The following is a 229415-nucleotide window of genomic DNA, read 5'->3' as shown; positions in this document are numbered from 1 at the left end:
TCGCTCTTCCGGATCGTCGTCGGCCTGCTCTTCGCCTGCCACGGCGCCTCGTCGCTCTTCGGCAGCTTCGGCGGCGTCGACGGCGCCGGCGGCACCGTGGACACCGGCACCTGGCCGGGCTGGTACGCGGCCGTGATCCAGCTCGTCGGCGGCATCCTCGTGATGACCGGCCTGTTCACCCGCAGCGCGGCCTTCATATCCTCCGGCTCGATGGCGTACGCCTACTTCACCGAGCACCAGACGGAGAAGCTGTGGCCGCTGGAGAACGGCGGCGAGGCGTCCGCGATGTTCTGCTGGGCGTTCCTCATGATCGTCTTCACCGGTCCCGGCCCCTGGGCCCTGGACCGGCTCCTCGGCGAGCGGCGCGTCGCCGAGCCGCACCGCCAGCCGACCCGCGTCTGACGCCGCCCGGCCGACCGCCGGCCCGCCGCCCGTCTCCACCGGGCGGCACCCGGCACCGTCCGCGCAGCCTCCACCCGGCCGCGCTCCGATCACGATCGGGGCGCGGCCGGGTGCCGTTCGGGCCCGCCCGCGCGGACCCACCGTGCGGGCCCGCCGACAGCTCCGGCAGCCCCGGCAGTCGCCTTTCCCGTGACTTCGCCGACCTGCGGATGTAACGACGTGATGACGAGTCGACATATCGAGATACCGAGACCCGCCCGCGCGCGTGGGCCGTTATGGGCCGTTGCTCATGGTGTGCACCGGGGCATTGCGCCCATGATCGACCGGCGACCGACCGGTCACCCGCGCCGCGGACGGCCGTACGCCGTGATCTGGGCGTTATGCAGCCGCGGTGACCGCCCTCGGCTCGGTATGCTCTACCAGCACAGGCATACGCTGTATGGCTGTGCTGAAGAGGCCGCTCCTGCCGCTCCCCTGCGACGTCGCGGCGGGGGAACGGGACCGGGAGAGACGTTGCTGGAAACCTTGGGGTCGCTGGTCGACACCCCGTGGATCTACGTGATCATTGGTGCGTCCGTGGTCCTCGACGTCTTCCTGCCCGTACTACCGAGCGGCATCCTGGTGATCGCCGCGGCCACCGCCGCCGCCGGCACGACGACGGCCGACGCCGTCGGGGCCGCGCGGGGCGTCAAGCCCGACGCCGACGTCCCCGAGATGCTCGCGCTCGTGCTGTGCGCCGCCACCGCCTCCGTCCTCGGCGACCTGGTCGCCTACCGGCTGGCCTGGCGCGGCGGCGAACGCCTCGACCGCGCCATCGCCCGCTCCCGCCGACTGACCGCGGCCCAGCAGAAGTTGGGCGCCGCGCTGGAGCGCGGCGGGGCCACGCTGGTCGTCCTCGCGCGGTTCGCGCCCGCCGGCCGCTCCGTGGTGAGCCTGGGAGCCGGTGCCGCGCACCGCAAGGTGGCCGAGTTCCTGCCGTGGTCGGCACTGGCCGGGCTGATGTGGGCGGCGTACAGCGTGGGCCTCGGCTACCTCGGCAGCCAGTGGCTCGGCGCCACGTGGCTCAGCACCGCGGTCTCGGTGCTCGCCCTGTTCGCGGTGGGCACCATCGCCGGATACGTGATGAGCCGGCGGCCGAGCAACCAGAAGGCCCAGCAGACCGCCTGACCGTCACACCGGCCAACCACCGCCGCACCGCTTCCGCTACGGGCCCGCGCGAGATCTCGCGCGGGCCCTTACGTCGTCCGGCGGCACGGCCCCGGTGGGGCACTCGCGCACGAGGTGAGAACGCGAATACGGACCAACCGCCGCACGTCTCCGTCCGATTACGGGCGCCTGCGTAAATCCGGTTATCGTCCCTCCCATGCTCTTCTCCCCACCTTCCGCTTCCGTATGGTGACCCGTCGTGCCCGCTCCGGTCTGGGGATCGTGGTGAGCGCGGCGCTGCTGGGCGCCGGGGTCTTCGCCGTACGCGAACTGGTGACGGACGGACCCGACCCGCTGCCCACGGTCCCGGACGAACACCGCGCCACCCTGGAGGCCGCCGCCCGCACCTGCGCGCCGCTGAGCGTGCCGCTGCTCGCCGCGCAGATCGACGCGGAGAGCGGCTGGGACCCGCGGGCCAGCTCGGGCAAGGCCGACGGGATCGCCCAGTTCGCGCCGGTCACCTGGACCGAGTGGGGCCGCGACGGGGACGGCGACGGCCAGGCCGACGTCTGGAACCCCAGGGACGCCATCCCCTCGCAGGCCCGCTACCTGTGCCACCTGTACGACTCGGTCAAGGACGTGCCCGGCGACCGCACCGAGTTGGCGCTCGCCGCCTACAACGCGGGCCCGGGCGCGGTCCTGCGGGCGCGGGGCATCCCCGAGTTCAACGAGACCCGGGGCTACGTCGACCGCATCACCAAGCGGTTGCTGCCCGACTACGAGCAGACGGAGCGGGAGCGGCGCGAGAAGCTGCGGGAGACGGCCGGGGCCACGCGCCCCGAGGGCGAGGACCCGACGCCGACGGCGGTGAGCCCCACGGACACGAGCCCCACCGACGCGAGCCCGATCGACGCGACCGGCGCCGTCGAGCCGTAGCCGTAGTCATAGCCGCTGGGAACTGGCGGCCGGCCGCGCGAGGGTGGTGCGGGGGCGGGGCCCGGTGCGGGCCCCGTCCGTAGCACCGCCGCCGGCCGCGTCGCCTCGGTCCGAGATCACACCCGCGATCGGAACCCGCCGGTCCGCGTGACCCGCTTCACCCGCGGATCGGGCTTACACCGGGGCGGCGGACGGGAAGGTGCGGGAGATACTGCACACGGTCGTACGTGCCCGGCCAGCGGATCGGCGGCGGGTCGCCCGCGGGGCGAAGGGCGCGTGCGGACGGGGTGACGACGTGATGACGGAGCACGACCGGGGGTGGCGGTGCGTCCGCCGGTCCCGGCGGGCGCGGGTGAGTGGAGGAGCAGGATGAGAATCGGAATCGTCGGTGCCACCGGCCAGGTCGGCGGGGTGATGCTCGGCATACTCGCCGAGCGTGGCTTCCCGGTGGAGCAGTTGCGGCTGTTCGCCTCGGCGCGCTCGGCGGGGCGCACCCTGCCGTGGCAGGACACCGAGATCACCGTGGAGGACGCGGCCACCGCCGACTACTCCGGTCTGGACATCGTGCTGTTCTCGGCGGGCGGTGCCACCTCCAGGGCGCTGGCCCCCAAGGTGGCCGCCGCCGGACCCGTGGTGATCGACAACTCATCGGCCTGGCGGATGGACCCCGACGTCCCGCTGGTGGTCTCCGAGGTGAACCCGGACGCCATCGCCAAGCGCCCGAAGGGCATCATCGCCAACCCCAACTGCACCACCATGGCGGCCATGCCCGTGCTGCGCCCGCTGCACGCCGAGGCCGGTCTCGAAAGCCTGGTCATCGCCTCCTACCAGGCGGTGTCCGGAAGCGGCCTGGAGGGCGTGGCCGAGCTGGAGGAGCAGGTCCAGAAGACCGCCGGGACGGCGGCGCGGCTCACCCACGGCGGCTCGGCCGTGACCCTGCCCGAGCCGCGCAAGTACGCCCGGCCCATCGCGTACAACGTGCTGCCGATGGCCGGGTCGCTGCTCGACGACGGCTCGGGCGAGACGGACGAGGAGCGCAAGCTGCGCAACGAGAGCCGCAAGATCCTGGGCATCCCGGAGCTGCTCGTCTCCGGAACCTGCGTCCGGGTACCCGTCTTCACCGGCCACTCGCTCCAGGTCAACGCGCGCTTCGCGGCGCCGATCAGCCCCGAGCGGGCCGCCGAGCTGTTCGCCGACGCGCCGGGCGTGACGCTCTCCGACATCCCCACGCCGCTCCAGGCCGCCGGCCAGGACCCGACGTTCGTCGGCCGCATCCGGTCGGACGAGACCGTCCCCGACGGCCGTGGCCTGGCCTTCTTCTGCGCCAGCGACAACCTGCGCAAGGGCGCGGCGCTCAACGCCGTGCAGCTCGCGGAGCTGGTGGCGGCCGAGTCCGCGTAACGCCCGCGGCCATCCCGCGCGCACGCCGCCCACGCCGTACGACAGGAGCCCGGCCCCGCGAGTCCGCGGGCCGGGCTCCCGCCGTGTGCCCGCCCGCCCGGCGCGCCGGGCGGACCCGGTGTGAGCGGGGTCGGTGCGAGTGGGGTCGGTGCGAGCGAAGCCGGTGGTGTCGCGTCTGACGAGATCCGGTCGGCTGCTCCGATCTCGGGGTAGCGGGCGCCCGTCGGGGGCGCCGGGACGGCGCCGGGCGGCGCGTTCGGTGTCGGCCCGGTCGCGGTGCTGGTCCGGCGGGCCGTCAGGTCGCCGCCTGGTGGCGCTCGCCGGAGGTCGCGCCGTCGCGCGGCCCGCCGCTCGGCCGGGGTACGGCGGCGGCGTCGGGGGCTGCGTCGAGTGGGCCCGCGGACACGTCGCGCAGGCCGGCCAGGCTGATGTCCAGGTAGCGGCGCCAGTCCCCGGTCCCGTTGCGGATGATCGCCGCGAGCCCGCACACGATCATGCTGAGGTCCGCGACCTCCACGTCGGGCCGGATCGTCCCCTGCGTCCTGGCGCGGGCGATGAGTTCGGCCGCTATGGCCTCGGTCCGCTCCGCCGCCGCGCCCTCGGGCCTGGCCGATCCGAGGGTCGCCTCGATCGACGCGGTCAGCCCGCGGTCGCTGGCCAACACCTCGCCGATGTAGCCGATGTAGCGGGCGAGCCCGTCGGCGGCGTCCGGACACGGCACGCACACCGTGCGGCCGAACTCGACGATGTCGTCGTGGCGCGCCTCGCCCGCGGCCTCGATGAGCGCGGCCCGGCTCGGGAAGTGGCGGTAGACGGTGCCGATGCCGACCCCCGCGGCCCGGGCCACTTCGGGCATCTGCACGTCCTGGCCGCGGGCCGTGAACAGCGCGCGGGCGGCGGCCAGGACACGGGCCCGGTTGCGCTCGGCGTCGGCGCGCGGCTTCCGGCGCCGTGGGGGCGATGGGGTCGACACGCTGCCCGATCCTAGTGCCAGCACCGTTCCCGCGTTCCGCGCCGGCGTTCCAGCCACCTGGCATATGCGCAGGTGAGCGGGGGTTTTGGCGTTCCAGCGTCCCGCATGGGCGCGGTGGTCTTGCCGGCCCGGGCGCGGCCGTGGCGAAGTTGCCCCATGAACACGCAATCGCACCACGACAACAGCGCCAGCACCGGCACCACTGCCACCACCGTCAGCACCACCCGTGCCGGCGTCCGGGCCCGGCTCGGCCGGGCCGGCGCGATCGGCCTGGCCGTCCTGGCCACCGCGGCGACCACCGCCGTCCTCGCTCCGAGCGCGACCGCGGCCCCGCGGGCGACCCAGGCGGCCGAGCCCGCGTTCCTGGCGCCCAACGAGCTGCCCCCGCACGCCTCCTCCGCCTGGTACGCCAGCCCCGTCACCGCCGGCACGCCGGACCCGCTGCCGTTCTGCGTCGGCCCCGCGCTGCCGGGCGCGACCTCCGTACACCGCGACTTCTGGACCGAGTACGACACCGGCGCGGTCCAGGTGACCGTCGTCGAGCGGGACGAGACGCGCGCCAAGTCGTTGGCGGCCCTGTGGAACAAGACCATCCGCGCCTGCGCGGACAAGGTCGAGCAGGAGGACCCCGACATGACGGCGGAGTTCCGGGACTTCGGCTCGATCAACGTCGAGGAGGGCGCCAACGTCTACGGCATCCACACGGCCCACGCCTGGGGCTCGTCCGACATCAACATGTTCTCGGTGGGCCGGGACGGCCGGACGGTCACGGTCGTGAAGTGGGGCCAGATGGGCAACTTCCAGCACGCGCAGGTGCCCGACTTCAAGAAGACCACGACGACCGCGGTCAACAAGCTCTACTGATCCCCGGCCCGGCCCGACACGGCCGGTCGCGGCCCGACCTCACGGGCCGGGCCCCCGCTCCGTACCGCAGCGGACCGGCCGCCCCCGCACGGGTCGTGCGGGGGCGGCCGGTCCGTCGTGCTGTCGCGGGCCACGGGCGGGCGCCGGCGCGGAACGCGGCTGCCGTGGGGGGTGGGCGGTCGCGCGCCGGCCCGCTCGATGGGCCCCGGCGAGGTCAGGCAGGGGCGGGGTCAGGCCGCGGCGGGAGGCGTCACTTGAGGAACGCGCCCTTGTCGAAGGCGCTCAGGCTGGTGATCCCGTTGGCCCAGAGCTGGTCGACGCGGGCCGACTCCTGCGCGTTCGGGTTCGGGTTGGTGCAGGACGGGCCGGGGCCGCCGCCCGACATCAGCTCGCTGCACGGGCCCGAGTAGTTGTCCGGCAGGCCGAGGACGTGGCCGGTCTCGTGCGCGGTGACCCGGGTCGAGTCGTACTCCTGGTTCTGCTGGTAGTCCAGGAAGATGTAGCCCCTGCCGTGTCCGTCGGTGCTGGCGTACGAGCCGCGCGGGTCGTTGCCCTCGCGGTACTCGAAGTCGCCGCCGGAGCCCTCCTGGAGCTTCACGTTGGACACGTGCGAGTTCCAGATCTGCGTGCTCCGCGCGATCTGCGAGGCGAAGGTGGGCGCCTGGCTGGCGTCGTAGGTGACGGTGACGGCCCGCTCGCCGGTCCTGGCCTGCTTGGCCTTGGCCGACTCGATGACGGCCGTGAAGAACGCCTTGGTGGCCGCGGCGTTCTCTCCGGACGCCTCGTACGCGGCGATGCTGGCCGGCGTCGAGCGCTGCACGGTGTCCGTGCTGGTGGCGGCCGAGGCGGGCAGCGCGCTCATGGTGGCCAGGCCGAGGCCCAGCGAAACCGACACCCATATCCTGGAGTGCTTCATGTGGGGGACTCCTTCGTGCGTCCGGGGGCCCCAGCGACCGCCGTGGGGTAGCGGTCGAGCCGTCCGGAACGTGTCCCGCCGAGTGTCAGGGACACATCGCGCGGCGCGGATGATGCCAACTGGCGATAGCACGGCGCTATGGGGTCAGGAAGCCGATGAATCGCACAAACTCACTCACACCAGGGCAAGGTGCCGCCGCCGCGGGGCCGGAAGGGCAACGTGGGGCGACGCGGCGTTGTCCGGATGTCGAAGCGGACGATCGGATGGTGTGTCTGGTGTGCGCCGCGCGTGCGCCGTTATGCTCCGGCCGTGGAGCTCGACGTGAGACACCTTCGTGCGCTCTGTGCTATTGCCGACGCGGGCAGCGTGCGCAAGGCCGCGCTGCAACTGGGCATGACGCAACCGTCCCTCACCACACAGCTCAGGCGCATCGAGAAGGCGATCGGCGGCCTGCTGTTCACCCGCGAACAGTCAGGCAGCCAACCCACGCCACTCGGGCGGTCCATCCTGGCCCGGGCCCGGCCGATCGTGGCCGACATGAGCGCCCTGGTCAGCGCCGCCAAGGACGCCGCCGCCCACATCAGCGAGGCGCACCTGCGCATCGGCAGCACCGGCAACCGCGCCGTGGCCGGCTGGCTGCGCAGGCTGCACACCCGGCTGCCCGACACGGACACCACGATCCACGTCGACGTCTCCGCCACGATGCTGCTCCAGATGGTGGCCACCCAGCAGCTCGACGTGGCGTTCGTGCACGAGTTCACGGGCTTCCCGCTGCCCGTGCCCAGCGGCGTCGAGCGGCGCGTCCTGGTCGCCCGGGAGCCGCAGTTCATCGCCCTCTCCGCGAGCCACCCGGCGGCCGAGCGCCCCGTGGTCCGGCTCGCCGACCTGGCCGACGACCGCTGGGTGGTCGACCTGACCGTGGAGGACGAGTGCGCCGCCCTGCGTCGCGCCTTCACCGACGCCGGCCTCAACCCCCGCCTGGTGCACGTACGCGACAACACCACGGCCGCCGAACTCGTCGCCTCCGGCGAGGCCGTCACCCCCTGCCAGCCCACCACGAGCGCCCGCGAGGGCATCGTGATCCGCCCGCTCCGGGACGACCCGCTGACCGTACGGCTGTTCATGGTCTCCCGGCCGCACACCACCTGCGCCCCCGACGCGGACGCCCTCTACGCCGACCTCAAGGCGTCCTACCTGGAGCTGGCCTGGGCGAACGCGGCGTACCGGCTGTGGCTGCTGCGTCACAACAGCCCGCTGCTGCGCTCCGACGAGGCCGCGCCCGGCGCGCGCCCGTCCTCGGCCGCCGCCTCGTGCCTGGCGCCGATACCGGTCACGCTGCCCGCTCCAGGGCCTGCTCCAACGTCGGCACGGGCCGCAGCAGCCCCGTCAGGTTGGCGATCTCCATCAGCCGCAGGGTGACGGCGTGCGCGCAGACCAGGCCGAGCCGCCCCGCGCGTTGCGTCATGCGCTCCTCCGCGCGCACCAGCAGGGCCAGCCCCGTGCAGTCGAAGAACGTCGTACGCCGCAGGTCGACGACGACGTGCGGGGTCCCGTTCGGCGCTGTCGCCTCGTCAAGGACGACCCGGATCGCCCCGGCGGTGGCGAGATCCACATCCCCCGACAGCTCCACCACCGTGCAGCCGCGTACGTCGTACGACCGTGCCAGCCGCTCGCCGTCGGCCCGCTCGCTCGCCCAGGCGGCACCGCTCGCGCTCACCCCACACCCGCCACACGGCCCCGTTTCCCCCACAGCCCCCGCACCCCCTGCTCCCCTGATCACTCCCGTGTCCCGCGCATCCCCCGTACCGCATGTCTCCCCCAGATTCCCTGAGTGCCCGTTGCGGGCACCTACCGTCCCGGCCTCCGCCGGCCCGAGCGCCCGTGGCGTGCGGGTGGACAGGGCGGTCTCCCCGTGCTCCACCGCCGCCGTCCTTCGTTGATGGTCACAGCCCATGCTGAGGTCCCCATGTCCGCCTGACCTGTCGCCCTGGCACGGGTACGCCTGGTGCCGGTGCCTGGTGCTCGCCGACGTCGATTTCACGCCATTGGCAACTGGGGTGACAGACGGGCCACGCTAGCGGCGAGCCTTGCCGAGACAGCATGCAAGAACGATTCTTGGGCGCCGAAGAACACTCGTACGAGTGAAGACGCCCCCGCACTCTTGTTGTTGACGTGGCGTCAAACATGCTCCGCGTGAGTGGGCTTGAAGTATGCGCTCCATGGGCGATCCCGGCGACCGGTCGGGACCGTCCGACGCCGCCCCGGCGCCCGGTTCCGGAGGGGTCCTGCGGGGCCGGGCGAGAGGTCCGCGGGCGCCGGCGGACCCGACCGCTGACACCTCGGCCGACGTGCCCCGCCACCGGGCCCGGAAAACACTTCCGGCCTGGTCCCTCTCGCGGTATCGCGGGGAGGGACCAGGCCGGCTGGGTGGGCACAACAGGGATCGAACCTGTGACATCTACTTTGTAAGAGTAGCGCTCTACCGCTGAGCTATGCGCCCTGGCACGCGCCGACAGCCTACCCCGACCCGGCCCCGTACTCGCAAACTCGTGCCCCTGGGGACGCGGGCTCCGGCCGGTGGGGCGCCGGGGCGGAGGGCCGGGGACGGGAGCGAGCGGCCTGGGGCGCCGAGATCGGCGTGGTGGGGCGCGAACTATCCGACCCGTGTGTTCGTCCCTAACGGGTGGGAGAATGGCATTCGGGCCTGGGGCGATTCATCGGGAGAGGGTAGTGACGGCGACCACCGCGCAGTCTGTACGGCTAGTACGTCGCCTGCTTCATGGCCGCCCACCCGCCCGCGCCGCCGCCCCGACCGCCGTGACCAGCCCGGCCACCGGAGCCCCGGCCGCCGTAACCCCCGCCGCCGCCACCCGCCGCGCGGCCGGGGACGTCCTCGTGCTCGTCGCGCTGCCGGTGCCGCTGGTGCTGGCCGCGCTGGCCGGGTCGTTCACCGGGGGTGGGACGCGGCGCTGGTTCGGGCGGGGCGAGAGCCAGCGGGCCGACGCGCAGGCGGCGAAGGACGCCGCCGCCGCCGCGTTCTACGAGCTGGACACCGCCCAGCGGGACCTGCGGATCTCCATCGAGACGATCGCGGCCGTGGACGACTCCCCCGCCGCGCGCCGGGCCATCAGCGACTTCGCGGCGCTCGGCCAGCGCATCGACCAGGCCAGCCACGACTACATCAACGCCGTCGACGCGCACGACCTGGACCGCGACGACCTGGAAGCTTCCGCCGCCTCCCGCGCCCGCGCCGAACTGACGCGAGCCAAGGCCGAGCTGGAGCGCGCCAAGGGGGACCTCGACCGGTTCGCCGAGGGCCTGGCGCCCTTGTCGCGTACGGCCGAGACGCAGTTGGCCCGGCTGGCGCCGGCCGTCGAGCGGGCCCGGCAGGCGCTGCTGGCCGCCACCCAGGCGCTGGACGCGGTGCGGGCCTCCGGGCTGCGGGCCGACGAGTTGGCGGCCCGGCTCGCCGCGCTCTCGCCCGAGCTGACCAAGCTCAACCAGGGGGCCGGGCAGCACGGCGTGCAGGAGACCATCCGGCGCGCCGATCACGTGCTGCGTGCGGCCGAGGCCGTGCGCGGGGAGGCCGAGCGGCTGCCGGCGACCGCCGCCGACATCGACAAGCGGCTGGTCTCGCTGCGCACCCGGGCCGAGGCCATCACCACGCGCGCCGCGGGCGTCGAGCCGGTGCTCAGCGAGTTGCGCCGGCGCTACAGCGCCGCCTGCTGGCAGGACCTCCAGCCCGTGCCCGAGCAGGCCGCGCACGCGGTGGCGCAGGCCGAGGCCAAGCTGGCCGAGGCGCGGGCGGCCCGCGACGAGCAGCGCTGGCCGGACGCGCTGGCCCTGCTGTCCACGGCGCGGGCGCTGCTCAACACCACCGACGAGGCGGTGTCCACCGCCGGCGAGCGGTTGCGCCGGCTGGACGAGGTCTCCCACGACCAGGCGCACGAGGTGGAGCGCACCCGGTTCGCCGTGCGGGACGCGCAGCGGCTGGCCATGGCGGGGCGTAACACCCCCGATCCGCGCCACGCCCGTCCGCTCGACGACGCCGTCGCGCGGTTGGACCGCGCGATCGCCGGCCTGGAGGGGCGGCACCCCGACTGGTGGCACTTCCTGACCGAGACCGAGGCCGTGCGGCAGACCGCGGCCCGGGTGGTGCAGGAGATCCGCGAGGAGCGCGGCGCGGCCGGCGGCTGACCCGCCTCGGCGTCCGGCCGCGACGCGCGCCCCGCACCAAGGCGACGGGGCCGTGGTCGGTACGGGGTTGCGAACGGGGTTGCGAACGGGGGCCCGGTCGGCGGCGGATCGCGATTAGGCTGCGGGCATGCCTCGTTACGAATACCGCTGCCGCGCCTGTGGCGCCAACTTCGAGCTCAGCCGGCCCATGGCGGACTCCAACGCGCCCGCCACCTGCCCCGACGGACACGGCGACACGGTCAAGCTGCTGTCGACGGTCGCCGTCGGCACCAGCGCCGCCTCGCGCGGTCCCGCGCCCGCCGCGGGCGGCGGGGGCGGCTGCTGCGGCGGCGGCTGCTGCGGCTGAGCGCCCGCCGGGGACGCGCGCGGCGTCCCCACCAGGCTGTCCCGGCCCACCCGCCGACCCGCGCGCTCAGCGTGCCGGCGGCGGGTCCTGGCCCTGGCTCGCGTCCGCGTCCTGGCCCGGTTCCTCGGGGGTGGCGCGACGCCGGGCGAGTGAGCCGGTGGCGGCCGAGCTGTGCACCGTGAAGGCCATCGTGCCCGGCACGTACCGGTCGTCCGACCACTCGATGGGCGCGCCGGCCGGGTCGGTGCTGCGGCGGCGCTCGCGCAGCAGCGGGTCGCCAGGGCGGCAGCCGAGCAGCCGGGCGTCGTCCGCGTCGGCCCGTACGAGATCGATGGTGTGGTGCGCGTCGGCGATCATGACGCCCTGTTCCTCAAGCCGCACCGTGTGCGAGACGGTGTCCGGGTCCAGCGCGGCGACGAGGGCGCCGACGGACTCCGGGTAGACCGTGCGCTCGATCATGACCGGCCGGCCGGAGAGCGTACGGACCCGCAGCATCCGGTAGACCGTGGCCCGCGGGGCGAGCCGGAGCTGTTCGCGCTCGGTGGCGTCGGCCGGGTGGCGCTCGATCGAGACGACCCGGCCGCCGGGCTCCTCGTCGATGGAGCGGGCCCAGCGGGTGAAGCTGAGGAGTTCGCCGAAGCTCTGCGTGCCCTCGGAGCCGAGGACGACGCGGCGGGTGCCGCGCCGGGAGGTGACCAGGCCCTCCGCGCGGAGCACGGCGAGCGCCTGTCGGACGGTGCCGCGCGAGACGCCGTAGCGCCGCGCCAGGTCGCCCTCGGCCGGTAGCCGGCCGCCCGACCCGTACGCCCCGTCGGTGATCGCCTGCCGCAGGTCGGCGGCCAGCCGCTGGTACATCGTCCGCGGCCGGCCCGCGGTCGCGCCGCCCGCCCCGGCACCGCCCTCCGCGGTGTCGCCCGCGGTCGCGCCGTTCACCACTGCCTCTCCTCCACGTCTCCCGCGCCCTCGCCTCACCAGCGCCCGCGCCCCGCACGCCCGTCGCGCCGGTCGCTGGCGCCGCGCGCGTCCTGGAACGGGAGCCTAGCCGCGCGCGGCGCGCTCGCCGGCCGCCCCCGGGGCCGGGAGCGGCGCGGCGAGCGGCGCGGGCGGTGGGCCCGCGGATCGGTGGGGTCGGGGTGGCCGGGCGGGCGGCTAGCGGCGGCGGGCCAGCGTCAGGCCGTCGGCGACCTCCAGCATCACCGAGTCGACCCGGGAGTCGGCCAGCACGTGCTCGTTGAAGGCGTGGATCGCGGCTCCGTTGGGGGACGCGGAGGGCAGGTCGGCGACCTCGCCGCCGTAACAGACGTTGTCGGCGGCGATCAGCCCGCCCGGGCGCATCCGGGGCACCAGCTCCTCCCAGTAGGCCAGGTAGCCCTGCTTGTCGGCGTCGATGAAGGCCAGGTCGACATGGGGTTCGGGGGGCATCGCGCGCAGCGTCTGGAGGGCGGGGGCGATGCGCAGGTCGATGCGGTCGGCGACGTCGGCCCGCTGCCAGGCCGCGCGGCCGTACGCCGCCCACTCGGCGGAGACGTCGCAGGCGACGAGCTTTCCCTCCGGGGGCAGCGCCCGGGCCATGCACAGGGTGGACAGGCCGGTGAAGGTGCCGATCTCCACGACGTGGCGGGCGTCGATCAGGCGGACCAGGAACGCGAGCAGCGGCCCCTGCTCCTGCGCGATCTGCATGCCCGCGTGGTCCGGCAGGGCGGCCCTGGTCCGGGCGACGAGTTCGCGCTGTACGGCGTCGGGTGGGGGGTTGTGTGCCAGTACGTAGGCGTGCAGCGCGCTGGACGGTGCCGGACGCTTGGAATCAGCCATGGAAACCCTTCCCTCTCACTTCCCGCGGAGCGACGGCGTTCCTCGAATGTCTCCGAAAGCGGCGACCGCTCTCCGAACGGTGTGGCCGCCATGAGTGAGCGCCCCGTGCGGCACGCCGTGCCGCACGGGGCGATCCCGGCTTAACTACCCACGTACCGGAGCACGGCAAGCACCCGGCGGCTGTAGCCGGTGGTTCCGGTCAGCTCCAGCTTGTCGAAGATGGCGTTGATGTGCTTCTCGACGGCGCTGCGGGAGACGTGCAGCCGCTGCGCGATGGCGGCGTTGGCGTGCCCCTGCGCCATCTCGCCGAGCACCTCGCGTTCGCGCTCGGTGAGCCGGGCGAGCGGGTCCGTGTGGGTGCTGCGGGCCAGGAGTTGGCGTACCACCTCGGGGTCGAAGGCGGCCTGGCCCGCGGCGACCCGCTCCAGGGCGTCCAGGAACTCGTCCACCTGCATGACCCGGTCCTTCAGCAGGTAGCCGACGCCCCCGCCGCCGGCGGTCATCTCGCCGGTCAGCAACTCGGTGGCGTAGCGCTTCTCGACGTACTGGGAGAGCACGAGCACCCCGAGCCGGGGGTGGCGACCGCGGATCTCCAGGGCGGCGCGCAGCCCCTCGTCGGTGTGCGTGGGGGGCATGCGTACGTCGACACAGACCGCGTCCGCGGGGTGTTCGTCCACCGCCGCCAGCAGCGCGGTCGCGTCGCCGACGGCCGCGACGACGTCGTGGCCCTCCTCGGCGAGCAGCCGCACCAGGCCCTCGCGCAGCAGTGTCGAATCGTCGGCCAGGATTACGCGCACGGCAACTCCGCGGTGATGGTGGTGGGGCCTCCCGGCGGGCTGTCCACCCGCAGGGTGCCGTCGATGGCCGCGACGCGGCGGGCCAGCCCGAGCAGGCCGCTGCCCGTCGGGTCGGCGCCGCCCGAACCGTCGTCGGTGATCCGCGCCCGCAGGACGAAGGACGGGGCGCGGTCGGCGCCACGGGCGGTACGGGTCGGGGGCCGGGGCGGGGCGGGCTGTGGCTGCCCGTCGCGCGCGCCGGGCGGCCCCGCGGCGACGGGCACCGGGGCGGGCGGGGCGGGCTCGGCCGGGGCGCGGGTCACGGCGATGTGCACACGACGCGCTCCGGAGTGCTTGACGGCGTTGGTGACGGCCTCGCTGATGACGAAGTAGGCGACGGTGCGCACCTCCGTCGCGGGCTCGGCGGTGAGGCCGTAGTCGAGTCGCACGGGTAGCCCGACGCGCTCGGCGACGGTCTCCAGGGCGGCCCGCAACCCCGCCTCGTCCAGGACCGTGGGGTAGACCCGCCAGGCCACCTCGCGCAGTTCGTCCAGCGCCTGCCGGCTCTCCTCGTGCGCCTGGGCCAACAGGGCCTGGGTGCGCGCCGCGTCCTGGCCTCGGCGGGCCCGGCCGAGCAGCATGCCGAGCGCCACGAGGCGCTGCTGCACCCCGTCGTGCAGGTCGCGTTCGATGCGGCGGCGCTCGTCGTGCACGGCGGCGACGACGCCGGCCCGGCTGCTGGCCAGCTCCTCGATCCGGCGGCGCAACTCGTCCTGCGGGTCGACGCCGAGGAAGTGCCAGGCGAGCCGCTGTTCCAGGGCGACGACGCCGAACAGGCTCTGGGCGGCGAGGAAGAGCAGGAACATGCCGGCGACGGAGGAGTAGAGCTGCTCGTCGCGGTTGTACGAGTGGAACATCGGCCAGCCCCAGATGACCAGCGAGCCGTAGACGGCGCCGATCAGCGCGGAGAGCACCACCAGGCAGCCGAGCGGCGCGAGCAGCCACCGCACGGCCAGGTAGCCGAGCGCCCGGCTGCCGCCGTAGGAGGAGCCGATCTCGACGTCCAGGAAGTACGCCAGGCGGCGCCGCTCCACCTGCGCCAGGCGGCGCGCCCCGCGGGCCACGGCCCGCAGTACCGCCTGCCGGAGCCGCGGCCAGACGAACACGCACAGCAGCGCCAGGCCGCTGAGCGCCGCGTACACCAGGCCGACCACGGCCGTGCAACCGCCGATCGCCAGCCCCACCGATATGCGCAGCCCGCGCCGCACCCACATGACCATGCGCCGCACGCTAGCCGTCCCGCCGGGGCCGGCACACTGAGGATTTCCGCAGGTCGTGGCTGCGGCGGACGGCAGGTGAGGTGGGCGGCGCACACCATGGTCCCGGGGCGGCGGCGTTCCTAGCGTTTCGGGCATGACGGATCGCATCACCGACTGGGCAACCGGTCTCATGGACACCCTGGGAGCGCCGGGCGCGGGGCTCGCCATCGCGCTGGAGAACCTGTTCCCACCGCTGCCGAGCGAGGTGATCCTGCCGCTCGCCGGCTTCTCGGCCGGCCAGGGTGACATGAACCTGCTGGCCGTGCTGGCCTGGACCACCGCCGGCTCCGTGGTGGGGGCGCTCGCCCTGTACTGGGTGGGCGCGCTGCTCGGCCGGGACCGGGTGATCGCGCTCGCCGGACGGCTGCCGCTGGTCAAGCCGGCCGACATCGACAGGACGGAGCGCTGGTTCGTCCGACACGGCACCAAGGCGGTCTTCTTCGGCCGCATGATCCCCATCTTCCGCAGCCTCATCTCCCTGCCCGCCGGCGTCGAGCGGATGCCGCTGCCCACCTTCACGCTCCTGACCACCCTCGGCAGCCTGCTGTGGAACACGGCGTTCGTGCTGGCCGGCTACGCCCTCGGGGACAACTGGGAGGACGTCTCCGACTACGTCTCGGTCTACTCCAAGGGCGTGCTCGCCGCCGCCGTGCTGGCCGTCCTCGCCTTCGTCACCCTGCGGCTGGCCCGGTCGGGCCGTGGCAAGCGGCGCGGTTGAGCCGGAGCGTGGGCGGGGCGGCTAGGCCCGACGCGGGCGCGCGGCCCGGCCCCGGTCCGGATGGCCGGGCCCAGCCGGGGCGCGGAACCGGCCGCTCCGGCCACCGGTCCGGCCAGCCGCTCCGCTCAGCCGCCGTCGGCCGCCGCCTTGCGGAACTGGCGCAGGATCTCCTCACCGGCGGCGACCCCGCGCTCGGCGAGGGCGCTGACGTGCGGCGCCGACCAGCCCACGGCGGCCAACTCGCCGTGGCCCGGGCGCCAGCCCTGGTCGGCGGCGAGCAGCAGGTCCGCGTCGAGCAGGGCGTCGCCGGCGGCGAGCACCCGCCGGGCCCCGGTGCGCCGCGCCACCTCGGCGACGGCGGCGCTCTTGGTCAGCGGGCGCGGCACCACGTACAGCTTGCGGCCCTGGAGCGAGACGCCCCAGCCGCGCTGGTCGGCCCAGTCGGTCAGCTCCGCCACCCAGCCGTCGGGCAGCAGCGCGCGCTCGACCACGAGGTAGGCGAACAGGTCCTCGGCGACCCGTTCCTTGAGCAGCCAGGCCGGGTCGGCCGTGGCCACCAGGTGGGCGCGCACCTCCGCCAGCGAGGCGCACTCGCCGCGCAGCGCCCGGTCCACCGTGCGCTGCCAGTCGGGGTCGCTCTCGCCGTCCACCAGGAGGTGGCCGCCGTTGGCGCAGACCGCGTAGCGCGGCGGCGGGCCCGGCAGCCGGATCCGCCCGAACTGCTCGCGGGTGCGGGTGGTGGCCGGCACGAAGGTGGCGGCCGAGGCCAGCTCGGTGAGCAGCCCGGCGGCGGTCTCGGTCAGGTACGACAGCGGCTTGGCCTGGTAGACCTCGACACACAGCAGGCGCGGCGCCCACGCGTCGGGCATGTCGAGCCCGAGCGCGGCGGCCGAGTAGATGAGCGTCCGGTCCAGGTCGCTGGCCACCAGGACGGGGGCGGTGCCGCCCGCGACGGGGGCGCTCACCGGGCTACCCGCGACGGAGGCGCTCACTGGGCCACCGCCCGGCCGTCGGCGCCGGTCGCGGCGCGCGTGTAGCGGGGGTGGATCAGCCCGACGCAGGAGTACGGCAGGTCGTCCACCTCCTCTACCGGGACCCCACGCTGTTCGGCGAGCATGCGCACGTGGTCCAGGTCGGGGCCGGCGCCACGGCGCGCGAGGACCTTCCAGGGCACCCGGCGCAACAGCACGCGGCTGGTCTCGCCGACGCCCGGCTTGACGAGGTTCACGTCGTGGATGCCGTACTCCTCGCTGATCCGCTCGACGGCGGCCCAGCCCTCCCAGGTGGGGGCCCGGTGCGGGGTGGCGATCAGTTCCTTGGCGTCCCGGGCGGCGGCGTCGGCGACCTCGGCGAAGCGCGCCGTGACGGTGTCGAGGAAGAGCGCGGACAGGTCGGCGTCGGCCAGTTCGCGGTAGAACTTCGCGCCGTGGAACTGGCCGGGCCGCACCAGGTCGGCGCGGAGCACGGTGCGCGAGACGAGCCCGGAGACCGTCGAGTTGAGACACGCGGAGGGGATGAGGAAGTCGTCCCGGGTGCCGTAGGTCGCGACGCACCCGCCGGGGTCGGCCAGTACGGCGATCCGCGGGTCGAAGCCGCGCGCGCCGTCGGCCGCCTCAAAGGCTTCGAACTCCTCGATGGCGGCGGCCAGTTCGCGGGTGATGGCGCCCTTGCCGGTCCAGCCGTCCACGAACACGACATCGACCGGGTCGTGGTGGCGGGCCAGCCAGCGCAGCGCCGCCGTGTCGATGCCCCGGCCGCGCACGATGGAGATCGCGTAGTGCGGCAGGTCGATGCCGTGCGCGTGCTGGGCCCAGCGGCGCATCAACACGCCGACGGGCGTGCCCGCCCGCGCCAGCGAGACCAGCACCGGGCGGGAGTCGGGCCCACGGCCCGGGCGGTCCCGGTGCTCGGCCAGCAGCGTCTCGGTGACAGCCCCGACGGCCCGCGCGATGCGCGCGGCGGAGGTCTGGAGCGCGGAGCGGAACAGGTCCTGGTAGGCGTCGCTGGGCTGGTACTCGATGGGCAGCGACTCGGCGTAGTGCGCCCCGCCGCCCTGGATCGCCTCCTCCCGTTCCTCGATCGGCGCCTCCAGGGTCACCTCGGAGAAGTCCTGGAGCAGCCAGCCGACCTCGTCGGCGGCGTACGAGGAGAAGTCGGGCCCGCGGAGCGGATCTTGCATGGGTGACGCCTGTCGGTCGGGCACGCCGGCGGGCGTGCGGGGGGTGGGTGCGGGGCCGGCGGCACCGGCTGCCGGGGCCGGGTCGGCGGGTGCGGCCGTGGCGGGTGCGGGCGGGTCCTGCGGGGCGCGGCGGGCGGGGATGGCGGCCTCGACGGGGGCCGGCTCGGTGGCGGTGGCCGGCTCGTCGGCGGCGTCGGTGGGCACGTAGGACGGTACGACGGCGTACGCGAGGCGCGGCGTCTGCGCGGCCAGCGCGTCGAGCAGCCCGCCGGGCGCGTGCAGGGCGGGCGTGTCGGCCGCCGAGTCCACGACGGCCACGATCGCGTCGAAGCGGCGCGCCGGGTCGCTGCCGGGCGCCACGTTGTACGCGTAGCGCGGGCCGGGGCCGTCGGCGGGCGCGTCGTGCGCGGGGAAGGTGAGCCGGGTGCGGATGGCGTACCCGGGGTCGTCCAGGGCCAGCACAGGCGAGCGGGTCGTGGTCGAGTACCGCACCTCGACGCCACCGGCCGCGCCGCCCACCCCGCCCGCGCCGCTCGCGCCGTCGGTCGCGGTGTGGTCGAACTCGGCCTGCAACGCCTCGGCCAGCCGCAGCGGCGCGTACATCAGCTCCTCGAAGCCGAGCACGAGTACGCGGGCCCCGGGGGCGACCCGCGCGGGGCGCACGGCCCGGGCCAGGCGGCGGGCCATGTCGGGCAACGCGGCGTCCAGGGCCCGGCGGTGCGCGGGCGTGAAGCCGTGCCGGCCGCCGTCGGGCAACCCGCGCGGCCAGTCGAGCTCGACGCGTACGGGGGTCGGGTGCGCGGGCCCGGCGTGCTCGGGGGCGCCGTCCGGGAGGGGGGCGGTGGGGTCCGTCTCGTGCTCGGCCACCAGCGCCTGGCCTCGGGCCAGCACGTCCGCCGGCAGGCGCACCGTGCCGGCCGCGAGCGACACCAGGTCGACCCGGGCGCCCAGCGAGGCGGCGAAGCGGTCCAGGTCGGCGCGGTCGGCGACGGAGCGCATGTCCACCAGGGCGACGACCACGTACCGCTCGCGCGGGAACCGTCGGTGCAGCGTGCGGATGGTGTTGAGCACGGTGCGCCCGGTGGAGAACTCGTCGTCCACGAGCACCAGCGGCCCGTCCCCGGCCAGCAGCGCGGAGTCCTCGGGCAGCAGGAGGTGCGAGGTCGCGTGGCTGTGCTCCTCCTCGAAGCCGCCCACCGGCCGCACCCCGTCCACCGGCCGGCGGGTCGAGTGCAGGTACGGGGCGAGCGCGAGGCCGTCGGCGACGCTGTGGCCGAGCCCGGTCGCCGTCTCCGCGTAGCCGAGCACCACCGCGCGCGCCGCGTCCACGTCGCCGAGCAGCGCGCGCACCCGCTCGCCGAGCCGTACCCCCGCCCCGTAGACGACGGCGGGGCGCTGCGGCACGTGCTTGCCGAGGACGTTGGAGACCAACAGGTGCGCCCGGCGCGGGTTGCGGCGCAGCGCGAGCCCGAGCAACTCGCGCAACCGCCCACCCCCGGCACCGTCCGGGCCGGCGTGGCCGGTCTGGTCAGCCCGGCCGGCCTGGTCGGCCGGTGCGTCACCGCCGACGGCGGCCACCGCGGCCACCGCCTCCGACGCGGCCACCGCCTCCGGCGCGTCCGACGCGTCCTCCAGAGCGATGCCGAGTTGGTCCGCGACCCACTGCCCCGACCACATCACGCGCTGCCCCGCTCCCTCGTCAACCGTCAACTCCCGCACCTTTCAGGCATCATCGCCCCTACCCGCCGCGCCACCCGCACGCCGGCCACCACGACCGGCCACGACCGGCCACGACCGGCTCGACCGCCGGACACCGGACCGCCGTCAGTCGGCCGCTGGCAGCCCCGCCGAGAGCAGCTCCACGAAGCCCACGCCCTCGCGCGCCACACCGAACACCTCGGCGCGCAGCATGGTCCGCTCCGCCCAGGCGCGGTGCGGCTTCACCTCGTTCATCTTGTTCGTGTACGCGGAACGCAGCACGCCGCCGCCGCAGCGCTGCGGCGCGAGGATGTCGGCCGCGTCGCTGAACTCCTCGTGGCTGACGACCGACAGCGCGTGCACCGGGGCCACGTGCGTGGGGTGGATGCAGGTCTTGCCCTGGAGGCCGTTGGCGCGGTCGAGTTCGATCTCGCGCAGCAGGCCGTCCATGTCGTGCTCGATGAGGGCGGTACGCAGCGCCTCGGCCTCGCCGGTGAAGGGGCTGCGCCGAAGCTGCGGCTTGAACATCCGCTCGTGCGGCTTGAAGTACTCCCACACGGGGCCGGTCACGGTGAACCCGGTGCCGTCCGCGCGGCCGAGCACGTTGACCACGTCCGCGATGACGGAGGCGACCAACTGCACGTCGTACGCCGTCATGTCGGGCGCCCGGCGCAGCCCGTAGGCGGAGCAGAAGTCGGTGACGCCCAGGCGCAGGGCCAGCACCCGGTCCCGGTACTTGTCGACGGTGCGGGCTATGCCGCCGAGCGTCTCCCCGCGGGTCTCCAGGTGCAGCAGCTCCGGCGACTCCAGGACCGGCATGGCGTACAGCCGCCGCTCCAGGGCCGGGCTGCACGAGGTCAGCGCCTCCAGGAACGGTACGCCACGCTCCTCGGTGAACTTGGGAAGTACAAAACCAGACAGCAATCGGACCGAGGCGCCGAGCCGCCGCACCAGGTCCGGGATCTGTTCGGCGGTCCGCACCCGGATGAACAGCAGCGGCAGCGGCACCTCGTCCGTGCGCGCGGCCAGCGCGGCGAACTGGCGGACCAGGTTCTCCTCCGCCTGCGTCACCTCGCTGTCGTCGATGGAGTCCTCCAGGCACAGCACCATCGAAACCACGCCCCGACCTGCCTGTTTGACGATGGCGTCGGCGAGGCCCTGGCGCGTTGCGGGGCTGTAGAGGGTGGCCCCGAGCGCGACGGCGAGGGTGCTGGCCGGTGCGTCCGGCGTGAACTCGGTGGGCTCGCGGTGGAACAGAGCCTTCCGCGCCGCCGCCGACAGATATCCGAAATGACGCATGTAACTCCCAAAGCTGCCGCAGCCCTCCGACGGCCCGACTGGCCGGAAGCGTGGCCGATAATCGTACGACCCATGCGGGTCAAGAGTTCCCCAAGTACGTGAAAGTCCGGTAACTCACATGCGTACGCAGGGTGTACTCGCTCCCCGTATCTCCCAGATGGCCAGCGCGTAACCCCCACGTTGTTCCGGCACCCCTCGGGAGGGCAGGATTGCGACCATGACGCACGCGATGTCGAAAGGGTCGAACATCCCGCTGCCGGCAACGGCCGTACGGGCAGTGCTGCAGTGGACGCCGGGGTCCGGCGTGCCGGACGTGGATGCCTCGGCACTGCTGCTCGCCACCGACGGACACGTGCGCTCGGACGAGGACTTCGTCTTCTACAACCAGCCCCGCCACCCCTCCGGCCTCGTCCGGCACCTGCCCAAGCAGCGGCTCGCCGACGGGCTCACGGACACCATCGAAGCCGACCTGGGCTCCCTGGAGGCCGGCGTGAACCGGGTGGTGCTCGCGGCCTCCGCCGACGGCGGCCCCTTCGGCCTGGTCCGGGACCTGTGCCTGCGGCTGTACGACAGCGCGGCGGCCGACGGCGCGGAGCCCTTCGCCGTCTTCAACGTCGTCGCCGAGACGGGCGAGGAGACGGCGCTCATCTGCGGCGAGCTGTACCGGCGCGGCGACCGCTGGAAGTTCCGCGCGCTCGGCCAGGGCTACGACTCGGGCCTGGTCGGCCTCGCCACGGAGTTCGGCATCTCGGTGGACGACTCCGAGGCGCCCCCGGCCCCCGAGCCCGCCGCGCCCGCCCCGCACCCCGGCGGGCCAGGCCCCAGCGGGCCAGACCCCGGCGCCCCGAGCCCCGCGACCAGTCCCGCCCCTGGCCCGGTCCCGGCCCAGCCCGTGGGCGGCTACGGCTTCCCGCCGCCCCCGCCCGCGCCCCCGACGGCCCCACCGGCCGCGCCCCCGGCCGTCCCGCCCCAGCCCGCGACCGCCCCCGCGTACGCCGCGGGCGCGGGCGCGCGGCACGACGCCCAGTGGGCCGGGCACCCGCGGCAACCGCCGGTTCCGCCGCAGCAGCCGGCCTACGGCTATCCGCCGCACCCCGCGTACGGCTACCCACAGCACCCACAGCCGGTGGCCCCGCCACCGCACCAGTTCCAACTGCCCCCGCAGGGCCCGCAGTTCCAACGACGCCGCTGAGCCCGGCCCCCGCGCGGGGTTGGCCGGGGCCACGCGGGACGCCGGGGCCGGGCGAGTCGTGCGGGCCGCGCGGATCGTCGAAGCCGGGTAGGGCGTCGAAGCTGGCGGGGTCGTCAGGGCTGGGTGGCGGTCGGCCGGCCGGTTACCGGCTCAGACCTTGGTCTTCTTGTAGCCCCGGCCCCACTGGAGTCCCCAGCCGTAGAGCCGGTCCAGCTCGGCCTGGAAGCCGTAGACGTACTTCACCTCGCGGCGCACCACGATCTCGCCCTTGATGTTCTCGATGAGCACCACGGCGCACGAGCGCGCCTGCGGGGCCCGCTCGTCGAGGGTGATCTCGATGCGCGGCCCGCTGCTGGGGTAGAGCGTGACCACCCCGTGCGTCCGGTCGAAGGCGGGCGTGCCGTCGTAGATGTAGACGAAGATCAGCAGCCGGCTGAAGTCGTCCTTGTGGTCGAGGTTGATGTAGACGGTCTCGCCGGAGGCCGAGCCGAACCGGTCGTCGCCGCTGAGGTGCACGTAGGGCGGCTCGTTCAGCGACCCGAAGAAGTTGCCCAGCGGCTGCACCACGCCCTTGCTGCCGCTCTGCATCTCGTACATGCACGCCAGGTCCAGGTCCACGTTGACCATCGCGGGGCCCTGAGTCTGCACCATCTGCGGCTTGAACATCTGGAGCGGGTTGCGCCACAGCCCTCTGTTCGGCTTGGCGTTGAAGTCGGTGGTGCGCATCTGCCAGGAGAGGTTGACCCGTAGGTTTCCGCTGGCCGCGCCCTGTTTGGTGAGCGAGACGGTCGGATGTCGCTTGGTCAGTTCGACGGCCCCGGAGGCACCGCCGCTGTCGAAGTCCTGTCCCGCGCCGCGTCGCCAGCCGCTCCACAACGGCATTGCGCACACCCCCATGTCCGAGAAGACACCCACACCGAAGCGGGGCGGGCCGCGAGGTGCAACCTCGCGGCCCGCCCCGTAGAAGCGTTCCGCATCCGAGCCCGGGTCACACTCCGGAGGTGACCTCGGACTTCTCGTTCGAGCCACCCGCGCCGCCCTCTTCCGCCGCGATGCGACGGTTGCGGACGACCGAGGACCAGAAGGAACCGGCGATCAGCGCGACGCCGATGCCGCCGGTGATCACCTCGTGGATGTGCCACTTGATGGTGACCAGCAGCAGCGCGGCCAGGGCGCCGATCGCGTAGTGCGCGCCGTGCTCCAGGTAGACGTAGTCGTCCAGGGTGCCCTCGCGCACCAGGTAGACCGTGAGCGACCGGACGTACATGGCGCCGATGCCGAGGCCGAGCGCCATCCAGAAGATGTGGTTGGTGACCGCGAAGGCGCCGATCACGCCGTCGAAGGAGAAGGACGCGTCCAGCACCTCGAGGTAGAGGAACATGAAGAACGCGGCCTTGCCGGCGAGGCCGACCATGGTGGGCTCCTTGCCCGCCTTCTTGGCCTCCTCCTCCGCCTCGTGCTCGCGCTCCTCCTCTTCCTCGAGCTTGTTCTCGAAGTGTCCGGAAAGTCCGCCGACGATCAGATACGTGATCAGGCCGGCGATGCCGGACAGCATCACCGTCGCCGCCTTGTCCACGTGTCCGCCGCCGTGTTGCGCGGCCGATTCGGCCCAGGTGGTGGCGGCGACCAACAGCACGATGAGGGCCACGCACACCGAGAAGCCGTCGATCCTGCCGAGCCGCGACAGCGGGCGCTCCAGCCACCCGATCCACTTGTGCTCGTGATCGTCGAAGATGAAGTCGAGGAAGATCATGAGCAGGAACATGCCGCCGAAGGAGGCGATGGCCGGATGTGCGTCCGTCACCAACTGCTCGTACTTGTCGGCGTCGTTCATCGCCAGCTCGACGGCCTCGATGGGCCCCATCTGGGCGGTGACGGCGACGATGACGACGGGGAAGACCAGTCGCATACCGAACACGGCGATGATGATGCCGACGCTCAGGAAGATCTTCTGCCAGAAGGCGTTCATCTTCTTCAGCACGCCGGCGTTGACGACCGCGTTGTCGAAGGAGAGTGAGATCTCCAGGACGGAGAGGATCGCGACGATCGCGAAGGCCTCCCAGCCCCAGAAGATCGCAGCACAGGCGAGTCCCGCGGCGGTGACGCCGAAAGACCAGCCGAAGGTTCTCAGGAGCACTGGCCACCCAATCGTGTGTGAGGGGTCCCCCGCGCGCTAGTGCGCGGTTTTACGAAACGTTGACCCCGAAGTCTAGAGCGATGCCCCGCAGACCCGACGCGTACCCCTGCCCGACGGCACGGAACTTCCACTCGCCGCCGTACCGGTACACCTCGCCGAAGATCATCGCCGTCTCGCTCGACGCGTCCTCGCTCAGGTCGTACCGGGCCAGCTCGCTGCCGTCGGCCTGGTTGACCACGCGGATGAACGCGTTGCTCACCTGGCCGAAGCTCTGGCCCCGGGCGTCGGCGTCGTGGATGGAGACCGGAAAGATGATCTTGTCGACCTCGGTCGGCACCTTGGCCAGGTCCACGATCAGCGACTCGTCGTCGCCGTCGCCCTCGCCGGTGAGGTTGTCACCGGTGTGCTCCACGGAGCCCTCGGGGCTCTTGAGGTTGTTGTAGAAGACGAAGTACTCGTCCCCCAGCACCCGGCCCGACCGGCACAGCAGCGCGCTGGCGTCGAGGTCGAACGGCGCACCGGTGGTGGAGCGCGCGTCCCAGCCGAGCCCCACCAGCACCTGGGTGAGATTCGGCGCGGCCTTCGAGAGGGAGACGTTGCCTCCCTTGGCGAGCGTTACGCCCATGTTGTTGTGTCCTCCCCAAAGTCACGGCGCTGGGTACGGCTCGCGCTGCACCACCGCACTACTCGTACCGCACGCCCCACCAGCCAGGCCAGTACAGCGCGTACTGCTCGTTCTGCTCGTTTTCCGCTCCCGCGCGGGCCGACGTCGCACCGCTCGGGCGTGCCCGGGCCCCGCGCGGCGCCGGCTCGGGGCCCGGGCGCGTGGCCCCACCCCCGGCCGGGCCCCCGGCCGCGGTCGCGCGACCGGGCCCCGGAGCACGTCCGGCGCCGCACTCCCGGGGTTGAGTCGGGCCCCCACCGGAAGGTCAGGGGTGTGCGGCGCCGGACGCGCTACGACGGACGCGAGGGTCAGACGTTGACCCCGAAGTCCTGCGCGATGCCGCGCAGGCCCGAGGCGTACCCCTGACCGATGGCCCGGAACTTCCACTCGGCGCCGTTGCGGTACAGCTCGCCGAAGACCATGGCGGTCTCGGTCGAGGCGTCCTCGCTCAGGTCGTAGCGCGCCAGCTCGACGTTGTCGGCCTGGTTGACGACGCGGATGAACGCGTTGCGCACCTGGCCGAAGCTCTGCTGGCGGGTCTCGGCGTCGTAGATCGAGACCGGGAAAACGATCTTGGCGACATCGGCCGGAACAGCGGCCAGGTTCACCTTGATCTGCTCGTCGTCGCCCTCGCCCTCACCGGTGATGTTGTCACCGGTGTGCTCCACGGAGCCGTCGGGGCTCTTCAGGTTGTTGAAGAAGACGAAGTTCGAGTCGTTGGCGACCTTGCCCTCGGCGTTGGCCAGCAGCGCGCTGGCGTCGAGGTCGAAGTCAGTGCCCGTGGTCGTACGGGCGTCCCAGCCGAGACCGACGATAACGGCGGTCAGGTTAGGGGCTTCCTTGGTCAGCGAGACGTTGCCGCCCTTGCTGAGGCTGACTCCCACGAGTCCTCCCAGGTGAGTTTCGTCAGGGAGCACAGCGTGCCCCCGTCATACGGTTGCCATCGGATCAACGTTTTGATCCTAGTGAGCGGTTCCCCCCGAGCGGTACGACCGTGCACCGCCGGGACGAGGTGTCGCGCCGCTTCCGCGGGCCCGCTCGGCCGACGCGGGGCGCGTGAGACGCCTAGAGCTCCGCGAGCGCCTTGACGTAGTCGTTCAGGTCGCGGGCGTCCGGCAGGCCGTTGACGACCGTCCAGCGCACCACGCCCTCCTTGTCGATGACGAAGGTGCCACGCACGGCGCACCCCTTCTCCTCGTCGAAGACGCCGTAGGCCCGGGAGACCTCGCCGTGCGGCCAGAAGTCGGAGAGCAGCGGGAACTCGAGCCCCTCCTGCTCGGCGAAGACGCGCAGACTGAACGGCGAGTCGTTGGAGACCGCGAGGAGCTGCACGTTGTCGTTGACGAACGTCGGGAGTTCGTCGCGGAGCGCGCGCAGCTCGCCGGTGCAGACGCCGGTGAAGGCGAACGGGTAGAAGAGCAGGACGACGTTCCTCTCTCCGCGGAACTCGGAGAGCGTGACCTGTTCGCCATGCTGGGTCCGCAGCGCGAAGTCCGGGGCCTGCGCACCGACCTCGACGGCCATGGGGGACGTCCCTTCGAAGAATCTCGACAGATCGCGTCCACCCTACGCGCAGAGCCCCCATCCGACCGTCGTCGGATGGGGGCTCTCACGGCGACCTCGGGCCAAGGCCACCGACGGTCTCAGCGCTTGGCGGAGCGAGCCGTCTTCGGGGTGACCAGGCGGCTGCCGCTCCAGTCCTTCCCGGCGCTGATGCTCCTGGTCTGGGACAGACCGGCGGTCGTCGCCGCCTCACCGATGTCGCTGGGCTCCACGTACCCGTCGCGACCGGTCTTCGGGGTCATCAACCAGACCGAGCCGCCTTCGTCGATCATCGTGGTGGCGTCCACGAGCGCGTCGGTCAGGTCGCCGTCGTCCTCTCGGAACCACAGCACCACGGCATCGGCCACGTCGTCGTAATCCTCGTCGACAAGCTCAGTGCCGGTGAGCTCCTCGATGCCCTCACGCAGCTCCTGCTCCACGTCGTCGTCGTAGCCGATCTCCTGGACCACCTGCCCGGGCTCGAAACCCAGCCTGGCGGCCGGATTGGTCCGCTCCTCCGCGTGGTCCGCGGTCGCGCTCACGGATTGCCTCCTGTCATCCTGCAGAAATTGTCTTGATCGCCTCGCGCGTACGCGGGGCATTGGGCGTAGTCCACACGTGCCGGGCGGTTCGCGCAAGTACCCGGCTGCCGATCCCGCCCAAACGTTGACGACTCGCCGCAACTCACATCCTGACGCCACGGGCGTAAGTGATTCAAGACACAGGCTTATGTCCGGCTTGCGAAGTTGTTTCCCGGCACTGCGGCATTCGGGGTCGAACGGCCGTACACGAGGGACTTCCATAGTGGGCGTATGGTTGCGATTTGGCCGTCGCCAGTCGCTGGGCTCCCTGGCGCCCGTCTCACCCTGTGGTGGTTACCGCTGAGTAGAGATGACGTACTCGCACACCGCGGTACACGATGGAGGACGGCGCGAAAGCAGGACCAGATACGAAGACCGCGTGCGCAGCAGCACTCACGTGCCGAGCACGACACGACAGAACAGCGAAGGAACAGCGTGGCTTCCGGATCAGATCGCAACCCGATCATCATTGGCGGCCTTCCCAGCCAGGTCCCGGACTTCGATCCCGAAGAGACCCAGGAATGGCTCGACTCGCTCGACGCAGCCGTCGATGAGCGAGGCCGGGAACGCGCCCGCTACCTGATGCTCCGCCTGATCGAGCGCGCCCGCGAAAAGCGGGTTGCCGTGCCCGAGATGCGCAGCACGGACTACGTCAACACCATCGCGACCAAGGACGAGCCGTTCTTCCCCGGAAACGAGGAGATCGAGCGCAAGGTCCTGAACGCGACCCGGTGGAACGCGGCCGTCATGGTCTCGCGCGCGCAGCGCCCCGGCATCGGCGTCGGCGGCCACATCGCCACCTTCGCCTCCTCGGCCTCCCTGTACGACGTGGGCTTCAACCACTTCTTCCGGGGCAAGGACGCGGGCGACGGTGGTGACCAGATCTTCTTCCAGGGCCACGCCTCGCCCGGCATCTACGCCCGCGCCTTCCTCCTCGACCGGCTGAACGAGCACCACCTCGACGCCTTCCGACAGGAGAAGTCCAAGGCCCCCTACGGCCTGTCCAGCTACCCGCACCCGCGGCTGATGCCGGACTTCTGGGAGTTCCCGACCGTCTCCATGGGCCTCGGCCCGCTCGGCGCGATCTACCAGGCGCGGATGAACCGCTACATGGAGGCCCGCGGCATCGCCGACACCTCCGCCTCACACGTCTGGGCCTACCTGGGCGACGGCGAGATGGACGAGCCCGAGTCGCTGGGCCAGCTCTCCATCGCCGCCCGCGAGGGCCTGGACAACCTGACCTTCGTCGTCAACTGCAACCTGCAGCGCCTCGACGGCCCGGTGCGCGGCAACGGCAAGGTCATGCAGGAGCTGGAGTCGCAGTTCCGCGGCGCCGGCTGGAACGTGATCAAGCTCGTGTGGGACCGGAGCTGGGACCCGCTGCTCGCGCAGGACCGGGACGGCGTGCTGGTCAACAAGCTGAACACGACCCCGGACGGTCAGTTCCAGACGTACGCGACCGAGACCGGCGCCTACATCCGCCAGCACTTCTTCGGCGACGACCAGCGGCTGCGCGCCATGGTCGAGGGCATGACCGACGACCAGATCCTGCACCTGGGCCGCGGTGGCCACGACCACCGCAAGATCTACGCGGCGTACGCGGCGGCCAAGGCCCACAAGGGCCAGCCCACCGTGATCCTCGCGCAGACCGTCAAGGGCTGGACGCTCGGGCCGAACTTCGAGGGCCGCAACGCGACCCACCAGATGAAGAAGCTCACGGTCGAGGACCTCAAGCGCTTCCGTGACCGGCTGCACCTGCCGATCGCGGACAAGGAGCTGGAGTCGGGCCTGCCCCCGTACTACCACCCGGGTCGCGACTCCGAGGAGATCCAGTACATGCACGACCGCCGCAAGGCGCTGGGCGGCTACGTGCCGACCCGTGTCGTGCGCGCGAAGCCGCTGCCGCAGCCGGACGAGAAGCTGTACGCGGCGGCCAAGAAGGGCTCCGGCCAGCAGTCGATCGCCACCACCATGGCCTTCGTGCGGGTCCTCAAGGACCTGATGCGGGACAAGGAGATCGGCAAGCGCTTCGTGCTGATCGCCCCCGACGAGTACCGCACCTTCGGCATGGACGCGTTCTTCCCGTCGGCCAAGATCTACAACCCGCTGGGCCAGCAGTACGAGTCCGTCGACCGCGACCTGCTCCTGGCGTACAAGGAGTCCCCCACCGGCCAGATGCTGCACGACGGCATCTCCGAGGCGGGCTGTACGGCGTCGCTGATCGCGGCCGGTTCCGCGTACGCCACGCACGGCGAGCCGCTGATCCCGGTCTACGTCTTCTACTCGATGTTCGGGTTCCAGCGCACGGGTGACCAGTTCTGGCAGATGGCCGACCAGCTCTCGCGCGGTTTCGTCCTCGGCGCGACCGCCGGGCGCACGACACTGACCGGTGAGGGCCTCCAGCACGCCGACGGCCACTCGCAGCTCCTGGCCTCGACCAACCCGGCGTGCGTGTCCTACGACCCGGCGTACGGGTACGAGATCGCGCACATCGTGCAGGACGGTCTGCGCCGGATGTACGGCGAGACCGCGGACGGCCAGCCCGGCGAGGACGTCTTCTACTACCTCACCGTCTACAACGAGCCCATCCAGCACCCGGCGGAGCCCGCCGACGTGGACGCCGAAGGCATCCTCAAGGGCATCTACCACCTGCGGTCGGGCGAGAAGGGCGCCATCCCGGCGCAGATCCTCGCCTCCGGCGTGGCCGTGCCGTGGGCACTCGAAGCGCAGCAGATCCTGGCCGACGAGTGGAACGTCAAGGCGGACGTCTGGTCGGCGACCTCCTGGAACGAGCTGCGCCGCGACGCCGTGGAGGTGGAGGAGCACAACCTCCTGCACCCGGAGGAGGAGCAGCGCGTGCCGTACGTGACGCGCAAGCTCGCCGACGCGCAGGGCCCGTTCGTGGCCGTCTCCGACTGGATGCGCGCGGTTCCCGACCAGATCGCCCGCTGGGTGCCCGGCCGGTACCAGTCGCTGGGCGCCGACGGCTTCGGCTTCGCCGACACCCGGGGAGCGGCCCGCCGCTTCTTCAACATCGACGCCCAGTCGATCGTCCTCGGCGTGCTCACGGAGCTCGCCCAGGAGGGCAAGGTGGACCGCTCCGCCCTCAAGCAGGCCATCGACCGCTACCAGCTCCTGGACGCCACCGCGGCCGACCCGGGCGCGGCGGGCGGCGACGCGTGAGCCGTACCGCGTAACGAGGCGCGAACCGCCGGGCCGGACGGGGCTTCCCGTCCGGCCCGGCGGCGTTCTCAGCGCTCCCAGATCTTGATCGCGCCGATCTGGTAGGGCGACTCGGACAGCCGGGCGCCGCTGCCCTTGCCCGGGTAGGTGTCGAACTCGCCGGTCTCCCCGCACTCGGCGCTCTGGTACGTGGTGACTGGGCGCCCCGTGCGGTTGGCGAGGGATTCGGCCCTCGCCCCGGCCGGCAGCGGGACGCAGCTCTCGATGTCGGTGTTCGACAGCTCGTAGGTGTGGCGCGGCCCCTTGAAGTCGGGTCGCTCCCACAGGCAGAGCTGGCCCGCCGCGCAGGCGCCCGAGCGGCTGGCGTGCGGGGCGGTCGGCTGCGCGCTGGCTCGCGGGGGTGCCAGGGCCGTGGTCATGGCCGCCACCGCCCCCACCGTCGCGAGGGTCGTCAGCGCCCGGACCGTGGTGCCCCGCTTCGTCGTCGTACGCATGTCCTGTTACTCCCCGTGTGCTCGGTTTCGGGCCGGGCCTGGTGGCACGCCCCGGGGAAGGCGTCGGCGTGGCCCCTGTGTGGGCCGGCGCCGCTTCCCCGTCACCGCAGCTTGCTGGGTTGCGGAGGGGTGCGCCAAGGGCGAGGGAGGGACGTGACCCAGATAGGGGATGCTCGCGTCGGTTTGGCCACGGCGACCCTCGTTGACGTGCGGTGTTGACGCTGCGTAAAGGGCAGGGTTGAGCCTTACGTCCAAGCTCAGAGGGGTGTTGACCGGCCCGGGCGGCCCCGCCGGACCCACGACGGGGCCGCCGCGCGGGGCGCCCGAGAGTCACCCGAACGGAGGACGGTAAGCGTTCAGATGTGCGGCGTTCCGGTGCTCGCATCGGACTGGGCGCCCCGCTTGGCGAGCGTCGCGACGGCAGCCGCGCCGACCGCGACGACGGCGGCGACCGTGAAGGACAGGCCCATGCCGGAGACGAACGTCTCGTGCGCGACGTGCGTGATCTTCTCCGCGACGTCCGCCGGCGGCGGGTTGTCCGGGTCGATGGGCGGCCGGCCGATGGCGACCGCGTCGGCGGCCTGGTCCAGCTCGTGCCCGGAGGGGGCGGGCAGGCCGGCCTCCGCCCAGTTCACGGGCAGGTCGCGGTCCACGCGGCCCGCCATGACCGCGCCCAGCACGGCCGTGCCCAGGCTGCCGCCGACCTGCATCGCGGCCTGTTGGAGGCCGCCTGCCACACCGGAGAACTCCAGCGGCGCGTTGCCGACGATGACCTCCGTCGCGCCCACCATGACGGGTGCCAGGCCGAGGCCGAGCAGGGCGAACCACAGCGACATCAGTCCGGTGCCCGAGTCGACGTCCAGGCCGGCCAGCCCGTAGAGCGCGACCGCGGTCAGCACCATCGCGCCGACCAGGGGGACACGCGGTCCGACCCGCGTGATCAGGGCGCCGGCCGCCGGGGAGGCGACGATCATCATCGCGGTCAGCGGCAGCAGGTGCAGGCCGCTGTCCACGGGGCTCATGCCGTGCACGTTCTGTAGGTAGAAGGTCACGAAGAACAGCCCGCCCATGAAGCCGAAGGCCATCAGGACCATGAGGACGGTGCCGGCGGACAGCGGGACGGAGCGGAAGAGGCCGAGCGGCAGCAGCGGTTCCGCGGCCCGGGTCTGCCAGTACGCGAAGGCGGCGAAGGCGGCCACCGCGAGGCCGAGGAAGAGCAGCGTCGCCGGGTCGCCCCAGCCCCACTCGGGCGCCTTGATCAGCGCCCAGATCAGGCAGAACATCGCGCCGGACAGCAACGCGATGCCGGGGAGGTCGAACGAGCGCGGGGCGTTCTCGGCCCGGTGGTCCCGCAGGATCAGCAGGCCGATGGCGAGCGCGATGACGCCGACGGGGACATTGATGAAGAACACCGACTGCCAGTTGACGTGCTCCACGAGCAGGCCGCCGACGATCGGGCCGCCCGCGGTGGAGGCGCCGATGACCATGCCCCAGATGCCGATCGCCATGTTCAGCTTCTCGGCCGGGAAGGTGGCGCGCAGCAGGCCGAGCGCCGCGGGCATCAGCAGGGCGCCGAACAGGCCCTGGAGCACGCGGAAGGTCACCACCGCCGTCACGTTGCCGGACAGTCCGATGGCGGCCGAGGCGAGCGCGAAGCCGCTGACGCCGACGAGGAAGGTCTGCCGGTGGCCGAAGCGGTCGCCGAGCTTGCCCGCCGTGATCAGGGCGACGGCGAGGGCGAGCAGGTAGCCGTTGGTTATCCACTGCACGTCGGCGAGCGAGGCGCCGAGGTCGTGCTGGATGGCGGGGTTGGCGATGGCCACGATCGTGCCGTCGAGGGCGACCATCATGACGCCGATCGCGACGGAGATGAGGGTGAGCCAGGGATGGCCCCGCATTCCCGACTGGGGCAGCGGCTCCTGTTGCTCCGGCGCGGCGCCGGCGACGGTGGTCTCTGAGGTCATTAAATGAGATTAATGTCAGCCGCTGACAAGTGACAAACAGTTTCAAGAGTCGGAGCCTGCCACGGTAGGCGCTGGGTAGGGTGAACTGCCCCGGGGGCACGCCCGTGCCACCGGAGCGCACGACCGGGCGCACGCCGTACGACACGCGGCGTCCCGCACGACACGCAGGCACCTCGTACGACGTGCGGTGCGGCGGAAGACGTACGACAGGACACCGAACAGGACACCGCCGAGCACCGAACGCCGGCGGCCAGGCCGCATGGCGTACGGGTCCCGCCGGGTGGCGTGCGGACGGCGCGTGGGCCGCCCTCGCGAGGAGAGAGCCGGAAAGTGATGACGGACCAGGTGACACCCCCCATCGGCCTGCGGCAGCGCAAGAAGCAACGGACGCGCGACGCCCTGACCCGCGCGGCGCTCGAACTCTTCGTGGAGCAGGGGTACGAGGACACCACCGTTGACGAGATCGCCGAGGCGGTCGACGTCTCGCAGCGCACCTTCTTCCGCTACTTCGCCAACAAGGAGGAGGTGGCCTTCTCCGTACAGGAGTTGGCCGAGGCGTACTTCTACGCGGCGGTGCTGGATCGGCCGGCGCACGAGGCGCCGCTCGTCGCACTGCGTCGGAGCGTCTCCTCGGCCTGGGAGAGCATCGACGAGGCCATCCGGGAGGTGGTGCCGCTCGAACTCCACATGCGCGCCTACCGGATGATCGAGTCCACCCCCGCCCTGCTCGCCGTCCACCTGCGCCGCAATGCCGAGCTTGAGGCGCGGTTCGCGCAGGAGATCGCGCGTCGCGAGGGGGTGGACCTGGAGGCCGACCCCAGGCCGCGGGTGTTGGTGGCGGCGTTCGGGGGCGTGATGCGGGTGGCGGCCAAGGTGTGGAGCGAGGGCGACGACTGCACGGTGGCCGCGATTCGCGACCTCACCGAGTCGTACCTGGACCAGTTGTCCCCGGCGCTGGCCGAGGACTGGCACCGCCCACGCCCGGCCAGACCCAGCAGCCCCAACACCCCCAACACCCCCAACCCCAACAGTCACGGCCGTGGCCACACGGCCACCGTGGCCGGCGCGGACGGCGTGTGCCGCGCGTAGCCGACAGTCGGGAGCGATGCCCCTGGAGGGAGTGGGCGCGCCGCTCGCGGTGGCGGGCGCGGCGGTCAGCCCGTACCACCGGCGCGTCGTGCACTATGTCACAACAAGGACGGAGTGCCCCAAACCGCTGGAAAGCGCCGGGAAATGGTCCGGACGGGCGTTCGGAAGGCGCCGGAAGGGCGAAGGAAAATCACTCCCTGAGTTCAATTGTCCGCATTCAAACGTGAGATGACTCACGCGTTTTGGCGGCCGTTGCCCCGCTTCTCCTAGGGTGGTTCGCGGTGACTTCCTTTCCGGAGCTCGGCTCCCCCTCCCCCCTGTCCTGGGTTCACACGGCCACCGCCTGGCGCGCGGCGCTCGCGCTGGTCGTGGTCTTCGTGCTGCTCGCCACCAGCGGCTGGGCCGTGGGCAGGCAGCTCGGCGCCGGGCCCGACCCGTTGAGCGCCTCGCTGGCCGCGTGGGGGAAGGGCGCCATCGCCGGGCGCCCGCTGCCGGACACGGACTCCTCGCCCCGCCGCCTGGGGCGGTTCTTCGACTCGCTCACCGGCGCCCAACTCACCCGTCTCGTCCGGCGCTACCCGCTGGCCGTGGGCAACCTCAACGGCGCCCCCGTCGCGCTGCGCTACCGGGCCAACCGCTTGGCGTTGCGCCAGGCCAGGCTGGTGGAGCGGAAGCGGATACACGACGACCGGCTCACGCCGTACGGGCAGCGCGAGGCGGGGCGGCGCGTGCACCGCTACGAGTCGCTGCTGAGCCAGGGGCGACAGATTCTCGCCTTCGACCCCGCGGGATCGGGCCGGGTCGCGGAGGTCTTCGGGAACCTGGCAACCGCGCGGCGGGTGTCGGTCGTGGTACCTGGCGTGGACACGGACCTCCTGACGTTCGAGCGGACCCGCCAGCCCTACCGGGCGCCGGTCGGCATGGCGCGTGCGCTGCACGCGGCCGAGCGGTCCGCGAGTCCCACGAGCCGGACCGCCGTGATCGCCTGGGCCGACTACACCAGCCCGGCCGGCATCGGCATCGACGCCGCGACCGGCGCGCGGGCCGAGGACGGCGCGCGGCGGCTGCGCGCCACGCTGGGCGGGCTGCCCAGGCAGTCGCGGGCCGAGGTCGCCCTGTTCTGTCACAGCTACGGCTCCGTGGTGTGCGGGGTCGCCGCCGACGACCTGCCGCGCACGGTCACCGACATCGCCGTCTCGGGCAGCCCCGGCATGCGCGCCGAGAACGTCGCTGACCTGGGCACATCCGCGCGCGTGTGGGCCGCGCGGGACTCCGACGACTGGATCGCCGACGTGCCCCATCTGGACATCGCCGGGTTCGGGCACGGGGCCGACCCGGTGGAGCCGGGCTTCGGCGCTCGCGTGCTGTCTGCTGACGGGGCGGCGGGACACGCGGGATACTTCGAACCGGGGACGACGAGCCTCGCCAACTTCGCCAGGGTCGGCGTCGGCGCGGTGACGTCGGTGAGCTGCGGGGGTGGTGACGCCTGCACCGCGGGCCTGATCTGACCGCGGCGGAAGACGAAGGAACGCCAAACAGAGGTTTGACGCGCGTAGCGCACCAAAGGGGGACGGGCGGGCGACCGCAACATACGATGAGCCATATGGGTGATGTGCTGGCCGGTTTTCACACGGTCTGGGAGTTCGACGCTGACTCCGTGCTCATCCGCTTCGAACGGGGGATTCGCACACCGAAGCTGCTCCAGGCGCTCGGTGAACGCCGCATCCCCTACGAGGCGTTGGCAGGAGTGGAGCTGACGCCCGGCAAGCGCGGCACGGTGGTGTTGCGCGCGGTGCCGAGGCCCGGCGCCGATCCGCTGATGGACGCGGCGGACGGGCAGCTCAAGGAGAACTACGACCCGTATCGGCTGGTGCTGCCCGCCGAGCGGGAGACGCTCGCCGAGTACTACGCGGACGAGATACGGGCCGCGCTGGGCCCGGACGCCAAGGCGCCGGCCGACACCCATCTGGTGGCGGCGCCCGCGCCACCGCTGGCCTTCAAGGCGTACGACGGGAAGGCGTCCTTCGACGGGTCGTCCGTGGTCTTCCGGTGGTTCTGGACGGGCGCGTCCTCCGCCAAGTGGAAGGCCGGTGACCAGCGGTTCCCGATCTCGGAGCTGACCGGGGTCGAGTGGCGGTCACCCGAGGTGTTCAACGGGCACCTGCGGCTGGTGGCGCGCGGCGCGGACGGGAGCGAACCGGGCGCCGCCGACCAGAACCCGGCCGCGGTCGTCTTCGGCATGGGATACGGCCTGGTGCATGACTCGCTGCCGTTCGCGGCGGCCGTCCTGGAGGCGGTGCGCGCCGCGTCCACCAGCAGCGGTGGCGGGCTGCACCCGCACGGCGCGCCGGTGCCGAGCCCGGTGGAGGCCCAGCAGGCCGCGGCCCGCCCCGACCCGGGGCACATCGCCGACCGCATCCGACACCTGGGCGACCTGCACCAGGCGGGGCTGCTGACGGACGACGAGTTCACGGCGAAGAAGGCGGAGCTCCTGGCGGAGCTGTGACGCACGGCCGCTGTGAGGCGCGGCGTGCTGTGAGGCGCGGGTGCTGTGAGGCGCGGCGTGCTGTGGTCGACGGCGCGCGCCGCCCCACGTCGAGCGGTGACCCGCTTCGGGCGCTGACCCGCGCCGGGCACTGCCCCGCATCGGGCGGTGGCCAGCGTCGGGCGCTGCCCCGCATCGGACGGTGCCCGGCGGCGCCGAGCAGCGGTGACCGGTGTGCGCGGCGCGTCTCGGCCGAGGGGGCCGGGCGCGCCGTGGCGTCGTCCCGCCGCGGGGCCCGCGCCCCGGCGGGCCGACCTCTCGGGCGTATCGGGCGTCACCGCACGTGGGGCCGCGCGACCCCGGGTGGTCAGGCCATACGCTGGGCACGTCATGTCCACCGCACACCCCTCTCCCGTACCGCCGTCCGGCGGTGACCCGCGCACGCCACTGGGGCAGCGAGCGCGTGCCGCGGCGCGTCGTGTGCTGCGCGACGTCGTGCACGATCTGACCACGCCCGCCGCACCACCGCCGGCGCCGCTCGCGCCCGGCGAACGACGCTGGCTGCGCCGGCTGCCCTACTTCCTCCTCGGTGTGCTCACGGCGATCCTGTTGCCGGTCACGGGGACGATGCTGACCAACGGCTACGGGCTGCATCCGGCGGCCTCCGGGGTGCTGGCCATCACGCAGGTCACGCCGCTGTTGCTGGCGGTGCGCCGGCCGCTCCAGGCGTGGTGGATCATCTTCCCGGCCGACGTGGTGGGCGGGTTCGCGCTACTGACGGTGCCCGACCAGGAACAGCCCTGGCCCTGGACGCCGATGGTGATCATCGGCTACCTGGCGCTGTCGCTCGCGTTGGGGCTGCGCGAGGGGCGGCGCACGCTGGTCACCGTCTGGCTGTTGAGCGGGGCGGTCGGCGCGCTGTTCGAGCTGATCTCGCAGGACCGCAGCGACGGCACCCCCGTGCTGCTGTTCGTGCTCGGCGGCATCGTGCTGCTGATCGGCGGCACGGTACGGGAGCGCCGCGACGCCCAGCGGCGACTGGCCGAGGTGGAGACGATCAGCGAGGCGGAGCGCGCCCGCCGCACGCTGCTTGAGGAGCGCGCGCGCATCGCCCGCGAACTGCACGACGTCGTGGCCCACCACATGTCGGTGATCACCGTGCAGGCGGACAGCGCTCCGTACCGCATCGAGGAGTTGCCGCCGCAGGCGCGCGAGGAGTTCGGCACCATCGCGGCGATGGCCCGCGAGTCGCTGACCGAGATGCGTCGGCTGCTCGGCGTGTTGCGCAGCGACGGCGCCGGCAACGATCCCGAGCGCATGCCGCAGCCGGGGCTGAGCCGGGTGCCGCAGCTCGTGGAGGCCACGTTGCGGGCCGGGGTGCCGGTGGAGTGGGAGATTCCGGAGGCGGTGAGCCGGCTCGGTCCGCTGCCGCAGGCCGTGGAGTTGTCGGCGTACCGGATCGTGCAGGAGGCGCTGGCCAACGTCGTACGGCACGCGCCGGGCGCCCCCACGCACGTGTCGCTGACCACGACCGGCAGTCATCTGGGCGTGCTGGTGATCAACTACGCGCCGCCCGAGCCGGCGTCTGTGCCGCTGGAGACCGCGGGCACCGGCCACGGGCTGGTGGGCATGCGCGAACGCGTGCGGCTCGTCGGCGGCACCGTGGACATCGGGCCGCTGCCCGACGGAGGTTTCCGCGTGGCGGCCCGGTTGCCGCTGGCGGCACACGGCGCGGGGGCGGAATCCGGGACGGACCGCCCGGCCGCGGGCCCCGAAGAGGTGGACATCCCGCGGACCCCCTCCCCGCCCGCCCCGGACGGCTAGTCTCCGCACGGGCCCCCGGCGGGGGCGCGCCCGGCAGAGCAGCCCGCGAGACGAAGGACCTCAGGAATACATGACCACCCGCGTGATCATCGTTGACGATCAGGCCATGGTGCGGGCGGGCTTCGCCGCGCTCCTCGCCACGCAGAGCGACATCGACGTCGTCGGCGAGGCCCCGGACGGGAAGCAGGGGGTCGAGGTCAGCCGGTCCACGCACCCCGATGTGGTGCTCATGGACGTCCGGATGCCCGAGATGGACGGGCTGGAGGCGGCCCGGCAACTCCTGTCGCCGCCGCCGGGCGTCGTGCACCGGCCCAAGGTGTTGATGTTGACCACGTTCGACGTGGACGACTACGTGTACGAGGCGCTGCGCGCGGGCGCCAGCGGCTTCCTCCTCAAGGACGCGCCACCGGCCGACCTCATCTCGGCGGTACGGATCGTCGCGCGGGGCGAGGCGCTGCTCGCGCCCTCGGTGACCCGCCGCCTGATCGCTGACTTCGCCCGGCAGCGCCCGACCCCGCGACGGGACCCCGCGCTGCGCCTCCAGGGGCTCACGCCTCGCGAGACGGAGGTCCTGGAGTTGATAGCCCGGGGCCTGTCGAACGCCGAGATCGCCTCGTCCCTCGTGCTGGCCGAGCAGACCGTGAAGAGCCACATCGGCAGGGTGCTGGCCAAGTTGGGGCTGCGCGACCGCGCGCAGGCCGTGATCTTCGCCTACGAGTCGGGCCTGGTCGCCCCCGGCGACGCCCCCTGACCTGGCCGGACGGCGGGATGGCGGGTGGCGGGACCTGGGCGGCGGAGTCCGGGCGGCGGAAGCCTGTGGCGGGCGGTTCGATCGGCCCGTCGCGTCCTCCGGTGCCGGGCCGGCCGCGTGGGCCGGCTCCGACCTGATCCCGCGTCCCGGCGCCGTACGGGCGGCCTCCGCACACCCTTTTCCTACTCCCCCGCGCCGGGCCCGGCGACCGGCCCCGTGCTCAGGTGTGCCCCGCTGACCTGGGTGTACGGGTGCGACCCCCTACCCCAGTAGCACCCGGCAATACCCCGGAGCCAACCGCGAGTTGGCTCCGGGGCATGAGGTGTCGCGACCCTTTTGCTTCCTACCTTCCCCTCGCCAGGCCGCCAGGACGGCGCGCGGCCACGGACGAGGGAAGTGAGCGGCGATGGTCCAGCGGGGGCAGCACGACGAGCGGGAGCGGTACGCGCGGGGCGCGGAGATGCTGGCCGCACCGGCCGAGGCACGGCCGGCCGCCGCCGCGGCGGCGGCCCCGTTGTCCACGGCTGGCTCCACTCTCGCCCCGCGCGCACGGCGCGGGCGGCGACGCCGCGCGGGGCGGGGCAGACGGACGCTGGTGGCGGTCGCGCTCGCGATCACCACCGTGACCGGCACCGCGGGCTGGGCCGTGGCGCACGAGCAGCCCGCCGTCACCGGCCCGCCACCGGGCGCTGCGGCCTGGCGCGCCGACGACTCGCTGGGCCGCCCGCTGCCCGACCCGGCGACCGCCTCGCCCACCGCCGTGGCCCGCTTCTTCGCCGGACTCACCAGCGCCGAGCAGCACACGCTGGCCCAGCGACACCCGCTGATCACCGGCAACCTGGACGGCGCCCCGATCACGCTGCGGTACGCGGCGAACGCGCGCGCCCTCGCGGTCGAGCGGGACCGCGAGTTGGCCCGCGCCCGGGACGGCGGGCTGACCTCGCAGGGCCGCGACCGGGCCCGTGACCGGGCCGAGCGCTATGCCGCGCTCCTGGCCGGTGACCGGCAGATCCTCACGTTCGACCCGCGCGACCGCGGCCAGGTCGCGGAGGTCTACGGGGACCTGACCCGGGCCCGCCGCGCGGCGGTCATCGTGCCGGGCTCGGACATCGACCTCGGCTCGTACGCCACCCCGACGGCTCCAGCCACGCCGCCCAGCGCGGCCACGACCACCGCCGACCGGGCAGACGCTGGCCCCGGCGACGGTGCGAGCACGCCGCCGGCCGATGCCGAGGCGGCTGCGACGCCGATCGGGATGGCCACGTCGCTGCGGTCCGAACTCGCGCGCCAGGCCCCGCACACCGGTACCGCCGTCATCTCCTGGACCGGTTACTCCACGCCGGTGGGCCTCGGCCTGGACGCGGCGACGGGCCGGCTCGCGCGGGCGGGCGCGCCCCGGCTCGACCGGTTCCTGGCGGGGCTGGCAGCCGCCGACGGCGCACCCGCCGCGCCGCCGACCGTGCTCTGCCACAGCTACGGCTCGGTGGTCTGCGGGCTCGCCGCGCACCACATCGGCCCCGACGCCTCCGACCTGGTCGTCCTGGGGAGCCCCGGCACCCGCGCGGACAGCGCGGCCGACCTGGGGACCGGCGCCAGGGTGTGGGCCGCCAAGGACGGCTCCGACTGGATCGGCAAGATCCCGCACGTCGAGTTGTTCGGCCTCGGCCACGGGGCCGACCCGGCAGGTGGCGGCTTCGGCGCCCGCCGGCTGTCCACGGCGCGCGTCGACGGCCACGCGGGGTACTTCGCGCCGAACACCGAGTCGGTGCGCAACTTCGCCCGTATCACGCTGGGCGACTTCGACGCGGTGCGCTGCGCGGTGGACTCCGACAGCACCGCCGCCGACGCTCGGGGGTGCGTCAGTGATCTGCTCTGAACGCGGAACGCCCACCGCGGCGGGACACGCGGGCACGGACCACGCGGGCACGAACGACCCCGGGGGGAGCGGCCCGGGCGCGCAGGACCCGCGTGCGGCGGGTCCGGGCTCGGAGGGCCCGGGCACGCAGGGCACGAACAAGGAGGAGCCAGGTGCGGAGGGTCGGAGCGCGGACGCGCCGGGTGCGGACGGGCCGAGTGCCGAGAGCCCGGGTACGGGCGGCTCCGGCCGCGTCCAGGCCGACGCGCGGCGGGACACCGGCGGGCCGTTGGCGCGGGCCCGCCGTGCCGCCCGCCGCATCGACGCCGGTACGCCGACCGACCGCGACCGGGCCGTCGACGGTCTGCGGGCGTTGGCGCTGCTGGCCGTCGTCCTCGGGCACTGGTTGCTGGGCGGGCTGACCCGCGGTGACGGCGGGGCGCTGGAGACCGCGAGCCCGCTGGCATCGATGGGCCAGCTCGCGCCGCTGAGCTGGGTCCTTCAGCTCCTGGGCCTGTTCTTCCTGGTGGGTGGGTACGCGTCCGTGCGCTCGTGGCGCCGGGCGGAGGCCCGTGGCGTGCGCACGGGCCAGTGGCTGTGGGCCCGGCTGGTGCGGTTGGGGCGGCCGGTGGGCGCGCTCGCGGTCGCCTGTGCGGTCCTGGTCGCCGAGCTCCACGCCGTGGGCGTGCCCGGCGAAACGCTGCGCACCGCCCTCACGCTGGTGGCACAACCCCTGTGGTTCCTGGCCGTCTACGCCGTCCTCACCGCGCTCACCCCGTACTGCGACCGCGCGGCGCGCCGCGCCGGAGCCTGGTCGGCGGTGCCGCTGCTGCTGTGCGTGGCCGCCGTTGACCTCCTGCGGTACGGGCCGTACGCGCAGTCCGTGCCCTCCGCGGTCGGGCTGCTCAACGTGCTGCCTGGCTGGCTGTTCGGCTACCAGCTCGGTGTGGCCTGGGGGCGCGGGCGGCTGGATCGGCGCGGGGCCTGGCTGCTGCTGGTCGGGGGCACGGCGCTGTTCGCGGTGCTGGTCGGCCGGTGCGGCTATCCGGCGAGCATGGTCGGCGTGCCGGGCGCCGACCGCACCAACTCGCACCCGCCGTCCCTGCTGGTGCTCGCGTTGGCCGCCGCGCAGTGCGGGGCCGCGATACTGCTGCGCGGGCCGCTGGCACGCCTGTTGCGACGTCCGCTGCTGTGGGCTCCGGTCGCGCTGATCAACCTCTCGGCGGTGACGGTGCTCTGCTGGCACCAGTGCGCGCCGCTGGTGCTCGCCGTGCCCGCGGCGTGGCTCGGTGAAGTGCCGGGCTTGGTGGCGGCGCCGGATTCGGTGGGTTGGCTGTTGCTGCGCGGTGCCTGGCTTCCGCTGTTCGCCGCCGTCCTGCTGGTCCTGGTGCGGTGGGCCCGCCAGTTCGAGCGGGGCCCGGCCGCCCAGGCCGCCGGGCCGGCGCGGCGGCCTGGCCCCGGGCGGGAGGCGAGGGACGCGCCCTCCACGCGGGAGGCCCCGCCGACGCCGCCAGCCCGGGCGGCTCAACCCGCCCGGGCGGCGCACCCCGCCCAGCCGACAGAGCCGGCGCACGGGACCGGAGGAACGCCTCCCTCGCGAACGCCGCTGCCGCCCCCGCGAACGGCGCTGCCGGCCCAGGCCAGACGGTCCGCGCCGCCCGAGCGGGAGGCGATACCGTGCCGGCCGCGCCGGCCGTAGTCCCGGTGCCGGCCGTCACCTCACCCAAGACCCGCACGACGCGCACGCCCATGCCCGAACGCCCATGCCCGAGCGCCCATGTCCGAACGTCGCTGCCCGAACACCGACCCCCGACCCGCGCCGCGTCCCGGCCCAGTTCCGGCCGGCCGCCTGCCAGGCCGTCCCCGGCCGGCTCCCCGTCAGGGGCCGTCGTGCCCCGCGAGCGCGCGGCCCCACCGGGGGGTGGCCCCTACTCCCGACCGACCGCCGTGAACGTCATGTCCGCGTAGCGACCGCCCGTGACCCGGCTGGCGATCGGCTCCAGGGCGGCGAGTTCGGCCGCGTCCAGGGTGAGGTCGGCGGCGGCGAGGTTCTCGTCCAGCCGGGAGCGCTTGCGGGTGCCCGGGATCGGGACCACCGCCAGGTCGTGCACCCGGGACCGCTGGTGCACCCAGGCCAGGGCGACCTGGGCGAGCGTCACCCCGCGCTCCTCGGCGATGCCGCGCACGGGCTCAAGGAGGGCGGCGTTGGCGGCGGCGTTGTCGCCGGTGAAGCGGGGCTGGGTGCGGCGCCAGTCGTCCTCGGCCAGTTCCTGGTCGGCGTGGACGAACGCGCCGGTGAGGAAGCCACGGCCGAGCGGCGAGTACGGCACGAAGGTGACACCGAGTTCGCGCGCCGCGGCCACCACGCCCTCCTCCACGTCGCGGCTGAACAGGGACCACTCGGACTGCACCGCGGCGATCGGGTGCACGCCGTGCGCGGCGCGCAGTTCGGTGCCGGAGACCTCGCTCAGCCCGAGGTGCTTGACCTTGCCCTCGGTGACGAGCTCGGCCATGGCACCCACGGTCTCCTCGATCGGCACGTCGATGTCGCGGCGGTGCATGTAGTAGAGATCCACGTGGTCCACGCCGAGCCGGCGCAGGCTGCCCTCGATGGACTGCCGGATGTAGTCGCGGTCGTTGCGGATCTCCTGGTACGACGGGTCGTCCTCGCGGCGTACGATCGCGAACTTGGTGGCCAGCGTGATCTCGTCACGGTGGGCCGTGACGAAGGGGGCGAGGAACTCCTCGTTGCGGCCGAAGCCGTAGATGTCGGCCGTGTCGAAGAGCGTGACGCCCCGTTCCAGGGCGTGCTCCAGGGTGGCTCGGGCCTCGGCCTCGTCGGTCGGGCCGTAGGCGTGGGACATGCCCATGCAGCCCAGCCCCTGCACGCCGACCAGGGGGCCGTCCGTGCCGAGGGTGACGGCCGCGATCTTCTCGTTGCTCATGGCGCTCAGGCCCTCTCCGACGCCCGCCGGGCGTCAGCGTAGATGTCGATCTTGTGGTCGAGGATCGCGAGGGTGCCCCGCAGTTCGGCGATGCGGCGCCGTACGTCCTCCCGGTGCGCGGTGAGCAGTTCCTCGCGTTCGGGGAAGGTGTGCTCGCCGGCGCGGACCAGTTCGGCGTAGCGGACCATGTCCGCGACCGGCATGCCGGTCAGCCGGAGCTTGCCGACCAGGTCGAGCCAGTTCAGGTCCCGGTTGCTGTACCGGCGCTGGCCGGTGTGTGACCGGTCCACGTGTGGCATCAGGCCGATCCGCTCGTACCAGCGCAGCGTGTGCGCGCTGAGCCCGGTCGCGGCGACGACCTCGCTGATCGTGTAGCGGTCCTGGCCGGTCGGCCGTGGATGTACCAGCGGCTGCGCACACGTCGTCACCGCGGCTGCGGGAGCCGTCGTGGCGTATGCGCTGTCCGTCACGGTCATGCCGTCCACCCTTCGCAGGTTGCCTGTCCCTCGCGGCGTCTTCAACGCTAGAGAGTTGGAGTGCACTCCAAGCAAGCGCCGATATTGCGAAGTCATTGCCCGCGGGCCGGTCGAGCACCCCGGCCTCCCCCGCCAGGCCGACCGAACCGGCCGGCCGAACCCGAACCGGTGGGTGGGCGGACGAGCGGGCGAGCGGGCCGGCGAGGGCGGGCCCTGTTCGTCGTGCGGCGGGGGCCGGGTCGTAGGCTCGCTGCCATGGAAAGCCTGCGGATCATCGATAACTGGCCGGTCCCCGCCGCGGCGGCGGCCGTCGTACGCGCCGATGGCACCGTGGTCGGGACGCACGGCCCGATCCGTGACCGCTTCCCGCTCGCGTCGGTCACCAAGCCGCTGGTGGCGCTCGCCGCGCTGGTCGCCGTCGAGGAGGGGGCGGTCGAGTTGGACGAGCCGGCCGGTCCGGCCGGGTCCACGGTGCGGCACCTGCTCGCGCACACCTCGGGGCTCGCCTTCGACGAGCACCGTACGATGGCCGGCCCCGGCGAGCGGCGCATCTACTCCAACGCGGGCTTCGAGGTGCTCGGCGAGCACATCGCGGCGGCCACCGACATCCCGTTCCCCGAGTACGTGCGGCAGGCGGTGTTCGAGCCGCTCGGCATGGCCGACAGCGAGTTGGCCGGCTCGCCGGCCAAGGACGCGGTCTCCACCGTGGCCGACCTGGTCGCCTTCGCCGCCGAGTTGCAACGCCCCCGCCTGGTCGCGCGGCAGACCCTCACCGACGCGACGTCCGTGGTCTTCCCGGGCCTCGGCGGCGTGCTGCCCGGTTACGGGAACCAGCGGCCGAACGACTGGGGCCTCGGCTTCGAGATCCGCGCGCACAAGTCGCCGCACTGGACGGGCTCCGCCTCATCGCCCGCCACGTTCGGCCACTTCGGGCAGGCCGGCACGTTCCTGTGGGTGGACCCGGCGGCCGGCGCGGCCTGTGTGGCGCTGACGAACCGGGCCTTCGGCCCGTGGGCCATCGAGGCGTGGCCGGTCCTCACCGACGCGGTGCTCGCCGAGTTGGCACGGGCCTGACGCCACGCGCTCACGTACGGGCCGGTGACGGCCGCCGCCCCAGGAGGGCGCGCCGCCACCGGCCCCGGGCCCGGCCCCCGGCGCGTCAACCGTCCGGCATGCCGACACGCCCGCGCCCGACGCCCCGCCACCCCACCGCACGCGACGACCGGCCGCACGCGAAGCGCCGGCGCGCAACGCCCCAGCACACGAACCCCAGCAGGCGAGCCCCAGCACGCGAGCACCGGCAGGCGCCGCCACCACCGCGGCCGTACCCGCCGGCGCTAGAAGCCGTAGTCGGGCTCCGCGTGCATCTCCCAGACCAGGAACTCCGTCTCGCCCACCGCCGTGCCCCGCAGCCCGGGCCGCTCGAACAGGCGCGCGGCGTCCCCCGGGCCCAGCGTCTCGCCCGCCAGCCGCAGGCCGCCGCGCACCACGTGGACGTAGATGGCCGGCGCGTCGGGCAACTCGGTGTGCGCGCCGTCCGCGAGCCGGCGCGGGTGCAGCACGGCCTCGGTGCGCTCCAGCGCGTACGGGGTCGCGTCGGCGATGCCCCGTACCACCTCGTACTCGGGTTCGCCGCCCCAGGCCGCGGGCGTCAGCCACATCTGCACGAACCGCAGCGGCCGGCTGCCCTCGTTGCGCTCGCTGTGCCGTACGCCGCTGCCGGCGCTCAGTCGCTGCACGTCGCCGGGGCGGACAACCGTCCGGTGCCCGGTGGAGTCCTCGTGGGTGAGTTCTCCCTCGATCACCCAGGTGACGATCTCCAGGTCGCGGTGTGGGTGCTCGTCGAACCCGGCGCCGGGCGCGAGGTGTTCCTCGTTGCACGCCGCCAGCAGTCCGAACCGCACGTTGTCCGGGTCGTAGAAACCCGAGAAGGAGAAGGCATGCCAGGTCTCGACACCCGGTTCGGCTCCGCCCCGGTAGCGCTCGTCAGCCCGTTGCACCCACGTCATCGGCCCACGGTAGCCCCTGCGCGGACCCCGTGCCCCCGCGCACCCCACCCGATAAGGCAGGCTTGTCTCCGTGCCTGAACCCGCATCCGCTACTCCGCACCCGCATCCCGCAACGCTCCGCCGATTGGAGAAGTCGTCCGGCAAGCTCGCGGCGGTCGCCATCGCCCGCATGGACGAGCAACTCCCGTGGTATCGGGCGATGCCACCCGAGAACCGCTCCTGGATCGGCCTGGTCGCCCAGGCCGGTATCGCGGCGTTCACGGAGTGGTTCCGGCATCCCGAGACGCCGCAGGCCATCAGCACCGACGTGTTCGGCACCGCGCCCAGGGAGCTGACCCGGGCGATCACGCTGCGGCAGACCGTGGAGATGGTCCGTACGACCATCGAGGTCATGGAGTCGGCCATCGACGAGGTGGCGGCGCCCGGCGACGAGTCGGTGCTGCGCGAGGCGGTCCTGGTCTACGCGCGGGAGATCGCGTTCGCGACGGCCCAGGTGTACGCGCAGGCCGCCGAGGCCCGGGGCGCCTGGGACGCCCGGCTCGAATCGCTGGTGGTCAACGCGGTGCTCTCCGGCGAGGCGGACGAGGGCGCCCTCTCGCGGGCCGCGGCGCTCGGCTGGACCTCGCCCGAGTCGGTGTGCGTGGTGCTCGGCACGGCCCCCAGCGGCAACAGCGAGTTGACGGTGGAGGCCATCCGGCGCGCCGCCCGACACGCCAAGGTGCAGGTGCTGACCGGGGTGCTCGGCGAGCGGCTGGTGGTCATCGCGGGCGGTTCCGACAATCCGCTCCAGACTGCGAAGGCCCTCATCGGCCCGTTCGCGCCCGGTCCCGTGGTCGCCGGCCCGGTGGTGGGCGACCTGGTGTCGGCGACCCGTTCGGCCGGGGCGGCGGCGGCCGGCCTGAAGGCGAGCGCGGCCTGGCCGGACGCTCCGCGACCGGTTCTCGCGGACGATCTCCTGCCCGAACGAGCGATGGCGGGCGACCCTGCCGCTCGTGAACAGCTAGTGGAGGAGATCTACAGACCGTTGAGCGAGGCGGGCTCGGCGCTCCTGGAAACGCTGAGCGTGTACCTGGAGCAGGCGAGCAGCCTGGAGGGCGCCGCCCGGATGTTGTTCGTGCACCCCAACACCGTGCGCTACCGGCTGCGACGTGTGACCGACGTCACCGGATGGTCGCCGTCTGACGTGCGGTCGGCGTTCACGCTGCGTATCGCGCTCATCCTGGGGCGGCTGACCGACGCCGGAACGTGAGTCCAGGGTTTTGTCCAAGCCCCACAATTCCCCACACGGTTCTTCGTCCCTGTCCCCACGGGCGTTCGGGACCCCGCACAAGAGAGAGTGTGAGAGTGCTCGTACTCGTCGCTCCCGGCCAAGGCGCTCAGACGCCCGGCTTCCTCACCCCCTGGCTCGAACTTCCCGGCGTTGAGGACCAGCTTCGCGCCTGGTCCACCGTCCTCGACCTCGACCTCGTCCACTACGGGACGAAGGCCGACGAGGACGAGATCCGGGACACCGCCGTGGCGCAGCCGCTGCTCGTGGCCGCCGCGCTGGTCTCGGCCCAGCAGCTCTTCCCGACCGCGGAGGACTTCTCCGCGAAGGTGGGCGTGGCGGCCGGGCACAGCGTCGGCGAGGTGACCGCGGCGGCGCTGACCGGCGTGCTGTCGACCGTGGACGCGCTGCGCCTGGTGCGCAAGCGCGGCCTGGCGATGGCCGAGGCCGCGGCGGTGACCGAGACCGGCATGGCCGCCCTGCTCGGCGGCGACCAGGACGTGGTCCTGCCGCACCTGGAGAAGCTGGGCCTGACGCCGGCGAACGTGAACGGCGCGGGCCAGATCGTGGCCGCCGGCACCGCCGAGCAGCTCGCCGCGCTCGCCGCGGACAAGCCGGAGGGCACCCGCAAGGTCGTGCCCCTCAAGGTGGCCGGCGCCTTCCACACCCGGCACATGGCGCCCGCCGTCGACGCCCTGGCGGCTGCCGCGACCCAGCTCGTGCCCGCCGACCCGCACACCCGATACGTGTCCAACAAGGACGGCCAGCTCGTCGCCGATGGCAAGGACGTCATCGACCGACTGGTCGGACAGGTCGCCAGCCCCGTGCGCTGGGACCTGTGCATGGAGACCTTCAGCGCACTCGGCGCCACCGCCCTCATCGAGGTGGCGCCCGGCGGAGCCCTGACCGGGCTGGCCAAGCGCGCGCTGCCCGGCGTGCGGCACGTGGCGCTGAAGAAGCCGGACCACCTCGAAGCGGCCCGCACGCTGATCGCCGAGCACGCTGTCCCGGCCGAATAGGAGTCCTCAGAGCATGACGTCGAAGATCAAGCCCGCCAAGGGCTCCCCGTACGCGCGCATTCTCGGCGTCGGCGGCTACCGCCCGACCCGGGTGGTGCCGAACGAGGAGATCCTCAAGCACATCGACTCGTCGGACGAGTGGATTCGTTCGCGCTCCGGCATCGCCACCCGGCACTGGGCCGGCCCGGAGGAGACCGTCGCCGCCATGTCCGTGGAGGCCGGCGGCAAGGCGATCGCCGACGCCGGAATAACCCCGGACCAGATCGGCGCCGTGATCGTCTCGACGGTCTCGCACTTCAAGCAGACCCCGGCCATCGCCACCGAGATCGCGCACCGCCTGGGCACCGGCAAGCCCGCCGCGTTCGACATCTCCGCCGGCTGCGCCGGTTTCGGGTACGGCCTGACGCTGGCCAAGGGCCTGGTCGTCGAGGGCAGCGCGGAGTACGTGCTGGTCCTCGGCGTGGAGCGGCTGTCCGACCTGACGGACCTGACGGACCGCGCGACGGCGTTCCTGTTCGGCGACGGCGCCGGCGCCGTGGTGGTCGGCCCGGCGAAGGAGCCCGGCATCGGCCCCACGGTGTGGGGCTCGGAGGGTGACAAGTCGAACACCATCATGCAGACCGAGTCGTGGGAGGTCTTCAAGGACGCCCAGGGCCGCGACGAGGTCCGCTACCCGGCCATCACCCAGGAGGGCCAGGCGGTCTTCCGTTGGGCCGTCTACGAGATGGCCAAGGTCGCCCAGCAGGCCCTGGACCAGGCCGGCGTGCAGGCCGAGGACCTCGACGTCTTCATCCCGCACCAGGCCAACATGCGCATCATCGACTCGATGATCAAGACTCTCAAGCTGCCGGAGCACGTCACGGTCGCCCGCGACGTGGAGTCCACCGGCAACACCTCGGCAGCCTCCATCCCGCTCGCCATGGAGCGGCTGTTGGCCACCGGCCAGGCGAAGAGCGGCGACACCGCTCTCGTCATCGGCTTCGGGGCGGGTCTCGTCTACGCCGCCACGGTCGTTACCCTCCCCTAGGTCCGTACGATCGACCCGCGGATCCACCGCTTCACCGCAGCCCGGAACCCTCGGGGCTGCACACCTCATCGCACAACATCGAAGGAGAGCGCCAACATGGCCGCCACTCAGGAAGAGATCGTCGCCGGTCTCGCAGAGATCGTGAACGAGATCGCCGGTATCCCGGCCGAGGACGTCCAGGTGGACAAGTCCTTCACCGACGACCTGGACGTCGACTCGCTGTCCATGGTCGAGGTCGTCGTCGCCGCCGAAGAGCGCTTCGACGTCAAGATCCCGGACGACGACGTCAAGAACCTCAAGACCGTCGGCGACGCGACGAACTACATCCTCAAGCACCAGTCCTGAGGCACCGCCTGTCGCCACCCGAGCGGTGGCGCATTCCGCACCTCTACCCGTGGAGAAAGAATTCCTGTGAACGCGACCAATCGCACGGTGGTCGTCACCGGTATCGGCGCAACCACACCGCTGGGTGGCGACAGCGCGTCATTCTGGGAGGGTCTGCTCGCCGGACGCTCCGGCGTCAGCCCCCTCACGCAGGACTGGGCGGCCGAGCTGCCCGTCCAGATCGCGGCGCAGATCGCCGTGGACCCCGGTGAGTCCATCCCCCGGCCGCAGGCCAGGAAGCTCGACCGGTCGGCGCAGTTCGCGCTGATCGCGGCCCGCGAGGCGTGGGCGGACGCCGGGTACACCGGCAAGGCCGGGGCCGAGGCGGCCGTCAACCCCGACCGGCTCGGCGCGGTCATCGCGTCCGGCATCGGCGGGGTGACCACCCTGCTCGGCCAGTACGACATCCTGCGGGAGCAGGGCGTGCGGAAGGTCTCCCCGCACACCGTGCCCATGCTCATGCCGAACAGCCCGGCGGCCAACGTCGGACTCGAGGTCAACGCGCAGGCCGGCGTGCACACCCCGGTGAGCGCGTGCGCCTCCGGCGCCGAGGCCATCGGCTACGCCATCGAGATGATCCGCAGCGGGCGCGCCGACGTCGTCGTCGCGGGCGGCACCGAGGCGGCCATCCACCCGCTGCCCATCGCCGCCTTCGGCAACATGATGGCGATGACCAAGAACAACGAGGACCCCGAGGGTGCCTCGCGCCCCTACGACACGGGCCGCGACGGCTTCGTGCTCGGCGAGGGCGCCGGCGTCGTGGTCCTGGAGTCGGCCGAGCACGCCGCGCAGCGCGGCGCCACGGTCTACTGCGAGGCCGTCGGGCAGGGCCTGTCCGCCGACAGCCACCACATCGCGCAGCCCGAGCCCTCCGGCAGCGGCATCGCCAACGCCCTGCAGAACCTGCTCGACGGCACCGACCTCGCCCCCGCCACGATCACGCACATCAACGCGCACGCCACCTCCACGCCGCTGGGCGACGTGGCGGAGCTCAAGGCGCTGCGCAAGGTGTTCGGCGACGACGTCGACCACATGGCCGTCTCGGCGACCAAGTCGATGACCGGCCACCTGCTCGGCGGCGCGGGTGGCATCGAGACCGTCGCGACGGTACTGGCGCTCAAGCACCGGACCGCCCCGCCGACGATCAACATCTCCGAGCTCGACCCGGAGGTGGACGGGGACATCGTGCGCGACGAGCCGCGCGCGCTGCCCGAGGGCACCATCGCGGCGCTGAACAACTCGTTCGGCTTCGGCGGCCACAACGTGGCGCTCGCCTTCCGTACGGTCTGACCCCGCAGCCGCCCCGCCCGACCACAACGGCCCCAGCCGACGGCGACCCCGCGGCAACGGCCCTGAGTGACGGCGGCGGCTCCGCTCGACGGCGTACGCCGAAGCGCCCGTCCGGTCTCGACGACTGGACGGGCGCTTCGGCGTTTCGGCGTTTCGGGCAGGTGACACGCGGCGAGCGGCCCACGGACGGTGTCCGCGGCGTACGGCGGGGGGCAGGTGCCCGGGCGGCCCGTGGCGCGCGCCCGCACAGCGCGACGCCACGCCCGCCTGGTCGGCCCGTGCCGCGGAACGCGTCGGCTCAGACGACCTGGTGCAGCCAGCGCACCGGGGCGCCCTCGCCGGCGTACCGGAACGGCTCAAGCTCGTCGTCCCACGGCTTGCCCAGCAGTCGGGTGAGTTCCGCGGCGAGTTCGCTCTCGCCGCGCGAGGCGCGGCCGAGTGCGGCGCGCAGCCGGTCCTCGGGGATCAGGATGTCGCCGTGCATGCCGGTGACGGCGTGGAAGATGCCCAGCTCCGGCGTGGAGCTGTAGCGCTCGCCCTCGGCCGTGGCGCACGGCTCGGCGGTCACCTCGAAGCGCAGCAGGTGCCAACCGCGCAGTGCGGAGGCGAGCTTGGACGCGGTGCCGGCCTGGCCCTGCCAGGAGAACTCGGCGCGCCAGGTGCCGGGCGCGGCGGGCTGTCTGATCCAGTCCAGGGTGACGCGCACGCCGAGCACGCCCGCGATGGCCCATTCGACGTGCGGGCACAGCGCGCGCGGGGCGGAGTGAACGTACAGAACTCCACGTGTCGTCACCGGGACCTCCAGTGCGGTTCGAGGTTCGCCTTCCCCAGCGGCCTCGCGTTCCGTACCGGCCTGAGCCCAGGACAGCAGCCATTCTGCCCCAATGATCACACCCGCACCAGCCCCCGAGGCTACCTGCAGTAAACACTACTGGGGGTAATTCTCTCGAAATGGGACAGGAAATGACGCGATGTAATCTGCCAGCACGGAAACGCATGCTCCCACGGTTGGCGCCCACCTCACACGGGCAAAGCTACCGCGCAGCGACACCGGGGGGATGACGTACCGTCGGTCTCGGATACATATCATTGCGCGGCCCGAGAGGGGAACAGCGGTGCGGGATCACGCTCAGTCAACTCGTCTGCGGCGCTCCACCGCAGCTACCGCCCTGCTGGCGTGCGCGGCGCTGCTCGCGGGGTGTACGAGCGACTCCGGCGAGGCCGGCGCCAAGAGCGCCCGGTCCGGGGCCAACCGACCCGCCGCGAAACCCACTCCGACGTGGGACCCCCGACCGAGTTCGATCGCCTCGGTCGGTGACTCGATCAGCCGCGGCTTCGACGCCTGTTCGGTGCTCTCCGACTGCCCGGAGGCGTCCTGGTCCACCGGCATGGACGTGGACAGCCTGGCCCGGCAACTGCTGCCGAACCCGCAGCGGCGCACCTGGAACTACGCCAAGACGGGCGCGGTGATGGCGGACCTGCCGGCCCAGATCAGCGCCGCCACGGCCAAGCGGCCCGAGTTGGTCACCGTGCTGATCGGCGCCAACGACGCCTGCCAGGACACGGTCGCCCAGATGACGCCGGTGGCCGACTTCCGGGCCGACTTCGCCGCCTCGCTGAGCACGCTGCGCCGCGCGCTGCCCAAGACGCAGGTGTACGTGGCGAGCGTGCCCGACCTCAAGCGGCTGTGGTCCGAGGGCCGCAAGGACGCGGTCCGGCGCCAGGTGTGGAAGCTGGGCATCTGCCCCTCGATGCTGCGCGACGCGCAGTCCACCCACGAACGGGCCAACGAGCGGCGCGACCAGGTACACCAACGGGTGCGGGACTACAACCAGGTGCTGCGCGAGGAGTGCGCCAAGGTCATGCTCTGCCGCTACGACAAGGCGGTGCACGACTACCGCTTCACGAGTGACGAGCTGAGCAAGTGGGACTGGTTCCACCCCAGCAAGGAGGGCCAGCAGAAGCTGGCCGCCCTGGCCTACACCGAGATCACCCGCCGCGACGGCAGCGCCTAGCCCGGCCCCGGGGCCGCCCCGAACCACCCCAGCGGGCGTACGTCACAGGGGAGTTGCTCCGCTCCCCCAGCTCCGCCCCGAGCGCGGACGCCCCACGTCCGAGCACGGTCACCCCGACGAGGGCGGACGCCCCAACGAGCACGGTCACCCCGACGAAGGCGGGCGCGCCACCCGTACCGGGTCAGCGCGGGGCGCGGCAGGGTCAGCCGTACGGGTCACGTCGTGTGGCCCGAACGCGCCGCGCGACTCAGCCGTACGGGGTGGGCCCGCCGGGGCCGTGCGGCGCGCCCGTACCGGCACCGCCCGTACCGGCACCGCCCGTGCCCGCCGTGGCCTCGCCCGGGGCCGGTCCGTCCTCGGAGGTCGGTTCGCCGAGCAGGTCGCGGGCGAGCAGCGTCGCCCCGGCCACGGCGCCCGGCATCACGATCACGGCGGCCAGCGGCACCAGGAAGAGCAGGGTCAGCGGCACGCCGAAGCCGAGGACGAGCAGCTTGCGGGAGCGCAGCAGCCGCAGCCGTTCGGCGAGCGGGACCCGACGGCGGGCGAGGGCGACGGCGGCCAGTTCCTCGGTGAGGAAGAAGCCGGTGACGCAGAAGCCGATGGCGGGGATCGCGGTCTGCCCGATCACGGGCAGGAAGCCCGCGGCGAACAGCACCGTGCCCCACAGCGCGACGCGCACGAGAACGGCCGTGCTCTCCCGCGCGGAGATGAGCAGTTCGCGCCAGAGCGGCAGCCCCGACGAGGGGACGTGGCCGTCGATGGCCAGGTCCACGCGTTCGGAGAGCGACTCGTAGAACGGCTGGCCCACCAGGAGCGTGACGGCGGTGAAGGTGATCAGCGCGAGGAGCAGGCAGCCGCCGAAGAACAACACGGCCAGCGCGCCGCGGAAGAGGCCGAGCCAGGGCGTGCCCCAGTCGTCGGCGAAGGGCGTCAGCCAGGCGATGACGTCGTCGGTCCACCAGCCGAGCGCGATCAGCGCGGCGACGTACCCCACCAGGGTGATCAGGGCCGGCACCATGCCCAGCCCCCACGAGCGGGGGTGGCGGGCCACCCAACGCTGACCCTTCATCAGATAGCCCAAGCCGGCCGCCAGATCTCGCATGGGCGCAGCTTAGGCGGTGGCCGGTCGGTTGATCGTCGGGGGCCCTGGAACCCCGCGCCCGCCGGGGCCGTGGCGTCAGTGGACCGCGAGCGACACCTCGATGTTGCCGCGGGTGGCCCGGGAGTACGGGCAGACCTGGTGGGCCTTCTCCACCAGGTCCCGGGCGGCGTCGGCGGTCACGTTCGGGATGTGGGCCGAGATCTCGACGGTGAGGCCGAAGCCGCCGTCGGGCGTCTTGCCGAGGCCGACCCTGGCGGTGACGGTCGAGCCGGAGACGTCCGCCTTCTCGCGCCGGGCGACGACGCCCAGCGCGCTCTGGAAGCAGGCGCTGTAGCCGGCGGCGAAGAGTTGCTCCGGGTTGGTGCCCGCGCCGCTGCCGCCCATCTCGCGCGGCGGGTTGACGGTGACCTCGAGCTTGCCGTCGTCGGTGGCCACGCGGCCGTCACGGCCGTTCTCCGCGGTGGCGACGGCGGTGTACGCGACCTCGACGGGTTGGACGGACATGGGTGCTCCTCCTGGGGGGCGTCACGGCGCACGCCGCGACGGGGGGGGTCGTACGGGGCCGAGCGCCTGCCCGGGCGGTGGGCCCGGGCAGGCGAGCGGGGGTCAGTCGCCGAGGCTGACGATCATCTTGCCGACGTTCTCGCCGCGCAGCATCCCGAGGAAGGCGTCCACGGCGTTCTCGATGCCGGGCACCACGGTTTCGCGGTGGCGCAGGCTTCCGTCGCGCAGCCAGCCGCCGACCTCGTTCAGGAACTGGGGGCGCAGGTCGAAGTGGTCCGAGACGAGCAGGCCCTGGATGCGCAGCCGCTTGCCGACGATCAACGGCAGGTTGTGCGGGGCCGGGCTCGGCTCGGTGGCGTTGTACTGCGCGATCATGCCGCAGGCGGCGACCCGGCCGTGTACGTGGAGGGAGTCGATGGCCGCGGCCAGGTGGTCCCCGCCGACGTTGTCGAAGTAGACGTCGATGCCGTCGGGGGCCGCCTCCCTGAGCTGCTCGGCGACCGGGCCGTTCTTGTAGTTGAAGGCCGCGTCGAAGCCGTACTCGTCGAGAAGGAGTCGCACCTTCTCGTCCGAGCCGGCGCTGCCGATGACCCGCGAGGCTCCCTTGAGCCGGGCGATCTGGCCGACCTGGCTGCCGACCGCGCCCGCGGCGCCGGAGACGAAGACCGCGTCGCCCTCCTGGAACGCGGCGGAGCGCAGCAGGCCGGCGTAGGCGGTGAGGCCGGTCATGCCGAGCACGCCGAGGTAGGCGGAGAGCGGGGCGGCGTCCGGGTTGACCGCGCCGGTGTCCTTGGCCGCGACCAACGCGTACTCGCGCCAGCCCAGGCGATGCGTGACGTGGTCGCCGGGCCGATACTCGGGGGTGTCGGGGCCGACGGCGACGACGACGCCGACCGCGCCGCCGTCCATCGGCTCGTCCAGCGCGAAGGGCGGCACGTACGACTTGACGTCGTTCATACGGCCGCGCATGTAGGGGTCGACCGACATGTGCGTGTTGCGCACCAGGATCTCGCCCGGTCCCGGCTCGTCGATCGGGATCTCGCGGAGTGCGAAGTCGTCCGGCGTGGGCCAGCCCTTCGGGCGGGCGACGAGGTGCCAGGCGCGGCTGGTCGCGGGGAGGCCGGTCGGGTGGGTGACGGACATGCGGCGGAACCTCCAGTTATTTCAGGTGGTGAAACAACCATGCACATCGATATTTCATGATGTCAAGCAACGCGGTACCCTGACTCGTATGGCCCCACGCATCGACCCCCTCACCTTCGAGGTCATCGAGCTCATCGGCACCGTCGTAGCGCGCTACCACGAGGAATACGAGCACGCGGCGGCCCAGCACGCGCTGACCGGCGCGCAGGCCAGGGTGCTCGGGCTGCTCGCGCGTGAGCCGATGCCGATGCGCCGGATCGCGCAGCAGCTCAAGTGCGAGCCGTCGAACGTCACCGGCATCGTGGACCGCCTCGAAGGCCGGGGCCTGGTCGAGCGCCGCCCCGACCCGACCGACCGTCGGGTCAAGCTCGCCGCCACCACCGAGTCGGGCATGGAGACCGCGGTCCGGTTGCGCGGCTCGCTCGACTTCGCGCGAGAGCCCCTGGCCGGCCTCTCGCACCAGGAACGCATGGTGCTACGTGATCTTCTGCAACGGATGCTGGAGATCACCCCGGAAGAGCCCGCTGAATAGTTAGGTTCGGACCATGAGCGATCAGACCACACGCCACTCCGTTGACTTCTACTTCGACCCGGCCTGCCCCTTCGCCTGGATCACCTCCCGCTGGATCCTGGAGGTCGAGCAGCACCGCGACCTTGACCTGCGCTTTCGCGTCATGAGCCTGTCCGTGCTCAACGAGGGGCGGGACGACATACCCGAGCGCTACAAGGAGTCCCTCGCGCGCAACTGGGGCCCGGTCCGGGTCTGCATAGCCGCGGCGCAGCAGCACGGCGAGGGGGTGCTGCGCGAGCTGTACACGGCGCTGGGCACCCGCATCCACAACGAGGGCCGCCAGGTGGACCGGAAGCTGATCGAGGAGGCGCTGGCGGAAGCCGGCCTGCCGACGGAGCTGGCGGACGCCGCGGACTCCACCGCGTACGACGAGGCGCTGCGCAAGAGCCACCACGAGGGCATGGACCCGGTGGGTCAGGAGGTGGGCACGCCGACCCTGCACATCGACGGCGTCGCCTTCTTCGGTCCCGTGCTGACCGCCATCCCCCGTGGCGAGGAGGCCCTGCGGGTCTTCGACGGGGCCCGACTGCTGGCCGGCTACCCGAAGTTCTTCGAGCTGAAGCGCTCCCGCACCGGGGAGCTGGACTTCTCCTGAGACCGCCGCGCGGGGCGGTGGCGCAGCGGCGATCCAGCCACCACGCCACCGCCCCGCGCGCCGTATCCCTACCTCGCCGGCCTGCGTGCCGTATCCCTACCTCGCCGGCCCGCTGCCCGCGCCGCGCCCCAACGCCGGCGCGGGCGACGGCAGTTCGCCGTCGCCCGCCCTGCTCCCGGCTCCCCGCGGGGGCGAACTCGCTCGCGCGGCGGCGCGGGTGGCGACCGGTTGGCCGTGGCCGCCGCGGTCGCGATCCGCGCGGGGGGTGGCGTCCCACCGCCGCGCGGCACCGGGCCACCTCGGCCACGGTCGCGGCGAGCGCGCCCGCGTCGGGCCGCTCGCCGCCGTGTTCGACGGCGCGGCGGACCGCTTCCGGCCGCGTCGCGCCGACCGTTTCCGGCGCGGGTCTGTCGCCGGTCCGTCGCATGTCTGTCGCAGGGCGCGTCGTTGCGCTCGGCTGCTGAGCCTGTGGGTTTCGTTCGGGCCGCGTTCTCGACCGAGTGGCTTCCGCGGCCCGATCGCACGGCACTCGCTGCGGTCATGCGCGCCGGGGATGCCCGCCGGCGCGTGGGACAACGCTGGCCGCGACCGCAGCCCGCTCTCGTTCGCCGGGCCCGCAGGCCCGGCCCCCGCACGCCGCTGACGCCCGCCGACTCCCCACCGGTGGCGTCCTGTCGCGTGCGGCGTGCGTACCGCGTACCTCATCTCGCGCCTGCCGCGGCCGGCAGGCCGCGGGTCCGACACCGCAACGGCGGGCCGACGGCGGGGCGGTCGGCGACCGGAGCGTGCCGGTCCGGCTCCTTGCCGTGGCCGCTCGTCAGCCGGGGATGCCGACGGCGGTACGGGCCTTGTCCATCTCCTCCACCAACGCGGCGACGTCGGCGGCCTCGGTGCGGTAGCTCGTGATGCACAGCCGCAGCGCGGCGCGGCCGGAGAGGCGCACCGGACTGATCCACGCCTGCCCGCGCTCGACCACCTTGTCCGCGACGGCCGAGTGCCAGGCCCAGCTCTCCGCCGGGCTCAACCGCGCGTCGACCGCCGGGTCCACGACGCACACCAGGGGCAGCGGCGTGTCGTTGATGCGGTGCCAGCCGCTCTCCTTGGCGCGGACGGCGAGCAACCGGCCGAGCGCGGTGTCGCGTTCGACCTGGGTGGCGTAACCGTCCTGCCCGGTCACGGCCAGCCCGAGGAAGACCTTGAGGCCGATCAGCCGGCGCGACCACTGCACGCTGTTCGTGTAGGGGTCGCTGCCCACGGTGTCCGCGGGCATGTACGAGGTGCTGACCCGGAAGCTCTCCGCGACCGCCTGTGGGTGCTTGCTCAGGAACATGCCGGCGCCCATCGGCGCGGACATCCACTTGTGCGCGTCCACGGTGACGCTGTCCGCCTGCTCGATTCCGGCCAGCATGGGGCGCAGTTCGTCGGAGAAGGCGACCGTGCCCGCCCAGGCCGCGTCGACGTGCAGGTGCGTGTTCCACTCGGCGGCGCACGCGGCCAGCTCGGGCAGCGGGTCGAGGGCGCCGCCGCCGGTGGTGCCCGACGTGCCGACGAGCAGGAACGGCCGCATGCCGGCCGCGACGTCGGCCGCGTGCAGCCGGCGGAGTTCGTCGATGTCCATCCGGTAGCTGTCGTCGACCGGGACCAGTCGCACCGCGTCCCGGCCGAGGCCGGTCATGTGCGCGATCTTCAGCCAGGCCAGATGGCTTTCGGCCGAGGCGTACAGCACCGGCTGGCCGGGAATGGCCGCCAGGCCGCGGTCGGCGTACTCCGGGAAGTGTCGGGTGAGCGCGATGAGCACCGCGCTCAGGTTGGCCTCGGCGCCCCCGGTGGTGAACGAACCGGCCACCGGCGACGGCAGGCCGAGCCGGTTGGCCAGGAAGCGCAGCACGTGCTGTTCGATCTCGACCGCCGCCGGCGCGTGGCTGTACGCGGCGAGCTGCGGGTTGAACGCCGCGGTGAGCAACTCGCCCGCGACGCCCCACCAGTGGGGGGTCGGGTTGAACAGCCCGAAGTAGCGGGGGTGGGTGGTGTGGACGCCCCACTGCGTCAGCCCCGTGGCGACGTCGGCCAGCACCGACTCGGCGGAGTGGGGCGTGGAGAAGTCGTACTCGCCCACCCACTTGCGGATCTGGTCGCCGTCGAACGACACGGGCGCCACGGGCCCGTCGGCCACCCCGTCCGCGTGCTTGCGCACCAGGGTGACGGTGGTCTCCAGTAACTCGTCCACCTGCTCCGGCCCGATGTCCAGGGGGCTCGGCCTGCGGAGCCAGGACTCCATTAGGTCGGCAGAAATAAGATCACTCATCATCGCCTATCTCGTCTTGAGAGTGCGCGAATCGCGCGGAAAGTGGCACGGGATATTCCCCGGCACCGAAAATGTACAACCAATAACGGCCGCTGCCAAGAGGTGGTTTTCAAAAGGGGTGCCGCATCCGACACTCCCGACATCTCTATGCCGCCGCGGGGTTCAGGAGAATTTACTCGGCCCAGCACTTGAAATGACGAGAAGCGGGGTAGGTACCCTGTGACCCTCATCGGTCGAATGCGGCAGAAGGAGTGGCGCATTCATCCAGCTCAAGTCCCCTGCATTTTCGACCCAGGCACCGCGGTTGCTGACACGGCGAAAGGGAGCACAGTGGAGCAGGCCAAGATCACCGACATCGCACAGGACCGGTCCGAGGCGAAAATAACCCTCATCGGCGTTCCGACCAAGCCGAGCGTGACTGGTCAGATATTGCGAGCCCTCGCTGTTTCCGGGCTCGTCGTTGGCACGATTTCCCAAAGCACGAACCGATCGGCCGACGATCGTATCGATATCACCTTCACCGTCCCGAACAAGTTGGGCTGGCGGGCGATGACGCAGTTGATGAATCTGCGTACCGCCTTCGACTTCGACGACGTTCTCTTCGACGACCACATCGGCAGGGTGCTGCTGCGCGGATTCGGTATGCGGGCGGACCCCGGCGTGCTCGCCAAGTTCTGCGAGACGCTGGCACGTCACCGGATCAGCATCGATCTGATCACCACCTCGGAGCTCCAGATCTCGGCGGTCTGCCACGATTCCCGGTTGACCGAGGCAGTGCGCGCGCTCAGTGCGGCCTTTCAACTCCCGGCTGTCTCGGAGCCGAAGGTCCCCGCCGGGCTAGGACGATAGGAAGCCTTCGGGGTGCGCGTCTTCCTGGCCCCGGATCGCGGTGGTGGGTTCAGTCCGTACACAGGACCCGCACCCGGTCCGGGGCGCCGTGCGTGAGGGGCAGCGGCACCCTGCGCCACAGGCCGAGGTAGAGGCGGTCGGCCGGGCCGCTGAGCAGGACGTCGGGATGGTCGTCGGCGGCCTGGTGGCCGGTGGTGAGCACGGTGTCCACGGCGCCGTGGTCGATCGTGACGGACCACCGCGCCCCCTGTGCCTCCTCGTCGGTGGTACGGACGACCGCCGTCCAGCGGGCGTCGGCGATCTCCTCGCTGCGCAGCGGCAGTTGGACGTCCAGGATCTCGCCGATGCCGTCCAGGCAGGCCCGCGTCGGCAGGGCGCGTTCCCGGCCCAGCGCGTGGTGCGCGTCCCAGGCGTGCACCAGCGCCTCGTGGGCGATGCAGCGCGGCCAGAAGTCGAGTCGCTGGGGCGCGCGCGACCAGTTCCAGACGTGGGTTGCCGGGTCCAGCGCGCGCAACTGCTTGACCATGGCGTGCGTCTGGTCCGCCGCCCACCCGGCGACCTCGGCGTCGGGCCGCGGGGTGGCGTCGGTGAACTCGGGCTCCGGGCCGGCCGCGTCGATGACGGCGTTGACGAAGTACGCGATGTTTCCCACGTGGTGTACGAGGTCGCGCAGCCGCCATCCCGGGCAACTGGGCACGGTGACGTCCAGGTGGTGCGCCGAGATGTCGAAGAGTTCCGCGGTCCACTCCTCGATGAGGCGCAGATACTCCTCATCGGTGAAACATCGCTGCTTGGGGGAGGCAGCAGTCATCGGGCGCTCTCCTAGAAGAGGGAGTCAGCTTGGTTTTCGTGGTGGCGCAACCAGCGCTTGATGTCCAGGCCCCAGGTATAGCCACCCAGGTTGCCGTCGGTGCGGTGCACGCGGTGGCAGGGAACGAGAATTCCCACCCGATTCACCGCGCAGGCGCGACCGGCCGCGCGCGGCGCCTTGGGAAGCATCTCGCTGTAGGTCATCGTCACCCCCGCGGGCTGATTCCTCAGACGTTGCCAGGCTTCCTGCATCAGGGTCGTACCGGGTTGGCGTACCTCGACGGCGTCAATGGCCGTGAGATCGCCGTCGAAATACGCCCGCAATGCCGCCGCCGCGGCGGTCGGCTCGCGCCGCGGTGAAGTCGGCTCCTGCGGAATCCGCAAGGAGTCGAACAGTTCCTCGGACGTACGGGAGAATCCACACACCGCCACCGCGCCGTCCTCGTGACTGACGATCACCAACGGCCCGACGGGGGTGTCCAGCACTTCGCTGCCTAGGGTTTCCATCGCTCCATTACCACTGTTCCGCTACCACGTGGGCTCCTGCGGCGCCGGCCCGGCGAGCGCGGGGAAGTGCGGCACGACTTCCTCGGCCAGTTGGGCCACCACCTCCGCGGCCGGTCGCTGACCGTGCTGGACCCCCAGGGCCACGTGGTTGATGCCGGCGTCCTGCCAGCGCCCCAGCAGCTCCAGCAGGCCGTCGGTTCCCGTCCGCAGGATGAATCCGGCCCGCAGCGCCGTGCGCTCGTGTCGCCGGTCCTCGACCAGGTCAATCCACGCGTTCGTCGCCACCGGCTTGAACCGGCCACTCGGAATGAGTTTTCGCCATGCCGCCGCGTTATCTCCCAGGGCCCGCGGTCCGGCCGCGTTGACCATGGCCCCCGGGTACGTCAACCAGCCGTCGGCGTGCTCCGCGATCCACTCCGGGTCCTGCTGCGAAGAACCCGTCACCAACAACGGAACACGGCCACTGACCGGTTTCGGCAGTACGTCGACGCCGCCGCCCAGGCGGCCCAGCGGGGAGGCGACGGTGGGGCGTTCGGACTCCAGGACGGTCCGGAACATCTCCACCGCCCGCCGGTAACGCTCGCCCCGCGTGGGGAAGTCGATCCCGTAGGCCGGGAACTCGGCCGGCCGGTCGCCGGAGGCCGCGCCCAGGACCAGGCGACCGCCGGACAACTGGTCGATCGAGGCGGCCTGTTTGGCCAGGTCGATCGGGTGCCGCAGGGTGAAGACGACGCTCCCCGCGGCCAGCGACGCGTTGCTCGTGTGCGCGGCCAGCCAGGTCAGGTACGTCCAGGGGTCGAAGACCTGCCCGACGTCACCGAAGCTCGGATCGGACAGGGGGACGTCCCGTACCCAGATCGCCGCGAAGCCGGACCGGTCGGCCAGTTGGACCGCGTCGCCCTGCCCGACCATCCGCTTCATGTCACCGGTGTAGGGCCACAACGGCAGGAACAGGCCGACTGTCAGCTTGCCCGGGGTGAACATCCTGAGAAAGCCCGGATGCTCGTCCGTGAGGTCCATCCCGGATATACCTACTTCCCGCGTAGAAAGGTCGGCTCTCCGTGACGCTATCAGAAACTCCACGGCGTTGATCTGCGGGATCAGGTATAGCGAATCTGAATAGAGATATACCGGAAACGTATTTCACGTGGCCTCGAAGCGATTAGCTGAACGGGTTCCGCTTAGCGCCTCCATTGCCGCCGGGCTCCGGGCGACTCTGTGACGTAACTAACCCGTGACCCTGCGCAGCGCGCTGACCTGCTCCGGAACCGGAAGGACCTCATCCTTCCACGGTTCGAGGCGGCCTCGGGGCGCATCGCGGAACCGTTGCCCGTCCTTGACCGAACGCGCTGGCCAGGCCGGGTGCGGGCGGGCCGCGACGGGGTGCCGCGGCGGGGCCTCGCCCGGCGGGTTCGCCGGGCGCCAGCGCGAGGGGCGGTACGAGCCACCGAGCTGTCGTACGCGATCGCGCTTATGCCCCGCTTTCCCCCTTCCAAGGGTGGCGGGTGCGCCCGATGATGCGGGTGCGACCGTGCCGACCCATGCGTTTTGGCCATGTAAGTGGCTGACGGGACGCAGGTGCCCACGAGCGGGCCGAGGGGGTGTTGCGGCTGGTCGTGTGGGCCGGGATGGTGTCAGGAGGGGCGGGAGGGTCTCGGCGGTCATGACGTTCGACGCGGGTTCACGCTGTGGGGAGCGGCGAGCGTCGCAGGTCACGCCGGATCCGTCGCCGGGAAGCGAAGGGCGTGGAGGGGGCGGAGGGTGGACACATCACGCGCGCTGTACAGGCAACGATGTCCGGGGGTTACGTACTGCCCGACTGCTGCTCGATGGCCTCTTTCGCGACGGCGATGAACTGCCGCAGGGGCGGCGAGAGGCTGTCCGCGCGCCAGGCCAGGGCGATGGTGGACATGGGAGCGTCGCGGATGCTGACGAACACCAGGTCAGGCCGATTATAGAAGCGGCACGCGCCCTCGGTGGTGATACTGACCCCGTGACCGGCCGCCGCGGCTTGCAGCTCGCTTTCGAAAGAAGCGGCTTCGACACCCACGACTTCCGGAGCGCCACCTCGCTGATCGTTGAACATCCAAAAATCTCGCCACGCCCCATTTCCTGGCGGCGCGATGAGTGGTTCTTTGAGCAACTGGGCAACACTGACCTCGACGCTGTGCGCGAGCGGGTGATCGACCGGCATGGCGGCAACCAGTCGTTCCTCAGTGAAGACCAAGTGATCCAAACCCGAGGTCTGATGCGGGAGGCGAAGGAAGGCAACGTCTGTCGCACGATCCGCCAGCCCCGCCGATGTGTCATTAAAGTCAAACTCACGCACCTCGACCTTGACATCGGGGAAGCGCTTGCGGAACATCTGTAGCACGAGCGGAGTGAATTCAAGGGCCGCGGCAACCAGGAAGCCCACCTTGAGACGACCGCTCTTGCCTTCGGCCGCGAGCTGCGCCGCGCCGATTGCCTCGTCGAACGCCGCGACCGCAACGCGGGCGTTCACGAGGAACTCCGCCCCGGCGGCACTCAGAGTGACGCCGTGCGGATGTCGGATCAGGAGTTGTAACCCAAGTTCCCGCTCCAACTGGCGGATCTGCCGGGAGAGCGATGGTTGGGCGACTTTGAGCCGGCCTGACGCCCGGGTGAAGTTGCCTTCCTCAGCGACGCCTATGAAGTAGCGGAATTGCCGTAGATCAACCGTCATGAACGGTGAGTGTACGCTGCGCGTGCGCTTTGTGATCGCTATCGACGGCACCAACCGAGCCCGGCCGCGCTCGATTTGGCCAACCCTATTTCCACGCTTATCAATGAATTGTGGGCCGAACGCGTCATACGCCGGCCCGGCCCCCATATACCCGCTGTGACCAGCGCTTCCTCACCGATCTCGCAGTCTTGACATAGTCACCTCAAGCGCGAATCGACGCGGCGCCAGGCCGCGGCCGAGCTGCCCGCGGATGGATCGCCCGGGAGCGATGTCGTATCGCTCCCAGGGCTTCAAACGTCTCCATGCGGCGATCTCGCCCTCATCGAAAGCGAGCGTTCGCCTCGGCACCGGGTGTGATATCACTCATGTCCCGCGAGTAGCCCCCGGTTGCCCTTGACTACCTTCATGGTTAAGTGCGTCGTCACTTGCGCCACTCCGGGCAACCGGCACAGGGTTTCGGCGTAGAACCGCTCATAGGCCGTGACGTCCGCCACCGCGATACGCAGCAGGTAGTCCGGGTCACCAAAGAGCCGGTGCGCTTCCAGTACCTGGGGTAGGGCCGCCACCTTGGCCTCAAATTCGGTCATAAGATGCCAATCCCCTTGTTTCAGCGCCACCGTGGCGAAGGGCTGGAATCCCGAGTCCAGGAAACTGCCATCCAGATCCGCTCGGTAACCGCGTATGACCCCAATTCTTTCCAGGTTCCTGACGCGCCGGAGGCACGGCGTCGGGGTCAATCCCACCTTGGCAGCAAGATCAGCATTGGTTAACCGACCGTCCCGTTCAAGCTCATGGAGGATCATGCGATCAATTCTGTCCATGGTGGTTGATCATGCTACAACCCATGCGCAAAAAACAAGGACTTAGCGTCAGTTGCTAGCGACCTTGGGGTACAGTAATTCCAGCGCCCAACAATGAAGGTCCCGTCGGCTGCCTTCTGACGGGCGTCAGCCTGTGATCGTCGCTATCGGTTACCAGTGAATCCCTTTGACTGCGGAGCTTCGCTGCCGCAAGAGTGGATAAGCGGAACTCTTGATTCTCGGTCAAATCCGGCATCGACGCGCCTCTCGAACCCGCCCCTCTCTACGGGTTTTCGAAGGCATCTGACGCCGGCCCGAGAGCCGCTACAGCGCCCCCTTCAGTACAGCCCGGAGAAGCCTTTGGGCTGCCCAGGAAAGTACCGACAGGTTGCGCTGCAACCTGTCTGCATGTCGCGCCAAAGCTGCATACGGTTTAACTCACCTGCAGGGCTTGTTCTCAATTCGCGACGCCCTCAGCGTTAGGCTTGAACTCAATGCGAGTAAGAGGAGAATTGTCATGTCTTTTCCTGCGCGTGTGCACGACGTTCTCGGTGTTGGCTTCGGCCCTGCCAACCTTGCCTTGGCAATCGCATTAGAGGAGAAGTATCCAAGCCTGGACATACGGTTTCTTGAGGCTCGCCCCACGCCCGACTGGCAGCCCGGCATGCTCCTCGACGGCTCCGACATCCAGAACCACCCGAGTCGCGATCTGGTGACGCTGCGGAACCCGCGCAGTCGTTACAGCTTCATCAACTACCTGCACGAGCAGGGGAGGTTGCTCAAGCACTTCAACCTCCCGATCGAGTTCCCGCTGCGCAAGGAGTACGCCGGCTACATCCGCTGGGCGGCGAGCTTCTTCTCGCACCAGGTGGACTGCGGTCAGTACGCCGTCGGCATCGACGTGGTGGAGAACGCCGGCGAGCGCGTCTGGGAGGTCACCACCGGTTCCGGCCGCAGGTACCTGAGCCGCTCCGTGGTCATGGCACCCGGTCGTACGCCCTATGTGCCCACCCCGTACGACGCCGCCGCCGCGGAGAGCAACCGCGTCTTCCACCTCACCCAGTACCTGCCGCGGCTCAAGGAACTCACCGCCGACGAACCGCCGAAGGCCGTCGCGGTGATCGGTGGCAGCCAGAGCGCCGTCGAGCTCGCGCTCGACCTGCACCGGCAATTCCCCGGAACCCGGGTGATGACCTATCCGCGCTCGTACTCGCTGCGGCTCAAGGACACCAGCCCGTTCAGTGAAGAGGGCTATTTCCCCGAGTTCACCGAGTACTACTTCAACGCCTCGCGGGAGAGCCGCCGCGCGTTGGACGCGTACATGCAGCCCACCAACTACTCGTCGGCCGACGGTGACGTGCTCAAGGAGCTGTACCTGGCCATCTACGAGCAGCAGCTCGACGGCGACCAGCGGCTGTTCGTGAAGGGCAACCTCCAGGCCACCTCCGTCGTGCCCAACGACAAGAGCGTGGTCATCGACTTCGAGGAGCTGCACACCGGCGAGCAGGTGCGCGACGAGGTCGACTTCGTGGTGTTGGCCACCGGTTTCCGCAACATGGGCCCGGGCCCGCACGAGGAGCTGTTCCCGCCGCTGCTGGCCCCCGTCGCGCAGCACCTCAAGAAGGAGCTGGACGGTCGCCTCGAGGTCAGCCGCGACTACGCGCTGGTCTCCAACGAGGACGAGAACGCGCTCCCGCCGCTGTTCCTCAACGGCCTGTGCGAGTCCAGCCACGGCATCGGCGACGCCGGCTCGTTCAGCCTGCTGTCGCTGCGTACCGGGACCCTCGCCGAGGGACTGGCCGCCCGGCTGGGCGAGAAGCTGGACGACCCCTCGGACTCTGTCCCGATCGCCCTCTGATCCACCGGACCGCGACCTTCGACGGGAGAAACCCCAACATGCACATCCACGACGTTGTGGTGGCCGGATTCGGCCCCTCTGGCATCTCGCTCGCCGCCGCTATCGAGGACCACGACGACGCCCATCAGGGAACCGGCCCCCTGGACGCGGTCTACCTGGAACGGAGCGCGACGTCGGCCTGGCAGCCCAACCAGGTCCTGCCGGGCACCGACATCCAGCACCACTTCCTGCGCGACCTCGCCACCCCGCGCGACCCCCGCTCCCGCTTCTCCTTCACCAACTTCCTCATGCAAAGCGGGCGTTTCTACCCGTTCACGCTGCTCGGCGGGTACGTGAGCCGCCTGGAGTGGTCGGAGTACGTGCAGTGGGCCGCGGCCCAGGTGCGCAGGCAGGCCGAGTACCACCGGGAGGTGCTGCGCGTCGAGCCCGTCGCCGACGCCGACGGCACCGTCCGCACCGCGCGGGTGATCAGCCGCGACCCCCGGGACGGCACCACCCACGAGCACCTGAGCCGCAACGTGGTGCTGGCCACCGGCCACGTCCCGTACGTGCCGGAGTCCTTCCAGAAGCACGTCGGCGAGCGCGTCTTCCACGCCAGCGAGTTCCTGCCCCGGATGACCGCGCTGCGCGAGAACCTGGGCCGGGCACCGCGCTTCGCGATCATCGGCGCCGGCCAGACCGCGGGCGAGATCATCCTGTACCTGGCGAACGCGCACCCCGACGCGCAGATCCACTCGCTGGTGCGGCACGGCGGCTTCAAGATGTACGAACTCGGCCACTTCAGCAACGAGGCGTACTTCCCCGCCGAGACGGACTACTTCTACGGCCTGGAGGGCGAGGCCCGGGAGCGGGCGCTCGCGCACGCCCGCGCCACCAACTACTCGGCCGTGGACCCCGACGTGTCCACCGCCCTCTACCAGGCGGCCTACCAGGACCGGTTGTCCGGCACCGACCGGCTGCACATGCACCGCCGCGTCGAGGTCACCGACCTCGCGGTCTCCGAGGGCGGGGTGCGGCTGACGACCTCCGAGGTGTACACGGAGGAGGCGGGCGCCATCGAGGCCGACGCGGTGATCCTGTGCACCGGGTACACGGAGCCGCAGTTCCCGACGGCGCTTGAGCCCTTCGCCCCCCACCTGTCGCGCGACGCCGACGGACTCCTCAACGTCACCCGCGCCTACCGCGCCGAGAACAGCGACCGCTGCACGGTCGGCATCTACCTCGACGGAATGACCGAGTGGCGGCACGGCATCGCCAGCGCGACGTCCTTCAGTCAGATGGCGACCAAGGCGGACACCGTCCACCGCGACCTGCGGGCCACCATCGCGCGCCAGCAGCAGGCCGCCTCCGCCGCCCTCGTCGTCTAGCACCGTCGGAACAGCACTGCTCAGGAGAGGAATCAATCGTGCACTTCTTCACCACACGCCCGGAAGACATGACCTTCGAGGAGAAGTTCAACGTCAGCGGCCGGCGCATCTTCCCGTGGGAGGAGGCGGTCCCGGAGACCCCGTTCTGGGGCGGCGCCTGGGTCGATGTGGCGCCCGGTGCGACCTCCACGCCGCACAACCACGACGAGTACGAGATGTTCTTCATCACCGAGGGCACCGGCGTGCTGCGCCTCGGCGACGAGGAGCGCCGGGTGAGCCCCGGTGACACGATCCTGATGACGCCGTTCAAGGACCACGCGCTGACCAACGACGGCGACACCCGACTGCGGTTCGTCACCATCTGGTGGGGCAGCGCGGAGGCCATCGCCGCCGAGCGCGCCAAGTGGGCGGCCGAGTTCGGCATCGAGGACGACGCCACCGGGCCGAGTCAGTGACCGCTACCCGGAGCGCGGACGCCGTCATCGTCGGCGGCGGCGTGATCGGGGCGGCCATCGCCTACCACCTCGCCCTCGCCGGCCTGGAGCGGGTCGTCGTGTGCGAGCAGAGCCGGATCGCCTCCCAGGGCGCGACGGCCCGCTCGGGCGGGCTGCTGCGCCTGCACCACACGACGGCCTGCGACACCCGGCTGACCGCGCTCAGCCTGCCCACCTTCGAGCAGTGGGACGAGGTCATCGGGGGCGACTGCGGGTACCGGCGCACCGGTTTCGCGATGCTGGTGGGCGAGGAGCACGTGGCGGCGCTGCGGGTGAACACCGCCGTGGCCGCCGAGGCGATGTCGTACGAGCGGGTCGAGGTCATCGACCCGGACCAGGCCGGGACCCTCTTTCCCGGCCTGGACCTGGCGGGCGTGGCCGCCGTGGCGTACGAGCCCTCCGGCGGTTACGCGGACCCGGCCGCCACGGCCACCTCGCTGATCTCGGCGGCGCGCCGGATCGGGGTCAGCGAGGCCGAGGGCACGCGGGTCGTCCGGGTGCTGGAGCGCGAGGGCGCGGTGACCGGGGTGGAGACCTCGGCGGGCCGCATCGAGGCGCCGTTGGTCGTGCTGACCAGCGGCGCCTGGGGGGCCGAGTCGGCCGCCCACCTCGGGGTCGAGGTCCCGGTGGTGCCCCGCCGGATCGGGCTGGCCCAGGTCGCGCTGCCCGGCGCCGGCCGCCGTGGCTCCGACAACCAGCTCCCGACCTGCATCGACGACACCATCGGCAGCTACTTCCGGCCCGGCGGCACGGACCGGTTCTTCTTCGGCGTGCAGAGCCACCCGGACGTGGACCTGGAACAGGGCGCCGCCCCGCTGACCGGTGACGAGGTGAACGCGGCGGTGGCGGCGGTCTCCCGCCGGGTGCCGGCCGTGACCAGCGCCCCGCTGGTCGGCACCCGCGCCGGCTACGACGGCTACACCCCGGACAAGCGACCCGTGATCGGCCCGGCCGGGCCCGACGGGCTGTACCTGGCCCTCGGTTTCAGCGGCGGCGGATTCAAGTTGGCGCCCGCCGTGGCCGAGTTGGCCGCACGAGAGATAAGCGAGGGCGAGGCCGTCATCGGCAAGGCCGGCGAGCCGCTGCTGGAGCCCTACCGACCGCAGCGTTTCGCGAACGGCAACCTGATCACGCCGGAGGCTCCGTATGCCCACATATAAGTCCGTGTTAGAGATGCTGCGCGAGGACCTCGCCACCGTTCGTGCCAAGGACCCGGCGGCGCGCAGCAACCGAGAGGTCCTGCTGTACCCGCACATCCACGCCCTGTGGACCTACCGGCTGGCCAACCGCCTGTGGAAGCGCGGCAACCGCACCCTGGCGCGCGCGCTGTCGCTGATGGCGCGGGCGGTCAGCGGGATCGAGATCCACCCGGGCGCGACGATCGGCCGGCGCTTCTTCATCGACCACGGCACCGGCGTGGTCATCGGGGAGACGGTCCGCATCGGCGACGATGTGATGCTCTACCACCAGGTCACCCTCGGCTCGGTGGGTTGGTGGAAGGACCTGAAGCGACCCGCCCGTTCGCGCCGCCACCCGGTGGTGGAGGACGGCGTGATCATCTGCACCGGGGCCAGCGTGCTCGGCCCGGTGTGCATCGGCGTGAACACCCGGATCGGCGCGCACGCCGTGATTCTGGACGATCTGCCGCCGGACGCCCGTATCGGGGCCGGCATCACGTACCCCCATGCGTCGGACGACGTCGTCTCCGCCCTCCGTATCGCGGAAGGAAGCAGCGTTTCGTGAACACCTACATCGTCACCAGCGCGCCGCCCAACCCCAACGGGGACCTGCACCTGGGTCACCTATCCGGTCCCTTCCTCGGCGCGGACGTGCTGAGCCGGCACCTGCGCCAGCGCGGCCACGAGGTGCGCTACGTCGGCTACTCGGACGAGCACTCCTGCTACGTGCCGCGCCGCGCCGCCGAGATCGGGTCCACTCCGCACGAGACCGCGTTGCTGTTCGGCAACCGGATGGAGGAGACCCTCTCGCTGGGCTCGATGCACCACGACTGGTTCACCCGTCCGCTGATGACGCCCAAGCACACCGAGATCGTCCAGAGCTTCTTCACCCGGCTCTGGGAGGCGGGCAAGCTCAAGGTCGTCGAGCTGCCGGTGTTCCACTGCCCTCGGTGCGAGCGCTACCTGTACGAGGCCGAGGTTCGCGGCGAGTGCCAGTTCTGCGCCGCGCCGTCGGACGGCATCTACTGCGAGGCGTGCGGCCTGGCCCAGGAGTCCGGCGCGCTGGGCGCCGCGAAGTGCACGGCCTGCTGGGAGACGCCGGAGCTGACCACGCTCCAGCGCATCGTCTTCCCGTTGGAGGAGTACCGCGAGCAGTTGCTCGCCTACTACGCGAAGAACGGCGGCCAGTGGCGGCCCCGGCTGCGCGCCTACCTTGACACGTTGTTCGAGAACGAGCTGCCGCTCACCCCGATCAGTCGGCAGGCCGACTACGGCATCCCGGTGCCGCTGGACGGCTGGGAGGGGCACATCCTGGACACCTGGTTCAGCGGCATCTGCGGCTACCTGGCCGGGACCGCCTGCCTGACCGAGGCCCAGGGGCAGCCGGGGCTGTGGCAGGAACAGTGGTCCGACCCGGATACGAAGATCGTCAATTTCCTCGGTTTCGACTGCTCCTTCTCGCACGCGGTGCTCTGGCCGGCACTACTGCTCGCGCACGGCGACTACACGCTGCCGAGCCAGGTGATCACCAACGAGTTCTACCGGTTGGAGGGCGACAAGTTCTCCACCAGCCGGGGACACGCGATCTGGGGCGGGGAGTTCCTGCACCAGGTCAACGCGGACGCGCTGCGCTTCCACCTGTGCCTGACCGGGCCGGAGCGGGAGCAGGGCAACTTCGCGATGAAGGAGCTCGTCAACTCGGTGGAGACGATCCTCGTCGACGGGTTGCAGCGGTGGGCGCAGACCGTGTTCTCGCTGCTGGCCGAGGACTTCGGTTCGACGGTGCCCGAGCACGACGGCCTGACCGAGCCGCTGACCATCTCGCTGCTGGAACTGCCCAAGGCCATCGCCGTCTCGCTGTCGGCCAACTCGTTCTCACCGCAGCGCGCCGCGGGTGAGCTGGCGGCCACCATCGACCGGGCCGTGAAGGACCTGCCGCGGCTGAACGAGGCGCGCGGCGCGGCCGAGGGTTCCGAGGAGGGGCAGCGGGCGTACGCCTCGCGCCTGGTGACGCACGTGGAGACGCTGGCGCTGGTGTCGGTGCTGGCCGCGCCGCTGATGCCGGGGTGGGCCCACCTGATCGCCAAGCACCTGGACATCCCGGTGGACGTGGCGACGCGGATGCCGAGCTGGCCCGAGCTGGCGGACCTGCTGCTGGTGCCCGCGGGCCGGCAGGTGAAGACCCCGCTGCCGGACGTCTTCCACAAGCTCGGGTGAGCTGGGCCGGCATGAGTGTCGTGCGCACCGCGTTCGGTAGCACGACCGCGGTCCTGGGAGCGGGAACACTGCTGGTACCCGCGGCACTGGCACCCGTGTCGAAGAGCGGATCGGCCTCGCTCGTCCTCGCCGGGGCGTTGTTGGCCTGGGCCCTGTGGGTCGGGGCCGCCGGCGGGACGCGCGGGCTGGGGGCGGCGGAGTTCGTGCGGGAGCGGGCCGGGCCGGGCGTGGCGTACGTCGTGCACGGCCTGTACTTCGGCGGCTTCGCCATCGGACAGGCCGTCGTGGTCGGTGCGGCCGGCGAGTTCGCCGGCTCCGGCCCGACGGCCTACGTCCTCGGGGTGGCCGTGCTGCTGCTGGCCGCGGTGCTGGCCTGGGCCGGGGTGACGCCGTCGCCCGCGGTACGCCATGCGCGGACGGTGGTGGTCCTGGTGCTGGCCGCGCTGTGGTGGCTCTCGCCCCGGTCGCTGTCGCTCGACACGGGCGACTCGTTCCCGGGCGGGGCGCTGCTGCTCGTCGTACCGCTGCTCTTCGCGTGGGTGGGGCTCGAGACGACGGTGCCGTCCCTGCGCTCCTCCCCCGCCGCCGGCACGCTGAGCGTCGTGTTGGGCCTCGCGGCGCCGGCCCTGCTGTACGTCGTGTTGCTGTCTCCCCGGGACGCCGCGCCGCCCGGGGGCCAGGCCGGTGAGACGGTCATCGGGTGGTTCGCCGCCCTCGTCCTCGCCTCCTACTGTCTGACCAACCTGCTTGCCGTGGGGGCCCGTTGGCGGCACCTGTGTCCCGAAGCCACCGGGGCGGGGGCGGCCCGGGGCCCCGAGCGGCGGGGGATCGCGGTGGCGGCCGTCATCGCGTTGGCCGCCCTCAGCCTGGCCGCCGCGCTCGACTGGAGCGTCGCCCTCCTGCTGCTCGGCCCTGGCACGGCCACGGCCTCCATCTACGCCCTGCTCGCCCTGTCGGCCGCCCGTCGGCCGCGCGGCGCCTAGGGGTGCCACCACCTGCCACACCACCGGGGGCGTGCGCGGACCACGTGCCGGTCCCCTTGCTGCACCACGGGTGGCGGCGCCGGTCGGACGACCGGGGCCGCCACCGAAGTCCCACCGTCGACAAGCCCCAGGGCCGCCTCCGCGACCGCGACCCACTGCACTGCGCAGCAGCCCGCACACCACACGGCTTCTCGATCCTTCCCCTTGTTCCCCCTCGGAGGATGCTGTGACCATCACGCCCCCTGACCTGAGCGTTTTCGAAACCCTGGAGTCGGAGGTGCGCAGCTACTGCCGGAGCTGGCCCACCGTGTTCGACCGGGCGCAGGGCAGCCGCATGTACGACGAGGACGGCCACACCTACCTGGACTTCTTCGCCGGGGCCGGATCGCTCAACTACGGCCACAACAACCCGGTCCTCAAGCGCGCGTTAATCGACTACATCGAACGCGACGGGATCACACACGGCCTGGACATGTCGACCACGGCCAAGCGGAGCTTCCTGGAGAAGTTCCAGAGCATCATCCTGCGCCCGCGCGACCTGCCGTACAAGGTGATGTTCCCGGGCCCGACCGGCACCAACGCGGTGGAGTCCGCGCTGAAGCTGGCCCGCAAGGTCAAGGGCCGCGAGTCGATCGTCTCCTTCACCAACGCCTTCCACGGCATGTCGCTCGGCTCGCTGGCCGTCACCGGCAACTCCTTCAAGCGCGCGGGCGCCGGGGTGCCGTTGGTGCACGGCACGCCGATGCCGTTCGACAACTACCTCCAGGGCCGTACCCCGGACTTCCTGTGGTTCGAGCGGCTGCTGGAGGACTCGGGCTCCGGGTTCAACTACCCGGCGGCCGTGATCGTGGAGACGGTGCAGGGCGAGGGCGGCATCAACGTCGCCCGCGCGCAGTGGCTGCGCGAGCTGGCCGACCTGTGCAAGCGCCGCGACATGCTGCTCATCGTCGACGACATCCAGATGGGCTGCGGACGCACCGGCGCCTTCTTCTCCTTCGAAGAGGCCGGCATCATCCCGGACATCGTGACGGTCTCGAAGTCCATCAGCGGCTACGGCCTGCCCATGGCCCTGACCCTCTTCAAGCCCGAACTCGACATCTGGGAGCCCGGCGAGCACAACGGCACCTTCCGCGGCAACAACCCCGCCTTCGTCACCGCCGCCGCCACCCTCGACACCTACTGGGCCGACGGCCAGATGGAGAAGCAGACCCTGGCCCGCGGCGAGGTCGTGGAGACCAGCCTGCTGGCCATGGCCGACGAGCACCGGCGCTCCATCGTCAGCGTCCGGGGCCGTGGCCTGGTGTGGGGCGTGGAGTTCGCCGACAAGGAGCGGGCCACCAAGGTGTGCGCCCGCGCCTTCGAGCTGGGGCTGATCGTGGAGACCTCGGGGCCGCAGAGCGAGGTCGTCAAGCTGCTGCCGGCGCTGACCATCTCGACCGAGCAACTGGACGAGGGCCTGCGCATCCTGGCCCGCGCCATCCGGGAGACCGCCTGATCCGGCCACGGGCCGCGCGGCCACGGCCGCCGCGACCCACCCGCCCGGTCGGCGCGGCGGCCGGGCGGGGGCGTGCGTACTGGTCGCCGCACCGGCGGCCGGCACGCACGCCCCACCCCACAGAGCCTGGCCCCGTGACCGTCGGCCCAGCCGTCGGTTGCGGGGCCGCGTGCCTCAGGCGGCGTGCCGCGCCACCGCGCGCAGGAACGCCACCGTCTCCATCTCGCGGTTGCTCTGCTCACCGGTCGTGGTGCCGTACCGCCGGTTGGCGGACAGCTTCACGATGGTGGCCCGGTGGGCGGGGGCGACGTAGAGGAACTGGTTGTACACGCCGATCGCGCTGAACTCGCCCTGGTCGCCCTCGGGGAGCCACCACTGGTAGCCGTAGCCGACGTCGACGGCGTGGTCGGCGATGATCGGGCCGCCGGGCGCCAGGTGGTCGGCGGCGACCGTGACCGAGTCCCGCACCCACTGCTCGGGCACGATCCGCCGCCCCTGCCACACGCCGCCGTTGCGGTACAGCTCGCCGAACCTGGCGTAGTCGCGCGCGGTCAGGTTGAGCCCGGCGTAGGCCAGCTCGGTCCCCGCGGGGTCCACCAGCCAGTAGCCGGGCGCCTCCGTGCCCAGCGGCTCGCACAGCTTCTCCTGCGTGTACGCGGTGAGCGAGCGACCGGTGGCCCGGGCCAGGAGGGTGCCGAGCAACTGGGTCTCGGCCGAGTTGTAGCGGCACACGGTGCCGGGTTCACTCTCGCGCTCCAGGCCCTCGGCGAAGCCCTCCAGGGTGGCGCCGGTGAGCCGGTTGAAGTCCGAGGACGGGTCGCTGTAGTCCTCGTTCCACCGGGCGCCGGAGGACATCTGGAGCACGTCCCTGATCGACACCCCGTCGTACGCGGAGCCCGCCGGCACCGGCACGTAGGAGCTGATCGGGTCGTCGACCCCGGCTATGTGCCCGTCCGCGACGGCGATCCCGACGAGCGCGGAGACGTAGCTCTTGGCTATCGACATCGACAGCCACTGCGCGTCCACGCCGCCGGTGAGGGTGTAGCGCTCGTACCTGATCGCGCCGTCCACCAGCACCAGCAGCGCCGCGGTGTCGGTGTCCGTCAGGAACTCCTCGCACGACAGCTCGGTGCCGTCGAACGCGAAGGTCTCCGGCAAACTGAGCGACTCGCCGTGCGGCCAGGTGTACGGCCGGGCGGCGGGGGTCAACTCGCTCGTGGGCAGGAGCCTTTGCAGGCGGCTGAAGCGCTCGTGCTGCGGCGCGCCGGTGAAGAGGTCGAGTTCGCCCAGCGTTTTCCGTTGGGGCTCAGGCATCTTTTTCCTCGTGCTGGAGAGGTGACCCGGTCACGGTCCGGAAGCCGCCCCGGGTGAAGACGAGCGGGGCGGCGTCGGGCCGGTGGATGTACGAGCCGGCGACGGCGCCGACCATCAGGCTGTGGTCCGCCACCGGGATGCGCTGCTCGAGGCGGCACTCCAGGACGGCCACGCTCGCGGCGAGCACCGGGTCACCCGTCTCGGGCGACGGCCGCCACGCGACCCGGTCGAAGGGGTCCTCCCGCGGGTTGGAGCGCGCGAAGAGCACCGCGAGTTCCTCCTGGTCGGTGGCCAGGAAGTTGATCGCGAAGCTCGACGCGTTCCGCAGGATCGCGTACGTGTTCGTCTCGTGGTTGACCGCGGCCAGCGCCGTGGGCGGGTGCAGCGACAGGGACATCACCGCGTTCGCCGTCATGCCGTGTGGTCCCGCGGGGCCGATGGTGGTCAGCACGGTGACGCCGGTGGGGAAGTGCCGCATCACGGCACGGAACTCCTCGGCGTCAGCGCCTCGCACCCCGGGCGCGGTACGCGTGACGGACTCGGTCACCACGTCGGCTGGTGCGGCGCGGGCCCGGCCAGGGCGGGGAAGTGCGGGACGACCTCCTCGGCCAGTTGGGCCACGGCCTCGGCGGCCGGCCGGCGGCCGTGCTGCACGCCGAGCGCGGCGTGGTTGACGCCGGCGTCCTGCCAGCGCTGGAGCAGCTCGATGAGGCCGTCGGAGCCGGTGCGCAGGACGAACCCGCCGCGCAGCGGAGTCGGCTTGTACTTCCGGTCCTCGACCAGGTCGATCCACTCGTTGGTGGCCACCGGCTTGAACTGGCCGCCGGGGATGAGCTCGCGCCACGCGGCGGCCTTCTGGCCCAGCGCCTTCGGGCCGGCCGGGGTGGCCGTGGCGCCCGGGTAGACCAGCCAGCCGTCGGCGTTCTCCGCGATCCACTGCGGCTTCTGCTGCGAGGAGCCCGTGACGAGCAGCGGGATGCGCCCGGCCACCGGCTTCGGGAGCACGTCCACGCCGCCACCGAAACGGCCCAGGCTGGAGCTGATGGAGGGGTTCTTGGCCTCGGTCAGCTCGCGGAACCAGGTCACGGCGTCGCGGTAGCGCTCGCCGCGCGTCGCGTGGTCGATGCCGTACGCGGGGAACTCGGAGGCGCGGTCGCCGGAGGCGGCGCCCAGCACGACGCGCCCGCCGCTGAGGTGGTCGATCGAGGCGGCCTGCTTGGCCAGGTCGATGGGGTGGCGCAGGGTGAAGATGGCGCTGCCGGCGGCCAGCGAGACCCGCTTGGTGTGCGCGGCCAGCCAGGCGAGGTAGGTCCACGGGTCGAAGACCTGGCCGGCGTCGCCGAACCCGGGGTCGAACAGCGGCACGTCGCGCACCCACACGGCCGAGAACTCCGCCTCGTCGGCGCGCTTGATGGCCTCCGCCTGGCCGGCCATGGCCTTCATGTCACCCGCGTACTGCCACAGCGGCAGGAAGAGACCGACCGTCAGCTTCCCCTCGCCGAACATACGCGCGAAACCGGGGTGCGCATCACGTACGAACGCGTCACTCATGACATCAGCCTTCCCTAGATGGATCGATCGCTCTAGTCCGTACGATAGCAGAGTAGATCGATCGATCCATCCGGTAGCCTGAGTGGCATGAACGCCACGGAACGGACGACTGCTCAGCCAGAAGCGCGCAGTGACACCCGGACCCGGCTCGTGGTGGCGACGGCGACGCTGCTGCAACGCCAGGGGTACGAGGGCACCAGCGTCAAGCAGATCCTGCGGGAGGCGGAGGCCACCTACGGCTCCCTCTACCACTTCTTCCCGGCCGGCAAGGAGGAGCTCGCCGCCGAGGCGCTGCGCTTCGGCGCCGCCGACTTCACCGACCTGCTGCGCCGGGGGCTCTCCAGCGCCGACGAGCCCGCCGAGGCCGTCGCGAACTGCGCGCACCTGCTGGCCGACACGCTCCGCGAGTCCAACTGGACCGACGGCTGCCCCGTCGCGGCCACCGCGCTGGAGATCATCGGCCGCTCCCCCGTCATCCAGCGCACCTCCGACGAGGCGCTGCGCCAGTGGCGCGAACTGATCGCCTCCAAGCTCAAGGACGGCGCGATCCCCGAGATCAAGGCCACGGCCCTGGCCTGCACGATCCTCTCCACCCTCGAAGGCGCCGAGCTGCTGAGCCGCGTCTCCAGCGACGACGAGCCGCTGCACCTCGCGGCCGAACACCTGGCCCAGCTCGTCCGCGCCAGCGCCTGACGGCTCCCCACCGGTCGACCGCCCGGCCACCGGCCACCTGGCCACTGCCGCGCCAACTCCGTTGTACGGGGCGTGCGTTGACCCTCGTAGAGCACTCCTGACGTCTTCCGAGGGCCGCCGAGCGCGCCGGCGTACGTCACGCGCACGAGGCGGTGGGGCCCGGCCCCCCGCGTTCTGCCGGGTGCGTCACGATGGGGGCATGAGCCCCGCCGCCGTCTCGCCCGACCCCGATCGTCCAGCACCCCCCGCGCGTCCAGCGGGCCCCGGCCGGCCGCCGGGCCCGCCGGGCGCGGGCGCCGACCCCGCAGAGCCCGGTGCCGCCGGGCCCGAGGACGTGGAGCGGGGTACGGCCGGGGAGGATGCCGGCGACAAGGATGGAGAGGAAGCGGCCGGGAGGTCATTGCTCGCTGGTTCCGGTGCGCAGGGGCTCGGGCCGGCCTTCGGGCCGCTGCACTTCCAGCTCGTGCTGCTCCGACGGATGGCCGACCACCAGGGGGAACTGGTCGCGGAGGCGCTGCGGGAGTTGCGAGTGAGCCGGGCCGACCTGCGCGAGGCGAACCGCCGCTGGCAGGCCATGGTGCGCTCGCCGCGACAGCAGGGGGCCGTGCGGCGCTACCGGTCGGTGCTGGGGCCGCCCCAGGCGGTGGGCCGGCGCCGGATCGGGGATCTGACCTGCGAGGCGCTGAGCTGGCCGGTGCCGCTGTGGCCCACGCTGCGCTTCGAGGTACTGGCCGGCCCGGGCGGGGCGGTCTGGAACGAGTGGCTGGTCCGCGCCCCGGGGGCGGCGGGCCCCACCCTGCGCACCGCCGCCGACCTGGCGCCCTGGTCGTGCACGGTGGACGAGGTGGCGCGGGCCTTCGCCCCGGCCCGGCCCCTGGAGGGAACGGCTCCGACCCGCTGGCGGCTGGCCTTCACGGCCCTCGCGGGGCCCGCCGAACCGGGCGGCGACGGCGACCCGACGCCGGAGCCGTACGTCGCGGAGTTCACCTGGGGGCTGCTCCAGCGGGTGACCAGGGCCGGATGAGGGGCCCCCGGGGCCGCGTGCCGCGAGTGGGGCCGTCCGTGGCGCGTGCTGGTGGCGAGGGGGTTCGGTGGCGCGCGGGGCGCGGTCAGGCGCTCGTGGGCGGTGGCGCTATCCGGCGGGGACGTTCCATCCGGTGACCGCGGGGCGGCCGTGCTCGGTGCCGATGCGGCTCACGGTGGCCGTGTCCAGTCGGAACAGCGCGCCCGCCGCCACCGGCAGGCCCAGCCGACGGGCCGCGACGGCCCGCAGGATGTGCCCGTGCCCGAAGAGCAGCACGTCACCGGCGTCCTCGGCGTCCGCGTCCAGCAGCGGGGCGAGCCCGGCGAGCAGCCGGTCGACCCGGGCGCCCACCTGCTGGGGGCTCTCCCCCGGGCGCTCGGGTGACTCCTGTGGGGCGCCGTCGGCCCACAGGTCCCAGTCGGGGCGGGTGCGGTGGATGTCGGGCGTGGTCCGGCCCTCGTACGCGCCGTAGGCCCATTCGGTCAGGTCGCTCTCGACCTCGGCACGGTCGAGCAGACCGGCCAACCGGGCCGTCTCCCGCGCCCGCGTCCGCGGGCTGACCAGGACCCTCGCGAGGGTCCTGGTCGCCAGCAGCGGACGGAGGGCGCGCGCCTGCTCCGCGCCCCGCTCCGTGAGCGGCAGCTCAGTCCAGCTCGTGTGCTGGCCCGAACGGCTCCAGTCCGTCTCGCCGTGCCGCACCAGCAGCAGTTCAGTCACTCGCACCCTGCTGCTTGGCCGCCGCGTCGGCGACCGAGGCGCGCACCTCGTCCATGTTCAGCGCGCGCGCCTGGCCGATGACGTCCTCCAACGCGGTGGCCGGCAGCGCGCCCGGCTGGGCGAAGACCGCGATGTTGTCCCGGACGATCATCAGCGTCGGGATGGACTGGATCTCGAAGGCCGCCGCCAACTCCGGCTGCGCCTCGGTGTTGACCTTGGCGAAGACCAGGTCGTCGTGGCGCTCGGACGCGCTCTCGAAGACTGGGGAGAACGTGCGGCACGGGCCGCACCAGGAAGCCCAGAAGTCGATCAGGACGAATTCACTCCCGGAAACGATCTCGTCAAAGTTGTCCTTGGTGAGTTCCACCGTGCTCATGTGCGGCTCCCTGCTTTCCGTCTCGGCGGTGGTTCCGGCAACCCTAACGGTCCCTGCACGCGCGCTATTCCCGCGAGCGCCGGGTATTTTGGGAGCCGTCCGCCGCGGGGCGTGGTCGGAGGTTCGACGGGCGTCTGCTGCCCAGTCCCGGGCCGCCATAACACCTGACGTTATGGGCTTTTGACATTGGCCGCACAGCGAGCGGCGCGGGATAGTGAAGCCACGGCCGGGTCGTTCGCACGCCGTTTGCTTCTGGGGAGCGGTGGCCCGGCCCCGTGCCGGTCGCCGGGTTCCGGGGCCGGTGCTGCCACCCCCCACGCAGGACTCCAGCGGCCGGCAGCCGTGGCTTCACACGCCTGTCGGCCGCTGGCCCAAGGGCGCCGGCGCGCGCTCGCGCACCCGCCCGCCCTCACTCCAGGTCCGCCGCGCGCCGTCGGCCGGCGAAGCCCTCCTCGGCAGCCGTGACCAGCGTGTGCTGGCAGTCGGCGAGCCGCCCGGGGTCCCGCCAGGCCAGCACGTGGCGCACCCGTATCGGATCGCCGGTCAGCCGCTTGGCGACCGTCCCCTCGCGCATCCGCACCCCGCCCTGCGCCAGGGCGATGGCGGCCCCCTGGATCACCAGGTCGAAGGCGGTCCCGGCGTCGACGATGTCGTGGTCGATACGGGGCGTGAACCCGGCCGCCATGCAGGTGGCGATGAACGCCGCGCGGTCGCCCCCGTCGCGTTCCAGGGGCGACATGGTCCAGCTCTCGTCGGCCAGGTCCGCCAGGTCCACCCGCTCCTTCTCGGCCAGTGGGTGGGCGTGCGGCAGCAGCACCAGCGCGGGCTCGATGCCGATCACCGCGTGCACGATGCCGGCCTGGGGCCTGGACTCGTAGCCGGGCACGTCGGTGATGGCGGCGACGTCGAGCTGGTCGCCCGCGAGGCGGTCCAACGCCCAGGAGGCGGAGGGGAACTGGTGCGAGACCACGGGCGCGTCGATCAGGCCCGACAGCTTGGTCGCCAGGTGCGAGAAGACCGGCCCGGGCGAGCCGCCGAGCCGTACCGTCACCGTCTCGGCCGCCGCGATGCGCTTGCTCTCCCGGATGCGGTCGGCGCTGGCGACGGCGTTGCGCGCGTGCGCGAGCACCTCGTCCCCGAAGCGCGTCGGCCGCACGCCCGTGGCCTCGCGGATGAACACGGGGCGCCCCAGTGCCGCCTCGATGCGCTTGAGCTGGGTGGAGACCGCGGGCTGGGAGAGCAGGAGGGTGGCAGCGGCCCTGGTCAGACTGCCGGTGTCCGCGATCGTCACCAGTGTCCGCAGGTGACGCAACTCCAGTTCCATAGGACCGGCAACCTATCGCTCATCCGCCCCACCGAGAAGGCGTCCCGCAGGCCATCCCGTCGCCCGGGGCCCTCGCGGGCGCCAGCGCCGTCGCGGACCACTCGCTTCCGCCCCGGCTCGGGTGGCCGCTCGGCGGCGCGAGGCGGTGGTTCCAGGCGGCGTGACGGGCGGACGGCCCCCGGAGAAGCGAGGCGGGGCACTGACCGGGGAAATCGCCCACCGGGCGCGTCACACATGGGACATCCGCCTTCTTTCACGGGGCGGTCGTCGCCCCTTTCCGCCGCCTTCCATCTGGCCGTCACACCGCCCGGACTCGCCCTTTCAACGCCCTTACGCAAGCACTGCGCCTCCCGCATTCCGTGCCACTAGGCGGCCGTTTCCTCCGGTGGCGTGAGGGCGTATGAGCGTGGGCTTTTTTCGTGATGGAGTCACCGCGATATGACGGTTACTTGCCGGGTTTCGCGTTTCTCGGACTCCGTGGGGCGGTAAGGCGGTGATAGCGCGGGCGGTGAGAAACGCGGACGACGTGCGGGCTGCCCGCGGTGCGAAAGGGCGGGGAAACGCGGCGGGTTCGGCGCGCTATCCGGTGCGGCGCGCTTGCGGGCGGCCGAGGAGTTCGGCCAGGCCGCGGCGGGTGGCGACCAGGACGACGCGGTCGGCGGCGCGCAGTTCGTAGGTCGGGTCCAGGTCCCACACCAGGCGGCGGGGGGCGTCGGCGCCGGCCTCGCCCTCGGGTGGCGGGGCCGCGCTGAGGTCGGCCGACCGGTCGCCGGGGGCCGAGCTGTCCAGCGCGAGCACCCGCCAGGCCCCGGCCCGGAACGCCTGCGCGACGGTGCGGCCCGCGAGCTGTGGGTGGCCCGCCACCTCGACGGCGGCCACCAGCAGCACCTTGCGCTCCACCGAGAAGGCGCCGAGCACCTGACGCCCCATCATGGCGCCGGCGAAGGCGGGCGCGGCCAGCGAGGAGACGCTGCGGCTGCGGGTGAGGGCCTGCGGGTGGGCGGCGCGCAGGGTGCGGTAGACCGCGGTGGCGAAGTCGTCGTCGTACAACCGCAGCGCCACGCGCACGCCGGGGTGGACCGAGCGGGCGTACAGCGCGGCCTCCAGGTTGGTGATGTCCACGCTGGTCAGGGCCAACAGCGCGTGGGCGCGGTGGATCTTGGCCGCCTCAAGCACGCCTTCCTGCGTGACGTCGCCGAGCACCACGGGCACCCGCAGGCGGCGGGCCAGCGCGATGCCCCGGGCCTCCGGGTCGTTCTCCACGCAGACCACCGGAATGTCCAGCTCCCGCAGCCTGGCCAGCACCCGCGTGCCGATCTTGCCGAGGCCGAGCAGCACGACGTGGCCCGAGAGACCACGCGGCGGGCGGCGGAGCGCGGAGGCGGTACGGAAGGTGCCGAACGCCTCCAGCGCGGCGGCGACCATGACCGGCAGCAGCAGCAACCCGATCAACCCCGTCAGCAGTTGCATCGCCTGGCGGCTGGTGCGCTCCCCCACCGCCGGGTCGCCCATGGCGAACAGGTCGAGCAGCGTCAGGTACGCGGCGTGCAGCGGGTGGTCGCCGGTGGTCAGCCAGGACGTCACGGCCAGCGCGAGCACCGCGGCGCTCACGCCCGCGATCGACCAGCGCAGTCGGGTGGGCAGCAGCGCGGTCAGCGGCGCCCACCGTCCGCCGACGCGGCGCGAGGAGCGGGCGGGGACGTCGTGCGAGACGGCCTCCAGGACCAGCCTGCGGCGGCCCGTGGCGGCCCGCACGGTGGCCTCGTCGGGCAACAGTCGCGGGCCCTCGTCGCCGCTGCTGTCGGAGCCGTCGGAGCCGGCCGGGTCGCCCTCGGTCGAGGAGAGCAGCGCGAGGACGCCGAGGCCGCGATCGGCGTCCGCTCCGCCGGACGCCGGGGCCCGCTCCACCACGCGCAGCATCAGCCCGTCCGCCTGGACGACCTTGCTGGTCCCGGCGATGGCGGTGGCCGCGAGCGCGGGGGCGGCGGTGTCCGCGTCGGAGAGCACGGTGGTGACCGCCTCCGGCGCGGCCCCCGCCCCGCCGGCGCTCCCCGGGTCGACGACGGCCGCCGCCTGGTCGAGGAGTTCCTCCAGGCGCTGGCCGAGCTTGCGGTTGTAGAGCCGGATCACCAGGTGCAGGTGGGGGCTGAGGCGGCGGGCGGCGAGTGCGGCCCGGATGTTGGCCTCGTCGTCGTCGTGGACCAGGGCGAGCGCGGCGGCCCGCCGCACGCCCGCCTCGATCAGCACGCTCTCGTCAAGTTCCGCCGCTTCCAGGGTCGTTGGCGCGTCGTCGGCGGGGCCGGTCGCGGGGTCGGCGCCGTTCCCGGTCGTGGTCGCGCGGGCCATGGCGGCGGTCACGCGCCCGAACAGCGCCGTGGCGCGCACGACGGCGCGCCCCCGCGCGCGCCGCCCCGTGGCCTCCCGCGCGGGCGGCACCACGAGCGTCACCCGCTCCCCGTAGACGCCGCGCAACTCGGCCGCGAGCCGGTGGGCCAGGGCGTCGTCGCCGGACACGATCATGTGCCCGGTCAGCGCCGCGGACGGATCAGCCTGGGTGGAGGGGGAGAGTGAGGACACACCTGTAGAGAGTCCCGTGCCGCGGCGGCAGTTCCCTCCGTCTCCGGTTCGAGGCCCGGGCGGGGACGGGGCCCCGGGCGCGGGGAGCGGGGTGGCCGGGCGTACGAGCCGAGGGTCGCGGGGGGCACGAGCCGAAGTCGCCGGGCGTGCGGGGTGGCGGCCGGGGGCGCGGGCCGGGAGGCGGGGGCCGGGTGCGGGGTGGATGGTTTCATGACGCAATTGGTCGGTCGGTGGCCGCCAATCGTCGCGGGGTGAATTCCGCTCGCCGGGTGGGCGGAGCGTCCTGTCGCCGCGTCAGTGTGGCTTCTTTCGCAGTCCCCTGGGCGTGGTTCCGTGGCACAATGCGGAGGGCTGCCGCCAAGGTCGCTTATCGGCCCGGGAATTGCCGGGAGGGACGGCGGCGACTGACCGCGCGAGGCGAAACGGGGGGCCTTGTTCCGCTCGGTTCGCGAGCGGCGCGCACGTACCACCGATCGCGCCCGGACCGTGGGCGCCGGGTAGCCGACGCTTTCGTTTCCGGCCGTCTACCGTGCCGCCAGTTCCGCCGCACTCACTATCCGCAAGATATCCGCAAGTTCATGTGCTAGGAGCACCGCATGCCTCTCGACACCTCTTACGTCGGACGGGTTTATCCGCCCACCGCTCCTTATGAGGTGGGCCGCGAGAAGATCCGCGAGTTCGCGACGGCCGTGGGTGACGCGAACCCCGTCTTCACCGATCCCCAGGCAGCGCGGGAGCACGGGCACGCCGATGTGATCGCCCCGCCGACGTTCATCTTCACCCTCGCCCAGCGGGCCACCGACCAGGTGGTGCACGACCCCGAACTCGGCCTGGACTACAGCCGCGTGGTCCACCGCGACCAGCGCTTCGAGTACAGCCGGCCCATCTACGCCGGCGACCGGCTGACGGTGGTCGTGCACGTGGACGGCATCAAGGCGCTGGCCGGCAACGACGTGGTGGACCTGCGCGGCGAGGTGGGCACCGACCAGGGCGAGCACGTGGTCACCGTCTACCTGACCCTGGTCTCGCGGGCCGCGGACTGAAGCCTCGCGGCACCGGGCGCGGGGGCGGCCCGCCGCGAGAGCGGGCCGCCCCGGGGCGCCGCCGTGACGGTCGGCGCCCCGACGCGCGGTCGGTCAGCCGGCGCCGACCGCCCCCGGCCGGAGGCCGACCGTCCCCGGCCGGGGTCGGCCGGCGACGACCGGTTCAGGTCTTGCTCGGCACCCGCTCGTCACTGTCGCCGCTCGACCGCCCGGTGCGGGCCCGCTCGGCGGAGTCCGGCGTGCCGGGGGCCATGCCCGCGTCCCGCGCGGCGCCGCCGCTGCCGGGGGCGGACCGCGTCGGCCGGGAGCCGCTGAGGTAGCGCATGCCGGGCTTCTCGACCACCTCGTAGAGCACGGCCGAGATCGCCAGGCTGACCAGCAGGAAGCCGATGATGACGAGGACGGCCTGGCCGGTTTCCCAGTTCTTGCCGCGGCCCAGCCAGTCGTGCCCGTACAGCAGGACCAGCAGGTGCACCAGGTAGAAGGCGAACGAGCGCTCGCCGAGCCAGACCATCGGCTTGCTGGCGAACCAACTGCCCCGGCCGCGGATGTCGGCGTCGGCGGCGGCCGGGATCAGCAGCGCGATCGGGATGATGGTGGCGGCCACCAGGCTGTAGAGGTACGGGACCTCCCGTGCGGCCAGGTAGTAGCCGACGCCGAACAGCGCGATCGGCACGATCAGCGGCAGCCGGAACCACCTGCCCTCGGCCACCACCCGGGCCAGCAGCATGCCGAGCACGAACTCCAGGGCGCGCACCGGCGGGAAGATGTAGACGAACCAGTACTGCTTGAGGCTCGCGGTGCCGTCGGGAAGCATCATCACCGGGTCCGCGGTGACCAGCTTGGCCACCAGCGGCACGCAGACGATCGCGGCGGTCACGACCACGGTGGCGGGCCACAGGTGCGAGGCGCGGATGCGGGAGACACCCATCCACAGCACGGGGAAGGCCAGGTAGAAGAAGAGTTCGCAGGCGAGCGACCAACTGACGGCGTTGCCGCTGAGGAACACGTCGTACTCGGGCCACCAGGAGTGGATCAGCAGCAGGTTGGTGATCGCCTCGTCGGCGTCGACCGTGCCCGCCGCGGCCAGCATCCCGTCGGTACGCGAGATCAGCCAGAAGGCCACCAGGGCGGTCACGAAGTGCCCGGGATAGACCTTGGCGATCCGGCGGCGCCAGAACCTGGGTGCGCGCTCGCCCTCGCGGCGCGACCAGGCGAGGACGAACCCGCTGAGCACGAAGAAGAACGAGACGCCGATCCAGCCGGCCTTGTTCACGACGTCGGCGTAGTCGCCCTGCACCTCGGCGTCGCGGAAGAAGCGCTCCCAGGCGACGTGGAAGGCGAAGACCATCAGCGCGGCGATGAAGCGCATGCCGGTCAGCGAGGGCAGGCGGGACGTGCGATGGTGCGTGGGGGTCATGGTGTGGTGCTCCCTAGAGGCCCGGCGCGTGGCCGGCTCGGTGTGTCGGTGGTGCCCCGCTCAGGCGCGTAGGGCCCGATCGGTGAGAGCCGACGCCGCCCCGGTGTAGCGGGCGGGGTCGAGCAGCCCGTTGATCTCCTCCTCGTCGAGGTGGGCGGTGACGTCGGGCAGTTCGGCCAGGACCGTGCCGAGCCCGCAGCCGCGCTCGGCGGCGGTGCGGGCCGCCGCGCCGAGCACGGCCTTGGCGCGCGCCTTGCCCAGGTGCGGGGTGAGCACGGCGGCGACGCGCTCGGAGACGATCTGCCCGTCGGTCAGGTCGAGGTTGGCGCGCATCCGCTCCGGGTGCGGCTCAAGGCCGGTCAGGAGTTCGGCCGCGGTGTGCGCGGCGCCGCCGGCCAGCCGCAGGCACTCGCGCAGCGGCTGCCACTCGGCGTGCCAGGCGCCGCCGGATCGTTCGTCCTCGGTGAGCATGCAGCCGTACAACCCGGCGGCCAACTGTGGCAGTTGCAGGGCGGCCGAGCGGATCAGGGTGGCCAGGACGGGGTTGCGCTTGTGGGGCATGGCCGAGGACGCGCCGCGCCCGGCCGGTCCCGGCTCGCTGACCTCGCCGACCTCGGTGCGGGCCAGCGACTGCACGTCCACGGCGATCTTGCCGAGCGCGCCGGCCAGGAACGAGGTGGCCGCCGCGACGTCGGCCAGCGGGGTGCGCAGCACGTGCCAGGGCAGCAGCGGTACAGCCAGGTCCAGTTCGTCGGCGTAGGCGGCGGTCAGGGCCTCGCCGTACGCGGCGGCCTCGGCCCGCCGCCGATCCCGGGCCGCCCCGTCCCCGGTGTCCCCGTGGCCCGCGTACTCCAGGTAGCCGGCCAGCGTGCCGGCGGCGCCGCCGAGTTCCACCGGCAGCGTGTCGGCCAGCGTCTGGAGGCGGTGGGTGGCCTGGCGGACCAGGTCGAGCCAGCCCGCCGCCTTGAGCCCGAAGGTGGTCGGCACCGCGTGCAGGGTGAGGGTGCGGCCGGCCATCGGGGTGTCCCGGTGGTCGCGGGCCAGCCGCTCCAGGGCGACCCGGCAGCGGTCCAGGTCGGCCAGGATCAGCCGCACGGCCCGCCGGGTGACCAGCATGGCCGCGGTGTCCAGCACGTCCTGGCTGGTGGAGCCGCGGTGGACGTAGTCGGCCGCCAGCGCGTCCCGGTCGGCCACGGCCGCGGTCAGCGCCTGGACGAAGCCGACGACCGGGTTGGCGGTCTCGCGGGCCGCGTGCGCGAGGGCCACCAGGTCGAGTTCGGCGTCGGCGCCGACGGCGGCGATGACCTCCGCCGCCTGGGCCGGGACCGTGCCCAGGCGGGCCTGGGCGCGGGCGAGGGCGACCTCCGCCTCGATCATGGCGCGCAGCCACGCCTGGTCGTCGACCTCCGCTTCGACGGGCGTGGCCGCTCTGACCGGGGACAGCAGTCCCGCGTCCAACGACCCGACGGGTTCACTGCGGTGGGCTGTCATCTCGTTACTCGCGTCCCTTCGTGGGCCTTCGTGGGTGGGTGGGGTTCGGTGGAGCGGGTGGGCCGAGTGGGCCGAGTGGGGCTGGGGTCGGTGGCCCAGAGTGGGGCTGGGGTCGGTGGTCCGGGAGTGGCTAGGCCGCGCTCTCGGTGCGGGCCGGTTCCGGGTCGGGGGCGGTCGCGGCGCCGCAGGCCAGGGCGGCCAGGGCGATGGCGTCGGAGTCGGTGAGGGTCACCGATCCCACGCCGGGCCTGATGCCGGCGGCGGTGACCCAGTGCACGGCCTCGGTGGGCACGCCGAAGGCGAAGCGGCGCGGGTGCGGGCGGTCGGCGGCGTCCAGGAGGTGGAACGGGCGGGCGGTGACGGCCAGGCCGTCGGTCTCGTACCAGCCGCCGTCCCGGGTGGCGACGCGGTGCGCGCGGCACTGCCCGCTGTCCCGGAGGTGGCGCAGCAGCGCGTCGCCGGTGCGGCGCAGCGTGATGTCGGGCAGCCGGGCCTCGATGAGGAACCGCGCGCGCACCGTCGAGTCCGGGACGTACGGGGACGTGGCGCGGTAGCCGTCCGCGCTCACATCCACCCGCAGGTCGGGGCCGATCACGCGCAGCACGCCGGCCTCGATGAGGGCCACCATCTCCTCGGTGCGCCGGGCGGGCGGGCCGATGGACAGGTAGGCGTTGAGCGGGGTGTACCAGCGGTCCAGGTGTTCACGGTGGCTGTCGCCGTGCAGCCCGCCGTGGTCCACCACGAGCCGGATCTCGTTGCGCAGGTCGCGCAGCACGTCGAGGGCGGCCTTGTGCGGGCCGCTGACGTTGCCCCGGCGGGCCTGGGCGAGGTCGGTGCGCAGGTGGTCCAGGAGCCAGCGCTCGAAGTCGCCCGGGCCGTCGAACTCCCGGCCACGGTAGGGGTGGGCGAGGCCGTCCCAGTCCCAGCGGTCGGCCCCGGTGATCCCGTACGCGTCGAGCACCTGGGACTCCTCGGCGCTGTTCCAGGGCCGGTCCAGGTACTCCTTGCGGAACCCCTCGATGTCGGCGGCCCGGTCGCGGCTGGCCAGCAGGGCGCTGTAGTAGACCGTCTCGGCTTCCTTGGCGACCAGCGGCCACACCTCGGCGCGGAAGTCCACGCCCGGGCTGTCCTCGGGCCTGCGGTGCAGCTCGGCGATCTTCTCGGGGGTGAGCAGCAGCGGCTCGTGCCGCCCGTGCGGGCCCTTCTCGTTCTCGCCGCGCGCCTGGTACGGGATGCCACGGCGGGAGCCGGCGTACAGACGCGGCTCGCGGCCGGAGGGCCGGTAGACCAGGCGGCCGGCCACGCCCTCGAAGACGCCGCCGCGGCCGGCGGTCAGCAGGGCCTGGTAGTCGAAGAAGTTCAGCCCGAGGCCGCGCAGCAGCACCGGCTCACCGGCGCCGATCGCGCTCAGGTCGACGTCGGCCGGGTTGGCCGGCGGCAGGTAGCCGAGTCCGTGGGCGCTGGCCTGCTCGGCGATCGCGCGCTCCCCCGCGCCGGCATCGGCGGGCAGGTGGCCCAGGGCGAGTACCACGGCGTCCAGCCCGTCCAGCACGGTGCCGTTGGACAGCGTCACCCGCTGGAGCGGCACCTCGTGCCCCGGCCGCGCCTCCGCGTCGTCCAGGGCGACGGCCCGGGCGGCGTGCGTGGTGAGGTGCACATGGGCCGGGGCGCCGGCGACGATCCGGTCGAAGACCCAGGTCAGGTACTGGCCGTAGAAGGCGCGGGTGGGGTACGAGTCGGGGCCCAGCTCGCGCGCCTCGGCGAGGGTGACGTCGCGGTAGGCCGGGTCGCCGCAGTCGGCCGCGCCGCCCGGGGCCAGCAGCGCCTGGGCCCACTGGTAGAGGCTCGGGCCCGGTTCGAGGGGGCCCTGGAGTTCGACGCTGTCGTCGGTGAACAGGGATATCTGTCCCGCGACGGTGTTCATGAGCAACTGCCGGGACTGGTCGACGCGCCAGACGCGGCCGGGCCCGGGCGGATGGGGGTCGACGAGGTGGATGTGGAGCCGGGTGTCGCGGCTGGTCCCGCGCGCGGCGGCGCACAGGCGCTCTAGCACGGAGAGGCCACGTGGCCCCGCGCCTACTACGCACACGGCTTGCTGCCTGGAGGTCATGCGCGTCCGTCCTGCCGGTAGAGGTGGCGATAGATGGTGGTGAGGTGACGGTGGAGGTGGTGCTGACTGTTGGGGGGAGCTGCCGGTGGGGCTTGCGGGTTCAGTGGGCCGGCGCTGAGGGCGGGCGGCGCGGGCGGGCGGGGCGGCCCGCGGGGCCGTTCACCGGCCGGCCCCGCGCGGCGCGCGGCGCATCAGGTGGGTCACGGCGTTGCCGATGACGGTCCGGCCGGTGTGCCCGGCGACGGTCAGGATCGACTCCGGGTGGAACTGCACGGCGGCGAAGCCGCGTTCGGGCATCTCCACGGCCATCGCGACCCGCCCCTCCTCCGTGGTCGCGGTGACCTTGAGCTGCTCGGGCAGCAGCTCGGGCACCGCGTACAGCGAGTGGTAGCGGCCCGCGTCGAAGGCCGGCGGCAGCCCGTCCAGGAGGAGCGAGTCGGTGGTGGTGCGCAGGACGCGCGAGCGCTTGCCGTGCACGGGCGCGGGCAGCGTGGCCAGGCGTCCGCCGAAGTACTCGACCAGGCCCTGGAGTCCCAGGCAGACCCCGAAGGCGGGGATGGCCAGGCGTTCGGCCTCGGCGATGGTGGCGGCGGTGGCGAAGTCGGACGGGGTGCCGGGGCCCGGCGAGAGCACCACCAGGTCGGGCCGCCGCTCCTCAAGCAGCCGCAGGTGTCCGCCGCTGCGGTAGGTGTCCACCTGGGCGCCGGTCTCGCGGAAGTACCCGGCCAGGCAGTGCACGAAGGAGTCGCGGTGGTCGACGATGAGCACGCTGCGCCCCTCGCCCGGCGCCTCGCGCACGTGCAGCCGGCCGGCGGCCGGCCGGTCGACGCTGTCCTCCAACACCTCAAGCAGCGTCCTGGCCTTGAGTTCGGTCTCCTGCTCCTCGTCCTCGGGCCGCGAGTCGTGCAGCAGCGTCGCGCCCACGCGCACGGTGGCCACGCCGTCGCGCAGCTCGATGGTGCGCAGCGTGAGCACCGTGTCCAGGCCGCCGTCGAAGCCGACCCGGCCGACGGCGCCGCCGTACCAGCGGCGCGGCGAGCGCTCGTGCCGCTCGATGAACTCGACGGCCGCCAGCTTGGGCGCGCCGGTCACGGTGACCGCCCACAGGTGGGCCATCAGCGCGTCCAACGCGTCGAGGCTCGGGCGCAGTTCGCCCTCGACGTGGTCGACGGTGTGGATGAGGCTGGAGTACATCTCGATGCGGCGCCGGGCGGTGACCCGTACGGTGCCCGGCACGCACACCCGGGACTTGTCGCCCCGGTCCACGTCGGTGCACATGGTCAGCTCGTTCTCGTCCTTGGCCGAGTTGAGCAGGGTACGGATGTGCTCCGCGTCCTCCAGGGCGTTGCCGCCGCGCCGGATGGTGCCGCTGATCGGCGACGACTCGACCAGGGTGCGCGTCCCGTCGGCGCCGGCGTCGCGGCGGACCCGGACGAACATCTCCGGCGAGGCGCCGACCAGGAACTCCCCGTCGGCGAGGTTCATCAGCAGGCTGCGCGGGGCCGGGTTGTGGTGCCGCAGCCGGCGGAAGAGCTGGGCCGGGCCGCCGCTGACCGCGCGCCGGAAGACCTGCCCGGGCACGGCCTCGAACAGGGCCCCGGAGCGGAACAGCGGCATGGCCGCGTCCACCACCCGGGCGTACTCGCCGGGCTCCAGGTCCCGCTCCCTGGCCGGCCGCCGGCCGGGCGTGAACGGGCAGGCGGGGGTGGTGCGCTCCAGCCCCTCGGTGCTGCCGGCCGGCACCCGGAACTCGTAGGCGTGCCGCAGCGCCTCGTCGCTGTGCAGGTCGAGTTCGTACAGCGCGTCCGGCAGGTGCAGCACCATGTCGCGGTCGCCTGGCGTACGCCGCTGGTGCTGCTCCATCGGGTCCACCTGGAAGATCAGGTCGTAGCCGAACGCGCCGTACAGGCCGAGCAGCGGGTCGGGCCCGGCCATGCCCTCGACCAGGGCGCGGACGGCGGCGAAGACGCCGACCTGGCGGGTGCGGTCCTCCTCGGCGAACAGCCCGGCCGGCGGCGCGCCCTGCACCCGCACGCTGTCCCCGCCGCGGGCGGTGCCGTCGGCCGCTGTGACGCCGCTGATCCCGGTGAGCGAGGGCACCCCGTCCAGGAGCGCGCCGAGCACCGGGAGCAGCAGAGCGCCGCGGTCGTTCAGGGCGCGGAAGGTGACCTGGGCACCGGACGCGGTGACCTCGACGGGCGGGTCGAGGTAGCCGATCGCCCGGTCACCGTCCCGGAACTGGAGCAGCCCGCGGCGTTCGCACAGCGCGTCCTCCAGGACGCCGCGCAGGGCCGTGGCGCTGCCGACGTGCTCGGTGGTGCGCACCACCCGCACGCCGGCCGGCGTGGTCCACCGCGTGGTCTCCGCCGCCCGGGTGGCGGGCGGTTCGGCGGCTTCCAGCAGGGTCATCTCCCGGCTCCTTTCAAGCCCGGGTGCCGCGCGGGCACCCCGTGTCGATCACCGGGTCACGCGGTGGTGGTCCAGAGGAGGTCCGCGCGGGCGGACTGCACGTGGGTCCAGCCCTGGCTGAGTTCGGCCGGCGGGCAGACGTAGGCGGTGCGGGCGCCGGTGACGGCGCGGACGCGTTCGCTCAGCGCCATCTGGGCGGCCCGGTTGTCGGCCGCGTCGCTCTCGCCCGGGGCCACCGCCACCACGTCCACGGTCTCGGCCCGCACCAGTGCGGCCACCCGCGCCACGGCCGTGGCCACCGGCTCCTCGGCGGGCGCGGTGGCGCGCACCAGCACGCCGACCCGGGCGCCGGGCGCCGCCGCGCGCGCCTGCCGCAGGCGGTCCGTCGCGCCGCTCAGGAACGCCTCCAACGGGCCGCTCACCGGATCGACTTCGACGACCACGGTGTCCGCGTCCCGCGTCGGCGCGAGGGGTTCGTCCGCCGCCCCCACGAGCACCGCGTCGCCGGGTGCGGCCGGCTCGCCCGCGCTGACCAGGGCGGGCACCGGCTCGGTGGGCTTGGGGGTCCACGCGTGACCACAGCGCTCGGCGAGCCCCTTGTCGAGGCGCAGCAGCAGGTCGGCCGGGGACTGTCCGCTGCGGCTGAGCAGGCGCAGCATCAGCGTGCCGACGTCCAGGTCGGCGTGGTCCTCCTGGTGCTCCCACATCCGGCGGCTGGCCCAGGCCGCCCGCTGGATGCCCGCCACGATCGGCCGGCGCGCCTTCTCGTACGCGACCAGGGCCTCCTCCAGCGCGTCGGGGCCGCTCGCGGCGGCGTCGTGCAGGCGGCGGGCGAGTTCGGTGGCGTCCTCCAGGGCCATGGTGGTGCCGGAGCCGACCGAGAAGTGCGCGGTGTGCACGGCGTCGCCGATGCCGACGAGGCGGCCGTGGGACCAGCGGTCGGCGTCGATGTGCGAGAACGTCAGCCAGCGCGATCCGTTGCCGATCAGCCGCGCGCCCTCCAGGTCGGCGGCGAAGACCTTGGCGCAGTACTCCATGGCCTGCTCGTCGTTCCACCCCGGTGGCTGGGTGTGTCCGTCGACGAACCCGCCGGCCCGGAAGGTCTCCGCGCTGATCTCCACCAGGAAGGTGGACTTGTCCCGGGTGTACGGGTAGACGTGCGCGCCGACCGGGCCGTGCCCGCCGTCGGCGAACAGGAAGGTCATCGCGTCGAAGGCGCGTTCCACGCCGAACCACGCGTACCGGCTCTCGCCGGTGACCTGGCGGGCGCCCCACTCCGTGGCCTGGGCCGCGCGGGTGCGGCTGCCGGCGCCGTCGGCGGCGACCACCACGTCGTAGCGGTCAAGGAGGTCGGTGGCGTCGGCCTCGGTGCGGTAGTGCAGTCGGGCGCCGGACTCGCGGGCCAGCTTCTGCAGGCTCAGCAGCAGCGCGCGCCGCTCGACGGCGGCGAAGCCGTGGCCGGAGGAGCGCACGGCGTGGCCGTCGCGGCGCACCTCCACGTCCTCCCAGCGGGCGCCCTGGTCGAGGAGGGCGGCGACCACGTCGGGCGCGGCCTGCCGCAGCCGGGCCAGGCTCAGCCGGGAGAAGACCACGCCGAAGCCGAAGGTGGCGTCGGCCGGGCTGCGCTCGAAGACGTCCACCTCGTGGTCGCCGAGCCGGCGCAGCAACAGGGCGAGCATCAACCCGCCGGGACCGGCGCCCACGCACGCAACTCGCATCGTCCTCATACCCCCTTGGCCGGGGTGGCGGGCGGAAGGTCCGCCTCGCCACTCCCGCTGGTGTCCTGTGCGGCGCCGTCGGTCGGCGCCTGTGTGCTGGTCGAAGCGGCGTCGGCACCGCTCGGTCGGACGCCCGGCCCGCCCTCGTCCGGGCCGGTGGTCGGCTCGCCGCCCGGCGCCGGGCCGGCCGCCTGGACGCCGGTGGCCTCGGCGCTCGTGGCCTCGGCGCCCGTGGCCTGGACGCCCGTGGCCTGGACGTCGGTGGTCGGCGTGTCGGTTGCTCCGGGGTCGGTGCTCGGCGCGCCGGTGGGTCGGGCCCCGGTGGTCGCGGACCGTGCCCCGGTGGTCTGGTCGGGCGCGCCGTGGGTGCCGGTGGCCGGCTGGCCGAGTCCGGCGCGCAGCACTCGGCGCAGCACCTTGCCCGCGGTGCTGCGGGGCACCTCGGGGACGAACACGACGCGCGCCGGGCGCTTGTAGCCGGCCAGTTCGGCGACGCAGGCGGCGAGCAGGGCGGACGCCCGCGGCGCCGGCTCGGCCGCGGCGACGAACGCGACGGGCACCTCGCCCCACTGCGCGCACGGCTCGCCCACCACGGCCACGTCCGCCACCCCGGGCTGGGCCGCGAGCACCCGCTCGACCTCGGCCGGGTAGACGTGTCGGCCGCCCCGGTCGATGACGTCGCGGAGCCGGTCGACGAGGTAGAGGTAGCCGTCCGGGTCGGCGTACGCGGCGTCGCCGGTGCGCAGCCAGCCGTCGCGCAGCACCTCGGCCGTCGCGGCCTCGTCGCCCCAGTAGCCGAGCATCCGCCCGTCGCCCCGCACGCACAGTTCGCCGATCTCGCCGGGCGGCACCCGGTGGCCCGCGCGGTCGTGGATCTCGATGTGGCAGCCGGGCAGCATCCGCCCCGCCGAGCGCAGCCGCAGTTCGGCGGTGGCGTCGGCGATGCCGGCGGCACCACCCGTCACCTGGGCGCGGTCGAAGAGCATGGCGGCGATGGGCCCGCCGCCCTCGGTGATGCCGTAGACGTTGCGCAGCGGGCACGGGAAGCGCTCAAGCGCCTCCCGCAACACCTCGTCGGGGATCGGCGCGCCGCCGCACATCACCTCGGTGAGGGTGGTCAGCTCCGTCGCGTCGAAGGCCGCCTCGCGCAGCACGGCGCGGACCATGGCGGGCACCAGGAAGGCGCGGGTGGCGCGGTGCCGGGCCACGTCGGCCAGGAACCGCTCCGGGGTGAACTCGGGCTCCAGGACGAGGGTGCCGCCGGCGGCGAGCAGGGCGAGGCCGATGACCATGCTGCCGTGGAACAGCGGGCACGGGTTGACCATGACGTCGCCCGGGCCGAAGCCCAGCTCGGCGGCCATGCCGGTGTAACAGGCGGACAGGGAGCGGTGGGTGACCGTCACGCCCTTGGCCCGGCCCGTGGTGGCCGAGGTGTGCAGGATGGCGTGGATGTCGTCCTGCCGGGGCAGCGGCAGCGTCCGCACGGGCCCGGTGGCCATCGCCTCGTACGCGGGCGAGCCGAGCGTCACCCGCCAGCCGTCGCCGAGTACGTCGCCGTGCCGGTCGAGCACGGACCGGTCGGCGAAGACGCCCACCGGCTCGACGGTGTCGATGACGTACGCGACCTCGGGCCCGGGGAAGGTGTGGTTGACGGGGCAGACGATGACGCCCGCCTTGGCCGCGGCGACGTACAGCTCAAGGACCTCGGCGCGGTTCGGCGAGCTGACCGCGATCCGCTCGCCGCGCCGTACGCCCCGGTCGAGCAGCGCGCTGGCCAGCGCGTCGGTGCGGGCGTCCAGCTCGCGCCAGGTCAGCTCGCGCGCGCCGGCGACCACCGCCAGCGCGTCGGGGCGCCGCTGGCGGTGGCGGCGGACGAGGTGGGCCACCCACATCAGCGGGCCTCCCGGCCGGCGGAGCTGGGCGTGACGTGGGCGGCGCGGTCGAGCGGTCGCGGCAGGTGGCTGGACTCCGGCAGCGGTCGGTGACCCGGTGTGAGCTGGTCGGTCACGGCTTCGGCTTCCCCTCGTGGTGTGCGGGTGGTGCGGGTGGTGCGGGTGGTGCGGGCGCCGGATACGCGGCGTCGGCGTCGGGGCGGCGGGTGCTGTCGTACGCCGACGCCGACGCGGGCGGCGGGGCCGTGGGCCGTGGCGTGGGCCCCGCCGCCGCTGGGGTGCGCGTGGGCGCCGTGGTCTAGCCGCCGACCTCCGAGTCCTTGCGCGCCGGGGCCGGGGCGGCAGCGGGGGCGCTCTCGCCGCCCTCTTTGAGCCCGAAGCGCTGGTGGAGGCTGGCCAGCGGGCCGGGGGCCCACCAGTTCCACTTGCCGGCCAGCCGCATGAAGGCCGGCACGAGCACACCCCGCACCAGGGTCGCGTCCATGATCACGGCCAGTGCCATGCCGAGGCCCAGGATCTTCATGTACGTGATGCCGGAGACGACGAAGGACAGGAAGACCGTGGCCACGAGCACGGCGGCGGCGGTGACGATGCCGCCGGTGCGTTCCAGGCCGAGCGCGACGGAGCGGGTGTTGTCGCCGGTCAGGTCGTACTCCTCCTTGATCCGGGAGAGGAGGAAGACCTCGTAGTCCATGGAGAGGCCGAACGCCACGCAGAACATCATGATCGGCGTGGTGGCCACGATGCCACCGGTGACCGTGAAGTCGCCCACCAGCCACTGCAGGTGCCCGTCCTGGAAGATCCAGACCATGGCGCCGAAGGTTGCCGTCAGGCTCAGCAGGTTGAGCACCAGCGCCTTGACGGGCACCAGGACGCTGCCGGTGAGCAGGAAGAGCAGGACGAAGGTGGAGATGGCGATCAGCGCGATGCTGTACGGCAGTCGGTCGCCGAGCGAGTCCATGGTGTCGCGGAACGCCGGTCCGGTGCCGCCCACCTTGACGTCGAAGGGGGCGTTGGTGGCGCGGACGTCGCGCACCACGTCCTGGCCCTCGTCGCTGTAGGAGCCGACGCTGGGCACCACCGACAGCCAGGTGCCGTCCTCGCCCGCGTACCGGGCCGACTCCTTGTTGGCCCGGCCGACCTGGCGGCCCTCGGCGTACGAGCCGGTCAGCGCGTCCACCCGGGCGACGTTGTCGAGTTGGGAGAGCGCGCTGGCGTAGTCGCCGATCTCGGCCGTCCTGGCGCTGGGGTCGCCGAGGCCCTCGGCGACGACCATGACCGGTTCCATCTCGCGGGCCGTGTAGTCCTGCGAGAGCGTGGTGTTGACCCGGTGCGCCTCGGCGTCCTTGGGCAGCGCGCGCTCGTCGGCGAGGTTGAAGCTGATGCCGAGGAACGGGCCGCCGAGCACCAGGAGGACGACGATGACGCCGGAGGCGAACGGGACCGGGCGGCGCATCACCCTGGTGGCGACCTTGTGCCAGAAGCCGTCCTCGACCGACCTGGTCCGCTGCTTGGTCCACGACCACTTGTTGATGCGCGGCCCGATGACGGCCAGCAGCGCCGGCAGCATCACCAGGGTGGAGAGCGCGGCGAAGGCCACGACGGCGATGCCGGAGTAGGCGAAGGACCGCAGGAAGTACATGGGGAACAGCAGCAGGGCGGAAAGCGACAGAATGACGGTGATGGCCGAGTAAAGCACCGTACGGCCGGCGGTCTTGACGCTCGTGGCGACCGCTTCCTCGACCGTCGCGCCCTTTCCGAGTTCTTCGCGGTATCGGCTGACGACAAAGAGGCTGTAGTCGATGCCGAGTCCGAGTCCGAGCCCCGTCGTCATATTCATCGCGAACACCGAGACGTCGGTGAACGAGACGAGGATCTGCAACACCAGCATGGCGCCGATGATGGAGACGATTCCGAGGGCGAGCGGCAACAGGGCGGCGATGACGCCGCGGAAGACCAGAATCAGCAGAATCAGGGTGATGGGCAGCGCGATGGTTTCCGCGAGGAGCAGGTCGTCCTGCGTCTGGACGTTCAGCTCGCGGTACGCCTCGGCCCGGCCGCCGAAGAGGACGTCGAGCCCCTCGAAGCCGTCCTCGTAGTGCGGGAGCAGCTGCTCCAGGTTGTCCTCCACCTCGTCCTCGTCGCCCTCCAGGTGGGCCAGGACGAGCGCGGAGTCGGACTTCTCACTGCGCAGCGAGGGGTCCTTGCCCAGCGTCCAGTAGGAGCCGGCCGACTGGACGCCGGGCTCGTCGCCGAGCTTCCTGGTCAGCTCGGCTCCCTTGCGCGCGGTCTGCGCCTGGTCCGCGCCCTGTGGGGTCTTCACCAGCAGCACCAGGTTGGGCTCGCCGGTGCCGAAGCGGTCGGTCAGCGCCTTGCTCGCCTTGGTCGATTCCGCGTCCGGCACCTCGTACCCGCCCGACGACAGCTTGCTCGAAACGCTGCCGCCGAGCCCTCCGGCGACCACGCAGAAAAGCAGGCACAGGATGAGCACCAGCTTTCTGCGTCCGGTCGCCAGCGCTGCCAGCTTGTTGAACATCAGATCCTCCAGTGTGGAGCTTTCGGAACCGGCCGATTCGGTTCCGACGAGGGCGTGTCGGAGATGATCAGATCAGTCGGCCAGTGGCAGCGGGCGGCAATCGACGAGAATTCGCTCGCCATTGGCAGAGACGTGATCGGCCAGTGGCTCTTCGGCCGTTCGGTCCCAGGCGAGTACGCGATTGTGAATGGAACCGCGGCAGAAGTCGGCGAACTCCGGGGCGGTATTGCGTTGGCGTCCGCCGAGATAGGCGAGCACCGGGTCGAGCACCAGCCAGCGCCCCTCCTCGTACACCTCGGTCCAGGCGTGCTCGACGCCGATGAGGCCGAGCAGGAACCCCTTGCGGGTGCGGGCGCGCAGGCCGGCCTCCTCGGCGCGCTCGCGCATCAGCCAGGCGGAGACCACGCAGTCGGCCATCCGGTGGGCGAGCGCGGTGCGCGGTTCGGCGCGCAGCGTGCCGGGGATCCAGCCGTACTGGTAGACGCCGGTGGCCAGTTCGTCCAGGAGCTGGTCGTGGATGTCGCGCACGGCGTCGGTGCGCGGGCTGTCCACCAGGCCCCGGGTGGTCAGGCGGGCCTCGGCGGTGCCGGGGCCGTCGACGTCCGCCTGCCACGCCAGGAGTTCGCCGCCGAGCACCTTGGGCGCCGGCGGCAGCGGGGCGACCACGGTCTCGGGCGAGCCCTCGACGGAGGCGGCGAGCCGCACGCGCCAGGTGCGGGCCGTCGTCCAGCTCTCCGGCCTGCCCGTGGCCAGTCGCATGCAGGAGCGCTCGCCGAGTTCGGCCACCGACTTGCCGGTGCCGGACTGCAGGCCCAGGTTCATCACGTCGTGGTAGTCGAACCGCAGGCCCTGCGGCGTCTCCTCGGCCGGGAAGCCGGCCGCCACCAGCAGCTCCACCAGCTCGCTGGCGCAGCCGAGTTGGTGGGCCGCCTCGTCCACGCCCAGCCTGGCGTCCCGGTGCCCGGCGGGCACCGGGATCATCCTCTCCACGCCGCGCTTCATGGCCTCAAGCCGCGAGGCCGGCGGGTCGCCCGCCACGTTCCGGTGATCGGTCGTCATCTTCCGGGCTCCTTGTCGCCGTTTACCGTTCCGCGAGCCGGGTCAGCTCGCCGGCGGCGAGCCGGCGCGCGACCTCGAGTCGCTTGACCTTCCAGGTGGCGGTGTGCGGGATATCGTCCCAGCGGCAGTGCACCGGGTCCGCAAGCGGCGGCAGTTCCTTGATCGCCGCCGCCCAGGCCACCGGGTCGAGCGGCAGGTCACCGCGCGTGCACACCAGCGGCACCGGCAGCCCGTCCTCGACCGGGATCAGCACGGCCTCGGTGAGCTGCGGGATGCTCTCCAGGATGTGGTCCTCGGTGGCCAGCAGGCTGTCCACGCCGCTGGCGCGGTCCACCAGCCGGTCGTACAGGTGCAGGCAGCCCTTCTTGCTGACCATCCCGTAGTCCCCCATCGCCCACCAGCCGTTCTTCCGCTGGTCGGGGTAGCCGATGTAGCTGGGGGTGATGCCGCCGGAGCGGGCGAAGATCGCGCCGGGGGTCTGCTTGCCGAGATCGGTGTCGCCGTTCTCGTCGCTGATGCGGATCCTGGTGTGCCCGAAGACCGGCTTGCCCACGCAGCGGCCGTCCTCGCAGCCGCCGCCGAGCCGGTGCAGCTTGACGGTGACGGGGCCGGTCTCGGACTGGCCGTACGCCTGGAGGTAGCGGGCCTTGGGCTTGGCGACCCGCAGCAGCGTGTTGATGGTCCTGGGGTGGGCGGCGTCGAAGGAGCTGAGGAACATCCGTACGCCCGCGAAGAGTTCGGGCCGCTGCTCGGCCACCTCCTCCCAGCGGATGAACACGTTGGGCACGGTCTCCAGGAGGCCGGGGCGGACCCGGGCCATCATGGCGGCGGCGTTGGCCGGCTCGGGGTCGACCATGAAGCCCAGCGGCACGCCGAGGGCGAGGATGGCGAGCATGCCGGACATGCTGCGCGCGTGCACCGGCGACAGGCACATCAGCAGCGGGTCGTTGACGCGCAGCACCCGGCCGATCATGACCTGCGGCTTGGCGTGTCCGGCGAAGCTCTTGACGGAGTGCACGACCAGCTTGGGCACCCCGGTGGTGCCGGAGCTGTGCGTGACCAACTGCGGGGAGTCCTGCGGTGGCACGGCCAGCGCGGGCAGCGGGGCCGGGCTCAGGTCGCCGAGCGAGCGGCCGTGGGCGCCGGCGGCGCCGACGTACCAGCGGGGCGCGGCGTCGGCCGCCACCTCGGCCAGGGTGCCGCCGGCCTCGATGGCGGCGTCGGTGACGATCGCGACCGGTTCGGTGGTGCGCACCAGCGCGCCGAGCGAGGCCGCCCCGACCGCGTCGTGCACCAGCACGGGCACGGCGCCGATCCGGGCGCACGCGAAGGCGAGCAGCGGCACGTCGAAGTTGGGCCGCTTGACGATGACGACCCGGCCGCCGGCGCTGACCCCGGCGGCGGCGAGCAGCCCCGCGGCCTGGTCGACGCGGTCGCGGAAGTCCACGAAGCTCAGCTCGGTGCCGGCGGCCGGGAACAGGTCGAGCGGGCGGTCCAGGTAGAGGGAGGCGCCCGGGTGGCGGCGCGCGGCCTCCGCGGGCGCGGTGGCCAGCGCCATGGTGCGCCGGCTCACTGGTCGGCTCCCTCGCGCACGGCCGCGCGGGTGTCGGGCTCGGCGGCGATGTGCGCCACCAGGTTGTCGAACGAGGAGACGGCGTCGACCGAGTCCAGCAGGTCCCACTCGACGCCGAACGTCTCGTCGATGGCGTCGAGCAGGCGCATGAAGCCGGTCGAGGTCAGGCCGAGGTTCCACAGCGGCACCGTGCGGGCACCCGGCTCGTCCAGCGGCACGGCGCCGCCGACTATGTCCTCCAGCAGGGCGCGCAGCTTCTCCGCTACTGCTTCCGGGCTGTGCATTGGGGTCCTCCATTCACTGCCCGCGTGTGCTGGCAGGCTCGGGTGGTACGGGTGGTGCGGGCGATACGGACAGTGCGGGCGATACGGGGAGTGCGGCGGTCGCGACCGCCGTCTGCGGGCCGCGACCGCCGCGGCCTAGGCCACGCGCAGGCGCTCGGTGGCGGGCTTGACCACGCGTCCGAGGCCGGCGCTCTCGTCGAACCCCCGCTGCTGGCGCAGGAAGTACAGGACGTACTCGGCCAGGTCGTCGATGCCCATCGGAGCCCGCGAGGCGTCCGCGCCGCAGACGGCGTCGGTGTGCGTCAGGTCGAACGTCTTGCTGTTCTTCATGTGCGGGCGGTAGAAGTCCATGCCCTTGTCGAAGACGTCGTCCACGGGCGTGAAGTCGGTGGTGTCCGAGGCCCAGATGGGGCTGGGCAGGCCGACCAGGTCCATCACCGTGGTGATGACGTCGCTGGTGGTGGGCTGCTCGGAGTTGGCCAGGTGGAAGAAGGTCTCCGGCGAGTCGGAGAGCGCGATGGAGACCGCGTTGCGGGCCACCATGTCCACCGGCACGAAGTTCAGCCGCGACTCGGGGTCTGCCAGCAGCCGCACCGGCGTGTCGGGCAGCATCTCGACGCCGAGCCGGCGGCCGGCCACGCGCTTGAAGAGCAGCACCTGCCGGGCGAAGCCGTACATGCCGGACCAGTTGATGCCGTGCCGGGTGACGCTGTGCCCGATGACGATGCTGGGGCGCAGCACGCGGACGCGCATCCGGTCGGCGGCGTCCAGGACCAGCGCCTCGGCCTGGATCTTCGAGCGCTCGTAGCTGTTGTTGGCCACCGAGGTGTCGGTGGCGCGCACCTCGCGGATCAGACCGCGCCGGGCGCCGGCGACGTAGGAGGTGCTGACGTAGTTGAACGTGGTGGCGCCGAGGTCCTGGGCCAACTGGAGGATGTTGCGGGTGCCGCCGATGTTCTGCGCCTCGATCTCCTCGCGGTACTCCTCCTCGTACCGCAGGGACGCCGCGCAGTGCCACAGCTCGTCGATCCGGGGGGCGGTGGCCAGGTCGACGCCGCCGCCGGCGACGGTCATGTCGCCGCGGATGGCCCGGGTGCGCTCGGCGATCGCGGTGGCCAGCTCGGGGCGTCCGTACCCCTCGGCCAGGCCGTTCAGCGCCTCGTGCAGGCGCTTGGTTGCTACCTCGTCGTCGCTGCCGCGCACCATGGCGTAGATGACGCCCTCGGTGCGCTCCAGCAGTTCCAGGACCACGGTGCCGCCGACAAAGCCGGTGGCCCCGGTCAGCAGACGGATCGTCATTAGTGCTTCTCCCAGGGGATGGTGACAGCGCGGTCAGTCCGCTCGCCGCGGCGGCGGTGACTGTCGATCGGTCGCGTGGGTGCGGCGGGGGCGGGCCGCGGGGGCGCGCCGGCACGGGGTGGCGGCCGACGCGCGCCGGGCGGTCGGGCGGTTCGCGCCGGTCCGCTCCCCCGCCGGGTGGTGGATCAGGCCGACACGTGCTGGCCGGCCGCCACCAGTTCGCGCAGGAACTCGCCGGTGGCCTTCTGGAAGCCGTCCGGGTCGTCGAAGAAGGGCACGTGGCCGGCGCGGGCCAGGGTCACGGCGCGCGAACCCGGGATGCGGGCCAGCGCGTCCTCGACGACCGACTCGCTCCAGGAGAAGTCGCCGTCGCCGAGGATGAGCAGGGTGGGCGCGGTGATCCGGGACAGCAGCTCGGGGTTGTCGTCCAGTTCGAGGGAGGCGAGGAAGTTCTCCTTGATGCCCTCGGCGGTGAACAGCGAGGCGAAGCTGTCGCGCAGCGCCAGGTAGGCGGGCAGGCCGCCGCCGTTGATGGTCTGGTCGCAGAAGGACATGGCGTACAGGTGGTTGAAGAACTGCGGGATGCCGCCCGAGTCCAGGCTCGCCACCCAGGAGCGGGTGACCAGCTCGCGGCGCAGGCCGCCGTTGGGCGAGAACGCCGGGCCGACCAGGACCAGGCCGGCGACGCGCTCGGGGTACCTGAGCGCGAAGTCGCGCACGATGAGGGTGGAGATCGAGGTGCCGATCAGGTACGTCCTGTCCACCTTGAGGTGGTCGAGGAGGGCCTTGAGGTCCTCGACGTGGTCCACGAAGCGGACCTTCTCCGGGCCGGGCTTGGAGTTGCCCTGGTTGCGCAGGTCGTAGTTGATGAGCTGGAAGTCGCCCTCCAACTGGGTGGTGAAGCCGTGCCAGAAAGGGCTCACCATGGCGAAGTTGTTGAGCATGACGACGGCGGGGCCCTCGCCGCGCACCTCGTAGCTCAGCTCCACACCGCCGCCGAGCGCCAGCGTCTCGTGGTCGGCGTACCGGACGTCGAGTTGTCCGAACTCCAGGTCTGCCATGTTGGTTCGTCCTCCGTTGTCATCGCACGACTGCGCGGGTGCGTAGGTGCGCTCGGCGTGGTGGGGCCTGGGCGGGGTCGTGGCCGTCAGCGGCGGGACTCCCGACCGCCGTGGGCCGGGTCGGTGCCGACCCCGGCGCGCGGTCCCGGGTCCGCGGCGCGCTCGGCCGCGCAGCGCACCTCGAAGCGACATCCGCTGATGTCACCGTGGCCCGCTGCGACGACCTCCACGTCAAGCCCTGCGGGCACCAGCGGCCATCCGCCGTGTCCCATGGGGCACCCCCTGTCTGCTTCGCCCGCCGGCCGTGGGCTCGCCGCTTCGTCGCGGTCGGCGCGCGGCCGGTGGGGAGGCATGTCGGAGCGTTGTTCGAACGCTCCGGGAACGATCCTGCTGGCCGGTGGCCAAGGCGCGTTCAAGGCGTGGAAAAGGGGCGCCCAGGGAACAGGGGTTGACTTACGCGGAGGTACCCGCCGCGGCCGGCACGGCACGCTCGCGCGCTCCGGGCAGGACGTGCAACGCGGCGGTCGCCGGCGCGTGTACGGGCACGGACAGCCGGATCAACACGGGGATACGAAACAGTGGCACGGCGTCCGGACCCTCGCGCCACATCTCCGCCACGCAGTGGTCGAGAAGCTGTCCGACCAGCATCTCCGCACTCCAGGCGTCCACGCCGAGCAGCGTCGCGGCGCGCGCGATGGTGAACGGCTCGCCGCCGGCGGCCGACAGCAGCGTCAGCGCCTCGTACGCGGTCTGGTCAAGGCGCGCGCAAGCGCTGGCAAGGCGGGCCAGGACGTCGAAGGAACCCGTGCGCAACTGGGCGATGCGGTGGTCCTCCTCGGCCAGCCGCGCGGCGAGGTCGGTGACCGACCACATGGGCCGTGCGGCCAGCTTCTCGCCCGCGGCGCGCACCGCGAGCGGCAGGTTGCCGGTCAGCCGCACCACCTGGCGGGCCACCGCCGAGTCCGCGCCGACCCGGTGGCGGCCGGCGAGCGACGCGAACAGCTCGGCCGCCTCGTCGGTCTCCATCGGGCCGAGTTCCACGGTGGCCGCGCCCGGCAGGCCCGGCAGCCGCACCCGGGAGGTGACCAGCACCGTGCTGCCCGGGCCGCCCGGCAGCAGCGGCGCCACCTGGTCGGCCGACGTGGCGTCGTCGAGCAGGACCAGCAGCCGCCGCTCCGCGCTCCAGTTGCGGAAGATGCGCCCCAGTTCCTCGGTGTCGTCGGGCAGGTCGACCACCGGGTGCCCCAGGTCGCGCAGGAGCGCGCGCAGCACGCCCGCGGGGCGCACCGGGCGGTCGTCGTCGTCGTGCAGCCGCGCGTACAACTGCCCGTCGGGGAAGAGTTCGCGCAGCCGGTGCGCGGCGTGCACGGCCAGCGCGGTCTTGCCGGCGCCGGCGCCACCGAGCACGGTGACGATGCGGGGCGCGGAGCGCGCGCCGGCGGCCGGCTGCGCCAACTCCTCCAGGCGCGCCAACTCGGCGCGGCGCCCGGTGAAGTCGGCGGTGTCCACCGGCAGTTGGGCCGGTGGGCGGTGGGCCGCCGCCGGGTGGGCCGCGAGGGCGGCGGCCGGCGCGGGCACGGCCGGCGCCAGCGGGCCCGGCTCGGGCTGTCCGGCACCGGCGGGCGCGGTCAGCACGACCGGCTCGGCGCGCACCGCGGGCTGGTCGATTTCGAGGGTCTCGTTGAGCACGTCCCACTGGAGCTTCTGCAACCGCTCCGACGGGTCGATGCCCAGGTCCTCGACGAGGTTGCGGCGCAGCCGGCTGAACGCGTCGAGCGCCATGCTGCGCTGGTCGGCCCGGTAGGCGGCGCGCATGAGCTGCGCCGTGAACTCCTCGTGCACCGGGTGCGCCGCGGTGAGCTGCCGCAGTTCGCCCAGCAGGCTGCGGTGCCGGCCGAGTTGCAGCTCGGCCTCGATGCGCAGTTCGAGGGCGCTGATCCGGGCCTCGGAGATCTGCGTGATCCGGGCCGCGAGCACCGGCCCCGCCTCAAGCCCGGCGAACGGGTCGCCGCGCCACAGCGCCAGCGCGGAGCGCAGCGTGGCCACCACGTTCAGCGCGTCCCCCTTGCCGAGGGCGCGCCGCGCCTGGGTGACCCGGCGCTCGAACTCCCACAGGTCCAGCTCGTCCACCAGCAGGTTGATCCGGTAGCCGTTGGGGCACGTCTCCAGCCGGTTGGTGGGGCCCGACGCGCTCTGGAGCGCCCGGCGGAGCTGGTAGACGTAGGTCTGTACGGTCTTGCGGGCGAGCCGGGGCGGCTCGTCCTCCCACAACTCCTCGATCAGCGCGGACGTCGTGACCAGCCGGTTGGCGTGGATGAGCAGCACGGCCAGGGCGCGCCGGGCCATGGGCGCCGATGGCGTGCGGCTCTCGCCCCGCTCTCTGACCTCCATCGGTCCGAGCACCCCGATGCGCAGGGCCGTCGGCTCGGTATCGGGTGTGCCCGCATAGGGCAACGCGCCGTCCTTCATGTCTTCCCCCGTGTTGCGTTGTCACATCGCGCATGGTTCCCACCGACGACTCGCGGGGCGAGTGGGCCCCGCGGGCTCACCGGGGTGGGGCTCGGCCGGCCAGTGGGTCCGGCGTGGGGCCGGGCACCGGGCCGCGGCGCTGGGCGCCCGCCGCGGTCGCGGCGCGGGCATCGAGTGTCGAGCGCCGCCACGGCTCGCCCGGTGCGGGCCGGCGGCGCGGAGTCGGGGCGGCGAGGCGCCCGACGGCGGACGGGATGGTGGTGGGTGAGGCGGTGATGGGTGAGGCGGTGGCGTACGGGACGGCGGCGCGCGCGGTCACCCGGGCGGGTGCGCCGACTCGGGCGGGGGCGCCGACCCGGGCGGGGGCGACGCGGAAACGCGCGGTGGTACGTGCCGGCGGGGCGTCCCGCGACAGCGTTGCCACGGGTGGCGTGGCGGCCGGCGCCGCGGGCGAGCCGGGCCTCGCGTGCGCTCCGGCGGGCGTCGCGAGCGGCCCGGCGGTGGTGGGGAGCACTCCGGCGCTGGTGGCGGGTAGCGCGGTTCGCGGGCGAGCCGTGCGCACCCGGCCGGGGGCCGGCCCCGTGCCGCACCGGGGACGGGGCGATCCACCGCTTACCGCCCGGGTGCGGGCCGCTAACCGCGGACGAGGTGGCCGGGTGCTCATGGGGCTGACCGTACGGCGCGCCGCAGATCGGCGCAGTAGCACCACCGGAATCGGGTGACTAGCAGGAAATTGCCGTTGTCTTCGGCGGCCTTGCCATTCGGCGAACGAAACGACTGACAGAAATGCGGGACGCGCTTGCCGCGCACGCCCGTGGCGCCCGGTTCGGGGTGGTTCCCGCCGCTGACGTAAGTGGCGGATTCGCCCGCTCGATCCGCGCTACGGGCCGCGGCGTCGACCCTCGCGCGGGATAGGGGAAGAGAGAAATGAGAACGGTGACCGCTCGGTGCGGCGACACGCATCCCTGGACCCTCCATGTCTCATGCTGACGAGTTTTCCCAGCGATCCCAGTAGCTACGTGGCCAGTTGGGTCGCATCCAGTGCGTCGCGCCGGTGAATCATGGCATAGGACCCGGCCGGATTTCCATGGTGATTCCGAGGCGCCGTTCCCCCTTCGCACCGATCAACGCCTTGTTCATTGCCGCGCCATATGACTGCCATCCCTCGGCGGCCACCAGCGTGAGCATCGGCACAGCGCCGGCACCCGACAGGCCCGCGCGCGCCCGTACCGACGGCTGGTCGGTGTCCGCCGCCGCGCAATACGCCGCCCCCGACCACCGGCCAGGTCGCGCGGGCCGCCCCGCACCAGGCCACCGACCGGCCCGCCACGCCCGGCACCCGCCGCCCCACCAGGGCACATGCCACGCCACGGGCGCCCGGCGACCACGTCGGAACACCCGTCGCGGGCCGGCGCCGGCCCGCCCCGGTCCCGCGACCGGCTCCGGGGCCTTGCCCCCCAACACCGGCGGGCACATCGCGCACGCGAAATCCGCACCGATTGGCCGGGTATGCACCGGACCTTTCCTCACCGCCCGTCATTACCGGACCGGAAACGGGGGCCGGTCGGCGGAATCCGCGGCGTCAGCAACCCCGGTGCGGCGAAATGCGCTATCGCCGCCGGCCCCCCACAACACCCCTCAAGCACCCCGGTAACCCCGCTATCCCCGGCAGGATTCCGTGAATTCCGGCTGGCACGTTACGGGCGACGCCGGACGGGGAAGCCCGCGAAGCGGCCACGCCTCGCCGACCATTCTCCGACCCGCATTTCCAACCCAGCACACGACGCGTACCCAGCACGAACCGCCACTCGGACGCCGTTCCGAACTCGTGGCAGGTTACGCGGACTTCACCGCGTCGCGCATATCACCGCACCCCTGATCGTACGCCAAACCCCCTACGGTAACGGCCTTTCCGCCATTCACGCACCCGACAGGCCAAGGCGCCCGGACGCCATCCCCCGCGTCGAACTCCCACCGCGCGCGACAGGGAATGCGAGCACTCCGAAAGCGCGCAATGCGCGGGGCGGCGCGGCCCGGCAGCCCCACGGAAGCGACACCAGCGCCGAAGGCACCATCGGGCCACTCCGGGACACCCGCCAGCGACCGGCGGGCGGGGCGCTACCGCCTCGCTAACCGAGCACCGCGGACACGAAGCCCGCCAGTCGCCGGCGCACCTCATCCCCCGTCAACCCCTCGACCGACACCAGGTGTTCCACGAGGTCGGCCCGGGTCGCGGCCAACAGGACGTGGGCGGCGTAGTCGGCGTCCGACACGTCGGGCAGGTCCCGCAGCACGTCGCGGAGGGTCGCGTGCCACCCGACGTAGTGCCCGGCCTGGTACGGGCTGCCGCCGCCGGCGTCCTCCAGGGCCAGCGTCAGGTGCCGGTTGGCGAGCTTGAACTCCAGCACGGCGTCGAGCAGCGCCAGGGCCCGCTCCCGGGGCGCGCCACCCGGGCCGAGCGGCGGCGGCCCGGCCTCCACGGCCTGCCGCAGCGGCTCGATCCGGGCCTCGACCAGGGCGCGGATCAGCCCCGTCCGATCCCCGAACCGCCGGAAGAGGGTTCCCTTGCCGACCCCGGCCGCCGCCGCCACGTCGTCCATCGAGATGCCGCGCGGGCGCTCGCTGCGAGCGAACAGCGCGTCGGCCGCCGCCAACACGGCCTCACGGTTGCGCGCGGCGTCCGCGCGCTCCCTCCGTACGGTCACGGAACCCTCCTCTTGCGATGCGGACCGACGGTCCGTATATTGTCGACGAACACAAGCGGACTATCGGTCCGTATCGTATCGGACGGAGCACTTCCGATGACCGACCCCATGACACCGGTGGACCTCTTCCGCCACGGGCTGCGCCTGCTGCTCGCCAGGGACATCGACGGCTGGGTGGCGCTCAGCGACGAGCGGGTGCTGGTCGAGTTCCCGTACGCCCCGCCCGGCTACCCGCGGCGGCTGACGGGCCGCGCCGAACTCGCCGCGTACCTGCGGGACTACCCCGCCCACATCGACCTGCGCGACGTCGCCCACCTGGAGATCCACGAGACCGCCGACCCGACGACCATCGTCGCCGAGTGGCGCGGCACCGGCCGCGTCGTGGCGACCGGCGCGCCCTACGACATGACGTACGTCGTCGTCGCGACCGCCCACGACGGGCGCTTCACGCGCTACCGCGACTACTGGAACCCGCTCGCCATCCCGGACTCGATGGCCGCCGAGCAGACCACCGCGAGGAGCGCGTCATGACCGAGCACGACACCGCACCGGCCACCCCGACCACCCCGGCTACCACCGACACCACTGGAACCACCCTGGTCACCGGGGCCACGGGCAACACCGGCGGGCGCATCGTCCGTCGGCTCGTCTCGCTCGGGCGGCCCGTCACCGCGGCCAGCCGTGGCGCCGCCGCGCCGGCGGGCGCCCGGGGCGCGCGCTTCGACTGGTACGACCCCGCCACCCACGGCGACGCCCTGCGCGGCGTGGACCGGCTGTACGTCGTCCCACCGGTCAGCGACCTCGATCCCGCGCCGGTCGTCCTGCCGTTCCTGCGCCGGGCGCGCGCGGCCGGCGTGCGCCGCGTCGTACTCCTCAGCTCGTCCGCCGTCCGCGCCGGCGACCCGGGCGTGGGGCAGGTGCACGCCGCGCTCGGCGACCTCTTCGACACCTGGACCGTGCTGCGGCCGTCGTGGTTCATGCAGAACTTCACCGGCCACCACCCACACGCCGACAGCGTCCGCGGCGACGGCGTGCTCACCACCGCCACCGGCACCGGCCGCGTCGGCTTCGTGGACGCCGACGACATCGCCGCGGTCGCCGTCCACGCGCTGACCGACGACCCGCCACCCACCGGCGACCTGGTCATCACCGGCCCCGAGGCGCTGAGTTACGACGCGGTCGCCGCCCTGCTCAGCGCGGTGACGGGCCGCCCCGTCAGCCACGCCCCGGTCGGCTTCGCCGACCTGCGCGACCGGTTGGCGGCCGAACTGCCCGTGGTGTACGCCGCGTTCCTTGCCGGGCTCGACCGCGCCATCGCCGAGGGCGCCGAGGACCGCGTCACCGACACCGTGCTGCGCGTCACGGGCCGCCCGCCCCGCACCCTCCGCGAGCACGCCGTCGCCCATCTGGGCCAGCGCCCCGCGCCGGTCACGCGCCCTGATCGCACGCCCTGATCGCACGCGTCCGACGTACGCGCCTGGTGACGCGCGCCCCGGGCGGGCAGCCCTGGCCGCGCGCCCTGGCGCCCCGTTCGAGGAGCTTGCACGAGGCGGGCCAGCGCGGGCCGGTACCGGCCGGCGCGCGGTGCGCGGATCGCCGCCCGGCGCGTGCGCCGTGGCGACGGCCGGGGGCATGGCCGGTGGCCGGGCGTTGTCAGTGGTCGGTCGTAGCGTGTGAGTCGTCCCTATCCACGCTGCTGGCTGCTGCGCGATGCGGACACCGGGCCGGACCCACCCGGGTCCGGCCCGCACCCGGCCCTGCCACCGACCGCGCGCCCGCGTGTCCCACCGACCGCTGCCGTGCCGGCCGACGGCTGATCGCCCGAAGGAGGACGCGGATGTGCACCGTTCGGGGCCGAAGCGGCACGGTGGTCGGCCGACTCGGCCCGTGGCGCCGGGACGCGGCGCGGCTAGCGCCGCAGCGCGTGGACGAACTGCGGGATGGCGGCGGCCACGTGCGCCCCCAGGTCGATCGCCGCGTGCGCCGCGGGCACGCCGGGCGCGTCCGCGAACTCGGGGAGGCCGAGGAAGGCGAAGAGCGGCCCGATCGGGCCGAGGACCGCCGCCCACTCCCCCGCGCCGTCCGCGAGCCGCCCGTCCTCCCACGCCCGGACCAGCAGCGGGAGGGTGCACAGCGCCGCCAGCGTGGTGACGACGGGCGCCGCCTCGTGCAGGGCCCGGCCCGCCTCGGTGTCGTGTCCCAACAGGTCGAGCAGGCTGCCGATCCCGGCGACGACCTCGCCGAGCGCCAGGTACGGGACGTGCTCGCCGGAGTGGGTGGCCAGCGTCCGGTCGCCGAAGCCGGCCCCGAGCACCACCAGGCTCGACGCCAGGACGCCGCCGTGGAAGTGGCGCAGCAGCGGCTGGTCCGGCGCGCGCGGCGTCCACAGGTCGACGCCGGCCCGCGCGAACGCCAGGTAGCAGGTGCTCATGCTGGTCAACACCCCGAGCGCCAGGGCCTGTTCGTCCCCGTCCCGAGGCACGGGCCCGGCGCCGGTGTGGTACGGCCAGACCCCGTCGGGGAACAGGCTGGCCCGGGCGTCGCCCGTGGCGACCTTGTACGCGATGGTCGCCGGGTAGGCGGCCATGAGCGCGAGGAGGCCGCCGACGGTCGGCGTGTCGTCGTCCTCGCGCCGCGCGGCGCGGGCGGCCTGCTGCCACAGCGGGGTGAGCCGCGACCCGTCCAACGCGGTGTTCAGCGAGCTGGCGATCGCGCCCACGGCGGCGTCCACGACCCGCAGCAGGCTGTGCACGATCTCCCGCACGCACCCGAAGACCGCCCGCAGGCACTTCCTGGCCTCGGCCAGCAGGTGGGCGAGGTCCTGGTCGTACACCTGCCGCTGGCTGCCGACGAGGCCGCCGACCGCCTCCCACAGGGCGTGCAGATGGCACAGGACGCGCTCCCTGACCGCGGCGAAGTCCGTGGCGAAGGCCCGCTCGAGCGCGGGGTCGAGCCGGGGGGCGGGGAAGGTCAGCGGGCCGAGTCGCTGGAGCCGCTCCTCGAGCCAGCCGGCGATCGGGTCGTTGAGGGCCTCGAAGACCACCGGGTGGGGCACCGCGAGGGCGATGCCGGCCTGGAACGTCTTGTCCTTGAGCAGGCCGTGCGCGAGCACGTCGAGCAGTTGGTCGAGGTCGCCCTCGCGCGCGTCGAGCCAGGCGTCGACGGCCCGGTCCAGGTGGGCGAACCCGTCGGCGTCGGCGACCGTCCGGGAGAGGTTCATGGCCCGTTGGAGCGCCGTCTTGGCCTCCCACACGGCCTTCCAGTCGGTCGCGGCGCTCAACCAGCCGATCACCTCCCGGGAGGGGACGCCGACGCCCGCGAAGCACGCGCCGACGGCCCGCCCGCCCTCCTCCATGCCCCGCACGGGCAACCGGACGCCCGGCGCGACGGGCCGCCCCGCGAGCGCCAGTCCGGTCGCCGCCCAGCCCGTCCCGTCCGGGGCCCAACCCCCCACCTCGACCACGCCGCGCTCCACCCCGAACCACAGGTCGCCGATCACGAGCGGGTCCCCGTCGCCGTCCGCCCCGGCCCGCGTGCCCTGGGCCGTGGCGCTGGCTACGGCCTCGTACTCACTGGCGGTATCCGCGGCATCGGTGCTGGTCGGCGCGTCGGTGGCGGTCGGTACGGGTACGGCGGGCGGGGCGGCCGGTCCCTCCAGCGCGTGCCGGGCGATCGTCCGGATGGCCTCGGCGGTGCGGGCGAGCCGGTCGGGGGCAACGCCTGCGGCGAGGTCGCCCAGCGCCGCTCCCCCGGCGTCGAACGCGGGCAGCCGCCCCCGGGCGTCGCTCTCGCGCAGGGTGCCCGTGCCGGCGAGGTAGGCGAGCGTCTTGGTGCCGGGGCGAAGGGTGGCCGCGTGGTTCCCGGCCCCGTTCGTGAGGACCAGCTCCGTCCTGGCCAGCGTGGTGGCCCGGACCATGAACCGCAGCAGCCCCGCGTGGTCGGTCAGGAACGGCTGGGGCTCCGCGGTCAGTGTGTGCAACGTCGGCTCGACGCCTGTCACTCCGGGCCGCTGCCAGTAGATCTCGCAGTCGCCGGCGTGCGCGGCACTGGCGAGGCCGACCTCGTGCAGGACCAGCGGCCTGCCGGTCGCGTCGAACACGCTCAGCTCGACGTGGTGGAAGTCCGCGGTGTACGCCTCACCGGCGGTGGCGGCTCGGCGCACCTCGACGGAGCGCCACCTGCGTGTACGCGCCTGCTGGACGGCCAGTCGCAGCAGCGGGCCGTCCCGGTGACAGGTGAACAGCGCGGTGTCCCGCTCGCCGCCCGCCCGGCCGGCGACGGCGAACAGGCCGACCTCCCGGTCGATGGGGACCGGCGGCAGCCAGCGCCCCGGCGTCGACCGGCTCTCGCGGATCACCCACAGCCGCCGCGCCACGTCCAGCGCGTACACGTCCCGGAAGGCGTGCTCGGCCCCGCCGAACGGCTCCCGGACGCGATGCGGGACGACGTCGGCGAACTCCACGGCGACGGGCATCGGCGGCACGGGCGCCGGCGCGAGCCGCCCCTCGCCGCCCGCCCGACCGTCGAGGCGGGCGCACGAGAAGGACCCGTCCCGGTTGGCCACCAGGACCAGCACGGCCCCGCCGTCCGGGTACAGCGCCACGACCTGCCGCGCCCGCCTGCCCTCCTCGTCCGCGAGGCGAACGCCGCCACCCCGCGCGCCGTCCGCGCCGCGCCACTCCACACGCACGGGGTACGCGTCGTTGGGTCGCACCCACGCGGCGCAGGCGTACCGACCGTCGCCCAGTTCGACGTCGGCCAGCAGGCCGCCGCCGGGTCCCGCGTCGTCGAACTCCGCCTCCCGCGCCTCCCCTTCGCGGATCAGGCAGTACCGGCCGGCCCCCTGCCGCGCGTACGCCAACCCCTCGCCGTCACGGCGCAACGCCTCCCACCGGGTCCCGTCGTCGGCCGACAGCCGCCGGGCCGGGCCGAAGCCGCCGTCCGGTGTGAGCGCGCAGATGTGCAGGGCGCCCGCGGTGTCCAGCACCACGCAGCGCGGCGGCTGGCCCACGACGACGACCTCGGCCGGCTCGACCCCGGCCCCGAGGTCGAGCGGCGTCACCCGCCAACCGAGCGGGACCCGCGCGTCGCGCACCACGTGCAGGGCCCGGCGCGGCAGCCCGTCGACCGCGCTGACCACCACCGCCTGCGGCACCGCCTCCCCGCCCCCGGCCCGTCCGCCGGCGACCGGCGGCGCGCCGTCGGGCGCGGCGACCCCGCCCGGTGCGTGGAACGGGGCGAAGGGACGGGCGGACGAGACGTCCACCGGGACGCCCACCGCCCGCAGCGTGTCCTGCGTCATCACGTCCAGAACCTGCACGTGAGCGGCGCCGGTCGGGGCCTCGTCGCCGGGTGCTGGTGTGCCCATCCGCATCTCCCTACTGCTGCTGACACCGGTCAGGGGGTCAGCGAGCTACCCCCTCGCGCGGCGGGGTATGCATGTGCTGACAGCTCACGACATACACGTACGTATGTTGACGGAGCGGATGCTCGCCACCTACGCGGGCCAGCCCGGCACACGCCGACGCGGCGCCGCGTTCACCGCCCGGCCGGGCCCTCCCCACCCGAGCCACCCGCACCCGAACCGCCCTCGGCCGAGCCGCCCTCCGCCAGCGCGAGGCCGGCCGCGTGCGCGATGACCTCGGCCGTGGCCCGCCCGCCGGCCACCGCGTGCCCGGCCCGGGCCGGGACGCACCGCCCGCGCTCCGCGTCGAACTCGGCCATGACCACGCCCGCGTGATCGGTCGCCAACTCCGTCTGCCGCACGGGCCAGCCGCGCCCCCGCAAGGCGGCGGCGAACTCACGGGTGTGCTCGGCCGGCACGATGCCGTCCGCCGTCCCGTGCACCAGCCGCACGGGCAGCGGCCCGGCCGACGTGGTGGCCGACTCCGCCAAGGGGCTGGCGCCGGTGGTGCGGGCGGGCCGGCCGTAGTGGCCCGCGATGCCGACGACGGCGGTCGGCCGCCACCCGTCGCGCGTCGCGGGCCGCAGCGCGAGGCCCGCCGCCGCCCCGGCCCCGGCCGACCAGCCGGCGAGCACGCACCGGTCGGCGTCACCCCCGTGCGCGCCGGCGTGCTCCCGTACGAAGCGCAGCGACTCAAGGAGGTGCGCGCGCCCGCCGTCGGCGGCGTCGGAGCGCCAGTCCGGTACGTAGACGAGCAGTCCGCGCCGCGCGACCTCACGCGCCAACGGCCGCAGGACGTCCCGCTCTTCGGGCCCGATCCCGTGCCACAGCAGGGCGACGGGCGCCGCCGCCCGGGCCCCGTCGGGGTAGTGGACGTCCATGGCCAGGGCGGCGGCCCCGTAGGTGGTGGTGTGTGCCGTGGGCGGCTTGGCGGTCACGTCCTGGCGCTCCTGATCCGTCGGTGGTGGCGGACCTTCGATCCTGCCCGCACCACCGGCCGCCCCGACGACCGCCCTCGCGCCACCGACCCGACCCGCCGGAGCGCCACGCCCCCTGCGCCGCGCCCTGCGCCACCCCGCGCGACGCCCCTTGCCGTCGCGCGACAGCGAGGCGAACTTTCGGCGGCCCGCGTACGGGCGGTTGACGCGCGTAGCGTGCCGGCCACAGGCTAGATCCCGGCCGCCAACGAGACGTTGGCGTGGGCTACTTCAGTCGGGGACCGCCGGTTCCCGTTCGCGATGTGACGGTTGACGGTCGGGAGGCCGGGATGCTCAGACGCACCACACGCTTGCTTGTCTCATTTGTCATGGTCATGGCAGGTGCCGTGATTGGCGTCGGCACGACGTCGGGCACGGCGCAGGCCGCCTCGTGCTACACCTGGAACCGCACCCTCTCCCAGGGCTCGTCGGGCAGCGACGTGACCCAGTTGCAGATCCGCGTGGCCGGCTGGGTGACCTCGGGCGAACGCCTCTCGTACGACGGCAACTACGGCGCGCGGACCGCCGCCGCCGTGAAGAAGTTCCAGGCCGCGTACGGGCTCAGCGCGGACGGCGTGGCGGGCCCGAAGACCTTCAGCAAGATCTACTCGCTCCAGGACGCGGACTGCACGCCGATCCACTTCACGTACGCCGAGCTGAACAAGTGCAACTCCACCTGGTCCGGCGGCGCGGTCTCGGCGACCACCGCCAAGGCGAACGCGCTGAAGACCATGTGGAAGCTGGAGGCGATGCGGCACGCGCTCGGCGACGTGCCGATCCAGGTCTCCAGCGGCTTCCGCTCCCACGCCTGCAACGACGCGGTCGGCGGCGCGTCCAGCAGCCGCCACCTGTACGGCGACGCCGCCGACCTCGTCGGCTCGCCGACCCTGTGCCGCCTCGCGCAGCAGTCCCGGACGCACGGCTTCTCGGAGATCCTCGGCCCGGGCTACACCGGCCACAACGACCACACCCACGTGGCCTTCGACCCCTCACCGCTCTGGTCCGCCCCCAAGTGCGGCATCTGAACCGCTCCACCCGCCCGCCCCGTCGGCGACCCGCCCCGAGCGGCGAGCCGGCGGGGCGGGCTCGTCGCTTCCCGACCCCCTTCCGGGCCGTGGCCGGCACCACCCGCCAGCACCCGGGACGGCCAGGCTCCGCTGGACTTTTAGTTGTGTGGACGCAATAGTTGTAGACACACAACGAATCGAGGACGTCCCGTGGCCCAGCTCGCTCCGCGCCGGCGCTGGTTGGTGCTGGCCATCTGCTGCCTGAGCCTGTTGATCGTCAGCCTCGACGTCACCGCCCTCAACGTCGCGCTGCCGTCCATCCAGCGCGACCTGGGCAGCTCGGTCTCCGGCCTGCAGTGGACGGTCGACGGCTACACCCTCGTGCTGGCCAGCCTGTTGATGTTCTCCGGGTCGCTCGCCGACCGGGTGGGGCGACGGCGCGTCTTCCAGGCCGGGCTGGCCGTCTTCACCACGGCCTCGCTGCTGTGCAGCCTCGCGCCGGGCCTGGGTTGGCTGATCGCGGCGCGGGTGTTGCAGGCGGTCGGCGGGTCGATGCTCAACCCTGTCGCCATGTCGATCATCAGCAACGTCTTCACCGACTCCCGCGAGCGCGCCCGCGCGATCGGCGTGTGGAGCGGCGTCGTCGGCATCAGCATGGCGGCCGGGCCGATCATGGGCGGCGCGCTCGTGGAGGCGGCCGGCTGGCGCGCCATCTTCTGGATCAACGTCCCCATCGGCCTGGCCGCGCTCGCGCTGACCCGGCGCTACGTACCGGAGTCCCGCGCCGCGCGCCCCCGCCGCGTCGACCCGATCGGCCAGCTCCTGGTCATCGTCCTCCTCGCGACGGTGACGTACGCGATCATCGAGTCGCCGGCCCGGGGCGGGGACTCGCCGCTCGTGGTCGCCTGCGCGCTCACCGCCCTCGGCTCGCTCCTGGGGCTCCTCTGGTACGAACCCCGGCGCGCCGATCCCCTGGTTGACCTGCGACTGTTCCGCTCCGTGCCGTTCTCGGGGGCCACCGTCACCGCCGTCGCCGCGTTCTTCTCGCTGGGCGGCTTCCTGTTCATCAGCTCCCTCTACCTCCAGCACGTACGCGGCTACGACCCGCTGCACGCCGGCCTGTTCATGCTGCCCATGGCCGTGATGGCGCTGGTCAGCGCGCCGCTGTCGGGGCGGATCGTCGGGTCGCGCGGGCCCCGCGCGCCGCTGCTGGTGGCCGGGGCCGCGCTGGGCGCGAGCGCGACCCTCCAGGCGCTGACCTACTCCGCGCACCTCTCGGTGGCCGTGTTGTTCGCCGCCTACGCGCTGTTCGGCGTCGGCTTCGGGATGGTCAACGCCCCGATCACCAACACCGCCGTGGCCTCGCTGCCGCGCTCGCGGGCCGGGGTGGCCGCCGCGATGGCCTCCACCAGCCGCCAGCTCGGCCAGGCGCTCGGGGTGGCGGTCATCGGCGCGCTGCTGGCGACCGGCGCTCACCTGGACCCGGCGGCGACCGGCCCGCACCCGGACCCGACGGCCTTCATCGACGCGAGCCGGACGGCCTGGTGGCTGATCGCCGCGTGCGGCGGCGGAATCCTGCTGGTGGGTACGCTCACCTCTGGCCGCTGGGCGCAGTCCACGGCCCGGCGCACCGCGCGGCGGCTGGCCGCCGAGGAGACCCAAACGACGGTGAAGGTCTGATGGAACGCCCACGCGAGACGGACCAACCGGTGGACGACGCCGCCACTCAGGCCGCCACCCGGGCCTGGCAGGGGCTGCACACCCTCCTGTTGGAGCGCCACAACCGTCGTAAGGAGGTCGCCGACGCGCTCGGCATGAGCTTCAGCCGCATCCGCGCCCTGCGCCGCATCGCCCCGGGCCCGCTCACGCTGCGGGACCTGGCGCAGCGGATGAGCACCGACCCGCCGTACACCACCGTCATCGTCGACGACCTGGTACGACGCGGCTTCGCCGAACGCGTCACGCACCCCGTCGACCGGCGCTCCAAGCTGGTCCGCCTCACCGAGGAGGGCAAGGCCGCCGCCCACCGCGCCACCACGATCCTCGCCACCCCGCCCGACGACCTGCTCGCCCTGCCCCGCGAGGACATCGAGGCGCTCGACCGCGTGGTGACCAGGCTCCTGGGCTGACCCGCCGGCGACGGCCCGGCTACGGCGTGGGAATGCCCGCCGGCGCGCGCGGCGGGCGCCCGAAGCGGACCGGAACGCCCGGCGAGTACAGCACGCTCACCGGCCGCGCCACCGGCGCCGGCAGGCCCGCGGCGGCGATCAGGTTCTCGTCGCAGCGCAGGAGTTCGGCACGGTGCAGGGGCCAGCGGGGGTGGGTGTTCGGGAGGTACATCGAGCGCCCGAAGAACGTGTTGTGCATGCCCCAGCGGGCGGTCAGGAAGTGTTCCAGCTCGGTGGGCTCCTCGACCGGCCCGGCGATCCGGATCGCGATCCTGCTGTACGCGCCCCGCGGCCCGGGCCAGCGCCGCCGGCTCGTGTACGTGACGGTGTCCCCGGCCCGGCGCACGCTCATCCTCGACCAGAGGTAGGGGAGCCGGAACGCGGCCCGGGCGACGGCGACGGGGATCAGTCGGGACGCGTCCAACGAACGGAAGACCACCCCGCGCCGGCCGTGGGCGTCCACCGAGTACAGGCGGACGTTCGTCTCCGGGAAGGTCCCGAGGTAGGGAACGCCGGGAAGACGGAACCAGCCCACCCGGTGCATCCGGAAGGCGACCAGCCCGACGTACGTGCGCCCGTCCAGCGTGTCCGGACGGGTGCCGACGGGCAGCAGCGGCGCGACGACGGACGGGTCGGCGGCCCAGTGCAGGAAGGCCAGGTCCAGCCAGGACTGCGTGAGCAGCGGGTAGTCCGCCTCGTGCGGCGGGTCGGCCGTTATCGGCTCGGGAACCCTCTCCAGCGACACCATCACCGCAGTATCCCAGGACACCGCCCGGCTCCCACCGGCCGGCACGGCTACCGTCCGCGGGCCTGTGGGGCAACCGCGTGGCCCCTTCGCCAGCTACGGGGACGGGGCCGGGGCCCCGCGCGCCGGTGCGGTCGGCTGTTCGGTCACTGGCGCCGATCACCGGTCCCGGTCGCCGGTCTCGGTCTCCGGTCCCGGTCGCTGGTCACCGGTCCAGGTCCGCGCGCATCGACCTGGCCTCCGCCGGGGTGACCTTCTCGGGCAGCGCCTGAATCCGGTTCTCGATCGCCGGCAGAAGCCGGTCCAGGTGGCGCCGCATCGCCTTCCGTCGGCCCGAGGCGTCGTCGTGCCACCGGTCGGCGGTTTTGCCCACCCAGGACTTGTCGGAGTTCGGGCCGCCCTTGCCGACGTCTCGTACCGGCCGTTCGAGGACCCTGGAGAGACCGTCGAGCTCCCGCCGCACCTCGTTCCTGAGGTCCTTCAGGCGCTGGCGGTAGGGGTTGTCCACCGTGGCCTTCGCCGCGTCATCGCTCATGCCGACCTCCCCGCCGCGTCGCTCGCGTCCCGGCCGCTCACGCCTCCGCCGCCGAGTCCCGCCACATCACGCTGACGTCGACGGTCGCGTCGCCGTGGCGTCGTACGATCCCCAGTCCCGCGTCCCGCCTACCCAGGTAGCGGCCTTCCAGGTGGTCCGCGTCGGCGAGGGCCCGCTCCGCCTCCCGGCGGTCCTCCTCGTTCTCGTAGCGCTCCGGGTCGAAGCCCGTGACCTGCCAGGTCTCCGCGTCGAGTTGGCCGCGCAACGCCTCCACGGCGCGGTCGGCGGTGGCGGGGTCGGCGCAGGTGTAGCGCCACTGGTGTACGGCCATGCAGGCGCCGCTTTCGAGGACGACGATCTCGGGGGGCTCCCCGGACGCGTAACCGCCCGAGAAGTGGTCGAGCACCTGGCTGGAGACCTCGCCGACGCGGGCGATCAGCCGCTCGCGCGACCGGAGCTCGGCCGCCGTCCGCGGCGGCGGGTCGCCGAGTTCCTCCCGTACGGGGCCCGGCGGCGCGGCGCCCCGCTCACCCTCGACCGACTCGCCCTCGGTGGCCTCCGCGGCCTCCCGGAAACAGGTGGAGGTGACCACCATGCTCAGGTATCCGCCAGTGGAGGAGGCCACCTCCATGAAGAACCCGTCCGGGTTGCTGCGCAGGTTCGCGGCCAGGATGTCGCGCTCCGGGCGCGGCGCGGCGTCCACCGTGTGGCCGCTGTCCCGCCACGCCTCGAAGACCTTCCGCACCATTTCCCGGCTCCGGTCCAACGGCACCCCGGTCACGTCGACGACCGTGGTGAGCTTCACCCGCTCGTCGGAACCGCCGCCCGGTTCGTCGTCACAGCGATACGTCTTGGCCTTGACCACCTCCAGGCCGGGTTCGACCCCCTCGGAGCCTTCCATGGCCCGGACGGCGTCTCCGAGGAGCCGGTCGGTGATCTCCTGCACCTGTCGCTTGTCCATGTCTCGACGGGCCTCCTTCTCTCCGGGGTCGCTGTGCTCGGAACACCCGGTGGCGACGCTAAGGGCTAGGAGCGGGAGTAGGACCAGGAGTCTCGCTCGGGCTGGGGCTCGGACTGGGATTCGGTTTCGGCCGCGGGCTCGGGTCCGGCTCAGCGCCCGGCGGCGTGGGGCTCGGATTGGGGCTGGGGCTCGGCGTGGGCCCGTCCGGCTCCTCATAGATCGGTTCCCTGCCCAGGCTGATCTCCGTGATGTTGCGGAGCGATGTCGATCCCTCGTCCCAGTAGATGCTGTGAGCCGAGATGGGGTGCCATTTGCTGCCCTCTTCCACGTCGAATCGGCCTCCGCCGAATGCCGGCGAGGTGGGATCGGGGCCAAACGGCTTCTCGCCCCACTTGAACGGATTCGGGCTGGGCAGCCACGTGATCTTGTCGTACCTGGCCTTACCGGCCCAGACCCGATCCGGGTCCACGTTCAGGTCCTTGGCGTGATCGACACCCACGCCGGGGCTGCCGACGAAGATGACGTTGTCGACCGGGGTGTCCTTGTCGTGGGACAGGTATTTTCCGGCTACCAGCGACCCGTAACTGTGGCCCAGGACGGTGCTGTTCGACGGCTTTCCCTGATGCGTCGCCTCCAAACCGTTGAAAAAGCCGTCGAGCGCGGGGATCGCCTCCTTGGCGCGGTCCTGCTGGGCGACGGGAACCGTCAGGTCGGAGGTCTGGGGCGCGTTGTAGTCGAACCACATGATGGACGAGGCCGACTGGGGCCGGCCCAGCCGCGCCGCGTTCCCCTGCATACGCTCGGCCCGGTCGAGATCCTTGCCGATGCTCTCGAGTTTGGTGTTCGTCCCCGGCACGTACGTGGAAACGTTGTCGGCTGTGTCAGGGTTACCGAAGGCGACGATGGCATGCCCCGTCTTCTCGTCGTCGAAGCCGAGCAGAAAGGTCGGCGGCACACCGTTCTTTCCGCCTTCCGACAATCGCTCCTGGAGCGTTTTCATTCCCTTGAGCTGACTCTTCAGTTGCTTGCGCCGGGCCAACTCGTCGCGTCGGAAGGTCAGGTCGAGTGGCCCCGTCCGGCCGAGCTTCTTGTCGAGTTTGTCGTACTCGGCCTGTGCGTCCTTGATCTTCTGGCGCAGTACCGTCCGGTTGGCCCTGTCGCGGACGACCGACGGAATGCCGTCAAGGGCCCCGATGCGCTCCGGAGACTGCGCGGCGAACTTCTTCTGTAATCGGGGCGGAAGCGTGTCCCACCAGTCGGCATTCGCCTGTGGGTCCTCGCTGTCCTCGGGTATGCGGTCCGCTTGGGGGTGTCCTTTGCCGACCTCGGCCTCGTTGATGTTGACGCGGTGCCCCTTCAGGCCCGCGTCCGGCCCCTTGTCGATGGCACGCGCGAGTTGCAGGCGGCGACGCATCGGACCGAGTTCCTTCTCGGCCCAGGACGCGATGCCGAGCAGGGCCGTGAGGGCTTCGGTATCGATCCCGTAGCGGCGGAACTCGGCCTTGTAGTGCTGCGATCGAAGCCTCAGCTTGTCGGCGTCGCCGGCTAACGCGCCGACCGTCTCGACAAACCGCTCGGGGTCTATTCCTGAGAAATCACCGGATCCCTCGCGACGCTCGGCCATCCGTCCCCCTACAGCACGTGACGCGCGGCGTTATCACTGCGGCGCGCGACGCTACTCGCGAGCCCGAGGGTTCGACCAGAGCTGTTTCAGCCACCGTGCGCGGCACGACCGTTGACGCCACCGCCATGGGCTGGTGCCAACACACCACCCAGCCAGCGATTCGCCCTTCACCACGACGTCGAAGACGAACCGCGTCACCCATCGCGCTCGGCGCCCGTGGCGGATCCGTGGGCGAGTTCGCGCCCGCCGGCGGCTGGGACGCGGCGATCGCCGCCCTGCCCGACTCCGCCCCGATCCTCACGGCCTCCCCGCACGCCGTCACCGCCGGCACCGCACTCGGCAACCGGCCCGCCTACTACTTCCTCGGCATCGGTTGCGCGGGCGGCCGATCCGCCCGGCGGTCCCCAACCGGCCCGCCCCGCCCCGCCCCGCCCCGCCCCCGAAGCATTCGACGGGCCGCCGCCGACACCAGTACCCCCGTACGCGCCGGTCCCCACCCAGCCCGAACAAGGCGCGGACCACGCGAATCCGTCATGTATGAGAAACACGCCGAAGAGAAACGGCTTTTCGTCGGCGTTCCCCTGGTAGGGGGCTGCCTCTCTAGATCGTTCCGTTCATCGGATTCACCACTTCATTGATGACGTCGCGCCAGTTGGCTAGCTTGTACGGGTCATGCCGGCCCAGCGCCTGGCGAGACGATTCACCTAGGGGGAAGCACATGCTGCGCACGAAGTTCACGGCCATCGCGGCAGCGGCGGTGATGACCATCAGCGTCGCCGGAACCGCTTCGGCGGCCAGCGACACGGACTCTTCGCCGATCTCTCCACCGGCCTCTCCGTCGACCTCTCCTTCGGTGGCGGCGGACCCGGCGTACAAGATTCTCAAGCACCTCAAGTACAAGGGTCCCGGCCATGCCTCGCTGCGCGTTGGTTACTACAACAGCGCCAAGGACAAGGGATTCGGCTGGAACAAGCTGAAGAAGAAGCACAACATCACCAAGTACGGCGCGGTCGAATACGTCGCGCAGTCACCCAACCGCGACCACATCGGCGGGCAGTCGTACCGGGAGATCGCGTACGCGGGCAAGTACAAGTGCCGTAACGGCGTCTGCAAGCTCGTCAAGCAGTACAAGGTGCAACTCACCGTCAACGAGAAGAAACTGCGCGACGGCCAGGACAAGGGCGTCATCACCATGTACTGCACGGGCGTGGTCAAGTGCCCGAAGTGGGTGTCCACCACGCTGGCCAAGCTCAACCGCAGGTCAGCGGCGAGCACCGACGAGCAGTACCAGCGCTCCTACCGGCCGCTCGCGCCCAGCACGCGGACGCTGACGGCCACCGCGGTGCCGGCCGAGAAAGCCGCAGCCGCTCACAAGCCGTCGCTGAACACGCCCATGACCAGCGGCGCCGCGGAGTAATCTCCCCGCGACCGCTCGTCAATGTGCCGGCCTCAACTCCGACCGGTGGGGTTGAGGCCGGCACCCGGGACCGTTCATTCGCCCAGGAGCCGCATCGTGCACACCAGCACCCCGTTTCTGGCGCGCGCCGCCGAAGCGGCCATGAACATGGGTGCCGACGGATACCGCCTGCTCCATCTCGACATCCCGACCCGCAGGCTCACCTTCACGGATACCGGCACCGTTCCCGAGCCCGGCGTCTTCCCGCACGGAAGCCCGCAACAGGTCGCCGACCGCGCCTGGCGCGCACACCACGACTGGCAGCCCGCCCCGGAATCCCCTCCTTATCTCCAGATGGCGTGGCTACTCGACGACGTGAGCACCTGGCTTGCGGACCTTTCCGAAATCCAGGTCACCGTGGACGGCCTCGCCGCCCCCGAACCGGATTGGTGCGACGTCCTCATCCGAGACGGCGACACCCGCCTCCAGGCCCGCGTTCAACTCGCGGACCGGAGCGAACCCCTGGACTTTCCGGGGATGTATCTGCGCGACCTTTTCGCCGAGGGCCGGGCCTCCCGCTACATCGCGGACGGCTCCCCGAAAGTGGTCGACCTGAGAGCGGTGCTGTGAGAGCCGCATCGTTCTCCCGCCGGGAGGCGACATCACTTTTCACGGGCGGGGTCGGCCCCCACCCCTGCCATCCCCCTCTCGCCACACGGCATCTGCCGGAGTCCTTTACAGCCCGTGCCGATCAAGGATGGTCATCAGCTTCCGCCTGCGTTTGAGTTCCCACCGCAGGTCGGTGAGATAGACAGTGAACGCGTCCTCGGTCCCCAGCGCGCGATGGCAGTTACGGGCAGCCTGAAGCAGCCGCGCCAGCTGGTCGTACGCGCGGTCACCCGTCGGCCCCTTCGACTGCTCGATGAGCCGCAGGTACACACCGAGCGCGTCGGCCGGGCGCGTCTGGCTCGACAGATCGGCGAGCTGTGCCCACTGCCGGTCGTCGGCGTGGTCGACGGCCTCCCGCCAGGCTGCGTCCAGATCGCCGTCGTCGAGCAACGCGTCGATCAGCACCGGCCCGCCATCCCGGCCGCCGCGCTCACGACGGGCGTCCTCCGCCAAGATGACCAGTGCCGCCGCACGCTCGGCCTCCCAGCGGCCCGCCGCTCCGGCGGCGGCGCGCAGCTGTTGGTAGGCGGCCAGGGACCGTTCGAGACGCAACCGGTCCCGTCGCACCGCGACCGCGTCGGCCGCCCGTCCCGTCCGCGCGTACCGCTCGCACACGTAGTCGACCAGACGACCGTCGACGTACGTCTCGGCTGCGCGGTCGCGCAGTCCGCGCTCCGCCCAGACGAGCGCCTCGGCCGCGCGACCCGCCGTTTCCAGTTCCTCGGCGATACGGAGATGAGTGGCACCGGACGGGTCGAGATCCCGCGCGTACAGAGCGACCAGCGCGTCAACGTCGCCCTCCGCCTTGACCAGCCGCTCCATCAGATACCGTTCCGCCCAGCCGGACGGCTCTCGCCTGAGTGCCTCGGCCGCCAACTGCCGCATGCGGGCCAGTCCGCTCGGCCCCAGCGAGTCGGCGTAGTCGAGCGGGTCGAGATCCGTCACGTCGTTGCTGTCGTTCAGCACCATGCCGACCAGCCACTCGGCCAGTCGAGCCGGATCAGGGCACTCGACCCCGCATGCCTCCAGATGGGCCCCGGTCACCGCGGCGGCGGCCTGCCCCACCACGCCGTCGGAGTCATCGATGTCCCCGTACGCCTCCACCAGTACCCGGATCGCCTCCTCGGCCAGGCCGACCGCCTGCGCCGCCTGCCCGTCGGCGGTCAAAGCACGCAGGGTACTCGCCGCCTCGGCGACCTGCCGCGCGTACCGGGAGGCATCCGCGTACTCGATGTACCCGTACCGAGTGAACGGCCGCGGATCGGTCAGGGCGACGATCCGGTCCCGGACCATACCGAGGTCGTGACGTGCGGCGGCTGCCCGCAGCTCCAAACGCCTTCGCAGTTCCCGGTCCTCGGCGATCTGCTCCCGCACCAGCGCGAGGAGATCATCACGCGACAGCGCCGAAAGCCACGCCTCCACGCCGGAAGCCCGCGCTCGCGCAGCGGCTCGCTGCCGGGGGAGCGTCTTCTCCCGCCGCAGCACGGTAAGCCCGACCGCCACACAGTGCTTGCAGAAGTTGCCCTCCTGCCCGTACGGGCAGTCACACCACCCCGAGACCCCCTGATCGGGACCGAAAGCGAGTTCCACCTCGTAGACATCGGTACCGCGCACCTCGGCGGCGACCGAGCCGTCCCCGACCTCCAGCCCGCTCACCGCGTCCAGGTACTCCAGCCCCCGCTCGAAGGACCGAGCCCCACTCAGCGCTCTCAGATCGTCCTCGCCGAACCCCGCCACTTTCGGTGTCACACCCGTATTCAACCGCGGGATTCAATCGCGGGCGGCGGGCCGGGGGGCCCGAAAAACAGCCGCCCCCATGAGAGGCCGCCCCATGAGGGCCCACGAGCGACGCTCCCCGCGCCCCGTCCCGAGCCGACGCACGTCGGGCTCAACCAGGGCAGGGCCGCCTTGTGACGCCGTCTCGACGCGTACTTATCTCGTGCGAGTCGAGAAGAGAGGCGGCGAGCATGTCCATCACCGCCAGCGAGGCGCGCCGGAACCTGCTTCCGCTGATCGGGCAGGTCAACGAGGACCACGCTCCGGTCCACATCACGTCCCGCAAGGGGAATGCCGTCCTCATGTCCGAAGAGGACTTCAGTGCGTGGACCGAGACGGTGCACCTGCTGCGCTCCCCCAAGAACGCTCGACGCCTGCTGAACTCCATCGCCGAGGCGGAGGCCGGCAGGGCCCGGCATCACGAGCTGATCGACCCCGACGCGGAGCACGCGTGAGGATCTCCTTCACGACCCACGCCTGGGAGGACTACACCTACTGGGCCGAGAACGACCGGAAGACGGTCAAGCGCATCAACAAGCTGATCGACGACACTGTGCCCGATCCCTTCAAGGGCATCGGGAAACCGGAGCCCATGGCGGGTGATCTGTCGGGCTACGGGTCCCGAAGAATCGACGACACGCACCGACTCGTGTACAAGCCGACCGACAACGAGTTGCTCATCGTCCAGGCTCGATGCCACTACTGACGCTGCCCGGAGAACCGTCACCGGCCCCGGACGCATGCCACCGCAGCGACGCCGCCAGGCGCCGAGGCTCACTCGAAGCCCCCGAGCCGTGGCACCGCACAGGCGGTACGGCCAGTTTCGGCCACGACTCCCATGTCGCCCGGCCGTGCCCTCTACGCGTCCCCTAGATCCTGGTCTCCACGTACGGACGGGGTCGCCACCCGGAAGCGGCGACCCGCACGCTCGCGTTCCCGCAGCTCAGAACGATCCTTCACGGGAAACGCCGAGTGGGGCGGGTGGGACTCGAACCCACGACCGACGGATTATGAGTCCGCTGCTCTAACCGGCTGAGCTACCGCCCCGTAACGGCGCGTCGCGCACAACTGTGCGCGTCGTCTGCCGCAGCATAGCCGCTCATACGATCTGCTGCCCCTGAGGGTCCGCATCGCGCAATGATGAGGACCGTGGGGCACCGGTGAGCGGTTCCCGGGGCGGAGGAATCCGTGCCGGGGGCCTGAAACGGGCATGAAAAAAGCCCCTTACGGGGCTCTTTCTTCAGCTCCCCCGACTGGACTCGAACCAGTAACCCTCCGGTTAACAGCCGAATGCTCTGCCAATTGAGCTACAGGGGACCGAGCTCCCCCGACTGGACTCGAACCAGTAACCTGCCGGTTAACAGCCGGCTGCTCTGCCAATTGAGCTACAGGGGATTGCTCCGTGTGCCTCGATTGCGCTTCCCTCCGGCTTCCCGGGGGGCGCGCGCTCGCTGCGACACATACATTAGCGCAAGCAGGGGGGTGCTTCGCCAATCGGTTCCCCCTGGATGATCAGGGAGTGATCGGAGGGTGATCACCAGCCCTGGCGGGTAGGCGGGCAGCACAACCCAGCGGGGCTGTTGTGTTCCGCTCGCTCAAGGGGCAGCGGAGAAGCCAGGAAAGGTGGAGTGATGCGCTACCGGCTGACGTTCATCACCGGAGTCGCCGTCGGCTACGTGCTCGGCGCACGGGCCGGGCGCGAACGGTACGAGCAGTTGCGCAAGAAGGCGCAGCGGGTCTCCCAGAACCCGGCAGTCCGCAATACGGCCGAGGCCGCCGCGCACAGCGGGCGCGAGGCGGCCGGTAAGGCGTTCGACGTCGTGAGCGCGAGGTTCGGCGACCGGCTCCCCGACTCGGTGTCGGCCCGCGTCCAGTCCCTGCGCGAGCAGCGCAACGGCGCGGGGGACGACTGGGGCACGAGCAACACCTAGGGCAGCCGCTTGTCGGCGACGGGCGGGCCCGGGGCGGATCCCCCGGGCCCGCCCGTCGTGCTCGCTCCCGGCCCTCGCCGACCGCCCTCTTCGGCCGCCCTCGCGTCCTCCCTCACCCGGCGCCCCCGCCGGCCACTCTCACGGGCCCCCCCGGCCGGCATGCGTCCGGCCCGTGGCCGGCCCGCGCCCGGCGGTCGGCGATCCGGGCAGGTCAGGGCGGCGCGTGGGGCGGCGCCGGGGGGCGTGGGGTCGACCGTGGCGCGGTGGGTGGCGGGCGATGAGGCATTATCGGGGCCCATGGGGATAGTCGCCGGGTTGGACAGTTCGTCGGAGAGCACGCGCGTCGTCGTCTGCGACACGGACACGGGCGCCGTGCTCAAGCAGGGTTACGCGCCACACCCCGCCACCGGGGTCGATGTGGACCCGCAGGCGTGGTTGCTCTCGTTGGGGGAGGCCGCGGACGGCGGGCTGCTGGAGGGGGTGCAGGCCATCGGCGTCTCCGCCCAGCAGAACGGGTTGCTGGTCCTGGACGCGGGCGGGGTGCTCGTACGGCCCGCGATGTTGGGCAACGACAAGCGTGCGCAGACCGCCGCCGCCGACCTGGTGGACGCGCTGGGCGGGCGGCCGGCCTGGGCCGAGGCGGTCGGTTCCGTGCCGCACGCCGGGCAGGCGGTGGCGAAGCTGCGCTGGCTGGCGCGCGCCGAGCCGGAGGCGGCGCGGCGGGCGGCCGAGGTGCTCCAGCCGCACGACTGGCTGGTGTGGCAGCTCCTCGGGCGGCCCGGGCGGCGCACGACCGACCGCGGTGCCGCGTCCGGCACCGGCTACTGGTCGGCCGCGTCGGGCCAGTACCGGCCGGACCTCGCCGAGCTGGCGCTCGGCCATCCCGTCCGGCTGCCGGAGGTCATCGCCCCCGCCGAGCCCGCCGGGCACACGCCCGAGGGGCTGCTGATCTCGGCCGGCACCGGCGAGACCATGGCCGCCGCCTTCGGGCTCGGGGTCTCCCTGGGCGACGCGGTGGTCTCGCTCGGCGCCTCGGGCTCGGTGTTCGCCGTGCACCACGAGGCCCTCGCCGATCCGACCGGCACCATCACCTCGTACGCGGACGCCACCGGCATGCACCTGCCCGTGGTGCACACGCTCAACGCGGTCCGGGCGCTGCGCGGCACCGCCGAGCTGCTGGGTACGGACCTGGAGGGGCTGTCCGAGCTGGCGGTGAAGTCCACGCCCGGCTCGCACGGCCTGGTGTTGCTGCCGTACCTGGAGGGTGAGCGCACCCCGCACCTGCCGCACGCGGCGGGCACGCTGTCGGGGCTGCGCCGGGAGAGCATGAAGCCCGAGCACCTGGCCCGGGCGTCGTTCGAGGGCATGCTGTGCGGGCTCGCGGACGCGTTGGACGTGTTGCGCGGGCGGGGCGTCGAGGTGCGGCGGGTGTTCCTGTTGGGGCCCGCGGCCGGGTTGCCGGCGGTGCAGGCCATCGCGCCGTCGCTGCTGGGCGCGCAGATCGTGGTGCCCGAGCCGGCGGACTACGCGGCCATCGGCGCGGCCCGGCAGGCCGCGTGGGCGCTCGGCGTCGCGCACGGCACCCTGGCGCCGCACACGCCGCCGCACTGGCCGGCCGCGGCGAGCCAGGTCTTTGAGCCGGGCGACGAGCTGACAGTGGGCCAGTCGGTGCGGCAGCAGTTCGGCACGGTCCGCGACCAGGTCCACCCGGAGGCGTTCGGCTGGAACCCCAACGCCTGAGGCGGGCGCCGGCCCGCTGGTGAGGTGTCGGCGGGGCGGCGTCAGTCCAGGTAGCCGCGGAGTTGGTCGGCGAAGGCGTGGTCGCGGAGCTTGCCCAGGGTCTTGGACTCGATCTGGCGGATGCGCTCGCGGGTGACGCCGAAGATGCGGCCGATCTCCTCCAGGGTGCGCGGGCGGCCGTCGGTGAGGCCGTAGCGCAGTTGGACGACCTTGCGTTCGCGTTCGCCGAGGGTGGACAGGACCGCCTCCAGGTGCTCGCGCAGCAGCAGGAAGGCGGCGGACTCCACCGGCGAGGTGGCGTCCCCGTCCTCGATGAGGTCGCCGAGCGCCACGTCGTCCTCCTCGCCGACGGGCGTGTGCAGCGAGATGGGTTCCTGGGCCAGCCGCCGTACCTCGCTGACGCGCTCCTCCGGCACCCCGAGGTGCTCGGCGACCTCGGCCGCGGTGGGCTCCTGGCCGCGCTCCTGGAGCATCCGGCGCTGCACCCGTACCACCCGGTTGATCAGTTCGACGACGTGCACCGGCACCCGGATGGTGCGGGCCTGGTCGGCGAGGGCGCGGGACATGGCCTGGCGAATCCACCAGGTCGCGTACGTGGAGAACTTGTAGCCGCGGGCGTAGTCGAACTTCTCCACCGCGCGGATCAGCCCGAGGTTGCCCTCCTGGACGAGGTCGAGCATGGTCAGGCCGCGCCCCACGTACCGCTTGGCCACCGAGACCACCAGTCGTAGGTTCGCCTCGATCAGGCGGCGCTTGGCCATGCGGCCGAGCACCACCAACCGGTCGAGGTCCAGGGCGAGTTGGGAGTCCAGGTCGACGGCGCCGGCCAGCTTCTCCTCGGCGAACAGGCCGGCCTCCACGCGGCGGGCCAGCTCCACCTCCTCGGCCGCCGACAGCAGCGGGATGCGGCCGATCTCGCGCAGGTACTGTCGGAAGAGGTCGGACGAGGGGCCGGTGGCGTCCAGCCGCGGCGCGGGCACGGCGACGGCGGGCTCCGGCTCCTCCCGCGCGGCGGGCTGGGCGGCATCCACCGCGGCGGGCTCGGGTGGGGCGGGCTCTGAGGCGGCGGGCTCGGTCGTGTCCTCCGGGTGGCGGGGCGGCAGGCTCCGCGGCGGCACGACGCTCGCCGCGGCGGTGCGGGTCCGGGTCTGCACGCGGGCGACCTCCAGGGTGATCGCCGCCGGATCGGGGGCGGCGTTCGGCAGCGGGGCGGCCGCGGGCTGACCGCCACCCGTCCCGTACGTCGTGAGTGGACGCGCGGGGGAACGTGTGCCCGTCCGGCCACCACCGCCGCGCTCCGAAAGCTCAGGCACCGGCTCCAGTGTGGGGCACGACACACTTCCGCCACGAGGGGCGTGCGGGCACTTTCTGCGTCCGGTGCGTGACCGGACGGCTACAGCGCGGCGGCGCCGCGCTCGCGCAGCGACTGCCCGTACTGCTGGAGGACCCACAGCTCGTTCTGCACGGCGGCCAGGTGGGCCGGGTCCGCCTGCTGGCCCAGGCGCTGGAGGGTGCCGCGGATCTCGGTGATCCGCTGGTTGACGGCGGCCAGCCGGACGGCGACGAGTTGCATGCCCGCGTACACCTCGTCGGCGTCGCGGCGGGTGTGCAGCGGCTCCACGGTCAGCTCGGTGACCAGCGCGCGCACCGTGTCGTCGGGCGCGGCCTCGCGCACCCGCGCCACGTAGTCCGCGTCGGCCATGGAGACCCCGCCGGCCTGCTCGATGACCTCGCGGACCACCGCGTACGGCGGGGCGGTGAACTCGTCGGCGCCGTACGCGTCGAAGGCCGGGGCCACCAGTTCGGGGCGCTGGAGGGCGAGCTTGAGCAGCTCGCGCTCGACGCGGTGGGCGGGGCTGCGCAGGTTGAGCGCGGGGCCGCGCAGCCCGGGCGGCGCGGCGCTCTGCTGCCCCGCCGGCCCGTGCGGCTCGCCGCGCCCCGCCGGGCCGCCCGGGCCGCCGTCGCGGCCGTACGAGCCGTTGCCACGGGCGCCGGGGGGACCGCCGCGCTGGCCGCGCTCGCGGTTCCAGCGGGCGAGTTGGGAGACGCGGCGGACCACGAACTGGGTGTCCAGGATGCCCAGCATGCCGGCCAGCGTCACCGCGTACTCGTGCTGGATGGAGCTGTTCTTGATGTTGGCGACGATGGGCGCCGCGGCTTCGAGCGCCGCGGCGCGGCCCTCGGCGGTGTTGAGGTTGTGCCGGCCGACGACGTGCTGGATGGCGAAGGCGAACAGCGGGGTGCGGCTGTCCACCAGGCCGGCCACCGCCGCGTCGCCCTGCGCGAGCCGCAGCTCGCAGGGGTCCATGCCGCCCGGGGTGATGGCGATCGAGGTCTCGGCCGCGAACTTCTGGTCGTCCTCGAAGGCGCGCAGCGCCGCCTTCTGGCCGGCGGCGTCGCCGTCGAAGGTGAAGACGACCTCGGAGCCCGAGTTGTCCATCAGCAGCCGGCGCAGGATCTTGATGTGCTCGCCGGCGAAGGCGGTGCCGCAGGTGGCGATGGCGGTGGTGACACCGGCCAGGTGGCAGGCCATGACGTCGGTGTAGCCCTCGACGACGACCGCCCGGTTGGTCTTGGCGATCTCCTTCTTGGCCAGGTCGATGCCGTAGAGCACCTGGGACTTGCGGTAGAGCGGGGTCTCGGGCGTGTTCAGGTACTTCGGGCCGTTGTCGTCGTCGCGCAGCTTGCGGGCGCCGAAGCCGATGACCTCGCCGGTGATGTCGCGGATGGGCCACATCAGGCGGCCCCGGAAGCGGTCGATGGGCCCGCGGCGGCCCTCCTGGGCCAGTCCGGACAGGAGGAGTTCCTTGTCGCTGAAGCCCCGGCCGCGCAGGTAGCGGATCAGGTGGTCCCAGCCGGCGGGGCTGTAGCCGACGCCGAAGTGCTCGGCGGCGGCCTGGTCGAAGCCGCGCTGGGCGAGGAAGGCGCGGCCGATCTCGGCCTCGGGGCTGGCGAGCTGTTCGACGTAGAACTGCGCGGCCACCTTGTGCGCCTCGACCAGGCGGGTGCGCTCGCCCTGCTGGCGGCCGGGCGTGTACCCGCCCTGCTCGTAGCGGAGCGTGATGCCGGCGACGCCGGCGAGGCGCTCGATGGTCTCGGCGAAGGAGAGGTGGTCGATCTTCATGACGAAGTCGACCGTGTCGCCGCCCTCTTGGCAGCCGAAGCAGTAGAAGAGGCCCTTGCTGGGGCTGACCTGGAAGGACGGGGACTTCTCGTCGTGGAAGGGGCACAGGCCCTTGAGGTTGCCGCCGCCCCCGTTGCGCAACTGGAGGTACTCGGACACGACGGCGTCGATCGGGACCGCGTCCCGGACCGCCTTCACGTCGTCGTCATTGATCCGTCCTGCCACGCGTGAATTCTACGGGTGGCCCCCGACACTCCCGTCCGCTAGGGCCGCCGGGGCCGCCGGGACCGCCGGCACGGTCACGGGGACTCGATCACGAAGATCAGGTGCGGGCCGATGGTGGGGACGTCGAACTCCTCCCCCACGGCCGTGAAGCCGTGGCGCTCGTAGAAGCCACGGGCCGAGGTGCGCCCGTTGCACCAGGTCCAGCGGGCACCGCGAGCGGCGGCCTCGGCCAGCCCGGCGCGCAGCACGGCCAGCCCGTAGCCCTGACCACGGGCGGCGGGGGCGCTGGCCATGCCGCGGAACCGGTAGGCGCTCTCGGCGCGGCCCCGGGGCCCGGCCAGGTCAGCCGCGACCGGCGGCAGCGGGTCGGGGAAGAACGTCGCGCAGGCCAGCGGGCGCGCCGTGGCGTCGGCGTCCGGGTAGGCGGCGAGGTGGAAGACGCCGGGCGCGTCGTCCTCGGGGAAGACGGCGCTCGCGCGGGGCTGCCCGGGGCGGAGGATCGACCAGCGCAGGTCGAGGATCTCCGCCACCGGGACCACGGACGTGACGATCGGCATACGGCCACGCTACGGGAGCGGACCCGGGCGGCTGGCCGCGCCCTACGGCAGCAGCGAGGCCAGCGGGACCGAGGGGTCGGCCAGGGCCTCCGGGTCGAGCGGCGCGCCGGAGCGGATGAGGGCCTGGATCGGTTCGGTGACGTCCCACACGTTGACGTTCATCCCGGCCAGCAGCCGCCCCTGGGCGTCCAGCCAGAAGCCGATGAACTCGCGCTTGCCGACATCGCCCCGGCACACCACCTGCGCGTAGCTGCCGGGCGGCGCGTAGCCCGAGTACTCCAGGCCCACGTCGTACTGGTCGGAGAAGAAGTACGGCACCCGGTCGTACGTCACACCCTGGCCGAGCATGGCGCGGGCGGCGACCGGGCCGCCGTTGAGCGCGTTGGCCCAGTGCTCGACGCGCAGCCGCTCGCCCGCGGGCAGCCCGGCGGAGAGCTGGGGCAGCGGGAAGGCGGCGGCGTCGCCGGCGGCGAAGATGTCCGGGTCGCTGGTGCGCAGGCCGGCGTCGACGGCGATGCCACCGCGGGCCGGGCCGGTGCGCGGGGCGATCTCCAGCCCCGCGGCCTCCGCGAGCGCGGTGCGGGGCGCGGCGCCGATCGCGGCGAGCACGGCGTGCGCGGGGTGCTCCTCGCCGTCGTCGGTCCGCGCGGCCAGCACCATGCCGTCCTGGCCGGTGATCTCGGTGAGCCGGGCGCCGAAGTGGAAGCGGACGCCGTGCGAGCCGTGCAGGTCGGTGAAGAGCGCGCCGAGTTCGGGCCCGACGACGGTGTGCAGTGGCCCTTGCTCGGGCTCCACGATGGTCACCTCGGCGCCGTAGCCACGGGCGGCGGCGGCGACTTCGAGGCCGATCCAGCCGGCGCCGGCGATGACCAGGTGCCCGTTGTCGCGCCCGAGCGACGCCAGCACGCCGCGCAGCCGCTCGGCGTGGGCGAGGCGGCGCAGGTGGTGCACGCCGGCCAGGTCGGTGCCGGGGATCTCCAGGCGGCGCGGTTCGGCGCCGGTGGCCAGCAGCAGCCGGTCGTAGTGGATGCGGGTGCCGTCGCCCAGGCGTACGGACCTGGCCTCCCGGTCGAGGTGCACGGCGGGCTGGCCGAGGTGGAGTTCGATGTCGGCCTGCGCGTACCAACCCGGCTCGTGGACGAAGACGCTGTCGCGCTCCTGGCTGCCGCTGAGGAACCCCTTGGACAGTGGCGGGCGTTCGTAGGGGTGGTCGCGTTCGTCACAGATGAGGATCACCCGGCCGGTGAAGCCCTCGGCCCGGAGCGTCTCGGCGGCCTTCGCCCCCGCAAGCCCTCCTCCGACGATGACGAACGTTCGATGTGCGTCGACCACTTGTCGCCTCCTCGCTCGCGCGCGGTACGCCTGCGCCCGGGGTGCCCCGGTTCGCCTGTGCGGGTGTATGCCCGTGCGTACACCCAGCATGAACGTCTGGTGTACACCCCGGCCGTCCCACCACAGGGAGGAGGGTCCCGCACCGAGCGGCCCGCGGGAAGGGGCACTACGCCGGACGGGCCAGCCGGCGGCCCGGCCGGCGCGGCACCGCCGCGCGAGGCGGTGCCGCGCCGGGCCGGGCGGCGGGCGGCTCAGCGGGGCGTGGCCAGGCGGGCGCGTAGCGAGCGGGCGGAGGCGTCGGTGAGCGAGGCGATCTGGTCCACGATGACGCGCAGCCTGGCGGCATCGTCGCCGTCGGCGGCGGCGGTCGCGAACAGCGCGCGGAACTGCGGGTCGAGCCCGTGCGGGGCGCGCGCGATCAGCGCCTCGGCCAGTTCGGCGATGACGACGCGCTGTTCGGCGCGCAGCCGCTCCTGGTCGGCGCGCTGCATCACGTACCGGTCGGCCACCGCCTTGAGGACGGCGCACTCCAGGCGTACGGGGCGGGGCACGACGAGCCTGGCCGCGTACCGGGTGAGCCGGCCCGTGCCGTACGCGGCGCGGGTGGCCTCCTCGGCGGCCTGGCAGAAGCGGCCGATGAGTTGGCTGGTGGCGTCCTTGAGGCGGGCCTGGGCGAGGGCGGAGCCGTCGTATCCGTGCGGCCACCACTCCTGGTCGAGCAGCCGGTCGAGGGCATCGGCCAGTTCCGCCGGGTCGGCCCCGGGGGCGTAGCGGCTGGCGGCGACGGCGAAGACCTCGCGCCGCTCGGGCTCGGCGAGCAGCATCGCCGGGTCCAGGTGCCCGGCGTGCAGGCCGTCCTCGACGTCGTGCACGGAGTACGCGACGTCATCGGCCCAGTCCATGACCTGGGCCTCGAAGCAGGTGCCGGCCGGTGGGGCGCCCTGTCGCAGCCAGTGGAAGACCGGCAGGTCGTCCTCGTAGACGCCGAACTTGGGCGAGGTGGGGTCGGTGGGGTGGCCGCCGCGTGGCCAGGGGTACTTGGTGGCGGCGTCCAGGGCGGCGCGGGTGAGGTTGAGGCCGACGCTGGTCGGCTCGCCCGTCTCGGGGTCGGTGCGGAAGCGCTTGGGCTCGATGCGGGTGAGCAGGCGCAGCGACTGGGCGTTGCCCTCGAAGCCGCCGCAGTCCGCGGCGACCTCGTCGAGCGCGCGTTCGCCGTTGTGTCCGAACGGGGGGTGGCCGAGGTCGTGTGCCAGGCAGGCGACCTCGACCAGGTCGGGGTCGCAGCCGAGCGCGGCGCCGAGTTCGCGGCCCACCTGGGCGCACTCCAGGGAGTGCGTGAGCCGGGTGCGGGGGCTCGCGTCCCACGCCTGGCCGCTCACGCCGGGCGTGACCACCTGGGTCTTGCCGGCGAGTCGGCGCAGCGCGGCGGAGTGCAGCAGTCGGGCCCGGTCGCGTTGGAAGGCGGTGCGGCCGGGGCGCTTGTCGGGCTCGGGCTCCCAGCGTTCCAGGTCGGCGCCCGAGTAGCCGGGCACGCCCGGCTCCGCCACCCCGCCGGCCCGGTCGGCGGCGGTCGGCGCGGGAGGCTGGGGTGGTGGACCGCCCGGGGTGGTCCGGCCCGCCGGGGCTATCCGTCCGGGCTGGCTGAATTGACCAGGTTGCCCAGAGTGCTCAGATCGCACAGATCGCACAGATCGCCCGGGTCGCCCGGTGGAAGGCGGTGGTGTGCCGTTCATACCCCGACGGTAGCCGCCGGGGGGCGGGCGGTCCTGACCGGGCGCGCCCCGCGCCGCCGGGCCCCGGGGTGCGGCGCCCCGGGGCGGGTGGCGGGCGCGGGCGCGTCGCGAGCGCCGGTCAGTGGTGCCACGCCTCACCCCCCGTGTTGTGGATCATCCGCTGGAGCACCTTCATGGTGGTCAGGAACTCCGCGTCGGTGATGCCCTCGTGCACGGTCTCCCTGCTGGCCCGCTGGATCTCGGCGGCCTGCGCGTACAGCGCCTCGCCCGCCTCGGTGAAGTGCAGCCGCCCGTCCTCGTCGGGTTCGAGCAGGCCGCGCTCCAGGGTCGCGTCGATCTCCGGTTCCAGGTCGGCGCCGACGTCCAGGTATCCCTTGAGCACGGCCGTGATCTCCTCGCGGGTGCGCCCGGCCGGGTGCTCGGCCACCTGGTGCAGCGTCCACCACTGCGGCTGGGTGAGCCCGACCCCCGACAGGCCCGCCCTGATGTACGTGACGACCGCCTGGCTCGCGGCCCAACTCCAGTAGCCGATCGGCTGCTTGACCAACTCTTCGTCGCTGTGTGAGAACTCCATGACGACGACGGTAGGAGTTGAACCATTGTTGAAGTCAACCGACGCGCCTCAGAACGCGTGCGCGTCCACCTCGGCCAGGTAGCCGGCCCGGGTCTCCTCGTCGAGGAAGGCGGCGAGGAAGGAGTTGCGCGCGAGCGTGCGCAGCGCCGCGGCGTCCAGGCCGAGCGCGTCCCGGACGGCGGTGTAGTTGTCGCCGACGTAGCCGCCGAAGTACGCCGGGTCGTCGGAGTTGACGCACACCCGCAGGCCGGCCGCGAGCATGGCGGGCAGCGGGTGGTCGGCCAGGTCCTCGTACACCCGCAGCCGCACGTTGGACAGCGGGCACACGGTCAGTGGCACCTGGTCCGCGACCAGCCGGGCCACCAGCGCCTCGTCCTCCAGGCAGCGCACGCCGTGGTCGATCCGGTCGACGCCGAGGATGTCGAGCGCCTCCCACACGTATCCGGGCGGGCCCTCCTCGCCCGCGTGCGCCACGCACTTCAGCCCGGCGGCGCGGGCCCGCTCGAAGACCTCGCGGAACTTCGACGGCGGGTTGCCCACCTCGGCCGAGTCGAGCCCGACCGCGGTGATCCTCCCCAACCAGGGGCGGGCCGCCTCGAAGGTGGCCAGGGCCGACTCGGCGCTCTCGTCGCGCAGGAAGCACATGATGAGGCGGGTGGTGATGCCGTACGTCTCGGGCGCCTGGTCCAGCGCGCGGGCGAGGCCGTCGATGACCGTGCCGATCGGCACCCCGCGCGCGACGTGGGCCTGCGGGTCGAAGAAGATCTCGGCGTGCCGCACCCCCTGCGCCCGGGCCCGCGCGAGGTAGGCGTGCGCCAGCTCGGCGAAGTCCTCCTCGGTGCGCAGGACGTCCATCAGGGCGTAGTAGAGGTTGAGGAAGGACTGGAGGTCGGTGAAGGAGTACGCGGCGCGCAGCTCGTCCTCGGAGGCGTACGGCAGCGCGACGCCGTTGCGCCGGGCCAGCGCGAAGGCCAGCTCCGGCTCCAACGTGCCCTCGATGTGGAGGTGAAGCTCCGCGGTGGGGAGGGCGGACGCGTGCGGGGCGCAGCCGCCAGCCTGGGCGGGCCGGGCGGGCCCGGCGGTGGGGTCGGACGGGTCGGGCATGGCACCTAATCTCGCTCTGAGCTGCGGAAAGAAGCTCCCAGCGTAACGTCGCGGCGGTGCCAGTCGCCGCCGGCTATGGCCGGGCCCGCGGCGCGCGCCCGGGCCGCGAGGGCGGGCCCGGCGAGGTAGACCCAGGCCCGCACCGACTGGCCGCCGGCGCGTCGCGCGTGCCGCACGACGCGCTCGTACAGGTTGTCGCGGTGGCCCGGCCGGTACTCCTCCAGGGCGTCCAGCGTGCGGAGCACGTCGGGGTAGGCCGCGTCGGTGGGCCAGACCAGGTCGCCGTGGACCCAGTCGCCGTGGTCTCGCTCGGCGTGGGGCCGGTTGCCGTGGGGCCGGCCGGCGTCGGCCCGGTCGGCGTGGGTCCGGTTGCCGTCGGTCCGGGCGCCGCGCTGTCGGCCCGCGGCGGTCCGGTCGGCCGGGGGCGCGGCGTCGGCGGCGGTCTCGCTCCGGGCCGTCCCGGCCTCGACGGCGTAGGGGCCGGTCTCGACGGCGTAGGGGTATCCCGGCCCCTCGTACAGCGCCAGGCCCGGCATCCGCGCCGGCTCCTGCGCGCGCGTGCGGCCCCGCAGCGCCCAGGCGTGGTGCCGGCCGCCGGGTCGCAGCGTGCCGTACACGAAGAACGGCAGCCGCTCCGGCGACGCGGCGGCGGGCGCGGGGAGCGGGGGCGCGGCCCGCGGGCGCGGCGGTCCGGTCATCGGGCGGCTACTCGGGGCGGGTCTCGTCGACCACCCAGGCCAGGTAGGTCGGGTCGCCGTGGGTGACCGGGGTCGCGATGATCTCCGGCGTCTCGTAGTCGTGCTCGGCCCGCAGGTACTCGGCCAGCGCCTCGAACCGCGCGGCCGTCGTCTTGAAGAGCACCTGCCACTCCCGCTCGGTGACCACCTCGCCCCGCCACCGGTAGACGGAGGTGACCGGCCCGCTGATCTGCGCGCAGGCCGCCACCCGGGCCGCCACCGAGCCGCGCGCCAGGGCGTCGGCCTTCTCGCCGGCGTCGGTGGTGGTCAGGACGGTGAGGACGGTGGCGGATTCGGGTGCGGCTGCGGGCGTGGCGACGGGCGTTGCCGCAGGATCGGAGGGGTGGTGGGCCACGGGTACGGCTCCTTCGGCTCGGGCTGACGGTCCGGCTACCCGCCGCCCCTCGGCCACACTCCCGAAGAGCGGCGGCCGGAAACATGGCATGCGGGCGTACACGCGGGGTACCACGGTAGCCGCGCGGGTCATTCGGGCTCGCGGTACGGTCAAATACCACCAAAGCGGTACGCGCAGCGCAGCGAAAGGACGGTCCATGGACGACCTCACCGCACTGGCCCGTGACCATCTCGACCGGGCACGGATGGAGTCGCACGGGCGCAGCGCGCACCTGTTCCTGCACGACGGACCGCTGCGGCAGAGCCTGATCGCGCTGGTCACCGGCACGGAGTTGGACGAGCACAACGCCCCGCCCGCGGCCAGCCTCCAGGTGTTGCACGGCCACGTGCGGCTGACGGGCAGCGAGAGCGGCGACCGTGACCTGATCGCCGGCCAGATGGAGGCCATCCCGCACGAACGGAACTCGCTGCTCGCCGTGGAGGACTCGGTGGTCCTGCTGACCGCGGTGACCGCGACCCCGGAGTGCGCGCTCGAACCCTGACCGAGCGCGGGACTGTCAGACCCCCGTGGTGAGCTGGAGTCGTACCGGGGCACGGACGGCTCGAACGGGGAGGGCCCTCATGGGCACGTGGGGCAGCGGGAACTTCGAGAACGACACGTCGGCCGACCACCTGTCGGAGGTCATCGACCGGCTCGTCGCCGAGGTGGCCGACGCGATGGCCGGCGACCCCGTGGAGCTGGAGCCGGACGAGTACCGGGGCAACACGGTGCCGTGCGACCTGGAGCTGCTGTACGTCCTCACGCGAGCCGGTTACGGGGCCCGGCGCCTGCCAGCTCCCGAAGTGATCGAGGGGTGGAAGGACCACTTCATAGCCGTCTGGGAGCGGACCATCGACGGGCTGGACCCGTCGGAGGGGTTCAAGGAGGAGCGGCGGGCGGTGCTCGTGCGCACCTTCGACCAGTTGGCCGGGGTCGCCGATGAGGCCGCGACGCGGGACTGAGCGCGGCGGTCGGGCCCTGCCACGGCGGCGCACGGGGCGCGGGCGTGGCGGCCGACCGCCGGGTGGGCGTGTGACGCGGGAGATCTAGCGCGGCAGGCGGACCGTGCTCGTCTTGCCGAGCGCGTCCTCGTCGGCCACCACGCGCAGTTCGCCGCCCGCCTCCTCGGCCAGGGCGGCGACGATCGCCAGGCCCCGGCCACCGCTGCCGTCGGCGTGGGCCTTAGAGCGCGGCGCGGGGATGGCGGGGTGCCGGTCGTGTACGGCGATGACCAGCACGTCGGGCGTGAGGGTGAGGGTGATGTCGGACAGCGGCGAGGTGATCGCGGCGTGCCGGACGCTGTTGGTGACCAGTTCGCTGAGGGCGAGCAGCGCGGCGTCGGCCAGCGTCTCCTCCGCCTCGGTCAGCCAGTCGGCCAGCAGCTTCCGCGCCTCGCGCCGCGCGAGGGGCACGGAGGCGGGGACGGTGGGCAGGGTGAAGCGCCGTCGCGCGAGGCTGGGCGCTGTCGTGGCGGTCATAACGCCGGGTTCACATCCTTCACGTCCCCCACGTCGTCCACATCGGCATCAGGTCCCTCACGCGTCCTTCCCGCGTACGGGCGGCGTCTGGCGGGCGTCCCGCGAGTGTCGGGTCGAACGTCATCGGGTGGTGCGAGTGGCTCCGCGTCATCGGTCCAGACCAGTGGCCAAATGGTTGGCCCAGACTTCGTTGGCCAGGATGAATCGGGCAGGTGGAATCTGGTGCACCGTAGCGTGGATACCCATCGGCCGGAATGCCGAAAGGTGGCCGATGGCCACAACTAGCCGCCCGCGCTCGGCCTTCCTATGCTGGGCCGATGCCGGATGCGCTGCTGGAACCCGTGGGTCTCGGCGCCACCGAGAGCGCCCTGTATCTGCATGTGCTGTCCACCCCTCGCTGCACCACGACCCAACTCGCCGACGCCGTCGGGGCGACCCCGGCCCAGGTCCGCCCCGCCCTGCGGCGACTGGTCGAGTCGGGCCTGATCGCCAGGATCGGGGGCCGGCCCGCCCGCTACACCGCCGCCCCACCCGGCGCGGCCTTCGACGCCCTCGCCGAGCGGCGGCAGCAGGAGCTGGATGAGTTGCGCGGGCACCTGCGGGAGCTGGCCGTGCGCTACCAGGGGGCGACCGCGAGCAGCCCCGGGGACCTGATCGAGCTGGTCGAGGGCCCGCTCGCGATGCGGGACCGGGTCGAGCAGCTCCAGCTCGGCGCGGAGCGGGAGATGCTGGTGGTCGACTGCCCGCCGTACTTCAGCGCGACGGCCAACGAGAACCCCATCGAGGACCAGTTGCTGCGGCGCGGCGTCGAGTGTCGGGTCATCTACGACGCGGCGGCGCTGGAGATGCCGGGCCGGATGGAGTTCGTCTGGTCCTGCGTCGCCAAGGGCGAGCAGGCACGGAGCCTGCCGGCGGCCCGGCTCAAGATGCTGATCGCGGACCGCGCCAGCGCCGTGATCCCGCTGGTCCTGGAGGCGAGCGAGTCCTCGGCCGCGATCGTGGTGCGCCCGTCGCCGCTGCTGACGGCCATCGTCACGTGCTTCGACCTGATGTGGGAGCGGGCCGCGCCGATCGGCGTCAGCGCCCCGCCCGACAGCCCGCTGGACGAGCGGGACCGCGAGCTGCTCAGCATGCTGGCCAGCGGCATGAAGGACGCCTCGATCATGCGCACGCTCGGCATCACGCAGCGCACCATGACCCGCCGCGTCGCCCAGCTCATGGCCCTGATGGGCGCCCAGACCCGCTTCCAGGCGGGTCTCCAGGCGGCCCGGCGCGGCTGGCTGTAGCCACCCACGTACGCCCGCGCGAAGCCGCCAGCCGGCCGAGCGGCACGGAGAGGCGCGCGCGGGCGCGGGCGCGCGCGAGCACGGGGCGGGCGCGCGCGGGCACGGGGCGGGCGCGGGCCCAGGTGGCGCGCGCGAGCCCAGGTGGCGGGGCCGGGGCCGGTGCCGGTGCCGGTGCGGGCGACGCGGGTCAGACGGGCGAGGTCGGCGACGTCGGGGCTGGTGATCTCTGGGCCGGGGATCTCTGGGCCGGGGACGCGACCCCGGGCAGGGCCGCCGGGGTGGTACGCGGTGGCGGCGCGGGCTGGGCGCGCTGGGCGCGGGCCCGGTGGGCGCTCGGGCTCACGCCGCGTACCCGCTTGAACGCCACGCTCAGCGCGAAGGCGTTGGCGTACCCGACCCGGCGTGCCGCGCGCTCCACCGTCATGTCCGGCTCGCGCAGCAGGTCCGCGGCGAGCGCCATGCGCCAGCCGGTCAGGTACGTCATCGGCGGCTCGCCGACGAGCCCGGTGAAGCGACGGGCGAGGGCGGCGCGCGAGACGCCGGTCTTGGCGGCGAGTTCGACGACGGTCCACGGGTGCGCCGGGTTGTCGTGCAGCAGGTGCAGCGCCCGCCCCACCACCGGATCGCCGTGCGCCCGGTACCAGGCGGGCGCCTCGGCCTCCGGGCGGGCGAACCAAGCCCGCAGCGTGGAGATGAGCAACAGGTCGAGCATCCGGTCCAGGACGACCTGTTGGCCCGGTTCGTCGCGCGCGACCTCCTCCGCGACGAACGGCATCAGCGGACAGTCCCAGCACTCCTCGGTGAGGACGAGCAGCGGGGGCAGCGCGGCGAGCAGCCGCTCGCCCACGTCGCTGGGGAGTTGGTACGCGCCGCTGAGCAACAACCCCTCCCCCGTCCGGCTGTTGCCGTACGTCCGCAGCCCCAGCGTCAGCGCCTGGCTGACGTCCTCGCCGGTCGGTGTGGTGCAGTGGTCGTCGTTGTGGATCAACACCTGGGGCGGGACGCCGGGGCGGTCGGAGACCGTGTACGGCTGCGGGCCGCGCACGATCGCGATGTCGCCGGCCCGCAGCGCCACCGGGGCCGCGCCGCCGGGCGTGATCCAGGCGTCGCCGCGCACCATGGTGACCAGCGCGAGGGGTGCGCCGTGCAGAAACCGCAACGACCAGGGCGGGGCCAGGATGGACTGGTGGAAGAGAGCCCCGCGGGCCCGTGCCTCGTTCAGGAGATCAGCGAGCGCGTCCATGGCGTCAGCGTAAACGCACGTCTGTGCGCGGTGCGGACGGATTTCCGCGCGCGGGGTGGACGAACGGACATGCCGGCGAGCCTCTCGACCATGGTTGCCCGTCCCGCGCGCCGGTTGACTGGGCGGCATGACGGACAACGGTCTGCTGCGGGACAGCGACTTTCTGGTGTTGGGCGGTACCGGCAAGACCGGTCGCCGCGTGGTGGAGCGGCTGCGGGAGCGTGGCCTGACCGTACGGGTGGCGTCACGGTCCGCCGAGGGCGGGCGGCAGCGCTTCGTCTGGGAGGAGGAGGAGACCTGGGACCCGGCCCTCGCGGGGGTGGGCGCGGTGTACCTCGTGCCGCCCGGCGAGCTGACGAGCCCGGAGTCGGCCAGCGCGGTACGGGCGTTCGCGGAGCGCGCCGTGGCCGCCGGGGTGCGGCGCGTCGTGCTGCTGTCGGCGCGCGAGGAGGAGGCGGTGATCGACGGCGAGCGGGCGGTCCGGGAGTCCGGGGTGGCCGAGTGGACGGTGCTGCGGCCGAGTTGGTTCGCGCAGAACTTCAGCGAGGACTTCTTCCTGCCGGCGGTCCTGGCCGGTGAGGTGCGGTTGTCGACCGGGGACGGCCAGGAGCCGTTCATCGACGTGGAGGACATCGCCGACGTGGCGGTGGCGGTGCTGACCGAGGACGGGCACGCGGGGCAGACGTACGAGTTGTCGGGGCCACGGCTGCTGACGTTCGGGGAGGTCGTCGCGGAGATCGCCAAGGCCACCGGCCGGGAGATCCACTACACCGCGCTCGACGAGGAGCGGTTCACCGCCGAGTCGGTGCGGGCGGGGGTGGAACCGCACTTCGTCGAGGTGCTGCGCCGGCTGTTCGCGGTGATCCGGAACGGCAAGAACGCCCATCTCTCGGACGGCGTCCAGCGCGTGCTCGGCCGCGAGCCGCGCGACATCGCCGGCTACATCGAGGCGACGGCCGCCTCCGGCGCGTGGGCCCAGCCCACGGCGTGACCCGACCCCCGCGCGCCCGCCCGGCGCGGTGCTGAGCGGCGCCGGGGACAGGGCGGGGCCGGGCGGCCGGACGGGGCGCGGCGGGGAAAGGGGCGGGCCCCCGCCGCGCGGCGGGGGCCCGTTGCCGTGGTCTAGCCGCGGGGTCGCGCGCCCCGCGCCACGTCGAACTCCGCCCACACGTCCTTGCCGATCGTGCGCTCCCGCACGCCCCACCGGGCCACGAGCGCGTCCACGATGAGCAGTCCCCGCCCGAACTTGTCGTCGGGCCCGGGCTGTCTGGTCCGCGGCAACCGCTCGCCCTTCGGGTCGCTGACGGCGATCCGTAGCACCGCCTCGGTGAGCGTGAGCTGCACGCGGAACAGCCGGCCACGCAACGCGCCGTGCAGCACGGCGTTGCTCGCCAGCTCCGAGACGACCAACGCCACGTCGTCGGCGAGGTCCGGCAGCCCCCACTCCGCGACGAGCCGCGCGGCGCGCTGACGGGCCCGCAATACGCTTTTCGGATACGGCGTGTAATCAAATCGGTCGTACGCTACGGCGGCTTGATCCGTATCGCCAGCTAGACCGGACGGGCCTTGGGGCGCCAAGGTCACCACACACCTCCAGGAAGAACGGTCTTGCGCACGTCAACTCGGCCGATCGGAGTCCCGACCCGGCCGGTCGCCGCGCGAGCGATCAACTACGGAAAGTAGTGCCACGCGGCTGATCCTTTTACTCGCGCGCGGACCGATTACCTCCGTTTCAGCCGCTTGTGGCGGAGCATGCCGCTCCGTGACCGCCCCGCACACGTGCGGGGCGGCCCCCGGGCGAGGCCGCCGGCCCACGTCGCTGGGCTAACGAAGCGGGCAGCGGGCGCTGGGATCGGCCCGGTTGGGGCAGGCGACGACCGCGAGTGACAGGAACCGCGTCCCGGTCAGATAGGCGCCCCAGCCGATGTCGCCACCCCAGCCCAGCGTCTGGACGGCCAGCGCGACCTGAGCGTCAAGGGGCGGGCGTAGCCGCTCGACGGCCACGCTCTCCCCCACCCGCTCGGCCAGCCACGCCGCCGCCTCCCCCGGTCCCTCGTACGTGGCCCGCACGAGCCGCCCCGGCTTGCGCAGCCAGTGCGCCACCTGGAGCGGCGGCAACTCCGAGGCCGCGAACCCGGGGCTCTCGGGCCGCCGGTCACGCTCCCGGTCGAAGTCGGGCTTGGGCCCGGTCCAGGAGTACGCGTGGAAGTGCGGCGGCCGGCCACCGCTCACGCGGAGGGGCGAAACCGCGCCGGATCGATCCCCGCGCGCCGCAACTCCGCCCCGGTGAACCGCAACGGCTCGGCGCCGGGCCGCTTGCTGTCGCCGAGCGCGTACGCCCCGGCTACGCCCGGGATCGGCGCGAGCGTCACGCAGGTCTCCGGGGCGTCCGGCGGGTTGCCCCCGCACGCGAGGGGCGGGCTGAACCGCGCGCCGTCGAGGTCGAGTTCGTAGAGGTCGACTGAGGCCATCGGCTTCGTCCTTCCTGTTCGGCGACGCTCGACAGCGCCGCGCTGAGCAGGAAGCTACGAAGCGGGGTCAGCGGCCCTCCACGGATGTGCGCGAACTTGCGCGCGCTTCACCCGAGCGCGGCGCGGGCGTCCTCGATCAGCGCACGGGCCTGCTCGCCGTAGACCGCCATCCCGGCGAGTTCGGCGTGGGTGCGGGCGTAGATGTCGATCTCGGCCGGGGTGGTGACGATGACTTCGGCCTCGGGCAGTTCCGTCCTGGCCTGTGCGTCATCGAAGAGGAAGAAGCCCGTCGTGGGCCACATCGCGCGTGGGACGCCCATGGGAATGATGCCGAGCTTCACCCGGGGCAACTCCGCCACCGCCGCGAGATGGTCGAACTGTTCGCGCATGACGTCCGCGCCTCCGATGTTGGCGCGCAGCACCCATTCCTCGATCACCATCGAGACCTCGTGGTCCCCCTCGCGCAACACACGCTGCCGACCCAACCGCCCCGCCACCGCCGCTTCGGTGTCATCGGGCAGTCCGTAGAACGCGACGATCCGGCTCATCAGCGCGGTGGCGTACGCCTCCGTCTGCGCGAGCCCGGGCACGACGCCGGGCTCGTAGATCCGAAAGCGGCGCGTCCGCTCGTAGAGCGGCCATTCCGCATGTTGCAGTGCGCCAAGACCCGTCTGGGTCACGGTGCTCCACGGGACGTACTGTTCCTCGTTCACGAATCTCCGTTCAGATGGGCTATTCCAGGGCGTCGATGGCTGCGGTGATGCGGGATCGAGCCGCCTTCCCGTAGACGGCAAATCCACTAAGTGCCCGAAATGTTCGCGCGTAGACCGCGATCTCGTAGGGTTGCGTAATGGTGAGGAAGGCCGACGTCAGCTCCACATTGACTTGCTCATTGTCGAAGATCCAGAAGTCTTCGACAGGCCGCATGGCCGTCCGGTCAACGGCGAAGGGAATGATCCCGAGGCTGACCCGGGGCAACGACCCTACTTCGATGAGGTGGCCCAGTTGAGCCGCCATCGTGTCGCAGCCCCCGATCACCGTCCTCAACACAGATTCCTCCAACACGATGGCAAAACGGTGTTGACCTCCATGCAGAACCCGCTGGCGCTGCATGCGGGCGCTAACGGCTTCCTCAACGTCGTCGGCCAGCCCCCTGCGCTGGGCGAGGGCGTGCAGAACTGCCCGGGTGTATGCGGCAGTCTGGAGAATTCCGGGCAGCAGCCATGAGCTGTACACACGGAAGGTCTGCGTTCGGTCGTACAGCGGTGACACCGACTCCTGTACGCGCCGCAAGCCACCTTTTTCGAGGCGCCGCCATTCGACGTACATCCCTTCCACACCACGGGCGGTGGCGATCAGGTCGGCGATCTGCCCGTCCGCACCGCAGTGGAGCGCCCAGAGGCGAATGTCAGCGTCCGAGGGTAGCGTCCGCCCGTTCTCGATCCGTGAGCACTTCGACTCATGCCACCCAGCGGCCTTGGCCAGCGCCCTCGCGGTCAGCCCGGATTCTCTCCGCACCTCACGCAGTCGCTGGCCAAGGGCTTGTCTTGCCTGCTGAACACTGGATGAGGGCGAGGACACGGTTCCAGTGTCGTGGATCATGCCGGGTCTAGATCGGCCGGTACTCCTCGTGTGGGATCGCCCGCTCCCAGACAGCTTCGAAAGCTGAGGTGCACAGCTTCACCACCGCCGGGTCCGTGATCAACTCCTTGTCATCCTGGGGAGTCAGCTCGCCGTCGCCACTGAAGTGGTTGACCAGAACGACGTTCCCATCGAGCAGCCAGAAGTCGTTGCCCGGCAAGGCCAGATCCGTGGCCCTGCGCCGAGGGAGCCATCGCACCTGCTCACCGGCAGCCACATTCCCCACGGTCACGTCGTACTCGAAACGGATGTAGTCGGTGACGGGCTCGGAGATGATCCGTGCCCTCCGCACGTCCACTCCGCGGCCGGTCACTTCCTGCATGAGGCCGAGCCACGCACTGCGCTTCGGGTCGAGGGACTCTTCCGTGACCTTGCCCGCCTGCCAGGCGATGAACATCGGATCGCTGCGCATGTACCCGTCGCGCATCTCCAGATGCAGCGCCGTCTGCTCACAGCCGGTGAGCAGTTCCCGAAAGGTGGGAACGTCAGCCACCGTTCGCCTCCGGGAAGAACTGCATCATGTACTTGGGGATGCGGACGAGCGTCTCGTGTGCCGGCACCTCACCGACGGTGGCCAGCGAGCGGTCGTCCGTCACTCGCAAGCCCTGGATGACGTAGCTGTCCTCGTCGTCCCACACAGTGGCCGACTCCCCATTGGGTGAGTTCGGGTCCTTCCCCAGAAACTTCATCGTCACGCAAGCCTCCCGCTCGATCGGTGATTACCGAGACCACACTTGCCGACAACCCAGCGTCACGGCCACCGACTTGCGGGAACTTGCACGCCAAGATCGCGAAGAATCGTCCCCGCTGGCCGAAGCCCGCGATCCCGCGATCCCGTGAGCCCGTGAGCCGGGACTCAGGCCACCCACTGGTCGTAACCCAGCTTGCAGACCAGGGTGACGACGACCACGACCAGCACCACACGCACGAAGCCGCTGCCCCGTTTCAGGGCCATGCGGGCGCCCAGCATGCCGCCGGCCAGGTTGAACAGGGCCATGGGGGCGGCGATGGACCACAGGACGGCGCCCTGGGCGGTGAACATGGCCAACGCGCCGAGGTTGGTGCAGGTGTTGACGACCTTCGTGGTGGCCGACGCCGTGACCAGGTCCATGTGCAGGATCGCGGCGAAGGCGATGACCAGGAACGTGCCGGTGCCGGGGCCGATCAGGCCGTCGTAGAAGCCGATGCCGAGGCCCGCGACGAGGATGGCGGCCAGTACGCGGTTGCGGGTGACCGGGCCCGTGCCGGGGCTCGCGCCGAACGTGGGGCGCAGCAGGACGAAGGCCAGCACCGCCAGCAGCACCACCATGATCAGCGGGCGCAGGACGGCGCTGTTGATGCCGGCGGCGAAGAACGCGCCGCCGAAGGAGCCGGCGACGGCGGCGACGCCGATGCGGATGGCGGTGGGCACGTCCACCGGGGCCTTGCGCGTGTAGGTGATCGCGGCGGCCGACGTGCCGACGACCGCGACCGCCTTGTTCGTGCCGAGGACGTGCGCCGCCGGCACGTGGGGCAGGCCGACCAGCAGGGCGGGGAGTTGGAGCAGCCCGCCGCCGCCGACCACCGCGTCGATCCAGCCCGCCATGGCCGCCGCCAGGCACAGCAGGGCCAGCGTCAGCAGGGATATGTCGTGCATCGTCGCCTCTCAGGCCGTCGCATCGGGCCGCGGCCGTCCCTTTCCCGGCCGCGGGCCGCCGGCCCGTGCGGCGTTGCCCCGGTGGCGCCGGGTCAGGCCGCCTCGGTGCTCCGCGCGTAGCAGCGGCGCAGCCAGCGTGCGCGGTCCGCGGCGGCGGGCTCGAACGGGAGCCGCCGGTGCATCACCCTACGGTTGTCGAAGATCTGGAAGCCGCCCGCCTCCACCATGACCGGCTCGCCCTCGCAGGCGGCGATCCGGGCCTCGAACCGCGCCAGCGCCGCGCGCGCCGCCGGCGTACGCCCGGTGACCCGCCCCGGCCCGTACCGCAGGCCGACCGCTCCGCCCGGCAGCGTCCACAGCAGGGGCACGCCGGTGCGCAGCGGTGGCCTGCCGGCGGTGTCGGCGTGGGTGGGGGCGTACGACTCGGGGGCGGTGACGTCGAAGTCCGGTTGGCGCAGCGCGTCGGCGGTGGCGGCGGGCAGGCCGGCGAGGACCTCGTCGACGGACAGCAGCCAGGTCGGGACGCGCTCGGTGTTGCGCATGCCGTAGAAGGACAGGAAGTGCGGAATGGATTCCGCTGCCGCGCCGTCCGCGCGGTGGTCGAGCACGGAGTCGTCGGTGTGCCAGTCCAGGCCGGTGGCGTAGCCCCAGGAGGTCTGGCTCCGGGCGGCGCCGGGGCTCGGGGCGACGTTGCGGACGAGGCGGCCGTGGTTCTCCCAGCGGTAGGCGACCGGCTCCAGGCCGAGCAGGTGCAGCAGCCCGAAGTGGACGAGGTTGGGGACGGTCAGCAGCGACTCGTCGCAGAAGCCGGTGCGCGGGGTCGGCACCTCGGTCTCGGGCCGCGGCAACCCCGTCAGTTCCAGCCACGGCGTGGGGGCGGCGCGCCAGCGCGCGAGGCGCTCCAACGTGGCGGCGGGCAGGCACTCGCGGAGCAGTCGGGCGCCGTGCTCCAGGTAGTGTCGCGGGTCCTCGTCGGGCAGCGGCGCGGCGGCGCGCGGCAGCGACGGGGCCGGGGTGGACGGGGCCGGTGTGGGCGGGGGCGGGGTGGGCGCGGTGGCGTGGGGGCCGGCCGGCGGGTGGGGGTGTGCCGGTTCCGGCGCGCCTGCCGGCGGGTGGGGGGTCGCGGCGGGCCGTCGCTTACGGAGGGGCCCGGGCGCCGGTGTGGCGGTCATGATCACGAGCCTAGGAAACCGAACCCCGGCCCGTCCGCGAACTGGCTGATTGTTGAGGTAGTTCTGAGCTTCGGCGCCTTCCCGCCCCCGGGGGAATCCGCGGTTCCGTGGCTACCCTGACCCGCAACGGTCCGCCCTCCACGGGGAGATGGTCGATGAGCGACCCCCAGCGCTGCCCTGTCAGCCTCCCACACCGACTCGACCCGCACGGGGTCGACCAGCACGCCGTCAACGCCGCCCTGCGCGAGCGCGGCGCGGCGGTTCCGCTCGTACTGCCGGGCGAGGTGTGCGCGTACGCCGTCGTGCGCCACGCCGAGCTGGCGGAGTTCCTCCAGGACCCCGCCGTCGCCAAGGACTCCCGCCACTTCGCCGCGCTGCACGCCGGCGACCTGCCCGCGGGCTGGCCGCTGACCGCGTTCGCCACCGTCCGGGGCATGACCACCGCGGACGGCGACGAGCACCGCCGGCTGCGCACCCTGGTCAGCAGGGCGTTCACGCCGCGCCGGGTGGAGGCGCTGCGCCCGCGCGTGCGGGAGCGCACCCGGGCGCTGCTCGACCAGGTGGCCGACGCGGCGGCCCGGGCCCCGGACGGCGTGGTGGACCTGCGCGAGCGCTTCGCCCTGCCGCTGCCGCTCGGCGTGATCTGCGAACTGCTCGGCGTGGCCCCGGCGTACGAGCGGCGGCTGCACGAGCTGTCGCACGACATCGTCTCCACCGCCACCGCCCCGCGGCGGGCGCGCGCCGCCACCGAGGAGATGTACGCGGTCCTGTCCCAGGTGGCCGCCGACCGGCGGGCCGACCCCGGGGACGACCTGACCAGCGCGCTGATCGCGGCCCGGGAGGAGGACGGGGACCGACTCAGCGAGGAGGAGTTGACCGCCACGCTGCTGCTGGTCGTCATCGCCGGGCACGAGACCAACCTGCACCTGATCACCAACGCGGTGCGGGCGCTGTGCGCCCACCGCGACCAGTTGGCCCGCGTGCTCGCCGGCGAGGTCGGCTGGGACGCGGTGGTCGAGGAGACGCTGCGGTACGACAGCCCGGTCAGCTACTTCCCGTTCCGCTACCCGACCACCGACCTGACCGTCGGCGACACGGTCATCCCGCGCGGCGCCCCGGTGCTCGCCTCGTACACGGCGGCGGGGCGCGATCCGCTGGCGTACGGGCCGAGCGCCGACCGGTTCGACGTCACGCGCGAGACCGAGGTGCGGAACCTGGCGTTCAGCCACGGACCGCACTACTGCCTGGGCGCCCCGCTGGCCCGGATGGAGGCCACCCTCGCGCTGGGCATGCTCTACGAGCGGTTCCCGGACCTCGCCCTGGCGGTGCCCGAGGCCGAGTTGCCGCCGCACCCGAGCTTCATCGGCAACAGCACGCACACCCTCCCGGTCCGGCTCACGGGCGGCGGGGCGGGCTGACGGCCGGTTCCCGGCCGCCACGGGGTCGCCCGCACGTCAAGCTCGGGGCAACACGTCAGCTTTGGGTAAAGCGCATATACGCCGCATTCCCTGAACCGTTAATCTCCGGGCTCAGCCGACGCAGCAGCATCCGGTAGGTGGGCCCTGCGAAAGCCGCCGTCGCCAGCGGGCGATGGGCGCGCAGTCACGGACAGGAGTTGGCCATGCCCGTCAAGGACGCCCCGGTGTCGGGAGTGTGGACCGAGTTCGGACGACAGCTTCGGCACTGCCGGCGGCGCGCGGGGCTGACCCAGCACCAACTCGGACTGCGCCTCGGCTACCACCACAGCGTGGTCAGCAAGTGGGAGAGCGGGAAGCGGGAGCTGCCGGCAAGCCTGGTGCGCCGGCTCGACGCGGTGCTCGGCGCCGGGGGCGAGCTGTCGGCGATCGCGGCCGGCGCGCACGGCTCGCCGATGAGCTGGCCGGGCGGCTCGCCCTGGGACGCGGCGTCGCTGTTCTGGCCGGTGCCCGGCGGGCGGCAGCCGCGTCTGCTGGGGCCGCTGGCCGTGGACGACTGGCCGACCCGGCTCTCCGTACAGGGGCCGCGCTGTCCGCTGCACGAGCGGGTGGACTGCGCGGTGCCCGCGCTCGGTGAGACCCGCGCGCTGCTCGCGCGGGTGCAGCGGGCCGCCGAGGACCGGCTGCCGGTGGCCTCGGACCCGGACACCGTGCACGGCCTGGCGGGTCTGCTCAGCGCGCAGGTGCGGCTGAGCACGGCCGCGACGCCGACGGCGGCCCTGGTGAGCACCGTGGAACGGGTGCTGCGCTCGGTGGTGGCCTGGGCCGAGGCGGTGCACGTCACGGGCACCTTCCCCACCGCGCAGCTCCGACTGGCCGCCGACTACGCGCAGTTGGCGGGCCGGCTGCGGATGGAGCGTGGGCAGAGCGCCATCGCCATGGCCTGGTTCTGCCACGGCCTTCGCTGGGCGCAGAGCACCGACGACGTCGTGGCCCGCGGCATCCTGCCCAGCGACCTGAGCACCCTGGCGCGGGTCGACGGCGACCCGACGGCCGCCCTGGGCTATGCCCAGAACATCGCCGCCGTCGACTCCGGCCGGGGCTGGGTGATGACGCTGACGCACGCCTACCAGGCGCGGGCGTACGCCGTCCTCGGCGACGGTGCGGAGACCAGGCGACAGGCCGCGCTCGCCCGCCGCAGACTCGCCGCGCTGGACGCGCGGGACGAGGCCGAGGCGCCGTGGCTGTGCGGCGCGGAGGGGTTGTTACGGGTCGAGTCGGCGGTGGGCGGGGCGCTGCGCGACCTGGCGGCCACCACCGACGACCCGGCCACCGCCCGGGACGCGGCGCGGGCGACGGCCAGTTCGCTGGCACACCTGCCGCCCCGGATGGCCCTGGCCCACCTGCTGTTGACGGTGCGCCTGGCCGACTGCCACGCGTGCGCCGGCGACCCGGACGGCGCCCTCGCACTGGTCGGCCCGGTCCTCGAACAGGCGGGCCGCGCCCGGCAGATGACCATCTCCCGCGAGCTGCGCGGCCTCGCGGCCCGCCTCGTCGGGCGCTGGGGCGACCTGCACGCGGTACGCGAGTTCGGCGACCGGCTGCGCGCCCTGGAGGGCTGACCACCCGGGACCGGGTGCGGGGTCGCCTGGTGGCGGGAGCCTGCTGGCGGGGTGGCTGCTGGCGGGGTGGCTGCTGGCGGGGTGGCTGCTGGCGGGGCCAGCCCCTGCCAGGCTCGGCCCCGCCGGGCCCGCCCCGCCACGGCGTGGCGTCCCGCCCTCGGCCCGGCGGCCGGGCTCGCGCGCGCCCGCGTACGCCCCACGCCCGACCGCCGCACGGCCCGGGCCCCATCGCCGTACGGCCCCCGTCCCAGCGGTGCGCGGTCCGGCCTCCAGATCGCGGGGCCTCGCCGGCGCCGGGCGGGGCCGCGCGGGCACGTCGTGGTGCGCTCGGCGGACGCCCCGTCCCGCCGCGTCCGGATATCGGGCGGCCCTTTCCGGTTGTTGCCAGAAGCCCCGCCGGCCCGGCGATCCGTTGACGTCGCCCGCCCCCAGGTGTGACGGTGCGGCGGCTTAGTCATGGACATGTTGTGTGCGACGCGATGCGGCCGGGCCCCTGGCGGTCGGCGTACGCCCCGCGCGTGGCCCTGACCGGGCGGCTCAACAGAACCCCACGAATCGTGCAGCTCGCGATCCCCAAGGAGCCAACGTGCTACGAAGAATCACGGTGGTCGGCGTGTCTTTGGCCGTCACCCTCGGCATAGCCGCGCTGCCCGCCGTATCCACGGCGACGGCGGCACCCGCGGAGAACCCGCGGACCACCACCGCCAAGCCCAAGCCGGCCGACCGGGCCGTCGCCGCCGCCGACCAGGCCACCGCGAGCGGCCTGGACGCGCTGGCCAAGGGCCCGAACGAGCAGTACGAGCGGCGCGGCGTCACGCCGTGGCTGCGCGGCCTGTACTCGGTCGCGTACGAGCGCACCTACCACGGGCTGCCCGTGGTCGGCGGGGACGCCGTCGTCCTCGCGGACGCGCAGGGCAAGGTGCGCGGCACCCAGTCGGCCACCAAGGCGCGGATCAACGTCTCCACCACGGCGAAGATCACCGCCGCGGCGGCGGAGAAGACCAGCCGCGCGCAGCTCAAGAAGGTGGACAAGCGCGAGTCGCGCCGGCTCGTGGTCCGGGTCAAGGACAACAAGGCGCACCTGGCCTGGGAGACCGTCCTCAGCGGCGCGACCGCGACCTCCCCCAGCCGGCTGCACGTGTTCGTCGACGCGATCAGCGGCAAGGTCGTCGACTCGTACGACGACGTGCGCGCCGGCACCGGCAACAGCAAGTGGAACGGCCCCAACCCGCTGACCATCGACACCACCGCCAGCGGCAGCCAGTTCCAGCTCAAGGACCCGAAGCGGCCCGGTCTGAGCTGCGCCGACTACAGCGGCGGCAGCGTCATGACCAAGTCCAGCGACAGCTGGGGCAACGGGAACCCCACCAGCAAGGAGACCGGCTGCGTCGACGCGATGTGGGGGGCTCAAAAAGAGTGGGACATGCTGAAGGACTGGTTGGGCCGTAACGGGCACAACGGCAACGGCGGAAGCTGGCCGGTGCGCGTGGGGCTCAACGAGATGAACGCGTACTGGGACGGTTCGCGGATCACCATCGGCCACAACCGGGCCAACGAGTGGATCTCGGCGATGGACGTCATCGGCCACGAGTACGGCCACGGCATCGACCAGTTCACGCCCGGCGGCGCCAACAACGAGAACGGCCTCGGCGAGGCCACCGGCGACATCTTCGGCGCCCTGACCGAGGCGTACGCCAACGAGCCCGCCCCGTACGACACGCCCGGCGACTACCTCGTCGGCGAGATGATCAACCTCAGCGGCAGCGGCCCGATCCGCAACATGTACGACCCGCAGAAGGTGAGCAACCACCCGCGGTGTTACAGCTCCTCGATCCCCAACACCGAGGTGCACGCGGCGGCCGGCCCGCTCAACCACTGGTTCTACCTGCTCTCCGAAGGCTCCAACCCCGGTGGCTCCAAGCCGACCAGCCCGACCTGCAACAACTCCACGGTCACCGGCGTCGGCATCCAGACGGCCGGCAAGGTCTTCTACGGCGGCATGCTGCTCAAGACCAGCGGCATGACCCACAAGCGCTACCGCACCGCGACGCTGACCGCGGCCAAGGGCCTGGACGCGTCCTGTGACCTGTTCCGCAAGACCCAGGCCGCCTGGGACGCGATCAGCGTCCCGGCCCAGCCCGGCGACCCGACCTGCACCAGCCAGGGCGGCGACTTCGCGGTGTCCGTGAGCCCGTCGGCGGGCAGCGTGGACCCGGGTTCGGCCGCCACGGCGACCATCGGCACCTCGACCACCAGCGGTGAGGCCCAGTCCGTCACCCTGTCGGCGACCGGCGCCCCGGCCGGCGCGAGCGTGACCTTCACCCCGGCCACGGTGACCTCCGGCGCCAGCTCCACCATGAAGGTGACGACGTCCACCAGCACCGCCCCGGGCACGTACCCGATCACCATCACGGCCAAGGGCACCGCGACGCACACCGCGCAGTACACGCTGACCGTCGGCGGCAGCGGGCCCGGCACCGGCGCCCCGGACATCGACGTGGCCAAGGTCCGGGCGCACCTGACCGAGTTCCAGTCCATCGCCAGCCGCAACGGCGGCAACCGCCGCTCGACCAGCCAGGGCTACCGGGACTCCGTCGCGTACGTGAAGGGCAAGCTCCAGGCGGCGGGTTACACCGTCACCGAGCAGCCCTGCGCCTCCGGGTGCACCTCCGGCGCGGGCCCGAACCTGATCGCCGAGTGGCCCAAGGGCGACGCGGCCAACACGTACATGTTCGGCGCGCACCTGGACAGCGTGGGTGCCGGCCCCGGCATCAACGACAACGCCTCGGGCTCGGCCGCGCTCCTTGAGACGGCCCTGACGCTGGCCGAGAAGAACCCGAACATGAAGAACCGGGTCCGCTTCGGCTGGTGGACGGACGAGGAGCAGGGCCTCAACGGCTCGGACTTCTACGTGCGCTCGCTCTCCTCGACGCAGCGGTCGCAGATCAAGGCGTACTACAACTTCGACATGATCGGCTCGGTCAACGGCGGCTACTTCATCAACCACATCACCTCCGCCGCCGCCAAGCCGATGAAGGAGTACTGGGACTCGCTCCAGCTCCAGCCGGAGGAGAACACCGAGGGCGCGGGCCGCTCGGACGACTACTCCTTCGAGCAGGCGGGCATCGCGAGCTCCGGCTACGCGACCGGCGCCAGCTACCGCAAGACCGCGGCCCAGGCGGCCAAGTGGGGCGGCACCTCGGGTGGCGCGTACGACCCCTGCTACCACCAGGCGTGCGACACCACGAACAACATCAACGCCACGGCGCTCAACCGCGGCGTGGACGGCATCGCCTACACGCTGTGGAAGCAGGCCGTCTCCGAGACCGCCCCGGCCGACGACTTCTCGCTGTCGGTCGAGCCCGGCTCGGGCACCGTGGAACCGGGTGCCACCGCCAGCGCCACCGTCATCACCGCGACCACGAACGGCTCGGCCCAGTCGGTGCGCCTGTCGGCCGCCGGACTGCCGAGTGGGGCGCAGGCCACGTTCGACCCGGAGACCGTCACCTCGGGCGGCAAGTCCGCGGTGAAGATCGCCACGTCGGCGCAGACCCCGGCCGGTACCTACCCGATCACCATCACGGGCACCGGCACGGCGACCCACAGCGCCACCTACACGCTGACCGTCGGCAGCGGCACCCCGGGCTGCGACGAGCAGCTCATCGTCAACGGCGGCTTCGAGAACGGCAGCGCGCCGTGGACCGGCTCCACCGGGGCGATCGGCTCGCAGGCGGGCCAGACCGCGCACACCGGCACCCGGTACGCCTGGCTCGGCGGCTACGGCAACGCCACCAGCGACACCATCAGCCAGACGGTGACCGTGCCCACCGGCTGCACGTCGGCGACGCTGGGCTACTGGCTGCACGTGGACACCGACGAGACGGAGAACACGCCGTACGACCAGTTCACCATCAAGGTCAACGGCACCACGGTGGAGACGCTGGACAACACCGACGCGGCCAGCGGCTACCAGGAGCGTTCGGTGAACCTGAGCCAGTACGCGGGCCAGCGGATCACGGTGACCTTCACCTCGGTGGAGGACGCCTACCTGCAGACCAGCTTCGTCGTGGACGACGTGACGCTGAAGGTGACCTGACACCCGGTGCTGACCTGACGCCCCGGTCTCACCTGACGCCCCGTGCTGAGCTGACACCCCGCGCGGCGGGCCGGCTGACAAGCGGCTGAGCGGCACGGACACCAGGCACGGGTAGGGGCGACAGCACCACCAGAACAACCAGCACGGCAAGCGGCGCCGCCATGGTCCATGGCGGCGCCGCGAGCGCGTGCGCGCCGGCGCGCGCCGGGCGCCGGCGGCGTCCGATCGGGCGAATCCGCGCGCGGGCCGACTGTTCGGGCCGGCGACCGGTGAGGGGTGAACACATGAGTCGTGCGTACAGTCCCGTGCCCACCCCGGACCGGCGCCCCCGGCCCGCCCGCCTCGCCCTGACCGCGACCTGCCTGGCGGCCTGCGCCGCGCTGCTGGCCGGCTGCGGGGACGACGGCGGCGACGGCGGCGACCAGGCGTCCCCGACGGCCAGCGCCACGAAGGCGTCCAAGGCCCCGTCGAGCCCGAGCCAGCCGGGCGACAGCCCGTCGGCCTCCGGCCGGCTCACCGACGACCAGGCCGAACGCAAGGCGCTGCTCCCGCTCGCCAGGGTCGACCACGCCAAGGCGGCCGAGACGGCGGTGGCCAAGGTCCCCGGCGGACGCCTGGTCGACCTGGAACTCAAGGGCACGGGCGGCGACCGCGACGACAAGGGGACGGACGACGCCCCGGACGACGCGGGCGCGGCCGACGCCCGCGCGGCCGGCCCGAGCGGGACGGCGAGCCCGAGCGGGACGGCGGCGCGGCGCGCCGAGTGGATCGCCAAGGTCGCCACCAAGGACGGCACCGCGCACCGGGTACGCGTCGACGCCGGCTCCGGCAAGGTGCTGGTCACCACGGCCGAGGCCGACCAGGACGGCGACGACAAGCGGGAGTTGGCGGCCCAGCTCAGCAAGGCCCGGCGCACGCCCGAACAGGCGGCCAAGGCCGCCACCGACGCCAAGCGGGGCACGGTCACCTCCGTCGAACTCGGCGACGACGACGCCGGGGCCCTCGTCTGGTCCGTGGACGTCGTCACGCCGCGCGACGGGAACAAGACCACCTTCGCCGTGGACGCGGTGACCGGGAAGGTCGTCGGCGAACACGTCGACCGCGACTGACCCCCCGACCACCGGCCCGGCCCACCCCGTACGCGCCCGGCACCGCGCCCCCGACGGCGCGGTGTCAGGGGCGCGCGTTCCCCGGCCTGGGCGCGCGGCCGGTGCTCGGCGGCGCGCCGCCCCAACTCGGCCAGCGGCCAGGCGCCGCCGCGCAACACGCGCCGGCGCGCCGCGCGTACGAGCGGATCGGGCGGCAGCTCGGCCTCGGTCGGATTCCCGATCCGCCGCACCGTGCCCCTTCGCTGGTCGTGGTGCCGGTCTCCGGCCTGTCCGCGGTCACCAGCGAGGCGCTGGCCGCGGCCGGCTCGCTGGGCGACGAGGTGGTCGCGGTGACCGTCCACCACGGCGATGCCGAGGACCGGCGGGCGGTCGAGGCGCTGCGCCGCGACGGGGAGTTGTGGCGCCCCGGCGTGCCGCTGGTGGCCCTGGACTGGGCCCGGCGCGAGGTGGGCCGGCCGGTCGCCGCCTACGTACGGGAGGTGACCGCCGACCGGCCGGACTGGCGGATCACCGTGCTGATCTTCGAGGTGGAGCCCGCCCGGCCGTGGCACCGGCTGCTGCACAACCGGCGCGGTGGCGTGGTGGCCCACGCGGTGCGCCGCGAGACCGACGCCGGCATCTGCCGGCTCCGCACCCGCCTCACCAGCCCACGCCCCGCGTCGGCGGCCACGTCGGGCGGGCGGTGGTTCGGCCGGTCGAGGGGTGGGTGGTTCGGCCAGCGCGAGGGGCGATAGTCAGCCGGCGCGGAGTGCGGCGGTCGCCCGCGCGCCCCCGCGAAAGAGCGCCGCGCCCCCTGGACTTGGGGCCGTGCCGACCGGGCGCCGCGCCGGTGGGACAGGGCATGGCCCGGCCGCCGACGCCGTCCGACGCGGGCCGTACGCCGCCGATCGGCCCCGGCGCACCGCTCTCACCAGGCCGGATCGCGGGCCGTGAGCGGGTGGGGGCACAGTGCCGCCACCGGAAGGGATGGGACGGGGAAGGGCGGGCGAACTTCAGCCATCGCGGCACCCACCCCGCGCCACCAGTTGTTGCTGCCCTGTCAAAACCGGCCCTATAGTCTCCGCGGCTTGCGGGCACCGCCCGACGCATCGCCCTGTGACCTGGGCGGAGTCCGCCCGGCAGGCCACCCGGCCGTCGGTTGTCTTCACCTTTCTGGAGTGGACCGTGGAACGACGCACCTTCCTGCGCGGCGCAGTCATCGGCACCTCAGTAGCGACCTTCGGCGGCACCCTGATGCGCGGGGCCGCCTACGCCGCCCCGGCCCAGCCCGGCCCCGGCCCGTACGGGGCGCTCGGCGCCGCCGACGCCAGAGGCATCCAGTTGCCCAGCGGCTTCACCAGCCGGATCATCGCCCGCTCCGGCCAGACCGTCGCCGGCACCTCGTACACCTGGCACAACGCCCCCGACGGCGGCGCCTGCTTCGCGGACGGCACCGGCTGGATCTACGTCTCCAACTCGGAGATAAGCCCGGGAGGCGGCGCGGGCGCCGTGAAGTTCAACTCCTCCGGCACCATCACCGGCGCGCACCGCGTGCTGTCCAACACCCGGCAGAACTGCGCCGGCGGCAAGACCCCGTGGAACACCTGGCTCTCCTGCGAGGAGGTCAGCCTGGGTTACGTGTACGAGACCGACCCGTGGGGCGTGAACGCGGCGACCCGGCGCGACGCGATGGGCCGCTTCAAGCACGAGGCCGCGGCGGCCGACCCGGTGCGCAAGGTGATCTACCTGACCGAGGACGAGTCCAACGGCTGCTTCTACCGCTTCGTCCCCTCCACCTGGGGCAACCTGTCCTCGGGCACGCTCCAGGTGCTGAAGGCGGGCACGGCCACCTCCGGCTCGTTCACCTGGGCCAACGTGCCCGACCCGGACGGGGCGCCGACCGTGACGCGCGATCAGGTCTCCGGCGCCAAGCGGTTCAACGGCGGCGAGGGCTGCCACTACGCGAACGACACCGTCTGGTTCACCACCAAGGGCGACAACCGCGTGTGGCAGCTCAACCTGACCACCAACACCTACGAGTTGGCCTATGACGACTCGCTGGTCAGCGGCTCCGCCCCGCTCTCCGGCGTGGACAACGTCACCGGCTCCTCGTCCGGCGACCTGTTCATCGCCGAGGACGGCGGCAACATGGAGATCTGCATCATCACGCCGGACGACGTGGTGGCGCCGTTCCTGCGGATCAACGGCCAGTCGGGCTCGGAGATCACCGGCCCGGCCTTCTCGCCCAACGGGCAGCGGCTCTACTTCTCCAGCCAGCGCGGCACGACGGGCAGCTCGTCCGGCGGCATCACGTACGAGGTGACGGGACCGTTCCGCTCGTAGCCACCTGTCTGGGCTCGGCTCGGTCCGTCGCGTGCGAGGCGGCGGGCCGACCGGCCCACGATCCGCCGCCCCCCGACCCGGCGGCCCCTGGCGTCGGGGGCCGCTCCCCCGGGCTGCCGCCGCGCAGCAGGGCGATGCCCAGCGGGGTCAGGGTGTGCAGCACGGCACTGCCCTGCCGCAACGTGACCAGCAGCCCGGCGTCGCGCAGCACGGTGGCGTGCTGGCTGGCGGAGGCGAGCGACACGCCGACCCGGCGGGCGAGTTCGCTGGTGGTGCAGCCGGCACCTATCCCCTGGAGCACGGCCGACCTGGTGGAGCCGACGAGCTTGACCAGCGAGCGCGCGGGCGTGACCAGGGCGGGGCCCGCGGCGTGGTCGAGCGGGTAGACGAGCACCGGGGTGAGCGCCGGGTTGTGGAAGGTGACCGGCGTGCGCCGGCAGAAGAACGAGGGCAGCAACAGCAGTCCGCGCCCGTCCAGGTACAGGTCCCGGTCCACGGGGTAGTCCACTTCGAGCACCGGCGGGCGCCAGCGCATGGTCGCCGGCAGCGAGGTCAGCAGCCCGTCCACGCCGCCGTCCAGCAGGGCCCGGCCGCGGGCGGCGCGGTCGGCCTCGATGCGGGCGTGCAGGTGCGGCCAGTACGGCGCGATGGCGGCCCGGTGGTAGTCCCGCAGCGTGTCCACGAGGCGGGCCAAGGCCCGGTCGGTGCCCTCGCCGTCCGCCATCGGGCGCATCCACGCCGGCAGGGCGCGGCCCGCCGGGAGCCGGGATATCTCGGTACGTAACCTCTCGGCCGGCGTGGCCCGCACCGCCTCCATCGCCTCCTCGACGCCGATGACGCCCTCGGACGGCGTCAGGAAGTCGGGAAAATAGCCCCGCTGCGGCACCAGGGGTGCCAGCAACCGGGGCTCGGAATGGAGCCGCGCCCGCGTTTGCGAGCGCCATTCGCCGAAGATGTTCTCCGCTTGTTTCTCGCGAAGTCGATGGAAACTTAAAATAGTTTCCCAGAGTGCGTCCGGGCGAGCGGCCATCCGCAGCCGTGCCAGGTCCACGCTTGTGAAATGGACGCGCAGCACTAAACCCCCACATGTGGCATCCGTAGTTCCCCCAATCCCTGAGTATGCACCCCAACACGAGCAGTTACCACGCCCTTTTGGCCAGAGTTGAAACGGGTCGCGCTCCAACATGTCCAACCGGAATGCTGGGACGTGGGAAAAGGCAGGGGCATTTTCCCGGTGGGTGCTCAGGCCGGATTGCTCGTTCCCGTGGGGGGTAACGGGCGCCGCAAGGCCGTTGAGCATCAGTTGCCGCCGCACATCTGGTCGGCGGCAACGGCTCCCGTGGGGGGAGTAGTAGGGGGCGGCGCCTCGCACAAGGCGCCGCCCCCTTTCGTATGCCGGAGCCGTGCCCCCGCCGTAGTCCGCCCACGGCGAGGAGAGCGAGCGCCGGGGGGTGAGGGTGGGTGTCCCCGACGCGGTCCCCGCTACGACGGGGACGGCTTCCGGTGGTATGTGGCCCTCGCCTGGTCTGGCCCGCGAGGACGTTGTGGTGCGCGTGCTGGTCGCTGGTGACCGTCGACGGCCGGTGTTCGTGCACCGGCCGCCGACGGCTTGGGCCCGCGGAACGGGCCCGCTCAGGGGGTCAGCGGCTGTCGCTGCCGACGGACTCCGCGGCGGCCCGGCCGGCCTCGAGTCGGGCGACCGGGATGCGGAACGGGGAGCAGGAGACGTAGTCCAGGCCCACCTCGTGGAAGAAGTGCACCGAGTCGGGGTCGCCGCCGTGCTCGCCGCACACGCCGAGCTTGAGGTCGGGGCGGGTGGCGCGGCCGGCCTCGGCGGCGGAGCGCACCAGCGAGCCCACGCCGTCGCGGTCGATCGTCTCGAACGGGCTGACGCCGAAGATGCCCTTCTCCAGGTACGCGGTGAAGAAGCTGGCCTCCACGTCGTCCCGGGAGAAGCCCCACACGGTCTGCGTGAGGTCGTTGGTGCCGAACGAGAAGAAGTCGGCCGACTCGGCGATCTGGCCCGCGGTCAGCGCGGCCCGGGGCAGCTCGATCATGGTGCCCAGGGTCAGCCTGAGGTTCACCCCGTGCGCCTGCTCCACCTCGGCGATGACCCGCTCGGCCTCCTCGCGCACGATCTCCAGCTCCTGGACGGTGCCCACCAGCGGGATCATGATCTCCGCGCGCGGGTCGCCCTTGGCGTTCTTGCGCTCGGCCGCGGCCTCGGCGATGGCCCGTACCTGCATCGCGAACAGGCCGGGGATCACCAGGCCCAGGCGCACGCCGCGCAGGCCCAGCATCGGGTTCTGCTCGTGCAGCTTGTGCACGGCCTGGAGCAGGCGCAGGTCGTTCTCGTTGGCGTCCTGCCGGGCCTCGGCCAGCGCGACGCGCACCGACAGCTCGGTGATGTCGGGCAGGAACTCGTGCAGCGGCGGGTCGAGCAGCCGCACCGTCACCGGCAGCCCGTCCATCGCCTCGAACAGCTCGGTGAAGTCGGCCTTCTGCAACGGCAGCAGGCCGTCGAGCGCGGCGTCCCGGTCGGCCTCGGTGTCGGCGAGGATCAGCCGCTCGACCATCTCGCGGCGCTCACCGAGGAACATGTGCTCGGTGCGGCACAGGCCGATGCCCTGCGCGCCGAAGCGACGGGCGCGGGCGGCGTCCTCGGCGTTGTCCGCGTTGGCCCGCACCCGCAGCCGGCGTACCCGGTCCGCGTACGCCATGATCCGGTGCACGGCCTTGACCAGCTCGTCGGCGTCGTCGGCGCCGGCGTGCATGCGGCCCTCGAAGTACTCGACCACGGGCGAGGGCACGACCGGCACCTCGCCGAGGTAGACCTTGCCGGACGAGCCGTCGATGGAGACGACGTCGCCCTCCTGCACCACCGTGCCGTCCTTGGTGGTCAGGCACCGGCGCTTGGTGTCCACCTCGAGCTCCTCGGCGCCGCACACACAGGTCTTGCCCATGCCGCGGGCGACGACGGCGGCGTGCGAGGTCTTGCCGCCGCGCGAGGTGAGGATGCCCTCGGCGGCGATCATGCCGTTGAGGTCGTCCGGGTTGGTCTCGCGGCGGATGAGGATGACCTTCTCGCCCGAGCGCGACCACTTGACGGCCGTGTACGAGTCGAAGACGGCTTTGCCGACGGCGGCGCCGGGCGAGGCGGCGATGCCCCGGCCGATCTTCTCCACGGCGGCGCTCTCGTCGAAGCGGGGGAACATGAGCTGCGCGAGCTGCGCGCCGTTGACCCGCTGCAGCGCCTCGGCCTCGTCGATCAGGCCCTGGTCGACGAGCTGGGTGGCGATGCGGAAGGCGGCGCCCGCGGTGCGCTTGCCGACCCGGGTCTGGAGCATCCACAGCTTGCCGCGCTCGATGGTGAACTCGATGTCGCACAGGTCCTTGTAGTGCGTCTCCAGCGTCTCCATGATCCGCATCAGCTCGTCGTACGAGGGCTTGTCGATGCCCTCCAGGTCGGCGAGCGGCACGGTGTTGCGGATGCCGGCCACGACGTCCTCGCCCTGCGCGTTCTGCAGGTAGTCGCCGTAGACGCCCTGCTGGCCGCTGGCGGGGTCGCGGGTGAAGGCGACGCCGGTGCCGGAGTCGGGGCCCAGGTTGCCGAAGACCATGGAGCAGACGTTGACGGCGGTGCCGAGGTCGCCGGGGATGCGCTCCTGGCGGCGGTAGAGCTTGGCCCGGTCGGTGTTCCACGAGTCGAAGACCGCGCGCACGGCCAGGTCCATCTGCTCGCGGGCGTCCTGCGGGAAGTCGCGGCCGGTCTCCTTGGCGACGATGCCCTTGAACTCGTCCACCAGCTTCCGGAGGTCGCCGGCGTCCAGGTCGACGTCCACGGTGACGCCCTTGGCGTGCTTGGCGCTCTCCAGCGCCTCCTCGAACAGCTCGCCGTCCACGCCGAGGACGGTCTTGCCGAACATCTGGATGAGGCGGCGGTAGGAGTCCCACGCGAACCGCTCGTCGCCGGCCTGCGCGGCGAGGCCCACGACGGAGTCGTCGGAGAGCCCGATGTTGAGGACGGTGTCCATCATCCCGGGCATCGAGAACTTGGCGCCGGAGCGCACGGAGACCAGCAGCGGGTCGTCCGCCTGGCCCAGCTTCTTGCCCATGGTGGTCTCGAGGGCGACCAGGTGCGCACTCACCTCGTCGCGCAGCGCCGCCGGCTCCTCGCCACTGTCGAGGTAGACCTTGCACGCCTCGGTGGTGATGGTGAACCCGGGCGGGACGGGCAGCCCGAGATTCGTCATCTCGGCCAGGTTCGCGCCCTTGCCGCCCAGCAGATCCTTCAGGTCCCTGTTGCCCTCGGTGAAGTCGTAGACGAACTTCTGGGAAGCAGGCTGTGCTTGGGGATCGTTGTTTTCCGACACGGTTCTCGACACCTCGCTGAGGTACCCCCGGGATGTGGGCCCGGAGGACGGCTGCCCTGACGGCGGGGAGCGTACCCAGATCGAAGGTGCATGGGTACGTCCACTCGGCGGACATTCGGCCGTAACTGGCCGGCCGCCACGAGATCGAAAGTGATCCACACCACGAGACCTGTGATCCATCGGGATGCCGAAAGCCGTGGATCCGCGTTCAGGTTCCGAACACAAGACTCCCGCGTGGATCGATTCTGGACACGGGCAGCGAGGAGCCACAAGCGGAGAGCGGCCATCCGTATGACTGTCGAAGACAGCAGGGGTGGCACTCAGTGCCACGCATTGGAGAGGTGTGTGCGCTCAGAAGGGTAAATGGATCTTCAAATGAGCATGCTCATTTGAGCAAACTACCGATCACACGTGGCGAGAATCACGCCCCCAAACCGGGGCTCGTCAGCCACCGGAGGTATCCAATTCGGCCTCGGCCCCGATTTCGGCCCGGTCGTAGGGATCATTGAGCCACCCGTCCGGCAGAACCACGCGGTTTCGGCCAGACGTACGGCCCCGGGGACCGTCCGCACCCGCAGGCCAGGGCTGGTCGAGGTCCATTTCGCTCATCAGAGCGGCCAACTCGGCCAGCGAGGAGGCGACGGCGAGCCGCCGACGCAGCTCCGAACCGATCGAGAAGCCCTTGGTGTACCAGGCCACGTGCTTACGGAAGTCGATGACGCCGCGCGACTCGTCCTCAAGCCACTCCCCCAGCAGCTCCGCATGGCGCAGCATCACCCGCGTGACCTCGCGCAACGTGGGCGCGGCCGACCCCTGCGGGCCCCGCGTCAGGGCCGCCCACGCGGCGCCGCCGCCGGCCTCGGAAGGCGCCTGCGCGGCGCCTGCGCCGCCCGAGGTGGCACCGGGTGTCGTCGGCTGGGCGAAGGCGGCCACCAGGTCGCCGAACAGCCACGGCCGCCCCAGGCAGCCGCGCCCCACGACGACCCCGTCGCAGCCGGTCTTCCGCATCATCCGCAGCGCGTCCTGTGCCGACCAGATGTCCCCGTTGCCCAGCACCGGGATCTCCGGCACCGTCTCCTTGAGCCGCGCGATGGCCGACCAGTCGGCCTCGCCGCCGTAGTGCTGCGCGGCGGTGCGGCCGTGCAGCGCGATGGCCCGCACCCCCTCCTGCACCGCGATCCGCCCGGCGTCCAGGTAGGTCAGGTGGTCGTCGTCGATGCCCTTGCGCATCTTCATGGTCACCGGCAGCTCACCGGCGCCGGCGACCGCCTCGCGCAGGATCGCCCGCAGCAGGTTGCGCTTGTACGGCAGCGCCGAGCCGCCGCCCTTGCGCGTCACCTTCGGCACCGGGCAGCCGAAGTTCAGGTCGATGTGGTCGGCCAGGCCCTCGTCCACGATCATCCGGACCGCCTTGCCGACGGTCGCCGGGTCCACGCCGTACAACTGGAGGGACCGCGGCTTCTCGGTGCCGTCGAAGTGGATCAGCCGCATGGTCTTCGCGTCCCGCTCGACCAGCGCCCGCGTGGTGATCATCTCGCTGACGAACAGGCCCTTGCCGCCGGAGAACTCCCGGCACAGGGTGCGGAAGGGCGCGTTGGTGATACCCGCCATGGGGGCGAGGATCACCGGGGGCACCACCGCGTGCGTACCGACGTACAGCGGCTGGGTCTCGGCGGTCATCTAGGACGCGTCCTTCCGGTTCTCGTGGTGCTCGGGGTGCTGGGGGCGCTGCGGGTACTCGGGCAGCGGGTGGCAGACCTCTTATTGTCCCCCATCGGCGCGCGGCGCCGCGGCGCCCGGCCATCCCGCCCGCCGATCCCGGCTCCGCCGCCCTTGCCCGCGCTAGGCGACCGCGCGGGCTCCCCCGCGCCGCCACCGGCCGGGCCGCTCGGGCCGCTCGGGCCGCCGGGGGCGAACAGGCCGGTCGGGCCGGGCAGTCCGGTCAGGCCGCCGCGACCTGTCGCGCGAGCGTCAGCTCATGGAGCCGCTCCAGCCGCGCCCGGGACTCCGCGTCGGCCGGCACGTACGTGATCATGCGCGGACCCTGGCGCGGGCCGAGCCACATGATCTGGTAGTCGAGGTGCAGCAGCCCCACGTGAGTGTTGAGGAAGCGCTTGGTGCGGCCCGGCGTCGTGCGCATCACCTCGTGCCGCTCCCAGATCTCCCGGAACTCGGGCGACGCCTCCTGGAGCCGCCCCAGCATGTGCTTCCAGGCGGGCTCCGCGATGTGCTCGGCCATCGCCGAACGGAACTTGGCCGCCATCGCCCGGATCACCTCCTCCCGGTCCACCAGCCCCTGCTCCCAGCCCGGGTGCGTGAAGGCCAGCCACATGCAGTTGCGCTCCTGCGGGGCCAGGGAGTCGAGGTCACACAGCAGATTGCCGTACGTGCGGTTGTACGCCAGCAGGTCGTAGCGGCTGTTCTGCACGCACGCCGGGATGGGTTCGAGCTGCCGCAGCATCGTCCGGATCGGGTCGGAGACGGTGGCGCACTCGGTCCCCGGCGCCGGGTCGGCCACCCCCGCGAGCGTGAACAGGTGCTCGCGCTCGTTGGGGTCGAGCAGCAGCGCCCGCGCGATGGCGTCGAGCACCTGCGCCGACACGTGGATGTCGCGTCCCTGCTCAAGCCACGTGTACCAGGTCACGCCCACCGCCGAGAGCTGCGCCACCTCCTCGCGGCGCAGCCCCGGAGTGCGCCGCCGCCGGCCGCGCGGCAGCCCCACCTGCTCGGGCACGACGCGCTCGCGCCTGCTCCGCAGGAAGGCCGCGAGTTCGCCGCGCCGTACGTCGTGGTGCGCGGCCTGCCCGATCGTCATCATGTCTCCAGGGTGCGGGATGGGAGATCCACTTTCCAGGTAGTGTCGATACCAGGATAAGGAGACTCTGGTACCTGGCTACGGGCCGCGCGATCGTCGTACCCGTGAACCTGACCCGAGTGCGATCCGCCAACCTCATCTCCTTCGTTCCCGCCTCCGCGTCCGCGTCCGCCACGGCCGACCCGCCACGGCCGGCCGGCACGGGCCCCGGCGCCGGCCCGGCCGCGCTCAGCGGGCTCGGGCTGTTCACCGTGCTGCTCGGTGCGGCCCTGCCGCTGATCGACTTCTTCATCGTCAACGTCGCCCTGCCGGCGATGGACCACGACCTGCACGCCGGCCCCGCCGTCCTCGAACTCGTCGTCGCCGGATACGGCGTCGCCTACGCGGTGCTCCTGGTCCTCGGCGGGCGGCTGGGCGACATGTTCGGCCGCCGCAGGCTCTTCATCGCGGGCATGGCGGCCTTCGGCATCACCTCGCTGGCCTGCGGCCTCGCCCCCAGCGCGGGGAGCCTGGTGGCGGCCCGGGTGGCACAGGGCGCCGCCGCCGCGTTCATGCTGCCGCAGGTGCTGGCCACCATCCACGCCACCACCGCCGGCCAGCGCCGCGCCCGCGCGATCGGCCTGTACGGGGCGACGGCGGGGCTGTCCATGGTCGCCGGGCAGATCCTGGGCGGCGTCCTGGTCGCCGCCGACCTCTGGGGCACCGGCTGGCGCATGGTGTTCCTGGTGAACGTGCCGGTCGCGCTGATCGGCCTCGCCCTGGCCGTGCGTACGGTGCCCGAGACCCGCTCGGACCGGCCCACCACCGTGGACATCCCCGGCACCCTGCTGCTCGCCCTCTCCCTGATCACCCTGCTGCTGCCGCTGACCGAGGGCCGGGCGGCCGGCTGGCCGCTGTGGACGTGGCTGCTGCTCGGCTCGTTCCCCGTGGTCGCCGCCGTCTTCTACGCCGTCGAACGCCGGGCCGACCGGGCCGGCAAGGTGCCGCTGGTACCGCCGAGCCTGTTCGCGCTGCCCGGCCTGAGCCGTGGCCTCGTGCTGGTGGTGCCGTTCTCGATCGGCTTCGGTGGCTTCATGTTCGTCATCGCGGTCGCCCTCCAGCAGGGCATGGACTACGGGCCGGTGGCCGCCGGGCTCGCCCTCGTCCCCATGGCGGTGGCGTTCTTCGCGGTCTCGCTGGCCGGCCCGCGCCTGGTGAGCCGGTACGGCAGCCGGGTGATCACGGTCGGCGCGCTGATCCAGGGCCTGGGCATCGGCGTCTTCCTGCTGACCGTCGCCCGCGGCTGGCCGGACACCGGCATCCCGGCGCTGGCCCCCGGCCTCGTCCTGGCCGGCGTCGGCCAGGCGCTCCAGTTGCCGGTGCTCTTCCGGATCGTCCTCGCGGACGTGCCGAGCGACCGGGCCGGCGTCGGCAGCGGCGTCATGGTGACCACCCAACAATCCGCCCTGGCCCTGGGCGTGGCCACCCTCGGCACGCTCTTCCTCTCCCGCGCCGACTCGGTGGGCATGCGCGACGCCCTGATCACCACGCTGCTGGTCCAACTCGCGACGATCGCGGTCACCGCGGTGCTGAGTCTGCGGTTGCCGCGGGTGGTGCGGTAAAGGGTGGCAGGCGCGCCCGCGACCCGGCTGCCTCCGGGGTGCCGGGCGGGCCGCTGGTCGGAACCGCCGCCCATCACGGCACGGGGCCGCCGGGCGAGGCCGGCTCCGGCTGATCCGCTACCCCCTGTCTCTGTACGCGTTGAGCGGCGACAGCCCGGTGAGGTCCGCTTGCAGCCCCCGCAGGGCGGGTGAACTGAGGTAGTTCTCCGTCGGAACGTGTGTGGGGATGAACGCCGCTTGCCTCATGACCTCCCGATCGACGGTCGCCCACAATTCCGCCGCTTCGTCGATGGTGTCCGCGCTGATGGCGGCATCGATGGCCATATCCACGGCGCGACTTCGGAGCTGGGCCATGTTCATGTGAAACGGCGGCCCTCGGCGACCGTCGAAGAGATCGTAGAAACTGATGGAGGCTACGGGCAGGCCATAGCCGCCTATGGGCATGCGGAAAACATCGAAATCCCCTTCATGGGGAGACGGCCAGAAATCCTGATGCGCGACTTCCTTCAACGTGACGCGAAAGCCGGCCTTCTCCAAGCCAGCCTTCGCGGCCTCCTCGGCCGGCCCCATAGCGTCTCCACCGATGGTGAGGTGGAACCCGCTTTCGCCAGCCTCGTCGAGGATGGCCCGCGCACGTGCCGGATCTCCGTTGGCTCCGGCCTCGTAATGATCGAAGTCACGGCTTCCCTTGAGCGCCGGTGGCATGAGGTGATGAATGACGGTGCCGCTATCCCCGCTTGCCCGGAGCACGTCCCGCGCGGGGAGGGCGGTGGCGATTGCCCTGCGGACGGCGAGACTTCGCACCCGGGCCGTGTTGATGATGAAGCCCTCTACATGCCCCGCCGGAACGACGGCGGCCGGCCTGGTCTCCGCTCCGCTCGCGGCCAGCTCGCTGTCAGAGAAGGAGCCCCGGGGCCAGGATCGCCTCCTCGCCTCCCGCGCTCTCGATGCGCGAGACCGCCTCGGCCGGTTCCACGTCGCCTTCGACTTCGAATCGGTCCGGATACGCGGTGCGTAGCGGATCGGTGTCCGCACGCCACTGCCTGTTGCGCGTGAGGGTGGCTCCCTCGTCACTTCGCTCGCTGACCTCGTAGGGACCGGTTGCCGGGGGTTCCGCTTCACCGGCGAACGGGGTGGGGGCGAGCGCGGGCTGTGACATCAGGACGTTGAAATCCGGGCAGGGGCGCGTGAGGCGAACGACGAGGGTGCGATCGTCGGGCGCTTCGATGGCGCTGGGTTCATACGCACCATCACTGCCTGGTTCGACCAGGGCGTTGAGGAGCGATTGACGCCCCTCGCCATCGACCTTCAGGGCAAGGACCAGGGAACGTCGGAAATCAACGGCCCGTACCGTCGCGCCGTTACTGTACTTAAGGCCAGCCTTCAGTTTGAACGTCCATGTTCGGCCGTCGGGTGAGGTCCGTCCAGGGTCCTCGGCCAGATCGCCGACAAGTTTCGTGCTGCCGTCGGGCTCGGTCTTGAAGCCGGTGAGGGTGCGGTACGCGAGACCGAAGGTCGGGCTTTCCAGGTCCCCGAATTCCACGTCCCTCACGGACAAGAAGGATGACGACCCTTCCAACAGGGTGACGACACCACCCTTTTGAGCATGCGCGACCGGTCGCGCCGGCCCCTGGGAATCGGAGGCATTGCCCACCGTGAAGGTTCCGGTCTTGGCCACGCTGGCAACTGCCGCCGGTTTTCCGTCAGTTTCGCGAGGCGTGTCGCCAGAAACACCCTTGCCGCCGCCTTCTCCCGCGCCACTATCGGCCCCAAAGGGGTCGAGAACGGTGAGCGTGGCGATCAGCGCGGCGATGATCACGGCCGCGATTCCACTGGCCCACCATCGGCGGCGGGACGGCGGGACGGTCATCGGCGGAGCCGGCGGAAGGGGCGGTACTTCCGGCTCTCTGCTCGGCGGTACGGGCGCCGGCGTGACTCGGGTGGGCCCCCCACTGGCACCCATCGCAGAGGCAGCCGGCGCAGGAGGGCCGGGCAGCACCGATGAGACGCTCGCTACCGCGGGCAGGCCCACCCCCACCGCAAGCCCCTCGAACACCCCTCGCGCCCCCTCGGCCGTGGGCCGAAGGTCCGGAGCCTTGCCCAGCATCGCCCCCAGCAACTCGTCCCACCTCGGGTCGAGTTGCGGCAGGCGCTGCGACGGGCGAGGGGCCGTCTCGTACACGTGGTGGTGCATCAGGACCGCGGCGGAGGTCGCGTCGAAGGGCGGGGTGCCGGTGAGCAGTTCGTACACCATGCAGCCCAGCGAGTAGATGTCCGTGGGGCTGGCGTCGCCGTCGCGGGTGAAGCGCTCGGGCGCCATGTACGGCAGTGTGCCCACCGGGGAGTCGGCCGTGCCCGTGAGGTAGAGGCTGTCGGTCGCGGCGCCGACGAACTTCGCGATGCCGAAGTCCAGCACCTTGACCGTGCCCTCGGTCGTGAGCATGACGTTCGCCGGTTTGATGTCCCGGTGGATGACCCCGGCGCGGTGGGCGGAGTCCAGCGCCCGGCACACCTGCCCCGCGATGTCCGCCACCCGGCGCGGCGGCAGCGGGCCCTCGTCGGCCAGTACGTCGCGCACCGTTCGGCCGGACAGCAACGGCATCACCAGGTACGGAACGTCTCCGGCGTTTCCGTGGTCGAAGACGGGGACGATGTGGGAGCTGTCGAGCGCCGCGGCGGCGCGGGCCTCCCGGACGAACATGGCCAGCAGCCGCTCCCGCACGGCCCCGTCCGCGACGGACGGAAGGCTGAGGGTCTTCACGGCGACGTTTCGGGCCAGTCGCTCGTCCCGGGCCCGCCAGACCTCGCCCATGCCCCCGGCGCCGATGCGTTCGACAAGGGCGTACCGACCGTCAAGAACCGCGCCCAGCACCCTGCCGCTCCCCCACTCCCCCTCGGACCCTCACCGGCTCAACGTACCGGGGGCCACTGACACCGGGGAGCCTTTCCGGCTGATCGCCCGCCCCGGCTGGTGCCGAGCGGAAGCCTGGGCCCGCCCTGGTCGAAGAATCCCGCCCCGCACGCGAAACGCCGGGCCGACGAGAGCGTCGGCCCGGCGTCACGCGACCGGAAAGGGGGCGTGCGGGGCTCAGCAGCCCAGCAGGCGCCCGCCCAGGTAGCTCTGGATCTGGTCCAGGGAGACCCGCTCCTGCTTCATGGTGTCGCGCTCGCGCACGGTCACCGCGTTGTCCTCGAGCGTGTCGAAGTCGACGGTGACGCAGAACGGCGTGCCGATCTCGTCCTGGCGGCGGTAGCGGCGGCCGATGGCGCCGGCGTCGTCGAACTCGATGTTCCAGTTGCGCCGCAGGTCGGCGGCGAGGCCCTTGGCCTTCGGCGAGAGCTGCGGGTTGCGGGACAGCGGCAGCACCGCGACCTTGACCGGCGCGAGTCGCGGGTCGAGCCGCATGACGGTGCGCTTCTCCAGCTTGCCCTTGGCGTTGGGCGCCTCGTCCTCGATGTACGCGTCGAGCATGAACGCGAGCATCGCGCGGTTCACGCCGGCCGCCGGCTCGATGACGTAGGGGGTCCAGCGCTCGCCGGCCTCCTGGTCGAAGTACGAGAGGTCCTGGCCGGACGCCTTCGAGTGGGCCTTGAGGTCGTAGTCGGTGCGGTTGGCCACGCCCTCCAGCTCGGAGAACTCGGTGCCGCCGAAGTTGAAGCGGTACTCGATGTCAGCGGTGCGCTTCGAGTAGTGGGACAGCTTCTCCGCCGGGTGCTCGAACCACCGGATGTTCTCCTCGCGGATACCGAGGTCGGTGTACCAGTTCCAGCGCTGCTCCATCCAGTACTCGTGCCACTGCTCGTCCTCGCCCGGCTTGACGAAGAACTCCATCTCCATCTGCTCGAACTCACGGGTGCGGAAGATGAAGTTTCCGGGCGTGATCTCGTTGCGGAAGGACTTGCCGAGCTGGGCGATGCCGAACGGCGGCTTCTTGCGCGAGGTCTGCTGCACGGCGGCGAAGTTGGTGAAGATGCCCTGCGCGGTCTCGGGGCGCAGGTACGCGAGCGAGCCGGCGTCCTGGGTGGGGCCGAGGTGCGTGGAGAGCAGGCCGGAGAAGAGCTTGGGCTCGGTGAAGCCGCCCTTGTTGCCGCAGTGCGGGCAGTTGAGGTCGGCGAGGCCGTTCGGCGGGAGCTGACCGTGCTTCGCCTCGTACGCCTCCTCCAGGTGGTCGGCGCGGTAGCGCTTGTGGCAGGAGGTGCACTCGGTGAGCGGGTCGGTGAAGGTGGAGACGTGGCCGGATGCCTCCCACACCTCACGGGCGAGGATCACGGACGAGTCGAGGCCGACCACGTCGTCGCGCGAGGTGACCATCGCGCGCCACCACTGGCGCTTGATGTTCTCCTTCAGCTCCACGCCGAGCGGTCCGTAGTCCCAGGCGGCCCGCTGACCGCCGTAAATCTCGCTGCACGGATAGACGAAGCCACGGCGCTTGCTCAGGCTGACGATGGTGTCGATCTTGTCGGCGGCCACGGTGCTCTCTTCATTACGACGACGAAGCGGTCAGTGCGGGGTCCGCCGGGTACTCGCCCGCGCGCCCCAGCGAAAGCCCCAGATTACCGGCGGCGACACCCCTGGGATCAAATCGGTTCCGGGTCTGACAACCTTCAACCAGTCTTGTTGACAATCGTTTCCAGTTTAGTTGAAAATGACTGTCATGAACGTACGACGACGCCTCCTCACCGGTACCGCGATAGCCGGCGCCACCGCGCTCTCGCTGGGCACGCTCTCCGCCTGCTCGGGCGCCTCCGACAAGGATGGGAAGCCGCAGGTCGTGGCGTCGTTCTATCCGATGGAGTTCCTGGCCAAGCAGATCATCGGCGACGCGGACGTCCGCGTTGACACCCTCACCAAGCCCGGCGTCGAGCCGCACGATCTGGAGCTCAAGCCCCGCCAGGTCGGCGACCTGAGCAAGGCCGACGTCGTCGTCTACCTCAAGGGGCTCCAGCCCGCCGTGGACGAGGCGGTCGGCCAGTCCGAGGCCAAGCACAAGGTGGACGCCGCCACGCTCACCTCACTGGAGAAGCACGGCGCCAGTGAGCACGGCCACGACCACGAGGGCCACGACCACGGCGACGAGGGCCACGACCACGCCGAAGGCGAGCACGAGGGCGGGCACGAGCACGAGGGCGGGCACGACCACGGTGGCGAGGCCGGCGGCGACCCGCACGTCTGGCTCGACCCCACCAAGTACGCCGAGGTCGCCAAGGGCCTGAACAAGAAGCTCGCCGAGGCGTACCCCGACCACGAGGCCGACTTCCAGAAGAACACCGACGCGCTGGTCACGAAGCTGACCGCGCTCGACAAGGAGTTCACGGCCGGCCTCAAGAACCGCACCACCGACACCTTCATCACCACCCACGCGGCCTTCGGCTACCTCGCCGAGCGCTACGGCCTGGACCAGGAGGGGATCTCCGGCGTCTCCCCCGAGGCCGAGGCCAGCCCGGCCCGCATCAAGGAGATCCAGGAGATCGCCAAGAAGGAGGAGGTCAGCACGGTCTTCTTCGAGACGCTCGCCAGCAACAAGGGCGCCAAGACCGTCGCCGAGGACACGGGCCTCAAGACCGGCGTCCTCGACCCCATCGAGGGCATCAACGACAAGTCCAAGGGCGACGACTACTTCGAGGTCATGCGGGCCAACCTCGCCGCCCTCAAGCAGGCGCTCGGCGCGCGATGAGCCGCCCGGACCGCCGGCCCGGCGAGGCGATTCCCCGGGGCGTCCCGCGCGCCCCCGGCGCGCCGGGGGCCACCGGCGCCCGCGCCGCCGCGTGAGGCGCGTCCCGCGCACCCTGGCGCGTCACCCGGCGCGCACCCCTACGGCGACCAGTACGACCAGCGAGTAACAGCGGAGGCAGGCGTGGCGAGCGAGCGAAGCGAAGGGCCCGCCGGGGACATACCCGGCGCGGCCGGACGGTCCACGACCCAGCGGTCGGACCCGGCGGGCCCACCGGCCACGGGCCCCGAGGCCGCACGCCCGGGCGACGAGCCGGGAGCCGCGTCGGGACCCGCGTCGGGCGGCGCGAAAGCGGCGGCCCGCGAGTGCGGGGAGCCGGTCGTGGTGGTGCGCCAGGCGCGCGCCTCGCTCGGCTCGCGGCCGGTGCTGCGCGGCGTGGACCTGACGGTCCGCCGCGGCGAGGTGGTCGCGCTGCTCGGCGCCAACGGTTCGGGCAAGTCCACGATGGTGCGCGCCCTGGTCGGGCAGGTGCCGCTCACCGGTGGCGAGTTGGAGCTGTTCGGCACCCCGCGACGGCGCTTTCGGCAGTGGGCGCGCGTCGGCTACATGCCGCAGCGCACCACGGCCGCCAGCGGCGTTCCGGCCACCGTGCGCGAGGTGGTCTCCGCCGGCCGGCTGGCCCGTACGAAGCTGCGCTGGCCGGGCCGGGGCGACCGGGCCGCCGTGGACCGCGCCCTGGAACTGGTCGGCATGGCCGACCGCGCCCGGGACTCGGTCAACGCCCTCTCCGGCGGCCAGCACCAGCGGGTCCTCATCGCCCGCGCGCTGGCCGGCGAGCCGGAGCTGCTGATCATGGACGAGCCAATGGCGGGCGTGGACCTGGCCAGCCAGGAGGTGCTGGCGGACGCGCTGCGCCAGCAGGTCGCGCGGGGCACCACGGTGCTCCTCGTCCTGCACGAGCTGGGGCCCCTCGAGCCCCTGATCGACCGGGCCGTGGTGTTGCGCGACGGCTGCGTGGCGCACGACGGGCCGCCGCCCAAGGCGGTCGGCCAGCACGCGCTGCCCGGCCACGACCACATCCACCCGCACGCCGCGGACGCCGCGGAGCCGATCCGGACAGGGCTGCTGATCTGATGGAAATGCTCGACTACGCCTTCATGCAGCGGGCCCTGCTCGCCGCCGTCCTGGTCGGCGTCACGGCCCCGGCGGTCGGCATCTACCTGGTCCAACGCCGCCAGGCGATCATGGGCGACGGCATCGGGCACGTCGCCCTCACCGGCGTCGCGCTCGGCTTCCTCACCGGCAACAACCCGGTGTGGACCGCCGTCGCGGTGGCGTCGCTGGGCGCGGTGCTGATGGAGCTGATCCGCTGGTACGGGAAGGCCCGCGGCGACCTCGCGCTGGCGATGCTGTTCTACGGCGGCATGGCCGGCGGCGTGCTGCTGATCAACATGTCGGACACCGGCTCCAACGCCAACCTCACCTCGTACCTGTTCGGCTCGATCACGACGGTCTCCGAGGGAGATGTGCGGACCATCTGCGTGCTGGCCGCCTTCGTGATCCTGATCACACTGGGCCTGCGGCGTCAGCTTTTCGCCATTTGCCAGGACGAGGAGTTCGCGCGGGTGACCGGGCTCCCGGTGCGGTTCCTGAACCTGCTGTTGGCCGTCACCGCGGCGGTCACCGTGACCGTGGCCATGCGCGTGGTGGGGCTGCTCCTGGTGAGCGCGCTGATGGTGGTGCCGGTCGCCGCGGCGCAGCAGGCCACCCGCAGCTTCGGGATGACCATGGCGCTCTCGGTCACGATCGGCGTGCTGGTCACCCTGTCCGGCACGAGCTACTCGTACTACGAGGACGTGCCGCCCGGCGCCAGCATCGTCGTCCTGGCCATCGCCGTCTTCGCCGTGATCACCGCGCTGGCCGCGCCCCTCACCCGACGCCGAGCGCGGCGGGCCGCGCTGGAGGAGGAACGGTGCGCGCTGGAGGTGGCGACCCATCGCGTATCGGCCACCGGCGACGCGCGGGTGTGACGGGTGGGGCGCGAAGGGACTCTCGTGCCGGCCGCGTCACCTGGCAGACTGGCACAATGTCCAGCCGGATGCCGGACAGGCGACGAGCAGGCAACTGAGGAGGAAGCTGTGGCGACCGCGGGTCCCCCAGTACGCGGCCGGGCCACCAGGCAGCGCGCCGCGGTGGCGGCGGCGTTGGACGAGGTGGACGAGTTCCGCAGCGCGCAGGAACTCCACGACATGCTCAAGCACCGCGGCGACTCGGTCGGCCTGACCACGGTCTACCGCACCCTCCAGTCCCTCGCCGACGCGGGCGAGGTGGACGTGTTGCGTACGGACGAGGGCGAGTCCGTCTACCGGCGATGCAGCACCGACGACCACCATCACCACCTCGTCTGCCGCTCGTGCGGCAAGGCCGTCGAGGTCGAGGGCCCGGCCGTGGAGAAGTGGGCCGACTCGATCGCCACCGAGCACGGCTTCGTGGACGTGGCGCACACCATCGAGATCTTCGGCACCTGCGGCGAGTGCGCCGCGGCCAAGGGCTGACCGCGCCGCGCCGCACGCGGCGTACGGACGGCGGTTCGAACCGCCCGACCACGCCCACCTTCCGGTACGCCACGCCCGGCCGCCCCGTCGACTTCAGGGGTGCGCGGCCCGCCCTGGCGCGCCTCCCTCTCCCGCGCATCCCTCCCCGCGCGGCCGCACCGCCGGCGCCGCGGTTCAGCGCGTTCGGCGCGCGGTGAGGGCGAGCCCGACGAGCAGTCGCGGGGCCGCGAGGACGGCACGGCCCACAGGGTCGGTACGGCCAGCGGCGCGCACAGCAGGCCCAGGTAACCAGCCGTCAGGGACGCCCCGACCACGACGAAGGCCAGCCGCGGGCGCGGGCCGGTACGGGTGAGCGGCAACAGGGCGAAGGTCGAGGAGACGCCGACGACCAGCGCCGCGCCCAGCATGAGCCCGGCCCGGCCGGGGCTCATGCCGTGATCGGTCAGGATGGGCTGCTGTTTCCCCCAGCCAGGAAGGACCACCGTGACACTCCCCTCCGTACGCCGCTCGGTACTGGTCGACGACGTCATCCAGCGACTGCGCGCCGAGATCACCTCCGGCAAGTGGCCGGTGGGGGGCCGCATCCCGACCGAGACCGCGCTCATCGAGCAACTCGGCGTCGCGCGCGGCACGCTGCGGGAGGCGACCCGCGCGCTCATCCACGCCGGCCTGCTCCAGGCCCGCCAGGGCGACGGCACCTACGTGCGCGCCACCAGCGAACTCGCCGGCGCCATCCAGCGGCTCGACAGCGAACTCGCCGACGTGCTCGAAGTCCGCGAGGCCCTGGACGCCCAGGCCGCCCGGCTGGCCGCCGAACGGATCACGCCGGAGGGGCTCGACGCGCTCGACGGGCTGCTCGCCGAGCGCGCCGACGCCTGGCAGCGCCGCGACCGCGACGCCTGGGTGCGCGCCGATCACGCGTTCCACCAGGCCGTCGCCGCGGCCAGCGGCAACGCGCTGCTCAGCGACCTGTACACCGCGCTCGGCCCGGCGCTGCGCCGCTCGATGGCCGCCCACTGGGACGAGCGGGGGTTCCACGGCGGGGACCACCGGGGGCACGAGGACCTGCTCGACGCCCTGCGCGCGGGCGACACGGCACGCGCCGCGCGGAGCGCCACGGCCAACACCGACGCCACCCAGGGCTGGCACCACGACGCCCACGCCACCGCGCCAGAACCGAGCGCGACGACCGAGGGCTGAGCGCGGCCGGCCGCGACGAACGGCCGGCCAGCGCGCGAGCGAGCCGTGGCGAACGGTGGTACACCGACCTCTGCCCAAGGCCCAGGTCAGGCCAGTTCAGGCCGGTTCAGGTCAGGACAGCCAGGTCAGGGGCCGGCGGCTCGGCTCGGGCCCGTGGGTCAGGCTCCGGCGCCACCGTCCGTCGAGGACGACCCGTTCGCGGGCAGGTTCGGCAACGCGCCCCCGAAGCGCCGGTCGCGCTGGGCGAACTCCAGGCAGGCGCGCCACAGGTCGCGGCGGTCGAAGTCCGGCCACAGCACGTCCTGGAAGACCATTTCCGCGTACGCGCTCTGCCAGATCAGGTAGTTGGACGTCCGCTGCTCGCCGGAGGGGCGGACGAAGAGGTCCACGTCCGGCATGTCCGGGTAGTAGAGGTACTTCGCCAACGTCTTCTCGTTGACCTTCGACGGGTCGAGCCGGCCCGCCGCCACGTCGGTCGCCAGGGCGGCGGCGGCGTCGGCGATCTCGGCCCGGCCGCCGTAGTTCAGGCAGAAGTACATGGTCATGGCGTCGTTGTCCTTGGTCTGCTCCTGCGCCACCTGGAGCTCCTTGGCCACCGACTTCCACAGCTTGGGCATCCGCCCCGCCCAGCGGACGCGAATGCCCAGTTCGTCCATCTCGTCCCGGCGGCGGCGGATGACCTCGCGGTTGAAGTTCATCAGGAAGCGCACCTCGTCCGGCGAGCGCTTCCAGTTCTCGGTGGAGAAGGCGTACAGGGACAGGTTCTTGACGCCCATCTCCAGGCAGCCCTTGAGCACGTCGAGCACGACGCCCTCGCCGACCTTGTGGCCCTCGGTGCGCGGCAGGCCACGGTCCTTGGCCCAGCGACCGTTGCCGTCCATCACGATCGCCACGTGCTTGGGCACCAGTTCGCCGGGGATCTTCGGCGGTCGCGCACCGGACGGATGCGGGTCCGGAGCCCGGTATTCGCGTCGTGCCCGGCCCATGAAACCGCGTCCTGCCATGCCTGCCACGTCTCCCACATCTCGCTCGTGCGACGCCTGTGCGCCGTCAGCCTCGCGCGTACGGTTGCCGTACGCCGTCATCCTCCGCGCCGCCCCGCGCGGCGTGCGCTACGCCGTGCGGCGCGAAACTCCCCGCTCCCACCGTTCCGCGGCGCGCCACCTCGCGTGCCGTGCCTCGCTCCCGCACGCGGCGCGGCTCACTTCTCCACGTACCGGAGCGAGCGCAGGCCCCGCTCCAGGTGCCAGTGCAGGTACGCCGCGACCAGTCCGCTGCCCTCCCGCACGTGGCGTGCCTCGCACGCGTCGGCGGTCGCCCAGTCGCCGGTCAGCAGCGCGCCGAGGAGCGCCAGCGACTCCGCAGAGGGTACGACGCTGCCGGGGACGCGGCATTCCGTGCAGACCACGCCGCCCGCGCCGACCGAGAAGAACCGGTTGGGCCCGGGCATGCCGCACCTGGCGCAGTTCTCGAAGCTGGGCGCGTACCCGTTGACGGCGAGCGAGCGCAGCAGGAACGCGTCGAGCACCAGGTGTGGCTCGTGCTCGCCGGCGGCGAGCGTGCGCAGGCCGCCGACGAGCAGCAGGTACTGCTGGACGGCGGGCTCGCCCTCGTGGTCGGTGAACCGCTCCGCGGTCTCCAGCATCGCGGTGCCGGCCGTGTACCGCGCGTAGTCGGTGACGATGCCGCTGCCGTAGGGGGCGATGGTCTCGCTCTGCGTGCACAGCGGGAGCCCGCGGCCGATGAGTTCGCTGCCGCGCGCGAAGAACTGCACGTCGACGTGGGAGAACGGTTCGAGGCGCGCCCCGAACTTCGACTTCGTCCGCCGCACCCCGCGAGCCACCGCCCGCACGCGGCCGTGGCCCCGGGTCAGCAGCGTGATGATCCGGTCCGCCTCCCCCAGCTTCTGGGTGCGCAGCACGATGCCGTCGTCGCGGAACAGACTCATGCGCCCATTGTCCCGTACGCGGCGGGCCCACCGAGCCGGGGTCGGTGGGCCCGCTTCCGCGCCGCCGGCGGGAGGCCCGGCGGGCGGACGGCGCTACGCGCGGGCCACCAGGTCGGCGGGGTCGGTGTTGGCTCCGCACAGCACCGCGCAGACCCGCTCGCCCGGCGCGGGCTGGTACGCCCCGCTGTGCAGGGCGGCGTACCCGGCGGCGGCGGCGTTCTCCACGACGATGCGACGCTCCTCCCAGAGCGCGCGGCGGGCCGCGGTGATCGCCGCGTCCGGCACGAGCAGCACCGACGCGTCGCTCTCGCGGGCCCAGTGCAGCGCGGCGGGGGTGACGAAGCGGGCGCCGAGCGCGTCGGCCGCGATCGAGTCCACGCCGACCTCGACCGGCTCGCCCGCCTCGATCGCGGCGTGCAGCGTCGGGCAGCCGACGGGTTCGACGGCGACGACCCGCACGCCGCGGGCGTGCGCGGCGGCGGCCACCCCGGCGAAGAGTCCGCCGCCCCCGCAGGCGACGAGCACCGTGTCGAGCCCCGGCCGGGCCCGGTGGATCTCCTCGAAGAGGGTGCCCGCGCCGGCCGCCACCAGCGGGTGGTCGTACGCGTGCGACAGCAGCGCGCCGGTCGCGGCGGCGTGCTCGCGGGACGCGGCCAGCGCCTGGTCGTACTCCGTGCCGACCAGCCGCGTGTCCGCGCCCAGCGCGCGGATCCGGTCCACCTTGACGGCGGGCGACGTGGCGGGCGTGAAGACGGTGGCGGGTACGCCGTGCCGGGCGGCGGCCCAGGCGATGGCGAGGCCCGCGTTGCCGCCGGAGGCGATGACCACCCCCGCCTCCGGCATGGTCCCTGCCTCGACGTGCGCCGCGACGAAGTTGGCCGCGCCGCGCGCCTTGAAGCTCCCGGTGTGCTGGAGGTACTCAAGGGCGAACCACACGTCGGTCTCCGCCCGCGCCACGGCGACGGGCCTGGTGTGCCCGGCGATCCGCTCGGCGGCGGCCTGGACGTCCTCGTACGTCACGATCGCCGTCATGCGCGCCCCAACTCGTCCCGCGTGCCGGCGTGCGCCACGGCGCCCATTCGCGTCGGTGAGGGCGCGTCGTGGACCAGAGCTGTCGCTGGCCGACCGAGGCGTGGCGATGGGGACCATATGTTGTTCAGCATCACGTTCCTTACGTTTGGCGTACGAGGGTACGGAAGCCGCCGCGGGCCCGACCGACCACCTGAGCGCGCCCGCCGCCTCCGGCACACGCGGCGTGCCGCACCGCCCTGCATCCTCCCCACTTTCCAGGCACCGACCACCTCACCGCTCCTCGCACGGGAGCCGCCGGAGCGTCGGGGGGACTGAGGCCGCCGAGGGTCCGAAGGCGCTGCCCACCAGGTCGGGCCGCGTTCCGTCCGCGCCGCGGGGCGGCCGTGCCACCGCCCGGCCATGCCGCCGCTCGCTCGTACGGCGATCACCACCGACCCAAGACGGAACCGATTGGTACCATCTCAGCATCGGGAGGGTGCCAACTCGCGCCCGGGACGAGGGGATCTCGCGATGAGCCGCTATGCCCATCTGGCCTACACCGACAGCGTCCGGCGCGTGCAACGGGAGCAGGGCAGCGCGTCCGCGGCGGCCCGCGCGCTGGCCCGACCAGGCGCCGAGGAGGGCGCGGCCGACCCCATCGGCGCGCAGGAGGCCGCGTTCATCGCCTCACGCGACGGCTTCTACCTGGGCTCCGTCAGCGAGACGGGATGGCCGTACGTGCAGTACCGCGGCGGTCCGCCCGGGTTCCTGCACGTACTGGACGAAGGGACCCTGGGCTACGCGGACGTGCGGGGCAACCGGCAGTACATCTCCACCGGAAACGTACGGGCCGACGGGCGCGTCGCCCTCTTCCTCATGGACTACGCGCGACAGGCCCGGCTCAAGATCTTCGGGCGGGCCGAGATCAGGGCACTGGACGAACACCCCGCGCTGGCCGAACGGCTCGGCCGCGTTCGGACCGACGGGCGGGTGGAGCGGCTGGTGACCATCCGGGTCGAGGGGTTCAACTGGAACTGCCCCCAGCACATCACCCCGCGCTTCACCCAGTCCGAACTGGTCAGCGCACTTCCGACGGTACGCGCCCACATCGCCGAGGTGGAGGGGGAGAACGAGCGCTTGCTGGCCGCCCATGCCGAACTGACCCGGCGCAACGCCGCGTTGGAGCAGCGGAACGCCGCCCTCGACGAGGAGGTCAGAGCGCTGCGAGCACGCGTGGCCACGGGCGGCTGAGTGCGCACGGGGGGCGTGGGGATGAGCGCGGCCGGTCGGATGCGGGCGGCTGGACGCGGGTGGATGCGGACGGCCCGGTGCGGACGGTCTGGTGCGGGCGGCTGGACACGGGCGAAAGCGAACGGCTCGGTGCGGGCGCAAGCGGACGGCTTGGCGCGGACGGCCTGGACACGGGCGGAAGCGGACGGCTTGGTGCGGGCGGCCTGGCGCGGGGTCGGCCCCGCCCGCCGCTCAGGCCCTTCCCCACGCGTCGCTCCGCTCAGCCGAGCAGGCGCTGTGCCATCTCGCGGGCCCGCAGCGCCGGCGCGCCGGTGCGCTCCCGCATCGCGGTCACCGTCGCCCCGTCCATCAGCAGGACGAACTGTTCGGCCAGCGCCTCGTGCCGCTCACACCCCGCCGCCTTGATCAACTGCTCGACGTACGCCGTGACCCGGCGCTTGTGCGCCTCCGCCAGCCGGTACACCTCGCTGCTCGGGTCGGCCGTCTCCGCCATCGCGTTGACGAACGCGCACCCGTGGAACCCGCGGCTCCGCGCGCGGTCGGCCAGCGCGTCGAAGACGGCCAGCGGCCCGCCGCCGTGCTCGGCGACAGCCGCCTCAAGCCACGCCAGCCACTGTTCGCCCTGGCGCTGTAGTACGGCCGCGACCAGCGCGTCCTTGCCGGCGAAGTGTCGGTAGAAGGACGCCCGGCCCACCCCCGAGACGGCCAGCAACCGTTCGACCCCGACCGCCTGGATGCCCTCGACGTAGAACAACTCCGCGGCGGCCGTCAGCAGTCGGTCTCGGGCGTGCGTGGGCATGCGGCCACGGTAGCCGACGCCCCGACCCGCCACGCCAACCCCCGCTCACGTCCCTTCCGCCTCCCGGGCTCGCCCCCACCCGGCTGACCGTCGGACCCCGGCACACGACACGGCCTGCCTCACCCGGGGGGCGGGCCTTCCCGCCGGCTCGGGCACCTTCCGCCCGCTACCCCGTCCCCGTGTCCGTCCGGGCCGCCGGTGACACCAGCCCCGATTCGTACGCGGCGATCACGAGCTGGGCCCGGTCGCGCGCCATCAGCTTGCCCATGATGCGACTGACGTGCGTCTTGGCCGTCAGCGGACTCAGGCCCAACGCCTCGGCTATCTCCGCGTTGTTCAACCCGCGCCCCACGAGGGTGAGCACCTGGCGCTCCCGGTCGGAGAGCGTGGCCAGCGCGTCGGGGACGGCGGGGGCCGGGGGCAGCGGGGCGGGCAGGCGGAGGACGCGGGCGATGAGGCGGGCCGTGGGACCCGGCGACAGGAGGGCCTCGCCCGCCGCGACGGTACGGATCGCGTCCAGGAGCTCCGCCGGCTTGGTGTCCTTGACCAGAAACCCGGAGGCACCCGCGCGCAGAGCGTCCACGATGTACTCGTCGGTGTCGTACGTCGTGAGGACCAGCACTTTCACGTCGGCCAGCTCCGCGTCAGCCGCGATGCGCCGCGTCGCCTCGATCCCGTCCAGTTCCGGCATGCGGATGTCCATCACGACGAGGTCGACATCGACCGCGCGGGCCAGCTCGACCGCCTCCCTGCCGTTACCCGCCTGGCCGACCACCCGCATGTCGCGGGCCGACTCGACGAGCATCGCGAAGGCGGCCCGCACCAGCGTCTGATCGTCGGCGAGCAGTACTCGAATGGGCTGCGACGCACTCACGACGCGTCCTCCTCTGTCTGTCCTCTTGCCTCAGACGTCTCGGATGTCACGGACGTCCCGGATGTCACGGATATCTCGGACCGCGCCGCCACCCGTGCTCCGGAGGACCGCGGCCCGGCCTGCGACTCGGCATGCCGCACCGCCTCCGGCTCAGGAGGCGGAGCCGACCCCGGCTCGGGGGGCGGAGCCGACCCCGGCTCGGGAGGCGGGCTCGGCTGCGACTCGGGCCGGGACGTGGTGCCGTCCGCGGGCTCCGCCTCGGGGCGGACCTCTTCCCTGGCCGTGGCCTTCAGGCCCGCGGTCGCACTCCTGGCGCCCTTCCAACCGAAGACCGTGGACTCGCCGCGCGGCGCGGCCGGTCCACCGCGCGGCGTGCTGGCCAGCGGCAGGATCGCCCGTACGACGAACCCCGGGCCATCCGCCCGCCAGCCGGCCGTGACCGAACCCCCGACGCTCCGGGCCCGCTCACGCATGCCGGCGATGCCGAAGCCCTCGGCCCCGACCGAGCCGGCCCCGCCAGCGCCGGCCGGACCACCGGAGCCGCCGGGACCGCCCGAACTCGCGGCGCTTTGGCCGTCCGTGCCGGGCCCGGCCGCGCTCGCGCCGCCGCCAGCCCCCGCACCGCCGCGAAGCCCCGCACCGCCGCCAGGCCCCGGGTCGGCGCCAGCCGAGGCCCCGTGGCCCTGGGCCGCGCCGCCCGCGCTCGGCCGGCCCGCCGCGCCAGCCGCACCGGCGGTACGGAGCCCGCTGGGGGCGGACTCGCGCGTGGACGCCGCCGGGTCGGCCGGGGCGCCACCGCGACGCTGGCCGGGCACCCGCGCCGAGGGTGGCCCGTCGTCGGTCACCGTGACGCTCAACGCCTCGCCCTCCGCCCAGGGGTGGGGGACCTTCCGCACGGTCGCGACCGTGCGGACGTCGGGGCCCGCGTGCCGCACCGCGTTGGTGAGCGCCTCCTGGACGATGCGGTACGCCGCCGCCCCCACCGCCGGCGGGACCGCGGACGCGGCGGACGGGGTCAGCGGGAAGTCCAGCGTGACGCGGGCTCCCGCCGCCTCGGCCGAACTCGCCAGGTCGGGCAGGCCAGCGAGACCCGGCGGCGGGCGAGTGGAGTCGGCCGCCGGCTCGGCCTCCCCGGCCCGCAGCACCCGCAGCGTGGTGCGGAGTTCGGCCCGGGCGTCCCGGCAGGTGTCGGCTATCGAGTCCAGCGCCTTGGCGACCGCGTCCCGGTCGAGCCGGTCCGGATCGGCGACCAACACGTGTGCCGCCACCGAGGTCTGCACGCCGATCAGCGTGATGCTGTGGGCCAACAGGTCGTGCAGGTCACGGGCGATCCGCAGGCGCTCCTCGGCGACCCTGCGCGCGGCCTCCTCCTCGCGGGTGCGCTCGGCGCGCTCGGCTCGCTCCACGATGGCGGCCACGTAGTTACGGTGCGTCCTGACCGCTATGCCGATCACCACCACGGCCAACAGCCAACCGGAGCTGCGCATCATCTCCGGCAGCGCCTGGTCGTCAGGCGAGTTGGACATCACCACCGCCATGACGCCGACTATCGCGCTGAGCGCCACCAGCGACCTGCACGCCGGCGCGCCGACCGCCAGCGCGTACAACGCGACCAGCCCCGCGGGCACCGTGGCGAAGTGGGCGTAGTCCAGCGAGTGGTAGGGGCCGACGGCCAGCACGACCACCACCGTGGTGGCCGTCGGTGCGGTCCTGCGGGACACCAGCGCCAGCGCGCTCACGATGAGCAGCGCCCAGCCGAAGGCGTCGGGGCGGCTGCCGTCGTTGCGCACGCTCAACGCCAGCAGGCTCTGGACGACGAGCACCGCCAACGCGAGCGCCACGTCCCACGCCGACGGCCGCGCCCTCGTCCTGGCGGGCGGGCGCCGGTCCTCTCGCAGGGCGGCGGTGAATTCGGTCATCTGCACGGTCCCATCGTGCGGTACGGGACCGACTTTCGCTCCGTCCCGCTCATGCCTGTGGATAACTCTCGATCACGCTTGCTGGACCTGGCCGTTGACCTGGTGAGCGAGGCGCGGCCGGGTGCGTGCGGACCGGCCATGGCCGCGCCTCCGCACACGCCGGGAGGGGCGTGCGCGGAGGCGGGTGGGGATGCCGGTCACCGGCGGGCCGTCACGCGGTCGCGGCGGCCGGTCGGCAGCCGGCCAGGCGGTCAGGCCGCTCGGCCGGTCGCCCGGAGGCGGTCAGACGGGCCGTCAGCCGACCGGCTCAGCCGTCCGCTCCGGTGCCGGTGCCGCCGCCGGTCGCGGCGCCTGGCGGCGGAAGAGCTTGCCGGGCCACCAGATCCACCGGTCGAGCAGCAGGCTCGCCGACGTGACCAGGTAGGTGCGGACCAGGAAGGTGTCGAGGAGTACGCCGACCGCGATGATGAAGCCGAGTTCCAGCATCATCGCCATCGGCATGGTCGCCAGCACCGCGAAGGTCGCGGCCAGCACCAGTCCGGCCGAGGCGATCACGCCGCCCGTGGTGTGCAGCGCCGTGAGGGCCGCCTGCGGCGTGCTCGCGCCCTTGATGGCCTCCTCGCGCATGCGGTGCATCAGGAAGATGCCGTAGTCGACACCGAGGGCCACCAGGAAGACGAAGGTGATCAACGGGAGCCCGGGATCGATGCCCTTGAGGTCGAAGACCGGCTCGAAGAGCAGCCCGCCGAGTCCGGTCGCCGCGCCCCAGACCGCGACCACGGCGGCCACCAGCATCACCGACGCGATCAGGCTGCGCAGCAGGGCTATCAGGATCAGCAACACCGCGAGCATCACCAGCGGGATGACCACCTTGCGGTCGTCCGCGTTGGTCTTCTCCAGGTCGATCTGTTCCGCGCTGGCGCCGCCGATCAGGGCCTTGCCCCCGTCGATGGTGGCGAGTTCGGAGCGGAGCCCCTTGATGGTCCTAACCTCGCCCGCCGACTCCGGGGCGTCCTTGGCGAACGCGCTGATCTCCGTCCACCCCTCGCCGCTGCGACCGCGCTCGGCCCTGACGATCCCGTCGTGGTCCTGCGTCACGCGCAGCACGGCGTCCGCGTTGGTGGTGCGGGCCATGATGGTGATCGGTTGACTGCCCTGCTCGGGATATGCCTTGGCCAGCGTCTGCATGGCCGAGACCGACTCGGGCTTGTTGGTGAAGGTGTCCTCCTGCTTGAGGTCGCCGGGCGCGTTCAGTGCGCCGAGGGCGAGCGCCCCGAGCAGCGCCACGCCACCCACCAGGAACGTGACCGGGCGCCGGCTGACCGAACCGCCCATGGCCGCGAACACGTTGCGCCGCTTGGCGGGCGTGCTGCCGTACGCGGGGATCAGCGGCCAGAACACCCGGCGCCCGAGCAGCACCAGGATGGCGGGCAGCAGCGTCAGCATGGCGGCCAGCGCGCACACCACGCCCGCCGCGCCGACCGGTCCGAGCCCCTTGCTGCTGCTCAGGTCGGCGGCGAGCAGACACATCAGGCCGGCGGCCACCGTCCCGGACGAGGCGAGCACGGCGGCGCCGCAGCCTCGCAGGGCGGCCACCATCGCGTCGTATGGGTGCGGGTAGCGGCGCAACTCCTCCCGGTATCTGGCGGTGAGCAACAGGGCGTAGTCGGTGCCGGCGCCGAAGACCAGCACCGTCATCACGGCCGAGCTCATGCCGGTGACGGTCACGTCGAACGCCTGCGAGAGCCCGTAGACCACGGCCATGGCCGCCACCGTGGCGGCGCCGACGACGAGCAGCGGCACCAGCCACAGGAAGGGGCTGCGGTAGGTGAGGATCAGCAGCAGGGCGACGACGGCCGCGGTGGCGAACATCAGCGTGCCGTCGACGGTCTCGAAGACCTTGTTCGCGTCGGCGCCGAGACCACCGGAGCCGCCGACCTCCACGCTCAGCCCCTCGGGGTGGTCGTCGACGGCCTCGCGGATGTCGTCGACCGCCTTGTTCTGGTCCTCCTCGTCCGGCATCCCGGCGAGCGACACCCCGTACATCACCGTGGCGCCGTCCTTGGAGTCCACCGCCCGTGGCTGCTGGCCGCCGCTGAACTGGTACGCGTCGGCCAGCCCGGCTATGTGCTCGCGGGCGCTCGCCCGGTCGGCCTCGGTCAGCCCGCCGTCCCGGTGGTAGACGAGGATCAGGTCGGTGGTGTCGCCGCCCGGCATGCTCTCCTGGAGCTCGGCCACGCGCGTCGAATCGGCGCTCGCCGGCAGGTAGTTGACCGCCGTGTCGTCCTGGACGTCGCCGAGCTTGCCGGCGAAGGGCATGGCCACGGCGATGATGGCGATCCACAGGGCCACCACGGCCCAGGGCACCCCCCGTCGCTGGCGCTTGCTCGCGGCGGGGCCCGTCGGCCCGTGCTCCCGCACCGGTCCGCTCTCGCGGGCCGCCTCCTCGCCGTGGCCGCGCGCGCCGCCCCCGCCGGGCGTGGCGCCCGCTCCCCCGCCGTCCGGGCCTGGCGCGTCCCCCGCCAACCCGCTGCCCCCGGTGGTCCGTGCGACCGCCATGCGGGCCTCCCCTCCTGTGCCTGATGTGCTGACACGTCCAGGGTTCCGCGTCGAGGGGCGGTGATCGTCGCCATGGGGAGGGAGATGTCCGGTACTTCGTCGGGGGGCCGCACCCCGGCGCTACTCCCCGGGGAGTACACCCAACAGCGCCCCCTGCCCCGCGCCAGGGTGACGTCAGACGGGCGGCAGGGCATCCGGCGGGGCAGGACAGGGCCGGGCGACCGCCCGGCGGGGTCAGGAAGCCGCGTGGGAGGCGGCGAGGAGCAGACGTGCCGTGTCGTCGGGGTCGAGCGACAGGGCGCGGCCCACCGTTTCCAGCACCGCGCGCTCGGCGGGGCAGTACGCACCGTCCGCCAGCGCGATGCGCGCGCCCTGTAGGAGGACGCTCTCGCGGCCGGTCGGGGCCAGGTGCGGGGCTAACGGTTCCAGGGCCTCGTGCAGTTCGATGGCCAGCGTCGTGCTCGGGTCGCCCAGGCCGAAGAAGACGGCCGGCGCGTCGTCGCCGCCGATGCCGGGCAGCCGGCCGGTGTCGGCGGCCAGCGCCGCGATCAGGTCGAGCAGTTGGTCCTCGTCGCAGTCCGCGTACCCCGCCGCGCGGACCGCGCCGACGGCCGCCTGGCGCACCGGGCGGGCCTCGGTGCCGCCCGCGGCGAGGACGGCCAGCGCCACCGTGTGCACGGCGTCCCGCAGCATGGCGGACAGCCGCGTGGTGGTGGGGTGGTCCAGGGCCTCGGTGCCGAAGTGGGCGTGGCAGGCCGAGCATTCGACGACGGGCGCCACGGCGCCGCGCGGCAGCAGGGGCAGGCCGAGGAGGACGACTCTGCGGCGTCCCGTACGGCGGCGGTAGTTGCGGTCGCCGCCGCAGGTGGTGCAGAAGAACTCCCCGTCGTCGACCGTGCGCCAGCTCGTGCGGATGCCGATGACGCACAGGCTCCGTTCGCGTGGCTCTCGCGCGTACATCGCGTGGCACCTCCCTGACGCTTCGCATCGCTCCGTTGCGCTGCTTCGACACGCCTCTGCGCATTCGTTACGCATCTGAGAGCAGAGCCGCCGCCTTGACGTGATGTTAGCCACATCCGAGACGCGGCGTCAGTACCCCGTGCGGAGACAACTGTGGTTGCTCCCGGGGGCGTACGCGGGTAGACGCCGCGAGCCCGGGCCCTGCCTGCCGAAACGGCGTGCGGGGCCCGGGCTCGGTGGGCGACGGGGCGGGACCGGAACCGGCGGCCGGGAGGTGGCCGGCGGTTCCGGTGGGGCCAGCGGGGCGGGAGGGTGCCCCCGGTGTCAGCGTGCGGCGCGGTTCACCGCGGAGACGACCGCCTTCAGCGAGGCGCGCGTGGTGTTGGCGTCGATGCCGATCCCCCACAGCACCTTGCCGTCGATCGCGCACTCGATGTACGAGGCGGCCTGGGCGCTGGCTCCCTCGCTCATCGTGTGCTCCTGGTAGTCGAGCAGCCGTACGTCGATGCCGATGGCCTGCAGCGCCTGGAAGAAGGCGGAGATCGGGCCGTTGCCCGAGCCGGTCAGCACGGTCGGGGCGCCGTCCACGACCGCCTCCACGGTCAGCGTGTCCGTGCCGTCCTTGTCGGTCGTGGTCTGCCCGTTGCGGAGTTGGATGCGGCCCCAGGGGCGGTTGTCGGAGCCGGGCTCGGTCGGCAGGTACTCGTCCTGGAAGACGGTCCAGATCTGGTCCGGGGTGACCTCGCCGCCCTCGGCGTCGGTCTTGGTCTGGATGATCTTCGAGAACTCGATCTGCATCCGACGCGGCAGGTCCAGCTTGTGGTCGTTCTTCAGGACGTAGGCCACGCCGCCCTTGCCGGACTGCGAGTTGACGCGGATGACCGCCTCGTAGGAACGCCCCACGTCCTTCGGGTCGATGGGCAGGTACGGGACCGCCCACTCGATGGCGCCCACCGGCTCGCCGCGCTCGGCGGCCTCGGCCTCCATCGCCTCGAAGCCCTTCTTGATGGCGTCCTGGTGGGAGCCGGAGAAGGCGGTGTAGACCAGGTCGCCCGCGTACGGGTGGCGCGGGTGGACCTCCATCTGGTTGCAGTACTCGGCGGTCCGGCGCACCTCGTCGATCTGCGAGAAGTCGATCTGCGGGTCCACGCCCTGGCTGAACAGGTTCATGCCCAGGGTGACCAGGTCGACGTTGCCGGTGCGCTCGCCCTGTCCGAACAGGCAGCCCTCGACGCGGTCCGCGCCCGCCATGACCGCCAGTTCGGCGGCGGCGACGGCGGTGCCCCGGTCGTTGTGCGGGTGCGTGGACAGGCAGATGAACTCGCGCCGGGACAGATGGCGGCTCATCCACTCGAAGCGGTCGGCGTGCGTGCTCGGCGTGGAGCGCTCGACCGTGGCGGGCAGGTTGAGGATGATCTCGCGGCCGTCCTCGGGCTGCCAGACGTCCATGACGCCTTCGCAGACCTCCAGCGCGAAGTCCAGCTCGGTGTCGGTGAAGATCTCCGGGCTGTACTGGTAGCCGAAGACCGTCTCGTCGCCGAGGATCTTCTCCGCGTACTCCACGACCAGCCGGGTGCCGTCCACGGCGATCTGCTTGACCTGCTCCCGGCTGCCGCGGAAGACCACCCGGCGGAAGACGGGCGCCGTCGCGTTGTACAGGTGCACCGTGGCGCGGTGGGCGCCGCGCAGGGACTCCACGGTGCGCTCGATCAGCTCCTCGCGGCCCTGGGTCAGGACGGAGATGGTGACGTCGTCGGGGATCGCGCCCTCTTCGATGATCGAGCGTACGAAGTCGAAGTCGGTCTGCCCCGACGAGGGGAAGCCGACCTCGATCTCCTTGTAGCCCATGCGCACCAGCAGGTCGAACATCTCCCGCTTGCGCGCCGGCGACATCGGGTCGATCAGGGCCTGGTTGCCGTCCCGCAGGTCCGTGGACAGCCAGCGGGGGGCGCTGGTGATGCGCCGCTCGGGCCAGGTGCGGTCGGGGATGTCCACGGCCTCGTACGCGCCGTAGCGGTGGACGGGCATCCCGGAGGGGCGCTGGGTGAGGGTCGCGGCCGTCAGGGGCGTGGGGCGGCCCACGGCGTTCTCCGGGCGGGCCTGGCGACCGGAGGAGGCGTGCTGCGTGGGGCTCGACGGTTCGCCGGTGCGAGACGTGTTCGATGCGTTCGACATGGTGCGGGGGCTCCTCTTGTCCGCTGGGACCGGCCGACGGGGCGCGAATGTCGCAACGCCGAATCACCGCGGGGAGGGGGTCGGCCTACGACTACAGGCCCTCGCCGCGGCAGCTAAGGAGAAGCAGCCCGAAACGCATGATGTGCAGCAGCGTAGCCGAGCGGCGAGAGGATGCCGTATCCCGTATCACTATGCGGGATGGGCGCTGTCACGCGTTGTGCGCGGGCAACCACTCAATTTCGGTAATCGCGACGCCACGTCATGACAGGCCCACCGGCCGGTGCCACATTGCCCCCATGGACGACTCACGCACGCGCAACCGCCCGCCCGCCGCCGCCGACGCGCCCCGAACCTCCTCCCACCACACCCACCACCACGGTGTCTTCTGCACCATCGTCCCCCCACACGTCCTGGACCGGCTGGCCCGCGCCGACGACCCGGCGCTGCACGAGCCGGCCCGCCGCACCCTGGAGCGGGACGCCCTGCAACGCACCAGGCGGCGCATCACCACGGTCCGCGGCATCCGCGCCACCGCGGCCGAACGGGAGGCCACGGACCAACCGCAACGGACGATCTACGACGCCGGGAACCGCGAGGAGCTGCCCGGCGAGAAGGTCCGCGGCGAGGGCGATGACCCCGGCCAGGACGCGAGCGTCAACCGCGCCTACGCCGGCCTCGGCGCCACCTTCGACCTGTACCTCAAGGTCTACGGCCGGCGCTCCATCGACGGCGGCGGCCTGCCGCTGGACGCGACCGTCCACTACGGCCAGGACTACGGCAACGCGTTCTGGGACGGCGAGCGCATGGTCTTCGGCGACGGCGACGGCGAGGTCTTCCGGGACTTCACCCTGCCGCTCGACGTCATCGGCCACGAACTCACCCACGGCGTCACGCAGTACACCGCCAACCTGGAGTACTTCAGCCAGCCGGGCGCGCTCAACGAGTCGGTCTCCGACGTCTTCGGCGCGCTGATCAAGCAGCACTCCCTGGGCCAGACCGCCGACCAGGCCGACTGGCTGATCGGCGCGGAGCTGCTGACCGACCGGGTGACCGGCGAGGCGCTGCGCTCGATGAAGGCCCCGGGCACCGCGTACGACGACGACGTACTCGGCAAGGACCCGCAGCCCGCCACGATGGACGACTACGTCGACACCAGCGACGACAACGGCGGCGTGCACATCAACTCGGGCATCCCCAACCACGCGTTCTACCTGGCCGCGACGGACCTCGGCGGCTACGCGTGGGAGCGGGCCGGGCAGATCTGGTACGACGTGCTGACCGGCGGCGAGCTGGCCGCCGACGCCAACTTCACCGACTTCGCCCGGCTGACCCTGGCGGCGGCCGAGAGCAGGTTCGGGGCCGGCGACGAGCAGCGGGCGCTCCAGAAGGCATGGTCCCGCGTGGGGGTGGAGACGGCCTAGCCGTCGCCCCGAGCCGTGCCCGGGCCGGTGGCGCCGGCTCGGGCACACCCGCGGGGCGGGGTGGGTAGCGGGGCGCCCCCTCGGCCCGGTAGAGAGGGACCATGCGGATTACCGTCACCAGAACCGGCGGCTTCGCCGGCATCACGCGCCGGGCGGGCCTCGACAGCACCGGCCGGGCCGACGCCCCCCACCTGGAGGAGCTGGCCCGCGCCGCGCTGGCCGACGGGGCGCCGGATCGGCCGGTGGGCGTGCCCGACGGCTTCCAGTACGGCATCGAGGTGGACGGCGCCACGGTCTACTGCGCCGACCCGCGACTCAGCTCGGCGCAGCGGGAGCTGATCAGGACGGTGCTGCGGGAGGGGGCGTAACGGGCACGCCCCGGCCGACTACGGAGCGTGCAAACCACTGGCCCGCGCCGCGGGGTGTTGCTTGGATCGCGGCATGATCTCTCACCAACCCACGCTGGATCGCCTGGAGCGGTACTACGACGCGGTGTTACGCCCGCTCGCCCGGGCCGAAGACGTCGGGCCGCTGACCCTGTTCGTCCGCGACGGGGCCGGCTGGCCGCTGTACGCGCGGCCCGCGCTGGGGCTGACGGCGGACGTGAGCGCGGGTGACGTGGACCGGATGCGGGCCAGACAGCGGGCGCTCGGCCTCCCGGAGAGCTTCGAGTGGGTGGCGGAGACCACGCCCACGCTGCGCGCCGCCGCGGAGCGGTCCGGGCTCGTGGTGCGCGAGCACCCGCTGCTGGTGCTGGGCGCCGGCGCGCTGCTGCCGGTCGTGCGCCACCGGCCCGACGGCGTCACGGTGCGCATGGTGGCCCCGGCCGATCCCGCGCTGCCCAGCGCCCTGACGGTGCCGCACCTCGCGTTCGCGGAGCCCGGCGGCCGGGTCGGCGCGACGGGCCTCGCGGAGTTGGTGGCGGCGCTGCCCCGGCACGGCGGGCAGCCGGCGGTGCGGCTCGCCGTGGAGGGCATCAGGGCCGGGCGGACGGCGGTCGCGGCGGCCGTGGACGACGAGAGCGGGCTCGCGCTGTGCGCGGGCCAGCGGCACGTGGTCGCGGACGTCAGCGAGATCGTCGGCGTCGGCACGCTGCCGGCGGCGCGCCGCCGCGGGCTGGCGCTCGCGGTGACCTCCGCACTGGCGTCGGACGCCCGCGCCCGTGGGATACGCACCGTCTTCCTGTCCGCCTCCGACGCCGAGGTGGAGCGGCTGTACGGGCAGATCGGCTTCGTCCGGCTGGGCACGGCGCTGGTCGCGAGCCCGCCGGCGTAGCGCCGGCCCCGGGGCGGTCGCCCGCCACCGGCCGGGACCGCTCGGGGGCGGGCCCGCGCCGGGGCCGCTCGGGGGGCGGGCCCCGCCGGGGTAGGCCCGCACCGGGGCGCACGCCGGAGCGTGGAAACTCCTAGCTCACTTCTAGCTCACTTCGCGGGGATGGCTCGGGGCGTTGCTCAGAAGCCGAGCTTGCGGAGCTGCTTGGGATCGCGCTGCCAGTCCTTGGCGACCTTGACGTGCAGGTCGAGGTAGACCGGGGTGCCGAGCAGGGCCTCGATGTGCTTGCGGGACTTCATGCCGACCTCCTTCAGGCGGGCGCCCTTCGGGCCGATGATGATGCCCTTCTGGCTCGGCCGCTCGATGTAGACGTTGGCGTGCACGTCGAGGAGGGGCTTGTCCTTGGGGCGGTCCGGGCGCGGGATCATCTCCTCGACCACGACCGCGATGGAGTGCGGCAGCTCGTCCCGTACGCCCTCCAGGGCGGCCTCGCGGATCAGCTCGGCGACCATGACCTGCTCCGGCTCGTCGGTCAGGTCGCCCTCCGGGTAGAGCGGCGGGCTCTCCGGCAGGAGCGGCACGAGCAGGTCGGCGAGCAGGTGGACCTGGGTGTCCGCGACCGCCGAGACCGGCACGATCTCGGCCCATTCGATGCCGAGGTCGCGGCCGAGCTGGTCGATGGCGATCAGTTGCTCGGCGAGCTGCTGGGAGTCCACGAGGTCGGTCTTGGTGACGATCGCGACCTTGGGCGTCTTCTTGATGCCGGCCAGTTCCGTGGCGATGTAGCGGTCGCCGGGGCCGAGCTTCTGGTCGGCGGGCAGGCAGAACCCGATCACGTCGACCTCGGCCCAGGTGGCCCGTACGACGTCGTTGAGGCGCTCCCCGAGCAGCGTGCGCGGCTTGTGCAGGCCGGGGGTGTCCACGAGGACGAGCTGCGCCTCGGGGCGGTGCACGATGCCGCGCACGGTGTGCCGGGTGGTCTGCGGCCGGTTGGAGGTGATGGCCACCTTGGTGCCGACCAGAGCGTTCGTCAGGGTGGACTTGCCCGCGTTCGGGCGGCCGACGAAACAGGCGAAGCCCGCGCGATGGGGGGCTTCCGAAGAGGGGGTACGAGCGCTCATGCGGGCCATTCTCCCCGATCGGGGCGCCGGCCCCGACCAACCGGGGCCGCGGCGGGCCTTGCCGGGCCCGCCACTACCGCGTCCGAGGGGCCGTCGGCGTGGTCGGTCCGCCGCCGGTTCGGCCTGGTGGGGCGGGTGGCGCGGCGAAGCGGGCGAGCTGCTCGACCGCGCCCCGGGGCAGTTCGGCGACCGCCGCCCCCGGCAGCGCCGCGACCACGGCGCGCAGCTCAGCGGCCACGTCCGGCAGCGGCGCCCAGGCCGCCGCGGGGACGCCGACGGTGGCGAGCAGCAGGTCGCCCGGGGAGAAGAAGGCGTCGAGCAGCGGCTCCGCGCGCAACAGGCGCACCGCGAGCGGCAGCACGTACGGCAGCGCCACCCGCTGGCTGACGAGGAGGCGCAACTCCACGGGGCCGAGTTCGCCCAGCGGCAGGCGCCGCGCCGCGTGCACGGTGCGGACCAGGTGGGTCGCGTCGGCGGCGGGCGGCGCCCAGCGGGGCGGGTCCAACGCGTCGAGCGTGCGGTCCAGGTGCGGCAGTCGGTCCATGACGTACGCCTCGGCTCGGCGGTGGTTACCGGCGCTCCAGCAGCCTGCGGACCAGCCAGGCCGCGCCGCCCACGGTCAGCAGCACGGTCCCGATCAGCACGAGCCAACTCGTGCCGTTGCCCCGCGACCAGTCGTAGGCCAGGCCCGCCCAGCAGATCGCGGTGGCCGCGGCCGTGCAGAATCCCGCGATGGGACCCATCAGCTCGACCCGGCGCGTGTGCCCGCGGGCGGCGAAGATCCGTCGTACGCCCTCCGGCAGCAGGATCAGCGTCCAGGCGAGGGTGACCCAGGCCAGGCCCTCGCCCTCCACCACGTCCACCACGACACCCAGCAGCAACACCGAGCCGCAGACGAGCAGCGCCCAGTCGATGGCCGAGCCGCCCGTCGGCCCGGGGGCCGGTGGCTGCGGGCGGGAGGCGTGCTCGGTGGGCTCGTCGGCGCCGGCAGCTTCGGGGGTGGCGTCGGAGGAGGTGGTCACGGAGGCGCGCTCGGGCAGGTCGCCCGCGCTCACCCGGCGGTCACCGTGGCGCGCGGCGTGCCGTCCGGGCCCGCGAGGATCACCGGGGTCAGCGGCCCGCCCAGGTCGCGCACCGCCGCCCGGTCCTCGTCGGAGACGGCCGCCACGTCGCTGACCACCGCGGCGGCCTCCAGCGAGGTGGCGCCGCTGGCCACGGCCATCGCGACGGCGGTGCGCAACGCGCTCAGGTGGAGCGACTCCAGGGCGACGGTGCCGGCGACGTAGGTGCGTCCGGTCTCATCGCGGACGGCCGCGCCCTCGGGCACGCCGTTGCGCGCCCGCGTGGCACGGGCGAGCGTGATGATCTTCTGGTCTTCCGGGGCCAACGCCGTCGTGTCGCTCATGTGCACGAGGATACGGCGACGCTGGTGGCGGCCTCGGCCTCGGGCGGGAGCGCGGGTCAGACCGCGCGCGACGGGGTGGGGCGCGCGGTGGGCGCGCGCCCCCGTCGGCGCGCGTCGGCTACTGTCCGGGCGGCTTCGGGAAGCCCTCCGGCCAGACCATCGCACCGCCGGCGGTGCTGCCGCCGTCCACGGTCACCGAGGCACCGGTCATGAACGCGAACTGGTCGGAGGCTAGGGCCAGGACGGCGTCCGCGATCTCGGTCGGCTCGGCCATCCGGCGCAGCCCCGGGACGTTGAGCGGCCCCCACGCCTTCTTGAACGACGCCCACATCTCGTCGCTCAGCCCGGGCGGGCGTACCAGGGGGGTGTCGGTGGTGCCGGGCAGGATGGCGTTGACCCGGATGCCGTGCGACCCGTAGTCCAGCGCGGCCGACTTCACGATGCCCTCGACGCCGCGCTTGCTGGCGCAGTAGCCGGCGTGGGCGGGGCGGGCGCGCTCGGCGCCGCTGGAGGAGGTGCACACGATGACGCCGCCGCCGCGCTTGATGAGGTGGGGTATCGCGTACTTCATGGCGAGGAAGACGCCCCGCTCGTTGGTGCGGGTGATGTCGTCCCACTGGGCGACGGTCGTCTCGTGCAGCGGCCGGGAGAACTCGACGCCCGCGTTGGTGAACGCGATGTCGAGGCCGCCGTACCGTCCCACGACCCCGTTCACGAACGCCTCGACCTGGTCGGCCTCGCGCACGTCGGCCCGTAGGTAGCTGGCCTCGCCGCCGGCGGCGCGGATCTCGCGCTCCACGGTGCGGCCGAGTTCGCTCCGGCGCCCACAGAAGCCGACCTTCGCGCCCTCGGCGGCGAACGCCTTGGCGGTGGCGCGGCCGATTCCGGAGGTGGCGCCCGTGATGAGGACGACCTTGCCGGCGAACCTGCGCCCGGCGCCCGCCCCGGCTCGTCCCCTGTCCCGGCTGGTGCGGCCGGCAGCGGCGGCGGGCGAGGCGCCCGTCGCGGTCAGCCCGGCCGCGCCCGCGGCCCCGGCGATGACGCCCGCGAGGACGCCCCGGCGGCGCGGTGCGGGCTGGTCCGTGGGCGGTGTGGTGTTCACGTGTCCGGCTCCTTCGCTCTGATGACTCGGCCTCGCGCGGCGCCCGTGCCGCCGCGCCGATGTGCCGCTTCGAGCATCCGGCGCGGCCCGGGGCCCGGGCATCTGTCACATCGACTGGTCGGGGCGCCGGTTAGCCTCTGGCCATGGATGACCCACAGGAGGCGGGGGCGCCGCTGCACGGGCGCGACAGCGAGCGCGCGGCCGTGCGCCGGGTGCTCGACGAGGCGCTCGCGGGCCGGGGGCGCGCGCTGCTCGTACGGGGCGAGGCCGGCATCGGGAAGAGCGCGCTCCTCGCGGACGCGCGCCGGCGTGCGGAGGCCCCGGGGTCCGGCCTCACCGTGCTGCGCTGCGTGGGCGTCGAGTCCGAGGTCACGCTGGGCTTCGGCGGCCTCCAGCAACTGCTCGCGCCGGTCCTCGACCGCGCCGCGGACCTACCGGCCGTGCAGGCCGCCGCCCTGCACGGCGCCCTCGGGCTGGCCGCGCACCGCACCACGGACCTCCTGGTGTGCACCGCCACCCTGGCCCTCATCGAACGGGCCGCGCGCGAGCGGCCGTTGCTCCTCCTGGTGGACGACTTCCAGTGGCTCGACCCGGCCACCCAGACCGCCGTGCTGTTCGCCGCACGCCGGCTCACCACCCTGCGCACCGACGTCGCCGCGCTGATCGCCGTACGGGACGAGGACGGCTCGGTACGGGATGCGGAGGGCTTCCCATGGGACGAGGCGGGCTCCGTACGGGACGAGGGCGGGCCGGGAGGGGGCGGTGGCGTGGGCGGTGGCGGCCTCGTACGCGATCTGCCCACGCTGCGGCTGCGCGGGCTGTCCGTCGAGGCCGTCGGGGCGCTGTTGGCCGACCGTGGCAGGACGTCGGGCGGCCCGGACCCGGCCGCGCTGCACGCCGCGACGGGCGGCAACCCGCTGGCCCTCCTCGAGTTCTCCGCACCGCACGCCGCGCGGTCGCCGGCCGATCCGGGGCCCGGATCGGGCCCGGGCGGCGAACCCTTGGTCGACGGCGCCCCGTTGCCCGCCGGCCCACCGCTCGGTGCGCAACTGCGCGCCGCGTTCACCGGCCGGGTACGCCGCCTGCCCGCGCCGGCGCGCACGCTGCTGCTGGTCGCAGCGGCCGACGAGCGCGGGCGCACCGACGTCGTGCTGGGCGCCGCCGCCAGGCTGCGGGTTCCGGCGGGCGCGCTCGATGTCGCCGAACGGGCCGGCCTGCTCCACGTCAGCGGGCCCGAACTGCGCTTCCGGCACCCCCTGGTGCGCTCCGCGGTGTACGCGGACGCGCCGTTCCTGGAGCGCGGGGCGGCGCACCTGGCGCTCGCCGAGGAGTGGGAGGAACGCGCCGCGCGCCCCACCGTCGCGCCGGCGCCGCATCCCACCACCCCCACGCCGTCCACCGCCCCCGGCCCGGCCGCGGCCCCCGGCGCCGGCCACATCGCCGTCTGGCACCGCGCCCTGGCCAGCACCGGGCCCGACGAGGAGGTGGCCGCCGCGCTGGAGCAGGGGGCCGGGGAACTCGCCGAGCGCGGCGGGCTCGCGGCCGTCACGGCGGCGCTCAGCCGCGCCGCCGACCTCAGCGAGAGCCCGCAGGGGCGGTTGCGGCGCCTCGCGGAGGCGGCGCACGCGGCGTGGAAGTCGGGCCGTACGGAGGCCGCGCGCGAACTCTCCGCGCGGGCCGCGGCCTCCCACGCCCTGCCGGCGGACGCGTCGCGCGCCGGAGCCGCCGGCCCGCACGGCGCGGCCCACCCCGCGCCCCCGGTCGCCCTCGCCCGCCTCAGTGGCCTGCTGGCGCACGCGAGCGGGCCGCAGGACGCGGCGTACGAGGAGTTGTCCCGCGGCGCCGACGCGCTGGTCACACACTCGGCGCCGCATGCCGCCGCGCTGCTGTTCATGGCGTGCGACGCGGCCGAGCACGCCGGGCTCGACGCGCCGGCGCGCGCCGCCGCGCTGCGGATCGCCGGGCTCGACGGGGCGCCCCGGTACCAGCGGTACGGGCGGTGGCTCGCCGCCTCGCTCGCCGGGGACCCCGAGGCCACCGGCATCGACCCGTGGGAGATCCTGCGCCGGGCGCCGGAGGAGTTGGGCACCAGTAGCGTGCACCGCTGGCTGTGGCCGCTGGCCATCACCCGCGACGGACCGCACCCGCGCCGGGTGCGGGAGTTCGCCACCCAGGCGTGCGCCGCGCTGCGGGCCTCGGGCACCCTGGCACTGCTCGCCCTGCCGCTGGTGTGGAGCGCGGGTCTGGCCTACGAACTGGGCCTCACCGCGGAGGGGGTGGAGCACGCGACGGAGGCGGTGCGGCTGAGCCGGGACGCGGACCAGCCGGTACGTCGCGCCGACGCGCTCGCCGTGCTCGCCCGGTTCGCGGCGCTACGCGGCGACGAGGACGCCTGCCACGCGCACGCCCGGGCGGCGACGGCCCTGGCCCTGCCGTCGCGCAACCGCGCCGCCGCGGCCGAGGCCCGCTGGGCCCTGGCCCAGGCGGCGTTGGCCCGCGGCGGGTACGCCGAGGCCCGCGAGCACCTGTCCGACGTACACCGCCCCGGCTCCCCGTACGCGCATCCGCGCATCGCCCGGCGCTCCAGCGCCGACCTCGTGGAGGCGTACCGGGCGACGGGTGAGCCGGCCGGCGCACGGCGGGTCGCGGCGCCGTTCGTCGCCTGGGCCGAGACCAGCGGGATGCCGTGGGCCTGGGCGGACGCCGACCGCTGCCGGCTGCTAACCCCCGACCCGGCCGAACCCGCGACGGGCGATGCCGGGTCCGGGTCGCGGTCGCCGTCGCAGTCGCAGTCGCAGTCGCAGTCGCAGTCGCAGTCGCGGGAAGCGTACGAGGGCCCCGCCGCGAAGGCCCGGGCCGGCACGGGCGACGCCGGCCAGTCGCCCGGCGCGAGCGACGCGGCCGGCGGCCAGCCGTTCGCCCGGGCGCGGTGCGCTCTCACCTACGGCGAGCACCTGCGGCGCACGCGCCGGCCGAGCGAGGCGCGGGCGGCGCTGCGGGAGGCGGCGGACCTCTTCGACGGGCTCGGCGCCGTGGTCTGGCGCGACCGCGCCCTCGGCCAGCTCCGCGCGGCGGGCGGCTCGGCGCGGCGACGGGCCGACGACGCGGCGGACCGGCTGACCGAGCAGGAACGCCAGGTGGCGCGGCTCGCCGCGCGCGGGCTGACCAACCGCGAGATCGCGGCCCGGCTGACCGTGAGCCCGCGCACGGTCGGTTACCACCTGTACAAGATCTTCCCCAAACTGGGCGTCACCTCGCGCACCGAACTGCGCGAACTGCCCGCCCTGGACCAGTAACGGGGCCAGGGCCAGGGTCGGGAAAGAGGCGCCCCAGGGTGAGCTGGAGCGCCCCGCGCCCGCGCGGCTAGCGGTCCGCTTCCGCGCCCCGGGACACCGCCTCCGGCTCCGCCGGGTCGCCCGTCTCGCGTACGGGCTCGACCAGGACCGTCAGGATGCGGTTGCGCCGGCCGGCCGAGGACTCGGCGGTCAGGCGCAGGGCCGTCAGGTCCGGGTCGGTGGCGTCCTCGCTCAGGTCGACGTCGGCCACCGCGCCGGCGATGGGCACCCGGCCGAGCGACTTGGCCAGCAGCCCGCCGACGGTCTCCACGTCCTCGTCGTCCAGACGCAGCCCGTACAGCTCCCCGAGGGTGCCGATGTCGAGGCGGGCGGTGACGCGGTAGCGGTCCTCGCCGAGGCTCTCGACGGGCGGCAGCTCGCGGTCGTACTCGTCGGTGATCTCGCCGACGATCTCCTCCAGGATGTCCTCGATGGTGACGATGCCGGCCGTGCCGCCGTACTCGTCGATGACGACGGCCACGTGGTTGCGCTCCTGCTGCATCTCGCGCAGCAGGTCGCCCGCGTTCTTCGTGTCGGGCACGAACGTCGCCGGACGCATGGCCGTGGAGACCAGGTCACTCTCGGAGTCCCGGTTGACGTGCGTCTTACGGGCGAGGTCCTTGAGGTAGACGATGCCGACCACGTCGTCCTCGCTGTCCCCGGTGACCGGGATGCGGGAGAACCCGGAGCGCAGCGCGAGGGTCAGGGCCTGCCGGATGGTCTTGAAGCGCTCGATGGCGACCAGGTCGGTGCGCGGCACCATCACCTCGCGTACCAGCGTGTCCCCCAGCTCGAAGACGGAGTGCACCATGCGGCGCTCGTCGTCCTCGATCAGCGACTCCTGCTCGGCGAGGTCCACCATGGCGCGCAGCTCGGCCTCGGAGGCGAAGGGGCCCTTGCGGAAGCCCTTGCCCGGGGTGAGGGCGTTGCCGATGAGGATGAGGAGTTGCGGGATGGGGCCCATCACGCGGGCCAGCGGCAGCAGCACGTAGGCGGCGGCCGTGGCCGTGTTGAGCGGGTGCTGCCGGCCGATCGTACGGGGCGACACGCCGACCGCGACGTAGGAGACGAGGACCATCACGCCGATCGCGATGGCCAGCGCCTCCCAGGTCTCGTCGTACACCCGCACGCACACGTAGGTGACGACGGCGCCGGCCGCGACCTCGCAGGCCACCCGGACCAACAGTGCCACGTTGAGGTAGCGGGTGGGGTCCTCGGCGACGGCCATCAGCTTGGCGCTGCCGCGCCGTCCCGAACGCACCGCCTCCTGCGCCCGGAAGCGCGTCGTGCGCGCCAGGCCGGCCTCCGCGCAGGCCGCCAGCCAGGCGACGACGACCAGGAGGACGGCCGAGGTGATCAGTTGTGCGGTCATCAGGCGGCGCTCACCTGGTGGTGGGGGCCGGAGACGGGCCCGTCATGCCGCGCTCGGCCCGCCAGCCGTCCACGATCGCCTTCTGGAGGGCGAACATCTCGGCCCGCTCGTCCGGCTCCTCGTGGTCGTAGCCGAGCAGGTGCAGGCAGCCGTGCACGGTGAGCAACTGGAGTTCCTCGTCCATCGAGTGCTGTGTCGGCGCCTGGGCGCCCTGCTGTTTCGCCACCTCGGGGCAGAGCACGATATCGCCGAGCAGCCCCTGGGGCGGCTCGTCGTCGTCCTTGCCCGGCGGGCGCAGCTCGTCCATCGGGAAGGACATGACGTCGGTGGGGCCTGGCAGGTCCATCCACTGGAGGTGGAGCTGCTCCATGGCGTCGGCGTCGATGACGATGATCGAGAGCTCGGAAAGCGGGTGGATGCGCATCCGGGCCAGGGCGTACCGGGCGACGTCCAGCACCGCCTGTTCGTCGATGTCCGTGCCGGATTCGTTGTTGACGTCGATCGCCATGGGGCTGTTGATCTCTCCGATTACCGATGCCGGTTAGCTCGTCGTGCCGCACCACGCCGCGACCACCGGGTCGCGGCGGGCGCGGGCACGGCCGATGGCCTGCTCAACCCGACTGCCCGGTGCGGCTGTCGTACTGCTCGTACGCGTCGACAATACGGCCGACGAGCTTGTGCCGGACGACGTCGGTGCTGGTGAGCCGCGAGAAGTGGACGTCCTGGACGCCCTCCAGGATGTCCTGCACCTGCCGCAGACCGCTCTTGGTGCCGCCCGGAAGGTCGATCTGGGTGACGTCACCGGTGATCACTATCTTGGATTCGAAGCCGAGCCGCGTGAGGAACATCTTCATCTGCTCGGGGTTCGTGTTCTGCGCCTCGTCCAGGATGATGAAGGCGTCGTTCAACGTCCGACCACGCATGTACGCGAGCGGGGCGACCTCGATCGTGCCCGCGGCCATCAGGCGCGGGATGGAGTCGGGGTCGAGCATGTCGTGCAGCGCGTCGTAGAGCGGGCGCAGGTACGGGTCGATCTTCTCGTAGAGCGTGCCGGGCAGGAAGCCGAGCCGCTCGCCCGCCTCGACCGCGGGCCGGGTCAGGATGATGCGGGTGACCTGCTTGGACTGGAGCGCCTGGACCGCCTTGGCCATGGCCAGGTAGGTCTTGCCGGTGCCGGCGGGGCCGATGCCGAAGACGATCGTGTGCTTGTCGATGGCGTCGACGTAGCGCTTCTGGTTCAGGGTCTTGGGGCGGATGGTGCGGCCCCGGTTGGAGAGGATGTTCTGCGTGAGGACCTCGGCGGGGGTCTCCGCCTGCTCGCCGCCGTTCTCCGCCGCGCGCAGCATGGCGATCGAGCGCTCCACCGCATCCTCCGTCATCGGTTGACCGGTGCGCAGCACCAGCATCATCTCGTCGAAAAGACGCTGGATCAGAGCGACTTCCCGCTGATCGCCGACCGCGCTGATCTGGTTTCCCCGGACGTGGATGTCGGTGGCCGGGAACGCGTTCTCGATCACGCGCAACAGGGAGTCTCCGGAGCCAAGGACCGTGACCATCGGGTGCTTGGCCGGAACCGTGAAGTGGGCGCGTGCCTGCCCCTGCGCGGGGCTCTGGGCTGTGGGTGTTTGCGTCATGGGCCGGCTCTGGGGCCTGCTCATCCCTCTTTCCGTGGTTCAGCGGCTTGGGATACCCAGCGTACGACGCCGCACTGACAAGACCAGAGCCTTTTATCGAGGGCCGCGGCCGGCCGGTGCCCGGCACCCTGCCACGACGTGAACGCGCACCGACTTCCCGGCCACCCGCGCGCGAGGCCACGGGGTGGGCGGGCGCGGGTGGGCGTCCGGGTCGGTCCCGGGCGAAGCTCAGGGCCGGCGCGCGGCCGGGGCCGGGGTGGCGTCAGGGTTGGATCAGGGCCGCGCCAGGGCCCGGGTCAGGGCCGGGTCAGGGTCGGGGGACGCCGGTGTCGGGGCGTGGTGGGGCCGGTTCGGGGTCGGGTGGGGGCCGGCTCAGGACTGGCGGAAGCCGATGGTGGGTACCGCCCGGCGCAGCGGCCAGGGGCGGGGCGCGGAGGGCAGCAGGCCGTCCAGGAACGCGTACCGGCGCAGCGCGCTGCCCTGCCCCGCGACCAGGCTCTGGTCGTCGAAGGCCCGCACGTGCTGCCACCAGGCGGCGATCTCCACCCAGCCCGGCGCGGACAGCGATCCGCCGAACTCCTGCACCGACAGGGCGGCGGTCAGGCCGGCGAAGGCGAGCCGGTCGGCGAGCGGCCAGCCGGCCAGGGTGCCGGTGATGAACCCCGCCACGAAGACGTCCCCGGCACCGGTCGGGTCCAGTGCCTCGACCGCGATGGCGGGCACCTCGGCGCTCTCGCCGGTGCGGCCGTCCACGGCGTACGCGCCCTCGGCACCCAGCGTCACGACGGCCACCGGCACCTTCTCGGTCAGCGCGCGGGCCGCGGCGCGCGGGCAGTCGGTGCGGGTGTAGCGCATCGCCTCGACGGCGTTGGGCAGGAACGCCTCGCAGTGCTCCAGGTCGGCGAGGTCGGCCGGGTCCCAGCGTCCGGTGTCGTCCCAGCCCACGTCGGCGAAGATCCGGCTGCCCCGGCGCGCGGCGTGCGCGATCCACTCCTCGCGGCTGCCGGGCACCAGCGAGGCCACGCAGGCGCGCGCCGGCGGCGGACACTCCGGGGCGGGCTCCCCGTCGAACGCCCCCTCCGCCGCCCCCGCCCGCGTCGGCGGCGCCTCGTGCCCGTGCGAGACCATCGTGCGCTCGCCCTCGTACGCCATGGAGACGGTGACCGGCGAGTGCCAGCCCGGCACCGTGCGCGACAGCGACAGGTCGATGCCCTCGCCACGGTCGAGGGCGTCCCGGCAGTAGTCGCCGTACATGTCGTCGCCGAAGGCCGCGGCGAGCGAGGTGCGCAGCCCGAGCCGGGCGAGCGCGGTGGCCATGTTGGCCACGCCGCCGGGGCTCGATCCCATGCCCCGGGCCCAGGACTCGGTGCCGCGTACGGGGGCCGAGTCGAGGCCGGTGAAGACGATGTCGAGAAAGACGGGGCCGGTCAGGTAGACGTCGCAGGCCGGGTCGTCGGGGCGGCGGACGGCGGCCAACGGGTCGAGCACTGGTCGCACCCCGCCCTCCCCGAGGCCCGGTGCGCCGAGCGGCCCCCGCCCCTCCCGGTGACCGGCCCCGGCCCCCGCTTCGGGCCCAGGTCCAGGTCGTGGGCCGTCTGCCGGTGTCCGCCGGTGTACGCCGGCGGGTGTCTCCCCGTGCGCGGCCCCCGGCCGCCCGGCGCGCGCCACGTCCGCCCGGGACCCGGCGCGCGGCTCGGCGCGCGCCCCGCCGTCCCGCTCGCGGGGCGCCGCGCCTGGCCCGCCGGCCTCCGCCGGCCGCGCCGGCGGCTCGTGGCGGGCCCGGTCGTCGCCGCTCGCCCGGGTGGTGCCGTCTCCGTCTCGCCGCGTCACGGTGTCGCTCCCTTGCCGTACCTCGCTGTACTGCCCTCGCACGGCCCAGCCCCGAGCGCCCTGCCGTACTGCGGGTACGCCGACGGTGCGAGTGGGGCCAGTGTGCCCGATCGCCCCGTACGCGCCCGGCCGGCCGGGCGACTCCCGGGCCCGCGCCCCGGGTCACCGTGGCGCCGCGCGAAGGGGGCCGCGCGGGGGCGCGGAACGCTGGTGTCTACGCTTCTCCCCCGTCCGTTTCGTCCATCGTCCACCGCCGCGAGGGAGCAGACCGTGCGTGAGGCAACAGTGACGCCCGAGAGGGACCGGATGCGCTGGGTCGAGCTGCCCGGGCGGCAGCCGGCGCGCGTCTACGTCCACGGCCTGGGCGCCTCGTCGCCGGCCTACTTCACGGCGAGCGCGGCGCATCCGCTGCTGGCCGGTCACCGTTCGCTCCTCGTCGACCTGCTCGGGCACGGCCTCAGCGACCGGCCCCAGGGCTTCGACTACGCGTTGGAGTCGCACGCCGACGCGCTGGCCGCGACGCTGACCCACGCGGGCGTGACCGGCGCGGAGTTGGTCGCGCACAGCATGGGCGGCTCCGTGGCCATCGTCCTGGCGACCCGCCACCCGCACCTGGTCTCCCGCCTGGTGCTGGTCGACGCCAACCTCGACGCCGTCGCGCCCGACCCGGCGTCGGCGGGCAGCGCGGGCATCGCCGCACACTCCGAGGCGGACTTCCTCGCCGGCGGCTGGCGGCAGGCGCGCGAGCGGGCCGGCGCGCACTGGTGGGCCACCATGCGCCTGACCGACCGCCGCGCCCTGCACCGCAGCGCGGTCCACCTCGCCCGCGGCACCGAGCCCACGCTGCGCGCGCTGCTGCGGGACCTGCCGATCCCGCGCGCCTACCTGCTGCCCGAGGCCGACGGCCCGCTGCCCGGGGCCGCGGAACTCACCTCGGCCGGGGTCGCCGTCGTCCCGGTCCCGGACTGCGGGCACAACATCATGCTGGACAACCCGGAAGCCTTCGCCCGCGCCACCGCCGCGGCGCTGACCGACTGAGGCCCCGGGCGCCGTCCGCCGGGCTCACCGCCCGCGACCGACCGGAGCCGGCGGGGACTGGCCGGGGCCGACGAGAACCGACCGGGGCTGACGAGGGTCGACCAGGGGCGCCCGGAACCGAACGCGAGGAGTGCGCTTTCCGAGCAACTCCCCTACGTCCACCGAATGCTGTGCCCATCGGAGCGGGTCGCCGACCGGCTGAGTACTCCGCTCTCCGGCGGCGGCGAAGCAAACGGATGAACGCCGACTATTCGGCGTTTCTCATACTCATACCGCGCCAATCCTGCTAAGGGGGACCATTTCGGAACAAGGAGCACCACCATGCGCGTGCGCGCGAAAGTTCTGCGCTATCTGTCCACCATCGCCGTCACGGCCGCCGCCGCGACCGCCCTGCCGGCCAGCGTCCAGGCGGCCGAGAGCTCGGCCATGCTGCCCCGCGAGGGCACGATCAGAACGTTCGCCGGCAAGTGTCTCGACGTCCACCGCGGCAGCCAGGCGAACGGCGCGCCGATCATCCAGTACACCTGCGGCGCCGGCAAGGCCAACCAACGCTTCGCCTTCATCCCGGTCGGCGGCGGCCTGCACAAGATCCACACCACCCACACCCGCGGCAAGTGCCTCGACGTGGCCAACAGAAGCACGCGGGACGAGGCCCCGATCATCCAGTACTCCTGCAAGCCCGGGGGCAGCGACGCCAACCAGCGGTTCCGCATCGTCGCCGACGGCGGCGACAGGGTCATCATCAAGACCTTCGCCGGCAAGTGCTTCGACGTGAAGGGCGCCAGCACCGCGAACGGCGCACCCCTCATCCAGTACCGGTGCAAGGCGCCGGGTGACAACGCGAACCAGAGGTTCCGCATCGTCGCCTGACCAACACCCCGCACGGCGGCAGTGGCGCGCGTTCGGGGCCCGCGCCACCGCCGCTCACGCTTGCGGGCCGCCCCGCGAGCAACCCCCTCGTACCTAGCCGCCCACGCCGGCCCGGGAAGGCACGGCCACCCGCATCAGGTCGCTGGCCACCACGAGTTCGCCGGCGAAGCCCGCCGCACGGGCCTGCCGCTCGAACTCGACCGGGTCGCCGTAGCGCTGCGAGAAGTGCGTGAGCACCAACTGCCGTACGCCCGCCTCCGCCGCCACCCGCGCCGCCTGACCGGCCGTCAGGTGACCGTGCTCGCGGGCCAGCCCCTCGTCCTCGTCGAGGAACGTCGACTCGATGACGAGCTGATCGCACCCCTCGGCGAGGGCGTACACGCCGTCGCACAGCCGGGTGTCCATCACGAAGGCGAAGCGCTGCCCCCGGCGGACCTCGCTGACCTCCTCCAACGCGACCGTGCGCCCGGCCACCCGTACCGCGCCCTCCCGCTGCAACCTGCCGATCAGCGGTCCGGCGAGGCCGTGCGCGGCGAGCCGGTCGGGCAGCATGCGGCGGCCGTCCGGCTCCACCAGGCGATAGCCGTAGGACTCGACCGGGTGCGAGAGCCGCCGCGCCGCGAGCGTGTACGCGGGGGTGACGGCGAGCGTCGCGCCCGGCCCGCGCACCGGCTCCTGGGCTATGTCGACCGTCTCGCGGTAGGCCGTGGCGTACCGCAGCCGCTCGAAGAACCGCTGGTCACTGGCCGGATAGTGGGCCGTGATCGGATGCGGCACCCGGTCGAGGTTGATCCGCTGGATCACCCCGGCCAGGCCGAGCGAGTGGTCGCCGTGGAAGTGCGTGACGCAGATGCGGTGCAGGTCGTGGGCTGCGACCCCGGCGCGCAGCATCTGCCGCTGGGTGCCCTCGCCGGGGTCGAAGAGGATGCCCTGGCCGTCCCAGCGCAACACGTAGCCGTTGTGGTTGCGGTGCCGGGTCGGCACCTGGCTCGCGGTGCCCAGGACGACCAGTTCACGTACGGACAACTGGCTTACCCGGGGGGCCAGTTGAGGCCGCGACCGCCCAGGACGTGCGCGTGTGCGTGGAAGACGGTCTGGCCGGCGCCGCTGCCCGTGTTGAACACGATGCGGTAGCCGGTGTCGGCGATCTCCTCGTCGACGGCGACCAGGCCGGCCTCGCGCAGCACGTCGGCCGCGGCCTCCGGTTCGGCGGCGGCCAGCGACCCGGCGTCCGGGTGGTGGGACTTGGGGATGACGAGGACGTGCGTCGGGGCCTGCGGGTTTATGTCGCGGAAGGCGAGGGTCGTCGCGGTTTCACGCACCACGGTCGCCGGCACCTCCTTCGCCACGATCTTGCAGAACAAGCAGTCGGCCTGCGGTTCTCCCGCCATCGCCGCGTCTCCTTAGCACCGTCCGTTGGGGTACGTCGCATGCTAGCGGCCCGGTGGCGCGGGCCCGGCCGCTGCCCCCGCCGCGCGTACCCCGATGTCGTCGCGCCGGGGCCGCCCGCCGGTGTCGCGCGGCGGGCGGTGGTGGTTCGGGTGTCGGCCGGGCCAGCTCCGGTCGCGGGCCGGCCGGCCGGGCTAGGCGGGTCTGTCACTTCCGCACTCGCCGATCAGGTCCGCCTCGAAGACCACGCGACCGGCCAACTTGCCGGTCAGCGCGCCGCGCACGCAGCGGTCCTCGCGTACGTAGGTGACGGTCCCGCCGATCTCCAGGTCCTGACTCTTCTCGGTCTTGCCCCGGCAGCTCACCTGCGCGCGGCCCGTGTCGCGCGAACGTGGCGTGCCGGACGCGTCGTTGTCCTCCCGTTTGATCTGTGCCGTGCAGGTCAGCCACTGCACGTCGATGCCGCCGCGCTCCAGCGCCCGGGTCCCCACCTTGTCCGTGGTGACCGCGACCGTGGATGCCCGCAGCCCGCCCTCGACGTCGTCGCACGCCGCCAGCGTGCCCAGTGCCGCGCCGATGGCGCCCAGTGCGATGGCCGTGTGCCGCCATCGCCGTACTCGTGTTGGTGCCCCCATGGGGTGCAGCCTGCCACCCCCTCCCACGTGCTCGAAAGGGCACCATCGGCCACTCGTTTGGGCACGCCGTCACCCGTGTGGGGCACGCTTCGCGCCATCACCGGGCCGTACGGGCCTACACAGGCAAGACATCGGTACGCGCGCGGGCACCCCACGCGCGCCCCCGACGGCACACGTGCGCCCCTCGCTCGGCGTCACGGCCGCCCGACCGACCGCCCATGCCTGACTCCACACCTGGCCGAATCCGTCGCGTCGCGGGCGGCTAGGCCGTGTTTTAGGAACCATTTGGCTGGCTGGTCTGGTTAGTGTCGAGTGCCCATCGATGGGAACGCCTCACGTCTCTGGGAGATGGGCGCCCCTCGGTGGCACCTGCGGTCATGCCCCCTGGAAGACCAGGGCCAGTACCTCCGTCAGGCGCCGCTTCAGCCCTTCCGCGTGCGGGGGGTGTACGGGGGCGGTGGCGCCGTCGATCCGGACGCCGGTGTCGGCGAGGAGGTACAGCATCCTGAGTGTGCGCATGGCGTTGGAGGTGTGCGCGGCCACGGTGGGAACGCCGCGCCGGCCGGCTGCGAAGTCCGTCTCAATCGCGTCCAGCCAGCCGGTGGCCTCGGCCTCGGAGAGTTCCGGGCGGGTCAGCGTGCGGGCGATGCCTTGGGCGAGGCGGTCGTCTTCCTGCTGGGCGAAGATCTCGTCGGTCGGGGCCACGAGCCGCTCCGCCGCTAGGTCTAGCATATCCTTCGGGTCGACCTCCGGATGGAGCCCGAAGGCGCCCAGCAGGTCGGCGCCGTGTGCGACGGCGTGGAGCCAGCCGAGTTCGCGGTCGTACCCGCGCAGGTCCGTCTCGGCGGGGAACCAATGCCGGAAGGCGGCGAGCCACGTCGGGTGGAAGTCGCCGCGACCGACGATCATGTCGAGCACGAGCGGGGCGAAGGTGCGTGCCTGGATCTCAGGGTCGTCGAATCGGTCGGCCATCACAGTGCCCAGCCGGGTGCGCATCGGCTTGTCGATGACGTCTCGTTGGATCCAGGTGCGCAGCACCACGTAGGGGGCACCGTCGCGGATGTTTGGGTCCGGGTGGCGGAGGGCCTCGGCCAGTTCTGCGGCGAGGGCCGGAAGTTCGGCCGCCGCCGGGGCGGGGCAGTCGTTCTCGTAGAGGTACAGCCAGCGGGCCGCGTCGATGGGAGGCATGTCGTCGGTCTTGGTCACTGCCTCACTTTTGGGGAGCGTCTCCGACAAGGCAACCGATTATCGGACGGATGCGGGGCGACAGGCGGCCCTGGCTCAGGGTGACCACCTGCCCGTAGCCAGGCCAGTCGGCGACTACGGGACCTCCTCTTGAGTCTGCTGCTCGTTCCCGGTGGCCGGGATGACACGGCCCGACGGCCGGGGTTCACACCCACTGGTTGATCGCCGCGACGTGAACGGCCGCCTCGAAACGCACGGCGAGCTTGTCGTATCTGGTCGCAACAGCCCGGTGCTGCTTGAGGCGGCTGATCCCGCACTCCACCGCGTGACGCGCCTTGTAGTCCTGCCGGTCGAAAGCCGGCGGGCGGCCACCGGAGGATCCGAGGCGCTTGCGGTTGCGGATCTGGTCGGCCGGCTCCGGAATCGTGCACCGGATCCCGCGTCTGCGCAGGTAGGCGCGGTTGGCACGCGAGGAATACGCCTTGTCTCCCCGCACCCGCAGCGGTTAGCGTCTGGGGCGCCCACCGCAGGGCCTGAGCACCCGGATGGCTTCGAGGACCGGCTCGAACTGCGGGCTGTCGCCCCGCTGGCCCGCCGTTACCAGCAGCGACAGCGGCTTCTGGCCCTGCTCGCACGCCAGATGGATCTTCGTGGTGAAGCCACCGCGGGACCTGCGCAGCCCGTGATCGTCTGGCTCGTGGCCGACCCCGCCGGGCGGTTCCTTCTGCCCAGCGCCGTTGCGGCGGGCACCGGCCGCATGCTGATGGGCCCGGCAGACCGTGGAGTCGACGTTGACTTCCCAGTCGATCAGCCCGAACGAGTCGGCCCTCGCCTGCAACAAGGCCAGCAGCCGCGCCCATACGCCCTGGCGCTGCCACCTGCGGAACAGTCCGTAAACGGTCTGCCAGGGCCCGTACTCACACGGCAGGTCACGCCACGGAGCACCGGTCCGCACTCGCCACCGCACACCGTCCACCAACATCTGCCGGGACGCCGACCTGCGACTTACACCAGCGGCAGGCAGCAACGACTCCAACACCGACCACTGCTCATTAGACAGAACCCCACGCCCCACACCATGATCATCACAACGCGAGGCGTGAACCGGAACCCCGACCTTAAAACACGGCCTAACCCCACCGACCCGTGCGGCCGAGCAGCAGCGCGAGGGCCGCCGTGCCCGCGGTGGAGGTGCGCAGCACGCTGGGCCCGAGCCGGTAGGGCTGGGCTCCCACGGCGGCGAAGGCGGCCAACTCCTCCGGGGACACGCCGCCCTCGGGCCCGACGACGAGCACGGCCTCGCCCCGCGTCGGCAGCTCGGCCGTGGCCAACGGCTGGGAGCCCTCCTCGTGCAGGACCGCGGCGAAGTCGGCCCGCGACAGCAGCTCGGCCACCTGCGGCGTGGTCATCGCGTCGGCGACCTCGGGGAAACGCAGCCGGCGCGACTGCTTGCCCGCCTCGCGCGCGGTGGCCCGCCACTTGGCGAGCGCCTTGGCGCCCCGCTCGGCGCGCCACTGGGTGATGCAGCGCGCGGCGGCCCACGGCACCACCGCGTCCACGCCGGTCTCGGTCATGGTCTCCACGGCGAGTTCGCCCCGGTCGCCCTTGGGCAGCGCCTGCACGACGGTGATGCGCGGCTGTGGCGCCGGCTCGCCGCGTACCTCGTCCACCTCGACCGTCAGCCGGTCCTTGCCCTCGACGGCGGCCACGGTGCCCGAGACGCCCCGGCCCGCCCCGTCGGTGAGCACGACCTCCTCGCCGACCCGCAGCCTGCGCACCGCGACCGCGTGCCGCCCCTCCGGGCCGGTCAGCGTGAGCGCGGCGCCGACCGCCGCGCCCTCCAGGGTGTCGGCGACGAAGACCGGGGCGCTCACGCCACGTCCCCGGCGCCCGTCCGGGGCTGCGGCGCCGCCAGCCCGGCCCGCGCGGCGAGCCCCGCGCGGGCGGCCTCCAACTCGTCGACGAGGACCTCCACCAGGTGCCCCGCCGGCATCTCCCGGGCCAGCCGGTGCCCCTGGCCCGCCCAGAGCGCCATGCCCTGCGGGTCACCGGCCTTGGCGGCGGCCTTGCGCAACCCGGAGGTGAGGTGATGCACCTGGGGGTAGGCGACGGGGGCGTACGGGCCGTGCTCGCGCAGGAAGCGGTTGGCCAGGCCGCGCGCGGGGCGGCCGGAGAAGGCGCGGGTGAGTTCGGTGCGGGTGAAGGTGGTGTCGGTCATGGCCCGCTTGTGCAGCTCGTGCGCGCCGGACTCGGGACAGACCAGGAACGCCGTGCCGAGCTGTGCGGCGCTGGCGCCGGCCGCCAGCACGGCGGCGATCTGCGTGCCGCGCATCAGTCCGCCGGCGGCGATCAGCGGCAGCGGTACCGCGTCGCGCACCAGCTCGATCAGGGCCAGCAGCCCGAGCCCCGCGCCCATGCCCTGGGCGTGCGGGTCGTCGCGGTGTGTGCCCTGGTGGCCGCCGGCCTCGATGCCCTGGACGCAGACGGCGTCGGCCCCGGCCGCGTGCGCGGCCAGCGCCTCCTCCACGGTGGTGACGGTGACGACCGTCACGGTGCCCACCCGGGCCAGCGCCTCGCACACGGCGCGCGTCGGGCAGCCGAAGGTGAAGGAGACCACCGGCACCGGGTCGTCGAGCAGGATGGCGAGCTTGGCCTCGTAGGCGTCGTCGTTGCCCGAGTCGGGGTCACCGAGCGGCGTCTCGTACCAGGCGGCCTCGCCCGCCAGTTGCTCGGCGTAGACGGCCACGGCCGAGGGGTCGCTGGTCGCGGGCTGCGGCATGAAGAGGTTGACGCCGAAGGGCACGTCGCTCTGCGCCCGCAGGTGCTTGATCTCCTCGTACATCGCCGCCGGCGTCTTGTACCCGGCGGCGAGGAAGCCGAGCCCGCCGGCCGCGCCCACGGCGGCTGCGAGCTGCGGGCGCGAGGCGCCGCCCGCCATGGGGGCCTGCACGATCGGATACCGGGAGAGACCGGTCAACGCGGAGGACATGACCACATCGTGTCACGCCCTCCACAGCACCGGGTAACGCCCCCGAGCGTCCACTGTGTGGACGCCCGACACGCACTCCCCGCCCGCCGGGCACGCGCTGTTCACGCGATGCGCACGCCGCCCACACGTACACAAGCGCCGCCATGCGTCCCGTACCCCGGCGCACCGACGGCTCCCGCGCCGGCGCACCGACGCGAAGGGCGCCGACGCGAAGGGCGCCGATCCCGTACGCAACGGAATCGGCGCCCACCGGCGATTACGGCCCGAGTCAGCCGGGCCGGGCCTCAGCGGCCGTTGAACGCGTCCTTGAGCCGCGAGAACAGCCCCTGCTGGCCTGGCTTGAATTCGCCCAGCGGACGCTCCTCGCCACGCAACTTGGCCAACCGGCGCAGGAGTTCCTCCTGCTCGGGGTCGAGCTTGCTCGGGGTGGTGACCTCGACGTGCACGATCAGCTGGCCCCGGCCGCCGCCGCGCAGGTGCGTCACGCCGCGTCCGTGCAGCGGGACGGACTGGCCGGACTGGGTGCCCGGCCGGATGTCGATCTCCTCCAGGCCGTCCAGCGTCTCCAGCGGCACCTTGGTGCCGAGCGCCGCCGCGGTCATCGGGATGGTGACCGTGCAGTGCAGGTCGTCACCGCGGCGCTGGAAGACGGGGTGCGCGGCCTCGTGGATCTCCACGTACAGGTCGCCGGCGGGGCCGCCGCCCGGGCCGACCTCGCCCTCGCCCGCGAGCTGGATGCGGGTGCCGTTGTCCACGCCTGCGGGGATCTTGACCGTCAGCGTGCGGCGCGAGCGCACCCGTCCGTCGCCCGCGCACTCGGGGCACGGCGTGGGCACCACGGTGCCGAAGCCCTGGCACTGCGGGCACGGCCGCGAGGTCATGACCTGTCCGAGGAAGGAGCGGGTGACCTGGGAGACCTCGCCGCGACCGCGACACATGTCACAGGTCTGCGCCGAGGTGCCGGGCGCGGCCCCCTCGCCGCTACAGGTCGTGCACACGATCGCCGTGTCGACCTGGATCTCCTTGGTGGTCCCGAACGCCGCCTCGTCCAGCTCGATGTCGAGCCGGATCATGGCGTCCTGGCCGCGCCGGGTCCGCGAGCGCGGGCCGCGCTGGGACGCGGTGCCGAAGAAGGCGTCCATGATGTCGGAGAAGTTGCCGAAGCCGGCGCCGAAGCCGCCCTGGCCGCCGCCCGACGCGTTGGACAACGGGTCGCCGCCGAGGTCGTAGACCTGCTTCTTCTGCGGGTCCGACAACACCTCGTAGGCGGCGTTGATCTCCTTGAAGCGCTCTTGCGTCTTCGGGTCGGGGTTGACGTCCGGGTGAAGCTCACGCGCGAGCCTGCGGAACGCCTTCTTGATCTCGTCCTGAGAGGCATCGCGCCGCACGCCCAGGACGGCGTAGTAGTCCGTCGCCACTTACGACTCCGCCAGGATCTGTCCGACGTATCGTGCCACTGCGCGTACCGCTCCCATCGTTCCGGGGTAGTCCATGCGGGTCGGTCCGACCACGCCGAGTTTTGCGACTGCCTCGTCGCCCGAACCGTAGCCGACAGCGACCACGGATGTGGAGTTCAGGCCCTCGTGAGCGTTCTCATGACCGATTCGCACGGTCATGCCCGAATCCTTGGCCTCGCCGAGCAGCTTCAGGAGGACGACCTGCTCCTCCAGGGCCTCAAGCACCGGCCGGATGGTGAGCGGGAAGTCATGGCCGAACCGGGTGAGGTTGGCCGTGCCGCCGATCATCAACCGCTCTTCGGTCTCCTCGACCAGCGTCTCAAGCAGCGTCGCCAGGACCGTGGAGACCGTACCCCGGTCCTCCTGCTCGAACGATTCCGGCAGGTCCTGCACGAGTTGCGGCACGTCGGCGAACCTGCGCCCCACCACCCGGCTGTTCAGCCGCGCCCGCAGGTCCGCCAGGGCCGTCTCGCCCACGGGCGCCGGGCAGTCCACCATCCGCTGCTCGACCCGGCCCGTGTCGGTGATCAGGACGAGCATCACGCGCGCGGGCGCGAGCGCGAGCAACTCGACGTGGCGCACCGTGGAGCGGGTCAGGGACGGGTACTGCACCACCGCGACCTGGCGGGTGAGCTGCGCCAAGAGCCGCACCGTGCGCCCCACCACGTCGTCGAGGTCCACCGCGCCGTCCAGGAAGTTCTGGATGGCCCGGCGCTCGGGCGGCGAGAGCGGTTTCACACCGGCCAGCCGGTCCACGAACAGGCGGTAGCCCTTGTCGGTGGGGATGCGGCCGGCGCTGGTGTGCGGCTGGGCGATGAAGCCCTCGTCCTCGAGCGCGGCCATGTCGTTACGCACCGTGGCCGGCGAGACGCCGAGCTGGTGCCGCTCGGTCAACGCCTTGGAGCCCACCGGCTCCTCCGTGCCGACGTAGTCCTGGACGATGGCGCGAAGAACCTCAAGTCTGCGTTCGCTCAGCACCGCGCACACCTCCAGTCAAACCGTCTATCAGGGGACTTTTCCTGGCACTCATCGCGCCCGAGTGCCAAATCCCCTGAGCCAGTGTACGGCCGGTCACCGCGATCCGGGCAAGAGTGGCCCCGGCCGCTGGTGGGCGGGGGCTGGAAACCGCCGCCGCACCGGCCGGGCGCGCCGCCCCGCCGGGGGCTAGCGTCTCCCCATGGACAGCGTGACGGAAGAGCGCGTGCGCGAGCGCTGGGAGATGCTGGCGCCGGACGTCGCCCGGCGCCGGCTGCCCGGCTGGGACGCCACGGTCGGGGCCGTGGCCGGCCCGGAGGGCGTCCTCGTGGTGGACACCGGGGCGACGCTGCGTGAGGGCGCCGAGATCCGCCGCGAGGTGCGCGCCCTGTTCGGCCGCCCGGTCACCCACGTCGCCCTCACCCACCCGCACTTCGACCACGTGCTCGGCACGGCCGCCTTCGCCGGCGTGCAGGTCTACGGGGCGGCGGGGCTCGCGGACGTGCTGGAGCGGGGACGCGAGGCGCTGCGCGCGGACGCGGTGCGCCACGGCGCCGACCCCGAGGCGGTCGCCGAGGCCGTCGACCTGCTGGTCTGCCCGCGCCACTCGGTGAGCGGCGAGGTGACCATCGGGCTCGGCGCCGGACGCCAGGTGTTGCTGGCCAACGTCGGCCCCGGCCACACCGGGCACGACCTGACCGTCCTGGTGCCGGGCCGGCCCGAGGTCGTCTTCTGCGGCGACCTGGTCGAGGAGTCCGGCGAGCCGCAGGCGGGCCCGGACGCGGTCCCGGCCCGGTGGCCGGCGGCCCTGGACCGGCTGCTGGCCCTCGGCGGCGAGGACGCGGTGTACGTGCCGGGGCACGGGGCGGTGGTGGACGCGGCGTACGTCCGCGCGCAACGCGCGGAGTTGGCCCGCCGCTACGCGACGGCGCCCTGACCGGCGCCCGCCGGCCGAACCACGCGCGGGGCACGCGCCGGCGCGCCCGCCGGCGGACCAGGCAGCAAGCGGGCCGGGCGGCAAGTGGGCCCGGGCGGGGTGGGCGTACGCGCTACGGCGCACGCGGTGGCGGCTCGCGGCAGCGCGCACGCGGGGTGCGCGGGGTGCGGTGGGTGCGCGGGGCGGGCGCCGGGGCGGAAGCTATCGTCTGCCGCATGCGCAGCAGACAGTACGGGCCCGACCTGACCCCGCCCTGGAAGAAGCCCACGTCCGTGCCCGAGGTGGCGGCCGAGGTGGATCTCGTGGTGGAGGAGGTGGCCACCGGCTTCTGCGGCGCCGTCATCCGCTGCGAGAAGACCGCCGAGGGCCCGACCGTCACCCTGGAGGACCGGTTCGGCAAGCACCGGGTGTTCCCGCTGAGCCCGGCCGGCTTCCTGCTGGAGGGCCGCCCGGTCACCCTCGTTCGGCCACGGCCCGGCGCGGGCGGACAGACGGCGGCCGGGGGCGGCGGGAAGCCGCGCACCGCGTCCGGCTCGCTCGCCGTCCCCGGGGCGCGCGCCCGGGTCGCCCGCGCCGGGCGCATCTACGTGGAGGGCCGCCACGACGCCGAACTGGTCGAGCGGGTGTGGGGCGATGACCTGCGCATCGAAGGCGTGGTCGTGGAGTACCTGGAGGGCGTCGACGACCTGCCCGCCATCGTCCGCGAGTTCGCCCCGGCCCCGGACGCCCGGCTCGGCGTCCTGGTCGACCACCTGGTGCCCGGCTCCAAGGAGTCCCGCATCGCGGCGGAGGTCAGCGCGGGCGGCAGCGACGTACTCGTCGTCGGACACCCGTACATCGACATCTGGCAGGCCGTGAAGCCCGCGTCGCTGGGCATTCCGGCCTGGCCGGTGATCCCGCGCGGCCAGGACTGGAAGACGGGCGTGTGCCGCGCCCTGGGCTGGCCGGAGAACACGGGCGCGGCCTGGCAGAAGATCCTGGGCTCGGTCCACTCGTACAAGGACCTGGCGCCGGAACTGCTCGGCCGCGTCGAGGAGTTGATCGACTTCGTCACGGCCCCGGCGTGACGGGGCGGCGCCACGGCCCGGGTGTGACGGGCTACGAACCCGCCGGCAGGGTGCCGAACTCCGAGGTGTCCAGCTCGATGCCGAGCGCGCCGATCGGCACCGGCTCGCCGAACTCGCTGGTCCGCTCCGTCCGGTAGTCGGCCGCCTCGCCCGAGCCGCGCGGCTCGGTCAGCAGCACGCAGGTCGCCGCGTACGGGTCGACGATCAGGTACGCGGGGACCTGCCCGGCGGCGTAGATCGAGCGCTTGGTGACGTGGTCCCGGTGCTTGCTGGTCTTCGAGACGACCTCCAGGAGGAGGGTGGTCGCCGGGGCGGGCACGAGCCGGGAGCGACCGTCGAAGGCGCCGTGCTCGATGACGACGAGATCCGGCTGCGGCTCGCTGACCTCGCCGGGGATGGCGATGTCCTGCGTCGCCACCGGATACCAGCGGTTCTGCGGGATCTGGTCCCGTACGCGCGTGACGATCATGTTGTGGGCCCGGTCGGGCCCGCCCGTCATGACGATCTCCCCTCGGAGCAGCTCCGCCCTGAGTTCGCCGGGGGCCTCCAGCGTCGCGAAGATCTCCCTGATGTCGGTCACCAGACGGGCCTTCGCACCGCTCATCTCCGTGGACCTCCCTCTGTACGCCGCGACGTGTGGGGACAGCGTAGGGACGGCCGGGATCGGAGCGGCGGGCGTCCACACGCGTTCACCCGTTCGAGCGGCCAGCCCGCCGGCCGCTCCGTCCGCCAGTCAGTCCGCCGCTTTGTCCGTCAGTCGACGAGGTCCCGGACCACCGCGTCGGCCAGCAGTCGGCCACGCAGGGTCAGCACGGCGCGGCCCCGCTCGTACGGGCCCGGCTGTAGCAGGCCGTCGGACAGGGCGCGCGCCGCGGCGCGTGCGCCGGCGGGGGCGAGGATGTCCAGCGGGCAGCCGTCCGCGAGCCGCAGTTCCAGCAGGATGCGCTCCACGCGGCGGTCCTCGGCGCTCAGCACCTCGCGCCCCGCGCCGGGCGAGCGCCCCTCGGTGAGCGCCTGCGCGTACGCCCCCGGGTGCTTCACGTTCCACCAGCGCACGCCGCCCACGTGGCTGTGCGCCCCGGGGCCCGCGCCCCACCAGTCGGCGCCGCGCCAGTACAGCTCGTTGTGCCGGCAGCGGCCGGCCTCGGCGGTGGCCCAGTTCGACACCTCGTACCAGGCGAACCCCGCGGCCGTGAGCGTCTCCTCGGTGATCAGGTACCGGTCGGCGTGCACGTCGTCGTCGGTCATCGGCACCTCGCCGCGTCGAATGCGGCGCGCGAGCTGGGTGCCCTCCTCCACGATCAGCGCGTACGCCGAGACGTGGTCGGGGCCGGCGCCGAGCGCGGCGTCGAGGGAGGCCCGCCAGTCGTCGTCGCTCTCCCCCGGCGTCCCGTAGATCAGGTCGAGGTTGACGTGCTCGAACCCCGCCGCGCGGGCCAGCTCCACGCAGCGTTCGGGACGGCCCGGGGTGTGGGTGCGGTCGAGCACCTTCAACACGTGCTGCCGCGCGCTCTGCATGCCGAGCGAGACGCGGTTGAAGCCGCCTTCGCGCAGCGTGGCCAGGTAGCGCTCGTCCACGGACTCCGGGTTGGCCTCCGTGGTGACCTCCGCCCCGGGGGCCAGGCCGAACTCGTCGCGGATCGCCGCCAGCATCCGCACCAGGTCCGCCGCGTCCAGCAGGGTCGGCGTGCCGCCGCCGACGAAGACGGTCTCGACGGGGCGCGGGTCGTCCCCGAGCACCTTGCGCGCCAGCCGCACCTCGTCGGCGACCATCGCGGCGTAGTTGTCCCGGGAGGCGAGCGCGCCGCCGGAGCCGCGCAGCTCGCTGGCGGTGTAGGTGTTGAAGTCGCAGTATCCGCAGCGGGTCGCGCAGTACGGAACGTGCAGGTAGAACCCGAGCGGTCGCGCCCCGGCCCCTTCCAGGGCGTGCTGCGGCAGCGCCCCGTCGTCGGGCATGGGCTCACCGTCGGGCAGTGCAGAAGGCATGTGCCCATTCTCCGGCATCGCCCGGGTGACCCGGCCCGCCGTCGCGGTGGCGGCCCGCGCGGCGGGGCGCCACGCGACGGCGGGCCGGGGCGCGCGCCGGCGGACGGTCTCGGCTCGGGCCGTGGGCGGCCGGGCTCAGGGCGCCGCCCTGAGCACCAGCATCGCCAGGTCGTCGCTCGGCGGCGCCGCCCCGAACGCGTGCACGGCCGTGCGGACGCGCTGGGCCACCTCCTGCGCGGTGAGCCCGGCGCACGTCGCCAGCGCACGCGCCAGGCCGTCGTCGTCATCGAACTGCGCCCGGTCCGACCTGCGCTCGGTCACACCGTCCGTGACGCACAGCAGCGTCTCGCCCGGCAGCAGGTCGAAGGTCTCGCTCTCGTACCGCACGCCGTCCAGCACCCCCAGCAGGAGCTGCGGCGCCGCGCGCGCCACCACGCCGCCGTCGGCCCGCAGCAGCAGCGGCAGCGGATGCCCGGCGCTGGCCAGCGTGCACCGCACGCCGCGCACGCCCTCCCCCGCCTGACCTCTCAGGCCCTCGCCCCGGGTCTCCCCGTACGGCATCGGGCCCTCGCCCGGCACCGGCTCGCCGTGCGGCACAGGCTGGTCGAGCCCGTCGTACGGCGCCGACTCGTCGAGCCCGTCGTACGGCACCAGTTCGCCGTAGAGAAGGGACAGGAACCGGGACTCCCCCGGCCCCTCGGCCGCGATGGCGGAGGCCGCCGCCTCGACGGCCTTCTCGCCCAGGGTGCGGTTGAGCCGGTCCAGGACCTCGGTCACGCCGTAGCCCTCGCGGGCGAGCAGGCGCAGCACCGGGCGGGCCAGGCCGGTGACGACGGCCGCCTCCGGGCCGTTGCCGCACACGTCTCCGAGCGCGAAGCACCAGCGTCCGTCGCCAGCCGGGAAGACGTCGTAGAAGTCGCCGCCAGCGCAGGTGCCCCCGGCCGGCTCGTAGACCACCGCGGTGTCCATGCCGGGGATCGCGGCGAGCCCGCTGGGCAGCAGCCCGCGCTGGAGCACCTCGCTGATCTGCGCCTGTCGGGTGTACTGGCGCGCCGCCACGACCGCGAGCGCGACCCGGCGCGCGAGGTCCTCGAAGAGTCGCGCCACCTCGTCCGGGAGCTGGCTTAGTCCGCCGCGGCCGATCAGCAGCGTGCCCACCGTCCGGCCGCCGGTGACCAGCGCGCACGCGAGGGCCGCGCCGCCGGGCCCCGCCGCGGCACCGTCGCCGGGCCACGGCCAGGGCACCGCGCGGCCCCTGGCGGTGGCCGGCAGAGGCGGCGGGCGCTCCCCCACCTGGCGTCGCAGCTCGGCCATCTGGTTCTCGCTGGCGTGCCAGACCCAGGGGGCGGCCGGCCCGGCGTCCCCGGTCTCCAGCCACACCGCGCACCAGTCGGCCAGCCTCGGCACCAGGAGCTGCCCCGCCAGCAGGGCCACCTTGTCCGCGTCGAACTGGCCGGCCAGCAGGTCGGACGCCTCGGCCAGGAAGGACAGGCCGCCGTGGCTGAGCAGTCCCGGCGCGCCACGGTCCTGCGCGGCCTCGCGCAGCGCGGGGGCCAACACGTCCGCGGTCCGCAGGTCGGCGCCGGGGGTCCGGTCGCCGGGGCCCCGGTCGCCGCAGCCCGCCTCGCGCGCCGGCGCAGCGCCCCCTTCGGCGCACGCGCTCTCCGAACTGGGCGCCGGGCCCTCGGCGGACGCGGGTCCCATCGGCAGCCGGAACCACACCGTCTTGCTGGTCCGGCGGTAGATCGTGCCCCAGGAGTCGGCGATGGTGCCGACCAGCCGCAGTCCGCTGCCGGCCCGATCGCCGCCGCCCACGACGGCCCGCGCGCCCCCGCGCGCGTCCGTACCCGCGCCGACCCCGACCGCGCCGGCGCGCGGCAACCCGTCGGCCGGGCCACCGGCCTCGGACGCCACCGCCGTGCCGACGGCCTCGGGTGCCGCCTCGCGCAGCGCCGGCTGGCCACGGACGGCGCGGGCCGGGTGGTGGTCGGTCACCTCCGCGTAGAGGGTGGCCATGGGCTCGGGCGCCTCGGCCGGCTCCAGGGCGCAGCGCACGACCACTCCGGTGCCGGCGTGCACCACGGCGTTGGTGACCAGTTCGCTCACCAACAGCACGGCGTCGTCCCGTAGTTGGTCCGTGATCACGTCGCCCTGCGGCATCCCGTGCGCGGCCCAGTCGGCCAGCGCGTCCCGCACGAACCGCCGCGCCGCGGCCGGCGCCAGCACGTTGCCGGGCAGGACCGTACGGCAGATGCGTCCCGGGGCCGGACCAGTGGCGGCGACGCTGCCGGGCGGGGTACCGGGGGCCGGGGCGTCACGTCTCGGGACCGCCGCACCGTCACCCTCGTACGCCCCCACGGCCTCGGCGCCGCGGGCGCCCCACTGCGCGTTCACACCCGTGCCCATGCACTCCCCCGGGGGTTCTCGTGCACGCCACCCGACCCCCGTCGGGCCCGGCCCGCGACGTGCGGACGCGAGGCGTCCGCGCGGGCCGGAGGGGCGTGCGTCACGCGGTGTTCGCCCACCGCGTGGCTCAATGTCCCAGTACCGACAGCGTGGCAGAACGCTCGCGTTCATATGCGCCGAGTTACGGAAATGGGCTGCCATGAGCTGCGATATGACGCGTACGACCACAACTGCGCCCCACTCGGCCCCCGTTTCCCCAACGGGTGGTGAACGGGACCGGGGCTCGAAGTGACACTAGCCCGCCTGGGGTGCCACCGGGTACGGAACGGGCCGGCGCGCCGACCGCGTCGGTGACTTGGCCGGAACGCGATCACCCGGCGCGCGGGGCCATGGCCAGCCGGTCTGATCAGGCGTCCGGGACCGCCGGCGTGGGCAGCGCTTCCCCGCCCCGCGGCCTGGGGCTCGGCTGGCCGTGCCCAGCCCGCCGGGTGGAGACGGAGACGGAGACGGAGACGGGCGGCCGGGGCAGAGCCCCGACCGCCCGCAGGGTCGACCGCCCGCGCGGCCTCCCGTCCGTTCGCGCGCCGGCGGAATGCGCCGGCGCCGGCTATGCCTCGCGCGCGCCGGCGTACATCTCCTCGATGAGTGCCTTGTACTCGCGCTCGACGACCGGGCGCTTGAGCTTGAGGCTCGGCGTGAGTTCGCCGTGCTCGATGTCCAGATCACGGGGGAGCAGCCGGAACTTCTTGATCGTCTGCCAGCGCTGGAGGCCCTCGTTGAGCTGGCGCACGTACCCGTCGATCAGCTCCTGCGTCTCCCGCGCCGCGGTGACCTCGGCGTAGTCCTTGCCGGCCAGGCCGTTCTCCTTGGCCCAGTCCATGATCGACGGCTCGTCCAGCGCGATCAGCGCCGTGCAGTAGTTACGGTCCGCGCCGTACACCAGAATGTTGGAGACGTACGGGCACACGGCCTTGAACTGCCCCTCGACCTCGGCCGGCGCGATGTACTTGCCGCCCGACGTCTTGATCAGGTCCTTCTTGCGGTCGGTGATGCTCAGGTAGCCGTCCGGGGACAGTTCGCCGATGTCGCCGGTGTGGAACCAGCCGTCCGGCTCCAGCACCTCGGCGGTGCGTTCCGGCAGCCCGTGGTAGCCCGCCATGATGCCCGGGCCACGCAGCAGGATCTCGCCGTCGTCGGCGATGCGGACCTCCAGGCCGGGCAGCGCCTTGCCGACGGTGCCGGTGCGGTAGTCGCGCGGGTTGACGAAGCTGGCGGCGCTGGACTCGGTGAGCCCGTACCCCTCCAGGATGTTGATCCCGGCGCCCGCGAAGAAGTAGCCGATGTCGGGCGCGAGCGCGGCCGAGCCCGAGACGCAGGCCCGCAGCCGCCCGCCGAAGGCCGCGCGCAGCTTGGCGTAGACGAGCTTGTCGGCGATGCCGTGCTTGGTGCGCAGACCGAGCGGGACGGTGGCGGTGCCGGTGGCCCGGAAGTTGTCCTGGGAGACCTTGGCGTACTCGCGCGCGACCTCGGCGGCCCACTTGAAGATCTTGTACTTGGCCGCGCCGCCCTCCCGGGCCTTGGCCGCGACGCCGTTGTAGACCTTCTCGAAGATGCGCGGCACGGCGGCCATGTACGTCGGCCTGACCACCGGCAGGTTCTCGATGATCTTGTCGACGCGGCCGTCGACCGCGGTGGTGTGCCCGACCGCGAGCTGCCCGGCCACCAGCACCTTGCCGAAGACGTGCGCCAGCGGCAGCCACAGGTAGCCGATGTCCTCCTCTTCCAGGAGTTCGATGGCCTCGATGGCGCGGCCCATGTAGGACCAGGCGTCGTGCGGCAGGCGTACGCCCTTGGGGCGCCCGGTGGTACCGGAGGTGTAGATGAGCGTGGCGAGCTGGTCGGACCGCAGGTCCCGGACCCTCTCCCGCACGCTGTCCGGGTGCTTCGCCAGGTACTTCGCGCCCCGCCGCTCCAACTCGGCGAGTGAGAGCACCCAGCCCTCCGGGTCGCCGTCGGCCGGCACCGCGTCGGCCTCCTCGATCACCACCACGTGCTCCAGCGCGGGCAGGTCGGCGCGGCTCGCGCGGGCCTTGCGGAGCTGTTCGGCGTCCTCGGCGATGAGCACCCGGCTGCCCGAGTCGGAGAGGATGAACGCCGTCTCCCCGTCGTTGGTGGACGGGTAGATCGTGGTGGTCGCGGCGCCGGCGCAGAGGACGGCCAGGTCCGCGAAGATCCACTCGACCCGGGTGCTGCTCGCCAGGGCGACCCGCTCCTCCGAACCCAGCCCCAGGTCGATGAGGCCGGCCGCGATGGCGTACACGCGGTCGGCCGTCTCGGCCCAGCTCATCGACCCCCAGTCCGATGGCCCCTCGCCCGACGCGGGCGGGATCGGATAGCGGTACGCCTCCCTCTCGGGTGTGGCCGCGACGCGCTCCACGAAGAGCGTGGCCATCGATGGCGGCCGGTTGTCGAGCAAGGCTTGGGTGTCGGTCACGGCTTCCTCCCGGGCCCGCCTCAGCGCTAGTGACTCATGAGTAACCTTCGAGCAGTGATCAGAGTAGATGGCCGCGCCCCGGCGCGTAAGGGGCTGCAACCTCCTTGTTGAAACAGTGACCGGCGCCTTTGCGCGCGCGGGCATGCGAGAGGCCCGCGGCGCGCGGCCACGGGCCCCGGTGCCCCACGACCGGACGGGACCGGCCCGCTCGGGGGCGGGCCGGCCCGGGTGGGGCGGTGTCGCTACTTCTTCGCCTTGGCGTCCCCGCCGTCGGAGTCCGAGGACAGCACCGCGATGAACGCCTCCTGCGGCACCTCCACGCTGCCGACCATCTTCATGCGCTTCTTGCCCTCCTTCTGCTTCTCAAGGAGCTTGCGCTTACGGGAGATGTCGCCGCCGTAGCACTTCGCGAGCACGTCCTTACGGATCGCGCGCACCGTCTCACGGGCGATGACGCGGCTGCCGATCGCGGCCTGGATGGGCACCTCGAAGTTCTGCCGCGGGATCAGCTCACGCAGCTTGGCCACCAGGCGCACGCCGTAGGAGTACGCCTTGTCCTTGTGCGTGATCGCGGAGAAGGCGTCCACCTTGTCGCCGTGCAGCAGGATGTCCACCTTGACCAGCGAGGCGGTCTGCTCGCCGGTGGGCTCGTAGTCGAGCGAGGCGTACCCGCGCGTCTTGGACTTGAGCTGGTCGAAGAAGTCGAAGACGATCTCGGCCAGCGGCAGCGTGTAGCGCAGTTCGACGCGGTCCTCGGAGAGGTAGTCCATGCCGAGCAGCGTGCCGCGACGGGCCTGGCACAGCTCCATGATCGCCCCGATGAACTCGCTGGGCGCCAGCACCGTGGCCCGCACCACCGGCTCGTACACCTCGGCGATCTTCCCGGTGGGGAACTCGCTCGGGTTGGTGACCGTGTGCTCCGCGCCGTCCTCCATGATCACGCGGTAGACCACGTTGGGGGCGGTGGCGATCAGGTCGAGCCCGAACTCGCGCTCCAGCCGCTCCCGGATCACGTCCAGGTGCAGCAGGCCGAGGAAGCCGACGCGGAAGCCGAACCCGAGCGCGGCGGACGTCTCCGGCTCGTAGACCAGCGCGGCGTCGTTGAGCTGGAGCTTGTCGAGCGCGTCCCGCAGCTCCGGGTAGTCGGATCCGTCCAGCGGATACAGGCCGGAGAACACCATCGGCTTGGGGTCCTTGTAGCCGCCGAGCGGCTCCGTGGCCCCCTTGCTGAACGCCGTGATCGTGTCACCGACCTTGGACTGGCGGACGTCCTTCACACCGGTGATCAGATAGCCCACCTCGCCCACGCCGAGCCCGTCGGACGCCGCCATCTCGGGCGAGGAGACGCCGATCTCCAGGAGTTCGTGCGCGGCGCCCGTGGACATCATCCGGATGCGCTCGCGCCTGTTGAGCTGGCCGTCGATCACGCGGACGTAGGTGACGACGCCGCGGTACGAGTCGTAGACCGAGTCGAAGATCATCGCGCGGGCCGGGGCGTCGGCGTCACCCACCGGCGCGGGCACCGTGTCCACCACGCGGTTCAGCAATGCGGCCACGCCCTCGCCGGTCTTCGCCGAGACCTTCAGCACCTCGCTCGGGTCGCAGCCGATGAGGTGCGCCAGCTCGGCGGCGAACTTCTCGGGCTGCGCGGCCGGCAGGTCGATCTTGTTGAGGACCGGGATGATCGTGAGGTCGTTCTCCATCGCCAGGTACAGGTTGGCGAGGGTCTGCGCCTCGATCCCCTGGGCCGCGTCCACGAGCAGGATGCAGCCCTCACACGCGGCGAGCGAGCGGGAGACCTCGTAGGTGAAGTCCACGTGGCCCGGGGTGTCGATCATGTTCAGGACGTGGGTGGAGCTCTGCGACTCACCCTCGGTGGGCGCCCAGGGCAACCGGACCGCCTGGGACTTGATCGTGATGCCGCGCTCACGCTCGATGTCCATACGGTCCAGGTACTGCGCGCGCATCTGCCGCTGCTCCACCACACCCGTCAGCTGGAGCATCCGGTCGGCGAGCGTGGACTTGCCGTGGTCGATATGCGCGATGATGCAGAAGTTACGGATGAGAGCCGGATCGGTACGGCTCGGCTCCGGCACGTGGGTAGGGATCGCGGGCACGCAGGGGTCCATTCGGTGATTGAACGCAGCTAGCAGCTAGTGGGACGTGGTGACAGTCCCGCCCATCGTCCCACGAGTGGCAGCCGCCGTCTGGTTTGGGAGGCCACAGCACCTGCTGGTAATCTGGACGACCGTGCCTCGTGACCTCTCCTGTACGCGG

The 229415-nt window shown here is 72.9% G+C and carries 192 protein-coding genes, 4 tRNA genes and 3 pseudogenes (1 of these 199 running past the window's edge); 75 read left to right on the top strand and 124 right to left on the bottom strand.

Annotated elements, in window-relative coordinates; translation table 11 throughout:
* The 4 genes from AC3CHW_RS25925 to AC3CHW_RS25910 all read left to right on the top strand — a co-directional run.
* Positions 1 to 402, top strand: partial view of a DoxX family protein gene (locus tag AC3CHW_RS25925; RefSeq protein WP_176161395.1) — the 3' portion only. 57 nt of this gene lie to the left of the window's left edge; only the last 402 of its 459 coding nucleotides appear in the window; its start codon lies beyond the left edge, outside the window; its stop codon occupies positions 400 to 402.
* 513 nt (positions 403 to 915) lie between these two features.
* A complete protein-coding gene (locus AC3CHW_RS25920; RefSeq protein WP_176161396.1) occupies positions 916 to 1569 on the top strand; it encodes a DedA family protein in 654 nt (217 codons plus the stop codon).
* 225 nt (positions 1570 to 1794) lie between these two features.
* Positions 1795 to 2484, top strand: a complete 690-nt coding sequence (locus AC3CHW_RS25915) for a lytic transglycosylase domain-containing protein (protein WP_488468078.1) — start codon at positions 1795 to 1797, stop codon at positions 2482 to 2484.
* A 369-nt stretch (positions 2485 to 2853) separates the two neighbouring features.
* Positions 2854 to 3885 carry an aspartate-semialdehyde dehydrogenase gene (locus AC3CHW_RS25910; protein WP_488468077.1) on the top strand — a complete coding sequence of 344 codons (1032 nt, stop codon included), beginning with the start codon at positions 2854 to 2856 and terminating at the stop codon, positions 3883 to 3885.
* Positions 3886 to 4180: 295 nt separating this feature from the next.
* Here the strand turns inward: AC3CHW_RS25910 and AC3CHW_RS25905 are convergent, their stop codons facing one another.
* Positions 4181 to 4858, bottom strand: a complete 678-nt coding sequence (locus tag AC3CHW_RS25905) for a TetR/AcrR family transcriptional regulator (protein WP_488468076.1) — start codon at positions 4856 to 4858, stop codon at positions 4181 to 4183.
* Between the two features lie 156 nt (positions 4859 to 5014).
* On the opposite strand from AC3CHW_RS25905, the gene AC3CHW_RS25900 reads away from it, so the two are divergent.
* Positions 5015 to 5722, top strand: a complete 708-nt coding sequence (locus tag AC3CHW_RS25900; RefSeq protein WP_488468075.1) for a hypothetical protein — start codon at positions 5015 to 5017, stop codon at positions 5720 to 5722.
* A gap of 250 nt (positions 5723 to 5972) precedes the next feature.
* Here the strand turns inward: AC3CHW_RS25900 and snpA are convergent, their stop codons facing one another.
* Positions 5973 to 6638, bottom strand: coding sequence for a snapalysin (snpA, locus tag AC3CHW_RS25895; RefSeq protein ID WP_488468074.1), 666 nt, complete (start codon positions 6636 to 6638; stop codon positions 5973 to 5975).
* 321 nt (positions 6639 to 6959) lie between these two features.
* Between snpA and AC3CHW_RS25890 the strand changes: the two genes are divergently transcribed.
* Positions 6960 to 8057, top strand: coding sequence for a LysR family transcriptional regulator (locus AC3CHW_RS25890; RefSeq protein WP_488468073.1), 1098 nt, complete (start codon positions 6960 to 6962; stop codon positions 8055 to 8057).
* Here the strand turns inward: AC3CHW_RS25890 and AC3CHW_RS25885 are convergent.
* Entirely contained in the window at positions 7969 to 8355 is a 387-nt protein-coding gene (locus AC3CHW_RS25885; RefSeq protein ID WP_359330568.1) for an anti-sigma factor antagonist, read from the bottom strand. The two genes, AC3CHW_RS25890 and AC3CHW_RS25885, sit on opposite strands and share 89 nt — an antisense overlap.
* A gap of 711 nt (positions 8356 to 9066) precedes the next feature.
* Positions 9067 to 9138, bottom strand: a tRNA-Val gene (locus AC3CHW_RS25880).
* Between the two features lie 191 nt (positions 9139 to 9329).
* Between AC3CHW_RS25880 and AC3CHW_RS25875 the strand changes: the two genes are divergently transcribed.
* Positions 9330 to 10835, top strand: coding sequence for a hypothetical protein (locus tag AC3CHW_RS25875; protein ID WP_488468072.1), 1506 nt, complete (start codon positions 9330 to 9332; stop codon positions 10833 to 10835).
* Between the two features lie 127 nt (positions 10836 to 10962).
* Complete coding sequence (locus tag AC3CHW_RS25870) at positions 10963 to 11181, top strand: FmdB family zinc ribbon protein (RefSeq protein ID WP_459249757.1); 219 nt, start codon at positions 10963 to 10965, stop codon at positions 11179 to 11181.
* 66 nt (positions 11182 to 11247) lie between these two features.
* On the opposite strand, the gene AC3CHW_RS25865 is transcribed toward AC3CHW_RS25870, so the two are convergent.
* The 4 genes from AC3CHW_RS25865 to AC3CHW_RS25850 all read right to left on the bottom strand — a co-directional run bounded on the left by AC3CHW_RS25865 (position 11248) and on the right by AC3CHW_RS25850 (position 15049).
* Positions 11248 to 12114 (bottom strand): GntR family transcriptional regulator, encoded by an 867-nt coding sequence (locus AC3CHW_RS25865; RefSeq protein WP_488468071.1) that lies wholly within the window; start codon positions 12112 to 12114, stop codon positions 11248 to 11250.
* Positions 12115 to 12330: 216 nt separating this feature from the next.
* Positions 12331 to 12993: an O-methyltransferase gene (locus tag AC3CHW_RS25860; protein WP_488468070.1), complete on the bottom strand. Its 663-nt coding sequence runs from the start codon at positions 12991 to 12993 to the stop codon at positions 12331 to 12333.
* Between the two features lie 140 nt (positions 12994 to 13133).
* Positions 13134 to 13790 (bottom strand): response regulator transcription factor, encoded by a 657-nt coding sequence (locus AC3CHW_RS25855; protein WP_176161403.1) that lies wholly within the window; start codon positions 13788 to 13790, stop codon positions 13134 to 13136.
* Positions 13781 to 15049 (bottom strand): sensor histidine kinase, encoded by a 1269-nt coding sequence (locus AC3CHW_RS25850; protein ID WP_488468069.1) that lies wholly within the window; start codon positions 15047 to 15049, stop codon positions 13781 to 13783. The genes AC3CHW_RS25855 and AC3CHW_RS25850 overlap by 10 nt, the downstream gene beginning before the upstream one ends.
* 133 nt (positions 15050 to 15182) lie before the next feature.
* Between AC3CHW_RS25850 and AC3CHW_RS25845 the strand changes: the two genes are divergently transcribed.
* Positions 15183 to 15806: a DedA family protein gene (locus tag AC3CHW_RS25845; protein WP_488468068.1), complete on the top strand. Its 624-nt coding sequence runs from the start codon at positions 15183 to 15185 to the stop codon at positions 15804 to 15806.
* Positions 15807 to 15931: 125 nt separating this feature from the next.
* Here the strand turns inward: AC3CHW_RS25845 and AC3CHW_RS25840 are convergent, their stop codons facing one another.
* The 3 genes from AC3CHW_RS25840 to AC3CHW_RS25830 form a co-directional block, all read right to left on the bottom strand.
* Positions 15932 to 16675 carry an HAD family hydrolase gene (locus tag AC3CHW_RS25840; protein ID WP_488471167.1) on the bottom strand — a complete coding sequence of 248 codons (744 nt, stop codon included), beginning with the start codon at positions 16673 to 16675 and terminating at the stop codon, positions 15932 to 15934.
* A gap of 119 nt (positions 16676 to 16794) precedes the next feature.
* Positions 16795 to 19662, bottom strand: coding sequence for a phosphoribosyltransferase (locus tag AC3CHW_RS25835; protein ID WP_488471166.1), 2868 nt, complete (start codon positions 19660 to 19662; stop codon positions 16795 to 16797).
* A 147-nt stretch (positions 19663 to 19809) separates the two neighbouring features.
* Positions 19810 to 20982, bottom strand: coding sequence for an HpcH/HpaI aldolase/citrate lyase family protein (locus AC3CHW_RS25830; protein WP_398607972.1), 1173 nt, complete (start codon positions 20980 to 20982; stop codon positions 19810 to 19812).
* Between the two features lie 217 nt (positions 20983 to 21199).
* Here AC3CHW_RS25830 and AC3CHW_RS25825 point away from each other — a divergent pair, with 217 nt between their 5' ends.
* Positions 21200 to 22174 carry a TerD family protein gene (locus tag AC3CHW_RS25825; RefSeq protein WP_488468067.1) on the top strand — a complete coding sequence of 325 codons (975 nt, stop codon included), beginning with the start codon at positions 21200 to 21202 and terminating at the stop codon, positions 22172 to 22174.
* A 150-nt stretch (positions 22175 to 22324) separates the two neighbouring features.
* Here AC3CHW_RS25825 and AC3CHW_RS25820 read toward each other — a convergent pair whose 3' ends face one another.
* The 6 genes from AC3CHW_RS25820 to AC3CHW_RS25795 all read right to left on the bottom strand — a co-directional run bounded on the left by AC3CHW_RS25820 (position 22325) and on the right by AC3CHW_RS25795 (position 27059).
* Positions 22325 to 23056, bottom strand: coding sequence for a TerD family protein (locus tag AC3CHW_RS25820; RefSeq protein WP_176161407.1), 732 nt, complete (start codon positions 23054 to 23056; stop codon positions 22325 to 22327).
* A 106-nt stretch (positions 23057 to 23162) separates the two neighbouring features.
* On the bottom strand, positions 23163 to 24311 hold the full coding sequence (locus AC3CHW_RS25815; protein ID WP_398607974.1) for a DUF475 domain-containing protein: 1149 nt from the start codon (positions 24309 to 24311) through the stop codon (positions 23163 to 23165).
* Between the two features lie 49 nt (positions 24312 to 24360).
* On the bottom strand, positions 24361 to 24936 hold the full coding sequence (locus AC3CHW_RS25810; protein WP_187064057.1) for a TerD family protein: 576 nt from the start codon (positions 24934 to 24936) through the stop codon (positions 24361 to 24363).
* 347 nt (positions 24937 to 25283) lie between these two features.
* A complete protein-coding gene (locus tag AC3CHW_RS25805) occupies positions 25284 to 25859 on the bottom strand; it encodes a TerD family protein (protein WP_176161410.1) in 576 nt (191 codons plus the stop codon).
* A 181-nt stretch (positions 25860 to 26040) separates the two neighbouring features.
* The gene (locus AC3CHW_RS25800) at positions 26041 to 26499 is read right to left on the bottom strand and encodes a peroxiredoxin (RefSeq protein WP_466305964.1); all 459 of its coding nucleotides are present in this window, start codon (positions 26497 to 26499) and stop codon (positions 26041 to 26043) included.
* A 119-nt stretch (positions 26500 to 26618) separates the two neighbouring features.
* Entirely contained in the window at positions 26619 to 27059 is a 441-nt protein-coding gene (locus tag AC3CHW_RS25795) for a DUF3052 domain-containing protein (RefSeq protein WP_176161412.1), read from the bottom strand.
* 474 nt (positions 27060 to 27533) lie between these two features.
* Here AC3CHW_RS25795 and aceE point away from each other — a divergent pair, with 474 nt between their 5' ends.
* The gene (gene aceE / locus AC3CHW_RS25790; RefSeq protein WP_398607976.1) at positions 27534 to 30281 is read left to right on the top strand and encodes a pyruvate dehydrogenase (acetyl-transferring), homodimeric type; all 2748 of its coding nucleotides are present in this window, start codon (positions 27534 to 27536) and stop codon (positions 30279 to 30281) included.
* 68 nt (positions 30282 to 30349) lie between these two features.
* Here aceE and AC3CHW_RS25785 read toward each other — a convergent pair whose 3' ends face one another.
* Together AC3CHW_RS25785 and AC3CHW_RS25780 are read right to left on the bottom strand one after the other, a co-directional pair.
* Positions 30350 to 30775 carry a peptidase inhibitor family I36 protein gene (locus AC3CHW_RS25785; RefSeq protein ID WP_176161414.1) on the bottom strand — a complete coding sequence of 142 codons (426 nt, stop codon included), beginning with the start codon at positions 30773 to 30775 and terminating at the stop codon, positions 30350 to 30352.
* Between the two features lie 356 nt (positions 30776 to 31131).
* Complete coding sequence (locus tag AC3CHW_RS25780; protein WP_488468066.1) at positions 31132 to 32739, bottom strand: MFS transporter; 1608 nt, start codon at positions 32737 to 32739, stop codon at positions 31132 to 31134.
* A 333-nt stretch (positions 32740 to 33072) separates the two neighbouring features.
* On the opposite strand from AC3CHW_RS25780, the gene AC3CHW_RS25775 reads away from it, so the two are divergent.
* The 7 genes and pseudogenes from AC3CHW_RS25775 to AC3CHW_RS25745 form a co-directional block, all read left to right on the top strand.
* Positions 33073 to 33828 (top strand): TetR family transcriptional regulator, encoded by a 756-nt coding sequence (locus tag AC3CHW_RS25775; protein WP_488468065.1) that lies wholly within the window; start codon positions 33073 to 33075, stop codon positions 33826 to 33828.
* Positions 33829 to 34109: 281 nt separating this feature from the next.
* A complete protein-coding gene (locus AC3CHW_RS25770) occupies positions 34110 to 35336 on the top strand; it encodes an alpha/beta hydrolase (protein WP_488468064.1) in 1227 nt (408 codons plus the stop codon).
* Positions 35337 to 35431: 95 nt separating this feature from the next.
* Entirely contained in the window at positions 35432 to 36334 is a 903-nt protein-coding gene (locus AC3CHW_RS25765; RefSeq protein ID WP_488468063.1) for a DUF4429 domain-containing protein, read from the top strand.
* A 369-nt stretch (positions 36335 to 36703) separates the two neighbouring features.
* Positions 36704 to 38137, top strand: a complete 1434-nt coding sequence (locus tag AC3CHW_RS25760) for a sensor histidine kinase (RefSeq protein WP_488468062.1) — start codon at positions 36704 to 36706, stop codon at positions 38135 to 38137.
* 70 nt (positions 38138 to 38207) lie between these two features.
* Positions 38208 to 38888, top strand: coding sequence for a response regulator (locus AC3CHW_RS25755; RefSeq protein ID WP_459249743.1), 681 nt, complete (start codon positions 38208 to 38210; stop codon positions 38886 to 38888).
* Positions 38889 to 39294: 406 nt separating this feature from the next.
* Positions 39295 to 40764 (top strand): alpha/beta hydrolase, encoded by a 1470-nt coding sequence (locus AC3CHW_RS25750; protein ID WP_488468061.1) that lies wholly within the window; start codon positions 39295 to 39297, stop codon positions 40762 to 40764.
* A gap of 268 nt (positions 40765 to 41032) precedes the next feature.
* Positions 41033 to 42154: pseudogene (locus AC3CHW_RS25745) on the top strand (acyltransferase family protein); the annotation flags it as partial.
* 517 nt (positions 42155 to 42671) lie between these two features.
* Here the strand turns inward: AC3CHW_RS25745 and AC3CHW_RS25740 are convergent.
* Positions 42672 to 43688: an aldo/keto reductase gene (locus AC3CHW_RS25740; RefSeq protein ID WP_398607984.1), complete on the bottom strand. Its 1017-nt coding sequence runs from the start codon at positions 43686 to 43688 to the stop codon at positions 42672 to 42674.
* 5 nt (positions 43689 to 43693) lie between these two features.
* A complete protein-coding gene (locus AC3CHW_RS25735; protein ID WP_176161424.1) occupies positions 43694 to 44164 on the bottom strand; it encodes a MerR family transcriptional regulator in 471 nt (156 codons plus the stop codon).
* Between the two features lie 255 nt (positions 44165 to 44419).
* On the opposite strand from AC3CHW_RS25735, the gene AC3CHW_RS25730 reads away from it, so the two are divergent.
* A complete protein-coding gene (locus AC3CHW_RS25730; RefSeq protein WP_488468060.1) occupies positions 44420 to 45238 on the top strand; it encodes a serine hydrolase domain-containing protein in 819 nt (272 codons plus the stop codon).
* Positions 45239 to 45501: 263 nt separating this feature from the next.
* On the opposite strand, the gene AC3CHW_RS25725 is transcribed toward AC3CHW_RS25730, so the two are convergent.
* Positions 45502 to 46173: a pirin family protein gene (locus AC3CHW_RS25725; RefSeq protein WP_176161426.1), complete on the bottom strand. Its 672-nt coding sequence runs from the start codon at positions 46171 to 46173 to the stop codon at positions 45502 to 45504.
* Positions 46174 to 46243: 70 nt separating this feature from the next.
* Between AC3CHW_RS25725 and AC3CHW_RS25720 the strand changes: the two genes are divergently transcribed.
* From AC3CHW_RS25720 to AC3CHW_RS25700, 5 genes are all read left to right on the top strand, one after another.
* The gene (locus tag AC3CHW_RS25720) at positions 46244 to 47422 is read left to right on the top strand and encodes a PucR family transcriptional regulator (protein ID WP_176161427.1); all 1179 of its coding nucleotides are present in this window, start codon (positions 46244 to 46246) and stop codon (positions 47420 to 47422) included.
* 95 nt (positions 47423 to 47517) lie between these two features.
* Positions 47518 to 48459 carry an ACP S-malonyltransferase gene (locus AC3CHW_RS25715; RefSeq protein WP_488468059.1) on the top strand — a complete coding sequence of 314 codons (942 nt, stop codon included), beginning with the start codon at positions 47518 to 47520 and terminating at the stop codon, positions 48457 to 48459.
* 13 nt (positions 48460 to 48472) lie between these two features.
* Positions 48473 to 49486: a ketoacyl-ACP synthase III gene (locus AC3CHW_RS25710; protein ID WP_398611972.1), complete on the top strand. Its 1014-nt coding sequence runs from the start codon at positions 48473 to 48475 to the stop codon at positions 49484 to 49486.
* Between the two features lie 96 nt (positions 49487 to 49582).
* Complete coding sequence (locus AC3CHW_RS25705) at positions 49583 to 49831, top strand: acyl carrier protein (RefSeq protein ID WP_176161430.1); 249 nt, start codon at positions 49583 to 49585, stop codon at positions 49829 to 49831.
* Between the two features lie 66 nt (positions 49832 to 49897).
* On the top strand, positions 49898 to 51160 hold the full coding sequence (locus AC3CHW_RS25700) for a beta-ketoacyl-[acyl-carrier-protein] synthase family protein (protein WP_488468058.1): 1263 nt from the start codon (positions 49898 to 49900) through the stop codon (positions 51158 to 51160).
* A gap of 298 nt (positions 51161 to 51458) precedes the next feature.
* Here the strand turns inward: AC3CHW_RS25700 and AC3CHW_RS25695 are convergent, their stop codons facing one another.
* Positions 51459 to 51953, bottom strand: coding sequence for a DUF3145 domain-containing protein (locus tag AC3CHW_RS25695; protein WP_187064311.1), 495 nt, complete (start codon positions 51951 to 51953; stop codon positions 51459 to 51461).
* 322 nt (positions 51954 to 52275) lie between these two features.
* Between AC3CHW_RS25695 and AC3CHW_RS25690 the strand changes: the two genes are divergently transcribed.
* Complete coding sequence (locus tag AC3CHW_RS25690; protein ID WP_488468057.1) at positions 52276 to 53175, top strand: SGNH/GDSL hydrolase family protein; 900 nt, start codon at positions 52276 to 52278, stop codon at positions 53173 to 53175.
* A 247-nt stretch (positions 53176 to 53422) separates the two neighbouring features.
* Here AC3CHW_RS25690 and AC3CHW_RS25685 read toward each other — a convergent pair whose 3' ends face one another.
* The 3 genes from AC3CHW_RS25685 to AC3CHW_RS25675 all read right to left on the bottom strand — a co-directional run bounded on the left by AC3CHW_RS25685 (position 53423) and on the right by AC3CHW_RS25675 (position 55924).
* Entirely contained in the window at positions 53423 to 54277 is an 855-nt protein-coding gene (locus AC3CHW_RS25685) for an EI24 domain-containing protein (protein WP_488468056.1), read from the bottom strand.
* Positions 54278 to 54352: 75 nt separating this feature from the next.
* Positions 54353 to 54781, bottom strand: a complete 429-nt coding sequence (locus AC3CHW_RS25680) for an organic hydroperoxide resistance protein (protein WP_187087610.1) — start codon at positions 54779 to 54781, stop codon at positions 54353 to 54355.
* Positions 54782 to 54883: 102 nt separating this feature from the next.
* On the bottom strand, positions 54884 to 55924 hold the full coding sequence (locus AC3CHW_RS25675; protein ID WP_398611976.1) for an NADP-dependent oxidoreductase: 1041 nt from the start codon (positions 55922 to 55924) through the stop codon (positions 54884 to 54886).
* Between the two features lie 88 nt (positions 55925 to 56012).
* On the opposite strand from AC3CHW_RS25675, the gene AC3CHW_RS25670 reads away from it, so the two are divergent.
* On the top strand, positions 56013 to 56456 hold the full coding sequence (locus tag AC3CHW_RS25670; protein ID WP_187064306.1) for a MarR family winged helix-turn-helix transcriptional regulator: 444 nt from the start codon (positions 56013 to 56015) through the stop codon (positions 56454 to 56456).
* A gap of 13 nt (positions 56457 to 56469) precedes the next feature.
* Complete coding sequence (locus AC3CHW_RS25665; protein WP_398611977.1) at positions 56470 to 57090, top strand: mycothiol-dependent nitroreductase Rv2466c family protein; 621 nt, start codon at positions 56470 to 56472, stop codon at positions 57088 to 57090.
* An 817-nt stretch (positions 57091 to 57907) separates the two neighbouring features.
* Here the strand turns inward: AC3CHW_RS25665 and AC3CHW_RS25660 are convergent.
* Complete coding sequence (locus AC3CHW_RS25660; protein ID WP_488468055.1) at positions 57908 to 59368, bottom strand: pyridoxal phosphate-dependent decarboxylase family protein; 1461 nt, start codon at positions 59366 to 59368, stop codon at positions 57908 to 57910.
* Positions 59369 to 59725: 357 nt separating this feature from the next.
* Here AC3CHW_RS25660 and AC3CHW_RS25655 point away from each other — a divergent pair, with 357 nt between their 5' ends.
* Positions 59726 to 60244, top strand: coding sequence for an ACT domain-containing protein (locus AC3CHW_RS25655; RefSeq protein ID WP_398611979.1), 519 nt, complete (start codon positions 59726 to 59728; stop codon positions 60242 to 60244).
* Positions 60245 to 60293: 49 nt separating this feature from the next.
* Here the strand turns inward: AC3CHW_RS25655 and AC3CHW_RS25650 are convergent, their stop codons facing one another.
* The 5 genes from AC3CHW_RS25650 to AC3CHW_RS25630 form a co-directional block, all read right to left on the bottom strand.
* Positions 60294 to 61055, bottom strand: a complete 762-nt coding sequence (locus AC3CHW_RS25650; protein ID WP_488468054.1) for a maleylpyruvate isomerase family mycothiol-dependent enzyme — start codon at positions 61053 to 61055, stop codon at positions 60294 to 60296.
* 11 nt (positions 61056 to 61066) lie between these two features.
* Positions 61067 to 61561, bottom strand: coding sequence for a methylated-DNA--[protein]-cysteine S-methyltransferase (locus AC3CHW_RS25645; RefSeq protein ID WP_398611981.1), 495 nt, complete (start codon positions 61559 to 61561; stop codon positions 61067 to 61069).
* A gap of 21 nt (positions 61562 to 61582) precedes the next feature.
* Positions 61583 to 62581 (bottom strand): LLM class oxidoreductase, encoded by a 999-nt coding sequence (locus AC3CHW_RS25640; RefSeq protein ID WP_488468053.1) that lies wholly within the window; start codon positions 62579 to 62581, stop codon positions 61583 to 61585.
* Between the two features lie 784 nt (positions 62582 to 63365).
* Positions 63366 to 64265, bottom strand: a complete 900-nt coding sequence (locus tag AC3CHW_RS25635; RefSeq protein ID WP_398611983.1) for a LysR family transcriptional regulator — start codon at positions 64263 to 64265, stop codon at positions 63366 to 63368.
* Positions 64266 to 64624: 359 nt separating this feature from the next.
* The gene (locus tag AC3CHW_RS25630) at positions 64625 to 65068 is read right to left on the bottom strand and encodes an Lrp/AsnC family transcriptional regulator (protein ID WP_398611984.1); all 444 of its coding nucleotides are present in this window, start codon (positions 65066 to 65068) and stop codon (positions 64625 to 64627) included.
* 514 nt (positions 65069 to 65582) lie between these two features.
* Here AC3CHW_RS25630 and AC3CHW_RS25625 point away from each other — a divergent pair.
* The 8 genes from AC3CHW_RS25625 to ectB all read left to right on the top strand — a co-directional run bounded on the left by AC3CHW_RS25625 (position 65583) and on the right by ectB (position 74657).
* Positions 65583 to 66923 carry a SidA/IucD/PvdA family monooxygenase gene (locus tag AC3CHW_RS25625; protein ID WP_176161446.1) on the top strand — a complete coding sequence of 447 codons (1341 nt, stop codon included), beginning with the start codon at positions 65583 to 65585 and terminating at the stop codon, positions 66921 to 66923.
* A gap of 38 nt (positions 66924 to 66961) precedes the next feature.
* A complete protein-coding gene (locus AC3CHW_RS25620; RefSeq protein ID WP_488468052.1) occupies positions 66962 to 68290 on the top strand; it encodes a SidA/IucD/PvdA family monooxygenase in 1329 nt (442 codons plus the stop codon).
* 38 nt (positions 68291 to 68328) lie between these two features.
* Positions 68329 to 68745, top strand: coding sequence for a cupin domain-containing protein (locus AC3CHW_RS25615; RefSeq protein ID WP_176161448.1), 417 nt, complete (start codon positions 68329 to 68331; stop codon positions 68743 to 68745).
* Positions 68742 to 69944 (top strand): NAD(P)/FAD-dependent oxidoreductase, encoded by a 1203-nt coding sequence (locus AC3CHW_RS25610; RefSeq protein ID WP_488468051.1) that lies wholly within the window; start codon positions 68742 to 68744, stop codon positions 69942 to 69944. Before AC3CHW_RS25615 ends, AC3CHW_RS25610 begins: the two co-directional genes overlap by 4 nt.
* Before the next feature lie 13 nt (positions 69945 to 69957).
* Positions 69958 to 70527, top strand: coding sequence for a serine O-acetyltransferase EpsC (gene epsC / locus AC3CHW_RS25605; RefSeq protein ID WP_470504762.1), 570 nt, complete (start codon positions 69958 to 69960; stop codon positions 70525 to 70527).
* Positions 70524 to 72179 carry a methionine--tRNA ligase gene (locus AC3CHW_RS25600; RefSeq protein ID WP_488468050.1) on the top strand — a complete coding sequence of 552 codons (1656 nt, stop codon included), beginning with the start codon at positions 70524 to 70526 and terminating at the stop codon, positions 72177 to 72179. Before epsC ends, AC3CHW_RS25600 begins: the two co-directional genes overlap by 4 nt.
* Positions 72180 to 72274: 95 nt before the next feature.
* Positions 72275 to 73162, top strand: a complete 888-nt coding sequence (locus AC3CHW_RS25595) for a hypothetical protein (RefSeq protein ID WP_488468049.1) — start codon at positions 72275 to 72277, stop codon at positions 73160 to 73162.
* Between the two features lie 226 nt (positions 73163 to 73388).
* Positions 73389 to 74657 (top strand): diaminobutyrate--2-oxoglutarate transaminase, encoded by a 1269-nt coding sequence (ectB, locus tag AC3CHW_RS25590; RefSeq protein ID WP_187064292.1) that lies wholly within the window; start codon positions 73389 to 73391, stop codon positions 74655 to 74657.
* A gap of 174 nt (positions 74658 to 74831) precedes the next feature.
* Here the strand turns inward: ectB and AC3CHW_RS25585 are convergent, their stop codons facing one another.
* From AC3CHW_RS25585 to AC3CHW_RS25575, 3 genes are read right to left on the bottom strand one after another with little or no spacing between them, the layout of a single operon-like run.
* Positions 74832 to 75971 carry a serine hydrolase domain-containing protein gene (locus AC3CHW_RS25585; RefSeq protein ID WP_488468048.1) on the bottom strand — a complete coding sequence of 380 codons (1140 nt, stop codon included), beginning with the start codon at positions 75969 to 75971 and terminating at the stop codon, positions 74832 to 74834.
* A complete protein-coding gene (locus AC3CHW_RS25580) occupies positions 75964 to 76485 on the bottom strand; it encodes a flavin reductase family protein (protein WP_488468047.1) in 522 nt (173 codons plus the stop codon). The genes AC3CHW_RS25585 and AC3CHW_RS25580 overlap by 8 nt, the downstream gene beginning before the upstream one ends.
* A gap of 29 nt (positions 76486 to 76514) precedes the next feature.
* Positions 76515 to 77522, bottom strand: coding sequence for an LLM class oxidoreductase (locus AC3CHW_RS25575; protein ID WP_176161456.1), 1008 nt, complete (start codon positions 77520 to 77522; stop codon positions 76515 to 76517).
* A gap of 87 nt (positions 77523 to 77609) precedes the next feature.
* Between AC3CHW_RS25575 and AC3CHW_RS25570 the strand changes: the two genes are divergently transcribed.
* Entirely contained in the window at positions 77610 to 78215 is a 606-nt protein-coding gene (locus tag AC3CHW_RS25570; protein WP_488468046.1) for a TetR/AcrR family transcriptional regulator, read from the top strand.
* Between the two features lie 478 nt (positions 78216 to 78693).
* On the top strand, positions 78694 to 79239 hold the full coding sequence (locus AC3CHW_RS25565) for a hypothetical protein (protein ID WP_488471165.1): 546 nt from the start codon (positions 78694 to 78696) through the stop codon (positions 79237 to 79239).
* A gap of 108 nt (positions 79240 to 79347) precedes the next feature.
* Here AC3CHW_RS25565 and AC3CHW_RS25560 read toward each other — a convergent pair whose 3' ends face one another.
* From AC3CHW_RS25560 to AC3CHW_RS25545, 4 genes are all read right to left on the bottom strand, one after another.
* Positions 79348 to 79956: a histidine phosphatase family protein gene (locus AC3CHW_RS25560; protein ID WP_488468045.1), complete on the bottom strand. Its 609-nt coding sequence runs from the start codon at positions 79954 to 79956 to the stop codon at positions 79348 to 79350.
* Complete coding sequence (gene trxA / locus AC3CHW_RS25555) at positions 79949 to 80332, bottom strand: thioredoxin (RefSeq protein WP_176161459.1); 384 nt, start codon at positions 80330 to 80332, stop codon at positions 79949 to 79951. The genes AC3CHW_RS25560 and trxA overlap by 8 nt, the downstream gene beginning before the upstream one ends.
* 409 nt (positions 80333 to 80741) lie before the next feature.
* On the bottom strand, positions 80742 to 81656 hold the full coding sequence (locus AC3CHW_RS25550; RefSeq protein ID WP_459248537.1) for a LysR family transcriptional regulator: 915 nt from the start codon (positions 81654 to 81656) through the stop codon (positions 80742 to 80744).
* A 579-nt stretch (positions 81657 to 82235) separates the two neighbouring features.
* The gene (locus AC3CHW_RS25545) at positions 82236 to 84176 is read right to left on the bottom strand and encodes an NAD-binding protein (RefSeq protein WP_488471164.1); all 1941 of its coding nucleotides are present in this window, start codon (positions 84174 to 84176) and stop codon (positions 82236 to 82238) included.
* 653 nt (positions 84177 to 84829) lie between these two features.
* On the opposite strand from AC3CHW_RS25545, the gene AC3CHW_RS25540 reads away from it, so the two are divergent.
* Complete coding sequence (locus AC3CHW_RS25540; RefSeq protein ID WP_176161461.1) at positions 84830 to 85276, top strand: MaoC family dehydratase N-terminal domain-containing protein; 447 nt, start codon at positions 84830 to 84832, stop codon at positions 85274 to 85276.
* A 163-nt stretch (positions 85277 to 85439) separates the two neighbouring features.
* On the opposite strand, the gene AC3CHW_RS25535 is transcribed toward AC3CHW_RS25540, so the two are convergent.
* The 15 genes from AC3CHW_RS25535 to AC3CHW_RS25465 form a co-directional block, all read right to left on the bottom strand.
* Positions 85440 to 86696, bottom strand: a complete 1257-nt coding sequence (locus tag AC3CHW_RS25535; RefSeq protein WP_488468044.1) for an acyltransferase family protein — start codon at positions 86694 to 86696, stop codon at positions 85440 to 85442.
* 60 nt (positions 86697 to 86756) lie between these two features.
* The gene (locus AC3CHW_RS25530; RefSeq protein ID WP_488468043.1) at positions 86757 to 88187 is read right to left on the bottom strand and encodes a nitrosuccinate lyase; all 1431 of its coding nucleotides are present in this window, start codon (positions 88185 to 88187) and stop codon (positions 86757 to 86759) included.
* Positions 88188 to 88317: 130 nt separating this feature from the next.
* Positions 88318 to 90297 (bottom strand): FAD/NAD(P)-binding protein, encoded by a 1980-nt coding sequence (locus tag AC3CHW_RS25525; RefSeq protein ID WP_488468042.1) that lies wholly within the window; start codon positions 90295 to 90297, stop codon positions 88318 to 88320.
* 159 nt (positions 90298 to 90456) lie between these two features.
* The gene (locus AC3CHW_RS25520) at positions 90457 to 92706 is read right to left on the bottom strand and encodes an anthranilate synthase component I (RefSeq protein WP_488468041.1); all 2250 of its coding nucleotides are present in this window, start codon (positions 92704 to 92706) and stop codon (positions 90457 to 90459) included.
* A gap of 56 nt (positions 92707 to 92762) precedes the next feature.
* Entirely contained in the window at positions 92763 to 94424 is a 1662-nt protein-coding gene (locus tag AC3CHW_RS25515) for an FAD-dependent monooxygenase (RefSeq protein WP_488468040.1), read from the bottom strand.
* 5 nt (positions 94425 to 94429) lie between these two features.
* Positions 94430 to 96316, bottom strand: coding sequence for a class I adenylate-forming enzyme family protein (locus tag AC3CHW_RS25510; protein ID WP_488468039.1), 1887 nt, complete (start codon positions 96314 to 96316; stop codon positions 94430 to 94432).
* Between the two features lie 298 nt (positions 96317 to 96614).
* Positions 96615 to 98852: an MMPL family transporter gene (locus AC3CHW_RS25505; protein WP_488468038.1), complete on the bottom strand. Its 2238-nt coding sequence runs from the start codon at positions 98850 to 98852 to the stop codon at positions 96615 to 96617.
* Between the two features lie 72 nt (positions 98853 to 98924).
* Complete coding sequence (locus AC3CHW_RS25500; protein WP_488468037.1) at positions 98925 to 99911, bottom strand: transglutaminase domain-containing protein; 987 nt, start codon at positions 99909 to 99911, stop codon at positions 98925 to 98927.
* 22 nt (positions 99912 to 99933) lie between these two features.
* Entirely contained in the window at positions 99934 to 101484 is a 1551-nt protein-coding gene (locus AC3CHW_RS25495) for an AMP-binding protein (protein ID WP_488468036.1), read from the bottom strand.
* Positions 101481 to 101768: a phosphopantetheine-binding protein gene (locus tag AC3CHW_RS25490; RefSeq protein ID WP_176161471.1), complete on the bottom strand. Its 288-nt coding sequence runs from the start codon at positions 101766 to 101768 to the stop codon at positions 101481 to 101483. Before AC3CHW_RS25490 ends, AC3CHW_RS25495 begins: the two co-directional genes overlap by 4 nt.
* A gap of 135 nt (positions 101769 to 101903) precedes the next feature.
* Positions 101904 to 103067, bottom strand: a complete 1164-nt coding sequence (locus AC3CHW_RS25485) for an SDR family oxidoreductase (protein WP_466294103.1) — start codon at positions 103065 to 103067, stop codon at positions 101904 to 101906.
* Between the two features lie 185 nt (positions 103068 to 103252).
* A complete protein-coding gene (locus AC3CHW_RS25480) occupies positions 103253 to 104128 on the bottom strand; it encodes an alpha/beta fold hydrolase (protein WP_459248526.1) in 876 nt (291 codons plus the stop codon).
* A gap of 86 nt (positions 104129 to 104214) precedes the next feature.
* On the bottom strand, positions 104215 to 104400 hold the full coding sequence (locus AC3CHW_RS25475) for a hypothetical protein (RefSeq protein WP_398612003.1): 186 nt from the start codon (positions 104398 to 104400) through the stop codon (positions 104215 to 104217).
* Between the two features lie 181 nt (positions 104401 to 104581).
* Positions 104582 to 106597: an AfsR/SARP family transcriptional regulator gene (locus tag AC3CHW_RS25470; protein ID WP_488468035.1), complete on the bottom strand. Its 2016-nt coding sequence runs from the start codon at positions 106595 to 106597 to the stop codon at positions 104582 to 104584.
* Between the two features lie 2129 nt (positions 106598 to 108726).
* A complete protein-coding gene (locus AC3CHW_RS25465; protein WP_488468034.1) occupies positions 108727 to 109302 on the bottom strand; it encodes a TetR/AcrR family transcriptional regulator in 576 nt (191 codons plus the stop codon).
* 96 nt (positions 109303 to 109398) lie between these two features.
* Here AC3CHW_RS25465 and AC3CHW_RS25460 point away from each other — a divergent pair, with 96 nt between their 5' ends.
* Both AC3CHW_RS25460 and AC3CHW_RS25455 read left to right on the top strand, forming a co-directional pair.
* Positions 109399 to 109833 carry a nuclear transport factor 2 family protein gene (locus tag AC3CHW_RS25460; RefSeq protein ID WP_488468033.1) on the top strand — a complete coding sequence of 145 codons (435 nt, stop codon included), beginning with the start codon at positions 109399 to 109401 and terminating at the stop codon, positions 109831 to 109833.
* Entirely contained in the window at positions 109830 to 110756 is a 927-nt protein-coding gene (locus AC3CHW_RS25455) for an NAD(P)H-binding protein (protein WP_488468032.1), read from the top strand. Before AC3CHW_RS25460 ends, AC3CHW_RS25455 begins: the two co-directional genes overlap by 4 nt.
* A 455-nt stretch (positions 110757 to 111211) precedes the next feature.
* Here the strand turns inward: AC3CHW_RS25455 and AC3CHW_RS25450 are convergent, their stop codons facing one another.
* Positions 111212 to 114670 (bottom strand): hypothetical protein, encoded by a 3459-nt coding sequence (locus tag AC3CHW_RS25450; RefSeq protein WP_488468031.1) that lies wholly within the window; start codon positions 114668 to 114670, stop codon positions 111212 to 111214.
* A 170-nt stretch (positions 114671 to 114840) separates the two neighbouring features.
* Complete coding sequence (locus AC3CHW_RS25445) at positions 114841 to 115644, bottom strand: alpha/beta hydrolase fold domain-containing protein (protein WP_488468030.1); 804 nt, start codon at positions 115642 to 115644, stop codon at positions 114841 to 114843.
* Between the two features lie 329 nt (positions 115645 to 115973).
* Here AC3CHW_RS25445 and AC3CHW_RS25440 point away from each other — a divergent pair, with 329 nt between their 5' ends.
* The 3 genes from AC3CHW_RS25440 to AC3CHW_RS25430 all read left to right on the top strand — a co-directional run bounded on the left by AC3CHW_RS25440 (position 115974) and on the right by AC3CHW_RS25430 (position 118819).
* Complete coding sequence (locus AC3CHW_RS25440) at positions 115974 to 116708, top strand: D-Ala-D-Ala carboxypeptidase family metallohydrolase (RefSeq protein ID WP_488468029.1); 735 nt, start codon at positions 115974 to 115976, stop codon at positions 116706 to 116708.
* Between the two features lie 192 nt (positions 116709 to 116900).
* The gene (locus tag AC3CHW_RS25435) at positions 116901 to 118370 is read left to right on the top strand and encodes an MFS transporter (protein WP_488468028.1); all 1470 of its coding nucleotides are present in this window, start codon (positions 116901 to 116903) and stop codon (positions 118368 to 118370) included.
* Positions 118370 to 118819, top strand: coding sequence for a MarR family winged helix-turn-helix transcriptional regulator (locus AC3CHW_RS25430; RefSeq protein ID WP_488468027.1), 450 nt, complete (start codon positions 118370 to 118372; stop codon positions 118817 to 118819). Before AC3CHW_RS25435 ends, AC3CHW_RS25430 begins: the two co-directional genes overlap by 1 nt.
* A gap of 19 nt (positions 118820 to 118838) precedes the next feature.
* On the opposite strand, the gene AC3CHW_RS25425 is transcribed toward AC3CHW_RS25430, so the two are convergent.
* The 5 genes from AC3CHW_RS25425 to AC3CHW_RS25405 form a co-directional block, all read right to left on the bottom strand.
* Entirely contained in the window at positions 118839 to 119606 is a 768-nt protein-coding gene (locus tag AC3CHW_RS25425; RefSeq protein WP_488468026.1) for a YqjF family protein, read from the bottom strand.
* Between the two features lie 202 nt (positions 119607 to 119808).
* Positions 119809 to 120138 carry a hypothetical protein gene (locus AC3CHW_RS25420; protein ID WP_398607140.1) on the bottom strand — a complete coding sequence of 110 codons (330 nt, stop codon included), beginning with the start codon at positions 120136 to 120138 and terminating at the stop codon, positions 119809 to 119811.
* A gap of 37 nt (positions 120139 to 120175) precedes the next feature.
* On the bottom strand, positions 120176 to 121099 hold the full coding sequence (locus AC3CHW_RS25415) for a hypothetical protein (protein ID WP_488468025.1): 924 nt from the start codon (positions 121097 to 121099) through the stop codon (positions 120176 to 120178).
* 58 nt (positions 121100 to 121157) lie between these two features.
* Complete coding sequence (locus tag AC3CHW_RS25410; RefSeq protein WP_488468024.1) at positions 121158 to 122723, bottom strand: alpha/beta hydrolase; 1566 nt, start codon at positions 122721 to 122723, stop codon at positions 121158 to 121160.
* A gap of 600 nt (positions 122724 to 123323) precedes the next feature.
* On the bottom strand, positions 123324 to 123599 hold the full coding sequence (locus tag AC3CHW_RS25405; protein ID WP_488468023.1) for a hypothetical protein: 276 nt from the start codon (positions 123597 to 123599) through the stop codon (positions 123324 to 123326).
* On the opposite strand from AC3CHW_RS25405, the gene AC3CHW_RS25400 reads away from it, so the two are divergent.
* Both AC3CHW_RS25400 and AC3CHW_RS25395 read left to right on the top strand, forming a co-directional pair.
* The gene (locus AC3CHW_RS25400) at positions 123577 to 124140 is read left to right on the top strand and encodes a hypothetical protein (RefSeq protein ID WP_488468022.1); all 564 of its coding nucleotides are present in this window, start codon (positions 123577 to 123579) and stop codon (positions 124138 to 124140) included. The two genes, AC3CHW_RS25405 and AC3CHW_RS25400, sit on opposite strands and share 23 nt — an antisense overlap.
* A 96-nt stretch (positions 124141 to 124236) precedes the next feature.
* Complete coding sequence (locus tag AC3CHW_RS25395; RefSeq protein WP_488468021.1) at positions 124237 to 124749, top strand: hypothetical protein; 513 nt, start codon at positions 124237 to 124239, stop codon at positions 124747 to 124749.
* Between the two features lie 105 nt (positions 124750 to 124854).
* On the opposite strand, the gene AC3CHW_RS25390 is transcribed toward AC3CHW_RS25395, so the two are convergent.
* Positions 124855 to 126537 (bottom strand): SWIM zinc finger family protein, encoded by a 1683-nt coding sequence (locus AC3CHW_RS25390; RefSeq protein ID WP_488468020.1) that lies wholly within the window; start codon positions 126535 to 126537, stop codon positions 124855 to 124857.
* Between the two features lie 218 nt (positions 126538 to 126755).
* Between AC3CHW_RS25390 and AC3CHW_RS25385 the strand changes: the two genes are divergently transcribed.
* Positions 126756 to 127019: a type II toxin-antitoxin system Phd/YefM family antitoxin gene (locus tag AC3CHW_RS25385; protein ID WP_488468019.1), complete on the top strand. Its 264-nt coding sequence runs from the start codon at positions 126756 to 126758 to the stop codon at positions 127017 to 127019.
* The gene (locus AC3CHW_RS25380; RefSeq protein WP_488468018.1) at positions 127016 to 127270 is read left to right on the top strand and encodes a Txe/YoeB family addiction module toxin; all 255 of its coding nucleotides are present in this window, start codon (positions 127016 to 127018) and stop codon (positions 127268 to 127270) included. The genes AC3CHW_RS25385 and AC3CHW_RS25380 overlap by 4 nt, the downstream gene beginning before the upstream one ends.
* A gap of 267 nt (positions 127271 to 127537) precedes the next feature.
* Here the strand turns inward: AC3CHW_RS25380 and AC3CHW_RS25375 are convergent.
* The 3 genes from AC3CHW_RS25375 to AC3CHW_RS25365 all read right to left on the bottom strand — a co-directional run bounded on the left by AC3CHW_RS25375 (position 127538) and on the right by AC3CHW_RS25365 (position 127959).
* Positions 127538 to 127611: transfer RNA gene (locus AC3CHW_RS25375), tRNA-Ile, on the bottom strand.
* Positions 127612 to 127808: 197 nt separating this feature from the next.
* Positions 127809 to 127881 (bottom strand) — tRNA-Asn (locus tag AC3CHW_RS25370).
* A gap of 5 nt (positions 127882 to 127886) precedes the next feature.
* A tRNA-Asn gene (locus AC3CHW_RS25365) sits at positions 127887 to 127959 on the bottom strand.
* A 236-nt stretch (positions 127960 to 128195) separates the two neighbouring features.
* Here AC3CHW_RS25365 and AC3CHW_RS25360 point away from each other — a divergent pair.
* A complete protein-coding gene (locus tag AC3CHW_RS25360; protein WP_187061509.1) occupies positions 128196 to 128495 on the top strand; it encodes a YtxH domain-containing protein in 300 nt (99 codons plus the stop codon).
* Positions 128496 to 128792: 297 nt separating this feature from the next.
* A complete protein-coding gene (locus AC3CHW_RS25355) occupies positions 128793 to 130235 on the top strand; it encodes an FGGY family carbohydrate kinase (protein WP_459248506.1) in 1443 nt (480 codons plus the stop codon).
* 41 nt (positions 130236 to 130276) lie between these two features.
* On the opposite strand, the gene AC3CHW_RS25350 is transcribed toward AC3CHW_RS25355, so the two are convergent.
* The 9 genes from AC3CHW_RS25350 to cutA all read right to left on the bottom strand — a co-directional run bounded on the left by AC3CHW_RS25350 (position 130277) and on the right by cutA (position 139976).
* The gene (locus AC3CHW_RS25350) at positions 130277 to 131548 is read right to left on the bottom strand and encodes an RNA polymerase sigma factor (RefSeq protein ID WP_488468017.1); all 1272 of its coding nucleotides are present in this window, start codon (positions 131546 to 131548) and stop codon (positions 130277 to 130279) included.
* An 80-nt stretch (positions 131549 to 131628) separates the two neighbouring features.
* A complete protein-coding gene (dnaG, locus tag AC3CHW_RS25345; RefSeq protein ID WP_488468016.1) occupies positions 131629 to 133584 on the bottom strand; it encodes a DNA primase in 1956 nt (651 codons plus the stop codon).
* A 74-nt stretch (positions 133585 to 133658) separates the two neighbouring features.
* Positions 133659 to 134141, bottom strand: coding sequence for a GNAT family N-acetyltransferase (locus tag AC3CHW_RS25340; protein WP_488468015.1), 483 nt, complete (start codon positions 134139 to 134141; stop codon positions 133659 to 133661).
* Between the two features lie 42 nt (positions 134142 to 134183).
* Positions 134184 to 135473 carry an NAD(P)/FAD-dependent oxidoreductase gene (locus AC3CHW_RS25335; RefSeq protein WP_488468014.1) on the bottom strand — a complete coding sequence of 430 codons (1290 nt, stop codon included), beginning with the start codon at positions 135471 to 135473 and terminating at the stop codon, positions 134184 to 134186.
* A 251-nt stretch (positions 135474 to 135724) separates the two neighbouring features.
* The gene (locus AC3CHW_RS25330) at positions 135725 to 137005 is read right to left on the bottom strand and encodes a deoxyguanosinetriphosphate triphosphohydrolase (protein WP_488468013.1); all 1281 of its coding nucleotides are present in this window, start codon (positions 137003 to 137005) and stop codon (positions 135725 to 135727) included.
* Between the two features lie 319 nt (positions 137006 to 137324).
* Entirely contained in the window at positions 137325 to 137780 is a 456-nt protein-coding gene (locus tag AC3CHW_RS25325) for a MarR family winged helix-turn-helix transcriptional regulator (protein WP_398607153.1), read from the bottom strand.
* Positions 137781 to 137828: 48 nt separating this feature from the next.
* Positions 137829 to 138884 (bottom strand): adenosine deaminase, encoded by a 1056-nt coding sequence (locus AC3CHW_RS25320; RefSeq protein WP_488468012.1) that lies wholly within the window; start codon positions 138882 to 138884, stop codon positions 137829 to 137831.
* 5 nt (positions 138885 to 138889) lie between these two features.
* Complete coding sequence (locus AC3CHW_RS25315) at positions 138890 to 139582, bottom strand: gamma-glutamylcyclotransferase family protein (RefSeq protein WP_488468011.1); 693 nt, start codon at positions 139580 to 139582, stop codon at positions 138890 to 138892.
* A gap of 7 nt (positions 139583 to 139589) precedes the next feature.
* Positions 139590 to 139976, bottom strand: a complete 387-nt coding sequence (gene cutA / locus AC3CHW_RS25310) for a divalent-cation tolerance protein CutA (RefSeq protein ID WP_488468010.1) — start codon at positions 139974 to 139976, stop codon at positions 139590 to 139592.
* A 196-nt stretch (positions 139977 to 140172) separates the two neighbouring features.
* Here cutA and AC3CHW_RS25305 point away from each other — a divergent pair, with 196 nt between their 5' ends.
* Both AC3CHW_RS25305 and AC3CHW_RS25300 read left to right on the top strand, forming a co-directional pair.
* Complete coding sequence (locus AC3CHW_RS25305; RefSeq protein ID WP_398607155.1) at positions 140173 to 140517, top strand: cupin domain-containing protein; 345 nt, start codon at positions 140173 to 140175, stop codon at positions 140515 to 140517.
* A gap of 79 nt (positions 140518 to 140596) precedes the next feature.
* Positions 140597 to 140977, top strand: a complete 381-nt coding sequence (locus AC3CHW_RS25300; RefSeq protein ID WP_488468009.1) for a DUF4259 domain-containing protein — start codon at positions 140597 to 140599, stop codon at positions 140975 to 140977.
* An 84-nt stretch (positions 140978 to 141061) separates the two neighbouring features.
* Here AC3CHW_RS25300 and AC3CHW_RS25295 read toward each other — a convergent pair whose 3' ends face one another.
* On the bottom strand, positions 141062 to 141493 hold the full coding sequence (locus tag AC3CHW_RS25295; protein WP_488468008.1) for an ATP-binding protein: 432 nt from the start codon (positions 141491 to 141493) through the stop codon (positions 141062 to 141064).
* A 317-nt stretch (positions 141494 to 141810) separates the two neighbouring features.
* Here AC3CHW_RS25295 and AC3CHW_RS25290 point away from each other — a divergent pair, with 317 nt between their 5' ends.
* Positions 141811 to 142779, top strand: a complete 969-nt coding sequence (locus tag AC3CHW_RS25290; RefSeq protein WP_381159541.1) for a helix-turn-helix domain-containing protein — start codon at positions 141811 to 141813, stop codon at positions 142777 to 142779.
* Positions 142780 to 142966: 187 nt separating this feature from the next.
* On the opposite strand, the gene AC3CHW_RS25285 is transcribed toward AC3CHW_RS25290, so the two are convergent.
* The gene (locus AC3CHW_RS25285; RefSeq protein WP_488468007.1) at positions 142967 to 144022 is read right to left on the bottom strand and encodes an AraC family transcriptional regulator; all 1056 of its coding nucleotides are present in this window, start codon (positions 144020 to 144022) and stop codon (positions 142967 to 142969) included.
* A 127-nt stretch (positions 144023 to 144149) separates the two neighbouring features.
* On the opposite strand from AC3CHW_RS25285, the gene AC3CHW_RS25280 reads away from it, so the two are divergent.
* Positions 144150 to 145013: an NAD(P)H-binding protein gene (locus tag AC3CHW_RS25280; protein WP_488468006.1), complete on the top strand. Its 864-nt coding sequence runs from the start codon at positions 144150 to 144152 to the stop codon at positions 145011 to 145013.
* A gap of 131 nt (positions 145014 to 145144) precedes the next feature.
* On the opposite strand, the gene AC3CHW_RS25275 is transcribed toward AC3CHW_RS25280, so the two are convergent.
* The 9 genes from AC3CHW_RS25275 to AC3CHW_RS25235 all read right to left on the bottom strand — a co-directional run bounded on the left by AC3CHW_RS25275 (position 145145) and on the right by AC3CHW_RS25235 (position 150942).
* Positions 145145 to 145504 (bottom strand): ATP-binding protein, encoded by a 360-nt coding sequence (locus tag AC3CHW_RS25275; RefSeq protein ID WP_459248495.1) that lies wholly within the window; start codon positions 145502 to 145504, stop codon positions 145145 to 145147.
* A 342-nt stretch (positions 145505 to 145846) separates the two neighbouring features.
* Positions 145847 to 146254: a hypothetical protein gene (locus tag AC3CHW_RS25270; RefSeq protein ID WP_488468005.1), complete on the bottom strand. Its 408-nt coding sequence runs from the start codon at positions 146252 to 146254 to the stop codon at positions 145847 to 145849.
* Positions 146251 to 146493 (bottom strand): DUF397 domain-containing protein, encoded by a 243-nt coding sequence (locus AC3CHW_RS25265; protein ID WP_488468004.1) that lies wholly within the window; start codon positions 146491 to 146493, stop codon positions 146251 to 146253. Before AC3CHW_RS25265 ends, AC3CHW_RS25270 begins: the two co-directional genes overlap by 4 nt.
* A 107-nt stretch (positions 146494 to 146600) precedes the next feature.
* Entirely contained in the window at positions 146601 to 147206 is a 606-nt protein-coding gene (locus tag AC3CHW_RS25260) for a DUF5753 domain-containing protein (protein ID WP_488468003.1), read from the bottom strand.
* Positions 147207 to 147225: 19 nt separating this feature from the next.
* Positions 147226 to 148095: a helix-turn-helix domain-containing protein gene (locus tag AC3CHW_RS25255; RefSeq protein ID WP_488468002.1), complete on the bottom strand. Its 870-nt coding sequence runs from the start codon at positions 148093 to 148095 to the stop codon at positions 147226 to 147228.
* A 7-nt stretch (positions 148096 to 148102) separates the two neighbouring features.
* The gene (locus tag AC3CHW_RS25250; RefSeq protein WP_488468001.1) at positions 148103 to 148627 is read right to left on the bottom strand and encodes a DUF6879 family protein; all 525 of its coding nucleotides are present in this window, start codon (positions 148625 to 148627) and stop codon (positions 148103 to 148105) included.
* Complete coding sequence (locus tag AC3CHW_RS25245; protein WP_488471163.1) at positions 148620 to 148823, bottom strand: hypothetical protein; 204 nt, start codon at positions 148821 to 148823, stop codon at positions 148620 to 148622. The genes AC3CHW_RS25250 and AC3CHW_RS25245 overlap by 8 nt, the downstream gene beginning before the upstream one ends.
* A gap of 167 nt (positions 148824 to 148990) precedes the next feature.
* Positions 148991 to 149770, bottom strand: coding sequence for a sulfite exporter TauE/SafE family protein (locus tag AC3CHW_RS25240; protein ID WP_176161504.1), 780 nt, complete (start codon positions 149768 to 149770; stop codon positions 148991 to 148993).
* 92 nt (positions 149771 to 149862) lie between these two features.
* The gene (locus AC3CHW_RS25235; RefSeq protein WP_488468000.1) at positions 149863 to 150942 is read right to left on the bottom strand and encodes a TauD/TfdA family dioxygenase; all 1080 of its coding nucleotides are present in this window, start codon (positions 150940 to 150942) and stop codon (positions 149863 to 149865) included.
* A 155-nt stretch (positions 150943 to 151097) separates the two neighbouring features.
* Here AC3CHW_RS25235 and AC3CHW_RS25230 point away from each other — a divergent pair, with 155 nt between their 5' ends.
* The 6 genes and pseudogenes from AC3CHW_RS25230 (at position 151098) to AC3CHW_RS25205 (ending at position 161506) form a co-directional block, all read left to right on the top strand.
* Entirely contained in the window at positions 151098 to 152360 is a 1263-nt protein-coding gene (locus AC3CHW_RS25230) for a cytochrome P450 family protein (protein WP_488467999.1), read from the top strand.
* 203 nt (positions 152361 to 152563) lie between these two features.
* Positions 152564 to 153979, top strand: coding sequence for a helix-turn-helix domain-containing protein (locus tag AC3CHW_RS25225; RefSeq protein WP_381159520.1), 1416 nt, complete (start codon positions 152564 to 152566; stop codon positions 153977 to 153979).
* Between the two features lie 586 nt (positions 153980 to 154565).
* Positions 154566 to 158075, top strand: coding sequence for a M28 family peptidase (locus AC3CHW_RS25220; RefSeq protein ID WP_488467998.1), 3510 nt, complete (start codon positions 154566 to 154568; stop codon positions 158073 to 158075).
* Between the two features lie 284 nt (positions 158076 to 158359).
* Positions 158360 to 159184 (top strand): PepSY domain-containing protein, encoded by an 825-nt coding sequence (locus AC3CHW_RS25215; RefSeq protein WP_488467997.1) that lies wholly within the window; start codon positions 158360 to 158362, stop codon positions 159182 to 159184.
* A 170-nt stretch (positions 159185 to 159354) separates the two neighbouring features.
* Positions 159355 to 159828, top strand: a pseudogene (locus AC3CHW_RS25210) (amino acid permease); the annotation flags it as partial.
* A gap of 520 nt (positions 159829 to 160348) precedes the next feature.
* Complete coding sequence (locus AC3CHW_RS25205) at positions 160349 to 161506, top strand: alkaline phosphatase PhoX (RefSeq protein ID WP_398607419.1); 1158 nt, start codon at positions 160349 to 160351, stop codon at positions 161504 to 161506.
* On the opposite strand, the gene AC3CHW_RS25200 is transcribed toward AC3CHW_RS25205, so the two are convergent.
* From AC3CHW_RS25200 to AC3CHW_RS25185, 4 genes are all read right to left on the bottom strand, one after another.
* Positions 161472 to 162581, bottom strand: a complete 1110-nt coding sequence (locus AC3CHW_RS25200; RefSeq protein ID WP_459248486.1) for an ArsR/SmtB family transcription factor — start codon at positions 162579 to 162581, stop codon at positions 161472 to 161474. The two genes, AC3CHW_RS25205 and AC3CHW_RS25200, sit on opposite strands and share 35 nt — an antisense overlap.
* Positions 162582 to 163146: 565 nt before the next feature.
* Entirely contained in the window at positions 163147 to 165879 is a 2733-nt protein-coding gene (ppdK, locus tag AC3CHW_RS25195; protein WP_488467996.1) for a pyruvate, phosphate dikinase, read from the bottom strand.
* Positions 165880 to 166323: 444 nt separating this feature from the next.
* On the bottom strand, positions 166324 to 167559 hold the full coding sequence (gene dusB, locus AC3CHW_RS25190; RefSeq protein WP_488467995.1) for a tRNA dihydrouridine synthase DusB: 1236 nt from the start codon (positions 167557 to 167559) through the stop codon (positions 166324 to 166326).
* A 262-nt stretch (positions 167560 to 167821) separates the two neighbouring features.
* Positions 167822 to 168697: a helix-turn-helix transcriptional regulator gene (locus AC3CHW_RS25185; RefSeq protein WP_488467994.1), complete on the bottom strand. Its 876-nt coding sequence runs from the start codon at positions 168695 to 168697 to the stop codon at positions 167822 to 167824.
* A gap of 134 nt (positions 168698 to 168831) precedes the next feature.
* On the opposite strand from AC3CHW_RS25185, the gene AC3CHW_RS25180 reads away from it, so the two are divergent.
* On the top strand, positions 168832 to 170295 hold the full coding sequence (locus AC3CHW_RS25180; protein WP_488471162.1) for an MFS transporter: 1464 nt from the start codon (positions 168832 to 168834) through the stop codon (positions 170293 to 170295).
* A gap of 117 nt (positions 170296 to 170412) precedes the next feature.
* On the opposite strand, the gene AC3CHW_RS25175 is transcribed toward AC3CHW_RS25180, so the two are convergent.
* The 3 genes from AC3CHW_RS25175 to AC3CHW_RS25165 all read right to left on the bottom strand — a co-directional run bounded on the left by AC3CHW_RS25175 (position 170413) and on the right by AC3CHW_RS25165 (position 174766).
* Positions 170413 to 171183 (bottom strand): ABC transporter substrate-binding protein, encoded by a 771-nt coding sequence (locus tag AC3CHW_RS25175; protein WP_488471161.1) that lies wholly within the window; start codon positions 171181 to 171183, stop codon positions 170413 to 170415.
* 7 nt (positions 171184 to 171190) lie between these two features.
* Complete coding sequence (locus AC3CHW_RS25170) at positions 171191 to 173167, bottom strand: protein kinase domain-containing protein (protein WP_488467993.1); 1977 nt, start codon at positions 173165 to 173167, stop codon at positions 171191 to 171193.
* Positions 173168 to 173383: 216 nt separating this feature from the next.
* The gene (locus tag AC3CHW_RS25165) at positions 173384 to 174766 is read right to left on the bottom strand and encodes a glycine--tRNA ligase (protein ID WP_176161515.1); all 1383 of its coding nucleotides are present in this window, start codon (positions 174764 to 174766) and stop codon (positions 173384 to 173386) included.
* A 184-nt stretch (positions 174767 to 174950) separates the two neighbouring features.
* On the opposite strand from AC3CHW_RS25165, the gene AC3CHW_RS25160 reads away from it, so the two are divergent.
* The 5 genes from AC3CHW_RS25160 (at position 174951) to AC3CHW_RS25140 (ending at position 179722) form a co-directional block, all read left to right on the top strand.
* Positions 174951 to 175970 carry a metal ABC transporter substrate-binding protein gene (locus tag AC3CHW_RS25160; protein WP_488467992.1) on the top strand — a complete coding sequence of 340 codons (1020 nt, stop codon included), beginning with the start codon at positions 174951 to 174953 and terminating at the stop codon, positions 175968 to 175970.
* Between the two features lie 378 nt (positions 175971 to 176348).
* Entirely contained in the window at positions 176349 to 177101 is a 753-nt protein-coding gene (locus AC3CHW_RS25155; protein WP_459248543.1) for a metal ABC transporter ATP-binding protein, read from the top strand.
* Positions 177101 to 177997, top strand: coding sequence for a metal ABC transporter permease (locus tag AC3CHW_RS25150; RefSeq protein ID WP_398607177.1), 897 nt, complete (start codon positions 177101 to 177103; stop codon positions 177995 to 177997). Before AC3CHW_RS25155 ends, AC3CHW_RS25150 begins: the two co-directional genes overlap by 1 nt.
* 108 nt (positions 177998 to 178105) lie before the next feature.
* Positions 178106 to 178522, top strand: coding sequence for a Fur family transcriptional regulator (locus AC3CHW_RS25145; RefSeq protein WP_176161518.1), 417 nt, complete (start codon positions 178106 to 178108; stop codon positions 178520 to 178522).
* A 483-nt stretch (positions 178523 to 179005) separates the two neighbouring features.
* Entirely contained in the window at positions 179006 to 179722 is a 717-nt protein-coding gene (locus AC3CHW_RS25140) for a FadR/GntR family transcriptional regulator (protein ID WP_488467991.1), read from the top strand.
* Positions 179723 to 179880: 158 nt separating this feature from the next.
* On the opposite strand, the gene AC3CHW_RS25135 is transcribed toward AC3CHW_RS25140, so the two are convergent.
* From AC3CHW_RS25135 to AC3CHW_RS25125, 3 genes are all read right to left on the bottom strand, one after another.
* Positions 179881 to 180726 carry an isoprenyl transferase gene (locus AC3CHW_RS25135; RefSeq protein WP_488467990.1) on the bottom strand — a complete coding sequence of 282 codons (846 nt, stop codon included), beginning with the start codon at positions 180724 to 180726 and terminating at the stop codon, positions 179881 to 179883.
* 197 nt (positions 180727 to 180923) lie between these two features.
* Entirely contained in the window at positions 180924 to 181670 is a 747-nt protein-coding gene (gene recO, locus AC3CHW_RS25130; protein ID WP_176161522.1) for a DNA repair protein RecO, read from the bottom strand.
* Positions 181671 to 181763: 93 nt separating this feature from the next.
* Positions 181764 to 182702, bottom strand: coding sequence for a serine/threonine dehydratase (locus tag AC3CHW_RS25125; RefSeq protein WP_398607180.1), 939 nt, complete (start codon positions 182700 to 182702; stop codon positions 181764 to 181766).
* A gap of 510 nt (positions 182703 to 183212) precedes the next feature.
* Between AC3CHW_RS25125 and AC3CHW_RS25120 the strand changes: the two genes are divergently transcribed.
* Complete coding sequence (locus AC3CHW_RS25120) at positions 183213 to 183932, top strand: pyridoxamine 5'-phosphate oxidase family protein (protein WP_398607181.1); 720 nt, start codon at positions 183213 to 183215, stop codon at positions 183930 to 183932.
* Positions 183933 to 184191: 259 nt separating this feature from the next.
* Here AC3CHW_RS25120 and AC3CHW_RS25115 read toward each other — a convergent pair whose 3' ends face one another.
* The 6 genes from AC3CHW_RS25115 to leuA all read right to left on the bottom strand — a co-directional run bounded on the left by AC3CHW_RS25115 (position 184192) and on the right by leuA (position 193218).
* Positions 184192 to 184731, bottom strand: coding sequence for a TetR/AcrR family transcriptional regulator (locus AC3CHW_RS25115; protein ID WP_217201174.1), 540 nt, complete (start codon positions 184729 to 184731; stop codon positions 184192 to 184194).
* A 166-nt stretch (positions 184732 to 184897) separates the two neighbouring features.
* The gene (locus AC3CHW_RS25110; protein WP_398607182.1) at positions 184898 to 185605 is read right to left on the bottom strand and encodes a response regulator transcription factor; all 708 of its coding nucleotides are present in this window, start codon (positions 185603 to 185605) and stop codon (positions 184898 to 184900) included.
* Positions 185602 to 187524: a sensor histidine kinase gene (locus AC3CHW_RS25105; protein WP_488471160.1), complete on the bottom strand. Its 1923-nt coding sequence runs from the start codon at positions 187522 to 187524 to the stop codon at positions 185602 to 185604. Before AC3CHW_RS25105 ends, AC3CHW_RS25110 begins: the two co-directional genes overlap by 4 nt.
* A 294-nt stretch (positions 187525 to 187818) precedes the next feature.
* Entirely contained in the window at positions 187819 to 189843 is a 2025-nt protein-coding gene (locus AC3CHW_RS25100; protein ID WP_398607422.1) for an MMPL family transporter, read from the bottom strand.
* A 474-nt stretch (positions 189844 to 190317) separates the two neighbouring features.
* On the bottom strand, positions 190318 to 191043 hold the full coding sequence (locus AC3CHW_RS25095) for a TerB family tellurite resistance protein (protein WP_488467989.1): 726 nt from the start codon (positions 191041 to 191043) through the stop codon (positions 190318 to 190320).
* 324 nt (positions 191044 to 191367) lie between these two features.
* Positions 191368 to 193218, bottom strand: a complete 1851-nt coding sequence (gene leuA, locus AC3CHW_RS25090) for a 2-isopropylmalate synthase (RefSeq protein ID WP_488467988.1) — start codon at positions 193216 to 193218, stop codon at positions 191368 to 191370.
* A 296-nt stretch (positions 193219 to 193514) separates the two neighbouring features.
* Between leuA and AC3CHW_RS25085 the strand changes: the two genes are divergently transcribed.
* The 3 genes from AC3CHW_RS25085 to AC3CHW_RS25075 all read left to right on the top strand — a co-directional run bounded on the left by AC3CHW_RS25085 (position 193515) and on the right by AC3CHW_RS25075 (position 195914).
* Positions 193515 to 194639, top strand: coding sequence for a M4 family metallopeptidase (locus tag AC3CHW_RS25085; protein WP_488467987.1), 1125 nt, complete (start codon positions 193515 to 193517; stop codon positions 194637 to 194639).
* 101 nt (positions 194640 to 194740) lie between these two features.
* Positions 194741 to 195007, top strand: a complete 267-nt coding sequence (locus tag AC3CHW_RS25080) for a protealysin inhibitor emfourin (RefSeq protein ID WP_398607186.1) — start codon at positions 194741 to 194743, stop codon at positions 195005 to 195007.
* A gap of 73 nt (positions 195008 to 195080) precedes the next feature.
* Positions 195081 to 195914, top strand: coding sequence for a GNAT family N-acetyltransferase (locus AC3CHW_RS25075; RefSeq protein WP_488467986.1), 834 nt, complete (start codon positions 195081 to 195083; stop codon positions 195912 to 195914).
* 176 nt (positions 195915 to 196090) lie between these two features.
* On the opposite strand, the gene era is transcribed toward AC3CHW_RS25075, so the two are convergent.
* The 5 genes from era to AC3CHW_RS25050 form a co-directional block, all read right to left on the bottom strand.
* Positions 196091 to 197032, bottom strand: coding sequence for a GTPase Era (gene era, locus AC3CHW_RS25070; protein WP_176166029.1), 942 nt, complete (start codon positions 197030 to 197032; stop codon positions 196091 to 196093).
* A gap of 73 nt (positions 197033 to 197105) precedes the next feature.
* Positions 197106 to 197576, bottom strand: a complete 471-nt coding sequence (locus AC3CHW_RS25065) for a contact-dependent growth inhibition system immunity protein (RefSeq protein WP_398607188.1) — start codon at positions 197574 to 197576, stop codon at positions 197106 to 197108.
* Between the two features lie 25 nt (positions 197577 to 197601).
* On the bottom strand, positions 197602 to 198087 hold the full coding sequence (locus tag AC3CHW_RS25060; protein ID WP_488467985.1) for a hypothetical protein: 486 nt from the start codon (positions 198085 to 198087) through the stop codon (positions 197602 to 197604).
* A complete protein-coding gene (locus AC3CHW_RS25055; protein ID WP_277322337.1) occupies positions 198084 to 198437 on the bottom strand; it encodes a cytidine deaminase in 354 nt (117 codons plus the stop codon). The genes AC3CHW_RS25060 and AC3CHW_RS25055 overlap by 4 nt, the downstream gene beginning before the upstream one ends.
* A gap of 118 nt (positions 198438 to 198555) precedes the next feature.
* Positions 198556 to 199539 carry an SDR family NAD(P)-dependent oxidoreductase gene (locus AC3CHW_RS25050; RefSeq protein ID WP_488467984.1) on the bottom strand — a complete coding sequence of 328 codons (984 nt, stop codon included), beginning with the start codon at positions 199537 to 199539 and terminating at the stop codon, positions 198556 to 198558.
* Positions 199540 to 199682: 143 nt separating this feature from the next.
* Between AC3CHW_RS25050 and AC3CHW_RS25045 the strand changes: the two genes are divergently transcribed.
* Positions 199683 to 202835 carry a helix-turn-helix transcriptional regulator gene (locus tag AC3CHW_RS25045; RefSeq protein WP_488467983.1) on the top strand — a complete coding sequence of 1051 codons (3153 nt, stop codon included), beginning with the start codon at positions 199683 to 199685 and terminating at the stop codon, positions 202833 to 202835.
* 67 nt (positions 202836 to 202902) lie between these two features.
* On the opposite strand, the gene AC3CHW_RS25040 is transcribed toward AC3CHW_RS25045, so the two are convergent.
* From AC3CHW_RS25040 to AC3CHW_RS25025, 4 genes are all read right to left on the bottom strand, one after another.
* A complete protein-coding gene (locus tag AC3CHW_RS25040; protein ID WP_398607192.1) occupies positions 202903 to 204246 on the bottom strand; it encodes a hemolysin family protein in 1344 nt (447 codons plus the stop codon).
* Positions 204247 to 204256: 10 nt separating this feature from the next.
* Positions 204257 to 204754: an rRNA maturation RNase YbeY gene (ybeY, locus tag AC3CHW_RS25035; protein WP_176161536.1), complete on the bottom strand. Its 498-nt coding sequence runs from the start codon at positions 204752 to 204754 to the stop codon at positions 204257 to 204259.
* Positions 204755 to 204857: 103 nt separating this feature from the next.
* On the bottom strand, positions 204858 to 205880 hold the full coding sequence (locus AC3CHW_RS25030; RefSeq protein WP_398607193.1) for a PhoH family protein: 1023 nt from the start codon (positions 205878 to 205880) through the stop codon (positions 204858 to 204860).
* A gap of 372 nt (positions 205881 to 206252) precedes the next feature.
* A complete protein-coding gene (locus AC3CHW_RS25025; protein WP_176161538.1) occupies positions 206253 to 207377 on the bottom strand; it encodes a carbohydrate kinase family protein in 1125 nt (374 codons plus the stop codon).
* A 603-nt stretch (positions 207378 to 207980) separates the two neighbouring features.
* On the opposite strand from AC3CHW_RS25025, the gene AC3CHW_RS25020 reads away from it, so the two are divergent.
* Both AC3CHW_RS25020 and AC3CHW_RS25015 read left to right on the top strand, forming a co-directional pair.
* The gene (locus AC3CHW_RS25020) at positions 207981 to 208748 is read left to right on the top strand and encodes an alpha/beta fold hydrolase (protein ID WP_488467982.1); all 768 of its coding nucleotides are present in this window, start codon (positions 207981 to 207983) and stop codon (positions 208746 to 208748) included.
* A gap of 321 nt (positions 208749 to 209069) precedes the next feature.
* Positions 209070 to 209618, top strand: coding sequence for an RICIN domain-containing protein (locus tag AC3CHW_RS25015; RefSeq protein ID WP_488467981.1), 549 nt, complete (start codon positions 209070 to 209072; stop codon positions 209616 to 209618).
* 93 nt (positions 209619 to 209711) lie between these two features.
* Here the strand turns inward: AC3CHW_RS25015 and AC3CHW_RS25010 are convergent, their stop codons facing one another.
* The 9 genes and pseudogenes from AC3CHW_RS25010 to hrcA all read right to left on the bottom strand — a co-directional run bounded on the left by AC3CHW_RS25010 (position 209712) and on the right by hrcA (position 218251).
* The gene (locus AC3CHW_RS25010; RefSeq protein WP_488467980.1) at positions 209712 to 210644 is read right to left on the bottom strand and encodes a ribonuclease Z; all 933 of its coding nucleotides are present in this window, start codon (positions 210642 to 210644) and stop codon (positions 209712 to 209714) included.
* A gap of 5 nt (positions 210645 to 210649) precedes the next feature.
* Positions 210650 to 211009 (bottom strand): histidine triad nucleotide-binding protein, encoded by a 360-nt coding sequence (locus AC3CHW_RS25005; protein ID WP_398607197.1) that lies wholly within the window; start codon positions 211007 to 211009, stop codon positions 210650 to 210652.
* Between the two features lie 192 nt (positions 211010 to 211201).
* Entirely contained in the window at positions 211202 to 211642 is a 441-nt protein-coding gene (locus tag AC3CHW_RS25000) for a hypothetical protein (protein WP_488467979.1), read from the bottom strand.
* Positions 211643 to 212017: 375 nt separating this feature from the next.
* Positions 212018 to 212848, bottom strand: coding sequence for a DUF2785 domain-containing protein (locus tag AC3CHW_RS24995; protein ID WP_488467978.1), 831 nt, complete (start codon positions 212846 to 212848; stop codon positions 212018 to 212020).
* A 184-nt stretch (positions 212849 to 213032) separates the two neighbouring features.
* Positions 213033 to 213902, bottom strand: a pseudogene (locus tag AC3CHW_RS24990) (IS5 family transposase).
* Positions 213903 to 213957: 55 nt separating this feature from the next.
* Positions 213958 to 214701, bottom strand: a complete 744-nt coding sequence (locus AC3CHW_RS24985; RefSeq protein WP_488467977.1) for a 16S rRNA (uracil(1498)-N(3))-methyltransferase — start codon at positions 214699 to 214701, stop codon at positions 213958 to 213960.
* Positions 214698 to 215816: a nitronate monooxygenase gene (locus AC3CHW_RS24980; protein ID WP_488467976.1), complete on the bottom strand. Its 1119-nt coding sequence runs from the start codon at positions 215814 to 215816 to the stop codon at positions 214698 to 214700. Before AC3CHW_RS24980 ends, AC3CHW_RS24985 begins: the two co-directional genes overlap by 4 nt.
* A 284-nt stretch (positions 215817 to 216100) precedes the next feature.
* Positions 216101 to 217234, bottom strand: a complete 1134-nt coding sequence (gene dnaJ, locus AC3CHW_RS24975; RefSeq protein WP_176161545.1) for a molecular chaperone DnaJ — start codon at positions 217232 to 217234, stop codon at positions 216101 to 216103.
* On the bottom strand, positions 217235 to 218251 hold the full coding sequence (gene hrcA / locus AC3CHW_RS24970; RefSeq protein ID WP_176161546.1) for a heat-inducible transcriptional repressor HrcA: 1017 nt from the start codon (positions 218249 to 218251) through the stop codon (positions 217235 to 217237).
* Positions 218252 to 218450: 199 nt separating this feature from the next.
* Here hrcA and AC3CHW_RS24965 point away from each other — a divergent pair, with 199 nt between their 5' ends.
* Both AC3CHW_RS24965 and AC3CHW_RS24960 read left to right on the top strand, forming a co-directional pair.
* Positions 218451 to 219185, top strand: a complete 735-nt coding sequence (locus AC3CHW_RS24965; protein ID WP_488467975.1) for an MBL fold metallo-hydrolase — start codon at positions 218451 to 218453, stop codon at positions 219183 to 219185.
* 215 nt (positions 219186 to 219400) lie between these two features.
* Positions 219401 to 220252, top strand: coding sequence for a DUF3097 domain-containing protein (locus AC3CHW_RS24960; RefSeq protein WP_488467974.1), 852 nt, complete (start codon positions 219401 to 219403; stop codon positions 220250 to 220252).
* A gap of 31 nt (positions 220253 to 220283) precedes the next feature.
* Here AC3CHW_RS24960 and AC3CHW_RS24955 read toward each other — a convergent pair whose 3' ends face one another.
* The 5 genes from AC3CHW_RS24955 to lepA all read right to left on the bottom strand — a co-directional run bounded on the left by AC3CHW_RS24955 (position 220284) and on the right by lepA (position 229255).
* Complete coding sequence (locus AC3CHW_RS24955; RefSeq protein ID WP_488467973.1) at positions 220284 to 220856, bottom strand: Uma2 family endonuclease; 573 nt, start codon at positions 220854 to 220856, stop codon at positions 220284 to 220286.
* Positions 220857 to 221005: 149 nt separating this feature from the next.
* A complete protein-coding gene (gene hemW / locus AC3CHW_RS24950) occupies positions 221006 to 222238 on the bottom strand; it encodes a radical SAM family heme chaperone HemW (RefSeq protein ID WP_488467972.1) in 1233 nt (410 codons plus the stop codon).
* 135 nt (positions 222239 to 222373) lie between these two features.
* Positions 222374 to 224644, bottom strand: coding sequence for a SpoIIE family protein phosphatase (locus tag AC3CHW_RS24945; protein WP_488467971.1), 2271 nt, complete (start codon positions 224642 to 224644; stop codon positions 222374 to 222376).
* A 607-nt stretch (positions 224645 to 225251) separates the two neighbouring features.
* Positions 225252 to 227138 (bottom strand): AMP-dependent synthetase/ligase, encoded by a 1887-nt coding sequence (locus tag AC3CHW_RS24940; protein ID WP_488467970.1) that lies wholly within the window; start codon positions 227136 to 227138, stop codon positions 225252 to 225254.
* A 242-nt stretch (positions 227139 to 227380) separates the two neighbouring features.
* A complete protein-coding gene (gene lepA, locus AC3CHW_RS24935; protein ID WP_488467969.1) occupies positions 227381 to 229255 on the bottom strand; it encodes a translation elongation factor 4 in 1875 nt (624 codons plus the stop codon).
* Positions 229256 to 229415 lie beyond the last annotated feature (160 nt).

The organism is Streptomyces sp. MGP-BFMKR1 (assembly GCF_057766585.1).
The sequence above is the reverse complement of the archived record's forward strand: the minus strand, read 5'-3'. Positions and strand labels throughout refer to the sequence as shown.

What these genes read in the sequence shown, in the direction of transcription:
- AC3CHW_RS25915 (WP_488468078.1), top strand. Translation starts at nt 1,795, where the DNA reads ATGGTGACCCGTCGTGCCCGCTCCGGTCTGGGGATCGTGGTGAGCGCG.
- AC3CHW_RS25910 (WP_488468077.1), top strand. Translation starts at nt 2,854, where the DNA reads ATGAGAATCGGAATCGTCGGTGCCACCGGCCAGGTCGGCGGGGTGATG.
- AC3CHW_RS25900 (WP_488468075.1), top strand. Translation starts at nt 5,015, where the DNA reads ATGAACACGCAATCGCACCACGACAACAGCGCCAGCACCGGCACCACT.
- snpA (WP_488468074.1), bottom strand. Translation starts at nt 6,638, where the DNA reads ATGAAGCACTCCAGGATATGGGTGTCGGTTTCGCTGGGCCTCGGCCTG.
- AC3CHW_RS25875 (WP_488468072.1), top strand. Translation starts at nt 9,330, where the DNA reads ATGGCATTCGGGCCTGGGGCGATTCATCGGGAGAGGGTAGTGACGGCG.
- AC3CHW_RS25870 (WP_459249757.1), top strand. Translation starts at nt 10,963, where the DNA reads ATGCCTCGTTACGAATACCGCTGCCGCGCCTGTGGCGCCAACTTCGAG.
- AC3CHW_RS25860 (WP_488468070.1), bottom strand. Translation starts at nt 12,993, where the DNA reads ATGGCTGATTCCAAGCGTCCGGCACCGTCCAGCGCGCTGCACGCCTAC.
- AC3CHW_RS25850 (WP_488468069.1), bottom strand. Translation starts at nt 15,049, where the DNA reads ATGGTCATGTGGGTGCGGCGCGGGCTGCGCATATCGGTGGGGCTGGCG.
- AC3CHW_RS25845 (WP_488468068.1), top strand. Translation starts at nt 15,183, where the DNA reads ATGACGGATCGCATCACCGACTGGGCAACCGGTCTCATGGACACCCTG.
- AC3CHW_RS25840 (WP_488471167.1), bottom strand. Translation starts at nt 16,675, where the DNA reads ATGCCCGACGCGTGGGCGCCGCGCCTGCTGTGTGTCGAGGTCTACCAG.
- AC3CHW_RS25835 (WP_488471166.1), bottom strand. Translation starts at nt 19,662, where the DNA reads ATGTGGTCGGGGCAGTGGGTCGCGGACCAACTCGGCATCGCTCTGGAG.
- AC3CHW_RS25830 (WP_398607972.1), bottom strand. Translation starts at nt 20,982, where the DNA reads ATGCGTCATTTCGGATATCTGTCGGCGGCGGCGCGGAAGGCTCTGTTC.
- AC3CHW_RS25825 (WP_488468067.1), top strand. Translation starts at nt 21,200, where the DNA reads ATGACGCACGCGATGTCGAAAGGGTCGAACATCCCGCTGCCGGCAACG.
- AC3CHW_RS25820 (WP_176161407.1), bottom strand. Translation starts at nt 23,056, where the DNA reads ATGCCGTTGTGGAGCGGCTGGCGACGCGGCGCGGGACAGGACTTCGAC.
- AC3CHW_RS25810 (WP_187064057.1), bottom strand. Translation starts at nt 24,936, where the DNA reads ATGGGCGTAACGCTCGCCAAGGGAGGCAACGTCTCCCTCTCGAAGGCC.
- AC3CHW_RS25800 (WP_466305964.1), bottom strand. Translation starts at nt 26,499, where the DNA reads ATGGCCGTCGAGGTCGGTGCGCAGGCCCCGGACTTCGCGCTGCGGACC.
- AC3CHW_RS25785 (WP_176161414.1), bottom strand. Translation starts at nt 30,775, where the DNA reads ATGCGTACGACGACGAAGCGGGGCACCACGGTCCGGGCGCTGACGACC.
- AC3CHW_RS25780 (WP_488468066.1), bottom strand. Translation starts at nt 32,739, where the DNA reads ATGACCTCAGAGACCACCGTCGCCGGCGCCGCGCCGGAGCAACAGGAG.
- AC3CHW_RS25775 (WP_488468065.1), top strand. Translation starts at nt 33,073, where the DNA reads ATGACGGACCAGGTGACACCCCCCATCGGCCTGCGGCAGCGCAAGAAG.
- AC3CHW_RS25765 (WP_488468063.1), top strand. Translation starts at nt 35,432, where the DNA reads ATGGGTGATGTGCTGGCCGGTTTTCACACGGTCTGGGAGTTCGACGCT.
- AC3CHW_RS25760 (WP_488468062.1), top strand. Translation starts at nt 36,704, where the DNA reads ATGTCCACCGCACACCCCTCTCCCGTACCGCCGTCCGGCGGTGACCCG.
- AC3CHW_RS25755 (WP_459249743.1), top strand. Translation starts at nt 38,208, where the DNA reads ATGACCACCCGCGTGATCATCGTTGACGATCAGGCCATGGTGCGGGCG.
- AC3CHW_RS25750 (WP_488468061.1), top strand. Translation starts at nt 39,295, where the DNA reads ATGGTCCAGCGGGGGCAGCACGACGAGCGGGAGCGGTACGCGCGGGGC.
- AC3CHW_RS25740 (WP_398607984.1), bottom strand. Translation starts at nt 43,688, where the DNA reads ATGAGCAACGAGAAGATCGCGGCCGTCACCCTCGGCACGGACGGCCCC.
- AC3CHW_RS25735 (WP_176161424.1), bottom strand. Translation starts at nt 44,164, where the DNA reads ATGACCGTGACGGACAGCGCATACGCCACGACGGCTCCCGCAGCCGCG.
- AC3CHW_RS25730 (WP_488468060.1), top strand. Translation starts at nt 44,420, where the DNA reads ATGGAAAGCCTGCGGATCATCGATAACTGGCCGGTCCCCGCCGCGGCG.
- AC3CHW_RS25725 (WP_176161426.1), bottom strand. Translation starts at nt 46,173, where the DNA reads ATGACGTGGGTGCAACGGGCTGACGAGCGCTACCGGGGCGGAGCCGAA.
- AC3CHW_RS25710 (WP_398611972.1), top strand. Translation starts at nt 48,473, where the DNA reads ATGACGTCGAAGATCAAGCCCGCCAAGGGCTCCCCGTACGCGCGCATT.
- AC3CHW_RS25705 (WP_176161430.1), top strand. Translation starts at nt 49,583, where the DNA reads ATGGCCGCCACTCAGGAAGAGATCGTCGCCGGTCTCGCAGAGATCGTG.
- AC3CHW_RS25685 (WP_488468056.1), bottom strand. Translation starts at nt 54,277, where the DNA reads ATGCGAGATCTGGCGGCCGGCTTGGGCTATCTGATGAAGGGTCAGCGT.
- AC3CHW_RS25680 (WP_187087610.1), bottom strand. Translation starts at nt 54,781, where the DNA reads ATGTCCGTCCAACCCGTCGAGGTCGCGTACACCGCCGTCGCCACCGCG.
- AC3CHW_RS25675 (WP_398611976.1), bottom strand. Translation starts at nt 55,924, where the DNA reads ATGTCCGTCACCCACCCGACCGGCCTCCCCGCGACCAGCCGCGCCTGG.
- AC3CHW_RS25670 (WP_187064306.1), top strand. Translation starts at nt 56,013, where the DNA reads ATGGCCCCACGCATCGACCCCCTCACCTTCGAGGTCATCGAGCTCATC.
- AC3CHW_RS25665 (WP_398611977.1), top strand. Translation starts at nt 56,470, where the DNA reads ATGAGCGATCAGACCACACGCCACTCCGTTGACTTCTACTTCGACCCG.
- AC3CHW_RS25660 (WP_488468055.1), bottom strand. Translation starts at nt 59,368, where the DNA reads ATGGAGTCCTGGCTCCGCAGGCCGAGCCCCCTGGACATCGGGCCGGAG.
- AC3CHW_RS25650 (WP_488468054.1), bottom strand. Translation starts at nt 61,055, where the DNA reads ATGACTGCTGCCTCCCCCAAGCAGCGATGTTTCACCGATGAGGAGTAT.
- AC3CHW_RS25645 (WP_398611981.1), bottom strand. Translation starts at nt 61,561, where the DNA reads ATGGAAACCCTAGGCAGCGAAGTGCTGGACACCCCCGTCGGGCCGTTG.
- AC3CHW_RS25640 (WP_488468053.1), bottom strand. Translation starts at nt 62,581, where the DNA reads ATGGACCTCACGGACGAGCATCCGGGCTTTCTCAGGATGTTCACCCCG.
- AC3CHW_RS25635 (WP_398611983.1), bottom strand. Translation starts at nt 64,265, where the DNA reads ATGACGGTTGATCTACGGCAATTCCGCTACTTCATAGGCGTCGCTGAG.
- AC3CHW_RS25630 (WP_398611984.1), bottom strand. Translation starts at nt 65,068, where the DNA reads ATGATCCTCCATGAGCTTGAACGGGACGGTCGGTTAACCAATGCTGAT.
- AC3CHW_RS25625 (WP_176161446.1), top strand. Translation starts at nt 65,583, where the DNA reads ATGTCTTTTCCTGCGCGTGTGCACGACGTTCTCGGTGTTGGCTTCGGC.
- AC3CHW_RS25620 (WP_488468052.1), top strand. Translation starts at nt 66,962, where the DNA reads ATGCACATCCACGACGTTGTGGTGGCCGGATTCGGCCCCTCTGGCATC.
- epsC (WP_470504762.1), top strand. Translation starts at nt 69,958, where the DNA reads ATGCTGCGCGAGGACCTCGCCACCGTTCGTGCCAAGGACCCGGCGGCG.
- AC3CHW_RS25585 (WP_488468048.1), bottom strand. Translation starts at nt 75,971, where the DNA reads ATGCCTGAGCCCCAACGGAAAACGCTGGGCGAACTCGACCTCTTCACC.
- AC3CHW_RS25575 (WP_176161456.1), bottom strand. Translation starts at nt 77,522, where the DNA reads ATGAGTGACGCGTTCGTACGTGATGCGCACCCCGGTTTCGCGCGTATG.
- AC3CHW_RS25570 (WP_488468046.1), top strand. Translation starts at nt 77,610, where the DNA reads ATGAACGCCACGGAACGGACGACTGCTCAGCCAGAAGCGCGCAGTGAC.
- AC3CHW_RS25565 (WP_488471165.1), top strand. Translation starts at nt 78,694, where the DNA reads ATGGCCGACCACCAGGGGGAACTGGTCGCGGAGGCGCTGCGGGAGTTG.
- trxA (WP_176161459.1), bottom strand. Translation starts at nt 80,332, where the DNA reads ATGAGCACGGTGGAACTCACCAAGGACAACTTTGACGAGATCGTTTCC.
- AC3CHW_RS25550 (WP_459248537.1), bottom strand. Translation starts at nt 81,656, where the DNA reads ATGGAACTGGAGTTGCGTCACCTGCGGACACTGGTGACGATCGCGGAC.
- AC3CHW_RS25545 (WP_488471164.1), bottom strand. Translation starts at nt 84,176, where the DNA reads ATGATCGTGTCCGGCGACGACGCCCTGGCCCACCGGCTCGCGGCCGAG.
- AC3CHW_RS25540 (WP_176161461.1), top strand. Translation starts at nt 84,830, where the DNA reads ATGCCTCTCGACACCTCTTACGTCGGACGGGTTTATCCGCCCACCGCT.
- AC3CHW_RS25535 (WP_488468044.1), bottom strand. Translation starts at nt 86,696, where the DNA reads ATGACCCCCACGCACCATCGCACGTCCCGCCTGCCCTCGCTGACCGGC.
- AC3CHW_RS25530 (WP_488468043.1), bottom strand. Translation starts at nt 88,187, where the DNA reads ATGACAGCCCACCGCAGTGAACCCGTCGGGTCGTTGGACGCGGGACTG.
- AC3CHW_RS25525 (WP_488468042.1), bottom strand. Translation starts at nt 90,297, where the DNA reads ATGACCTCCAGGCAGCAAGCCGTGTGCGTAGTAGGCGCGGGGCCACGT.
- AC3CHW_RS25520 (WP_488468041.1), bottom strand. Translation starts at nt 92,706, where the DNA reads ATGACCCTGCTGGAAGCCGCCGAACCGCCCGCCACCCGGGCGGCGGAG.
- AC3CHW_RS25515 (WP_488468040.1), bottom strand. Translation starts at nt 94,424, where the DNA reads ATGCGAGTTGCGTGCGTGGGCGCCGGTCCCGGCGGGTTGATGCTCGCC.
- AC3CHW_RS25510 (WP_488468039.1), bottom strand. Translation starts at nt 96,316, where the DNA reads ATGTGGGTGGCCCACCTCGTCCGCCGCCACCGCCAGCGGCGCCCCGAC.
- AC3CHW_RS25505 (WP_488468038.1), bottom strand. Translation starts at nt 98,852, where the DNA reads ATGTTCAACAAGCTGGCAGCGCTGGCGACCGGACGCAGAAAGCTGGTG.
- AC3CHW_RS25500 (WP_488468037.1), bottom strand. Translation starts at nt 99,911, where the DNA reads ATGACGACCGATCACCGGAACGTGGCGGGCGACCCGCCGGCCTCGCGG.
- AC3CHW_RS25490 (WP_176161471.1), bottom strand. Translation starts at nt 101,768, where the DNA reads ATGCACAGCCCGGAAGCAGTAGCGGAGAAGCTGCGCGCCCTGCTGGAG.
- AC3CHW_RS25485 (WP_466294103.1), bottom strand. Translation starts at nt 103,067, where the DNA reads ATGACGATCCGTCTGCTGACCGGGGCCACCGGCTTTGTCGGCGGCACC.
- AC3CHW_RS25480 (WP_459248526.1), bottom strand. Translation starts at nt 104,128, where the DNA reads ATGGCAGACCTGGAGTTCGGACAACTCGACGTCCGGTACGCCGACCAC.
- AC3CHW_RS25475 (WP_398612003.1), bottom strand. Translation starts at nt 104,400, where the DNA reads ATGGGACACGGCGGATGGCCGCTGGTGCCCGCAGGGCTTGACGTGGAG.
- AC3CHW_RS25470 (WP_488468035.1), bottom strand. Translation starts at nt 106,597, where the DNA reads ATGAAGGACGGCGCGTTGCCCTATGCGGGCACACCCGATACCGAGCCG.
- AC3CHW_RS25460 (WP_488468033.1), top strand. Translation starts at nt 109,399, where the DNA reads ATGACCGACCCCATGACACCGGTGGACCTCTTCCGCCACGGGCTGCGC.
- AC3CHW_RS25455 (WP_488468032.1), top strand. Translation starts at nt 109,830, where the DNA reads ATGACCGAGCACGACACCGCACCGGCCACCCCGACCACCCCGGCTACC.
- AC3CHW_RS25450 (WP_488468031.1), bottom strand. Translation starts at nt 114,670, where the DNA reads ATGGGCACACCAGCACCCGGCGACGAGGCCCCGACCGGCGCCGCTCAC.
- AC3CHW_RS25440 (WP_488468029.1), top strand. Translation starts at nt 115,974, where the DNA reads ATGCTCAGACGCACCACACGCTTGCTTGTCTCATTTGTCATGGTCATG.
- AC3CHW_RS25430 (WP_488468027.1), top strand. Translation starts at nt 118,370, where the DNA reads ATGGAACGCCCACGCGAGACGGACCAACCGGTGGACGACGCCGCCACT.
- AC3CHW_RS25425 (WP_488468026.1), bottom strand. Translation starts at nt 119,606, where the DNA reads ATGGTGTCGCTGGAGAGGGTTCCCGAGCCGATAACGGCCGACCCGCCG.
- AC3CHW_RS25420 (WP_398607140.1), bottom strand. Translation starts at nt 120,138, where the DNA reads ATGAGCGATGACGCGGCGAAGGCCACGGTGGACAACCCCTACCGCCAG.
- AC3CHW_RS25415 (WP_488468025.1), bottom strand. Translation starts at nt 121,099, where the DNA reads ATGGACAAGCGACAGGTGCAGGAGATCACCGACCGGCTCCTCGGAGAC.
- AC3CHW_RS25410 (WP_488468024.1), bottom strand. Translation starts at nt 122,723, where the DNA reads ATGGCCGAGCGTCGCGAGGGATCCGGTGATTTCTCAGGAATAGACCCC.
- AC3CHW_RS25385 (WP_488468019.1), top strand. Translation starts at nt 126,756, where the DNA reads ATGTCCATCACCGCCAGCGAGGCGCGCCGGAACCTGCTTCCGCTGATC.
- AC3CHW_RS25360 (WP_187061509.1), top strand. Translation starts at nt 128,196, where the DNA reads ATGCGCTACCGGCTGACGTTCATCACCGGAGTCGCCGTCGGCTACGTG.
- AC3CHW_RS25355 (WP_459248506.1), top strand. Translation starts at nt 128,793, where the DNA reads ATGGGGATAGTCGCCGGGTTGGACAGTTCGTCGGAGAGCACGCGCGTC.
- AC3CHW_RS25340 (WP_488468015.1), bottom strand. Translation starts at nt 134,141, where the DNA reads ATGCCGATCGTCACGTCCGTGGTCCCGGTGGCGGAGATCCTCGACCTG.
- AC3CHW_RS25325 (WP_398607153.1), bottom strand. Translation starts at nt 137,780, where the DNA reads ATGGAGTTCTCACACAGCGACGAAGAGTTGGTCAAGCAGCCGATCGGC.
- AC3CHW_RS25320 (WP_488468012.1), bottom strand. Translation starts at nt 138,884, where the DNA reads ATGCCCGACCCGTCCGACCCCACCGCCGGGCCCGCCCGGCCCGCCCAG.
- AC3CHW_RS25315 (WP_488468011.1), bottom strand. Translation starts at nt 139,582, where the DNA reads ATGACCGGACCGCCGCGCCCGCGGGCCGCGCCCCCGCTCCCCGCGCCC.
- AC3CHW_RS25305 (WP_398607155.1), top strand. Translation starts at nt 140,173, where the DNA reads ATGGACGACCTCACCGCACTGGCCCGTGACCATCTCGACCGGGCACGG.
- AC3CHW_RS25300 (WP_488468009.1), top strand. Translation starts at nt 140,597, where the DNA reads ATGGGCACGTGGGGCAGCGGGAACTTCGAGAACGACACGTCGGCCGAC.
- AC3CHW_RS25295 (WP_488468008.1), bottom strand. Translation starts at nt 141,493, where the DNA reads ATGACCGCCACGACAGCGCCCAGCCTCGCGCGACGGCGCTTCACCCTG.
- AC3CHW_RS25290 (WP_381159541.1), top strand. Translation starts at nt 141,811, where the DNA reads ATGCCGGATGCGCTGCTGGAACCCGTGGGTCTCGGCGCCACCGAGAGC.
- AC3CHW_RS25285 (WP_488468007.1), bottom strand. Translation starts at nt 144,022, where the DNA reads ATGGACGCGCTCGCTGATCTCCTGAACGAGGCACGGGCCCGCGGGGCT.
- AC3CHW_RS25280 (WP_488468006.1), top strand. Translation starts at nt 144,150, where the DNA reads ATGACGGACAACGGTCTGCTGCGGGACAGCGACTTTCTGGTGTTGGGC.
- AC3CHW_RS25265 (WP_488468004.1), bottom strand. Translation starts at nt 146,493, where the DNA reads ATGGCCTCAGTCGACCTCTACGAACTCGACCTCGACGGCGCGCGGTTC.
- AC3CHW_RS25255 (WP_488468002.1), bottom strand. Translation starts at nt 148,095, where the DNA reads ATGATCCACGACACTGGAACCGTGTCCTCGCCCTCATCCAGTGTTCAG.
- AC3CHW_RS25245 (WP_488471163.1), bottom strand. Translation starts at nt 148,823, where the DNA reads ATGAAGTTTCTGGGGAAGGACCCGAACTCACCCAATGGGGAGTCGGCC.
- AC3CHW_RS25240 (WP_176161504.1), bottom strand. Translation starts at nt 149,770, where the DNA reads ATGCACGACATATCCCTGCTGACGCTGGCCCTGCTGTGCCTGGCGGCG.
- AC3CHW_RS25235 (WP_488468000.1), bottom strand. Translation starts at nt 150,942, where the DNA reads ATGACCGCCACACCGGCGCCCGGGCCCCTCCGTAAGCGACGGCCCGCC.
- AC3CHW_RS25230 (WP_488467999.1), top strand. Translation starts at nt 151,098, where the DNA reads ATGAGCGACCCCCAGCGCTGCCCTGTCAGCCTCCCACACCGACTCGAC.
- AC3CHW_RS25225 (WP_381159520.1), top strand. Translation starts at nt 152,564, where the DNA reads ATGCCCGTCAAGGACGCCCCGGTGTCGGGAGTGTGGACCGAGTTCGGA.
- AC3CHW_RS25215 (WP_488467997.1), top strand. Translation starts at nt 158,360, where the DNA reads ATGAGTCGTGCGTACAGTCCCGTGCCCACCCCGGACCGGCGCCCCCGG.
- dusB (WP_488467995.1), bottom strand. Translation starts at nt 167,559, where the DNA reads ATGACCGCCGAGACCCAGCCGCTGTACGTCGGTACGCACGCGGTGGTG.
- AC3CHW_RS25185 (WP_488467994.1), bottom strand. Translation starts at nt 168,697, where the DNA reads ATGATGACGATCGGGCAGGCCGCGCACCACGACGTACGGCGCGGCGAA.
- AC3CHW_RS25160 (WP_488467992.1), top strand. Translation starts at nt 174,951, where the DNA reads ATGAACGTACGACGACGCCTCCTCACCGGTACCGCGATAGCCGGCGCC.
- AC3CHW_RS25150 (WP_398607177.1), top strand. Translation starts at nt 177,101, where the DNA reads ATGGAAATGCTCGACTACGCCTTCATGCAGCGGGCCCTGCTCGCCGCC.
- AC3CHW_RS25135 (WP_488467990.1), bottom strand. Translation starts at nt 180,726, where the DNA reads ATGGCAGGACGCGGTTTCATGGGCCGGGCACGACGCGAATACCGGGCT.
- recO (WP_176161522.1), bottom strand. Translation starts at nt 181,670, where the DNA reads ATGAGTCTGTTCCGCGACGACGGCATCGTGCTGCGCACCCAGAAGCTG.
- AC3CHW_RS25125 (WP_398607180.1), bottom strand. Translation starts at nt 182,702, where the DNA reads ATGACGGCGATCGTGACGTACGAGGACGTCCAGGCCGCCGCCGAGCGG.
- AC3CHW_RS25120 (WP_398607181.1), top strand. Translation starts at nt 183,213, where the DNA reads ATGAGCCGCTATGCCCATCTGGCCTACACCGACAGCGTCCGGCGCGTG.
- AC3CHW_RS25115 (WP_217201174.1), bottom strand. Translation starts at nt 184,731, where the DNA reads ATGCCCACGCACGCCCGAGACCGACTGCTGACGGCCGCCGCGGAGTTG.
- AC3CHW_RS25105 (WP_488471160.1), bottom strand. Translation starts at nt 187,524, where the DNA reads ATGACCGAATTCACCGCCGCCCTGCGAGAGGACCGGCGCCCGCCCGCC.
- AC3CHW_RS25100 (WP_398607422.1), bottom strand. Translation starts at nt 189,843, where the DNA reads ATGCCCTTCGCCGGCAAGCTCGGCGACGTCCAGGACGACACGGCGGTC.
- AC3CHW_RS25095 (WP_488467989.1), bottom strand. Translation starts at nt 191,043, where the DNA reads ATGTACGCGCGAGAGCCACGCGAACGGAGCCTGTGCGTCATCGGCATC.
- leuA (WP_488467988.1), bottom strand. Translation starts at nt 193,218, where the DNA reads ATGTCGAACGCATCGAACACGTCTCGCACCGGCGAACCGTCGAGCCCC.
- AC3CHW_RS25085 (WP_488467987.1), top strand. Translation starts at nt 193,515, where the DNA reads ATGGACGACTCACGCACGCGCAACCGCCCGCCCGCCGCCGCCGACGCG.
- AC3CHW_RS25080 (WP_398607186.1), top strand. Translation starts at nt 194,741, where the DNA reads ATGCGGATTACCGTCACCAGAACCGGCGGCTTCGCCGGCATCACGCGC.
- AC3CHW_RS25075 (WP_488467986.1), top strand. Translation starts at nt 195,081, where the DNA reads ATGATCTCTCACCAACCCACGCTGGATCGCCTGGAGCGGTACTACGAC.
- era (WP_176166029.1), bottom strand. Translation starts at nt 197,032, where the DNA reads ATGAGCGCTCGTACCCCCTCTTCGGAAGCCCCCCATCGCGCGGGCTTC.
- AC3CHW_RS25065 (WP_398607188.1), bottom strand. Translation starts at nt 197,576, where the DNA reads ATGGACCGACTGCCGCACCTGGACCGCACGCTCGACGCGTTGGACCCG.
- AC3CHW_RS25055 (WP_277322337.1), bottom strand. Translation starts at nt 198,437, where the DNA reads ATGAGCGACACGACGGCGTTGGCCCCGGAAGACCAGAAGATCATCACG.
- AC3CHW_RS25045 (WP_488467983.1), top strand. Translation starts at nt 199,683, where the DNA reads ATGGATGACCCACAGGAGGCGGGGGCGCCGCTGCACGGGCGCGACAGC.
- AC3CHW_RS25040 (WP_398607192.1), bottom strand. Translation starts at nt 204,246, where the DNA reads ATGACCGCACAACTGATCACCTCGGCCGTCCTCCTGGTCGTCGTCGCC.
- ybeY (WP_176161536.1), bottom strand. Translation starts at nt 204,754, where the DNA reads ATGGCGATCGACGTCAACAACGAATCCGGCACGGACATCGACGAACAG.
- AC3CHW_RS25030 (WP_398607193.1), bottom strand. Translation starts at nt 205,880, where the DNA reads ATGACGCAAACACCCACAGCCCAGAGCCCCGCGCAGGGGCAGGCACGC.
- AC3CHW_RS25015 (WP_488467981.1), top strand. Translation starts at nt 209,070, where the DNA reads ATGCGCGTGCGCGCGAAAGTTCTGCGCTATCTGTCCACCATCGCCGTC.
- AC3CHW_RS25005 (WP_398607197.1), bottom strand. Translation starts at nt 211,009, where the DNA reads ATGGCGGGAGAACCGCAGGCCGACTGCTTGTTCTGCAAGATCGTGGCG.
- AC3CHW_RS25000 (WP_488467979.1), bottom strand. Translation starts at nt 211,642, where the DNA reads ATGGGGGCACCAACACGAGTACGGCGATGGCGGCACACGGCCATCGCA.
- AC3CHW_RS24980 (WP_488467976.1), bottom strand. Translation starts at nt 215,816, where the DNA reads ATGTCCTCCGCGTTGACCGGTCTCTCCCGGTATCCGATCGTGCAGGCC.
- AC3CHW_RS24965 (WP_488467975.1), top strand. Translation starts at nt 218,451, where the DNA reads ATGGACAGCGTGACGGAAGAGCGCGTGCGCGAGCGCTGGGAGATGCTG.
- AC3CHW_RS24960 (WP_488467974.1), top strand. Translation starts at nt 219,401, where the DNA reads ATGCGCAGCAGACAGTACGGGCCCGACCTGACCCCGCCCTGGAAGAAG.
- AC3CHW_RS24955 (WP_488467973.1), bottom strand. Translation starts at nt 220,856, where the DNA reads ATGAGCGGTGCGAAGGCCCGTCTGGTGACCGACATCAGGGAGATCTTC.
- hemW (WP_488467972.1), bottom strand. Translation starts at nt 222,238, where the DNA reads ATGCCTTCTGCACTGCCCGACGGTGAGCCCATGCCCGACGACGGGGCG.
- AC3CHW_RS24945 (WP_488467971.1), bottom strand. Translation starts at nt 224,644, where the DNA reads ATGGGCACGGGTGTGAACGCGCAGTGGGGCGCCCGCGGCGCCGAGGCC.